Genomic DNA, 224,594 nt, shown 5'->3' with positions numbered 1-224,594 from the left:
ATTCGGAGCTATTTCATCTTCAGGATTGTAAGCCCGAGTTTCTGGCTGCCACCGTCCTGTGCTTTCACCCACACCACCTCGGTGTCGGCCTCAAGGCCTTTGAGCGCCGCGTGATCGGAATCGATCCGCACGCTGAGCCGGTCACCGACGCTGAACGAGCGGGGCGCCTCCAGCTGCATGCCGCTGCTGGAAAGGTCGATGCAGACAGCTTGCACCTCGTCGCCTTCATGAATCAGCGACACATCGGCATCGACCCGCATGCGGATGAAATCGCGCTTTTCGCTGTAGTCCCGATCGGTTTGGCTCATGGGCTCGATCCTTCCTTTGGGTTACGGTTTTGCCTGTTCTTATAACTCTCGGTGATTTGACAAGTAAAGACGTCAAGCGACCATCGGCGTGAGCTTGAAACGCCTCGCGGATGGGAGTACCGTCTGCGCCTTAGAAGGGCACCTCTGGTGGAACAGTGAGTAGGGCAAACGCTCGAAAACGGTGCAGCAGAGAGGCTAGAAAGCGAATCCAGTAGTGTGTGCAGGGCCAAATGCCCAGCCTGCTACGCCAACCTAATTCTGGCGCCGTTTGCCCACATGCCAAAAACCAGTGCCACGCTGCTGATAATCGATGATGACGAAGTAGTGCGCGCGAGCCTCGCGGCCTACTTGGAAGACAGTGGTTTCAGTGTCCTGCAGGCCAGCAACGGCCAGCAGGGTCTTCAGGTATTCGAGCAAGACAAGCCCGACTTGGTCATCTGCGATCTGCGCATGCCGCAGATGGGCGGACTCGAACTCATTCGCCAGGTCACCGAGCTGTCGCCGCAAACCCCGGTGATCGTGGTTTCGGGCGCCGGCGTGATGAACGACGCCGTCGAGGCCCTGCGCCTGGGCGCGGCGGACTACCTGATCAAGCCTCTCGAAGATCTTGCCGTGCTCGAGCATTCCGTGCGCCGTGCCCTGGATCGTGCGCGTCTGCTGCTGGAAAACCAGCGCTACCGCGAGAAGCTGGAAAAGGCCAACCGCGAGCTCGAAGCCAGCCTGAACCTGCTCCAGGAAGACCAGAACGCCGGTCGCCAGGTGCAGATGAACATGCTGCCGGTCAGCCCCTGGAGCATCGACGAGTTCCAGTTTGCGCACCAGATCATCCCGTCGCTGTACCTGTCGGGCGATTTCGTCGACTACTTTCGGGTCGACGAGCGTCGGGTAGCGTTCTACCTGGCGGACGTTTCCGGTCATGGCGCCTCTTCAGCCTTCGTCACCGTGCTGCTGAAGTTCATGACCACGCGCTTGCTGTTCGAATCCAAACGCAACGGCACATTGCCGGAATTCAAGCCTTCAGAAGTCCTTGGTCATATCAACCGGGGCCTGATCAGTTGTAAGCTGGGTAAACACGTCACAATGGTCGGTGGAGTCATCGACGAGGAGACAGGTTTGTTGACCTATAGCATCGGCGGTCATCTGCCGTTGCCTGTGTTGTACACGCCAGACAGTGTTCGTTACCTGGAAGGGCGTGGTCTGCCGGTGGGCCTCTTCAATGAAGCCACCTACGAAGATCACGTACTGGAGCTGCCACCGGTATTCAGCTTGACGCTGATGTCTGATGGCATTCTGGACCTTTTGCCAGAACCCACACTCAAAGATAAAGAAGCTGCTTTGCCTCAACGGGTCAAAGCGGCGGGCGGCAGCCTGGATGGTCTGCGCCAGGTTTTTGGATTGGCCACGCTAGGGGAGATGCCGGATGATATCGCCCTGTTGGTGTTGAGCAGGAATCTTTAATGAGTACCGGTAGAATCCAGTTCGCCGAGCAGGACGGCACCTTCGTCCTGAAGTTCGTCGGTGAAGTTCGCCTGACCCTGTGTTCGGCGTTGGATGCGACTATTGAGCGGATCTTCACGGCGTTGAACTTCAACGCCATCGTGATCGACCTGACCGAAACCCGCAGCATCGACAGCACCACCCTGGGCCTGCTGGCCAAGCTGTCGATCCTGTCGCGGCAAAAGGTCGGCTTGCTGCCGACCGTCGTCACCACCCACGAAGACATCACCCGTCTGCTGCAGTCCATGGGCTTCGAGCAAGTGTTCAACATCGTTGACCGCCCGATCCCATGCCCTGAATGCCTGACCGACCTGCCAGACCAGGACCAGTCCGAAGAAGTCGTGCGGATCAAAGTCCTCGAAGCGCACAAAATCCTCATGGGCCTGAACGACTCCAATCGTGAGGCGTTTCATGACCTGGTGAACGCCCTGGAGCGTCACTGATTCCCTGAAACCGAGGCCCCACCAATTCCCTGTGGGGGCGGGCTTGCCCGCGAAGGCGCCCTAACAATCACCACATCTTCCAGCGCTAAGCCCACTACCCAAATTCAACGCAAAAAAAGGGCGAACCCATGGTTCGCCCTTTTTGCATCCAGCTAACTCAAATCACAGCTTGGCCTGCAACAACGCCTCGAGCTTCTCCTGGTCCCGGGCGAACTGACGAATGCCCTCAGCCAGCTTCTCGGTCGCCATCGCATCCTCGTTGGACAACCAACGGAACTGCGCTTCATTCAAGCTCAGACGCGCTTCACCCGTATGCCCCGGCACCAATTTACGCTCCAGCTTGCCGGTATCCGCCGCCAGTTTCTCCAGCAGATCAGGGCTGATGGTCAACCGATCACAACCGGCCAATTGCTCGATCTGATTCAGATTACGGAAGCTGGCACCCATCACTACGGTTTTGTAGTCATTGGCCTTGTAGTAGTTGTAGATGCGCGTCACCGACTGCACGCCCGGATCATCCGCGCCGGTGTAGTCGTTGCCGGTGGCCTTCTTGTACCAGTCGTAGATACGGCCCACGAACGGCGAAATCAGGAAAACTCCAGCGTCAGCACATGCCGCCGCCTGAGCGAAAGAGAACAGCAAGGTCAGGTTGGTCTGAATGCCTTCCTTCTCCAGCGTCTCGGCAGCGCGGATACCTTCCCAGGTGGAAGCGATCTTGATCAGCACACGGTCGCGGCCAACGCCGGCCTTTTCGTACAGGTCGATCAGACGGTGCGCACGCTTCAATACGGCGTCAGTGTCGAACGACAGGCGCGCATCCACTTCAGTGGAAATACGGCCAGGAATCACCTTCAGAATCTCTTGCCCCACCGCCACACCAAAACGGTCACTGGCCAGGCCAACATCGCCCTTGCAGTCGCTGACGCAAGCGTTCAGCAACTCGGCATAACCGGGAATGGCCGCTGCTTTGAGCAGCAGGGAAGGGTTGGTGGTAGCGTCCACGGGTTTAACGCGAGCGATTGCTTCGAAGTCGCCGGTATCGGCAACCACGGTGGTCATTTGTTTGAGTTGTTCCAGCTTGGAAGTCATGGGCGTGCTCTGTCCTATGGGTCTGATGACATTACCCGAGCGCTGACAGCCACTCAAGGGTGCATGTACGTATCGAAGGCCCCAGCGGCAACATCCTGAAAACGGATGTTTGAAAGGCGGGGCGTGGTGTTGGTAGATACGATGCTGAAATGGGGGACAGGTTCAAAGCAACTGACCATTAACGCCCCTCAAGCAACTCCGCCGCCTGATCCAGCAACGCCAAAGGCTCTTTAGCCTTGTGAATATCCACCGATAACAACTGCCGAAACTTGCGCGCCCCCGGAAACCCGGTGCCCAGCCCCAGTACATGCCGGGTGATGTGATGCATCGCCCCGCCCGCCAGCAGATGCTCGGCAATATAAGGCCGCAACTGCGCCAGCGCCTCGGCGCGAGTGATCACCGGCGCCGTGCTGCCGAACAGCTGCTGATCCACCTCAGCCATCACATAAGGATTGTGATACGCCTCACGGCCCAGCATCACACCGTCGAACGTCTGCAAATGCTCGTGACAGGCCTCCAGCGTCTTGATCCCGCCGTTGAGAATAATCTCCAGCTCCGGAAAATCCGCCTTCAACCGCGCCGCCACGTCATAACGCAGAGGCGGAATGTCGCGGTTCTCCTTCGGCGACAACCCCTCCAGAATCGCAATCCGCGCATGCACGGTAAAACTCGTGCACCCGGCATCCCGAACCGTACCAACGAAATCACACAACTGCTCGTAACTGTCCCGCCCATTGATCCCGATCCGATGCTTCACCGTCACCGGAATCGACACCGCATCACGCATCGCCTTCACACAATCAGCCACCAACTGTGGATGCCCCATCAGGCACGCACCGATCATATTGTTCTGCACCCGATCACTCGGGCAACCGACGTTCAGGTTTACCTCGTCGTAGCCGTGCTCCTGGGCCATGCGGGCGCAGGCGGCCAGATCCAACGGGACACTGCCGCCGAGTTGCAGGGCGAGTGGGTGCTCGGCTTCGTTGTGGCGCAGGAAGCGCTCGTGATCGCCGTTGAGGAGCGCGCCGGTGGTGACCATTTCGGTGTAGAGGAGGGCGTGCTTGGAGAGCAGGCGTAGGAAGAAGCGGCAGTGGCGGTCGGTCCAGTCCATCATCGGGGCGACGGAGAAGCGACGGGAGAGCGGAGCGGGTGTGGCGGTGATTGGGGGCATTGGCGTTTCTGGAATGGGTAAGGCTGGGAGGTGGGGAGTTTATCAGGATTGGGCTTGCGGGGCTCGGGCGAGTCTAGCGGAGGTAGTTGAGAGAGTGAGTACAAGAACGGGAGGGATTGAGCGACTTGCAACGAGGAGCCGCCAATATACGGACACCCCTGTGAGTTAATATATGATGTCCGCGTAATTACATAGTGACGTCAGTACTAAGTAGTAGCTAAATTTTGAAAGTGTACGGTGGCTTCCAATTAATGCCATTGATTCTTGACTTCCTGCCACTGGTCGTCTGACAGCCACTTATCTGCTGCCGGAAAGAAAATATTTTCCTCAGCGTCCATATGATCGTAATATTTTTTAATGAAGTCATCGATAGTGTCAGCAATTACTCTCGTTTCCTGAGTTGTGTCCTCCAACATCTTCAGCTGTCCAGCAATGCGCCCAAATGCCTGATGATCTCGCTCGATATCCTTGACCCGTTGGTGGATCGGCGCCTCAGTCTCTAGCAAGGCCAGCCGAATAAGTTCTTCATTTTCATGGTGGTGTCGCTCTGCATCACCGTGCAAGGCTTCCAGCATCGTGAACAACAGCTTGCAGTTATCAGCCCCCTCGGATTCATGCCTCATTTTCCTCAGCAACTCTTTGATCTGAGAAATTTTCATAGCCACTTCATGATGATAGGTCTGAAGTTCTTTTAACAAGACGTTCATATAAAATCCTCGTCGCGATACCAGTAATTCACAAGGATATCTACACTTTTAAATTCCAATAATTTCAATATTTTATTAAGCGTGCTCATTAGCACTATTTAATCTTTTTAGTATAGGTGAGCGCAAAGCCCTTGCCGCAGTAAATTTGCCGCCCTTGGAAAAAATTGAAATATCAAGTGTATGTTATATGCACTATTGATCTGCCGGATATCCTCCAGCGAAAACGGAAGGAAAAAGCAGCACCCAAATCGACAACAGCTGGGTGGAAAATCAAATCCGGAGAAAAGCAGAAAGGGGAGGGATTGAGCGACTTGGCACGAGTAAATAAATCCGTCCCTCAGGGGCGGATTTATTTTGCGTATGAAATAGATCTGTCAAATTTCTACCATCCAAAGGATGGGTTATCTTACCTTTTTTTGCATTCCTCAAGCTCGTTTTGGTTTATCAATGTCGTAGTCACACCTAACCGATATTTGCAGTACTGGATGACCAACTGTCGCTCCGTGTCACTTAGCTCACTCAATTTTTTGTCATCTGATTCGTACGCGTAAATATTTTCAAACTTAATCTGAAATGTCGGGGCTTTCTTGATGAAAAATATTTTTTCCGGGTAGGCGTCTTCCATCCTTTCGTAGAAACCGATGTAGAGGAAGGCGACGAGTATGGTCGGAACAATGATAAGTAGGGATTTCATGATGAGGGTGGTGGTAACAGTTTGGTTTTAATTCGAAGGTTTCTCACCAGCTCCATCCCAATGTTGCCGGGACAAATCTTTCCTTCCCCGGCTTGCATGGGAAATTCTCGATGTCCACCCAAAGTCGTCACCCTGAAAACGCTGGTCAGGGCTTGAATTAAGTTCAGTAGGGTGTCTATTTGTATGGCTGGGATTTTCTGGTCCATATTGCCGTTGATGGCTTCAAGAGCCTGGCGGGCAAGGGCAACCACATCGCCGCCTTCATCGGCGGTTGTCAAATTTTCTAGCAAAACGATGCCAATTACGCCAGTGTTGTAATTATGTACGCTTGAGCCTTTGAACCGGATGTCGCGTCCTTCGAATACTTTACCCGTACAATCGATGCCGTAGTGATAACCGATGTCATCGAACTTGGCCTGGTGCTCGCTCTGAATCGCACGCATCTGTCCTGCACCGGCACCACAACCGACACTTCTACCTGCATGGTGAAGTGCGATCATCGAGTAGTCCCAGTCATCGACCATTTCACCTTTTGCTTTATGCGCTCCCCAAGATGATCGTTCTATAAACTCACCATTTTTGCGGACGAGTCTGAGGATCGCTTCTCTGGTAGCAGCTCTATCGTTGACGGTGATGGTAGTGGGCGCTGCTGGTTCTTTGGGTTTGACTTCGGTTGCTTTTGCTTCAGTAGTAAATTGTTCAGCCATGTTTGATCAATCCGTGAGTTCGCTAAGCGTCCGAGCAGGAGAGGTAAAGTCAATGCTCACAGAAATAGTGGCATTTTTGACGGGGGTTCTGACGTGCGCTATTCCTGCACCATCGGTGATACCAATGATCTTTTCACCGTTAATAGTGGCAGTGAAACTTCTTCCGGCTAAAGGTTGACCGGTTTCGCTATCGACGATGCTGAAGCTGTGTCCGTAGGTTTTTTGCAGGGGAGAACCAGAGGCGATGGCTTTTGGGCCGTGCCCAGGCATGGGACAACTGGTGGGGTCGGTGATACGTGCGGCGGGCTTTGCCATGTTTGACTTCCTGTCAACGAATTTACCGGGGGCGACTGTATCAGAGTTGCTTTGAAAGGTGGCTAAGGCGCGAGGAGCTCACGCTCCCCACGCCGATGTACAAAATTAATTACTCAGACGGCTCGACCTTATCCAACGCCAGATTCACCGCCAACTCCCCCAACATGACCACCTGCGCAATACCCAGCAGGGTTTTGCGGTGTGTCCCCTCCAGCAGCGCAGCAAAATCATTGAGCATAACTGTGGCCGAGCCCAATGATTCGCAGGCGTTAGCCAGTAAGGATTCGGTGTTGTACTTCGGGTTGGCGAGGAACATGCGCTCGGGTTCGTTGGCCGTGGCAATAATTTCAGCGGCCGGTTTGAGGTAGTGATCGAGGGCGCGTTCGGCGGCGGCGTTGAGTTTTTTTGAATCGAGCGATTCGTAGGGGGATGTCGGGTCTGTGACCGGCGGATTGGGTGTGGCTTTGAACATGGTGAAACTCCTGATTATTCATTAGGAGCTACCAGCATCACTTGCAGATGATGGGTGGCAGCTATGCGCGGGTCTGCAAGACCGGGAAACCAGGAACCCGGCAGACCCGAAGGTCTCCCGCACAAAGCCGCCATTGAGGGGACACAAACGAGCGTCCTACGGCAGGGCTATGCGACTGGTATTCCGGCGGGCTTGCAGACCCGATCACTGATGAACAGTGACAGGAGTCAAGTTACCGGGGAGAGCGCCAGGCGCACAGCCGGCGGATTCTGGCGCAGTCGTAGGCAACGACGCAAGGCGTTGTAGGTTCGGTGAAGTAACTGTGAGTGTCTTTAAACACTCATCTAAACGGGTGGGGCGCTTTGGAGAAAACAAGGATGCTGAACCAACGCTGTCGCCCAGCAATGTTTCATCAAGTTGGGCGGGCTCGCAGCATAGGATGACCACCTAAGCTCGGTGTAGCCACACCTCCAGCCCACAGGAAACAACAAAATGATCTCGAACCTCTTCAAAGCCATGCTGATCACCGGTGCTTTGCTCTTGAGCGCCTGTTCGGGTGTGAGCACCAGTTCCTGCTTTTCAGAAGGCTGCCAACAGTTCGACGGCCATAACCCCAACAAGGTGAGTTTTGGTGGGAGCGCGATCGGCAACAGCTTTAATGAGTACAGCTCGGGCTTGCTGCACGACTAAGGAATGACGCAACGGCTTGGGTGTTTCCGCCGTTGCGTGATTTGCCTGATGAACCGTGTGCTCTGATTTTGCGACTGCTGCGCAGCCGGACGCAGGCTGCGCCAGCTGCTACAGGGAATGGGTGGCTGTAGGCTATTTAGCCTCTGGCACCGCTATCCACTGACCGAGGATTTTCTGGTAGTTCCCCGTCACCTTGGCCAGGTGCAGCCACTGATCGACATACAACTTCCAGCTGATGTCATCCCGTGGCAGCAGATAAGCCTTTTCCCCATACTGCATGTATTGCGTCGGGTTAACCGCGCACAAACCCGGTTTGAGTTTCTGCTGATACAGCGCTTCCGACGCATCGGTGATCATCACGTCAGCCTTCTTGTCCAGCAGCTGCTGGAAGATGGTCACGTTGTCGTGCAGTTGCAATTGCGCCTTGGGCAGGAAGGCGTGGACGAAGGCTTCGTTGGTGCCGCCGGCCGGTTCGACCAGGCGAACCGAAGGCTGGTTGATTTGTTCGAGGGTCTGGTATTTCGCCTGATCTTCGCAGCGCACCAGCGGGATTTTGCCGTCGACGTCCAGGGTGGTGCTGAAGAAGGCTTTTTTCTGGCGTTCCAGGGTGACGGAGATGCCGCCGACACCGATGTCGCATTTACCCGCGAGCATGTCGGGCATCAGGGTTTTCCAGGTGGTCTGGACCCACTCGACCTTCGCGCCCAGGCTGTCGGCCAGCGTGCGGGCCATGGCGATGTCGATGCCCGAGTATTCGCCGTCTTCACCTTTGAAGGTATAGGGTTTGTAGTCGCCTGTGGTGCAAACGCGCAGTTGGCCTTGTTGCAGGACGGTGTCCAGGTGCGAAGGGCTTTGCTCTGCCTGAGCGCCGCAGGATAGCGCCAGCAGGCCACTGAGCAGCAATGTGCTTTTTATGGTTTTCATGGTTATCGGGCTTTTGTGATGGAGTGGGGGCAAGGATGGATCAGTGTAGTGAAACCGCTTCTTGGCTGTCATCCACGCTGAATGCGATGCTCCCCGGCCCTGGTTCAATGAGCTTGATGATCGAGATGGCGCTGCATGGGTCAGTGTCTGCCGTGGTGATGCCCGAACAGGTGCATCAGCGGGCACAGTAATAGAATCAGGTAGGGCAGAAGGGGGTAGATATGGCCGTAATGCTCGCGGGCCAGGTAGAACAGTCCGATCACCAGCAGCATACCCAGCGCGATGCCGGGTTTGCTGCGCCAGAACGAGGTGGCTGGAGGTGTCGAGGGGTTTGAGTGGTTCATGTGACGCGCTCCGTTCTGACGAAAATGTTGCGGGGTGTCGTCCGGCCATGCCGGCCAATGCCAACCGTCTGCGACGGGGGCTATGGCGCGATGCTTATTGGCCCATCGGCATCTTCATCATCCTGGATTGCTGATCCATCATTTTCATCATCATGTCCATCATCGCTGTATCCGAGCTGCCCTTGCCACCGGACATGCCCATGCCCATCCCCATACCTCTGCAATTGTCGTGCAGCATGCCGAGGCTTGTTCTCATCGTAGTCATGGCTTCCTGCATCGCCGCCCGGCGTTCGGCCGGGGTTTTGGCGGCGATCATTTTGTCGTGGGCCGCCTGCATTTTCTTCATCTGTTCGCTCATGGCCTTGTCTTGCATGGGCGTGGCTTGGGTTGCGTTATCGGTGGGGGCGGCGGGTGCCGTTTCGGGGTATTCGGCAGCCAGCGTCAGCAATGGGCTGCTCATGACCAGTGCGGCCAGGAGGGACTTGACGTAGATGTGCATGGCGATCTCCACAGTGATAACGCGGGGCGGCAGCGCCGGATGGCTGCGGACCAGGGTATGTTGTGTTCCCGTTAGAGGGAGTGATCTTGAACTTACGCCACGGTCGCAGGGCGTTGTTGATCCATATCAAACGACGCCCACAGAGGTTTGTTGTGCTGCCAGGGTGACATTCCAATGGCTGATACGTGTCAGGCAAGGCCCGACACGTATCCCTCTACATGAGTTGTTTATCCACAAGCCACGGACTTCGAACTCTTAAGATGCGCTTCAATCGAGTTGCTAGCAGAGTGCACTCTTACTCCCTTGAGTTTATCGAGTGGCGGGTCTTTCCAAAGTTTTGATGCGTCGATGGGAAGGATGACCTGAATAGCGGCTCCTTGGGGCGGATCAGCAACAAAATCGAAGTCCTGAATGCCGTCTGGTGGGAATTGAATGTAAACCCGCGGCTCCAGTCTCGCGTTTGTCCATCCACCAGAATGCACCAGGCCAATTGCCGATATGTGTAGCTGCGGTGGGTTTGATTTAAGTATTTTTAAGTCGACATCCACCACTTTCATTACTTCAGCCATTTTCGAACTCCTTTCGATAATTGCGCCGCTTTTTTCACCTTGGCGCTTGGGTGTTGAACCCTCTGGCTTGAAATCTAGTGTGGTTAGACGCTAGTAAAGGACCCTCACCCTGTCCACTGACTGCTCTGGCCGGTCATCGGATGCTTTCATTTCCTTACTGGGCATCCATTTCCGGGCTCAGCGTTCCGAGCCAAGCCACCAACCCCACAATCACCACTGCCGCCGCCAATTCCACCACCACGCTGCGCCGCAACGCATTGGCGGCGACCGTGTATTGCCCATCCCGCAACGACCGCTCCAGAAACGGCCCAAGGTGAAACCGGTTCAACGCGGCGAGCACCAGCATGCCGGCAAACAGCATCACTTTGATGAACAGCAGAATCCCGTAAGTGCTGAGAAACACCTCGTCCAGCTTCGGCCCAACGATGAACAGATAATTCACGACTCCCGTCACTGTGATGACCAAGACGATAGCCGCGCCAATCGCTTCAAACCGGTTAACCGCGCGGGCCAGCAACCTGATGCGAGCTTCGGTTTGCAGGGCGTTGATCTTGGCCATCAACGCAAACGCCAGCAACGCGCCAAGCCAGGCCCCCGCCGCCAACAGGTGCGCTATATCCACCGCGAAATGCCAAAAGCGACGATTGCCTTCATCCATCGCCCCATGCCCGCTCCAGGCCAGGCTGGCGAGGGCAACACCACCGGCAACAGCCGCGACCCATAAACTCAAGCCAGGCGCACGGAGCATCACCACTAAACCCGCGACGGCCAGTGCAACAATGCGAACGCCCCAAGCCAACCCGACGTCCGTCTCGAACAGCATCATTTCGATGTGCGGGCGCAGTTCGGCAAAGTCCGATTCACCGCTCATGGCACTCGCCATCGTCACCATGCTGGCGACGGACAACATCGCGCCCAACACGGCCGTTCCCGCCAGCGTCGACCGAAACGGCAGCACCGCCCCCGACACTCGTTCCTGCCCTTTAAGGCTATACAGCCCAAAAAGCGCCATGCCAAACAACAGCATCAAATCCACATACAACGTAAACCGCAGGGCAATGCCGACCGAGTCGCTCATCAATCACTTCACTTTGAACGTAACATTACCGGTGATTGGGTGGGTGTCCGAAGACACGGCGCGCCATTCGACTTTGTAGCTGCCGGTGGGCAGTGGCGAGAGTGGGGTGATGACCATGGTTTTCGGGTCGCTGCCGCCGGAGACCTTGGCTTTCATCGGCATGGGGGAATGGGCCATGCCGGGCATTTCGGTCATGACCAGTTTTGCGCCGGAGAATTGGGTCATGAGGTTTTCGGAGAAGTGCAGTTCGATGTTGCTCGGTGCTGCGCCGTCCGCGCCTTCGGTCGGGGTGGAGGAGAGCAGTTTCGGGTGGGCTTGAGCCAGTGCGCTCATGAGCAGCCCGGTGGAAAGTGCGATGGCGACAGCGGTGATTTTGATGGTGCGCATGCAAGGCCTCTTACCGCTTTAAGCGGTTGTTTTTTAGGTTTTTGAGTTGAAGCGTTTAGAACCACATTCGAACGCCGACGACCAGTCGGGCTTCGCTGCGGTCCTCGCCTTCGTCCCTGGCGTAATCGGCGGTTTTGCCGTAGGTGCGGTTCCAGGTCACGCCGATGTAGGGCGCGAATTCCCGGCGGATTTCATAGCGCAGGCGCAGCCCGGCTTCGGTGTTGGACAACCCGGAGCCGATGCCCCGTTGCGGGTCGTTTTTGCCGTAGACGTTGAGCTCAGCGGTCGGCTGCAGAATCAGCCGGTTGGTGAGCAGGATGTCGTAGTCGCCTTCCAGCCGTGCAGCGGTCTGGCCACCTTCGCCGATGAAGGCGGTGGCCTCGGTTTCGAAGTTGTACAGCGCCATGCCCTGTACGCCGAACGCGGCCCAGGTTTGCGGGGCGCCGGGTTTGAAATCCTGGCGCACGCCGGTCACCACATCCCACCATGGGCTGATCGCGTGACCCCAGAGGGCCTGGACTTCGGCGTCTTCGGTTTTGCCATTGACGCGTTCGCCTTCGGAGCGCAGCCACAGGCGATCGATGTCACCGCCGATCCAGCCGGACAGATCCCAGGCCAACGCGCTGCCGTTGTCGGCGTCCTGCCATTCGAGTTTGTCGGCGAGCAAGTAATAGTTGAGCGCACTGTCGTGCATGTCATGGCCGGCGGGGCTGACAAAAACGGCGGCGCGGTCGGCGTCGGTCAATGCCGGGATCGGTGTGCGGCTTTGGGTTGGCGCCGCAGGCTGCATTTGCCCGTAATCCTCGCTCTGCATCTGGCTGTGATCCATGCCCGGCATCTGGCTATGGTCCATGCCCTGCATGTCGTCGGTGGCGGCCATGGCCGAAGAGACCGTGAAGCCGGTGAGTGCCAAGGCGAGGCGGGTAGAGCGATTCAGTCTGGTCATGGGTAGCGCCTCATTCTTCCACGCGAACTTCACGGAACATGCCCATTTCCATGTGGTACAGGAGATGGCAGTGGTAGGCCCAGCGGCCGAGCGCGTCGGCGGTGACCCGATAGCTGCGCTTTGATCCCGGCGGCATATCGATGGTGTGTTTGCGCACCATGAACTGGCCGTTCTCGTCTTCGAGGTCACTCCACATACCGTGCAAATGAATGGGGTGGGTCATCATCGTGTCGTTCACCAACACCACCCGAACCCGCTCGCCGTACTTGAGCCGCACGGGTTCGGCGTCGGAGAACTTCACGCCATTGAACGACCAGGCGAACTTTTCCATGTGGCCGGTCAGGTGCAGCTCGATGGTGCGGCCGGGCTCGCGGCCGTCCGGGTCTTCGAAGGTGCTGCGCAGGTCGGAGTAGGTCAGCACGCGACGGCCGTTTTTGCGCAGGCCGATGCCCGGGTCGTCGAGTTTTGGCGTGGTGCTCATGGCTTGCATGTCCACCAGGGGATTGTCTTTTTCCGTGTCGGGATGGGATTGCATTCCGGCCATGCCACCCATGGCCATGCTGCTGTGATCCATGCCGGCCATGCTGTTCGTGCCCTGCATGTTGCCGCCGTCCATGCCCTGCATGTCACCGCCGTCCATACCTTGCATGTCACCGCCGTCCATGCCCTGCATGGCACCATGATCCATGCCCGCCATGTCGCCGCCCATGCTGCCGTGATCCATGCCGCCCATGCCCATGTCATCCATGGTCAGCAGCGGTCGCGGATCGAGCGGTGGCACCGGCGCCGACAACCCGGCCTTCACCGCAAGGGTGCCGCGGGCATAACCCGTTCGATCCATCGACTGGGCGAACAGGGTGTAGGCGTCCTGGGTCGGCTCGACAATCACATCGAATGTCTCCGCCACCGCGATGCGGAACTCGTCGACGCTCACCGGTTTGACGTGTTGGCCATCGGCCGCGACTACGGTCATTTTCAAGCCCGGGATACGCACGTCGAAGTAGGTCATGGACGAACCGTTGATGAAACGCAGGCGCAGCTTTTCGCCGGGACGGAAGACACCGGTCCAGTTCATGTTCGGCGCCTGGCCGTTCATCAAGTAGGTGTAAGTGGCGCCGCTGACGTCGGCCAGATCGGTGGGGTTCATCTTCATCTCGGCCCACATCTTGCGATCGGCGACTGTCGAGCCCCAGCCTTTCTCGCTGACGTCGTGGATGAAATCGCCCACGGTGCGTTTGTTGTAGTTGTAGTAGTCCGATTGTTTCTTGAGTTTTTTCATCAGGCCGACGGCGTCTTCGTCGGTCCAGTCGGTGAGCATCACCACGTAGTCGCGGTCGTACTGGAAAGGCTCCGGGTCCTTGGCATCGATCACCAACGGCCCATAAACCCCGGACTGTTCCTGAAAGCCCGAATGGCTGTGGTACCAGTAAGTGCCGTTCTGCCGGACCTTGAACTGGTAGACGTACATGCCGTCCGGTTCGATGCCGTGAAAGCTCAGGCCCGGCACGCCGTCCATGTTGGCCGGCAGCAAAATGCCGTGCCAGTGAATGGAGGTGCTGTCCTTGAGTTTGTTCTTCACCCGCAGCGTGACGGTGTCGCCTTCACGCCAGCGCAGCAGGGGGCCGGGAATGCCGCCGTTGATGGTCATCGCGGTTCGAGGGTTGCCGGTGATGTTGACCGGGGATTCGCCAATGAACAGGTCGAAGTTGGTACCGGCCAGCACATTCGGTTCGCCGGGGCTGGTGACCGCCCAGACTGGCGTGCGCCACAGTCCAAGGCCAGCCAGGGCCCCGCCTGCAGCCAGGCCCTTCACGAAGGTGCGTCTTGAGGTGTTGGAATGCATGCCGTTTTATCCCGTCCATCAGCGTGAAGAAGCCCTCAGGTCCATCCTGAGCGCAGGGAAGAGGGCTTAATGAGCAGGAGGTTAACGGGTGGTGCCTTTCAGCAGCCTGAGGTCAAGATTACAGTTTTGACAGTTTCGTGCTGTATTCAACGGCTGCTATTGAGCCTGGACGAGTCCGCCACGGTGGCGTTACCGCAATTGATATAGGAAGAAGACTTCAACCAACGCTGATCCGGATAGTAAGAAAACAACAGCTGGCCGTCCTTCATCGAGTCGATCAGCTGATGCGCAATCGCGGGCCTCACCGCCGGGCAGCCCAGGCTTCTGCCGATACGGCCATTCGCTCGCGCCAGGGCAGGGCTCACGTAAGGCGCACCATGAATGACGATCGCTCGCTCGAAAGCGTTATCGTTGAAGCCCGGCTCCAGACCTTCCATGCGCAGGGAATAACCGTTCTGCCCGACATAGCTGGATTGGGTGCGGTACAAACCAAGGCTGGTGGCGTAGCTGGCATTCTGATTGGAGAACTGGCGGGCCATGTTCTCGCCGCTGTTGCGGCCATGGGCGACCAGTTCGTGGAACAACAATTTGCGTTGTTTAAGGTCGAATACCCAAAGACGTTGCGCGGTCGAGGGCAGGGAATAATCGATCACGGCCAGTCTCTGCACCGGGGTCGTGTCCTGGGCCCGGCTGCATTGGGAGGCGCGTACGGCCAAGGCAATCACTTTGGCGTTGGCATCGGGGGCCGCTTTGATCAGCGCGGCTTCAAGCGAATCGGCGTAGGCTGCCGGTAATGTAAAAGCGGTCAGCAACAGGGCCGTCATTAAAAAGCCGAAGCGATCCAGGGCCATATGCAAGTCTCATCTGATTGTTTCGAGTCTAGCAGCGCCCACGACGCTAGCCGGTTGAAAACGGGAGATTAAGGATTATTCATGGTGCAGTTAACAAGGTTATTCGTCATAAGCCGCCTCTTTTTTATGGGCTTTCTGATCAGCGGCACGGCAATCGCGCAAACTTCGCCGATTGAGCCGGTATCTCCCGTTAGCACTGTTGCTGAAGCGGCGCCTGGTGATTACGTCGGTCAAGCGATTCAGGCGGCGCTGGCGCCATTGAGTTCGGCGTTTCCGCCGCTGCTCACGTCGCCGGGCCATCAGCGGGTCGATGTGAACCGCGTGGTGATGGACTTCTATAGCCATCGTGGCTATCGCGCCGCCTGGACGGACGATGACGATGTCGCCCAGTTGTTGAAAAGCCTGGGCGACACCCAGGCCGATGGCCTGGACCCCGCGGATTTCCACATAGCCGAGCTGGCCCAGGCCAGGGCATTGATGCAGACGACCACCCCAACCCCTGGGCAACGGGCAGCCTTTGATATCTCGGCCACCCAGACGTTCATCACGGCGCTGCTGCAGTTGCGCCGAGGCAAGGTCGACCCGTCGCGGCTGGACATCCACTGGAACTTCGACCCGGTCGGCGTCGATCCTCGGGAGGACGTCAACAGCTTCTTCGCCGCCCTCGACAGCCATGAGATCGCGCGCGCTTTCGCCCAGGCACCGCCACAAGAAGCGGTTTACGGCACATTGCGCCAAGGCCTGGCGCAACTGCGCAAGATTCGCGACCGGGGCGGCTGGCCAAAGATTCCGGAAGGGCAAACGCTCAGGCCCGGCATGGACGATGCCTCGGTCGCGCAGTTGCGAGCCCGTTTGGTGGCGGGTGGTTATCTGGCCCCGCAGATGACCGGGCGTACTGATTACGATGACGCCGTCATTGCGGCGGTGAAGAAGTATCAGACTGAGCAATACCTCGGGGCAGATGGTGTGGCGGGGCCGGCGACACTGGCGGCACTGAATGTATCGGTCGAGGCGCGCATCGACCAGGTCCGTGTGAACATGGAGCGGGCGCGGTGGCTGCTGTACAAACTTCAGGGCACCTTCGTGGTGGTTGATATCGCCGGTTATAAAGTCGCGTTCTATCGCGACGGCAAACCGATCTGGCGCTCCCGGGTGCAGGTCGGCAAGCCGTTTCGCAGCACGCCGATTTTTCAATCCGCGATCACCTATGTCACGTTCAACCCGACCTGGACCGTGCCGCCGACGATTCTGCTCAAGGACATGCTGCCGAAGATTCGCGACAATCCTGGTTACCTCGAGGCCAGCCGGATTCGCGTGATCGATCGAGATGGCAATGTACTCGATCCGTCGACTGTCGATTGGGACAACCCGCGCGGCCTTACCCTGCGTCAGGATGCGGGCTCGGATAACTCCCTGGGGCAAGTGGTGATTCGTTTTCCCAATGAGTATTCGATTTATCTGCATGACACGCCGCATCGCGAGTTGTTCGCCAAATCCAATCGCGCGACCAGCTCCGGCTGTATTCGGGTAGAAAACCCGCTGCAATTGGTGGAGCTGTTGTTCAACGATCCGGTTCACTGGAACAGCGAAGGGATTCAAAAGCAGTTGGCCAACGGCAAGACAGAGAACGTCAGGCTCCCGGTGAAAGTGCCGGTGCTGTTGGCCTACTGGACGGTGGACCTGAGTCTTGATGGGCGCGTGACATTCAAGCCCGATGTGTATGGGTACGATTCCCCGGTATTGCGGGCGCTGAATCTGCCTTCGGAACGACCAGCGCTGGATGGGAGGCGAGCGGCGCCTCCCTCGGTGGCGGCGGAGCAGAGCACGCTGTAGGCGCAGTCGAGCTTAAAGCCCCAGGCCTTCTTGCACCGCCAGCAACAGGTTGTGTTCCGTCAGCGCGATCGCATCCGGTTGTTGTCCGGATTGCTCGATCGCCTGCAGCCACCAGTGCGTCTCGCCGTGTTCGTTCACGGTTCGCAGCAGGGCCAGCTCCTTGCCCGTCGAGTGAATCTCGATTCGCCCGGCACCGTCAGCGGTGAAGCGGGCGACGGGATCGAAGGTGATGCTGTGGTGGTTGCCTTCGATCAGCAGTTGGTCGATGGCGTAATCGTAAGTCGCCCCGTCCGGGGCACTCTCGAACACGTGAGTAGAGTTGCGTCGCAGCTTCAGACCCACCTCGATCAGTGGTTGCAGCCAGGCTTCGATCTGGTGATACAGCTCGTAGACCTGGCTTGGCCAGCTGTCGATGGCCTGATCGGCGATGGTCGCGTCGGCACGGGTTGGCCGGGATTGTTTCAGCTTCGCGGCGAGTTCGTCTGCTTTACTCATTTCGATTTCCTGTCGTGATGTCAGTTAATCGTAGCTCCTTCAAGGTCATGTGTTTTTGCCATGCGTCATGGGATTGGTTTCAAGCGGGGGATATCCGGGGCTCATGCCTGTCAGTCAGGACTTGAACACCGCAGACCTTGGGGCGCGAGCCTGCTCGCTCCACACTTTATGTACCATTTATCCCCCAATCCTCCGTTTACTCCGCACAACCCCGTAGACTAAGCTCACAAAAAATAAGGGTTTTGGGCCGTTGCCCATGAATTACCCTTCCAGGACTCACCTTTGCCTATCCCCATTTCCGATCCGCACCCCGCGCCCGGTGGTGCCTTGAAGCGGCTGCCTTTGCTCAAGGCTGCGGTGCTGTTTATTGCGGCGGTATGCCTTTGTCTCTGCGGGCTGCTTTACCTGCAACTGGAGCAGTCGCGCCGGCACGACCTGGCGCTGGCCGAGGTGTCGTCGTCGAACCTGACCCGGGCCATGGCGCAGCAGGCTGAAGACACGTTCATGAAGGCCGATCTGGTGCTGACCAGTCTGGTGGACTGGATTCAGGCTGAAGGTTTCGATGCTGCCCAGACGCCACGCTTGCAGAAAACCTTCGCGCGGCGGGTGCAGGTGCTGCATCAGTTGCACGGGATATTTCTGTTCGACAAGCGGGGGCAATGGGTCGTGACGTCGTTCGAGGATCTACCCCGCGGGGCAGGTGTGGCGGACCGCGAGTATTTCAGGTTTCACCAGCAAAACATCTCAACCCTGGCGCACATCGGCCCGGCCATTCGCAGTCGGGAAAATGGCGAGTGGATCATTCCGGTTTCCAGGCGGGTAAACGATCAGAACGGTCATTTCCAGGGTGTGCTGCTGGCCGGGATCAAGATGTCGTACTTCGATCAGTTCTTCAAAAGCTTCAGCCTCGACGACAACGGTGCGATGTTTTTGGCATTGACCGATGGAACACTGCTGGCGCGACGGCCGTTTGTGGAGTCGCAGATCGGCACGTCGCTGGCGCAGGGCGAGATTTTTCGGAGACTCTTGCCCAACGCCATATCGGGCAACGCCATGATCGACTCAATGGTCGATGGCATCGCTCGGTTGTATGGCTACCGTCAGCTCGATGCCTATCCGGTGGTGGTCGCGGCGGCGTCCTCCAGGGACGCCATCCTCAAGGGCTGGTACGACACGGCGATTCAATCCGGTGTGATCGTCGCCCTAGTTGTCCTGGGCGTTGGCTTGTTTGGTTGGGTGTTCATTTATCAGGTGCGCGCGGGCGAGCGCGTCGAGGCGGATTTGCGCAAGGCGCAGAAAACCCTGGAGTTGATCGCGACCCACGACAGCCTGACCGGATTGGCCAACCGCCGCTTGTTCGAACGGGCGCTGGAGACAGAGTTCGGGCGCGGTGCCCGGCGGTCGAGCCCGCTGAGCCTGATCATGCTCGATATCGATTACTTCAAGCGCTACAACGACACGTACGGTCATGTGGCCGGGGACCATTGCCTGGCCGAAGTGGCGCGGGCAGTCAAGAGTTGCTGTCACCGCCAGGCCGATCTGGCGGTGCGCTACGGCGGTGAAGAGTTCGCCGTGTTACTGCCGGACACCGACATTCATGGAGCACTGACGATCGCCGAGCAAATCCGCCGCAGCGTCATGGACAAAAACATCACCCACAGCGGTTCGCCCACGGGCTATCTGACGGTCAGTCTTGGCTGTTATTCGTTTGTGCCGACGGCGCACGACAGCACCGAAATGTTGATCAAGCGTGCGGATGCGGCGCTGTACCAGGCCAAGCACTCAGGGCGCAACCGCTCGGCGGTGTTGTCGATGGAAGGGGGCGTCGAGGCGCTGATGCGTTCGGATCGATGACGCTTGCGGCCATCGATCGGCAAGGGTTCCTGTGACCGGTTCTTCAAGTAGCACAATGACTTGTGTTATCCAGGGGGGCGTTGATCGAGCATGACTGCTATGGTCAGTGAGAGAGTCTGGCTGTCACACCTGACCGACCGGGCCCGCCGGTCTCATCCCGACCGGGTAATCGATTGACAGGATCAAGTGCATGGATTTATCTGCCGTTACCACCGCTGCACCTGCGCGCCATACCCCGATTACCCGCAACCTGATTTTCATCGTCGGTCTGTTGTTTGTGGTCGGGGTACTGATCGCACTGTTTGCTCTGTTCAGTATTGCCGGACGGCTCGATGCCAAGGACCTGGCCAAGACCACCTTCTATACCCAGCGCGCGCTGGAAAACCGCATCACCGCCACGAAAAACTACATCGCCAGTTATGCCAACTGGACGTCGGCCTATGATCACCTGAACGGCGAGGTCGATGTGCAGTGGGCCTACGTCGAGCAGAACATGGGTAAAACCCTGTTCACCATGGATCACTACGATGGGTTTTTCGTGATCGATCCTCAGCGAACCAAGTACGCTGTGGTGCGTGGGCTTCAGGTGCAGGACGAGGCAACGGCTTATCTGTCGACATCGATGGCGACGCTTATCGAGGAGGTTCAAAGTCAGGAGAGCCTCATCAAGCCTGTCAGCCACTACACCTTGTTCGAGGGCAAGCCGGCGCTGTTGACGGCTGCCGCGATCGTACCCAACGACGAGCGTCCGGCGGTCGATCCCAAGAGCACTTCAGTGCTGATATACATCGACCAGTTGGACGCTGAAAAACTCAGTGTGCTGAGCGCCGATTACGGTTTGCATGATCTGAGGCTGACGCCCGACGACGCCATTACTCCCGCGCAACCTGCCGTTGCCCTCGCCGGCACCGGTTACAGCCTGGTTTCCCGGCTCGAGCAACCGGGTCATCAATTGCTTTGGTCGCTGTTGCCGCCACTGGGTGGGGCGCTGCTGGTGCTTGTGTTGTTGACCGCTTATTTCTTTCGCTATGTGCTGCGCACGTCCGGTCATGTGGATGCCAGTTACACCAGTCTCGATTTGTCGAACCAGGCGCTGGAGGCCAGTGAAGAGCGTTTCCGTGCGGTGGCCGAAGCGGCGTCCGACTGGATCTGGGAAATCGACGAGCAGCATTGCATTACTTATCTGTCGGGGCGCTTCAGCACCGTCACCGGGTTCTCCGATCAGCAATGGCTGGGGCAGAACATCGGGCAATTGCTCCTTTGCGATACAACGCCGTTGTCACTGTGGCTGAACAAACTCGATGAAGAGCAAGCCATCAGCCACTTGCGTTGCGCCTACCGCGATCAGTCGGGGCAACAGCGGGTTTGTCGGGTGTCGGCACGGCCGATCCAGCGCAAGGGCGCGGTGCTGGGCTATCGCGGGACGGCCAGCGACATCACCGATGAAGTCGCCGCCCATGCGCAAATCCAGCACCTGTCGTTGCACGACGCCCTGACCGGCCTGCCGAACCGCAACAAACTGGCGCGCTACCTCGAAGAGGCGCTGGCACTCAAAGAACAGTCAACGGCGCTGACGCTGTTGATGATCGACCTGGATAATTTCAAGCCGATCAACGATTCCCTCGGACACCCGGCCGGCGATGCGGTATTGCTGGAAGTCGCCACCCGATTGCGCGAGTGCACGCGAGACATCGATCTGGTCGCCCGACTGGGTGGCGACGAGTTCGTGCTGGTGCTCCATGGCATGGACAGCCACGCGGAAATCGACCGGTTTTGCGAACATTTGCTCGACAGCCTGCATCGGCCGATTCACTACGACCATCACTCGCTGCACATCGGTGCGAGCATCGGTATCGCCTTGAGTCGGCGCCAGGGGCATATTCCACAGGAGCTGATTCGGTGTGCCGATATCGCGTTGTATCAGGCCAAATCCGATGGCAAGAAGACCTGGTGCTATTTTGCCGCGCACATGAACGATCAGATCCAGCATCGCCGGCAACTGGAAACCGACCTGCGTCGGGCGATCAAGAACAACGAATTCGTGATGCATTACCAGCCGCGTTATCACGTCGATGGCAAGCGCATCGTCTCGGTCGAAGCGCTGCTGCGCTGGCAGCATCCAGTGCAAGGCTTGTTGAGCCCCGATGCGTTTATCCCGCTGGCCGAGCAAACCGATCTGATCGTGCCATTGGGCCGCTGGGTGTTGCGCGAGGCGTGCGAGACGGCCCTGACCTGGCCCGGCGCGATGATGGTGTCGGTCAACCTGTCGCCGGTGCAATTCGCCCGTAGCGATGTGATCGAGGACGTGCGCGAAGCGTTGATCCAGACCCGCTTGCCCGCCAGTCGGCTGGAGCTGGAGATCACTGAAAACGTGATGCTCAACGACGTCGATGGCGCCCTGGCGACCATGAATGCACTCAAGGAGTTGGGCGTGCGCCTGAACATGGACGACTTCGGCACCGGTTATTCCTCGCTGGGTTACTTGCGCACGTATCCGTTCGACGGGATCAAGATCGACAAACGCTTTATTTCGTCCATGAGCAGCGGCAGCAATGATCGCGCCGTGGTACAGGCGATCATCAACCTGGGCAAGGCCATGGGCCTGACGGTGACTGCCGAAGGTGTCGAGACGCTGGAGCAACTGGACTTCCTGATCTCGGATCAGTGCCATGAAGTGCAGGGGTTTTACCTCAGTCGTCCGGTGGACAGGTCGGCGCTGTTGCCGTTGCTCAACGCCTCGCAGGAAGACTTTGCGCAGCAGGGCGCGCACCTTTAGTCGCCTGTTACATCCGCCGCGGCAACTGCCGGGGCGGCCCCCGGTCACAATTGGATACCGCCCATCCGTTGCGAGCGTCGGACCATGAACAACCTGAAAATCGCCACCTTCAACGTCAACGGCATGCGTGCGCGCCTGCCCAATCTACTGGCGTGGCTGGCGCGGGAGCAGCCAGACATCGCCTGCCTGCAGGAACTCAAATCGGTGGATGGCGCGTTTCCCGCCGCCGAGCTGGAGGCGGCTGGTTATGGCGCGATCTGGCAGGGCCAGGTGTCGTGGAACGGGGTGGCAATTCTGGCTCGCGATGCGCAACCGCTGGAGAGTCGGCGCGGTTTGCCGGGCGATGACAGCGATACCCATAGCCGCTACATCGAAGCAGCTGTGCACGGGGTGCTGGTGGGCTGTCTGTACCTGCCCAACGGCAACCCGCAGCCGGGGCCCAAGTTCGATTACAAGCTGGCGTGGTTTGAACGTCTGATCTCGTACGCCAAGGACCTTCAAAGCAGCGACCATCCGGTGGTACTGGCCGGCGACTACAACGTGGTGCCCACCGATATGGACATCTACAACCCGCGCTCCTGGCTCAAGGACGCGCTGCTGCAACCCGAGAGTCGTGCGTGTTATCAGCGTCTGCTGGATCAGGGCTGGACCGATTCCCTGCGTCATCTGTATCCAGAGGAGCGGATCTACACCTTCTGGGACTACTTCCGGCAGCACTGGCAGAAAAACTCGGGACTGCGCATCGATCATCTGCTGCTCAACCAGGTCGCGAGTCCTTACCTGCAAGAGGCCGGCGTCGATGCCTGGGTTCGCAACGAACCTCATGCCAGCGATCATGCGCCGACGTGGATTCGATTGGGTTCGCGCAAACGGCGATAGTTTTGGCGCGTGCGGCGATTGGCGAAATCAATTATCGGACCGGGCGCTTTTTCCCTTATACATGGCGGCCATCGGCGGAGCGATCCGCGGGCTCCATGCATAAGGATTGAGCGATGAGCGAACCACGACTGACGAATCTTGCGCTGTACCTGCAACGCCTGGGCTTCGACGCGCCCCCGGCGCCGACCCTGGACACCCTGCGTCAACTGCAACTGCGCCACACCGGTGCGTTCCCGTTCGAAAACCTCACCACATTGTTGGGGCAACCGGTACTCATCGACCTGCCGTCCATCGAGCAGAAAGTCCTGCACGACGGCCGTGGCGGTTACTGCTACGAACTCAACAACCTGTTCCTGGCTTTGCTGCAGACACTGGGCTTCGACGCACGTGGCATCACTGGCCGCGTGGTCATGAACCAGCCCGAAGGCGCGTGGACCGCTCGCACTCACCGCTTGAGCCTGGTGACCCTCGCCAGCGTGCGCTACATCACCGATGTCGGCTTCGGCGGCATGGTGCCCACGGCACCGCTGATCCTCGACACCGATGCCGAACAACTCACCCCTCATGAACCCTACCGCATCGAACAGCATGCGGACGGCTACACCCTGCGTGCCAATGTTGGCGGTGAATGGCGGGCGATGTACATCTTCGACCTGCAACGTCAGGAAGACATCGATTACACCCTCGGCAACTGGTATGTCTCGACCCATCCCGAATCGCCCTTCGTCAAACAATTGATGGTGGCGCGGACGGGGGAGGGATGGCGACGCACGTTGAACAACGGCAGTTTTGCCATTCACCGCATGGGCAGCGAGAGCGAGCGGCGGCAGGTGGCGGATGTGGATGAGTTGATCGGCTTACTGGAAAGTGAATTCGCAATTCGGGTGCCGGCGAAGGAGGCGTTGAAACCGGTGTTTGAACGGTTGATCGAGTCGGTGCCGAAGGCAAACTGAGCATCACGCGAAGGGGCGGATTTGATCAATTCGCCCCTTTTTCAGCGGGCCGATTCAAGCGGTTTGTACCTAGGAACGAACTTCAAGCTCCATCACGCGATGGATTTCGCTGAGGGCCTCCGACAATTTTTTCTCCAGGCTTTTCAGCTCCGAGGCAGTTATGCCTTTTTTGAAATGCCCGACGTTTGCTCCAGCGGTGTTCTGATCGGGCTTCGCCACTTTGTCTTTATCGCTGAGCAACGCTTGGCGCAAAGTATTGTTGATCACAGTCTGGTAGCCATATCCCTCGTTTTCTGCCAGAGCGCGTGCAGCCTCTATGACGACATCGTCGAGCATGATGGTGATTCGGGTCTTGCCTTTGCTTGTGGCAATTGCTCCACGCTTGGCGTTGCTGAAGTCGTATTCGTCTTTCATCGTTCAAGCCTCCAAATAGTGGCGACGCTCGCCTTTGGTGGCGACGCGTGCGGAAATGATTCGCACGAAATTCGGGTCGCGATAGGTGTACGCAACGACCAGCAAGCGACCTTTGGCATCCAGCCCCATGATGATCCGCCGCTGCTCATCATGATGGTCGTCCTGAAAAGTCAGGGCTCGTTCGTCATAAAACACCGGTTCTGTCTCTGCGAGGCTGATGCCTTGATGTTTTAGTTTGTTGGCCGCGTTCTTTGCCCTGTGATACTGAATCTCGAATGACTTTATTATGCATACTTTATATGTATAAGCGAGGAGGCGTCCGTGCCGGCGGTCGCTTGGAAAGCAAAAGATTAGCGGTGAGGAGGGATAGGGGCGCAGGGATGTATTTCAAGACGTTTGGGGCTGGAGGCGCTATGGCCAAAGGGCGGCGTGGACAAGTGTCCATAATCTGACTGGTTGGTTGTATACAACTCTATGGACATTTGTCCTGAGTATTGAATACAGTGTGCGCATAACAAAAACCAGGGAACCCCCCAACCATGAAAACGCCCCATGTTTCACACCAACGGCCTGAGGACGAAAACCTTGGGATCGGCGCGAATATGGCTTATGGCCTGCAACACGTTCTGACCATGTATGGCGGTATTGTCGCGGTGCCTTTGATCATCGGCCAGGCGGCCGGGCTCTCGCCGGCGGACATCGGTTTGTTGATTGCTGCTTCATTGTTTGCAGGGGGGCTGGCGACATTGCTGCAAACCCTGGGTTTGCCGTTTTTCGGTTGTCAGTTGCCGCTGGTGCAGGGCGTGTCGTTCTCTGGTGTTGCAACCATGGTGGCAATTGTCAGCAGTGGCGGGGAGGGCGGCTTTCAGTCGATTCTTGGGGCAGTGATTGCCGCGTCGCTGATTGGCTTGCTGATCACGCCGGTGTTCTCACGGATTACCAAGTTCTTTCCACCGCTGGTGACCGGCATTGTGATCACCACCATCGGCTTGACGTTGATGCCGGTGGCCGCGCGCTGGGCCATGGGTGGCAACAGCCATGCGCCGGATTTCGGCAGCATGGCGAACATCGGTCTGGCGGCGGTGACGCTGGTGCTGGTGCTGCTTTTGAGCAAGATCGGCAGCGCGACCATCTCCCGTTTGTCGATCCTCCTGGCGATGGTCATCGGCACGGTCATCGCCGTGTTCCTCGGCATGGCGGATTTCTCGTCCGTTACCCAAGGGCCGATGTTCGGCTTTCCGGCGCCGTTCCATTTCGGCATGCCGACCTTCCACTTCGCCGCGATCCTGTCGATGTGCATCGTGGTCATGGTGACCCTGGTGGAAACCTCGGCCGACATCCTTGCCGTTGGTGAAATCATCGGCACCAAGGTCGACTCCAAGCGCCTGGGCAACGGTTTGCGCGCCGACATGCTGTCGAGCATGATCGCGCCAATCTTTGGCTCCTTCACTCAGAGCGCCTTCGCCCAGAACGTCGGGCTGGTGGCGGTCACCGGGATCAAGAGCCGCTTCGTGGTGGCCACTGGCGGTGTGTTTCTGGTGGTGCTCGGATTGCTGCCGTTCATGGGCCGGGTCATCGCCGCCGTGCCGACCTCGGTGCTCGGCGGCGCCGGCATCGTGTTGTTCGGCACTGTCGCCGCCAGCGGCATACGGACGCTGTCCAAGGTCGACTATCGCAACAACGTCAACCTGATCATCGTCGCCACTTCCATCGGTTTCGGTATGATCCCCATCGCCGCGCCGAACTTCTACGACCACTTCCCAAGCTGGTTCTCAACGATCTTCCACTCGGGCATCAGCTCCTCGGCGATCATGGCCATCGTGCTGAACCTGACCTTCAACCACCTCACGGCCGGCAACTCGGACCAGCAATCGGTGTTCGCGGCCGGTACTGAGCGGGTCTTGCGTTATCAGGATCTGGCAGCGCTTCGGGAAGGGGATTACTTCAGCGCAGGTAAACTGCACGACTGTGACGGGAATGAGATTCCGGTGGTGGAGGCAGAGCATGGGCATGCCGAGCTGCGGGCGGTGCATGCGAAAAGCAGTGAGCATGTCTAAAGATCGATAGTCAAAAGATTGCGGTCTGCGATCTTTTGACTTTATCGCAAACACAAAAAAGCCCCTGAACCTTTCGATTCAGGGGCTTTTCGATTTTGCTGTCTGGCTCACGACCTGGACTCGAATAGAAAAATAACTACCTGTTTTATAATGAAATTATGAAGATCTATAAAATTTATATCCCTACGATTATCCTAATAAAGCCCGTATTTTATGCGAATTAAGTAAATTGAGTCATGCAACGCGTTTGTTTACATCTCAGCGTTCGCTTGGGATGTGTCGATCGTGAAAGATGTGGATAGTACGGCGAAGCGGTTTTCCTTCAAAAAAGGGATACAGCCTGGATCCCAATCCGTAGCTTCTGGATGCGAAGGTTGGGTGGCTGTTTGTTTGAGTAGGCCAGCGACCTACCATGACAGCTGACTCTCAAGAGCCGCTAGCAACGAAAGCCTCCCAACCTTTGATCCAGTGCTTTTGCAAGGCGTGACGCCTCGGTATGTAACGACTTCTGGAACTCGTCGACGAAGATGGATGAGGGGCGGTAATCGGGTCTGATCAACGTGACGCGATAAGGAATGGATAAGCTGATAGGTCGAATAGCCAGCCCTCTGGCCGACTCATCCATGGCCGTTAGGGGATTAATTATAGCCACCCCCAGTTTTTGCCTGACCATGGCGCATACCGATACGGCGTTGTTGGTTTCTATAACGATATGCCTATCGACCTCAGCCTGATGGAAGAGGTCATCGACGGCCTGACGGTAAATGTCCAAGCCTGAGAGATTGATAAAGTCGACGCCATGAAAATCCCTGGCAGTGAGACACGACTTGGCCAGCCAAGGATGATGCTCTGGCAATATGCAAACCATGTCCGCGCAGAACAGTAGTTCACCGCGCGTCCCACGCGGTAGCTTCTCACTCTCTGTCAACCCGAGGTCATAGCGCTGCGCGCTGAGGGACTCCTCCAGCAAGGGGGACTCCTGTGCCGTAATACTCAATCCTATGCCAGCATGCTGTTTCTGGAAGTCCTGGCACACTTTAGGAAGCAGCGCCTGTGAAAACAATGGAAGGCAGGTAATGCTCAGTTGGCCATGCGCGAAGCGGCGAATTGATTGGGCAACGCTGTTTATGCGCTCCAGCCCGATGTAAGCGCGCTCCACCTCTTCAAGCAACATCATTGCCTGGGCCGTGGGTACCAACCTACCGCCTTCTCGATCGAACAGCTTAATTCCAGAAAGGTTTTCCAACCGTGCAAGTTCCCGGCTGACAGTGGGTTGCGAGGTGAAGAGCAGACGCGCCGCACCTGTAACACTCCCTGCCTGCATGATGGCTCTGAAAACTTCGATGTGTCTTATGGAAATGGCCAATCCCGAGCTCCGCGCAATGAGTAAAGAGCATATCGGAACTGAATGACTGAGTAAAAAATAGATATTTTATTGAATGCAGAACTCTCTGCATGATGGGGGCTTCCTCGACTCCAGATCGAATACTTCAATGCCAAATACATCTTCTTTTCAGCAATTGATCTCCGCTGTCAGGCAGCACGGCACGCCGCTATGGTGTTATGACGCCCAGACAATCAGAGCGCGAATCGACCAATTGAAGGGCTTCGATGTCATCCGGTACGCACAAAAAGCCTGCTCAAACCTGCATATTCTCCGTTTGATTCGCGAGAAAGGCGTGCTGGTCGATGCCGTGTCGTTGGGTGAAATCGAACGTGCGCTGCTCGCTGGATACAATCCTGCTAGCGAGCCGGCAGGCATTGTGCTGACCTGTGATTTATTTGACGAGGCGACATTGCGACGCGTCGTTGAGTTGAACATTGAGGTTAATACCGGTTCGATCGATATGCTCCGCCAACTGGGCGAAAAGCATCGGGGGCACCGCGTTTGGTTGCGTATTAATCCGGGGTTCGGCCATGGGCACAGTCGTAAGACCAATACAGGCGGTGAAAACAGCAAGCATGGCATATGGCATGATCAGATTGATGAAGCACTCTGCGTGATTCGCCAATTCGGATTAAAGCTGGTTGGATTACACATGCATATCGGTTCAGGTGTGGATTACGCACATCTGGAGCAAGTCGGTGGTGCAATGGTCGCGGCCGTAAAGGCGCTCGACCACGACATCGAAGCATTTTCAATCGGGGGAGGACTTTCCACTCCATACCGTCTGGGAGATGAATCGGTGGATATTGAGCTCTATGCGAAAGCATGGGGCAAAGCCAGGAAGGATATTGAAGCGATACTCAACCATCCTGTTCGAATGGAAATTGAGCCAGGCCGATTCCTGGTAGCCGAGTCAGGCTATTTAGTCACCGAAGTCCGTGCGGTCAAGAAAGCCGGTCGTCAAAATTTTATTTTGGTGAACGCAGGCTTCAACGACTTGATGCGGCCGACCCTATATGGTGCTTATCACCATATGACCTTGCTGGATGCTCAGGGTGCTTCGGTTGGTCGGCAAAAACTTCCCTATGTGGTGGGAGGACCGTTATGTGAATCAGGCGATATTTTTACCCAAGATGAGCAAGGCGTCACACCTCGTTTGTTACCCGAAGCTCAGGTTGGCGATTTTTTGATCGTGCACGACACTGGAGCTTATGGCGCCTCCATGTCATCCAACTATAATAGCCGACCACTATTGCCGGAAGTCTTGCTCGAGTGCGGCGACGCCAGGTTGATTCGACGTACCCAACCATTTACAGACTTGCTGGCGTTAGAGATGGATCTATAAAAATATACAGCCTGGCTCCACTAAAAGTGCCTATCCAAATGAGTGTTGACCTTTTCCATTAATTAGGGGAGAGCGTGCATGCGTGTCACTGATTGTCTCCAATTTAGGATTGGTGATGCGCACAGCACAACGTGCATATAGAGAATCGAAGGGACGATGTACTCGAAAACTATATGACAGTTCCTGATGCCAGGCTGTTTCAATAATGCTCAATTCGCCGAAGGATAATGATATGCATAGGCCATGGAAAGTAACACCATTATCAGAACTACCCATTCGCGATGATTTGCGAGGTCTATCACCTTATGGCGCCCCTCAGCTTGAATGTATCGCGCGACTAAACGTCAACGAAAATCCGTACGCACCGTCCCCAGAATTAGTGCGATCCATTGCCGAAGCCGTGTCGGTTGCGGTAGTGCAGATGAATCGTTATCCAGATCGAGAGTTTCTCAGCTTGAGAACCGAACTTGCCAACTATTTAAGCAGCGACACTGGCGAGCCTCTTCAAGCCAATAATATCTGGGCCGCCAATGGTTCAAATGAAATCCTGCAGCAACTGCTGCAAGTCTTTGGTGGGCCAGGACGTAAAGCCATGGTCTTTACACCGGCCTATGCAATGTACGAAGAGTACTGTCGAAACTCGCTCACGCAATTGATTTCGGTAGAGCGAGAACAAAATTTCACCTTAAACATGCAGAAAGTAATCTCCGAAGTTGAACAGCATTTACCGCATATTATTATTCTGACCTCACCTAATAATCCGACCGGAACCGCTCTCGAACTTAGTGAAATAGAATCGATACTCAATGTAGCACCAGGAATTGTCGTTGTCGACGAAGCCTATGGCGAGTTCCGTCGAAACGGTAAATTGAGCGCGGTGAACCTGTTACCTGAATTTCCTAACCTTGTCGTTTGCAGAACCATGAGCAAAGCATTCGCGTTCGCGGGAGGGCGCTTAGGTTATTGCGCAAGTGGGCCCAGTATTGTGGACGCCATTAAGTTGACCCGATTGCCTTATCACCTGTCGTCATTGACTCAGGCTGCCGCTCGAGCAGCACTTGCAGGCAAAGAAGAGTTGCTCTCTAAAATAAACCAGTTGAAAGCGGAGCGGGATTTTTCAATTATCTGGTTGCGTGAACAAGGATTGATTGCGGCAGACTCGGATGCAAACTTCATCCTGTTTGGACAATTTTCAAACCGCCGAGCTGTTTGGGAAGGATTAATAAAGCGCGGTGTACTGATTCGTGAAGTCGGCCCAGAGTCGTGGTTAAGAGTTTCAATCGGAACGTCGGAAGAAATGCAACTATTTCGTAACTCGCTAGTTGAGGTCCTTGCCGAGGTCAGCGCACCTTTGCTTTAAAGCTATCCAAGCGGGTAAGTCCCAGAGATAGATAGATAATCTAAGTGTCTCTGGGGTCTATAATAAAAGATCAGTATCTTACTCTATGAGTGTTCAAAAAACTCTCCCTGCTTTTTCGTCATGCTGGCTCGACGAAGCCCATAACTTAAGATATAAAGCGCAGCAGGGATCAGCAAGCCAACTAGGCACATCAAGGCCATTTTCATTCCTAGTACATCCACAGACGCACCTACTACTAATGTGCCAATTCCCCCACCTAAACCGCCCCAAGCATACCAAAAACTAAAGACTTTACCTTGGTTGGGGCCGCTTATCTTCAATTGCATTTCTGTCGCGAAAGGGATGTCCGCGAATGCTGCCGCGATACCGACAATGGCTACGGATGCGTACAACCACTCCGGTGGAAATTGAAAGAAGACTACCAGACATGTAATAGACAAGCCACAGAGCAAAAGAGCTTCTGACCAGAAAGAACTCTTGAAGTGACTGAGCCAAGAGATCCGACCCACCACAATGTTGGCAAGTAGTTCAAAGGCACCGTTAACAAAGAGCAGAGTTCCGTAATAGGAGTTCGGCAGATTTAACTGTTGGACTACCACCAAAGGCAGAAGGATATTTATCATCCCTCGCCAGTAAAAAGTGAAGATGGGATAATATTTCATTCGCACATGAAGGCTTTGGTGGGTTTTCAGTTCTCGATAACCTTCCGCAATATCGCTGAAGAAATGAAGGCTTTGGTTTTTAGAAGAGTCGCCCTTCGCGTCTTCGAAAAAAAAGCCTATCGCCAAAAACATCAATGCTGTGAACGCCGTGACAATCCAGAATGCAACATTAAAGTCGCCGACCAAGCCGACAAGTCCGGCACCGGCAAAATAAGAAGGCCATGTAACTGCCTGTATCATTCCATTATTTTTCGCAAGATTCTCAAGCGTTGAGTAATTTCTGAGTAATACCCTGGATGCGAGTGTACTCATAGAGACACTTACCGCTGTGAGCAAATTCAACAGCCATATCGCAATCACGACCGGTAAGCTGAAAATATTAGATATTGACAATGCTGCAAAAAGCAACCCCGAGAAAAGAGCAAGGGTGGAAAAAAACATACAACGCTTACGGTCTACCTTATCTACGATCACCCCAAAAAATGGGCCTACCACGATCCTTGGAATGGTAATCAAACATACTGCAATGGAAAGCTCCATCGCGCTGGCGCCGGTCCTGAGTAATACTAATGCACTTACGGCGGTGATAAATCCGTCGATAGCATATAAGGACGCGTATTGCAAAATCAACCTGTGAACCCTGTTCATCCCTGCTCCTTGATGTTTATGAAATGATCAAGCGATGCGTGTTTTTGTGATTTTTCTGCCGAAATCCAACATTAAAATCAACTCGCTTTTACATTCAAACGCACTCTTCATGAGGTGCACTTTGCACCATTTTTTTGGACAGCAGCACCTATCAGGTCAGATTGGCAGCGAGAAAAACGTGCGAAAGGAAGGGTGCTCATCGTACCTGTGGATGTCCTTTCCGTTTCACGACTCATCGGTTAAAAACATCCGACAATTTCGTCACTCACAAAAATCCCCTACTTGAACTTTATCATTCAGATGAACGTCGGTCTAGTAACGAAAAGTCATAGAATGACATGGTTTTCACGTTATTAGGCTTGTCGCTTAATGACTCTTGTCTCACGAAGGCATAGTCTCGAAAAATAGATACAAAAAGTGAACGGCGCAACATTTTGCATTGTAAAATAAAGAGGTTTGTAGTAGTTTCTTTATGCAAGTAAAATCAGATCATCGGCAATGATGCCTGCCCTCATAAGGAAGCGAGGATATCTACACTATGCACGAAATTAGTGCACTTTCTTCGGTCTTCGCCACGTCGGCGACACCTCACGACAAAAGAGCGGCTGGCTCGTATCTTTGGCGATTTTTTTTTCGCCTGAACTACACTCATCGCCAGTGCAAAATAAGATATTTACACAGCGAAAGAACGGGTATTTACCTATCCCTGTGTTCATCTCATCTCATCTTTAGCGCGTACGATTACCCAAGTATAAATATAGTCGTCAGCCAATACGCCGTTTCCGTGAATGACCACTTCGATTGAATCCAGCAACGAGGCGAGTCGGAAATGATTTTCATCGAGTTGTACTACAGAGCAAATATCAAGCCGCAAATGCGTAAAGTTCAAAAGCGAGCTCACGGCCTTGAAAAATGATTCTTTATATGAAAATACTGTTGTGAGGAAAGCCTCACGATTAGTGTGCTCGTCCCACACATCGTTTACCGTAAGAACTCTGGTCTTAACAAACTCAGCGAGTTCCGGAGATAATCGGTTTTTACCTTTCGTCAATCCAGCGATCACCAGATTATCGGAGTGCCCAACACTCATTGACAAATCGTCGAATCGTGGGGGGGCTGTTCGCGAAGGCCAGGAATAGGAAAGATTTTTGTCTCGGCCTATGGTTTTCAGCAATTTGGAAAGCGCCTCTCTTGCTGCAAAATGTTCAGTTTTTCTCTTACTGCCTAACTGTTCAGAATCGTGTCCGCGAGCTTGCGCGCGGAACTCAAGACTTTCGATGTCCAGAGCAGGATCAATATTTTCGATCAGCAGTGTCGTAACGTCGTCAACCTGGATCGCCTTATATGATTGCTGCACTTCTTTTTTCACTATAACCACTCGCCAAGGAAGCTGAAAATTGTCTAATTGGAACATTAACATAGGATCTGACCATCGTGAATGAGGATAAAAAAAATGCGATTCATAACTTCATCGCCACTCGGCTTGAAATCGAAACCATCCCCGCCCAAGGGCTATTAGTGGCGTTCGGATTTAGTTCACTTATGCTGGTCGCGCTTATCGGTTACATGGAAGATAATTTGGGCATCAGTTTGGGGCTGGAAGACTTCAATCCAGAAAACTTTGCGAGCTTAGAGAGTATCTATGACGCGTTCGGGGAATCCGGTCATGCATGAAAGATCACTTATAATTAACAATATTTTTGACAGAAACTTGAACCGTCGTGGACGCTTTAAGCTGCTCGAGTTTGGAAAATCCATGGAGCTTGATCTAGACGAGCTATTGAACTTAGCCTTGAAAGCGAGCCGATGGTTAGCCGATAGAAATATAAATCCAGGAGACACCATCATAATAAGTGGTGCAAACTCTCTTACTTGGATCGTGATCGATTTGGCGGCGAAGCACCGTGGAGTTATCGTTGCCGGCATGGATAAAGATTTCTTCATGGGCAATGAGGAGCTCATTGCTGATCTGAATATCCGACATATTTTTCTAGATTTCGATTACGTCTCTCAGTTACACCCGATCTGCCGTTTTAACGACCTATTGGAAAATTTAAATACGATTGACGCCGCAGCGGAAGATAGCGCCTATGAGTTCAGTTCGAAAGATATTTTTTCGCTAAAGTTTACTTCTGGTAGCACAGGTAACCCAAAATGCCTAGAAGCAACGGCGGAGAGTGTTAGTTACTCAATACAATCTGTCCAGAAAATATTCAATCATACGAATGACGATAGTTTGCTGGTTTTCCTTCCTCTGTCGTTGTTGCAACAACGATACTGGATCTATTCGGCATTGCTGTTTGATCATGACGTTGTGCTGACCAATAATAGTTTAGTCTTCATGGCGTTAAAAAAATTCAAGCCGTCAGTAGTAATGGGAGTACCTGGTTTCTATAAACAGGTTTTTGAAATAATCAACTTGAAGATGCGTGATACTTCAGATCTTTCAGCCAAGGATTGTGCCACGTCTATTTTGGGCGAGAATATTCGCTACCTCTGGACGGGCTCTGCACCTTGTGACCTTGCCGTAATTAATTTCTTTGCAGATATTTATATTCCTCTTTATGAAGGTTATGGGATGAATGAGGTATGTATCGTCTCTAAAAACTACCCTGGCCATTCCCGCCCCGGAAGTGTTGGTAAACTTCTGGATTATAAAAAAGCCATTATCAATGAAAACTCGGAGCTCATCATTTACTCTGAATACCCTGTAAATAACAAATACAAAATTTCCGCGCCAGGCGAAAGTGAAAGAACATTTGTAAGTGAAAACTGCGTAAGTACAGGTGATCTTGCTTACCTAGATGAGGACGGTTATTTGTTTATTACGGGGCGCGTGGACGATTTGATTGTACTTGACAGCGGCAAAAAAGTTCCGCCGAGTAGTATCGAATCCCGCCTTGCCAATTTGGAAGGCGTTGCTCATGCGGTGTTGTATGGGATGCATAAGCCGTTTCTTACGGCACTTATTTCTTTAGAAGATAGTTCAAAGGAAGAGTTCGTTATAGAGCAAGTTTCTCAGTTTAATAATACTGTATCTAGTCATGAGCGTATCGGAAAGCTTAGTTTTACTACGAATAAGTTTACTGTAGCGAACGGATACCTGACTAACCAATTTAAAGTGCGTCGCAAAGTAATCATTAATGAATTCAAAGAACAACTGGAAAACCTTTATCATGCATGAAGCCATCGAAAAATCAGTCCAGATAACCCTCAAAAAATTTGCGAAATTGGAGGGGGACGTGAAAATCGATCAAATAGATAACTTATTCGATATTCACAACGTAACGTCCATGATGCTGATTTTTATAGTTACTGAGTTATGCGAAAAGCATGAAGTCGATCTGGCGCGACTCACAGAACAAGATCTTGCCAAGTTAGACACGGTCGGCAGTCTGGTTTCTCTCATTCAGACCCACTCATAGAATGTCTTGTAGGGTAGCTATTGATTAAAACTTTTACGTGTCTGATGTGGGCGGTACTGAGCAATTTTATAGATTAGATCTCCTTAATTACCTTTCGAGAATCATGGGAACGATAATGAATGACGGAAAACTTTTCGAATATGATAAGAATCTTTTTGATAGAAGTTTTTTGAACTGTGGGCAGCGGCATGTGTTGGTAAGGGCCAGCGATTTCGGCAAAGAGGTTTCTGCTATATTTCACAATGCTTTAGTTAGTCCTGGCCTTATTGCTGAGCAGATCATTTGCAATAAGTCAGAAAAGTATGAGTTCACGAGCTCTTTTTTTGATGAAGCTATCCTTACGGCCAATGGAATACTTGTCCGGGAAAAGCGATACAGCAGCTTTCAAGATTTCCTTAAGGAATACGAGCCGCTGGCTAATAGATTTTATTTGATATCAGGGGATGTCTATTATTTGCCTCATTGTCCTGAGTACTTAAATAAGCATTTGTCGCACTTTGCGCTAATTGGTGAGCTTATGGCTGATCAAGCCATACTGATAGACGACGACAAAGATAGTATTCTCAGGACTTACCACTACGGACTGAAAAATTTATCTGATTTTTTTGATAATGATACAGAGAAGACCGTTCTAGAAGTCACTTTGACTGATAGCCTTCCAAGCGACGATGCTCAGTTGCACAGTAGTTACATTGAGCAACTCGAGTACGAGGATCCTACAGATTTTATGATTTCATTCATAGAGTCTCCCTTTGATTCCGGCGCAGTAAAATCGAAAATCCTGCACGATTTTTATTCTCTGCTTCACGGATCTCGAAAGACGTATAATTTCTACCGAAACAAACGCGGATTTAATAATGAAATCACCACCGCTCTTTTTGCAGAAGTGCAACGTATTTCTTATTCTCTTAAAATATTCTTGCTCAGAAGTCCTAGTCTGCAAAAGTTGAACTCAGCGTCATTTCTAGATGCAGTTCGTAAATTACACGCGCTAGACTCTGAGCTTATTGATAATATAAAGTGTTACTCAAAAGCTTGATTTCTTCTGACATCTCGTACGAAAACTCCCTTTGATGTGCTGGTCGGCTCGAAGGGAGTTTGTCATTCTAAGGGGGGGCACATTAATTTTTGTGCCAAAACACAAACCTATTGGCTTAGCTTATCCAATACACGCCAAATTATTTCAGGTTGATCAATGAGAGTGTAGTGACCGCAGTGCAGACTGCATATTCGTTTATAAGAAATTCCGTGTGACTCTAGGAAATACTCAGCCTCGCGATTGTCGACAATATTGTCCAGTTCGCCTTGAATCAGGTATGTCGACACTCCTTTGAATGTGGCTTTGTTGATCTCCAAATTTATCTTGTTCAAATACCGTTTAGCATAAAACGCCAAAGAGTTGGGTTGCAGGTAGACGCTGTTTATAAGCTTCCTTGCATGCCAACTAGGTTTTCTTAATGTGTCGAGAATAACGGCGTCCTGGTCTATAATTGCATTCTCTTCAATGCCATTTGAATTGAGTGAATTTCGGAATAGTCCCGCGTAAATAGAAGAAAATGCGGGCTTGTCTACAACGCTTTGTAGTGCAGTTATCAGTTCGGATTCATATGCTAATAATTTTTTAGTCGTCTTGAAGCTTGGCGATATGCAGACAAATGATTTGGCTTTGATATCTCCTCTATTGACCAAGGAAACTGCGATATCATTTCCATCGCACCACGCTGCCACTGTAATTGAAGAAGACTGAAGACTTTTTAAAATTACCGCCACATTATCGCTGTCCTCTTCGGTCGACCCTATCGCTGTCTGTCGTCCTTCTTCAAAGTCAGTAGAGGAATATTGCGGAATTACAACATCCCAGCGGTGCAAGCCGGGTAGCATTGTTGTCCATACGCGCCATGAAAGTCCTATTGGACCTAAGAGCACCAATGTGCATTTACTGTTGTTAGGATTAATACGTATGAACTTGTTACCTGCAATTTCCTGTGACTCGAACATTGGGGATTGATCGGGGGCTGCTCGGGGGGGCGGACTGGGAAAGCTTTCCTCCTGGTCCAGAATAAGATTAGCGAGTAGTTCACTTCCAGGGTTTATCACGTTGAACATTACTGAAGATTGGTGCTGTTGTTCTAAATGGTTCAGAAACTCCGATTTTTTGCGTAAAGAATCGGCATCCGTCCGTTTGTCGAAGGTGTCCAGGCAAATATTAAAAGACACCTGATGGTCCGTGCGAAACTTTGCGGTCAGATTTTTCAGTACCGTTATGCCCATTATCTTGCCCTGATGATTTCGTTGTTCATAGCGATTAAAATGGCGGGCATCGTATAACGGAAGGCTCGCCTTTTTTTTGGTTTGGCCCATCAAATGTAATTTGGCTAACTCAGCGAGTGCATAGGTCTTCCATTTACTTCAAAAAAATCTTGAGTAAGTTAATTTAATGAGAATCGGATAGTTTCTGATAGGGACGGATCTCCGGGTCGCAGGTACATTTCCCCTCTACCTGGATACATCACGACTGCGGAGACCGTTCTTTCACGACGGATATCACCGATATCAGAAACGCAAAGTGGCGGTAAAGAGAAGGCGTTGAAACATATTTTCTCATCATTTGGTATCAGACTTGCTAACTGCGATATTGCATCAAGCCGCCGATTCGAGGAGTTTCGGGCGAACACATTGATTTGATCATCTGAAGCAAAGTCTGGATGCAAGAAGTGGTTTGTATGCGCTACAGGTGATATTTCTAATATGCGAAGTTCATCACCTAACACTTCTACCGCAAGCGCTTGATTCCTGTCGCATAACGTAAATGACCGCGAGCTTGACAATGGAAGCGTCCGAAGTATCTCAACGGCGTCCTCGACCGTACTCACCGTATCCAGCAAATGGCGGATTGCCAAGTACGGAGGAATACCTGGCTGCCAAGCACCGCCTAAAACGAGATTTAGACCTACGGCTAATCCACCGTCATTGATTCCCAAGTAACCCAAAAGGCCACCGTAACTCAGGACAAGGGAGCGCTGGGCGCTCCCCCTAATATCCAGAACGCTGATGAAGTCGTCGAGATTGCCGTTCAAATCCACCGTTTGAGCAAGAATTGGTTCAGCTGCGACAGATGCGAATGTTGAGCAGTCGCCAAGTGTCATTCGGCTGTAACCAATAATTTCTCGGCGTAGTTGCAACATCCAGGCATCTTGGAGCGAGATGCCTGCACCAACGGCTAAACCTTCTACCTCACGAGCGATATCTGGAAGATACTCCTCGACTACGGCTTTATGAGTGTTGATAGTCTTTTCAAGACTATCACTGGTTAACGGCTCTCGAGTTAGCGAATCTATGCGACTACGCCCGTCGTCAACAAACGAACGAAGTGATTCTGCCAATGCTTTGCCATGCTGCTCCCCCCGTTCGAAGGGAGTCCCGTGTAGGTTTACATAGCTAACCGTCTTATTCACAAAACTTTTCTCGTTGCGCTAAATTTTGACTGCTGAGAGAGCTGTGCATTAACATCTGGCCATTCGCTTGCAAGGACGCTATAAAATATTGCATCCCGACGGCGACCACCAGGCATGAAATTAAAGCTTCTTAGGGTTCCTTCTTCTGTAGCACCAATATTTCGCAAACCAGAACGCGCGCGTGTATTCAATATATCTGTTTTAAACTCAACTCTGAGAGCTTCCAGTTTCTCAAATGCTTGCTCCATCAGAAGAAACTTTGCCCAGTGGTTGATACCCTTCCCACGGAATTCGCTTCCCAACCAGGACCAACCTATTTCTAGCCGTGCTTCCGCCTCGGCCAAATTGCCATAACTCATACTTCCCGCAATTCGTTGAGTTTTTTTGTCAATAACGACATACACCACACGACGACCTGCGGCATGGTCAGAGAGCATCGCGTTGAAAAAATCGTCGAATTCGTCCAGATTACTGACCTTGAAAACAAAATAGGTCCAGATTTCTGAATCCTGCGCTAATGCATAAACAGCTTCTTTGTCTGACTCCAACACCGGACGCAAAAGGACATGTTCGTTTTCCAGGTGTTCAGATATTTGAGATTGCCATTTCATTTATTTTATCCTTGTATGAGTTCTTGAAGACTCGATTTTCAGTGCTAAAAAAATTGAATTAACTGATACTTCTATCAGTTCACAACTGAAGCGCGAGCATCCCCACCACCTCAAGCATCGATTTTTTCTGGTGCGTCTTGCGAGGTTGTTATTGGGAGAGCGAAATAAGTTACCTTGTCTAAGTTAATGTTCGCACCAGGCAAGACCAAGTCGACAGTTTCTGGCCACGCATGGTCCTCAACTTCCGAAATGGCAAAAGCCAATTTTTTGGCAAACCGCGGCATTAGAGGACGCGCTACACGTGAGAGCAACTGAGCTGCTGCCAACTCCAAAGCAATTGAAGTTCGAGCTTCATCTTTCCATTCGCTCGAAACCGCGAGGCGTTTTTGCAGGGATGAAAATGCAATAGTCTCCTCGACGATCTCATTGAGTTTTCGGGCGGCCCGGCGAAGTGAGAAACCATCGGAGTTTAGAGCGTTGCTGATACCTGACAGGTGTTCTGTCAGTTGTGCCAGAAAAGCCGAATGCTCTCGGGTCCATATGCCTGCGTCTGGCGCTTTGCCGCCATATGTCTGGCTAACACGCGTTCCCAAATCCACCAACCAGGTCTGCCAACAACCTATCAAGGTTTCCTTCAGTGCTTTTTCGTAGTCTGCCATACGGAAGTTGGTACGCTCTCCCTCGGGTCGTGTAAGGCAAAGGTAATAACGAACAGCATCAACACTTGAAGGATTGAGTATTTCTTTTCCCCACACAGCGTGACGACGGCTAGTAGAAAACTTTTTTCCGTCAAGAAGATAAAATTCGTTGTAGTGATAGTCGATGTCAGGTTTCCATTCGGGATGCGCTAGGCTGTACAGAGCCGGATAAAGAATCCCATGATAGAAACTGTTGTCATAACCGAAAAAGTGCACAATTTTCCAGTCCTCTTGAGGGGCTTCAGCACGCCATTTTTCATTTAAGCGTGCGCCCAATGCTTCGATCCCATAGAGAAATCCAAAGCTCATTTCAGGCCAGACCCAAATGACTTGGCCGCTCGAGTCCTTTTCTGACGGGGACACCCCCCAATCTGAAAAGTGAGTTACCGGGACGTCTAGGGAAGATCTCTTGAATACTCGTTGCGCCAGTTCTTTAATTCTGGCGGGGACACGGCCTAGTTTATGATGGTCAGCGACAACTTCTGCAAAGTCATGCAGAGGCAGCAAATGTTGCTGCACTTCTGACAAGACCGGTGCTTTGTTGCTGATCTTTGATACGGGTGCGATTAGATCCGTAACAATGTTCGGTTCTCCACATTCTTCGCAGATATTGCCATTCGTACCTCCACCGCAGCCTGGACATCCACCAGACACATTAACTTCGTAAAGGTACTCTCCCGTTACGTCATCCACTAGTGCGGTAGCGGTTCGCGACTCGACTTTACCAGACTGCACGATCTTGGAGAAAAATTGCTTGACTCCGGAATGATAGTTTTCAACTGCATCAGTTACGGTGTATTGATCTATTTCTATATCCATGGCTCGCAGTGTTTCTCGTATTTCCATGGAATAATGTGCCGCCACTTCTTCAGGTGTCGAACCTTCTCGTTCAGCTAATGCGACAACGTAGCTTTGATAATCGTCAGAACCAGTAAGGTGCCAAGCACGGTTACCCACTAATCGTTGATACCTTACATAAGCATCGGCACCAAGGTAGGGACCAGACAAGTGCCCAAGGTGTAAATCACCATTTGGGGTGGGAGGTGTTGAAAATACAAATTGTGGACGACCTTGATGGTTCTGTCTTTCTTTTGAAAGTGCGGAACGTACTGCCCATTTGGCATCTCTCCAATATTGCAGGAAAAACACCAGATCAGTCGTAGAGGTGTTGGTTATTACATGGGACTCAAAGGGCTCAAACAGCGCGACAGTACCAGCTTTCACCTGATGACGATGACCATTAACCAGCAATTCGCCTTCCCCGGCGATAATTACAAAGAATTCAGTCTCATCATGTTGATGACTGTTGGACGATTGACCGGGCAACACCCGTCCCCATCCTGAATTAAAAACCAGTCCTTCTAGGCTGTTCGTCTGAATTCCAAATGCGTCGGACAGGGCGTTCGCATCATATTGATTGATGATCATTTGTACACTCCATGTATAACTAAAATATTTAGATGAGTTTTACTACTTGTGCTGCAATCGCAGGCGCCAAGCGATATCCGGAGCCATTGGCTCCTCCCGCAAATATGAGTCCAGTGCCATCCAGTGCTTCGACTATTGGTTCTCGGTTTGAACTATAGGCATCACAGAACACGCGACCAGAGCTGATTCTTTCAGCAAATTCTGGCATGTAGCGTGACAAAATTGATCTTGCTTCAGTTAGGTCTTGCTCAGAAATGGAGCGGCTAATTGTTCCAGGGTCTACATCCCATTCATTACAGGTGTAGCTAAATAGCCAGTGACCTCGATCATGACGAGGCAGCAGAAAAGCATCTTCGTTGTGAAATACTGTCATGCCATCTGTAGTTGAAACCGGAGCTTCGATATGAACGGCTACGATTTTCTTTATTTTAATAGGCAGATCGAATAAAAAATGTCGCCAGGCAGGTTCGTTAACCCATGAGCCGGGCGCAAGGACGACCCTATCGGCGCGGATCTTCTCTCCAGTACTAAGGGTTAGACAATAATCATCGCCTAGAGAAATTTTATTGACCCGGACACCTTCAAAAAGTGATATATGGTTGCGTAGGCGCTTGAAAAGTTGCGCGGTTAATCCGGCAACATCAGCGAAACTCGCATTATTCACCCGCCATATCATGGAATCGCTAGGGATGGATATGCCAGCTAATTCCGGGGCCTCCCGAGGAATCGAGGTTAATTCGGCCTTGGCCAAGTAGCACAGTTCGATCTGCGATTGCTGTTCGGGTGAAGCTATCAGTGTCATGGGTACCGGAAATATTGGCGCTCCAGTCTCTGCTTTCAGTTGTAGATAATACTCCTGACTTTGCTCGGCCATGAAACGTACACGCTCTGATACCCCTCGCGGAAAATGTACCCCGGCCGATCGAGTTGTAGCCCCGGTGCCAATCAGATCTCGCTCCAGAACAGTGATCGATTTCTCTGGATACTGTTCTGCCAAGCGAGTCGCAATCATAGCGCCCACGATACCGCCGCCAACAATTGCAATATCTGTTGAAGTCATAATGAGTCCCACTATTAACTTAGGTTGCTTAGCGTCCGTTAGACATTACTTTTAAAGTATCGAACCCGATTAATGATGAGACGGTACTTTCTGTTACGTCATCAGGTTTTAGTCCTTTCCATGTTATGAACGAGGACAATTGCTCTTTGGGTTGGGCTTTATCGAGGAGTCGTCCAACAATGCGCTGCGCCCGCCAGGCATTCAGACTTAAATTGACATCAGGAAGCCCACGCTGGCCGCGCACACCATTTTGCATAAATATGTTTCTATTCGCCGGTCCATCCCACTGTACTGCGAAATCATCATCCACTACGTACTCACCGCCTTCGCTGCGCAGGCGTTCTTTCAGTGGCGCAAGAAAGTCCTTACTTGCGGGGCTGAAGCCGGTGGCCCAAACTACGGCATCGATCTCCAGAGCTTCGGGTTGTTCTGGAAAGTCGTTATGGATCAACGTCAACTTCCATTCGCCGGCTATATCTTTCGAAGGTGTAATATCTAGGACGCTGCGGTTTGGGTATAAGCCTATAGCACGTCCATCATTGTCGACGAAGCGAGAATAGTAAATTTTCTGATATATCGCTCGTAGCGTGTGTTCGGATATCCCATCGGAGGTCAGGATGTTTTCCTTAATTGTTTTATTCCGGACACTGGGGGGGAGTTGATTAAAGTAGTTAGAGTAATCTGGAATGAAGGTGTCATTGGTGAAGGTTGAATCATCGATCGGGGAAAAGTTTCTACGGCGCGAAATCCAGCAGATCTGGGACGGGCGCTCGTGAAATGGTCTGGACAGAAGGTCCAGGAACACCTCCGCGCCAGATTGTCCACCGCCAACGACAGCAACTCGTTTACCTGCAAGATTGGAGGACTTCTGCAGATATTCACAAATGTGAAAATTCTCTTTTCCAAGGTGCGGCTTAGCAAATTCTGGCACCCAAGGTTGGGTACCCACGCCAATAGCTATATTGTTGGCGGTGATGGTGCGTTTATTAGTCTTAATGATAAAAGCGTCATTGAAATTAATATGCAGAACTTTTTCGCCGAATATTACGTTTTCATTTTTCTCGGCAGCCCAAGCTAAGTAGTTTCTAAATTCTCGACGGGGTACCTGAGCGAATTGGGCATTGAGAAAGTGATAGATTCGCCCTTGGTCATGAAGATAGGAAAGAAAAGTAAAGCGGTTCGTTGGATCAGAAAGGCTGGCCAGGTCTTTAAATATTGAAACCTGCAATGTAGCTCCATCCAGCATCTGTTCGTCGTGCCAAGAGAACTGCTGCTTTTGATCAATAAACAAATTTGGAGCTTTCTCGTTGTTGTGGAGTAACGCTGCCAGGCTCAAATTTGCGGGGCCAGCGCCGATTCCGACGAGATGATAATGTTCCATTTCCATGTTTACGACGTCCATGACTGAGCACCTTGCGCTGATATCTGAAGCATTCATTAGAGTTGATGTCCTTACTCAAAACTTCCCTGTAACACTTGCAAAGTGTTGCTGAGTTACAGATGGATTTCTCAACCGCCGCGCGCACTCGTACCGTGACGCCCAGCGATGCCGAGTGCCACTAGATGACTTATGCGTTAGATATAGTAAGTCTGATTTTATTTTTTGTTGCGCCGCAAGGACTACATGCCTACCTCAGCATGCATTTATCCACAACCAAAACTGCATTTTGTGCGAGCCATATACTTGACTCAACGGACCCGTTTTTATGGAACGAAGCGCAAGCATTTCGGCCTAGACGCTTTAGTAGCCATGTAAAGAAAAGGGTATGAAAAATCACTAAGTATTTTATAGGCGATACTATGTACTAGATCGATAGCCTGATCTGGGTTGATCGTTCAATCGAATGATTTACACGAATTTATGGTCAGCCGGCAGGTAGCAAGCTGTGACCAAATCTTCAAGGGAGGGATAAATCCACTGGAAGTGCCGTGATAAATTGAAAAATCATTTACGCATTTTTTAGTGCGTATTCCATAAGTACGGTCTAATTAGACCTCAAAAAAACTTACCATCCATAGTCTGATATCTCAACTCTGCACATGTCGCGAAGGGGCAGGGGTTACTTGTGGGCCAATCGTAATTGACCGCATTCATTCGGTCAAATCCAAATTCACTTTTTTAAGTGCTTATCACTTAAAACATATATAAAACAGTGAGTTACAGGTCATTTTTGTGTCGGTAATTGGACGTTTCTCATTTTCGTTAACGATACTTTCCAAGCTAGGTCTATAGAGTTATGTACTGAGCAATACCTGTCTATACAAGACGTTCGAGTCTCTTTGATCTGGATTTGTCTTGCACCAATGCGGTGCGCCACAGATTCAGTCATCTGTCGGTAGTGCGTTTTTTTGCAGCGTTTTGCTTTTTTTTCAACTCGGGATGGTATTGGATTACCATTTTTCCTGCTGTTAACGATCGATGCTAATGCCCGCTAAAGTCTCTTTGCTCCCAATTTCCTTGCCTGACGAGATGTTCCATTCGAGAATTTCGCGCTACCACTTCCTATCAGGCAACAGGACCGCGAGCGAAATCTTCACTGAGTTTTTCTACTCAAGTGACATTTAAGAAAATAGATACTCTGGCAAAGCGCTTGCAATGCTGCCAGAAAAAAAACGATGATCGCGAACAAGCTGTTGACTCTCTTTGTTGCTGAACAAGATGCAACAAATGAGGCGAAAAAGAAGAGATTTAGGTATTTCGACGTAGTGTCCGTCAAACCAATCCAGTAGTTGTACCGATAAGTCTACCCCCTGACTGATGGATTCTTAGTCAAATTCCAATCGTCCCTGAGCGGCTGCAATTGACCCAATATAGATGGTGAGAGACTGCTATTGGCCGATTCTGTTGAAAAAGTCGCCTCCGGTAGTTTCGAGGCATTTCTAGGGGGGACTTGACCCCTTACCCAAAGAGAGATCGTTGCGTATACGCGATTTTAGAAGGTCGTTTTTCACTACATCGGTAACGCAACGTTGAAAACCGACTTCTTCAACAGAATCGGCCGGTTGTTGACCTTCGCCTGGCGGTTGAACTTCCAGGACTTTCCTAGGCGATGAGCAAGCGTGTGCACGGTCAGCAGATAGTAATAGCGCGTCGATTCAGCGTGCTGGTTCACATGGTGATTTAGGAACCATGCGAGATGCTTTTGCTGCCAAGTCCATGGATTGTCGCGTTGCCAGCGATAATATATCGCCGCTTGAATGGCCTTCGCCTGACGCAGGTGGCGTTGGCGTGTGGTATGAGATCCAGTCAGGACGCCCGCCAGAAACAGCTCCATATCGAATGCGTTACTCATGCTCGGCCCCCGATGTAAGCCGACACCACATCAATACGACCGTGCCCCAACTCAAAGCTGATTTGTGCTCGAGCCTGCTGATCGAGATGTCGGTCGAGTTGATAGCAACGACCACCGTTGATGGGTGCCGGATGATGGGTGATTTGCTCATAGCGTTCGCATGCATAGGCCGCCCGCAATTCGTGAAAGCCTTTGAGCCCGTGCTTATGAAGAATGTCCCGGGCAGGGCGGACGGTTCTCCGTTGCAAATCGAGGTAGCTTTCGTGCGGTGCCAACAGGTTGCGGCTACCGTCAGGCGATACTTGAAGGGCGAATGCCAGTGCGTCGCGGATGTGCTCATCCATCGTTATCCACCGAGGAGCCGAAGCTCCCGAGCGGCCACCTTTGGTGCCGTCCTGGATGTTGATCCTCTCGAGTTGCCTAGCCTCACCTTGCAGTCGGGGTAGGTTGGCCAAAATGGCCTCACGCATGCGCATTCCGGTTGCTCGCGCCAACTGCGCGATGGCGGCGGCACGCGGCTGCTGGTGTGCGCAAAGCACCTCTACGATCTTCTTAACGTATTCGCGGTCTTGGCCTTGCGGAACCGAGCAACGAACACTGGTGCGCCGCATTCCCAGCGCCGTACTCGGACTCGGCACTTTCACATACAGATCACCGCGAAGCGCGGCCATGGTCCGATTCACACTGGATAACCGGTTTTGCGCAGTGGCGATGCCGATAGCACCTTGTTCAACTTGCTGGCGCAGATGCTCGGAGTAGTCCAACAAGGTCTGCCGATCAATCTGTCGCGCATCGTTGACGCCAGGCCCATCCTCAGACCGACACCAGCGTACAAATGCCTGCCAGCGATCACTGTGCGCCTTGACCGTGCCGTAGTGCCCGTCGCCAAACAGATCTTTCAGCGCCTGCGGCCCGGCATAACTCAGTTGCCGGCCATAGCCAAAATTGCGTCCATCTCGCCTGTCCACCAGTGCCATGATCGAACTCCTCTTGAAGCCAAAGCTTTAAAACATTCCCCACGTCATCCCGCCAAGAATGTTGAGTGTTATCAGGGATCAAGGCCCCCGCGACCTGTGAGGGTTGTCCCCTAACGCGGGACTGACGGCTCTTTACGACCGGGAGCTTGGGCATCTCATGATCTAGCCTCCTGAGCACCTCCGAAGAGGTGGGCGGGTGGAGGCTGCACTGGCTGACGAAACCGGTGCCGCGAGATCTTGAGTCAGGTGAAGGCAGGGATGCGATGACCGGGGCATGCCTGACTGTCAGTCAGGTGCAGTCCATTCCTTGGGCTGCGGCACCATCATCTGCATCGCTGTTGCCGGTGACTTCGGTGTTTGTCACGCCGATTGTCACGAGGGGGAATGCCGCAAAGCCTTGTACGAGTTGGGCTGCAGCAGCGGTAGGAGCGCCCGTCTCTTTCCAGAAGAAAGAGACGGGCGCAGGTTGGCGCAAGGAAATGGCCAAGCGGATAGGTTGCTGCAGGGCGGCTATGAAACGGGATGAGTTGCCGCAGTGGGCACACTGGTAAAAGTAGGCATCCATCACATTGCAGTGACCGTGCGAGCCGCCGGACGCTAATCGCACTTTGGGAGAACCACCACGGTATGGCGTAGCCTCAAAGGTTCTGGCTACCTGGGTTGCTGTCAACGACAGCGCTTTGCCCGATCTTTTCTACGCTTGTGGAGAATTCGGGTCAAGGCTCGAATTTTCGGGAGTTCTGCGGCTGTGGATGAAATTATCCACCGGTGGAAATCATTGGTTTTCCACAGACAGTTGCGTGGGCTTTAGATTTTTTAAGTGAGGTCCATCCAAGCAGGGCGGCTTTGCAGCCCTGTTTGGATGGACCCGCGTGGACAAGCGGATCACTGAGATATGAAGACCGAGCGCTTACTCGGTTGCGCCACGTTTTGCTTTTAGGCGAGTGACATTCGCCCCCGTCTGATTGGCGAATTCGCGTGGGCTGACATGCTTCTGCTGATTAGCCTCAAGGTAGCGACTCCACCAGTTCATGATCAGCCTGCGCTCCTCGATGAACTCGGCCTTGTGGATGTAAGCGGCGCGGACGTTGTTGCGTTCCTTGTGGCTCATCTGCCGCTCGATGGCTGTATCCGTCCACAAACCCGACTCGATCAGTGCGCTGCAGGCCATCGAACGAAACCCATGCCCGCAGATCTCGGTTTTGGTGTCGTACCCCATCTTCCGAAGTGCGCTGTTCACCGTGTTTTCGGACATTGGTTTCCAAGACTTGGTATCGCCTGCGAACACCAAGTTAAATTTGCCAGTGATTACGTGGATCTGCTCGAGCAGGGCGACCGCTTGCGGCGATAAGGGTACAAGATGGATATCGCCTGCCATCTTCGTGCCCCTTGTGGAAAAGGGTACGCCTTCCAACGCTGGTCGCGTGTCGGGTATTTCCCAGATGCCACGCTTGAGGTCGAACTCGCTCCAGCGGGCGAAGCGCAGCTCGCTGGAGCGTACAAACACGTGCAGCGAGAGTAAGACTGTCAGCCGGGTAAGTGCGCGGCCTTTATAAGTGTCGATCCGTTCCTGCAATTCAGGTAAGCGCGATAAGGATAAAGCGGGACGATGGACGACTCGTGAGGCTTTGATCGAGCCTACGAGGTCGTACGCAGGGTTCACGGTGATAAGCCGGAGGCGCTTTGCCTCGCGCATGATGCTCTGCAAGTAGTTTTGTACCCTTAAAGCAATGTCTATCGTTCCACGCTTCTTGATCGCTTCCAGGGGCCGCATGAGGTCGTGGGTATCTAGGTCGACAATAGATCGGGCGCCGATCAGCGGGAAGAGGTGGGTTTTGAGGCGACTCATCACTGTCTTGGCATAGTCCGGTGCCCACTTGGCTGACATTTCCGTGTGCCAGCCGAGAGCAACACTTTCAAAGGTGCGGCCTTTGATCAGGGCTTGCGTCTTGGCTTGGTTCTTGGCTCCTATGGGATCAATGCTATCCGCCAGCATTCGCTTGATCTCCAAGCGCTTGCGGCGCGCATCGGCGAGGCCAATGATGGGGTAGTTGCCGAAAGAGGTCAGTCCTTCCCGGCCATCAGGTTTGACGTATCTAAGGCGCCAGCCTTTGCGGCCATTGGGTTGGACTAGAAGGTAAAGGCCGTCGCCGTCGAAAAGCTTGTAGGCGCGGTCTGTGGGCTTGGCCGAACGGCAAGCGGCGTCGGAGAGTGGAGCAGTAGTGCGCGACATAAGGGTACTCCCTTTTATCGAACTGACCTTTATCCCAAAATCTACCCTTAAAATGGCTGGTATCCACCGGAATCCGACAGAACGCAAAAACGAAAAAACCCGCCAGAAGGCGGGTTTTTCGGGGGTTTCAGAGATTTTGAAAGCCTTCTCTGGAACCTTGTCTGGCTCCACGACCTGGACTCGAACCAGGGACCCAGTGATTAACAGTCACTTGCTCTACCAACTGAGCTATCGCGGAATGGCGTGTATGTTACTGATTCAAAAAGAGAAGTCAAGCCTCTGTTGGCAATTTGATGTTTTCATCGGATCAGAGGGAGGTTTATCGGCCATCGGCGGTTACCAGAAGCGCGGGAGAGGTCTACCATGGCTGCCCGGAAGTGGTGACACGCGCTGCCGGCCCTCAGCCGAAAAGGTACGCGCCATGAATCACCCAGCCTTCACACCCCGAAACAGTGGGGTGTTTGCATGAGCATCGCTCAGATCAGCCTGCCCAAAGGTGTCGGCCCGCACGCCGAGAAACTGCTCGACGCTATTACTCAGGCCAGTACCGCTGACGATCTGAACCGCGCAGGCGGTAAAGCCGAAGGTTTTGTCCTGGGTCTGGAAAGCACCAAGGCGATCAAGAGCCAGGTGGCCGAGTCGCTTTATGTAGCCTATGACGATGCGGCCAGCCAGCGTGCGAGCGAACTGGCCTAACCGCCAAAAGTAATGGTGCCGAGCATCAGCTTGGCATACAGCATCGTGGCGGCCAGTTGCACCAGCCACAAGGCCAGGCCGCCAAGGAACACGCCCGCGGCCACTTGCAGCACCAGGTTATTACCGCGTTTGGCCGAGGAGCGGGGCACGAAGTGGTCCAGCTCATCGCGGTCGGCGCGTAGGTCGTCGTTTTTCATGTGGGTTCTCAAGAATTCTCGGGTGTGTTCATAATCTGTGGGAGCGGGCTTGTTCGCGAAAGCGGTCCAACCGTCACATTTATGCTGGATGTGCCGCCGCTTTCGCGAGCAAGTCCGCTCCCACATTTTTGATCTGCGTGCAGTCTAGAGCGACCGGTCGCCGAACTGGGAATTATCAAAGACAAATAAAAAACGGGAAGCCCTATGGCTTCCCGTTTTCATATCACGCAATGACTCAGATCACCTGAACGATGGCCTTGGTCACAACGTCGATGTTGCTCTGGTTCAGCGCGGCAACGCAGATGCGGCCGGTGTCCAGGGCGTAGATGCCGAACTCGTTGCGCAGGCGGGTTACCTGCTCAACCGTCAGGCCAGAGTAGGAGAACATGCCGCGCTGGCGACCGACGAAGCTGAAGTCGCGCTGTGGAGCGTTTTTCGCCAGCAGGTCGACCATCTGGGTGCGCATGCCGCGAATCCGCAGACGCATTTCTGCCAGTTCTTCTTCCCACTGGGCGCGCAGTACCGGGCTATTCAACACCGCGGCGACAATGCTTGCGCCGTGGGTCGGCGGGTTGGAGTAGTTGGTGCGGATCACGCGTTTGACTTGCGACAGTACGCGTGCGCCTTCTTCTTTCGATTCGCTGACGATCGACAGGGCGCCAACGCGCTCGCCGTACAGCGAGAAAGATTTGGAGAACGAGCTGGACACGAAGAAGGTCAGGTCCGATTCGGCGAACAGACGCACAGCGGCAGCGTCCTCATCGATACCGTCGCCAAAGCCCTGGTAGGCCATGTCGAGGAACGGCACGTGACCTTTGGCTTTCACCACTTCCAGTACGTTTTTCCAGTCTGCCGGGCTCAGGTCGACGCCGGTCGGGTTATGGCAGCAAGCGTGCAGCACCACGATGGAGCCGGACGGCAGGGCGTTCAGGTCTTCCAGCAGGCCGGCGCGGTTAACGTCGTGGGTGGCGGCGTCGTAGTAGCGATAGTTCTGCACCGGGAAACCGGCGGTTTCGAACAGTGCGCGGTGGTTTTCCCAGCTCGGATCGCTGATCGCCACGACAGCGTTCGGCAGCAGTTGCTTGAGGAAGTCGGCACCGATTTTCAGTGCGCCAGTGCCACCGACGGCCTGGGTGGTGATGACCCGGCCAGCAGCAATCAGCGGTGAGTCATTGCCGAACAGCAGTTTCTGCACGGCCTGGTCGTAGGCAGCGATGCCGTCGATCGGCAAGTAACCACGGGAAACGTGTTGAGCGGCGCGAATCGTCTCGGCTTCGACAACGGCGCGCAGGAGTGGAATTCGCCCCTGCTCGTCGCAGTAAACACCGACCCCCAGGTTAACCTTGTTGGTACGGGTATCGGCATTGAATGCTTCGTTGAGGCCCAGGATTGGATCGCGTGGTGCCATTTCGACAGCGGAGAACAGGCTCATTATTGCGGCGGCTCTGAATGGAGTGTGGAGGGACGTGTCGCGCTCCAGCCGAATGCACTAGAGCGGTGCACAAACGGGGAGCTAGTATAGAGGCCATCAGTGATTGATGGCGACAGGCGATTCGGCTTTTACGGTAAGTTTTTCCAATTATTTTTCGATCGTTGGTCGAGTGGCGTCGTCAAAGGTTTTACCCGATGTAGGACGTTTGCCTTGAAAGCAGTGGCAAACGGCTCCACATTGAGCACAATCCAGTTTTTTCCTCGGGCGACGTCGGTCGTTTGCGGTCTTTCTCGTTCCTGTCCGGTGTCACCGGGCAAGAGTGAACCAGAGGTATGTATGTCTGAATTCCAGCTAGTCACCCGCTTCGAGCCCGCCGGCGATCAGCCGGAAGCCATCCGCCTGATGGTCGAGGGCATCGAAGCCGGGCTGGCGCACCAGACGTTGCTCGGTGTGACCGGCTCGGGCAAGACCTTCAGCATCGCCAACGTAATTTCCCAGATACAGCGCCCGACTTTGGTGCTGGCGCCGAACAAAACCCTGGCTGCTCAGTTATACGGCGAGTTCAAGGCGTTCTTCCCGAACAATGCCGTTGAATACTTCGTGTCCTATTACGACTACTACCAGCCCGAAGCGTATGTGCCGTCGTCCGACACCTTCATCGAGAAGGACGCCTCGATCAACGACCACATCGAGCAGATGCGCTTGTCCGCGACTAAAGCGCTGTTGGAGCGCAAGGACACGATCATCGTCACCACGGTGTCGTGCATCTACGGCCTGGGCAGTCCGGAAACCTATCTGAAGATGGTGTTGCACGTGGATCGCGGCGACAAGCTTGATCAGCGTGCACTGCTGCGTCGCCTGGCAGACCTGCAATACACCCGCAACGACGTGGACTTCGCCCGGGCGACTTTCCGGGTGCGCGGCGATGTGATTGATATCCATCCAGCGGAATCCGATTTTGAAGCGATCCGCATCGAACTGTTCGATGACGAGGTGGAGAGCCTGTCCGCCTTCGATCCGCTGACTGGCGAAGTCATCCGCAAGTTGCCGCGCTTCACCTTCTACCCGAAGAGCCACTATGTGACGCCACGGGAAACCCTGCTCGACGCCGTCGAGGGGATCAAGGTCGAGTTGCAGGAGCGTCTGGAATACCTGCGCTCCAACAACAAGCTGGTGGAAGCCCAGCGGCTGGAGCAACGCACCCGTTTCGACCTGGAGATGATTATCGAGCTGGGTTACTGCAACGGTATCGAAAACTACTCGCGCTACCTGTCGGGCCGTGCATCCGGCGAGGCGCCGCCGACCTTGTTCGACTACCTGCCGGCCGACGCCTTGCTGGTGATCGACGAATCCCACGTCAGCGTGCCGCAGGTTGGTGCCATGTATAAGGGCGACCGGTCCCGTAAGGAAACGCTGGTGGAATACGGCTTCCGCCTGCCATCAGCGCTGGATAACCGGCCGATGCGTTTCGACGAGTTTGAAAGCATCAGCCCGCAGACGATCTTTGTTTCGGCCACGCCGGGCAATTACGAGGCCGAACACGCGGGGCGGGTGGTCGAACAACTGGTGCGTCCGACCGGTCTGGTGGACCCGCAAATCGAAATCCGTCCGGCGCTGACTCAGGTCGACGACTTGCTCTCGGAAATCACCAAGCGCGTGGCCCTGGAAGAGCGGGTGCTGGTGACCACGCTGACCAAGCGCATGTCCGAGGATTTGACCGATTACCTGGCTGACCATGGCGTTCGCGTGCGTTACCTGCACTCGGACATCGATACCGTAGAGCGGGTCGAGATCATCCGTGACTTGCGTCTCGGCACCTTCGATGTGCTGGTGGGGATCAACCTGCTGCGTGAAGGCCTGGACATGCCGGAAGTCTCGCTGGTGGCGATTCTCGATGCCGACAAGGAGGGCTTCCTGCGTTCCGAGCGTTCGCTGATCCAGACCATCGGCCGGGCGGCACGCAACCTCAACGGTCGGGCGATTCTGTATGCGGATCGCATTACCGGCTCCATGGAGCGGGCGATCGGCGAAACCGAGCGCCGTCGCGACAAGCAGATCGCCTTCAACCTGGCCAACGGTATTACGCCGAAGGGGGTGTTCAAGGACGTTGCCGACATCATGGAAGGTGCCACCGTGCCTGGCTCGCGTAGCAAAAAGCGCAAAGGCATGGCCAAGGCTGCCGAGGAAAGTGCCAAATACGAGGCCGAACTGCGCTCGCCGAGCGAGATCAGCAAACGCATTCGTCAGCTGGAAGAGAAGATGTACCAGCTCGCGCGCGACCTGGAATTCGAAGCCGCGGCGCAGTTGCGCGACGAAATCGGCAAATTGCGGGAGCGGTTGATCGCGGTTTGATTTGTGGTGTCTGACAGGGCCTCTTCGCGAGCAAGCCCGCTCCCACAGTTGGCCGGGTTGTCCAGGCGGACGCGGTCTAATGTGGGAGCAGGCTTGCTCGCGAAGGCGCCCGACTGAACGCCATATGCATCTGCTAATGCGCTTCCCCAGCCTTCAACCCACCTCGGCTTACGAGTGTTATAGAGGTAAATACCCCACTCACTGGAGCCGGGCCGCCATCGCCTGTTACCATTCGCCTCTTGTTTGATCTTCGCTTTTTATTCATTTCGAGACATGCCATGACCACCGTCCGCACTCGCATCGCGCCATCGCCTACCGGGGATCCCCACGTAGGTACCGCTTACATCGCTTTGTTCAACTACTGCTTTGCCAAGCAGCATGGCGGTGAGTTCATCCTGCGGATCGAAGACACCGACCAACTGCGTTCGACCCGCGAGTCCGAACAGCAGATTTTCGACGCCCTGCGCTGGTTGGGTATCGACTGGAGCGAAGGCCCGGATGTCGGCGGCCCGCACGGTCCTTACCGGCAGAGTGAGCGCGGCGATATCTACCAGAAGTACTGCCAGCAACTGGTCGACATGGGCCATGCCTTCCCGTGCTTCTGCACCGCCGAAGAACTGGACCAGATGCGCGCCGAGCAAATGGCCCGCGGTGAGACCCCGCGTTACGATGGCCGTGCGCTGTTGCTGTCCAAGGAAGAAGTCGCGCGCCGCCTGGCTGCCGGCGAACCCCACGTGATCCGCATGAAAGTGCCGACCGAAGGCGTGTGCGTGGTGCCGGACATGCTGCGTGGCGATGTCGAGATCCCGTGGGATCGCATGGACATGCAAGTGCTGATGAAGACCGACGGCCTGCCGACGTACTTCCTGGCCAACGTGGTCGACGACCACCTGATGGGCATCACCCACGTGCTGCGCGGTGAAGAATGGCTGCCTTCGGCACCGAAACTGATCCTGCTGTACGAGTACTTCGGCTGGGAACAGCCGCAGCTGTGCTACATGCCGCTGTTGCGTAACCCGGACAAGAGCAAACTGTCCAAGCGCAAGAACCCGACCTCGGTGACGTTCTACGAGCGCATGGGCTTCATGCCGGAAGCGATGCTCAACTACCTGGGCCGCATGGGCTGGTCGATGCCGGACGAGCGCGAGAAGTTCTCCCTGCAGGAAATGGTCGACAACTTCGACCTGAGCCGCGTCTCGCTTGGCGGGCCGATTTTCGACATCGAGAAACTGTCGTGGCTCAACGGCCAGTGGCTGCGTGACCTGCCGGTGGAAGAGTTCGCCGCTCGCGTGCAGAAGTGGGCGCTGAACCCTGAATACATGATGAAAATCGCACCACACGTGCAGGGCCGGGTTGAAACCTTCAGTCAGGTCGCACCGCTGGCCGGCTTCTTCTTCGCGGGTGGGGTGAATCCGGACGCTAAACTGTTCGAATCCAAGAAGCTCTCGGGCGATCAGGTTCGTCAGTTGATGCAATTGATCCTGTGGAAGCTGGAAAGCCTGCGTCAGTGGGAGAAGGACAGCATCACCGCAACGATTCAGGCGGTGGTCGAATCCCTGGAGCTGAAGCTGCGTGACGCCATGCCGCTGATGTTTGCCGCGATCACCGGGCAGGCCAGTTCGGTATCGGTACTCGATGCGATGGAAATCCTCGGTCCGGACCTGACCCGTTTCCGTCTGCGCCAGGCGATTGACCTGCTGGGCGGCGTGTCGAAGAAAGAAAACAAAGAGTGGGAAAAGCTTCTGGGCGCGATTGCCTGACGGCGTTTGACTCTGTAGGAACTGCCGGAGGCCGCGATCTTTTGATCCTGATCTTCGGCGCTTCCCCCGAATTTACGGGGGGAGGGCGGTAAGTGATTGTTATGTCGGCAAAAAATTTTAAATTTTTTGAAAAATAAGTTTGACAGCTTTCCGATGCGCCATTAAGATTCGCCCCGTCCTCAGCGATGAGGGGCTATAGCTCAGCTGGGAGAGCGCTTGCATGGCATGCAAGAGGTCGACGGTTCGATCCCGTCTAGCTCCACCAATTTACACTTCAAGGTCTGGCCACACCGGCCTTGAAGCGATCAACACTCAGCGTTGATCAGTTGTATAGAAGGGTTTGCGTCCCCTTCGTCTAGTGGCCTAGGACACCGCCCTTTCACGGCGGTAACAGGGGTTCGAGTCCCCTAGGGGACGCCAGTTTTACAGAAGCGATGTTGCAAGATGTCGCTCCGCCGCGAGGCGAAAAATCCGGGGCTATAGCTCAGCTGGGAGAGCGCTTGCATGGCATGCAAGAGGTCGACGGTTCGATCCCGTCTAGCTCCACCAATTTTACAGTTCAAGGTCTGGCCACACCGGCCTTGAATCGATCAGCTCTCAGCACTGATCAGTTGTATAGAAGGGTTTGTGTCCCCTTCGTCTAGTGGCCTAGGACACCGCCCTTTCACGGCGGTAACAGGGGTTCGAGTCCCCTAGGGGACGCCACGATTACCCGCTTTGCGGGATTTTTAAGGGTCATTCAATTATTGAATGGCCCTTTTGTTTGTCTGGCGTTTGGCCAAATCTCCTTTTTCCTCAAAACTGTTCTTCAGACCAGCGGTCACATCTACGACTTGCGAAAAATTATTATGAGAATAATATTCTAGTCGTAATATTCGGAGGCAACGATGAACGATAAAAAAGCTCAAACCCGCGAACGCATCCTCAAGGCTGCCAGTGCAGCGCTGATCCAGCGCGGTCCGGCCGAGCCGAGCGTGGGTGAAGTGATGGGCGCGGCCGGGCTGACGGTCGGCGGTTTCTACGCGCACTTCGAGAGCAAGGACGCGTTGATGCTGGAAGCGTTCAAGCAGCTGCTCAGCCATCGTCGTGACTTGATCGCCGACATGGATGCCGAGTTGACCGGCGAAGAGCGTCGCGCGTTGGTCGCAGCGTTCTACCTGTCGCGCAAACACCGTGATTCCACCGAGCAGGCATGCCCGGTTCCAGCGTCGATCAGTGAACTGGGCCGTCTGCCGGACGAATTTCGTGTGGCGTTGAATGAACATATTGAATTGATGGTCGCGCAGTTGGCAGCCAGCCCGGAAGACATCGACAAGGTCTTGGCCGACATCGCCTTGATGGTGGGTGGTTTGGCGCTGGCGCGGGCGCTGGGGCCGGGAGAGTTGTCCGATCGATTGCTGCGCGCCGCCAAATCGGCGGTGCTGTGACCTAAAGTCCAGCCTGAGGAGATGGGCGATGAACACGTTGAGCTGGGTTCGTGGCGTTAATGGCACCTTGGGCTGGTTCGCACCGAAGCTGGTGGCGAGCAAGATGCGTCTGGCATTCATGACCCCGCGGGAGTTGCCGCCGCGTGATTGGGAATTGCCGCTGCTGGCGAAATCCGAGCGGATCACCTTGCGCTTCGGCCTCTCGGCGCTGCGTTGGGGACAGGGCCCGGCAGTGTTGTTGATGCACGGCTGGGAAGGCCGGCCAACGCAGTTTGCCGCGCTGATCACGGCGCTGGTCGATGCCGGTTACACCGTGGTCGCCTTGGACGGCCCGGCTCACGGTCGCTCGCCTGGACGCGAAGCCAATGTGGTGCTGTTCGCCCGGGCGATGCTTGAAGCGGCCGCTGAACTACCGCCGCTGCAAGCGGTAATCGGTCACTCGATGGGGGGCGCCAGCGCCATGCTCGCGGTGCAGTTGGGCTTGCGCACCGAAACCCTGGTCTCGATCGCCGCCCCGGCGCGAATCCTTGGGGTGCTGCGCGGTTTTGCGCGTTATGTGCGCCTGCCGCCCAAAGCCCGTTCGGCGTTCATTCGTCAGGTCGAAAAAGACGTCGGCATGCGCGCCGCTGCGCTGGATGTCGCGCACTACCAGCTCGACATGCCAGGCCTGATTGTCCATGCCGAGGACGACAGCTTTGTCTCGGTCAAGGAATCCCAACTGATTCACGAAGCCTGGTTCGACAGTCGCTTGTTGCGCCTGGAAGAGGGCGGTCATCAGCGGGTCCTGGCCGATCCGCGGGTGATCGATGGCGTGCTCTCGCTGCTGGCCGGTCGCAGCCTGCAATCGCGCCAATCGGCCTGAGCTTCCGTTACACTGCCCCGGTCGAAATAATCTGACCGGGAGTGGGGCATGGGCTGGGATCGGGCAACGCCGTTTATCATTGATCTGGAAGTGGGCGCCGAAGACATCGACGGGCTGGGCCACGCGAACAACGCGGTGTACGTGACCTGGCTCGAGCGCTGTGCCTGGCGTCACTCGCAGCGGCTGGGCCTGGACCTGGTCGAGTATCGGCGGCTGGACCGGGCGATGGCGGTGGTGCGGCACGAGATCGATTACCTGGCGGCGGCGTACGAGGGCGATGAGCTGCAGCTGGCGACCTGGATCGTCGATTGGGATCAGCGCCTGAGAATGACCCGACACTTCCAGCTGATCCGCCCCAGTGACAACTCAACGTTGCTGCGGGCGCAGACCACGTTCGTGTGCATCGAACTGTCGACCGGCAAGCCCAAGCGCATGCCGGCGGAATTCATCGAGGGCTACGGCCCGGCGTTGCAAGTTCCAAGCTGACACAGTCCGCACATTTGCCAGCGCCCGGTCTGACGAAATACCTTCTGCACGCCGAAACCAGTAAACTGCCCCACGTTTTTCGTCGAGTGTGTTTTTCATGCAAATTGCTTTGGCGCCCATGGAGGGGTTGGTCGACAACATCCTGCGGGACGTGCTGACCCGTGTGGGCGGTATCGATTGGTGTGTAACCGAGTTCATTCGGATCAACGATCAGCTGCTCACGCCTGCCTATTACCACAAGTTCGGTCCGGAACTGCTGACCGGCGCCCGTACCGCTTCCGGCGTGCCGCTGCGGGTGCAGTTGCTCGGTTCCGACCCGGTGTGCCTGGCGGAAAACGCTGCACTGGCCTGCGAATTGGGTTCCGAAGTCATCGACCTGAACTTTGGCTGCCCGGCCAAGACCGTCAACAAGTCACGCGGCGGCGCTGTCCTGCTCAAAGAACCTGAGCTGCTCAACGAAATCGTCGAACATGTCCGTCGCGCGGTGCCAGCGCACATTCCAGTAACCGCCAAAATGCGCCTGGGCTTCGACAGCCCCGATGGCTCGCTGGTTTGCGCCACGGCCCTGGCCGAAGGCGGTGCGGCACACATTGTGGTTCACGCGCGGACCAAAACTGATGGTTATAAGCCTCCAGCCCACTGGGAATGGATTCCGCGGGTACAGGACGTGGTCAAGGTGCCGGTGTTCGCCAATGGCGACATCTGGAGCGTCGAGGACTGGCGCCGTTGCCGCGAGATCAGCGGTGTCGAAGACATCATGCTCGGTCGCGGCCTGGTGTCGCGTCCGGACCTGGCCCGGCAGATCGCCGCGGCGCGGGCCGGCGAGGAGGTCGTCGAGATGACCTGGGCCGAGCTGCTGCCGCTGATTCAGGATTTCTGGCTGCAAGCCAAGGCCCAGATGACACCACGCCAATCGCCGGGTCGCCTGAAGCAGTGGCTGGCAATGCTGACCCGTAATTATCCCGAAGCGGTAGAGTTGTTCAGCGTCTTGCGCCGTGAAACCGAACTGGATCAGGTCTCGCGTTTACTGGGGTTGCAGGTGTCTGAAGCCGCCTGAATCTGCTTGAAAAAAAATCTGAAAATAATCTCTTGAAAAGTAATCAGCGGTCCTTATCTAAGGATTACGCGATGCCGAATTCGGGTCGCGGAGACAAAAAAACTTGCTGATTATGTTCAGGAGATTTGAATCATGAGTACTGCATTTTCCTTGGCCCCACTGTTCCGTTCCTCGGTAGGTTTCGACCGTTTCAACGACCTGTTCGAAACCGCCCTGCGCAATGAGCCAGGCAGCACCTATCCACCCTACAACGTTGAAAAATACGGTGATGATCAATACCGCATTGTTGTAGCGGCCGCCGGTTTCCAGGAAGACGACCTGGACCTGCAAGTAGAAAAAGGTGTACTGACCATCAGTGGCGGCAAACGTGACGCGGACGAAAACGTCACTTACCTGTACCAGGGCATCGCACAGCGCGCCTTCAAGCTGTCGTTCCGTCTGGCGGACCACATCGAAATCAGGGCCGCCGAACTGCGCAACGGTTTGTTGAGTATCGACCTGCTGCGTGTGATCCCGGAAGAAGCGAAAGCCAAACGCATCCCGATCAACGGGGCGGAAAAACCGGCTCTGCAACACTAATCGGTCAGAGCAAATGAGAAGGGCGCCATCCACTGGCGCCCTTTTTTGTCCGTTATCCCGTCCTGAATAAGATTTACACCTATTTGTAGCAGCTGCCGAGCCCGCGAGGCTGCGTTCGGCTGCGTAGCAGTCGCAAAACCTGCCACCGCGTTCTTTCAGGTAAATGGTATTGACTGGATTACGACTGCTTCGCAGCCGAACGCAGCCTCGCAGGCTCGACAGCTGCTACAGTCGAATGCGGAGCTGCTACGGGTCTATTTGAGGAGTTTCTGAAACTCCTCCACCAGCAACGGCCGGCTGTGCAAATACCCCTGATACAAATGGCAGCCCAACCCTTGCAAGAACTCCAGTTGCTCCACGGTTTCCACCCCTTCGGCAATCACTTCCAGCTCCAGGCTGCGGGCCATGGCGACGATGGCGCGAATGATTTCGGCATCGTTAGGGTCGGTGGTGGCGTCGCGGATGAACGACTGGTCGATTTTCAGGGTGTCGACCGGCAGGCGCTTGAGGTAGGTCAGCGAGGAATAGCCGGTACCGAAATCGTCCATGGCAAAGCTCACGCCGAGTTTTTTCAGGCGACGCATTTTGCTGATGGTGTCGTCCAGGTTCTGGATGACGATGCCTTCGGTGATTTCCAGTTTCAGCAACGAGAAGGGCAGGCCGTGGCTGCCGAGGCTGTGCTCGATGCGTTCGACGAAATCGTTCTGACGGAATTGCCGTGGGCTGATGTTCACGCACAGGCTGAAATCGAGCGGGTCGATCAGGCCTTTGGCGATCAGGCGTTTGAAGGCCGCGCAGGCTTCGTCGAGGATCCACGTGCCGACTTCCAGAATCAGCCCGCTGTCTTCCAGCACCTTGATGAATTCGGTGGGCGATTGCGCGCCCAGTTGCGGATGATGCCAGCGCACCAGGGCTTCGGCGCCGGTAATGCGATTGTTGCGGGCGTCCACCTGAGGTTGGTATTGCACGCTGAATTCACCCCGGGAAAGGGCCAGGCGCAGGTCGGTTTCCATGCGCAGGCGTTCGCTGGCGGCCTTCTGCATGGTGTTGTGATACATCTGCGTGGTGTTGCGACCCGAGTCCTTGGCGCGATAGAGGGCGATATCGGCGCGCTTGAGCAGGTCGGTCGGGGTCGAGCCGTGGTCGGGGATCAGCGCGATGCCGATGCTCGGCGTCACTTGCAGGCGTTGTCCGTCGAGGAACATCGGTTCGGACAGCAGTTCGCGCAAGGTGTCCGCCAGCTCCCGTACCTGAGCGCTGACATCGCTGCGTGAGCCTTCCAGCCCGCTGAGCAGCACTACGAATTCATCACCGCCCAGACGTGCGACGGTGTCCTCCATGCGCACGCTGGCCTCAAGACGCGCGGTGATGATCTTCAGCACCGTATCGCCCACCGGGTGGCCGAGGGAGTCGTTGATGTGCTTGAAGTGGTCCAGGTCGAGGAACATCAGGGCGCCACGCAAGTTGTGGCGCTTGAGCAGGGCGATCTGCTGGCTCAGGCGGTCCATCAACAGCGCGCGGTTCGGCAGGTTGGTCAGCGGGTCGTGGTAGGCCAGGTGACGGATCTGCGCTTCGGCATTTTTCAGCAGGCTGACGTCCCGGGCGGTCAGCAGCAGGCAGGCGGTTTCGTTGAGGGTGATCGGTTCCACCGAGACTTCGACGGTCAGCAACTCGCCGCGCTTGTTGCGCCCGAGCATTTCCAGGTGGTGAACCCGGCCCTTGATCTGTAGTTCCGCCAGCAACGCCGAGCGTTGCTTCTCTTCAGCCCAGATGCCGACCTGATACACCGTGCGGCCCACCACTTCATCGGCGCGGTAGCCGGTCAGGCGGCAAAAACCGTCATTAACCTCCAGGTAGCGTCCGGTGTCGCGCTCGGTAATGGTGATGGCGTCGGGGCTTGAGTGGAAAGCCTTGGCGAACTTCTCCTCGCTGGCCTTGAGCGCCGCTTCCGAGCGTTGCTGCTGGGTGATGTCGCGCAGGGTGGTGACGATGCACGGCTGGTCGCCGACGCTGATCTGGCGGCTGGAGATCACGCAAGTCAGGGACTGCCCATCCTTGTGCTGAACGATGATCGCCACATTGTTCAGGCCCTGTTCGCGGATAACCCGCTCGATCCTTTGCAGACTTTTCGCCGAAGCGTCCCACAGGCCGATGTCGTCGGCGCTGCGACCGATCACGTCGGCGGCGCTCCAGCCGAATGTCTGGGTGAAGCTGGAGTTGATCTCGATGAAGTGGCCGGTGTCCTGGCGCGTGACGCAGATCGGGTCCGGGCTGACCTGGAACAAGGTCGCGAATTTCTCTTCCGACGCTATCAGTTGCTGTTCGCGCTCCACTTGATCGGTGATGTCCAGCAATGTACCGGCCATGCGCAGCGGGTTGCCGCTGTCATCGCGGTAGAGCCTGGCGCGGCTTTCCAGGTAGCGCGAACTGCCGTCCGGCAGTTGCACGCGGTACGTCAGCTGATAATTGCCGGCCGGGCCTTCGCGCAAGCTGCGATAGGCGTCGCGCATGGAGTCGCGTTCTTCGCCGGGCACGCCTTCGAAAAACGCATCGAAGGATTCATGGAAGGGTTTGGGCTCCAGCCCGTGCAGCTGGGCGGCCCGCGCCGAACCGTAAAGCATGCCGCTGGGGATGTGCCAGTCCCAGGTGCCGAGTTGCGCCGAATCCAGGGCCAGGTCGAGGCGTTCCTGGCTGTCTTTGAGGGCGTGCTCGGCGATTTTGCGTTCGGTGGTGTCGAGGAACGTGCTCAGCAGATAGGGCTGGCCTTCGAGCTCGACCTTTTGGGCGCTGAGAATGCCGTCGTGGACCTGCCCGTTGCTGGCGCGAAACTGCACCTCCATGTTGATCAGCTCACCTTTGGCCTTGGTGGCCTTGACCAGTTCCGCCCGTTGCTCCGGGTTGACCCAAAGGCCCAGTTCCAGCGTGGTTCGGCCGATTGCGTCTTGCACCGGCCAGCCGAACAGGCTTTCGAAATACTGGTTGGCTTCGCTGATCAGGCCGTCTTCCTGGCGGGTCAGCAGCACCATGTTCGGGCACAGGTGAAACAGCGTGGCGAAACGTTTTTCCGAGCTGCTCAGCGCTTGTTCACGCTGGCGCTGGTGGGTGATTTCACGGATGACCCCGATCATTCGTGGCCGGCCGTTTTTGTCCGGCAGCAGGCTGCCGTTGATTTCCAGCCAATGCAGGCTGCCGTCAGGCCAACGGATGCGGTGGTGCATGGCCTGCTCCAGCGGAGCGCCGGCGATCACTGCGTTGAACGCGCGGATGGCTTTCGCCCGATCCTCCTGGGGCAATAGGTCGAGGTATTCCAGGTCCTCGGGCAACGGTTGCCGGGGATCGAAGCCGAACAATGCCTGAGTGCCCCGGGACCAACTGATCTGCCCGCGTTCGATGTCCCAATACCAGGCGCCCAGCCGGGCACCGTTGAGGGCTGCCAGCAACTGCGGGGCACTTTCCCAGCTCTGCTCGGACCGTTTTGGGTCAATTGCCTGAATTCGCGGCATTGGCGGCATACGTTCAACAGATTTGGGCATGGATGACAGGCCTTGGGCTGAATTGGGCGTTAGGCACAGGGTTTTGGGGCTCTATAGGCGTAGCACAAAAGAAGAAGCACAGCTTAGCCGCGAGTCCCTGGCTGATCGATTTGTGCATCCAGCAGAGCCATGAAGGCCCGTGCCGCATTCGACAGCGTCCGTTCGGTGTGCAGGATATAGCCTAGCTGGCGAGTGAGCTGTATGCCCGGCAAAGGTATGCGCGCCACTTGCTCATCCAGCATCGTGCGCGGCAAAACGCTCCAGGCCAGGCCGATCGAGACCATCATCTTGATGGTTTCCAGATAATTGGTGCTCATGGCGATGTTCGGCGTCAGGCCCTGGGCCTCGAACAGGCGTTGCACGATGTGGTGGGTAAAGGTGTTGCCGCCGGGGAAAACCGCGGGGTGCAGGGCAATATCCGCCAGCGTGACCGCGCCGTTGCTGATCAGCGGATGCTCCGGTGCGGCCACGAAATCCAGCGGGTCGTCCCACACGGGCGTGGCCTTGGCCAGTGTGTGCGGCTCCGGCGCAAGGGTGATGACCGCCAGTTCGGCGCGGCCATGGAGGATTTCTTCGTAGGCCACTTCCGAATCGAGGAACTGAATATCCAGCGCCACTTGCGGGTAACGTCGGGTGAACTCCCTTAATAAGGGCGGCAAGCGGTGCAGGCCGATGTGATGGCTGGTGGCCAATGTCAGACGACCGGTCACTTCGCCGGTCAGGTTGGTCAGGGCGCGGCGGGTGTCATCCAGCACATTGAGGATCTGATAGGCCCGTGGCAGCAGGGCGCGGCCAGCTTCGGTCAGGCCGACTTCCCGACCCAGGCGATCGAACAGGCGCACCTTCAATTGCTGCTCCAGCCCGGCGATGCGCTTGCTGATGGCCGGTTGCGTCAGGTGCAGCCGTTCACCGGCGCCGGAGAAGCTTCCGGTCTCGGCAATCGCGATAAAAGCGTTGAGGTTGGCGAGGTCCATAATGAGGTCTCAGTGGCATTCCAGTTGGTTATGCAAAGCATAAAAAATATGAATTTGAGTTATTTAATGTAACCCCCTAGGATCGACCTCACAAGCCAAGGGGTTATTGAAAATACTCAAGACCCAGGGCATAGAAACAAGCTGATGAGGAAACCGTCTGATGGCCGGCAAAACGCTCTACGACAAGCTCTGGGATTCGCATTTGGTCAAGCAGCGCGACGATGGCTCGGCGCTGATCTACATCGATCGTCACATCATCCACGAAGTGACCTCGCCGCAAGCCTTCGAGGGCCTGCGTCTGGCCGGGCGCAAGCCTTGGCGCATCGATGCCAACATCGCGACTCCGGACCACAACGTTCCGACCACCCCGGAGCGCAAGGGCGGCATCGAAGCGATTGTCGACCAGGTTTCGCGTTTGCAGGTTCAGACCCTCGACGATAACTGTGACGAATACGGCATTGTCGAATTCAAGATGAATGATGTGCGCCAAGGCATCGTCCACGTCATCGGCCCGGAGCAGGGCGCGACTTTGCCGGGCATGACCGTGGTCTGCGGCGACTCCCACACCTCGACCCACGGCGCGTTCGGTGCCCTGGCTCACGGTATCGGCACTTCCGAGGTCGAGCACGTGCTCGCCACTCAGTGTCTGGTCGCGAAAAAAATGAAAAACATGCTGGTGTCGGTCGAGGGCAAATTGCCGTTCGGCGTGACTGCCAAGGACATCGTCCTCGCCGTGATCGGCAAGATCGGCACCGCCGGCGGTAATGGCCACGCCATCGAATTCGCTGGTAGCGCGATTCGCGACTTGTCCGTTGAAGGCCGCATGACCATCTGCAACATGTCCATCGAAGCCGGCGCCCGCGTTGGCCTGGTAGCCGCCGACGAAAAAACCGTGGCTTACGTCAAGGGCCGTCCATTTGCTCCGAAGGGCGCGGAATGGGATTTGGCCGTCGAAGCCTGGAAAGACCTGGTCTCCGACGCCGATGCCAAGTTCGACACCATCGTCGAGCTCGATGCTTCTCAGATCAAGCCGCAAGTCAGCTGGGGCACCTCGCCTGAGATGGTGCTGGCCGTGGATCAGAACGTGCCGGATCCGGCCAAGGAAATGGACCTGGTCAAGCGCGACTCCATCGAACGCGCCTTGAAATACATGGGTTTGACCGCCAATCAGGCGATCACCGACATCCAGCTGGACCGCGTATTCATCGGTTCCTGCACCAACTCGCGGATCGAAGACCTGCGCGCCGCCGCGGTGATCGCCAAGGGCCGCAAAGTGGCTTCGACCATCAAGCAGGCCATCGTGGTGCCGGGTTCGGGGCTGGTGAAGGCTCAGGCTGAATCCGAAGGCCTGGACAAGATTTTTATCGAGGCCGGTTTTGAATGGCGTGAGCCTGGCTGCTCGATGTGCCTGGCGATGAACCCGGACCGTTTGGAATCGGGCGAGCATTGCGCGTCGACCTCCAACCGTAACTTCGAAGGCCGTCAGGGCGCCGGTGGCCGTACCCACCTCGTCAGCCCGGCCATGGCCGCCGCCGCCGCGGTGAACGGTCGTTTCGTCGACGTCCGTGAATTGATCTAAAGGAGCGCAGCATGAAAGCTTTTACCCAGCACACTGGTCTTGTCGCGCCTTTGGATCGTGCCAACGTCGACACCGACCAGATCATCCCGAAGCAGTTCTTGAAGTCGATCAAACGCACCGGTTTCGGTCCGAACCTGTTCGATGAATGGCGTTATCTGGACGTTGGCCAGCCGTATCAGGACAACTCCAAGCGCCCGCTGAACAAGGACTTCGTCCTCAACGCCGAGCGTTATCAAGGCGCCAGCGTGTTGCTGGCCCGCGAGAACTTCGGTTGCGGCTCCAGCCGCGAGCACGCGCCGTGGGCGCTGGAAGAATATGGTTTCCGCAGCATCATCGCGCCGAGCTACGCCGATATCTTCTTCAACAACAGCTTCAAGAACGGCTTGCTGCCGATCATCCTGAGCGACGCTGAAGTCGATGAGCTGTTCAAGCAGGTTGAAGCGAACCCGGGCTACCAGTTGCAGATCGATCTGCAGGCCCAGACCGTGACCCGTCCGGACGGCAAAGTGCTGAGCTTCGAGATCGATGCCTTCCGCAAACACTGCCTGCTCAATGGTCTGGACGATATCGGTCTGACTTTGCAGGACGGCGAGGCGATTGCCGCGTTTGAAGCCAAACACCGCGCGAGCCAGCCGTGGTTGTTTCGCGACGCGTGATTGATCCGGAATTGATGTAGGTAGGGCCGGCCTCTTCGCGAGCGAGCCCGCTCCCACATTGGAATGCATTTCAAATGTGGGAGCGGGCTTGCTCGCGAAGACGGCAGCCCAGACAACACAAATAACAGGACTTCACTATGACCAGCACCGCCCAGCACACCCAGGTAGTCCAAAAACAATTCGGTGAACAGGCTTCGGCCTATCTGAGCAGCGCCGTACACGCTCAAGGCACCGAGTTCGCACTGCTACAGGCTGAACTGGCGGGGCAGGGCGATGCCCGGGTGCTGGACCTTGGCTGCGGCGCCGGTCATGTGAGTTTTCATGTGGCTTCGCTGGCCAAGGAAGTGGTGGCTTACGACCTGTCGCAACAGATGCTCGACGTGGTGGCCGCTGCCGCCGTCGATCGCGGCTTGAGCAATGTGTCTACGGTGCTTGGCGCCGCCGAGCGTCTGCCATTCGCCGATGGCGAGTTCGATTTCGTCTTCAGCCGTTATTCGGCGCACCATTGGAGCGACCTCGGGCTGGCCCTGCGCGAAGTTCGCCGGGTGCTGAAGCCGGGCGGGGTGGCGGCGTTCATCGATGTGTTGTCGCCGGGCAGCCCGTTGTTCGACACTTACCTGCAAAGCGTCGAAGTGCTGCGCGACACCAGCCACGTGCGCGATTATTCTGCCGGCGAGTGGTTGCGTCAGGTCAGCGAAGCGGGGTTGCATACCCGCAGCACCACGCGCCAACGGTTGCGTCTGGAGTACACGTCCTGGGTCGAGCGCATGCGCACGCCGCAGGTAATGCGCGCGGCGATCCTCGAGTTGCAGCAATCGATGGGCAACGAAGTGCGCGAATATTTTGAGATTGAAGCCGATGGTTCGTTCAGTACCGATGTGCTGGTGCTGATGGCTGAACGATAGAATTTTTCCGGGCGCGCCCCAGGGCGCGCCGACTGATGACATGAGGAAAGCATGAGCAAGCAGATTCTGATTCTCCCAGGCGACGGTATTGGCCCGGAAATCATGGCCGAAGCGGTCAAGGTGCTGGAGCTGGCGAACGACAAGTACAGCCTGGGCTTCGAACTGAGCCATGACGTGATCGGTGGCGCCGCCATCGACAAGCACGGCGTGCCGCTGGCCGATGAAACCCTGGCCCGTGCACGCGCAGCCGATGCTGTGCTGCTGGGCGCCGTGGGCGGCCCGAAATGGGACACCATCGAGCGTGACATCCGCCCAGAGCGCGGTCTGCTGAAAATCCGTGCGCAACTGGGCTTGTTCGGCAACCTGCGTCCGGCGATCCTGTACCCGCAACTGGCCGAGGCTTCCAGCCTGAAGGCAGAAATCGTTGCCGGCCTGGACATCCTGATCGTCCGTGAACTGACCGGCGGTATCTACTTCGGCGCGCCACGTGGCGTGCGCGAGCTCGATAATGGCGAGCGCCAGGCCTACGACACGCTGCCGTACAGCGAAACTGAAATCCGCCGTATCGCCCGTGTCGGTTTCGACATGGCCCGCGTACGCGGCAAGAAGCTGTGCTCGGTGGACAAGGCCAACGTGCTGGCCTCCAGCCAGCTGTGGCGTGAAATCGTCGAGCAAGTGGCCAAGGACTACCCGGACGTCGAACTGAGTCACATGTACGTCGACAACGCCGCCATGCAACTGGTGCGCGCACCGAAGCAGTTCGATGTGATCGTCACCGACAACCTGTTCGGCGATATTCTTTCCGACGAAGCGTCGATGCTCACCGGTTCCATCGGCATGCTGCCGTCGGCGTCGCTGGATGCCAACAACAAAGGCATGTACGAGCCGTGCCACGGTTCGGCGCCGGACATCGCCGGCAAGGGCATTGCCAACCCGTTGGCGACCATTTTGTCGGTGTCGATGATGCTGCGTTACAGCTTCAATCTGCAGGATGCGGCCGATGCCATCGAGAAGGCCGTGAGCCTGGTTTTGGATCAGGGCCTGCGCACGGGCGACATCTGGTCGGCCGGTTGCACCAAGGTCGGTACGCAGGAAATGGGCGACGCAGTAGTCGCCGCGCTGCGGAATCTGTAATCTCTCTGGCCCGCTGCAATTTTCAACCTTGAAAGCAGCGGCCCACTTTTTCAAGAAGGTGTAGTTGCGATGAAACGTGTAGGTCTGATCGGTTGGCGCGGCATGGTCGGTTCCGTGCTCATGCAGCGGATGCTGGAAGAGCAGGATTTCGATCTTATCGAGCCGGTGTTTTTCACCACTTCCAATGTCGGTGGCCAAGGCCCGTCCGTGGGCAAGGACATTGCTCCGCTCAAGGACGCTTACAGCATTGAAGAGCTGAAGACCCTCGACGTGATTCTGACCTGCCAGGGTGGCGACTACACCAGCGAAGTATTCCCGAAGCTGCGCGAAGCCGGCTGGCAGGGTTACTGGATCGACGCCGCTTCCAGCCTGCGCATGCAGGATGACGCGGTGATCGTGCTGGACCCGGTGAACCGCAAGGTCATCGACCAGCAGCTCGACGCGGGCACCAAGAACTACATCGGCGGCAATTGCACCGTCAGCCTGATGCTGATGGGCCTGGGTGGCCTGTTCGAAGCCGGTCTGGTGGAATGGATGAGCGCCATGACCTATCAGGCGGCCTCCGGTGCCGGCGCGCAGAACATGCGTGAACTGATCAAGCAAATGGGCGCGACCCACGCCGCTGTCGCCGATCAACTGGCCGATCCGGCCAGCGCCATCCTCGACATCGACCGCCGCGTGGCCGAAGCCATGCGCAGCGACGCGTACCCGACCGAAAACTTCGGCGTACCGCTGGCCGGCAGCCTGATCCCGTGGATCGACAAGGAACTGCCGAACGGCCAGAGCCGCGAAGAGTGGAAGGCCCAGGCCGAGACCAACAAGATTCTCGGTCGCTTCAAGAGCCCGATCCCGGTGGATGGCATCTGCGTGCGCATCGGCGCCATGCGCTGCCACAGCCAGGCGCTGACCATCAAACTGAACAAAGACGTGCCGATCGCCGACATCGAAGGGCTGATCAGCCAGCACAACCCTTGGGTCAAGCTGGTGCCGAACAACCGCGACATCAGCATGCAGGAGCTGAGCCCGACGAAAGTCACCGGCACCCTGAACGTGCCGGTCGGTCGTCTGCGCAAGCTGAACATGGGGTCGCAATTCGTCGGTGCCTTCACCGTCGGCGACCAACTGCTGTGGGGGGCGGCCGAGCCGCTGCGTCGCATGCTGCGGATCCTGCTTGAGCGTTGATCGATTGATGCAATGAAAGAACCCGTGCCTTGAAAGAGGTGCGGGTTTTTTTATGGCGAGTGGTGGTTCGGGATTTATCGGCTGTCTATCAGGCCGTCTTCGCGAGCAAGCCCGCTCCCACATTTGATTTCCAGTGCTCACACGATCAATGTGGGAGCGGGCTTGCTCGCGAAGAGGCCGGTACAGCCCCCACAAATCCCCAGCCGAATTGCCTCACCGCCAACCACCCGGTAAAGTGCCGCTCCCCCCGTTTCGCCAGAGGTAGAACCATGAGCCAGTCCTTCGATATTGCCGTGATCGGCGCCACCGGTACTGTCGGCGAAACCCTCGTCCAGATTCTCGAAGAACGGGATTTTCCGGTCGGCAACCTGCACCTGCTGGCGAGCAGTGAATCGGCCGGGCACTCGGTGCCGTTTCGTGGCAAGAACGTGCGGGTGCGGGAAGTCGATGAGTTCGATTTCAGCAAAGTTCAGTTGGTATTCTTTGCCGCAGGCCCGGCGGTGACCCTCAGTTTCGCCCCGCGGGCCACGGCCGCCGGTTGCTCGCTGATCGACCTGTCCGGCGCGTTGCCGGCCGATCAGGCGCCGCAAGTGGTGCCTGAGGCCAACGCGCAAATCCTGAACGGTCTGAAGAAACCCTTCCAGGTCAGCAGCCCAAGTCCTTCGGCGACGACGCTGGCCGTGGTGCTGGCGCCGCTACTCGGTTTGCTCGACTTGCAACGCATCAGCCTGACGGCGTGTCTGGCAGTCTCTGCCCAGGGCCGCGAAGCGGTTAGCGAGCTGGCCCGGCAAACCGCCGAACTGCTCAACGTGCGTCCGCTGGAGCCGGCATTCTTCGATCGGCAGATGGCTTTCAACCTGCTGGCGCAAGTCGGTGCGCCCGATGCTCAAGGTCATACGCTGCTGGAAAAACGCCTGGTGCGTGAACTGCGGCAGGTCATGGATCTGCCTTTATTAAAGATTTCCGTCACTTGCATTCAAGCCCCGGTGTTTTTTGGCGATAGCTATAGCGTGACCTTGCAGTCATCGAGCGTTGTCGACCTGGCGAAAGTCAATGCAGCTCTGGAAGCCGCACCCGGTATCGAACTGGTCGAGGCGGGCGATTACCCGACTCCGGTAGGCGATGCGGTAGGGCAGGACGTGGTTTACGTTGGTCGGGTTCGCAGTGGGATCGACGACCCCGCGGAACTTAATGTGTGGCTGACGTCAGATAACGTACGCAAAGGCGCCGCGCTCAATGCTGTGCAGGTGGCTGAATTGTTGATAAAAGACCTGCTGTAAAAGATACTTGGCGACAATTTTTCGAATGAATCCGACCGGGCGCCATGCCGGGTCGGAGTGCTTGAGGCGAGTCACCCCCACCGGGCCTTGCATCGCATGAATGAAATGATCGCGCGCGACGACCCTTCGCCGCCGCGCGCAATGCCTTAGGGCAGCGACTATCAACACCTTCTCGCTGGCCGAGGGATGTTCAAACAAAGGATGAGGCTATGGTTCAAGTTCGCAAACTGGTGTTAGCAATAGCGGCCGCCTCGGCGCTGTCCTCCGGTATGGCGCATGCCCTCGGGCTGGGGGAGCTGACCCTGAAATCGACGCTGAACCAGCCTCTGGTGGCGGAAATCGAGTTGCTCGATGTCAAGGATCTCACCGCTGCCGAAGTGGTGCCGAGCCTGGCCTCGGCCGAAGATTTCGCCAAGGCCGGTGTTGACCGTCAGGCGTTCCTCAGCGACCTGACTTTCACGCCGGTACTTAACGCCAGCGGAAAAAGCATCCTGCGTGTCACGTCCAGCAAACCGCTCTCCGAGCCGATGGTGAAATTCCTGGTTCAGGTGATGTGGCCCAGCGGTCGTCTGCTGCGCGATTACAGCGTGCTGCTCGATCCGTCCAAATTCTCGCCGCAAACCGCCGATGCCGCCGCGCAACCGGCGCCAGCGCAAGCGGTGACCGCGCCGGTTACCGGCGCGACCAAATCGACGCAATACACCACCACGCCGCGCGATACCCTGTGGGAGATCGCCGCAAAGGCGCGCAATGGCGCATCGATCCAGCAAACCATGCTGGCCATCCAGGCGATGAACCCGGATGCGTTCATCGACGGCAACATCAACCGGCTGAAAACCGGCCAGGTGCTGCGTCTGCCGGATCAGGTGCAAAGCACCAGCCTGCCGCAACCCAAGGCCATCGCCGAAGTCGCGGCGCAGAACAGTGCGTGGCGCCAGGGGCGTCGCTATGTAGCGAAACCCGCAAGCGGGCAGCAGCAACTCGATGCCACCCGGCGTGCGCGCGGTGAAGGCGCTTCGTCGCAAGCCGCCGCAGACAAGCTGAGCCTGGTCTCTGCCGACTCCGGCAAGGGCCGTGGCAAAGGCGCCGCCGGTGATGCGAAAGCCTTGAACAACAAGCTGGCCTTGACCCAGGAAAGCCTCGACACCGCGCGTCGCGACAACGCTGAGCTGAAAAGCCGCATGAGCGACCTGCAAAGTCAGGTGGACAAGCTGCAACGCCTGATCGAGTTGAAGAACAATCAGCTGGCCAAGCTGCAGGCCGAAGGCGATGCGGGCGCACCGGCGGCTGCCGCGACGGCTCCGGCGATGTCGGCCCAACTGGCGGGCAATCCTGCGGTAACGCCTGCGGACGTGGCTCCGACAGCTCCGGCACCGGAGGCTGGCGCACCGGAAGCCGTTCCGGCGCCGCCCGTCGAGCCGACGCCAGCGGCGTCTGACGAGCAGAAGTTCAACGAGCTGCTGACCAACCCGATCCTGCTGGGTCTGGTGGGTGGTGGTGCGGTGGTTCTGCTGCTCTTGCTGTTGTTGCTGGCCCGTCGCCGCAAAGCCCAGCAAGAAGCCGAAAAACATCTGCGCATGGCCCGTGCCTTGGCTGAGGAACAAGCGTTTTCCGCTGACCTCGACCTGCCGGAAAGCAGCTTCGAAGGTCTGGAGGTTCCGCCGCCAAGCGTGAAGCTCGCGACCGCGCCGGCACCAGCGCCTGCGCCTGCGCCGGCCCCGGTGGTTACCCCGGTTGTGGTGACGCCACCGATCGCGGCTCCGTTGGTTGCACCTGCGGCCGAGCGCTCCGACGATGTATTGGCTCAGGCACAGTCGCACATGGCGGCCGGTCGTCTGAATCAGGCCGCCGCCTTGCTGGAAGACGCCATCAAGCAAGAACCGCAACGCAGTGACCTGCGCCTGAAACTGATGGAGGTCTACGGTCAGCAGGGCGATCGCGATGCGTTCGTCGCTCAGGAGCGTCAACTGGTGGCCAACGGCGACAACTTCGCCCGCGTCGAACAGCTGAAAAGCCGCTTCCCGGCCATGGTGGTCGCGGCGGTGGGTGGCCTGGCCGCCGCGGCTGTCGCTGCCGAACTGGATGCGCAGTACGTCAAGGATCTGCTGCTGGACGAGCCGCAAGCCCCGGAGCCGGCGCTGGCAGACTTTGACAGCGCTTTTGATCTGAGTCTCGACGATCTGGAAGCGGCTACGCCGATCGCACCTGCGGTTGCCGCCGAGCCAGCGCCGCAACCACTGCCAGAGCCAGAGCCAGAGCCTCTGGTTGAGCTGGACGAGTTTCCGCTGGATGACGACCTGAGCTTTGAGTCGGTGTTGCAGCAACAGACTGAAATCAAGGAAAACCTCGACGATCTGTCGGACTTCGATCTGGACATGGATCTGGGGGGCGATGCTTCGCCGGCAACCCTGGCTGAAGACGAATTCCTGCTGAGCCTGGATGACGACCTCAAAGACTTGCCTGCCGCTGAGGCGCCTACCGTCACTGAAGCAACGCTCGACGACCTGGAGTTGCCGGCTGACTTCGATCTGTCGCTGGCCGATGAAATGGACGCCACCCCGGATCAGCCTGACGCCTTTGAAAACGAACTCAACGACGTCAATGCCGAGCTGGATCGCTTGTCCCAGAGCCTCGGCGAGCCAAGCTTCACCGAGGAAGATGCGTTGGCCTCGTCAGATGATGAGCTCGATTTCCTCTCTGGCACTGACGAAGTCGCCACCAAGCTCGACCTGGCCCAGGCCTACATCGACATGGGCGACCACGACGGCGCTCGGGACATCCTCAATGAGGTGGTGACCGAGGGCGATGCGGGTCAGAAGAGCGAAGCCAAGGAAATGCTCTCGCGTCTGGCGTGAATCATCAGTAAGGCGTAAACAAGACGGCAGCCCATCAAGGCTGCCGTTCTTGTTTGGGGGATGCGATGGCGTCTGTTGGATCGCCATCGCGAGCAAGCCCGCTCCCACAATGATTGGGGGTTGTCTGCATCATTTGCGTCTGGCACCAATCCCCCTGTGGGAGCGGGCTTGCTCGCGAAGACGGCGGCACAGTCAATATTGATGCCACCTGACACGCCGCTTTCGCGAGCAAGCCCGCTCCCACAATGATTGGGGGTTGTCTGCATCATTTGCGTCTGGCACTGATCCCTCTGTGGGAGCGGGCTTGCTCGCGAAGACGGCGGCACAGTCAATATTGATGCCACCTGACACGCCGCTTTCGCGAGCAAGCCCGCTCCCACAATGATTAGGGGGTGTCTGCATCATTTGCGTCTGGCACTGATCCCCCTGTGGGAGCGGGCTTGCTCGCGAAGACGGCGGCACAGTCAATATTGATGCCACCTGACACGCCGCTTTCGCGAGCAAGCCCGCTCCCACAATGATTGGGGGTTGTCTGCATCATTTGCGCCTGGCACCAATCCCCTGTGGGAGCGGGCTTGCTCGCGAAGACGGCGGCACAGTCAATATTGATGCCACCTGACACGCCGCTTTCGCGAGCAAGCCCGCTCCCACGATGATTAGGGGGTGTCTGCATCATTTGCGCCTGGCACCAATCCCCTGTGGGAGCGGGCTTGCTCGCGAAGACGGCGGCACAGTCAATATTGATGCCACCTGACACACCGCTTTCGCGAGCAAGCCCGCTCCCACAATGATTGGGGGTTGTCTGCATCATTTGCGTCTGGCACTGATCCCCCTGTGGGAGCGGGCTTGCTCGCGATGGGGGCGGTACATTCAACGCAGTGTCACAGTTACGCTGGCATCCCGGTCCAGCGGCCTTATAATGCCTGCCTTTGCGTAGATCAGCAGGCTGTCACCCCTTGGCAAATATAGATAATCCGGCCGCCGAAATGGCGGCCGACGGCTTTTTCCGGATCGCGCTGGGCGTTGAGTACAAAGGTTCGCGTTATCGCGGCTGGCAACGTCAGGCCTCCGGCGTGGACACGGTGCAGGAGATCCTCGAAAAGGCCTTGTCCAAAGTCGCCGACTCACCCGTGTCGCTGCATTGCGCCGGGCGCACTGACGCCGGTGTGCATGCCTGTGGGCAGGTAGTGCATTTCGATACCCAGGTGGAACGCTCGATGAAGGCCTGGGTCATGGGTGCCAACATCAATTTGCCGCATGACATCAGTGTCAGTTGGGCCAAGGTCATGCCGGCGCATTTTCATGCGCGATTCAAGGCCATCGCCCGGCGCTATCGCTATGTGATCTACAACGATCAGATCCGCCCGGCGCACCTGAACGAAGAAATCACCTGGAACCACCGTCCACTGGACGTCGAACGCATGTCCGAGGCGGCACAGTATCTGGTCGGCACCCACGACTTCAGCGCATTCCGCGCCGGTCAGTGCCAGGCCAAGTCGCCGATCAAGGAGCTGCATCATCTGCGTGTTACCCGCCATGGCAAAATGATTGTGCTGGACATCCGCGCCAGTGCGTTCCTGCACCACATGGTGCGCAACATCGCAGGCGTCTTGATGACTATCGGTGCTGGCGAGCGTCCCGTGGAGTGGATGAAAGAGGTGCTGGAGAGTCGCATTCGTCGCTCCGGCGGGGTGACGGCCCATCCGTTCGGCCTGTACCTGGTGCAGGTCGAGTATCGCGATGAGTTCCAATTGCCCGAGCGCTATATCGGCCCACACTTCCTTACCGGTTTCTCGGAACTTGACGGCTGACGCCTTCGAGCGCTTTTGTTACCATCCGGAACTTTCCCGGATTTGCCCTGAGGTTCTATCGACATGTCAGCCGTTCGCAGCAAAATTTGTGGGATTACCCGCATAGAGGATGCGTTGGCGGCGGTCGAGGCCGGGGCCGATGCCATCGGATTTGTGTTCTATGCCAAAAGCCCGCGAGCCGTGTCTGTCCAGCAGGCGAGGGCGATCATCAAGGCCTTGCCACCGTTCGTGACCACCGTGGGTTTGTTCGTCAACGCCAGCCGCTGCGAGCTGGGGGAAATCCTCGACGCCGTGCCGCTGGACCTGTTGCAGTTCCATGGCGAGGAAACCGCCGCTGAATGCGAAGGCTGGCACCGGCCGTACATCAAGGCGTTGCGGGTCAAGGCCGGTGATGACATCGCGGCAGCTTGTGACGCATACCCAAGTGCCAGCGGTATTTTGCTCGACACCTATGTCGAAGGTGTTCCCGGCGGAACCGGTGAAGCGTTCGACTGGTCTTTGATACCGCCAGGTTTGAGCAAGCCGATCATCCTGGCGGGCGGCTTGACACCGGATAACGTCGCCGAGGCAATTGCCCGGGTTCGGCCGTACGCGGTGGACGTCAGCGGTGGCGTAGAGGCGAGCAAGGGCATCAAGGACCACGCCAGGATTCAGGCATTCATCAAAGCGGTTGCGGGGGCTTCTACGTTGATGTGACGGCTGGCAGACTGCCGCCGTCCACTGCACTGTACAAAACGCTGTACAAAAGAGATGCGCTGCACAAGCAGGCATGGCTGAGGATGTTTTGGGTTGTACGCCGGTCGCGTGTCGCTGACCCGGCAAGCCATCGATCATCGCCGCACACATGAATTTAGCTCAAGGGCATACGCGGGGCTGCGAACCAGAGCGTTCGGGCCGCCGGTACTGGAGAAAGAAAGCATGAGCAACTGGTTAGTAGACAAACTGATCCCTTCGATCATGCGTTCCGAGGTCAAGAAGAGCTCGGTGCCTGAAGGTCTGTGGCACAAATGCCCGTCTTGCGAGGCGGTGCTGTATCGCCCAGAGCTGGAAAAGACCCTGGATGTTTGCCCCAAGTGCAACCATCACATGCGTATCGGTGCGCGCGCGCGCATTGACATCTTCCTTGACGCTGAAGGTCGTGCCGAACTGGGCGCGGACCTGGAGCCGGTTGACCGTCTGAAATTCCGCGACGGCAAGAAGTACAAGGATCGCCTGACCGCTGCACAAAAGCAGACGGGCGAGAAAGACGCACTGATCTCCATGAGCGGTACCTTGCTGGGCATGCCGGTCGTGGTATCGGCTTTCGAATTCTCCTTCATGGGTGGTTCGATGGGCGCCATCGTCGGCGAGCGCTTCGTGCGCGCCGCGAACTACGCCCTGGAAAACCGTTGCCCGATGATCTGCTTCTCCGCCTCCGGTGGTGCGCGGATGCAGGAAGCGCTGATTTCCCTGATGCAGATGGCCAAGACCTCCGCGGTGCTGGCGCGCCTGCGTGAAGAAGGCATTCCGTTCATCTCGGTACTGACCGACCCGGTCTACGGTGGTGTTTCTGCCAGCCTGGCGATGCTCGGCGACGTGATCGTCGGTGAGCCGAAAGCCCTGATCGGTTTCGCCGGTCCGCGCGTGATCGAACAAACCGTTCGCGAAAAACTGCCGGAAGGCTTCCAGCGTAGCGAGTTCCTGCTGGAGCACGGCGCGATCGACATGATCATCCCTCGCCAGGAACTGCGTCCACGTCTGGGCAACCTGCTGGCACAACTGACCGGCAAGCCGACGCCTAAATTCGTCGCCGCGCCTGTCGAACCAATTGTGGTTCCACCGGTACCTGCGAACCTATGACCGAGCGCACCCTTGGCGAGTGGCTCGCCTACCTTGAACAGTTGCATCCTTCGGCCATCGACATGGGGCTGGAGCGTTCGCAACAGGTAGCGTCCCGCATGGGACTGGGCAAGCCGGCGCCTCGGGTGATTACGGTCACCGGCACCAACGGCAAAGGGTCTACCTGCGCATTCGTGGCTTCATTGCTGCGGGCGCAAGGCCTGAACGTGGGTGTCTACAATTCTCCGCACCTGCTGCGTTACAACGAGCGGGTGCAGGTCAATGGTGTCGAAGCTACCGATGCCCAGCTGTGCGACGCCTTTGCTGCGGTGGAGGCGGGTCGTGGTCAAACATCCCTGACTTACTTCGAAATGGGCACCCTGGCGGCATTCTGGCTGTTTCAACAGGCCGGTCTCGATGCGGTGGTGCTGGAAGTTGGTCTGGGTGGGCGCCTGGACACGGTCAACGTGGTGGATGCCGACATGGCGCTGGTCACCAGCATTGGTGTCGACCATGCGGATTACCTGGGCGATACCCGCGAATCTGTGGCCTTCGAAAAGGCCGGAATTTTCCGCCAGGGCGCACCTGCGCTCTGCGGCGATCTGAATCCCCCGCAACCTCTGCTGGATAAGGCGCGCGAGCTCAATTGCCCGTTTTTCCTGCGTGGGCGCGATTTCGACCTGGGTATCACCGACCACAATTGGCAATGGCGTGGTGTTGATGCTCAGGGACGTGCGGTCGAATTGCACGATCTGCCCTTGCTCGATCTACCGATGGAAAACGCCGCACTGGCGTTGCAGGCTTATCTACTGCTGGGCTTGCCTTGGGTCGATGCGCAGATTATCGAAGCGCTGAAGGCGACGCGGGTCGTCGGTCGCCTCGATCGTCGGCAGGTTGTCTGGCAGGGCAAGCGCCTGAACCTGCTGCTGGACGTAGGGCACAACCCCCATGCGGCAGAGTATCTGGCCCGGCGTCTGGCCAGTCGACCACCAGCGGGCAAGCGTCTTGCGGTGTTCGGGTTGTTGGCGGACAAGGATCTGGATGGTGTTGTCGGTGAATTGAATGCTAGTGTCCAGCATTGGGCCGTCGCGCCGCTGGATTCGCCACGGGCCCGGCCGGTTGCGCAGTTGCACGCGGCGTTGCAGAACCTTGGCGCCTCGGTAACGTCTTATGACAGCGTGGCCGCCGCCCTGGAAGGGCAGTGCGCGCAGGCGACGAGGGACGACGAAATTCTGTTGTTCGGATCTTTTTATTGTGTCGCCGAGGCCCTTGAATGGCTGGCCCGGCACTCCACGGAGGAAGCGGCAAATGGCTTTGCTGGATAAGGCGTACAAGCAGCGCATGGTCGGCGCCCTGGTGCTGGTGGCGCTGGCGGTGATTTTCCTGCCGATGCTGTTTTCCCGCCAGGATGAGCAGCGCCAGGTGACGGTCGATGCGCCTGCGGCACCGCACGCCCCTGCGATGCCACAAGTGCAGGTCGAGCCGGTGGTGGTGCCTGAACCGCAGGCATTGCCGCAGGAGCCTGTGCCGAGCGATGAAGATATTGCCGAGCAGCAAGCCCCGTCGACGCCGATTGCGCCAAGTGCGCCCGTAGCGCCAGCGCCGCCGGCTGCCAAACCGGTTACACCGCCTGCGCCAGTCGCCAAGCCTGTACCGGCGCCTGCCCAGCCGATCGCTGCCGCACCGGCCAAGCCGGTTGCTACCCCTAGTCGTGTCGATGCCAATGGCTTGTCGGTCAGCTGGTCGGTACAACTGGCCAGCCTGTCGAGCCGCGAAAGCGCTGAAAGTCTGCAGAAAACCCTGCGCAGTCAAGGCTATAACGCCTACATCCGTTCATCCGATGGCAAGAATCGGGTGTTCGTCGGGCCGCTGATCGAGCGTGCGGAAGCCGATCGTCTGCGTGATTTGTTGAGTCGTCAGCAGAACCTCAAGGGTTTTGTGGTGCGTTTCCAGCCTGAGCGCGGCTAAATCTATCACCTCGATTTGAAAAGCACTGACAATCTCAGCTTACCGACAGCCATGGGCTCTGCTAAAATGCGCCGCCTCATCTGTCTGTAGGCTGCACTGTGCCATTTACCTGGGTTGACTGGGCGATCGTTGCAATCATCGCCATCTCCGCTTTGATCAGTCTGAGCCGCGGCTTCGTCAAGGAAGCCCTCTCGCTGCTGACCTGGATCATCGCAGGAGTCGTTGCCTGGATGTTCGGTGGCTCATTGTCCGAGTACCTCGGCGGATACATTGCTACGCCGTCGGCTCGTGTGATCACGGGCTGTGCCATCATGTTTGTCGCCACTTTAATCGTAGGCGCAATGATCAATTATCTTATCGGCGAGTTGGTTCGCGTCACCGGGCTATCCGGGACCGATCGATTCCTCGGCATGGCTTTCGGCGGTGCGCGTGGCGTGTTGCTGGTGGTCGTGGCGGTCGGGCTGTTGAGCCTGGGGCCGGTACAGCAGGACGAGTGGTGGAAAGAGTCACAGCTCGTGCCAAAATTTCTATTGGTCGCAGACTGGTCCAAAAACCTGATCCTCGGGTGGAGCAGTCAGTGGCTTGCCAGCGGAATCAGCGTACCCGCTGATATTCCGTTCAAGGAGCACCTCTTGCCGACGGCCAAAACGCCTCAGTGAGTTGTGTTCAGTTCAGATCCATTAAGTAGGGGTTGCGTCGCATGTGTGGCATCGTCGGTATCGTCGGTAAGTCGAACGTCAATCAGGCGCTGTATGACGCGCTAACCGTCCTCCAGCACCGCGGCCAGGACGCTGCCGGTATCGTGACCAGCCACGATGGCCGGTTATTCCTGCGCAAGGACAATGGCCTGGTGCGTGACGTGTTCCATCAGCGTCACATGCAGCGCCTGGTCGGCCACATGGGCATTGGCCATGTGCGTTATCCGACCGCGGGCAGCTCGACCTCGGCCGAAGCTCAACCGTTTTACGTCAACTCGCCGTACGGCATCACCCTGGCGCACAACGGTAACCTGACCAACGTTGAACAACTGGCCAAGGAGATTTACGAATCTGACCTGCGCCACGTCAACACCAACTCCGATTCGGAAGTGCTGCTCAACGTGTTCGCGCACGAGCTGGCCCAGCGTGGCAAGTTGCAGCCGACTGAAGAAGACGTGTTCGCGGCCGTCACCGACGTGCACAACCGTTGCGTCGGTGGTTACGCGGTCGTGGCGATGGTGACCGGTTACGGCATCGTCGGTTTCCGCGATCCGCACGGCATCCGTCCGATCGTGTTCGGTCAGCGTCACACCGACGAAGGCGTCGAGTACATGATCGCCTCCGAAAGCGTGTCCCTGGACGTGCTCGGTTTCACCCTGATTCGCGACCTGGCTCCGGGTGAAGCGGTCTACATCACTGAAGACGGCAAGCTGCACACCCGTCAGTGCGCGACCAATCCGTCGCTGACTCCATGCATCTTCGAACACGTCTACCTGGCGCGTCCGGACTCGATCATCGACGGCGTCTCGGTTTACAAAGCCCGCCTGCGCATGGGTGAGAAGCTCGCCGAGAAGATCCTGCGCGAGCGTCCGGATCACGACATCGACGTGGTCATCCCGATCCCGGACACCAGCCGCACCGCGGCCCTGGAGCTGGCGAACCACCTGGGCGTCAAGTTCCGCGAAGGCTTTGTGAAGAACCGCTACATCGGCCGGACCTTCATCATGCCGGGTCAGGCTGCGCGGAAAAAATCCGTACGCCAGAAGCTCAACGCCATCGAACTGGAATTCCGTGGTAAGAACGTGATGCTGGTGGACGACTCCATCGTTCGTGGCACCACCTGCAAGCAGATCATCCAGATGGCGCGCGAAGCCGGCGCCAAGAACGTCTATTTCTGCTCGGCGGCACCAGCCGTGCGTTACCCGAACGTCTACGGCATCGACATGCCGAGCGCTCACGAGCTGATCGCCCACAACCGTTCGACCCAGGATGTGGCCGACCTGATCGGCGCTGACTGGTTGATCTATCAGGACCTGCCTGACTTGATCGAAGCGGTCGGTGGCGGCAAGATCAAGATCGACAAGTTCGATTGCGCGGTGTTCGACGGCCAGTACGTCACCGGCGACGTCGACGAGGCTTACCTGAACAAGATCGAGCAGGCACGCAACGATGCCTCCAAGGTCAAGACCCAGGCAGTCAGTGCGATCATTGATCTGTACAACAACTGAGTAACTACCGGCCCTGAGGGGCCGGTTTTGTATCTACTAAATAAAGAGCAAGGCAAGGAGTGACAGCATGAGTCAGGATTGGGATGCCGGTCGGCTGGACAGCGACCTCGAAGGCGTAGCGTTCGATACCCTGGCCGTACGCGCCGGTCAGCACCGCACGCCGGAAGGCGAACACGGTGATCCGATGTTCTTCACTTCCAGCTACGTATTCCGTACCGCCGCCGACGCGGCTGCACGCTTTGCCGGTGAAGTACCGGGTAACGTTTACTCGCGCTACACCAACCCGACCGTGCGCGCGTTCGAAGAGCGCATTGCCGCGCTGGAAAGCGCCGAGCAAGCGGTGGCCACGGCGACCGGCATGGCCGCGATCATGGCGGTGGTGATGAGCCTGTGCAGCGCCGGCGATCATGTGCTGGTGTCGCGTAGCGTGTTCGGCTCGACCATCAGCCTGTTCGAGAAATACTTCAAGCGCTTCGGCATCGAAGTCGATTACGTGGCGCTGGCGGACTTGTCCGGTTGGGATGCGGCGATCAAGGCCAACACCAAATTGCTTTTTGTCGAATCGCCGTCCAATCCGTTGGCCGAGCTGGTGGACATCACCGCACTGTCGGAGATTGCTCACGCCAAGGGCGCGATGCTGGTGGTCGATAACTGCTTTTGCACGCCAGCATTGCAGCAACCGCTGAAGCTGGGCGCGGACATTGTCGTGCACTCGGCGACCAAGTTCATCGACGGCCAGGGCCGTTGCATGGGCGGCGTCGTGGCCGGTCGCAGCGAACAGATGAAAGAAGTCGTCGGTTTCCTGCGTACCGCCGGGCCGACCCTGAGCCCGTTCAACGCCTGGATTTTCCTCAAGGGCCTGGAAACCCTGAGCCTGCGCATGAAGGCGCATTGCGCCAATGCCCAGCAACTGGCCGAGTGGCTGGAGCAGCAGGACGGCATCGAGAAAGTCCATTACGCCGGCCTCAAGAGCCATCCGCAGCACGAACTGGCCCAGCGTCAGCAGAAGGGCTTCGGTGCGGTCGTGAGTTTCGAGGTCAAAGGCGGCAAAGAGGGCGCCTGGCGCTTTATCGATGCGACCCGTCTGATTTCCATCACCGCCAACCTCGGCGACAGCAAAACCACCATCACGCACCCGAGCACCACCTCTCACGGCCGTCTGGCGCCGCAAGAGCGTGAAGCGGCGGGGATCCGTGACAGCCTGATTCGCATTGCGGTCGGTCTGGAAGACGTGGCAGACCTGCAAGCCGATCTGGCACGCGGGTTGGCTGCCTTGTGATCGAGTTGTCGACGCCGACCACGGGTACCCATGGCCGCGTCGCACTGGTCACCGGTGCCGCGCGCGGCATTGGCCTGGGAATTGCGGCCTGGCTGATCAGCGAAGGCTGGCAGGTGGTGCTGACCGATCTGGATCGCGAGCGTGGTTCGAAAGTGGCGAAGGTGCTCGGCGAAAACGCCTGGTTCATCGCCATGGACGTCGCGAATGAGGCGCAGGTGGCGCTGGGTGTGGCCGAGGTGCTGGGGCAGTTCGGGCGTCTGGATGCGTTGGTGTGCAATGCGGCGGTGGCTGATCCGCACAACATCACTCTGGAAAGCCTCGATCTGGCTTACTGGAACCGGGTGTTGGCGGTGAACCTCAGCGGGCCGATGCTGTTGGCCAAGCACTGCGCGCCCTACCTGCGCGCTCACAGCGGCGCCATCGTCAACCTGGCCTCGACCCGCGCCGCGCAGTCGGAGCCCGACACAGAGGCTTATGCGGCGAGCAAGGGCGGTCTGTTGGCCCTGACTCACGCCTTGGCCATCAGTTTGGGGCCAGAGATTCGCGTCAACGCGGTCAGCCCTGGCTGGATCGATGCACGAGACCCGGCGGCACGGCGTGCCGAGCCGCTGACCGACGCCGATCATGCGCAACATCCGGCGGGCAGGGTAGGGACGGTCGAGGATGTGGCAGCGATGGTGGCGTGGTTGCTGTCGAAGAACGCCGGGTTCGTCACGGGCCAGGAGTTCGTGGTCGATGGCGGCATGACCAAGAAGATGATTTACAGCGAGTAATCCTGACGGATGTAGTCAGCAAGATGTTGAATGTGCTGCCGTCTTCGTGAGTCAGCCCGCTCCCACACTGGATCTGCAACAGACCACTGGTTTGTGATCGACATAAACTCAGTGTGGGAGCGGGCTTGCTCGCGAAAGCGATCCGGCTGTGTGAGACACAATTTTGTCTTTTTCAGAAAAACTTCAAGCGGGGTATTGACTTAGCTTCGGTATCTGCGTAAATTTCGCGGCCTCAGAGAAGCAAAGGGTGATTAGCTCAGCTGGGAGAGCGTCTGCCTTACAAGCAGAATGTCGGCGGTTCGATCCCGTCATCACCCACCACTTCTTGAGACTCTTGCGTAAGCAAGAGGGAAGCTGAAAAGCCTCCACCGACGCGCAGCGGTAGTTCAGTCGGTTAGAATACCGGCCTGTCACGCCGGGGGTCGCGGGTTCGAGTCCCGTCCGCTGCGCCATATTTTCCGAATCAGATTTATCTGGTTCGAGATTGAAAAGCTTCCGAGTTTTCAATCAGACGAGTTACTTGGGCGAAAGTCCAAAGCGATACGCAGCGGTAGTTCAGTCGGTTAGAATACCGGCCTGTCACGCCGGGGGTCGCGGGTTCGAGTCCCGTCCGCTGCGCCATATCTGCCTCAAGGCCCACTGAACGCCTTGGAGCTACGAAGAAGGCCGTTGGCAATCTTCGAGTCGATAGCAAAGACCCTGGTCGAAAGACCGGGGTTTTTTGTGTCTGCGATTTGGCTTTTTCTTCTTTCGCGCCTTCCCGACATTAGCTTTCTGCACGCCCGATGCACAAAGAACTTGGTTCACGGCATCGATATTAATTAGAATCACTCTCATTTACGATGACTCCTTGGCGCAGGGCTTCTTGAGATGAGTGATGCAGCGATGCCGAAGGAGCAAACCCTCCACGACCTGTACCGCGATCACCGTGGCTGGCTTGAAGGCTGGTTGAGGCGGCGCATGGGCAACGCGTTTGACGCGGCGGACCTCAGTCAAGATACGTTCCTGCGCTTGCTTGCCAGCTCCCAACGGATTTCCGACCTGCAGGAGCCCCGCGCCTATCTGCTGACTGTGGGCAAACGACTGCTGAGCAACTTCTATCAGCGTCGTAGCCTTGAGCAAGCCTATTTGAATGCCCTGGCCTCGCTGCCTGAAGGCAGTGTGCCGTCACCCGAGCAGCGCTGGCTGCTGCTGGAAACCCTGCAAACCCTGGACGAATTGCTCGACGGACTGCCGACGGCGGTGCGACGGGCGTTTCTCTGGAGTCAGCTGGAAGGCTTGAATTATCAGCAAATCGCCGAGCGCCTGCGGGTGTCGGAACGTACGATCAAGCGCTACATGGCGCAAGCCTACGAGCATTGCCTGTTGGTGGAGATGTGAGTAGTCCGTCGCCCTCGGTGGAGGCTCGCCAGATAGTGCGCGCCGCCGCGCAGTGGCTCGCCTTGCTGGAGTCCGGCAGTGCGAATGAGCAGGATCACGCCGGCCTGCAACGGTGGCGTGACAGTTGCGCCAGTCACGAGCAGGCCTGGCAGAAAGCTCAAGTCTTGCGTCAGCGTTTTGCCGATCTGCCTTCGGCGTTGGCGCTGCAAAGTCTGGATCGCCCTGAGCCGGGTAGGCGCGTGGTGCTCAAGCGCGCATTGGGTGCAGTGGCGTTGGTGCCGGCGGCATGGCTGATCAGCCGGCAATTACCGCTGGAGGTCTGGAGGGCCGACTTGCATACGTCCACTGGGGAGCGCAAGCAGGTGCAGCTTGCCGATGGCAGCTTCCTGCAGCTCAACACAGCTAGCGCCGTTGATGTGGATGTGCAGGGGCGGTGCTTGAAGTTGGTAGAGGGTGAAATATCACTGAAGGTGCCTGGCGCCTCGCCATTGACGATCCAGACACGATTCGGGCAAGTCATAGTCAGTCAAAGCGAGGTCTGTGTGCGGCAGGATGCACTCGGATGCCGAGTGTCGGTATACAGCGGCTTCCTGCAATTGCAGCCGTTGCAGGGGCCAGTCTTGTCATTGCGCGGTGGTCAGCAGGTTGACCTTCAAGCGGGCGGTGCCGGGTCGACAACTGCATTCGATGTGCTCGCGCCGGGCTGGCGCGAAGGCGTGCTGATGGCAAAAAATCGGCCGCTGGGGGATTTCCTGCGTGAGCTTAGCAGTTATCGACCGGGTGTCCTGCGCTGGGAGCCTGCGCTCGAGGCGCTGCGCGTCACCGGTAGTTTCCGTCTGGACGACACCGATCGCGTGCTGACGCTGCTCGCGGCCAGTCTGCCACTGGAGGTGCATTCGCGTACGCGTTACTGGGTGACGTTGCTGCCGCGTAAAAATAGTGTGTGAAGCCTGTCCCCTTTTTTCGACTCGCTTGTCATTCAAGGCAACTGAGCGAATCAAGAGAGCTTCTTCAATGCCCACAGTAATGCCTTGCTGTCCGCGTCCGGCTGCTTCCGGTCTGCGTCCGTTGTTGCACCTGAGCCTGTTGCTGAGCCTGAGTGCCAGTCCGTTGTTCATCACTTCCAGTTGGGCCGAAGACGCCACCCGGCGCAGTTATCAAGTGCCTGCCGGGAGCCTGAGCGATGCGCTGACCAGGTTTGCCGGGCTGGCCGGAGTCAACCTCTCGGTGGACCCGGCGTTGGTAGGGGGGCGCAGCAGCGCCGGCTTATCCGGTGAATATGCGGTCGAGGAGGGCTTTACCCGGCTGTTGCAGGGTTCCGGTCTGCAACTGCAGTCAGTGGGCGAACAAGCGTACATCCTGACTCCGGCGCCAGAAGGCAGCAGCCTGCAACTGGCTCCCACCTCGATTCTCGGTGCCACCGACTCGGCTGGCGGCGATCCGTATGCCGGCGGCCAGGTTGCGCGCCGTGGTTCGCAAGGCTTGCTGGGCTCGAAAGACTTTATGGAAACGCCATTCAGCATGACCTCCTACACCAGCGAGGTGGTCAAAAACCAGCAGGCTCGTACCTTGGGCGACCTAATCTCCAACGATCCTTCGGTTCGCGCCACCAACCCGGCGGGTGGGCGTTATGAGCAGTTCACCATTCGCGGGCTTAGTCTGTTCAACAGTGATGTCGCCTACAACGGTCTATACGGTGTCTTGCCGACCTATACGATCGACATGGAGATGGCCGACCGCGTCGACATCCTCAAAGGCCCGAGCCAGCTTATCAACGGCATCTCGCCGCGAGGCGCCGTGGGTGGCGGGATCAACGTGGTGCCCAAGCGCGCGACCGACAAACCCATCACTTCTCTCACCGGTAGCTACGCTTCCGACAGTCAGGTGGGAGGCGCCGTGGATGTCGGCCGGCGTTTTGGTGAAGACAACAAGTTCGGCATTCGTTTCAACGGCGTGAAGCAGTCCGGCGACACCGAATGGGACCATCAGAGTGTCGACCGCGAGATGGCCGTGCTGGGCCTGGATTTTCGCGGTGAGCGCCTGCGACTGTCGACGGATATCGGACGCACCGAGCGCGATACCGACGCGCCGCAAGAGCGCGTGCAGGTCGGCGCCAACGCCCAGGTTCCGCATGCCAGCGATGTCCGCCGCAACTATGCGCAGCCTTGGAGCAAGGCGAGTACCAACGACACTTTCGGCGCGGTGAACGGTGAATTCGATGTCAGCGATTCCGTCATGTTGTACGGCGGTGTGGGCGCGCGTAAAAGCAACCATGACTTTCTCCGGCATGCCGTTGCGGTCACCAACAACGCAGGTGATTTCAGCGTTCAGCCACGTGATTTCACCCGCGACGAAAATGTCCGGACGGCCACGGCAGGGGTGCGCAATTGGTTTCATACTGGTCCGGTGAGCCATGAAGTTAACTTGGCCGCCAGTTATTTCTACATGGACTTCGAAAATGGCGGTGCCCGTTATGCCGCCGCCCGCAGCAACCTCTACGAACCGGTGGAAACACCAACACCTGTCAGGCCCACTCGATTCGATTCGAAGGTCTACACCGAGAACCGCTTCAGCGGCGTGGCGTTGTCCGACACACTGGGTTTCTTCGATGATCGGCTACTGCTGACCCTCGGCGCTCGCTGGCAGCGCGTGAAGGTTGATGACTGGACGGATAACGTCAAAGGCGACACAGCCTACGACGAGGAAAAGGTTTCGCCGTCGGGCGGCATCCTGTTCAAGGCGACCGACAAATTGTCGCTGTATGCCAACTACATGGAGGGCTTGAGCCAAGGCAAGATCGCGCCGTCGACTTCGGTGAATGAAGACGAGATATTTCCGCCGTTCATCAGCCGGCAGGTCGAGGTCGGCGCCAAGTATGACGCGGGTGCGTTCGCCGTGACCGCTGCGGTGTTCCGGATCAAGCAGCCGGCCTATGAGACCAACGCCACGACGCGAGTCTTCGGCCCGAACGGCAAGCGTCAAAACGACGGTGTGGAACTGAGTGTGTTCGGTGAGCCACTCAAGGGTTTCCGCCTACTGGGTGGTGTCATGTACATCGACAGCGAGTTGACCAATACCACCAATGGCACCTTTGACGGCAACCGGGCGCCTGCGACGCCGAAATACAACGTCAACCTGGGCGCCGAGTGGGACGTGCCGACCGTACAGGGCCTGACCCTGACCGGCCGTGGTATCTATTCCAGTTCACAGTATCTGGACCAGTCCAACGACAAGGAAATCGACTCTTGGGAGCGTTTCGACGTGGGCGCACGTTACGCGTTCAAGATCGACGAGAAGAACATCACCCTGCGTGCCAATGTGGAGAACGTGGCGGACAAGCGCTACTGGAGCTCGGCTGGGGCTTCGGATGACAGTGAGCCGGGCTTGACGCTCTCGACCCCACGAACCTACCTCGTTTCGGCGACGGTCGACTTCTGAATCAGGGTTTGACTTCCCCCGGCGGATACAAAAAAGGGGCTGCGTTCAGCGGCCCCTTTTTCACCTCTATCGGTCAGTATCCGAGCTTGTCCCGCAATCCGTAATACCAGGCGCCCAACGCAGCGAACGGTGTGCGCAGCAATTGCCCGCCAGGGAACGGATAGTGGGGCAGGTCGGCGAAGGCGTCGAAGCGTTCAGCCTGTCCGCGCAATGCTTCAGCCAGTACCTTGCCCGCCAGGTGCGTATACGTCACGCCGTGGCCGCTGCAACCCTGGGAATAGTAGATGTTGTCGCCCAATCGTCCGACCTGGGGAAGGCGCGACAGGGTCAGCAGGAAATTACCGGTCCAGGCGTAATCGATTTTCACATCCTTGAGTTGCGGGAAGGCCTTGAGCATCTTCGGCCGAATGATCGCCTCGATGTTCGCCGGATCCCGCGCGCCATACACCACGCCACCGCCGAAAATCAGGCGTTTATCAGCGCTGAGGCGATAGTAGTCGAGCAGGTAGTTACAATCTTCGACGCAGTAGTCCTGAGGCAGTAGACGTTTGGCCAATTCATCGCCCAAGGGTTCGGTGGTGATCACTTGAGTCCCGCAGGGCATCGACTTGGCCGCCAGCTCCGGCGCCAGATTGCCGATGTAAGCGTTGCCGGCGACGATGATGAATTTGGCCCTGACCTTGCCCTGAGGCGTATGCACTATCGGATTGGCGCCGCGCTCGATGCGTATCGCCGGCGACTGCTCGTAAATGGCGCCGCCCAACGATTCCACGGCCGCTGCTTCGCCCAGGGCAAGGTTGAGCGGATGAATATGCCCGCCGCTCATGTCGAGCATGCCGCCGACATATTGATCGCAAGCCACTACCTCGCGGATGCGACGCTGATCCAGCAGCTCAAGCTGAGTGTGGCCGAAGCGCTCCCACAGGCGCTTCTGGGACTCCAGGTGGCCCATCTGCCTGGCAGTGAGGGCGGCAAACACACCGCCGTCCTTCAGGTCGCACTGGATGTTGTATTTGGCCACCCGTTCACGAATGATCCGTCCGCCCTCGAACGCCATTTGCCCCAGCAACTGAGCTTGCTTGGGACCAACGCTACGCTCGATCACATCGATGTCACGGCTGTAGCTGTTAACGATCTGGCCACCGTTGCGCCCCGAGGCGCCAAAACCCACTTTGGCCGCCTCCAGGACCGTTACCCGAAAACCGTTTTCCAGCAGGAACAGGGCAGAGGACAGGCCGGTGTAACCGGCACCGATTACACAGACATCGGTTTCTACATCATCCTGCAAGGTCGGGCGCGGTGGCGCTGCATTGGCCGACGCCGCGTAATAGGACTCTGGGTAGGGGGTGTTCGCCATCCTGCAGCCTCTGTTTAATATATTTTACGAGTGCATTGATCCTACCCGAGTTAAAAAACAGTCGCCAGCCACCGGAAAATCTTCTTTGCCGCAGCAAAATTAAATATTTTGCATATTCATAGGGTTAGGTGAAAAAAAGGTGTTGACACCCCTACGGAATTCCGTAGAATGCCGCCTCACAGCAGGCACGTAGCTCAGTTGGTTAGAGCACCACCTTGACATGGTGGGGGTCGTTGGTTCGAGTCCAATCGCGCCTACCAAACAAAATCCGCTCTGCTGGGCGGTCTAGAAGGGCTCACCGAAAGGTGGGCCCTTTTTCGTTGTCTCCGTTTTGCAAAACTCCTCTCAATACGCCAACTCGGCATCTCCCAGTCGACACACTTTCTGAACTACTACCGCCGTAGCCGTCTACATTTGCAGGGGGCATCCCCTTTCTGAGAGAACGGATATGTTTAGATCTCGCTCGTTGATCGCCGCTATAACGTGTCTTGCCTTGGTGTCTGGCTCCGTGACTGCATTGGCTGACCCCGGAAACGGGAAGGGCCAGGGAGGTGGCAAGGGAAATCCACAATACAACCAGGACCATGGCAACTCCGGTCATGGCAACAAAGGGAAAGGTTCAGGAGGGGACGATTGGAGTCACGGTCCGAGCATCAACCACGGTAGCGTCCTTGGCATCGTTGGTGGATATCGCGACTACTGGAGCCCCGGGCCCGCCTTGCCGCCGGGTATTCAGAAGAACCTCGCGCGCGGGAAGCCGTTACCACCGGGGATCGCCAAAAAACTCGATGGCCGATTGCTCGGCAGGCTTCCGCACTACGATGGTTACGAGTGGCAGCAGGTGGGCACTGATCTGATTTTGGTGGCCATCGCTACCGGGATCATCTACGAGGTTCTCAATGGCGCGTTCGATTGATGTAAGAACGATAGATTTCAATCGCGCCCTTGTAGCATAACGACCAGAAAAAACATGGGAAGCAATGTGCATGTTCGATAACTGCACATTGCCTGCCCGCTGGTCGCCGGCCTTTGAACTGTGTGGAGTCGAAGCGGTCAATTGATCCGTGCAATATCAACTTCACGGAACCCCACCATGCGATTAAAAAACAAGAGTCTTGCGGCCGTCATGTCTTGCGTGATGATGCTTGCAGCCGCCCCGTTATTGCCCGTTGATTTGTCCATCATGAGCTCCGCCTACGCGAAAGATGGTGGCGGTGGCGGTGGCGGTGGCGGTGGCGGTGGTAATGGTGGTGGCAATGGCGGCGGTAACGGCGGCGGTCATGGTGGCAGCGGCGGCCAAGGCAGTTCCGGCCATTCCGGCGGTATCAGCAGCAATGGCCGTGGCGAAGGCTTGAGCAGCGATCACGTTGGCAAAGCCGTTCGAGACCATGGCGTCAGCGGTAACCACTACGGTAGCGAGCGTAACAGTGATCGTGGCCATGGTTCAGTCACATCGGGCATTGCGCATTCCAGGGACACACGAGGCGTAACGAAGGCCTCTGCCATTTCGGCCTCTACCCCTGGTGATCACAATACCAAAGGGTTGAGCAACGCTCGCACCTCGATTTCAAAACGAATAGATTAAGTCCAAGACTTTCAAAGCCGGGTATCCATCAGGAGCCCGGCTTTTTTGCGTCCGCAATTTGCCGATAGCGACGGACACCGAGGGCTCGACGAGTTGATCACTCCGGCGGTGGGGATATGCGGGTAATCAGCGTAGCGATGTGCGTGAGCAATTCCCACACGATGGACTACTACTGTAAGGCTGATTCAACTTTGTCCTGACGGGAGCATGTCGATGCTGGTTCACTGGTTTCTGGCGGCAATTCACCTCTTGGCCTTTGCACTGGGTTTTTGGGCGGTACTGACTCGCGGCACGGCTTTACGTCGTCTTGGTACCGCGGGCGGGGGCGCTCGCAGTGTTTTGATTGCAGATAATCTGTGGGGGATCTCTGCGGTCACTCTCCTGATCACGGGTGGGATGCGTGCCTTTGGCGGGTACGAAAAGGGCACTGATTACTATCTTCACCAACCTCTGTTTCATCTCAAGATGACGCTCTTCGTCCTCATCCTGCTACTCGAGATTGCGCCGATGATTGCGCTGATCAAATGGCGGGTTGCGCTGGGGCATGGGACGGCTATCGATACCAGGCGTGCAACGCTATTTGCCCGTATCAGTCATATCGAGGCGCTGTTGCTGGTGCTGATGGTCGTGGCGGCCACGGGCATGGCGCGTGGCGTAACGTTTGGTTAGCCGGGAAGGAAGGGGGAGCGCTCTTTCCCGCAGCAAATCCGAAACGTCTGACATTCATGGCAGGAGGCGGGGCGGTAGTATCGGCTCCGTGTTGCGGTTGCATCGCAAAGAGAGGCTGAGCGAAGAGCGATACGGCGCTTGAATCTTTAGCCAGCCGTTATTCGAGGCAGAATAGGCTGGCTACTGACTGCAGCAGGATTCAGGGGGTTTGTGGCTTGTCCGGGGCGGTCAGGCCAGCCTGAATGCGTTGATAAATTTCTTCGCGATGCACCGCAACGTCTTTCGGGGCGTTGATGCCAATCCTGACTTGCTGGCCGCTAACGCCCAGAATGGTGATCGTAATGTCATCACCGATGTTTATGCTTTCACCGACTTTGCGGGTGAGTATCAGCATGGTTTTCTCCTTGATTGCTTTGTAGGGCACCTGGTTCGGACAGTGCAGAGGTCGGTATTAGATATAGATTAGTGCGAAGTCTCACAGTTTGGGTGCCTCTTTCTGACGCGCAGATGCTGCATTAATTCCCAAGGCGTAACTATACAGAGGCCGCAACCATCATTCTCGTTGTTTTAAGCCCATTTTGCGGCACTCGAGATGGATCCAAGGATGTTAAAATCGTCGCTTTAAGCATTCTGAGGGACGTGTTGTGCGCAAAATGTTCTTGGTAATCGCAGTACTGACGTTGGCCGGTTGCGGTGAGGATAAGGGTGTTGACGCACAAAAGCCGCAACCGGCAGTCGCTTCCGTCCCTGCGGCGGCAACGGGCCCGCAATGGGACGTCGAAGTGCGCGGCGAGACGCCCCAGGCTGTCAGTGATCTGAGCGGCTGGTTGATTGAGCACAGCTTCGTTCCCAACGTCGTCAAGGAGGATGGAAAGGTTCGTATTCTGGTCGGGCCTTTCGGTTCGAAAACCGAGGCGCAGGCCCGGCAAGCCGAGATAACGGCGGCGCTCGCCCGGTCGAAAAAAATGAACATCGAATTGCTGATCGTCGAACACCCGACGGCTCAGTAACGTCCTCTTCGTCGCGGGCGTGAAGCTGACGGATCGCCTGCCGTCGGTCAGCATCGCGCAGACCCGCAACCGGATGATGCGCCAGGGAAGCGAGCTGTAAGGTCGCTCCCCTGGTGATGTGTCGGCAGCATCGAATAAACCTTACATCAAGGTATTTTGCGGCAACCCCAGCAAGCCGGTCAGGGTATTGATGATCGCTTGTTGCCGGGCCCGGTCTGTCTGGTGCACCGCTTCCGCGGCGGCGACATCGGCGTGGCAGTGGGGGCACGTCACTTCGTGTGCATGGATGTACTGCAAGCAGCCACGACACAGCGCCAGTTGCGGTGGAATACGACCTTCATCCGGCGATTTCTGGCCCTGGTTCGCCCAGGCCAGTTTGATCACCTGGCCGCTGTCGCTGACGCTGTTCACCTTCTCGCCGGTATCGATGCGTTCGGTAATCAAATCAAAACGTCCGACGGCGAAGGAGGTTTTTGCTGCGTCCTCGAGTTTGACGATGCGCTCGCGCAGTCCGCGCTTTTGCAGGTCCAGCGCGCGGTAATGGCAGTAGGGATTGTTACCGGGTTTGCCGAGCAACGAATGCGACGTCCAGGTACAACCGCCCCGGCAGACATCGTTGTAGTAGCAGCTTCGGCAGTAGCCCCACAGGTCGTCGACCGACCGCAGGCGACCAAAGTGCATGCCTTCGCTGTAGTGCCAGATATCGTGCAGGCTCATGTTGCGTACGTTGCCACCCGAAAACCCCACCGTGGCCAATGACGGGCAACCCTTTACGGTGCCGTCGGCTTCCAGCGCCAGCACGGTCTGGCCGGCGGCGCAGCCGCTCCAATGCACACGTTCATCGCCGAAACCACGCCACATGTGCTCGTAAGGGCCGTAGTAACCAATATTGTTGCCCACGTTCATCAGCAGGCCGCGATCGACCCCTTCGCAGTAGAGATGCGCCAGCAACGGCATCACCTCCAGCAGTTGATAGGGTTGCAGCAACAGCTCGGGGTGATCGACGGCATTGCCCATGGCAACCGTCAGCTGGATCTGCCAGTGAGTGGCGCCGAGGTCGATGATCAGGTCCATCAGCTCGGGCAGGTCGGGCAACGTGGCCGCGCCGATTTGTGTATTGACGCTCACCGCCAGCCCGGACTGTTTGGCGCGTCGCAAGGTGTCCACCGCCTTGTCAAACGAACCCGGAACATTGCGCACCGCGTCATGCAGCGGGGCCAGTCCATCCAGCGAGACACCAACGCCATTGAGTCCGGCGTCTACCGCAGCCTGCATTTTCGCGGGCGTCAGGTTGCGCCCTCCGGTTTGTATGGCGCAATACATACCGTGGTCGTGGATGGCCTGGATCAGTTGCGTCCAGTCCTTGCGTAAATAGGCTTCACCACCGATCAAGGTGATCTCGCGGGTGCCGAGTGCCGCCAGGGCATCGATGACGTCGAGGCACTCCCGGGTGTTCAGTTCATCGGGGCGTCGATGGCCGGCGCGGGAGCCGCAATGCAGGCATTTGAGATCGCAGGCCAGGGTGATTTCCCAGACCACATGCACCGGCACGTAGCGTTTGAGGTCGGTTTCACTGAGGTAGCGGGCAGGGCGACTGTCTGACATGGGAAATCCTTGCGCACCAACGCGTGCGCGGCACGAATCCATCGAAGTGTTCGCGCCGTCCTTGGGCAAATGGCGCGACCGGATTTACCTTTTGTATGGGTCAATAATGCAGACCCCGTGGGAACGGGCTTGCCCGCGAAAGCGCTGTGTCCGGCGACTTCAATGTTGACTGTGCCGCCGCCTTCGCGGGCAAGCCCACTCCCACATGGATTGCGTTTGACTGACCGGCATCACCCGAGCCTGGTCACCTTTTGAGGGTGGCCAAGACCGGGGGGGGCGGGTTAGCGGGCCTCCAGGCGGGCGATTTCAGCGTTCAGCTGGTCCAGCGCGCTGCGCAGGGCACCACTGTTGGCCAGTTGCTGTTCACCCTGGCTCACCACGGACTTCAGTTGCGCCAGGTCACCGCTGGTTTGCGCTTGCTGTACCGCGACGGCATAGAGCGGCACTGCATGGTGCGGATGCTCTGGGCGCTCAATCACCGGGGCCTGGCTGACAGCTGCGTGTCTTACGGTAGTCCAGTGGTCCTGATCGAAGTACTTGTAGTCGGCAAAACCGCTGGCCCAATCGGCGCCTAAAATGCCCCTTAGATCGAAGGTCTGGGCGATCTGACTGTAAGGGCCGCTTGGGCTGCCATCCAGGGAGAGGAGGATATGGCTTTCCGCCTCGGGGATCAGTTTGGCTTCGGAGTAACTACCCCATACACGGGCACGGAAGTTGAGTGGAGGGTAGGTACTTTGAAAAATGCTGGCTACACCGCTGACTTTCTTGTTTACGGTATCCACCAGCAGATCCAGGGTTAAAACCGGTGCGCCCAATAGGTGACTACTGACATTCAGGCGGGTATGAAAAAGTCCGATTGACATGGTGCTACTCCCTTATTGTGTATTCAGGACAACTCGGCTTATTTCGCAGGCGGGTCAGCGGCGTTCCTGCCGGCTGATTTCGCCCTTGGCCGTTTCAAGCGCACTCTGCAGTTGGGGTTGCTGATCCAGTTGTTGTTGGGCCAGGCGCGCCAGGTTTTTCATCTGGGCCAGGTCACCGCTGGCAATGGCACTTTGAATCGGTGCGGCGTACAGCGGCATGATCGGTGGATGGGCTGGAATGACCGGGCTGGACTCCAAAGGCACTGATTTATAAGCGTTGGAGGGTACCGACTCGACGAGATGGGCAGGGGCACTGACCTGGACCCACCGCTGACCATTGAAGTACTCGTAATTGGCGACGCCTTCTTTCCAGTCGCTACCGACCACCAGGTGCAGCTTGAAATTCACGATGGAGTTCGAGCCCGGGCCGCCATTATTGCCTTGAGCGGTGATCAGGATCTTGCTGACGCCAGGTTTCATGACCGTCAGGTAGGTGTATTCGCCCCAGACATCGGAGTGCACATCCAGCGGCGGGTTGGTGGCCTGAGTGATTGCAGCGGTACCGCTTACGGTTTGGTCAGGGGTAAAAACCAGAAGATTGAGTGCCAGGTTTTGTGCTCCCGCGGCCGAAGTACCAATTCGGTAGCAGAGTGGGAACAGGCCGACAGGTTGCTGATTAGAACCAGACATAATTATTGCCTCCATTGCAATAAGGGGAGTGGAAATAGCTGTTATTGCTTTTCCAGGCGTGCGACTTCCTTGGCCAACTGCTCGTAAGCGGCTTTTAGCTCTTTATTTTCTGGCGTGGATGCATCGCGTTGTTTCAACAGCGTCTTCATTTGCGGCAGGTCGCCTGCCTTGATTGCGCCTTGGATGGCCACCCCATAGGGGGGCATGCTATGGCGAGTTGAACTGCTCATAACGACTCCTTCCGTGGTTTTGCGGGCACTGCTGTCATCAGCAGTTTTTGCAGTTAAGCAGGCGCCGATAAATATGCAATGGGCTGCGCAAGAGTAATTTTTAATATTGTTTTACTAATCGCGGCGGGTGAGGAGTCGAGATATTTGATATTAAGATTGGCGATAAGTTAGCGCGATTTCTAATGAATACTTATTGTTTTTATCGCCATTGATAAAGAGTGATGGGGGGTTATAACGCCCCTGGACTGAGAGACTTCAAACAGCACTGACCTTGCGCCCAAACCGCTCCCGATACACCGAAGGTGGCACGCCGACCACACTGCGAAATGCCACCCGGAAACTCTCCACCGAGCGATAACCGCAGTGCTGGGCAATCTGGTCGGTGTTTTGAAGGGTGCTCTCCAACAGTTCGCGTGCCCGTGCCAGGCGTTCATGCTGCAGCCACGCTTTGGGCGGCATACCGCTGGCCTCGGTGAACCGACGCAGGAATGTCCGTTCACTCATGGCCGCCTCGCTGGCGAGGTCGCGAACCTCCAGCGGTTCGTGCAGACGTTCCCGGGCCCACTGCATGACCCGCGACAGATCGCTGCGTGGTGTCGGGCTGACCGGTGATGGAATGAACTGTGCCTGGCCGCCGGTACGTTGCGGCGACATCACCAGCCGGCGCGCCACCGAATTGGCCACCTGCGTGCCGAAATCCCGCGCGACCAGGTGCAGGCAGGCATCGATACCGGCGGCGCTGCCGGCCGAGGTAATCAACTGACCCGAATCGACATAGAGCACGTCCGGATCCACCAGAATGTTCGGGAAACGTTCGGCCAGTTCAGCGGTGTAGCGCCAATGGGTGGTGGCGCCGTGACCGTCCAGCAAACCGGTGGCCGCCAGTACAAATACCCCGGAACAGATCGACAGTAACCGCGCGCCCCGGCCATGGGCCTGACGCAGGGCGACGAGCAAGGGTTCGGGCACCGGCGCGCTGCGGTCGCGCCAACCTGGAATGATGATGGTCCGGGCACTCTCAAGCAGTTCCATCCCGCCGTCAGCCAGCACTTGAATGCCGCCCATGGCGCGCATCGGCCCTTGGTCGACGGCGACGATGCGGTGCTCATACCAAGGGAAATCGAACTCCGGCCTCGCCAGGCCGAAGATCTCCACGGCAATGCCGAATTCGAAGGTGCAGAGGCCGTCGTAGGCCAGAATCGCGACTAATCCTGGGGTGGGCTGCATTTGGCGGAAAGTTCCCGGTGAGTGTCTTGTGCGCCACTGTAGCGGCAAGCATGGAGCAGATAAAGTCTTCTCACACCCACTGAGACTTTGGAGTACAGCCCATGCCTAGCCTGGTTCGCGAGATTCCCGCAGCCCCGTCCGCCATCGCCCTGATGCACTTCAGCAATCGTCTGACGTTCGAGACCGATTGTTCCGACGTCTACGGCAGCCAGGAGGCCGGCGAGGTGGATTTTGTTCTGGTGGACGTGCGCGGACCGTTGGCGTTCGAGCGCGGACATGTGCCGGGCGCGATCAACATTCCGAGTCGGTTGATCACGGCTGATGGTCTGGCGGCCTATCCGAAGTCCACGCTGTTTGTGGTTTATTGCGCCGGACCTCACTGCAATGGTGCCAACAAGGCCGCGGTGAAACTGGCGGCGCTGGGTTACCCGGTCAAGGAGATGATTGGCGGGGTGACCGGGTGGCTGGATGAAGGGTTTGAGCTGAGTGTCGCGGTTGCTCACACCGCCAAGACAGTCATTGGTTGTGAATGCTGACGTTCAGATACAGGTGATCAAATGTGGCGAGGGGGCTTGCCCCCGTTCGGCTGCGAAGCAGTCGTAAATCCTTGGGGATCGCGGTGACTGGTTTGGGGCCGCTTCGCGACCCAACGGGGGCAAGCCCCCTCGCCACAGGATACTGTCCACCATCCATCCAGCGTCACCCGCAACCAGTCAAACACCGTTGCATAAGCGGCGCTGTCTTGCGGCTCCCGGGGCAGCGGTGATTCCTCGCCAAAGTGCTCATTGAGGATCGCCACCGATTCAGCATTCCATTCCGGGTGGAACTGTAACCCCACCCGCGTCGCCCCGACGCGATACATCTGCTGCTCACAAACGTCACTGCTGGCCAGCAACTGCGCAGCGGGCGGTAGATCGATCGCGTCTTCGTGCCATTCCAGTACCCTGAGGGTCCGACCATCGACAAAGGTCACGCTGGTCCAGCCGGTTTCGCTGCGAGGCATCCGCCGCACATTGCCGCCCAGGCTCAGTGCCAGCAACTGCGCCCCCAGGCAAATCGCGAACACCGCCGCGCCCTGATCCAGACTGCCCGCCAGCCACTGACGCTCTGTTTCCAGCCACGTCGGCCCGGCGCCGGATTCATAAGGCCCGCCCAACAGAATCACCGGTGCCGCGCTCACCGGCGGCAACTGTCCGAGGTCGGCGCGAAATACGTTGAGCGTAATGCCTCGGGACCGGGCCCATTCGGCAATGGCGCCGGGGCCTTCGGCAGGATGGTGCTGGATCAGGTTCAGCGCGGGCATCACGTTTCTCTTGTGGGGGCGGGTGGCGGGTCAATGTGACGCAAAAAAATGTTCATCGCCAGTGCGATTCTTCAGTCGGATCAGCACCCGAAATCTTGTAGGTTTTGTCTGAAGTAAAGGATTGTCCTACAGTCCTTGCACCACCTCGGAGCACGCTTCAAGTGCCTTGATTTCATTGGCTGTTTTTTTATAAGTATTTGTCGCTTAAACACAATTTGCCCTCCTGTAGCCGCTCTAGACTGCCGGCCACTTCGGTCTTCACCAACCGAAAGTTGCCAATCGAAAGCTGCCAATAAAAGCCTCCGCACACAGGAGTTATAAATGAAGAAGCGAGTGATGTTCGGTGCCCTGGCACTGTCGATATTGTCCCTGACCGCCGTGGCCGAAGACGCCAAACCGATTCGCCTCGGTATCGAAGCCGGTTACCCACCTTTCTCGATGAAAACCCCGGACGGCAAACTCACCGGTTTCGACGTCGATATCGGTGACGCGCTGTGTGCACAGATGAAGGTGAAGTGCACTTGGGTCGAGCAAGAGTTCGATGGCTTGATCCCGGCCCTGAAGGTCAAGAAAATCGACGCGATCCTGTCGTCCATGACCATCACTGACGATCGCAAGAAGAACGTCGATTTCACCATCAAGTACTACCACACACCGGCGCGCTTCGTGATGAAGGCAGGCACCGACGTCAAGGATCCGCTGACCGAGCTCAAGGGCAAAAAAGTCGGTGTGCTGCGCGCCAGTACCCACGACCGCTTCGCTACCGAAGTGCTGGTGCCGGCCGGCATCGACCTGGTGCGTTACGGTTCCCAGCAGGAAGCCAACCTGGACATGGTCGCCGGTCGCCTCGATGCGATGCTGGCCGACTCGGTCAACCTGGACGACGGTTTCCTGAAAACCGACGCCGGCAAAGGCTTCGCGTTTGTCGGCCCGACCTATGAAGACGCCAAGTACTTCGGCGGCGGTGCCGGTATTGCCGTGCGCAAGGGCGATAAAGAGCTGGCGGACAAATTCAACACTGCCATCACTGAGATCCGCGCCAACGGCAAGTACAAGCAAGTGCAAGACAAGTACTTCAACTTCGATGTTTACGGCCATTAATACGCCGTAGAAAAAAGTGGCTACCGTGGACGCGGTGGCCATTTTTATTTTCTCTAATCCGGCCGCGATTTAATGTGGGAACGGGCTTGCTCGCGAAGGCGTTGTTTCAGGCAACATCAATGTTGAATGGACCGGCCCCTTCGCGAGCAAGCCCGCTTGTATGTTTAGACTTGAAGGGGTGGGTGGGACTAAAAGCCCGATTCTGACTCTAGCCAGTACAGACCGTGGGAGACTTCGTCCCACCCCTTCTACCTAAAAGCGCCAATAAGGAATTCATCGGCTAGGCCGACGATAGAGACAAGCCAGCGCAACGGTAGACCCCAACAAGCTCTTAAACCCTAGCTCCGAGGATTCGTCATGACAATCCTTACTTCGCAAGCGGTCGTGGGTGTTGATGTGGCCAAGGCTGAGGTGCTCGTCTATCGCGCCGATCTGCAAACCACACAAGCCATCTCCAATAATCGAGCAGCACTCAAACGTTGGCTCAAGACGCTGCCCGCCAAAAGTGGCATTGCCGTTGAGGCCACCAACATTTACCACTTGGACACGGTTGAGTTGGCCTATGAGTTGGGTCATCAGGTCTACGTCGTGGACGGTTATCGCTTGAGTCATTACCGCCGCAGTGTCGGCCAACGAGCTAAAAATGATCCGTGTGATGCTCGTCTTCTGGCTCGGTATCTGGCGCATGAACAGGGTGGGTTACGCGCTTGGAGCCCGCCGCCCAAGGCTTACAAGGCCCTGCAAAGCCTGCTTCATCGACGGGCAGCACTGATCAAGGCGCGTGTCAGCCTGGCTCAGAGCTGGGCCAATGAGCCGCGCCTGGAAGAAGAGCTGAAATGTCTGATGGAGACGTTTAAGCGCTCGGATTTGGCCATTCAAAAACAGCTGCGTGACCTGAGCAAAGAGGCCGGAGCCGCCGAAAATATTGAGCGTTGCAAGGCCATTGAAGGCGTTGGTGTACTGACGGCAACTGGATTTGCGACGGCTTTTTTGCGTGGCGAGTTTAAGGACAGCAATGCCTTCATCGCTTTTTTGGGCATGGACTTGAGGGTCGATGACTCGGGAAAAAAGACGGGGAGTCGCAGTCTGACCAAGAAAGGGGATCCGGAAATACGACGTCTGGCCCACAACTCGGCCATGGCCGCCTGTCGTTCGGCGACCTGGAAACCATTTTATGAAGGGTACCTGGCCAGAGGTTTCAAGAGGACTCAGGCCCTGGTAATCCTTGCCCGAAAACTCGCCCGGGTGGCGTTCGCTCTGATGAAAAACCAGAGCGAATACCAACCGAATCGACCGTTGCAGGGTTGTCCTGCAACATAGAATCTCCCACAGGGGATTTGTGGTGTTGACGCGATGGATGTCACGCCGCAGTTCTGATGTGGGAGCGGACTTGCTCGCGAAGGCGGTGTGTCAGGTGATATGGAGGTTGAATGTGATGGCCTCTTCGCGGGCAAGCCCGCTCCCACAAGTGATCTCGGAGCCCTTTATATCGGAGTCCCCATGCAACGCATCGACCATCCACTGCCCTGGAGTCATCTGGGGACTGAACGCTCGCTCAGTGTGTTTCGTTATGGCGCGGGCACTCGCAAGGTTTATATCCAGGCCAGCCTGCACGCGGATGAGCTGCCGGGCATGCGCACTGCCTGGGAACTGAAGCAGCGTCTGGCTGAACTCGAAACCCAGGGGCAACTTCAGGGCATCATCGAACTGGTGCCGGTGGCCAATCCCATCGGCCTCGATCAGCACCTGCAAGGCAGCCACATGGGCCGCTTCGAACTGGGCAGCGGCAAGAATTTCAACCGCGCGTTCGTTGAGCTCAGTGCACCGGTGGCCGCGTTGATCGGCGATCAATTGGGTGATGACGCCCAGGCCAACATCGCGCTGATCCGCCAGACCATGGGCCAGGTGCTCGACGGTTTGCCGGCACCGCTTTCGCAATTGGAGGCCATGCACCGCTTGCTGCTGCGTCACGCCTGCGAGGCCGACATCACCCTCGACTTGCATTGCGATTTCGACGCGGCGATTCACCTCTATGCCTTGCCGCAGCATTGGCCGCAGTGGCGCTCCCTGGCGGCTCGGTTGAAGGCCGCGGTGGCGTTGCTGTGTGAGGATTCCGGTGGCAGCTCTTTCGACGAGTCGTGTTCTACGCCGTGGTTGCGCCTGGCGCGGGCGTTTCCCGAGGCAGCGATCCCGCCGGCCAACCTGGCGACCACGCTGGAGCTGGGCAGCATGGGCGATACCCGGGTCGATCAGGCCCAGGCCAATTGCGAGGCGATCCTGGGGTTTCTCGCCGAACAGGGTTTCATCACCGGCACCTGGCCGCCAGCGCCGAGCGAATGCTGTGAAGGCTTGCCGTTCGAAGGCACCGAGTACCTGTTTGCACCGCACCACGGGGTGGTCAGTTTCCTGCGGGACTCGGGCGAATGGGTGGAGCGGGGAGATGCGTTGTTTGAAGTGGTCGACCCGCTGAATGACCGGGTTACCACGGTGTGTGCCGGGACCAGTGGCGTGCTGTTTGCCCTCGATCGCGGGCGTTATACGCAACCAGGTACCTGGCAGGCGAAAGTCGCCGGGCGCGAGCCGATCCGGGCCGGGAAACTGGTCAACGACTGAGGTGTTTACCGAGAGTCTTTCAGCGGGCTTCAGGGCCTCTTCGCGAGCAAGCCCGCTCCCACAGTGGAATGGTGTTCGCAGGACTATGTGGGAGCGGGCTCGCTCGCGAAGACGGCCTCAGCAGCGGCGAAGATGCCTGGGCATCATCAACATCCCGCCTCACAGTGTTAGGCTCTGCCCCGAATCCTGCGCGCTGTGAAGGAAGGTTTATGTTGAAGTTTCTCGCTCTGCTCACGCTCCTGGCGTCCACCGCCGTCCACGCTCAAACCCCGTTGCACACCGATCTGCCGCTCAAATACCTGGAGCAGGCCAACGCTGAGTCTCGTAACCAACCCCTGGTGATTTTCCTGCACGGTTACGGCAGTAACGAGCAGGACCTGTTCGGCATCAAGGATGAATTACCGCCGCAGTACAACTACCTGTCGGTGCGGGCGCCGATGACGTTGGAAGAGGGCAGTTACCAGTGGTTTCGCAAAAAGGGCGAGGGTGCCTACAACGGCGAGACGGACGACCTGAAGGCCAGCGGCCAGGTGCTGCTGGATTTCGTCGCACAAGCAGCGAAGAAATATCACACCGAAACGGACAAGGTTTTCCTGGTGGGCTTCAGCCAGGGCGCGATCATGTCCTACGAGGTCGCGTTGCGTCATCCCGAGGCAGTGGGTGGCATTGCTGCGTTGAGCGGGCGCATCCTGCCGGTGCTCAAGTCCGAACTCAAACCGGATGAAAAACGCCAGCCGCTGGCGATTTTCATCGGTCATGGCACCGCCGACAAACGCCTGCCCTACAACGACGGCACCGAGGCCGACAGCCTGTTGCAACGCCTGTCACTCAAGCCTGAGTTTCATGCCTACGAAGGTGTCGGCCACAGCATCAGTGCGGCCGAGATAGAGGATTTGAGCGCCTGGTTGCAGCGCCTCAATCCCTGAGCCGGTCGGGTTTATTTGCCGGAAATGATCTGGTTCACCAGCGTTTCGTGGCCGGTTTTGTCGTTGGGGCGGGAGATGACCTGAATGATGGCCATGCGAGTGCCGGAAGCGGCCATCAGCGAGGTGTCGAGGGTCATGCCGCCGCCCTGGGTGGCGGTGCTGTCGATCTGTCGCAGGCCCAGGCCCGTGCCTTTCTGGGTCAGGCTTTTTTCGCTCAGCTTGTTGAAGTCCGGCAAGGCGTTGCGTTGCTCGGTGGCAAAAGCGGACACGGTGGAGTCGAGGAACTCACCGTCGTTGTCCTTGACGTTGGCGCCGCCAGGGATGGTGTTTTCGGCGGCGATCACCACGGTTTTAGTGGCCTGGTTGGTGTACATCGTGCCTGTCGCCCCGGCGGTACCGGTGGCCGCGTCGCCGGCCGGCAGCGGGTTGGCGATGAAACCCTTGGGCAGGGTGAAGGTGAACTTGCCGCCAAGCATCGAGACCTTCTGGGTCGGCGCTTTGTCGCTGGAAGTGGCCTTGGCCGCCTGCGCATTCAAGGCCCCCAGGCTGGCAGCCGCTGTCAGTAGCAGAACAACGGCTTTTTTACTCAACAATGACATTCAAACTCTCCGTAGGGTGGTCGCGCTTTGACGGCGATCATCCCATGGATCGCGATTTGTAGCAGCTGCTACGCAGGGTGCATGGCGATCATCGCTGCTGTTCGCTGAAACGATAAGGTATTGGGCGCAATGCCCGTTGCTTAGTCACCAACAGCATCCCCAATGATGTGCCTATCCCCAATACAAATCCGATCCAGCCCAACCTCGGTAACGACAATGCCAGCACCAGGCAAAACGCCGCAAACGAATACATCCCGGTCGCCGTGGCCCTGAGCAACGCTGCCGTAAACGCCGGCCCGCGAGTCTGCTGGGAAAACACCGCCATCACACTGCCCAGCACCGGGAATACCGCGAGCAGGCCGCTCCAGCGCTCGCCGACGGTGCTGGCCAGCAACGTCACGGCCAACGTGAGCAGGGCGCCAGCCGTCATGCGCAGCAGCAGTTTGTCGGACTTCGGTGCCGGGCCTGAAACGATGGGTTGCACCGAGGGAAACAGGTACGGCGCGGCCAGTAATGCAATAGCGGCGGCGATCACCGAGAACACCAGCGAGGGCGGGATCAGCGACAGCGCAACAGCCGTCAGCGCCCAGACCAGTAGCGAACTCGCCAACGCCCACGGCCAGCTCGAGCGTTGTGCTACCTGGGCGTAGGTCACGCAGAAGGCAATCATCGCGAACATCGCCGACAGCGCCGCCGTTGCCGCCTGAGCGGCGAACACCTGGCCTTGCTCGAGGGCGAGGAACAACAGAATCGGCCCGACCACCACCGGCAACCCCGACAACCAACCGGCCACGCTTGGCCCCCAGCGCTTTCCGGCCAGGGAAATCAGCAACAGAAACCCCGGAATCACCAGCAGTTTGAGCATCAGCACGCACGCTTCTCCATCGGTGTGAGCCGGTCACGTTAGCATTGCGGGCGATGGATTGCTTAAGGAGGCCTCTGGGCAAGCGCTGAGCGCCTACACCCGCGTGCGCGAAACGTCTAAGCTGCGCGCTCCCACCTGTTGACGGATGCTTGCGTGAAATTCAGTTTGCCCAAAGTCGGCACCGCGCCGTTTTGCCCACCGGAAGTGGCCGGCACGGTTGCCGTTGACCCTCGTGCACCCTTCTTTAAACGCGTTCTGCGTTTTGCCGGCCCCGGTTTGCTGGTGTCCATCGGCTACATGGACCCGGGTAACTGGGCCACTGCCATCGAGGCCGGTTCGCGGTTTGGCTACAGCCTGTTGTTCGTGGTGTTGCTGGCGAGTCTGGCGGGGATGGTGGTGCAGTGTTTGTGCTCGCGCCTGGGTATCGCCACCGGGCGCGATCTTGCGCAGTTGTGCCGTGAGCGCTACAGCACGCGGACCGCACGGACCCAGTGGCTGCTGGCGGAAATTTCGATCATCGCCACCGACCTCGCCGAAGTGCTCGGCTGTGCGCTGGCGTTCCACTTGCTGCTGGGTTGTTCGCTGACGTTCGGCATCGCGCTCACCGCGTTCGACACGTTGCTGGTATTGGCCTTGCAAAACCGCGGCTTCCGCCGGTTGGAGGCGATCATGCTGGTGCTGGTGGGCACTATCGGCGCGTGTTTCTTCGTCGAGCTGTGGCTGATCAAACCGTATTGGCCGGATGTCGCCCGGGGTTTCACACCGTCACTTTCGACGATTGGCGATGCGGCGCCGTTGTACCTGGCCATCGGTATTCTCGGGGCCACGGTGATGCCGCATAACTTGTTCCTGCATACCTCGATCGTGCAGACCCGGATGATCGGCAAGGACCTGGCCAGCAAGCAGGACGCGGTCAAACTGGCGCGCATCGACACCATCGGCTCTCTGGCCCTGGCACTGCTGGTCAACGCGGCGATCCTGATTCTGGCTGCCGCGGCATTCCACAATACTGGACACAGTGACGTGGTCGACATCCAGGATGCCTATCACTTGCTCGATCCATTGGTGGGCGGGGCGTTGGCCAGCGGGCTGTTTGGCGTGGCATTGCTGGCGTCGGGGCAAAGCTCGACCTTCACCGGCACCATCGCGGGCCAGGTGATCATGGAGGGCTACCTGAACCTGCGCTTGCCCTGCTGGCAACGGCGCTTGATCACTCGCGGGCTGGCGCTGATCCCGGCGTTCATCGGCGTGTGGCTGATGGGCGATGGGGCGATCGGCAAGCTGCTGGTGTTGAGCCAAGTGGTGTTGAGCTTGCAATTGCCGTTCGCGTTGTATCCGTTGATTCGCATAACCAACGATCAGACGCTCATGGGGCCGTTTGTGAATCGGCTGCCAACGCGGGTGTTGGCGTGGGGGTTGTTTGGGGTGATCAGCGGGGCGAATAGTTGGTTGATCCTGCAGTTCGTGGCCTGACTCGGGAGGGGTGTTGCCTGGTCGGGCTTCTTCGCGAGCAAGCCCGCTCCCACATTTGATCGGTGGTGTTCACATATTCTGTGCTCACAGGAGATCCAGTGTGGGAGCGGGCTTGCCCGCGATGAACGATAACGCGGTCTCGGGCTAGCGCTCGATGGCCAACGCCACGCCCTGACCACCGCCGATGCACAGGGTGGCCAGACCTTTCTTGGCGTCACGCTTGATCATCTCGTGCAGCAAGGTCACCAGCACCCGGCAACCCGAGGCTCCAATCGGATGGCCCAGGGCAATCGCGCCACCGTTGACGTTGACCTTGCTCAGGTCCCATTCCAGGTCCTTGGCCACCGCCAGGGATTGCGCGGCGAAGGCTTCGTTGGCCTCGATCAGCTCCAGTTGATCGATGGACCAACCGGCCTTGTCCAGGCAACGACGAGTGGCCGACACCGGGCCGATGCCCATGATTGCCGGGTCGACGCCCGCGTTGGCATAGGCGGCGATTTTTGCCAGTACCGGCAGGCCGAGGGCCTTGGCTTTTGCGGCGCTCATCAGGATCACCGCGGCCGCGCCGTCGTTCAGCGAAGAAGCATTACCGGCGGTCACCGAACCGTCCTTCTTGAAGGCCGCTTTCAGTTTGCCCAGGGACTCGGCGGTAGTGCCGGCCCGCGGCTGTTCATCGGTGGCGAAGGCCAGTGGATCGCCCTTGCGCTGGGGGATCAGGATCGGGGTGATTTCATCGACGAAACGCCCGGCTTCGATGGCGGCCACGGCTTTCTGTTGCGAGGCGGCCGCGAAGGCGTCCTGGGCTTCACGGCTGATGCCGTATTTGTCCACCAGGTTCTCGGCGGTGATGCCCATGTGGTAATCGTTGAACGCATCCCACAAACCGTCGCTGATCATCGTGTCGACGATCTGGCTGTGGCCCATGCGCAGTCCGGTACGGGCGCCCGGCAGCACGTAATTGGCCAGGCTCATGTTTTCCTGACCACCGGCGATGATCACCTCGGCATCGCCGCAGCGAATCGCCTGCGCCGCCAGGTGCAGGGCTTTGAGGCCCGAGCCGCAGACCTTGTTCAGGGTCATGGCCGGTACGGCGTGGGGCAGGCCAGCCTTGATCGCAGCCTGGCGCGCAGGGTTTTGCCCGGCGCCAGCGGTCAATACCTGGCCCATGATCACTTCATCGACCTGCGCCGGGTCCAGATCGGTTTGCGCCAGCAACTGGCGGATCACCGCAGCACCGAGATCAACCGCGGACACATTGGCCAACGCCCCCTGGAAACTGCCGATGGCAGTGCGAGTGGCAGCAACAATTACAACGTCTTGCATGGACGGATTCCTCACTGGGCAGTGAACTGCATTTCCGGGACGTGGTCAGGCACGATCAGTTTGCCGGCGGTTTTGGCTACGATTTCCTCGACGCTCACACCCGGCGCGCGTTCCTTGAGAATGAACGCGCCATCCCGGATCTCCAGATAGGCCAGGTCGGTCAGTACGCGTTTGATGCAACCGGCGCCGGTCAGCGGCAGGCTGCAGCGGGGCAGCAGTTTCGACTCGCCGTCCTTGGAGGCGTGGGTCATGGTGACGATGATGTTGTCCGCACCGGCCACCAGGTCCATCGCGCCGCCCATGCCCTTGACCAGTTTACCGGGGATCATCCAGGAGGCGATATTACCTTCGACGTCCACTTCAAATGCGCCGAGCACGGTCAGGTCGATATGGCCACCGCGGATCATCGCGAACGATTCGGCGGAGGAGAAAATCGATGCGCCAATACGCGCGGTCACGGTTTGCTTGCCGGCGTTGATCATGTCGGCGTCGACTTCGGCGTCGGTCGGAAAGGCGCCCATGCCGAGCAGGCCGTTTTCCGATTGCAGCATGACTTCCATGCCTTCGGGGATGTAGTTGGCGACCAGGGTCGGAATGCCGATGCCCAGGTTCACGTAGTAGCCGTCCTGCATTTCGCGGGCGACGCGCTGAGCCATTTGTTCGCGGGAAAGTGCCATTGTTGTTATTCCTTCATTCGGTCCGGGGGCAGGGGATCACTTACGCACGGTGCGCTGTTCGATGCGCTTTTCGAACGTGCCGCAAATGACCCGGTCGACGTAGATGCCAGGGGTGTGGATCTGCGACGGGTCCAGTTCGCCGGGTTCGACGATTTCTTCGACTTCGACCACGGTGATCTTGCCGGCAGTGGCGGCCAGCGGGTTGAAGTTCTGGGCGGTGTGGCGATAGACCACGTTACCGAAGTGGTCGGCTTTCCAGCCTTTGACGATGGCGAAGTCACCGGTGATGGATTCTTCCATCAGGTACTGGCGGCCCTTGAATTCGCGCACTTCCTTGCCTTCGGCGACTGGAGTGCCGACGCCGGTGGCGGTAAAGAACGCCGGGATGCCGGCGCCGCCTGCGCGCATTTTCTCGGCGAGGGTGCCTTGAGGGGTCAGGACGACTTCGATTTCGCCGCTCAGCAGTTGCTTCTCGAACAGGGCGTTTTCGCCGACGTAGGAGGCCACCACTTTACGGATCTGCCGGTCTACCAGCAGCACGCCGAGACCGAAACCATCGACGCCGCAGTTGTTGGAGACCACGGTGAGGTCACGCGTGCCCCGGTGCTGGATCTCGGCAATGAGGTTTTCCGGAATCCCGCACAGGCCGAAGCCGCCGGAGATCACGGTCATGCCGTCTTCCAGACCGGCCATCGCTTCTTCATAGGAATACACGCGCTTGTCGAACCCTGCCATATGCACCTCTTTTATTCTTTGTGGGCGGCTGGCTAGCCGGATGGGGAGGGAGTGTCTCGCCACAGGATTTATTTGTTAAGTTGATTTTTAAGGTTGATTGATAGATAAAACTCACCAATGAGTGCGCGCTACGTTGGAGACAGTGGCCATGACCGTTAAACAGATCCGCGCCTTCCTGGCCGTGGCCCAGAGTTTGAGCTTTGCCGTGGCTTGTGAGCGGCTGCACCTGTCCCAATCGGCGCTGAGCCTGACCATCAAGGCGCTGGAGGACGGCCTGGGCGGGCGCCTGTTCACCCGCAATACCCGTAACGTCGCGCTGACCGCGGAAGGCGAATCGCTGCTGCCACTGGCCCGTCGTTTGATCGCGGACTGGGACAATGCCGAGGATGAACTGCGCCAACGCTTCACCCTTCAACGCGGCCGCGTGACGCTGGCGGCGATGCCGTCGTTTGCCGGCAACTTGTTGCCGCCGATCCTCAAGACCTTCCGCGCGCGTTATCCCAAGGTCAACGTTACGGTGAACGACGTGATCAACGAGCAGGTGCTGGAAATGGTCCGCGACCGCCAGGTGGAGCTGGGCGTGGCGTTTGAGCCGACCCAGAGTTCGTCGCTGCAATTCACTCCGTTGTACATCGACCGGTTTGTGGCGGTGGTGCCGCTTGATTCACCGTTGGCGGACCTGGGCGACATCGATTGGCAGACCTTGCTCAGAGAGCCGTTCATCACGTTGCAGCGACCCTCCACGGTGCGGGTGATGCTTGAAGAACATCTACAGGCGCGGGGCATGAAATTGCCGGTGGAGTTTGAAAGTCATCAGTTGGCAACGGTCGGGCGAATGGTGGCCAGCGGCTTGGGCGTGAGCGCGGTGCCGGCATTGTGCGCCGGGCAGATGCGCGAGCTGGGCGCGCGGTGCATCACCCTGCGCGACCCGGTGGTGGAACGGGCGATCGGGGTGCTGACGACAGGGCAAGAGCTGTCGGCGGCGGCGCAGGCGCTGTTCGATGTTCTCAAGGCTGAAAACCTGGGTGAGCGTCTGAACTGACCACAGGGTCCGGTTTCATCCGTTGCATCCGGGCAGACCAACCTGCCCGGATGATGAGCCGGGCGTTATTTACGCGCCTCCAGAATCAGGTTGAACGGCGTTTCCGTGGCTCGCCGGAACTGGGTGAACCCCGCCTCGGTGAAGACCTTGCGCAACCGTGCCTCGCCCGCCTGGGCACCGAGCCCGAGGCCGACCTCCTGGGACAGCGAGTTAGGTGTGCAGATAAAGGTCGAGGCGGCGTAGAACAGCCGTCCCACCGGGTTGGCGTTCTCGTCTAGCGTGTCGTTGGCGAAGGGCTCCACCAGCAGCACCGTGCCGTCGGGTTTGAGCGATTCATAGGCATGCCGTGCGGCGCCCACCGGGTCACCCATGTCGTGCAGGCAGTCGAAATAGCAGATCAGGTCATAGTCGTCGCCCGGATAGCTCTTGGCGGTGCCCTGGAAGAACCGTGCCCGTCCGGACACGCCACCTTCTTCGGCGCGCTGGGTGGCGACGGTGATCGAAGGCGCGTGGTAATCGAAACCGACGAACCGCGACTCGGGGAAAGCCTGGGCCATGATCACGGTCGAGGCGCCGTGGCCGCAGCCGATGTCCGCCACTTTCGCGCCGGCTTCCAGTTTGGCGACCACCCCGTCGAGCGCCGGCAGCCATTCGCTGACCAGATGCGCCTTGTAGCCTGGGCGGAAGAACCGCTCGGTGCCGCTGAACATGCACGGATGGTGATCGCCCCAGGGCAGGGCGCCGTTGCCGCGCATGGCGTTGACCAGTTTGTCCTTGTCATGAAAAAACGACGCAACCACCGCCATACCGCCGGCTACATACACCGGTGAGTCTTCGATCGCCAGCGCCAGGGCTTGCTCTTCGGGCAGGCGGAACTGGCCGTCATGGTGTTCCATGTAACCGGAGGCAGCGTGGGCGCTGAGCCATTCACGCAGCAGGCGGGTATTGCAGCCGGTCTTTTCGGCGAGTACTTCGGGGGTGACTGGCTGGCTGTCGGCCATGGCCCGGTACAGGCCGAGCTCTTCGCCGAGGATGACGTTGGCGAGCATCGCCGCGCCACCCATGTCGCTCACCAGTTTGCCCATGAAATCATTGAGTCTGGCCTCGTCCATCATGTGTGCTCCTTCAGCAGGATCACAGCCCGCAGGCATTGTTTGTCGAGGCATGCACCTGTGGGCGGTAATCGTGGGAATGAACAGGACGATAACCGCGTCCTGGCTCCCCTACGGGGGTAATCGATAAGTCTAGTTCGTGTATCCCTCTGTATCTGGCTGCCTGTCCGATACAGTGCGCTGAGAAGAGGGGTGTTTGCGCACACAGACCCGACACACCGAGGCGCTTGACTGGGCCTGCCGGCCGGCACTGAGTGTTCAGGCGCTGGAGACCGGATCCCAGGATGAGATCGACACCATGCAAATTCCCCTCACATCTGTGCAGGCGACCGTCGGGCTAGGCTTGCGCCGTGGTTTGATAAAGGACCTTCAAGCAGCCCCGGCGGGCGCTTTCGACTTTCTGGAAGTCGCGCCGGAAAACTGGATCGGCATCGGCGGCGCTCACGGCGCGGCGTTTCGTGCCCTGGCCGAGCGTTATCCGTTGTCCTGTCACGGCTTGTCCTTGTCGCTGGGCGGGCCAGCGCCGCTGGATGTCGGCTTCCTGCAGGAAGTACGGATTTTCCTCGATCACCATAAGGTGCCGCTGTACAGCGAACACCTGAGCTACTGCAGCGATGACGGGCATCTTTACGATCTGCTGCCGTTGCCGTTCACCGAAGAAGCGGTGCACCACGTGGCCGCCAGAATTCGTCAGGCACAGGACATCCTCGGTCGGCGCCTGGCGGTGGAAAACGTCTCGTACTACGCCGCGCCTCGGCAGGACATGGACGAACTGACATTCACCGACGCAGTGCTGCGCGAAGCCGATTGCGACCTGCTGCTGGACGTCAACAATGTCTACGTCAACTCGATCAATCACGGTTTCGATCCGCAGACGTTTCTGGCGGGCATCGACACGGGGCGGGTAGTCGCAATGCACGTGGCGGGGCATTTCGACGAATCCGACACGCTGAAAATCGACACCCACGGCGCCTCGGTCAAACCGGTGGTCTGGGCTTTGCTGGCCGAGGCGTATGCGCGGTTCGGCGTACAGCCGACGCTGCTTGAACGGGACTTCAATTACCCGGCGTTCTCTGAACTGGTCAGCGAGTTGCTGACCATCCGCCGACTGCAAGAGGAGGCGAACCGTGGATAAACCGACGCTGTATCAGCAGCAAGACACCTTGACTCGCTACCTGCGCGACCCCGACCACTGTGCTCCACCCGCCGGGATGGACGTGGCACGGGCGCAGGTTTATCGCGACCTGGTGTTCTCGAACCTGTCGTCGTTGCTCAGTGGCACCTTTCCGGTGTTGGTGAGAATACTGGGGGACAGTGACTGGCGTTCTCTGGTGCGAATCTTCCTGCGGGACTACCGCGCTCACACGCCAAAATTCGGCGAGATCGCCCGGGAGTTTGTCGAGTTCCTCGCATCGATGCCGCTGGCGCTGAACGATGGGCCGTGGCCACCGTTCATGGTCGAGCTGGCGCATTACGAATGGGTGGAAATGGCGCTGCAACAATCCGACGCCGAGCCGCTGTCGGCCAGCGATGCCTGGCTGCTGCCGGACCGCCCGTTGCAGGTTTCGCCACTGGCCTGGCCGTTGGCCTATGGCTGGCCGGTGCAAAAGGTGGGGCCGGATTACCGGCCGCAAGTGCCACCGACTCAGCCGACGTTGCTGTTGGTCAGGCGGGCCGAGGACTGGAGCGTGAAGTTTTCCGAACTGAGCCCATTGGCGTGGCGGTTGTTGCAGCGGATCGGGGAATTACCCCGGCTCGATGGCCGAGCGCAGCTGGAAGGGCTGGCGGTGGAGGCAGGGATGGCCGGGGCACGGGAGTTCATGGACAGCGGGTTGGCGTTGTTGCGGCAGATGCATGGAGAAGGGGTAATCGGTATAGCGACCTGACCGCACCATTCCCCCAACCACCACAACCCCAAGGTGGGAGCGGGCTTGCTCGCGAAGGCGGTGTGTCAGTCAAAATCAATATTGAATGTGCTGGCCCCTTCGCGAGCAAGCCCGCTCCCACAGGGATTGGTGGTGTTTATTGGGGCTTTGGCAACTTGGGCTCTGCACTATTCACCGCTCACACAATTCTCCCCAAACACCGAATATCCCTGTGGGAGCGGGCTTGCTCGCGAAGGCGGTGTGTCAGTCAAAATCAATATTGAATGTGCTGGCCCCTTCGCGGGCAAGCCCGCTCCCACAGGGATTGGTGGTGTTTATTGGGGCTTTGGCAACTTGGGCTCTGCACTATTCACCGCTCACACAATTCTCCCCAACCACCACAACCCCAAGGTGGGAGCGGGCTTGCTCGCGAAGGCGGTGTGTCAGTCAAAATCAATATTGAATGTGCTGGCCTCTTCGCGAGCAAGCCCGCTCCCACAGGGATTGGTGGTGTTTATTGGGGCTTTGGCAACTTGAGCTCCGCACACAACCCACCGTCTACGCGATTGCTCAAGGTCAGTGACCCGCCAATCGCCAGCGCCAGCTGCTGGGCAATCGCCAACCCCAAGCCGGTCCCGCCGGTGCTGCGATTACGCGAATTCTCCACGCGGTAGAACGGCTGCATCACCTGGGCCAATTGCTCTTCGGCAATCCCCGGCCCTCGGTCCATGACCTTCACCGACAAGCTGCCGTCGGCCTTCGTTTCCACCCACAACTCAGCCGCGCCAGCGAATTTCAGCGCGTTGTCCACCAGGTTCACCAGCACTCGCCGCAAGGCATGGGGCCGGGTGTCGATCACTGCGGCGCTTTTGCCGCCCAGCTGCACGTCTTTGCCCATGTCCTGATAGTCGAACACCAGGCTGTCGAGGAACGAATCCAGATCGGTGCGGCGACTTTCCTCGGTGGCGCCATGGATGCTGCGGGCGTAGGCCACGCCTTCGCGCACCAGGTGTTCCATCTCGCCGAGGTCATTCCACAGTTTGTCTTTTTCGCTGGAGTCGTCCATGAATTCGGCACGCAGTTTCATGCGCGTGATCGGGGTTTGCAGGTCGTGGGAAATCGCCGCCAACAGTTGCATGCGCTCCTTGAGATACGCCGCGATGCGTGCCTGCATGGCATTGAATGCCCTGGCGGCGTAGGCGACTTCGGTCGGGCCTTTTTCATCGAGGTGCACGGCGTGGGTGTTGGGGTCGAGGGTTTCCACGGCTTGGGCGAGGCGGGTGAGCGGGCGGATGGCGATTCTCACGGCCAGCCAGGTGCAGGCGATCAGCAGCGCCAGTTGTCCCAGTAATACCGCCGGTAGCCACGGGGACAAAGGCACCATCGCGGGTCGCACGTCGATGGTGACGGGGCTGCCGTCCTTCAGTTTCAGATGGGCCTGGAAGTGTTTCTTCGGGCCAGGGATGTCGGTAAAAGTCAGCGGATACTCATGACCGATGGCGTCCTGAATCGAGGGGACAGCAATCGGCACATCGCTGGGCGCCATCGGTGTGCCGGGCGAACCTTCATTCAGCAGATAACCATAGTTGGTGCGTTCCAGGCGCTGCAGCCAGCTCGCTCGTTCGTTGGCGGGCAAGCGGTCGAGGATGGCGAGGGAGGTCGAAACGTCGGTTTCCAGATTGCCCAACATCGTATTTTTTGCACTTTCATAACGCTCGTAGTACTGCGCGCCAAAGGACAGCGCCTGGGCGAGGATCAGGCCGATCAGGAAAATCAGCGACAGCCGCGAGGCCAGCGTGCGGGGCCAGTGCAGCGCAAGGTTCATGACGGCGCACCGAGCACTTCCACCGGCAGGGAAAACACATAGCCTTCGCTGCGTACGGTCTTGATGTAGGCCGGTTCCCGGGCGTCGTCGAGCAGGCGCTGACGCAAGCGGCTGACCAGCAAATCGATCGAGCGGTCAAACAGGTCGGCGTCGCGCCCTTGAGTCAGGTTGAGCAACTGGTCGCGATTGAGCACCCGCTGAGGATGATCGAGGAACACCCGCAGCAAACGATATTCCGCGCCGCTGAGGGCGACCATGGTGCCGTCCTGATCCAGCAGATGCCGGGCCGAGGTGTCCAGGCGCCAGCGACCGAACGCCAGCAGGCGACCGCTTTCGGTGATCACCAGATTCGGCGGCAGCATCCGCGTGCGCCGCAGTACGGCGTTGATCCGGGCGAGCAGTTCACGGGCGGCGAACGGTTTGACCAGGTAGTCGTCGGCGCCCATTTCCAGGCCGATGATGCGGTCGGTTTCATCGTTGCGCGCGGTGAGCATCAGCACCGGCGTGGCCTTGTGTTTACCGGCGCGCAGCTCGCGGCAGAGCAGCAGGCCATCGTCGCCCGGCATCATGATGTCGAGCACGATCAGGTCCACCGGCGTGGTCTCCAGAAACGCGCGCATCTGCCGTCCATCCGCCACCACGGTGGTGCGCAGGCCGTTCTTCTTCAGGTAATTGCCTACCAGTTCCCGGATCTCGCGGTCATCGTCCACGATGAGAATGTGATCGACGTGTTCCATGGTCGCCATGCCTCTTGAGTAGGAGTTTTCGCGCAGTCTACCGAGTCAAGGCTCGCTCGCCCGCAGCGGTTTGTATTGCAGTGTATCTGGCCTGTCGGAGGATACACGGGGACGCAAAAACAGCCGGTTTCAGGGGGTTTGTATCGCTGTGTATCGCCGGCCGGTGTTGATACATAGCAATTTACTCGCGCCTGTTCCGGACACAGACGGGATACCTCGCGGGCTTCTAATGGCTTCCATCGAGGCAAACCCAAACCGCCTCGGCCCCATCAACGATTTGGCAACGATTGACCCATTGAAGCCCCGAGGAAACCACCATGAATACCAAAGCCGTCTACGCCGCCTGCCTGTTTGCCGCCCTGAACATCTGCACCTTGTCGGCCCGTGCCGAAGCCGATGTCACCCCGCGAACCTACACCTATGGCACGCACCTGGACATCCAGAAAGTGCTGTCGATGAAAGAGGACGCCACGCCTTCCTGCGGGATCGTGAATGCGCGGATGACCTACCTGGATTCCCAAGGCAAAACCCAGGCCCTTGATTACCGCAAATTCGCTGACAACTGCAACGAAGACAACTGAGTCCTTTGCTCACCCGTTATCAATCCCTTTTTTGAAACAGGAAGAACCCCATGAACAACGTCACCCGCTTTTTGACCGCCATCGTCTTTTCCGTAGCCGGCGTCGCCGCTCATGCCAACGCGGCTGTTGAACAGAACAGCTGTGGCAGCAGCACCTGCTTCCAACTGACGCCGCTGGTGGCTGAGGATGGTTCCAGCCGCACACCGCAGGGGCAACTGATTGCAGAGAACGGCTACAGCCGCACGCCGCAGGGCCAGCAGTTGGAGGCCTGAAGCCAGGCACCGCTCTGTACATTCCCGTAGTTCCAGTGTGGGAGCGGGCTTGCTCGCGAAGAGGCCGGTACATTCAAGATTGATGTCGACTGACACACCGCCTTCGCGAGCAAGCCCTCCCACATGGGAACGGCGGTATATCGTCCTTCACATTTTCAAGGTGATCCCATGTTTCTCATCGCGTTCCTGGGCGGCATTTTGACCGTCCTCAGCCCGTGCATCCTCCCGGTCGTGCCGTTTCTGTTTGCCGGTGTTAAACGCACACGCACCTCGATCCTGCTCACCCTCGGCGGCATGGCCCTGACCTTCGCCCTGGTCTCCAGCCTGGCCGTGGTCAGCAGCGATTGGGTGGTGCAAGCCAACAACACGGGCCGCCATGTGGCGCTGATCGTGATGGTGCTGTTTGCGCTGTCGCTGATCTCCGCCCGCATCGGTGGCTGGCTGGCGCGGCCGTTCGTGTTGCTGGGCAATCGCCTCGACCCCAACACCCGCAAAATGTCCGGCCCGCTGGGCTCGGTGATGATCGGCGTCGCCACTGGTCTGCTCTGGGCGCCATGTGCCGGGCCGATCCTCGGAGTGATCCTCACCGGCGCCATGCTGCAAGGCGCCAATGCCCAGACCAGCCTGCTGCTGGTTGCGTATGGCCTGGGCAGCGCGTTGTCCCTGGGCACCTTGATCTTCGCCGGTCGCGGCTTGGTCAATCGCTTGAAACCGTCGATTCCGGTCACCGGTTGGCTGCGTCGCGGCGCGGGTGCCGGGGTGTTGGTCGCGGCGGCGGTCATCGCCACCGGAACCGATAACAGACTGCTCGCCGGCACTTCGTCCGAAGGCGTCACGACCGTTGAACAGCAGGTGCTGGAAACCGTGCCGAAAGTGGTCGATTACCTGGTCAGCAAGGTCAAGGCCGACTCGATGGACGCGGCCAAAGGCGCGATGCCGTCACTCTCCGGCGCGGTCGAATGGCTCAACTCGCCGGCGCTGAGTAACGACTCCCTGCGCGGCAAGGTGGTGCTGGTGGATTTCTGGACCTACGACTGCATCAACTGCCAGCACACCTTGCCCTACGTGAAGGACTGGGCGAAAAAATACGAAAAGGACGGCCTGGTGGTGATCGGCGTGCACACCCCTGAATACGGTTACGAACGCATCCTCGACAACGTCCGCGATCAGGTGCAGAAACTCGGTATCACCTACCCGGTGGCGATCGACAACAACTACGCGATCTGGCGCGCCTTCGACAACCAGTACTGGCCGGCTCACTACCTGATCGATGCCAAGGGGCAGGTGCGTTACAGCCACTTTGGCGAGGGTCGGTACGAGACTCAGGAGCAGATGATTCGGCAGCTGTTGGAAGAGGCCAAGGCGCCTGCCGCGTAACCTGTTCCGGTCAAGCACGCCAACCTGTCAATGCCGCGTTACAGATCAACGACCATGCATCGGAGAGCGGTGCCATTCGTGAGTCTGCCGGACGATCGGGCAGGACGGATACGTATCCGGGAGCTTTAGTTTGTGGACAGGGTCACTTGCGACCCTGTCATCACGATCATGAAAGGGAGGTTGTCATGCCTAAGTTCATTATTGAGCGCGAGCTTCCGGGAGCCGGCGCACTGCCGCAACAGGAACTCAAAGCGATCTCGCAAAAATCCTGCGATGTGTTGCGCGGGTTGGGGCCAGAAGTGCAATGGCAGCAGAGTTACGTCACGGGCGACAAGATTTATTGCGTGTACATCGCGCCGAGCGAAGAGCTCATCAGGGAGCACGCCAAACAAGGTGGCTTTCCGATCAACAGCGTTTCCCGAGTCATGAGCATCATCGACCCCACCACGGCGGAGTAAGCCGGGACCCGTTCCAACCCGCAGCGGAGCAGACTTCATGAGCACACCCATTGATCTCACCGCCCTGAAAAACCGTCAGATGACTGCGTGGGCCAGCGGTGACTATGCCGTGATCGGCACCACTTTACAGATCGTCGGCGAGCTATTGGCCGAAGCCTGTGACTTGCTCTGTGATGAGCGGGTGCTGGACGTCGCCGCGGGCAACGGTAATGCAACGCTTGCCGCTGCGCGTCGGGGTTGTAAGGTCACGTCCACCGACTATGTGGCCAAGTTGCTTGAACGCGGCGAAGACCGGGCACGGGCGGAACACCTGAACGTGACCTTTCAGGTGGCCGACGCCGAGGCGCTACCTTTCGAGGATGCCAGTTTCGATGCCGTGCTCTCGACCTTTGGGGTGATGTTTACGCCCGATCAACCCAAGGCGGCTGCGGAACTGGCGCGGGTGTGTCGTCCGGGAGGCCGGATCGGCCTTGCCAACTGGACGCCCGAAGGCTTTGTCGGCCAGATGTTCAAGGTCCTGGGGCGCCACATGCCGCCACCCGTAGGGGCGCAACCGCCTTCAAACTGGGGCTCCGAAGCGTGGTTGCACTCGCATTTCGATCAGCGCGACTTCGTGCTTCAGGTGACACGACGCTTATTCAACTTCCGCTATCGTTCGCCCGCCCATTTCATCGATACCTTCCGCAGCTGGTATGGCCCGGTTCACAAGGCCTTCGCCACCCTGCCACCTGAAGGGGCCGCCGCCCTGGAAAACGACCTGACGGAACTGCTCAAGCGCCTGAACCGAGCAGGGGAGCGGTCGCTGGTGGTGCCCGGTGAATACCTGGAGGTGGTGATCACCCGGCGTTGAGTCGAGAACGTAAAATCCCTGTGGGCGCGACCTTCTGTGGCGAGGGGGCTTGCCCCCGTTGGGTCGCGAAGCGGCCCCAAAAGCTTTGCGACTGCTTCGCAGCCGAACGGGGCGGTGCGGCGTTCCGACAAGCCCCCTCGCCACAGGGGGCGCGTCCACAAAGGTATGTGCACAATTTGGTATTCAGCCGTTGCAGTCACTCATCCAGTGATTCGGTGTACACCACCCACACGCTGCACGGCATTTTGTACAGCACATGCTCCACCGTGCTGCCGATCAACCGGCCCATGCCGCGATGGCCGATCCGGCCCATGACGATCACATCCACATCATGGGTCTCGGCGTAGTGGGTCAGCACCTTGGTCGGGTTGCCCATGACCATGTGCCGCTGCTCCGGCGCGATGCCGTTGCGCGCGGCCAGTTCGTTGAACGCATCCTCCTGAAGGTCGTACAAGGTCTTGACCTGGCCCGAAGAGAGAAGCGCCGAACCGTTGTAGAAGTTGAACTCGTCCGCGCTGATGGCTGAAAGGTCATAGGCGTAGACCACATCGAGCTCGGCGTTGCAGGCGCTCGCCAGTTTCGACGCTTCGTGAAGGATCCGGTCGTTGAAGCTTTTGTATTGATCATCGCGATGATACGGGTCGATCGCGGCGACGATCTTGCGCGGTAACGCACGAGTGGCATGGCTGACGAAATGCAGCGGCACCGGGCATTCACGCAACAAATGTACGTCGAGGGGTGTAAACACCAGCCGCGACAGCCGCGACAGCCGCGATTGATGCTCCAGCGCCTTGATCAGCACGTCCATTGGCTGCTCTTTGAGGTGAATCAGGATTTCCTCCAACGGATGTTCGACCCAGGTCACTTCCGTGGTGACGTGCACACCGATCTTGCGCAAGGGATGCGCCTGCTCCTCAAGCCATTGACGGTGGCGCTCGATGTACCCCAGGCGCATCTGTTCCAGGGCCTTTTCGTTGACCAAGCTGGCGGTCGCCAGGCCTTCCAGATAGTCGAAAGCCACGATGTGCAGGGCCGCACCCTCGGCCTTGGCCAGCGCCGCCGCCCGGTCGAAGGCGGGGCTGTGTTCCATCAGCGGTGAAGCGACCAGCATGAAGCGTGATTGACCAGACATGACAATCCTCCCGTGGGTTGGCGAGCAGGCGGTGGTCGTTCAATACATCTCAATCCTTTCATTATTGACCATGATCAGACTCAGGGGCGCCTGGCCGCTCGAACGGGCCGGCAGAGCAGCGCAATATTCATGCGATGTAGGGCACGCCGAAATTCTGATGTGGGAGCGGGCTTGCTCGCGAAGGCGGTGTGTCAGGCGATATGGATGTCGAATGTGATGGCCTCTTCGCGGGCAAGCCCGCTCCCACAGGGATTTGTGGTGTTCACGCGATGTAGGGCACGCCGAAATTCTGATGTGGGAGCGGGCTTGCTCGCGAAGGCGGTGTGTCAGGCGATATGGATGTTGAATGTGATGGCCTCTTCGCGGGCAAGCCCGCTCCCACAGGGGATTTGTGGTGTTCTTTTTATCTAAACAACCTTTGCGCCCCGGGCCTCAAGTAGCTCGCGCAATACGGACCGGTGGCAACGCGCCTCGTCTTCGCAGTAACACCCAACGGCCAGTGAGGTTTGATGGGAGAGGGCGGCCAGCAGGTCCAGCAACTGACTGGGCGCGGGATGGTTCATCTCGGCCTTGAACTTGCGCTTGAAGTTCTCCCAGGCTTTGGCATCTTCTGCCGCCTTGGCTTCGGCCACCAGTTCGGGGCTGGGGGACAGCAGCGGTTGCCACACATCATAGAAATCACGGCTGGCGAATTCGGCCTTCGGTACGCCACGGGGCGGGCGGCGTACCGTGCCCAGGCGCAGGCCTTCATTTGCGGTGCGGGGTGAACCGAGTCGCACGATATGGATGGGCATGATTGCAGTGCCTATTTGAGCCGCGAGCCGTCGAACCACTCCAGCGCCGTGCGCCAGATGCAGATCCCCAGGAAGTACGCCGACATCAGCAACCAAAGCCCCATGACCATCGGGTTGATCACTGGATGGTTGACCACCAGCGACAAACTGCACAGCAACCAGATGGCCGTCACGGCAATGTTGATCGGCATGAACCGCCGCACGCGGAACGGGTGCAGGAATTTCATCCGGGTCACGGTCAATAGCGCCAGGCCGATGACGGTGAGCAAGGTGATCCACGGCGACGGATCGATGATGTACAGGCACAGCGCGACTACGTTCCACGCGGCGGGGAAGCCCTGAAAATAATTGTCTGTGCTTTTCATATTGACGTTGCAGAAGCAAAACAGCGACGACACCAGAATCAGCGACACGGTCAGCAGCAGGGTGTAGTCCGGCAACGGAATGTAGCGATAGATGAACAGCGCCGGAATGAACACATACGTCAGGTAATCGATCACCAGGTCAAGGATCGAACCGTCGAAACTCGGCAGCACCGACTGTACATTGACCTTGCGCGCCAGCGCACCGTCCAGCCCGTCGACAATCAGCGCCACGCCCAGCCACAGCAGGCAATTGGTGGGCTGGTTTTCCAGCAGGGCGAGGGTCGCGAGAAAGGCTGTGACCACGCCGGTGGCGGTAAAACCATGGGCGCCCCATGCTTTGAGCCTGGCGATGTGTACGGTGGATATCACGGGGGCGTTCTCCAGAAAATGAAGCAAGCCAGTTATCACCCTGCTATTGAGGGCGTCGGCAAACCGGATCGGGTTGCAGGTATCGACCGGATTTTCGGGGATAAGGTTCACCACCTTTGAATCTTAGACGCCGCGCAAAAAAATACCCCGGAAATATCCGGGGTACGTCATGAGCGTTGTCTGCCTGTGTTGTCAGCTTAATGAGGAAAGAACACCCGCAGCCGATGGCTATCCGGGTCAAGGGCGACGAAGGTGCGACCGAAGTCGAGTTCGGTCGGTGTTTGCAGCATGGTCAGCCCGAGAGCGCTCCACTTGGCAAACAGTGCATCGACCTGTTCGGCAGACTCCACCGGGAACGCCAGCTCGGTCCCGCCGCCCGTTACAGTCGTTGCAGGTTCGGCGGTATGCCGCGACCAGAGCCCCAGTTTATAGCCGTCGTCCAGGACAAACAGGGCGAAGGTCGGCGATTCTTCCACGGGCTTGCGCTCCAGCAGAAACTCATAAAACCGTGCACTGACGGCGGGGTTGTCCACGAAAAGCAAAATGAAACGGGGAGTGATCATGGGGTTGCTCCATTAGAAGGTGGACGCAGCATAAAAGGAGGCGCTGTCAGTTTCTGTCAGGAGTGTGAAGAGGCATCTTTTGACGTCAGCCAGACGGAGTTGGCGGAATGTCCGGCGAGGACTATCGTTGCCTGACTTGGTTTCTGCCCATCAATGAGGACGTCGTCATGAACACCAGCGATTTGCTTGAGCAATTACTGCGAGCTGGCCAGGGCTCGTTGTCGCAACAAGGTGGTGGTGCGGCGTCGACTCAAGGCGGCTTGGGCGATTTGGGTGGCTTGCTCGGTGGCCTGTTGGGTGGCAGCGCGGGTGGAGGTGCTGGCGGCGGAGGTCTGGGAGGTTTGCTCGGTGGTCTGTTGGGCGGCGGTTCCCCTTCGGGCGGTTCAAGCCAAACGCGCTCGGGCGGCACCAACTATGCGGCGTTGGCCTCTTTGGGGATGATGGCGTTCCAGGCCTATCAGGCATGGCAACGCAGCCAGGCCTCGGCACCCCAACAGGCGCCGCGTACCGTTGATCTGTTGTCCGGTCCGGAAATCGAAGACCACAGCCACGCCATCCTTCGCGCCTTGATCGCCGCCGCCAAGGCCGACGGCCGTATCGACGACGCCGAGAAACAAATGATCAGCACTGAAATCGGCCGCCATACCGACGACCCGCAACTGCAACAATGGCTCGATGACGAAGTCGCCCGGCCGCTGGATGCCGCCGATGTGGCGCAGTCCGCCCAGGACCCGGGCATGGCCGCCGAGATGTACCTGGCCAGCGTGATGCTGGTGGACGATCAGCAGGATGCCGAGCGCAATTATCTGGACGAACTGGCCGCTGCACTGAAGATCGATCCAGAGCTGCAACTGCACCTGGAGCAACAGGCCAAGGGCGGTGCGGCTTAAAAGGTCGAAAATGTGCCGTGCCGGCAACGACGCGACGAACGACGGGGCGGCCCCTCCTGCATGAAATACGTATTTCTGCAGGAGCTGCCGCAGGGCTGCGATCTTTTCGCGGCCATAACGCCTAATCGGTAACCTTCAAGCCCAATGCTGCAAAACACTCTTCAATCGATCGCCGCTGCGTCTCGGCATACAAGCCCAACTCATCAATCGTCGACCGTCCCAGCGCCTTTTCGAACGCCTGTTGGTTCGAGTGCACACCATATTGGGTTTGCGCCGCGTCCCCGAGGTTCGACTGAAAAATCCCCGCCGCACTGACCGGCAGGAAATCTTCGTACACCAGCGGTTCTACCCGCACATACCCGTCACGGAGCAAATCCTCCAGCGACGCGCCTTTCAGATCATCCGCCGCCAGACCTTTTTCGGTCACGAAGTAGCGAAAGTACGCCAGTTCCTGTTGGCGCATTTCTTCAACGGTGTCAGGGAATTCGCCAAAGTGCTGCGTCATTAGCGCGTTGTAGCGTGCGGCATTGGCTTCGTTGGGGAACTCCTTGAGCTCATCCCGGGCGGCGTTGAGCAAACGGTCGTAAAGCGCCCGGCCCTTAGGCGTGAGCGCTGCGCCGCGCTGTTCGATTTCACCGAAGCGGGCGCTGTGGCTGCCGCGCGTCTGCGCTTGATCGGTAAACGCAATCGGCTCGTCCAGCGCCTTGAAACTGGTCTGACGCAGCAGAATCGGGCAGTGGCGGCGGGGCGGGCCTTCGATCACCGCTTTGGGGGTAATGCCGTGGGCGGGCATTTGTGCCTGGACGATATCGATGTCCAGGGTGCGTGGTGTCAGGTGATTGATGTGTGGGCCTTTGAAGGCCACCACGTCGGCGATCAGTCGATGCTGGGCGCTGAGTTGCTGGTACTGCTCGGCGGTGACGGTGGCGCTGTGGTGCCAGCGGAAGGTTTCCAGGGCTTGCGCGACGAAGTCCTGCGCCTCGTATTCGGTCAGCCCTCCCTGGGTTTCGGCGCGCTCGATGAGCGTCAGCGCGGCCGGGGTGAAGATTGAACGCTGGTCCAGTACCGACTGGGCAAAGGCCCGCAGTTCGGTGTCTTCGATCAGTTCCAGGCGCAGTAGCGAGGTGAACACCCGGAACGGGCTGACCTGCAACGCCGCCTCATGCACGGCGCGGAACGCGGTGGAATGCACCGGCACGCCGGCCGGGGTCAGGTCGTAGTAGCCCACCGGCTGCATGCCCATTACCGCGAACAAGCGGGCGAGGGTCGCCAGTTCAGCGGCGGTGCCGACGCGGATCGCACCGTGGCGTTCCAGGTCCAGCCGCTGGATTTCGCCGGTGCTGTGCAGTTGGCGGGCGATCTGCGGGTCGCTGTCCAGCACGTGGCGGTTGGTCTGTTCCACCAATTCCATCAGCGCGCCGTACAGCGGCACTTCTTCGCGGTACATGTCGGACATCGCTTTGGAGAAGCGTTGGCGGATCAGGTCAGGGCTGACGAAATTCGGGTGGCTCATGAAAAAAATTCCTGGCGCAGTGACGTAACGGATGCCGGAAAAGATCGCAGCCTTCGGCGGCGCCGACAAACGAAGTTTCTGACGAACTTCATTCTGCCAAGGACTGTTCTTGCAACGCAGGCGTGTTTGTTCAACGCAGCACTTGGTCCACCAGTTCGATCCAGTGTCTGACCGGCGTGCGTCCGGCGCTGTTGAGGTGGCTCTGGCAGCCGATGTTGGCGGTAGCGATGATGTCGGGGTGGCCGCTTTCCAGGGCGTTGAGTTTGTTGTCGCGCAGTTGCCGGGCCAGCTCTGGTTGGGTGATCGAATAGGTGCCCGCCGAGCCGCAACACAAATGACTGTCGGGGACTGCCGTGAGGTTGAAGCCCAGCCGCGTCAACACCGCTTCGACCGCGCCGCCGAGTTTCTGTGCGTGCTGCAAGGTGCAGGGGCAATGGAAGGCGATCCGCCGGTCGGTGGCGGCGCAGACCCGTTCCAACGGTTCATCGGCCAGCACTTGCACCAGGTCCAGGGCCATTTCGCTGACTCGCCGTGCCTTGTCTGCATAGACCGGGTCGCGCTCCAGCAGATGCCCATAATCCTTGATGAACGCGCCGCAGCCGCTGGCGGTTTGGACGATGGCTTCGGCGCCGTTTTCCAGGTGTGGCCACCAGGCGTCGATGTTGCGTCGGGCGCGGTCCAGGCCCATGGCCTGGGCGTCGAGGTGATAGTCCAGCGCACCGCAGCAGCCGGCTTGCGGCGCTGGAATCACACTGATTCCCAACCGATCCAGCACCCGCGCGGTCGCGGCATTGGTGTTCGGTGACAGACCGGGTTGCACGCAGCCTTCGAGCATCAGCACCCGGCGCGCATGCCGAGGGACGGGGCGTTCGCCCGGAGCAGGGAGGTCGTGGGGTAACTTCGCCTCTACCCCCCGTGGCAACAACGGCCGGAAAGTGGCGCCGATCTGCAGCAGGGTCTTGAACAGGTTCGGGTTCGGCGCCAGTGCCCGCAGGCCCTGACGCAACAGCCGTTGACTGGCCGGGCGCGGCACTGCTTGATCGATCACGGCGCGGCCAATGTCCAGCAGGTTGTGATAATCCACCCCGGACGGGCAGGTGGTTTCGCAGTTGCGGCACGTCAGGCAGCGATCCAGGTGCAATTGGGCCTGGGCCGTGGCGGGGGCGCCTTCGAGCACTTGCTTGATCAGGTAGATGCGCCCGCGTGGCCCGTCCAGTTCGTCGCCGAGCAGTTGATAGGTCGGACAGGTGGCGTTGCAAAACCCGCAGTGCACGCAGGTGCGCAGAATCTTGTCCGCTTCTTCGGCGCGGGGCAGTTTCCGGGACTGCTCGCTAAGGTTGGTTTGCATCTAGAACTCCGCGTACATCCGGCCAGGGTTGAACAGCCCTTGCGGGTCCAGTTGCGCCTTGAGTTGCCGGTGATAGCGCAGCAACGCCGGGGCCAGAGGCTGGAAAGGCGTTTCTGTGACGCCATGGCTGAAACAGGTGGCATGGCCGCCGTGCTGCTGAGCCAGTGATTGAATGTCATCGGCTGCGGTTTTCAGCCAGCGTTGCGCACCGCCCCAGTCGATCAATTGCTCGCCGGGCAAGTCCAGCGGCCCGAGGTTGTTGGGCAGTGACAAGCGCCACAGCGGCAGACCCTCATTAAAAAAGTCTAGTCGTTGTTCGTTCAGGTCGGACCAATAGGCCGAGTCCAACAGTTCGCCACCGAGCCGTTGATGGGCCGCCGCGACCGAGCCTTCGCCGCCTTCCAGGCGCAGGTACAAACGCAGGCCATCGTGGCTGGCAGCGCTGATGGGCAGCGGTTGCTGGCCCCATTGCGCCAGATTGGCCAAGGCGCGGGCGCAATCGATGTCCAGGCTGATGCTCAGGCATCGCCGGGGTTTGGGCAGTACTTTGAGCGAGACTTCGGTCAGCACCCCGAGGCAGCCGTAACTGCCAACCATCAGGCGCGACAGGTCATAACCGGCGACGTTTTTCATCACTTCGCCGCCAAAGCGCAGGTGAGTGCCGAGGCCGCTGATCACCCGGGTACCGAGGACAAAGTCGCGCACCGAACCGGACCATGGGCGCCGTGGCCCGGATAGCCCCGCGGCGATCATCCCGCCGACGGTGGCGCCTTCGCCGAACGATGGCGGCTCGCAGGGCAGCATTTGCCCGGCCGCATCCAGCGCGGCAAACAGTTCGCTCAACGGCGTGCCGGCGCGAACGCTGATCACCAGTTCCGTCGGGTCATAGCTGACGATGCCGCGATGGGCGCGGGTGTCGAGCACTTCTCCGGCCACTTCACGGCCGAGAAACGCCTTGGTGTTCCCTCCCTGAATGCGCAGCGGCGTGGCGTTTTCCCGCGCCTGCCTGACCTGTTCGAGCAGGGGGGCACTGGCATCGAAATCTGCCATCAGAAACGCTCCAGATCAGGGAACGGCAATTGCCCGGCGTGGATGTGCATCGCACCGAACTCCGCGCAGCGGTGCAGGGTCGGGATGTTCTTGCCGGGGTTGAGTAAACCCTGGGGGTCGAACGCGGCTTTCACGGCGTGAAACAGGGTCAATTCGTCACTGTTGAACTGCGCACACATCTGATTGATTTTCTCCCGGCCCACGCCGTGCTCGCCGGTGATGCTGCCGCCGACTTTCACACACAGTTCAAGGATCTTGCCGCCGAGGGCTTCGGCCCGTTCCAGTTCGCCGGGCTGGTTGGCGTCGAACAGGATCAGCGGGTGCATGTTGCCGTCGCCGGCATGGAACACGTTGGCCACCCGCAAGCCGTATTCCTGCGCCAGGCTGGCGATGCCCTTGAGCACGCCGGGCAGTTCGCGACGGGGGATGGTGCCATCCATGCAGTAGTAATCCGGCGAGAGGCGGCCGATGGCCGGGAAGGCGTTTTTGCGTCCGGCCCAGAACCGCACGCGCTCGGCCTCGTCCCGGGCCTGGCGCACCTCGCTGGCGCCGGCCTGTTGCAGCACCTCGCGGACTCGCTCGCAATCGTCCTGGACATCGGCTTCGACCCCGTCCAATTCGCAGAGCAGGATCGCCTCGGCCTCCACCGGGTAACCGGCGTGGATGAAATCCTCGGCGGCACGGATCGCCAGGTTGTCCATCATCTCTAGGCCACCGGGAATGATCCCGGCGGCGATGATCTCGGCCACCGCGCGGCCGGCCTTTTCCACGGAATCGAAACTGGCCAGCAGGACTTTGGCGACCTGGGGCTTGGGCAGCAGTTTGACCGTGACTTCGGTGATGATCCCCAGCAAGCCTTCGGAGCCGGTGAACAGCGCCAGCAGGTCAAACCCCGGCGCGTCCAGCGAATCGGCACCGAGGGTCAGGTGTTCGCCTTCGAGGGTCAGGATTTCGAGTTTCAGCAGATTGTGCACGGTCAGGCCGTACTTGAGGCAATGCACGCCACCGGCGTTTTCCGCGACGTTGCCGCCGATTGAACAAGCGATTTGCGAGGACGGGTCCGGTGCGTAATACAAACCGAAGGGCGCCGCTGCCTGGGAAATCGCCAGGTTGCGCACCCCTGGCTGGACCCGTGCGGTGCGGGCGGCGGGGTCGATGTGCAAGATGTTGTTGAATCGCACCATCACCAGCAACACGCCTTTGTCCAGCGGCAGCGCACCGCCGGACAACCCGGTGCCGGCCCCGCGCGCCACCACCGGCACGTTCCGGGCATGGCAGAGCTTGAGCAGTGCCTGCACCTGTTCAAGATGCCGGGGCAGGGCCACCAGCATCGGCGTGGTGCGATAGGCCGAGAGACCGTCGCACTCGTAGGGCTTGAGCTCTTCCTCGCGCCAGAGGATGTCCAGGTCCGGCACCTCCTGCTGCAAGGCTTTGAGCAGCACGGCCTTGTCGACATTGGGCAAAACACCGTCGATGCGTTCGTCGTAAAGAATGTTCATCAATCGCGCCTCGTATGAATCGCCGAGCATCCCCCCGAATTATCTGCCAAAACCCCACAGCAGCTGCTACGAGGCGGTGGGAGTCATGTGATGCGCCCGCAAAAACTCCCGGTACAAGCGTGCTGTTTTGGTCGGCTGCTCAACCATCGGCATGTGGCCGACACCGTCCCAGATTTCCACCCGCAGATCGGCAATGCCCTTGCTCCAGACCGGCACGCTACTGACGTCGATCAAGCGGTCCTTGCGCCCCCAAAGCAGCAGCGCCGGGCATTTGATGTCGGGCAGTTTCGGCTCCATCGGCGGGCTGGCGTGGAAGTCCCTGAAGATTTCTTCCAGCTCGTCGCGCTGCTGTTCATAGCGCTGGGCGACGGCGTCCAGCACAACCCCCGGCACCCAAGGCGGGGAGGCCATGGTCATGGCGTAGAAATGCTTGAACTCTTCACGGGAATGGATCAGGAACGGGTTGTGGCCGCGGGCCAGGTGGCGGTCCATGTCACTGGGTTCCGGGGCGGTGACGCCGGCCGGGTCGAGCAGTGCCAGCGAAACGATGCGCTCGGGGTAATTGGCCGCCAGCCACGCCGCGATGTAGCCGCCCATGGAGTTGCCGATCACATGCACCTTCTCGACCCCGCAGACATCGAGCAACTGGATCAACCGTTTGGCCTGAACCGGAATATCGTAGCCGCCACCGGCCTTGAAACCGGTTTCGCCATGGCCGGCGAGGTCGGGGATGATCACCCGGTAGTCGTTGACAAAATGCCGGGCAAAACGCAGCCAGATATTCTTGTCGGCGCTGTAGCCATGCAGCATCAGTATGTTGCTGGAGGCTTCGTAGGGCCCGCCTTGCCAGGTCGAGACAGTCATTTCGGTGATCGGCACGACAAGCTTGTGCAACCGATACAGCCGGGCCTCCAGCGCCATGTTCAAGTCATAGAGCCAGTAACCGATGGCCGGGTAACTCAACCAGCTCCAGGCCACAAAGACAGCGATAGCGACAACCAACAGAAGCATCAGGCTATTCCTTTGCAGTGATCAGGACGGAATGTGGTTGGCGGAGCCTCTGCAGGGGCCTCCTGTTTATCGTGATTTATCGAGCCCTTCCTTCATGTATAGACAAACATTGGGCACTCGCCTCATGTCGATGCCACACTATTGAGTGTCACCAGCTGTCAGACCGTCATTCGGTGATGGCTATTTGCCGTTACCCTGATAGACTTCAAACACTTTCACCCATGTGATATCAGGCTCGGTTCAGTGGTACAGAGGCCTCTATGGAAAAGAAGGGAGGAAAGGGACTTTCATTGGCCAGGAGGCTTTACGCGTCACGCATCCTCGGTTTGGCCCTTGGGCTGGTGTGCGTCGGTGCGGGGATGTATCCACTGAACCCCGCGCCCTGGGTCTGGGGGGTGATGCTGTTCAATGGCATCATCTGGCCGCATGTGGCCTATCAATGGGCACGTCGGGCGAAGGTTCCTTTCCACGCCGAACACCGCAACATTCTGGTGGACGCGTTTCTCGGTGGTTTCTGGGTGGCCGCCATGCAGTTCAATCCGCTGCCCAGCGCGGCCACGCTGTCGATGATGGCGATGCACAACGTGGCCATCGGTGGTTTGCGTTTTCTGTTGGTGGGCGCCGTCGCGCAGGTGCTCGGGATAGGCCTCGGACTGCTGGTGTTCATGCCGGCTTTTGTCCCGCAGACCAATCCATTTCAGCTATACGCCTGTTTGCCTTTGCTGTCGATTTATCCGCTGTCCCTGGGCTGGATCTGCTTCCGTCAGGCCCACACCCTCGGCCAACACAAGCGCGAATTGCTGGCCCTGAGCCGCACCGACAGCCTGACCGGCCTGTTGAATCACGGTGCCTGGAAAGACCAGCTGGAAATCGAGTTCCAGCGTTGCCGGCGCCAGCAGCAGGGCGGGGCGATTGCGTTGATCGACATCGACCATTTCAAAACCATCAACGACACCTATGGCCACGTCGCCGGCGATATCGTCCTGCGTCAGCTGAGCAAAATGCTCAAACAGAACCTGCGTGCCGCCGATGTCGCCGGGCGGTATGGCGGCGATGAGTTTTGCGTGCTGCTGCCGGACTTGCCACTGGACCGCGCCGCCGTAGCGATGGATGCGCTGCGTGCCCGTTTCGCCACGTTGGGTTCCGAACGCAATCCGGCGCTGAAAGTCAGCTTGAGCATCGGCCTGGCGGCCTTCAACCCGGATCACGACGACGCGACCCTATGGCTCAACGATGCCGACCAGGCGCTCTACGAAGCCAAGACCACCGGGCGTAATCGCGTCATCTGCCATGGCGACGGCAAGCCGCGTAAAGAGTTGCTCGACTCTGTTTAATCCCACCGCACAAGTCCCCTGTGGGAGCGGGCTTGCTTGCGAAGACGGAGTGTCAACCGACATTATCATTGGCTGATACACCGCTTTCGCGAGCAAGCCCGCTCCCACATTGGTTCTTCGGTGAATCAGGTTTGTATGTGTCGCATCCGGTGTAGAGCCTTGCGTCGTAGTCAGGTAGGGTCTAAAGACCCCCGACACGAAACAAGGATCGATTCATGACGTTCAAGCTCCCGCGCTCTCTCCTGGCCACCAGCCTTGGCCTGACCCTCGCCCTCGGCGCCTTCACCCCCGCAGCCTTCGCCGAACCCCACAAACAAGTCCTCGCCGATGCCGAACAGTACAAGGGTGAAGCCCTGAAACTACTGGAACGGTTGGTGAACATCGACTCCGGCTCCGGTTATGAGCCGGGTTTGACCCGGGTGAGTGACATCGCCATCGAAGAGTTGAAAAAACTCGGTGCCACCATCGAACTCGTGCCCAACACCCCGGACAAAAGCAGCCATGTGCTGGCTACGCTCAAAGGCACCGGCAAGGCGAAAATCCTGCTGATGGCGCACATGGACACTGTGTTCAAGGAAGGCTCCGCCGCCGAGCGCCCGTTCCACATCAAGGACGGCCGCGCCTATGGGCCGGGCGTGATGGACGACAAGGGAGGCATCGTCGCCGGGATCTACGCGCTGAAAATCCTCAAGAACCTCGACTTCAAGGACTACGCGCAGATCACCTTCCTGCTCGATGCCAGTGAAGAAACTGGTTCGGACGTCGCCACCGACCTGATCAAGAAAACCGCCAAGGCCCACGACGTGACCCTCAACCTCGAACCGGGTCGCCCGGCCGATGGACTGGTGGTGTGGCGCAAAGGCAGCGCCACCGCCGTGGTCGAGGTCAAGGGCAAGGCGGCCCACGCAGGGGTAGCGCCGGAGTTGGGGCGTAACGCTGCCATGGAAGCCGCGCACCAGATTCTGCAACTCGGCAAACTGGGCGATGAAGCGAAGAAAACCACCATCAACTTCACCGTGCTCAAGGCTGGCGACCGCACCAACGTGATTCCGGATCAGGCCACGGCCAAGGCTGACGTGCGGGCGGCGGTGCCAGAAGAGTTCGACCGGATCGAGAAGGACCTGGCACGGGTTTCCAAGGACAAACTGATTGCCGATACGGAAGTCACCACCAGCCTCAAGCGCGGCTTGCCACCGATGCCGCAAACGGCGGAATCGGATCGCTTGATGGCCATGGCCCAGGGCATTTACGGCGAAATTGGCCGCAAGTTGACGGAAGAAGGCAGCGGCGGGGCGGCGGATGCCAGTTTGTCCGCGGGTGTTGGCACGCCGACGCTGGACGGGTTCGGGATTGTCGGCGGCAATATCCATACGCCTGAGGAGTACGCCGAGGTCGAAAGCGTGGCGCCGCGGATTTATTTGCTGTCGCGGATGATTATGGAATTGGCCAAGCCGTAATCGACCAGACTCAACCGCCAGACAGCTAAGGTGCACAACCTGTGGGAGCGGGCTTGCTCGCGAAAGCGGTGTATCAGACGACGATGATCTCGACTGACACTCCGCCTTCGCGAGCAAGCCCGCTCCCACAGGGATTTGTGGTGTTTTATCTTCCGGCGTACTGCCTACTCGATCGGTGTATCGACAAACACCTCAAGCCCCTCGGCATACGCCGTGAACGCGCTGATTCGCGGAAACTGCTTGGCCTCCACCTGATCCGGCACCACCAGGTTGGTAAAACTCCAGGCCACCGCCAGGGTAATTCCGTCCTGCGCAATCGAACCGTCGGTCTTCAGCGGCTGTTTCTCCAGCTCCCGCTCCAGCGCCGAATACGCCGCCGCCAATTGCCCCTCGACCCGTTCCACCCAAGGGCTGTACTGAATCTCCGCTGGCCGCAGGTTGCGTTCGTAGTAAAGCTGCACCGACTTCTCGCACGCCGCCAATGCCAGGCCGATCAGTCGCAGCGAGTGCAGGCGTCGGTCTGGATTGTCGGATATCAGGCTTTTACCCGGCGCGGCCAGGGCTTCGAGGTAATCGATGATCAGCGTTGAATCCATCAACACCTCACCGTCATCCAGCACCAGGGTCGGTGCCTTCACCACCGGGTTGATCTGCTGGAACTGCTCGAAGTTCCTGAACACTGAAACCGACGCGTGTTCCAGCGGGATGCCCAGGCATTTGGCGGAAATGGCGACGCGTCGCACGTAGGGCGAATCCAGCATGCCGATCAGTTTCATTGAGCCTCTCCTTACAGACGGTCCTTGGGGAGGGACAACCTTAGCCGAGGTTCAGCGACCTGCAAGCGGTTTCGCGCTAATCCTCAGGCCTATTGTTCATCCTCGAAGGCTAATCCTCAAAGCCTGCCTGCTCATGAATCTCATCGACCTTCAATTCCAGTCGATAAGCCACGGCGATGAACAGCGCCTGGCACAGGCACAAGGTCGCACTCAACGAGCGGAAGGCAAATGAGCTGCCCTCGTTGACCAACAGCACGGTGTTGGCGCGCTTGGCCAACGGCGAGAGGTTGCTGTCGGTGATGATCAGGGTTTTCGCCTGATGGTGCTGGGCGATGCGAAGGCAGTGCTGGGTTTCCTTGCCGTAAGGCGTGAAGCTGATGGCGATCACCAGGTCATTGGCGCGCACGCTGCGCATCTGCTCGCGGTAACTGCCGCCAAGGCCCGACACCAGGTGGATGCGCTTGTTGGTGTGTTGCAGGTTGTAGACCAGGTAATCGGCCACCGCGAACGAGCGACGCACCCCGACCACGTAGATGTTGTCGGCATTCACCACCAGGTCCACGGCCTTGTCGAAGGCCTGGTCATCGAGTTCCAGCCCCAATCGCTCGATGCCCGACAGGGTGGCGTTGATGCATTCGCGCGCCAGGTCGCCGCCGCTGGCCTTCTGCGACTTGTTGGCGATCATGCTGCGGATGCGTTGCTGGTAGTTCTGCACCGGCGTGGTCTTGTGGGTGTAGGCCTCGCGAAACAGCGCCTGCATTTCACTGAACCCGCTGAAGCCGAAGCGCTGGGAAAAGCGCACGATGGCCGACGGGTGCACTTCGCATTCGCGGGCGATGTCGCTGATGCGGTCGACCATGATCCGGTCGCTCTGCTGGCTCATATAGCTGGCGATGCGTTTGAGCTGGCGCGGCAGGCTTTCGTATTCCTCGGTGATCAGCTGCAACAGACGCTCGGCATTGATCGGAGGGCTGGCGAGATCGCTGGCGGGCGAGCTCTCGGTCGTAGCCGGCTGATCGGTGCGGGACATAAGAAATCCTTCTGGCTTGTTCTTATAGAGATGACGGTTCTCGTCACCCCCTGACAATAGGTTGGCTGTGCGCAGTCTACAGGGTAGGCCGGAATAAAATCTTGAGCTTGCAACCGGCTTGGAGCTTGCTGAAACGATGCACGGTGTCTGGAACGCTTGTATCAAAGTTTATTGGAAAAAATATTCCACGTAAAAAATATATAGAATAATTATTGATTGTTCGGTCCCGGTCGTTTTAGTCTGCATCCACCAAGAGTGTTCGGCGCCTTCATCGCCCCGAACGCAGGCTGATAAAAATAACAGGAGCCAGCATGGGCCAGACTCGTTTTGCCAGTGGGCGTCAATTGGATCTGATTTGCCTCGGGCGCCTTGGCGTCGACCTCTACGCGCAGCAAGTCGGGGCGCGGCTGGAGGATGTGAGCAGCTTCGCCAAGTACCTGGGCGGTTCGTCCGCCAACATCGCCTTCGGCACCGCGCGGCTGGGGCTGAAGTCGGCGATGTTGAGCCGGGTAGGGGACGACCACATGGGCCGTTTCCTCGTTGAATCCCTGGTCCGTGAAGGCTGCGACGTCAGCGGCATCAAGGTCGATCCGGAACGCCTGACCGCCATGGTCCTGCTGGGCCTCAAGGATCGCGAAACCTTTCCCCTGGTGTTCTACCGCGAAAACTGCGCCGACATGGCGTTGCGCGCCGAAGACATCAGCGAAGCCTTTATCGCTTCCAGCAAAGCCCTGCTGATCACCGGCACCCATTTCTCCACCGACGGCGTCTACAAGGCGAGCATTCAGGCGCTGGACTACGCCGAAAAGCACAATGTCAAACGGGTGCTGGACATCGACTACCGCCCGGTGCTCTGGGGCCTGGCCGGCAAGGCGGACGGCGAAACCCGTTTCGTCGCCGACCAGAACGTCAGCCAGCACGTGCAGAAAATCCTCCCGCGTTTCGACCTGATCGTCGGCACTGAAGAAGAGTTCCTGATCGCCGGCGGTTCCGAGGATCTGCTCACCGCGCTGCGCAATGTCCGGCGCCTGAGCGCGGCGACGTTGGTGGTCAAGCTCGGCCCGCAAGGTTGCACGGTGATTCACGGGGCGATCCCGGCGTGTCTCGAAGACGGCGCGATCTATCCCGGTGTGCGCGTCGAAGTGCTGAATGTGCTGGGGGCCGGCGATGCCTTCATGTCGGGCTTCCTCAGTGGCTGGCTGGAGGACGCCAGCGACGAGCGCTGCTGCCAGTTGGCCAATGCCTGCGGCGGTCTGGTGGTGTCGCGCCATGCCTGCGCCCCGGCGATGCCGACCCGCGCCGAACTCGATTACCTGTTCAACAGCCCGGTGCCGATCACCCGGCCGGATCAGGACGTGATATTGCAGCGTCTGCATCAGGTCAGCGTGCCGCGCAAACAATGGAAGCAACTGTTCATTTTCGCCTTCGATCATCGCGGGCAGCTGGTGGAGCTGGCCCACAAGGGCGGGCGCGACCTGAACGCTATCTGCGAACTCAAACAACTCTTTATCAAAGCCGTGGAACGGGTCGAGGCGGATTTGCGTGAGCAGGGCGTCGACGCCGATGTCGGCTTGCTGGCCGATCAACGTTTCGGCCAGGACTCGCTGAACGCCGCCACCGGTCGTGGCTGGTGGGTGGCACGGCCGGTGGAAGTGCAGGGTTCGCGGCCATTGGCGTTCGAACACGGGCGTTCGATCGGCAGCAACCTGATCGCCTGGCCGCAAGAACAGATCATCAAATGCCTGGTGCAATTCCATCCCGACGACGAGCCGCTGCTGCGTCTGGAGCAGGAGGCGCAGATCAAGGGCCTGTATCAGGCCTCGCAAGTCAGCGGGCACGAGTTGCTGCTGGAGATCATTCCACCCAAGGATCACCCATCACCGCATCCAGACGTGCTCTATCGCGCCCTCAAACGCCTCTACAACTTGGGCATCTACCCGGCGTGGTGGAAGATCGAAGCGCAAAGCGCCGAGGAGTGGAAACAACTCGACGAGCTGATCCAGGAACGCGACCCGTATTGCCGTGGCGTGGTGCTGCTGGGCCTGAATGCCCCGGCGGCGACCTTGGCCGAAGGGTTTCAACAGGCCAGCCAGAGCCAGACCTGCCGTGGTTTCGCCGTGGGCCGGACGATCTTCCAGGAACCGAGCCGCGCGTGGCTGGCCGGTGAAATCGATGACGAAGCGCTGATCCGCCAGGTGCAGGGCACCTTCGTCGAACTGATCGATGCCTGGCGCACGGCCCGCGCTTGATTGAACACCGCAATACCTGTGGGAGCGGGCTTGCTCGCGAAGACGGCGGCACAGTCAACATTAATGCCGTTTGATACACCGCTTTCGCGAGCAAGCCCGCTCCCACAAGGGTTCAGCGTCGTTCTTACTGATTTGTGTAAAACAATAAAAGGTGCAGCCATGCCCGCTATCCGAATTGGCATCAACCCGATCTCCTGGAGCAACGACGACCTGCCGTCCCTCGGTGGCGAGACGCCGTTGAGCACCGCCCTCAGTGAAGGCAAGGACATTGGCTACGAAGGCTTCGAACTCAACGGCAAGTTCCCCAAGGATGCCAAGGGCGTCGGCGATGTGCTGCGCCCCTATGACCTGGCGTTGGTGTCTGGCTGGTATTCCAGTCGTCTGGCCCGCCGCTCGGTGGCCGAGGAAATCGACGCCATTGGCAGCCATGTCGAGCTGCTGGCGAAGAACGGCGCCACGGTGCTGGTCTATGGCGAAGTCGCCGACTCCATTCAAGGCCAGCGCATTCCACTGGTCGAGCGCCCGCGTTTCCACACCGAGCAGGCCTGGCAAGAATACGCCGACAAACTCACCGAACTGGCGCGTTTCACCCTGTCCCAGGGCGTGCGTCTGGCCTATCACCATCACATGGGCGCCTACGTCGAATCTCCGGCGGATATCGACAAATTGATGGCGCTGACCGGCAGCGAAGTCGGCCTGCTGTTCGATTCGGGCCACTGCTATATGGGGGGCGGCGAACCGTTGCAGGTGCTGCGCAAACACATCGAGCGAGTCTGCCACGTGCATTTCAAGGATGTGCGCAAACCGGTGGTGCAACTGGCGCGCAATAACCTGTGGAGCTTCCCCGATTGCATCATCAACGGCACGTTCACCGTGCCCGGCGATGGCGACATCGACTTCGGTGCCTTGCTCGACGTATTGCTGGGCGCCGATTACCACGGCTGGCTGGTGGTGGAAGCCGAGCAGGATCCGGCGGTGGCACCGAGTTACGTCTACGCCAAAAAAGGCTACGACACCCTGCGTGCCTTACTCGACGAGAGGACCGCGCAATGAGCCTGCTGGTCAAAAGCAATGCCCGTGGCCGGACCATGGTCGAGCTGGGGCAGGGTGAGCTGGAATACGTCGGCTTTGCCGCTTACCGCCTGAGCCTCGGCGAAACCCTGCCGGTCAGCGCGGGTGACAAGGAATTGTGCCTGGTGCTGCTCAGCGGTCGGGTCGGGATCAAGGGTGAGGCGCCGGGGCAGGGCGCGTTCGACTGGGACAACATCGGCGATCGCCAGTCGGTGTTCGAAGACAAATCACCGTTCGCGGCCTATTTGCCACCCGGCAGCCAGGCCCAGGTGGTGGCGTTGAGCGACGTGCAAATCGCCGTGTGCGCGGCCCCCGGTTCCACCGCCGAAAACCTCGGCCCACGGTTGATCAAACCCGACAGCATGAAACGCAGCGTGCGCGGCAAGGGGGCCAACACCCGTTATGTCTGCGACATCCTGCCGGACACCGAACCGGCCCATTCGCTGCTGGTGGTGGAAGTGCGTACGCCGTCCGGGCATTCATCGAGCTACCCGCCACACAAGCACGACACCGACGATCTGCCGCACCAGAGCTTTCTCGAAGAAACCTATTACCACCAGATCAACCCGCCCCAGGGCTTCGTGTTCCAGCGGGTCTACACCGACGATCGCAGTATCGATCAGGCCATGGCCGTGGAAAACAGTGACCTGGTGGTGGTGCCCAAGGGTTATCACCCGGTCAGCGTGCCCTACGGCTATGAGTCGTATTACCTGAACGTGATGGCCGGCCCGAAACGCGTCTGGCAGTTCCATAACGATCCGCAGCACAGCTGGCTACTGGATCTCTAAATTCCAACATTCAAAGGGAGAACAAGAACAATGAGCGACGCCCCGGTCATAGGCCATTACATCGACGGTCAGGTGCAGGACAGCGGCAGCGAGCGGTTCAGCAATGTCTTCAATCCGGCCACCGGCAGCGTTCAGGCGCGGGTCGGGCTGGCCAGCCAGAAGACCGTGGATGAGGCCGTCGCTTCGGCCATGAAGGCGTTCCCGGCCTGGTCCGAGCAATCTTCCCTGCGCCGTTCGCGGGTGATGTTCAAGTTCAAGGAATTGCTCGACCGCCATCACAACGAACTGGCCGAAATCATCAGCCGCGAACACGGCAAGGTGTTCTCCGACGCCAAGGGCGAAGTGACCCGTGGTATCGAAATCGTCGAATACGCCTGCGGTGCGCCGAACCTGCTGAAAACCGATTTCAGCGACAACATCGGCGGTGGCATCGACAACTGGAACCTGCGCCAGCCATTGGGCGTCTGCGCGGGCGTTACGCCGTTCAACTTCCCGGTGATGGTGCCGCTGTGGATGATCCCGCTGGCGCTGGTCACCGGTAACTGCTTCATTCTCAAACCGTCCGAGCGTGATCCTTCCGCCAGTTTGCTGATGGCCCGCTTACTCACCGAAGCCGGCTTGCCGGACGGTGTGTTCAACGTGGTCCAGGGCGACAAGGCGGCAGTCGACGCCTTGCTGCAACACCCGGACATCGAGGCGATTTCCTTTGTCGGCTCGACGCCGATTGCCGAGTACATCCACCAGCAAGCGACCTCGCGCGGCAAACGCGTACAGGCGCTGGGCGGGGCGAAGAACCACATGATCGTCATGCCCGATGCCGATCTGGACCAGGCGGCGGATGCGCTGATCGGCGCGGCGTACGGCTCGGCCGGTGAGCGCTGCATGGCGATTTCGATTGCCGTGGCGGTCGGTGACGTTGGCGACCAATTGATTGCCAAACTGCTGCCACGCATCGATCAACTGAAAGTCGGCAATGGCATGCAAGGCGACAGCGACATGGGGCCGCTGGTGACCGCCGAGCACAAGGCCAAGGTCGAGGGTTTTATCGGCGAGGGCGTGGCCCAGGGCGCGCAGCTGATTGTCGACGGGCGCAACTTCAAGGTGCCAGGCGCCGAGAACGGTTTCTTCGTTGGCGCGACGCTGTTCGACAAGGTCACGACCGAGATGAGCATCTACCAGCAAGAGATCTTCGGCCCGGTGCTGGGCATTGTGCGCGTGCCGGATTTCGCCAGCGCCGTGGCGCTGATCAACGCCCATGAATTCGGCAACGGCGTATCGTGTTTCACCAGCGACGGCGGCATCGCCCGCTCGTTTGCCCGCAGCATCAAGGTCGGCATGGTCGGCATCAACGTACCGATTCCGGTGCCCATGGCCTGGCACTCGTTCGGCGGCTGGAAGCGCTCGCTGTTCGGTGATCACCATGCTTATGGCGAAGAAGGCATTCGCTTCTACAGCCGCTACAAAAGCGTGATGCAGCGTTGGCCCGACAGCATCGCCAAGGGCCCTGAATTCAGCATGCCGACAGCCAAATAACTCACTTGTGCGGAGAACAACAAAAAATGAGCAAACCCCTGCGTTTCGCCTTGAACCGTATGGTCGCCCCACGTTTGTCCCTGCCGGCGTTCATCGAGTTGGCGGTGACCCTCAAGGCCGATGCCATCGAGATTCGCAATGACCTCAAAGGCGTCGAGATCGAGGACGGTACCGCACCCGAAAACGTCCGTGAGCTGTGCGCGGCCAAAGGCATCACGGTGCTGTCGATCAACGCGCTGTATCCATTCGATGTCTGGAATGACGAGCGCCGCGCACACGCCCTGAGGCTTGCCGCTTATGCCCGTGATTGTGGCGCACGGGGCTTGGTGATGTGCCCATTGAACGACCGCGCCGATCCACGAACCGAAGCGCAGCGTGCGTCCGGCCTGCGCACGGCGTTGAGTGAACTGGCGCCGATCCTGCGCGATCACGGCATTCTCGGCTTCATCGAACCGCTGGGTTTCGAAGAGTGTTCGCTGCGGCGCAAACGCACGGCGGTTGATGCGATCAAGGCCATCGGTGGGCTGGATGTGTTCCGTCTGGTGCATGACACCTTTCACCATCACCTGGCCAACGAACATGAGTTTTTCCCCGAGCTGACCGGGCTGGTGCACATCTCCGGCGTCGAAGATGCCGAGGCACCGCTGGCGACCATTCGTGACGGCCATCGGGTGCTGGTGGGCGAGGGCGACATCCTCGGTAATGCGGCGCAGATCGACACCTTGCTCAGTAGCGGCTACAGCGGTTACCTGTCGTTCGAACCGTTTGCCGACAGCGTCCATGGCCTGGCGGATATCCAGACGGCGATCGGCGCGAGCATGGATCACCTGCAAAAGTCCCTGGCCTGATACTGCTTTTGAACTGATGGAGATCAACTGTGGGAGCGGGCTTGCTCGCGAAAACGGCGGCGCATTCAACATTGAAGTTGCCTGACACACCGCCTTCGCGAGCAAGCCCGCTCCCACATTGATCGGATTTGCATTCACAAAAAGGTGCAAGCATGACCACAACAAGACTGACCATGGCCCAGGCCCTGGTGAAATTCCTCGATAACCAGTACATCGAGGTCGATGGGGTTCAGAGCAAATTCGTCGCCGGGATCTTTACCATTTTTGGCCACGGCAATGTGTTGGGTCTGGGGCAAGCCCTGGAACAGGACAGCGGTGATCTGATCGTCCATCAGGGCCGCAACGAACAAGGCATGGCCCACGCCGCCATCGGTTTCGCCAAGCAACACCTGCGGCGCAAGATCTACGCCTGTTCTTCATCGGTGGGCCCGGGTGCGGCGAACATGCTGACCGCTGCCGCGACGGCCACCGCCAACCGTATTCCCTTGCTGCTGTTGCCCGGCGACGTTTATGCGTGCCGCCAACCAGACCCGGTGTTGCAACAGATCGAGCAGTTCCACGACCTGAGCATCAGCACCAACGATGCGTTCAAGGCCGTGAGCAAATACTGGGACCGGATCAACCGTCCCGAGCAACTGATGACCGCGGCGATCCACGCCATGCGCGTGCTCACCGACCCCGCCGAAACCGGCGCCGTCACCCTGGCCCTGCCGCAAGACGTGCAGGCCGAGGCGTACGACTATCCCGATTACTTCCTGCAAAAACGCGTGCACCGCATCGAGCGCCGTCCGGCCACCGAAGCGATGCTTGGCGATGCCGTGGCGCTGTTCAAAGGCAAGCGCAAACCGCTGATCATCTGCGGCGGTGGGGTCAAGTATTCCGGTGCCAATGCAGCGTTGCAGGCCTTTGCCGAGCGCTTCGATATTCCTTTCGCCGAAACCCAGGCCGGCAAGAGCGCGGTGGTGTCCAGCCATCCACTGAACGTCGGCGGAATCGGCGAAACCGGTTGCCTGGCGGCGAACCTGTTGGCCAGGGACGCTGACTTGATCATCGGCGTCGGCACCCGCTACAGCGATTTCACCACCGCGTCGAAATCCTTGTTCAAACACCCGGACGTGCAATTTCTCAACCTCAATATCAGCCCTTGCGATGCGCTGAAACTCGATGGCGTGCAACTGTTGGCGGACGCCAAAACCGGTTTGCAAGCGTTGGCCGATGTGTTGGGTGATTACCGTTCCAGTTGGGGCGATCAACCCCGGCAAGCCAGGGCGCAGCTGGACGAGGAAGTCGACCGCCTCTATCAGGTCGAGTACCAGACTCAGGACTTCGTGCCGGAAATCAACGACCATCTGGACCCGGCGGTATTGCGCGAATTCATCGAGCTGACCGGTTCCTGCCTGACCCAGAGCCGGGTGCTCGGTGTGCTCAATGAAACCCTGGCCGATGATGCGGTGATCGTCGCCGCCGCCGGCAGCCTACCCGGCGACTTGCAGCGCAGCTGGCGCAGCAAGGGCGTGAACACCTACCACGTCGAATACGGTTATTCGTGCATGGGTTATGAGGTGAATGCCGCATTGGGCGTGAAGCTCGCCGAGCCTGAGCACGAGGTCTATGCGCTGGTGGGCGACGGCTCCTACATGATGCTGCACTCGGAGCTGGCAACCTCGATCCAGGAGCGCCGCAAGATCAACGTGGTGCTGCTGGACAACATGACCTTCGGCTGCATCAACAACCTGCAAATGGAACACGGCATGGACAGCTTCGGCACCGAGTTCCGCTTCCGCAATCCTGAAACCGGCAAGCTCGATGGCGCCTTCGTGCCGGTGGATTTCGCCATGAGCGCGGCGGCTTACGGCTGCAAGACTTACAAGGTGAACACGGTTGAAGAGCTGCGAGCCGCGTTGGCGGATGCACGGTTGCAGACGGTGTCGACGCTGATCGACATCAAGGTCCTGCCCAAAACCATGATTCACAAATACCTGTCGTGGTGGCGGGTCGGCGTGGCGCAAGTCTCCACCAGCGCGCGCACTGACGCAGTGGCCAAGACCCTCAACGAACGATTGGCCAAGGCCCGTCAATACTGATTGCCCTGAAACGAACAAACAGGAGTGTTTATATGTCTTCGCTTTCCAATTCGCTGCGTATTGGCGTCATCGGCACCGGGGCCATCGGCCAGGACCATATCCGTCGTTGCAGCCAGACCTTGCTCAACAGTCAGGTTGTCGCGGTCACCGACATCAATTTGCAGCAAGCGGCCAAGGTCGTCTCCGACCTGAAGCTGACCGCCGAGGTTTATCCCGATGGCCACGCGCTGATCAAGGCACCAGAAGTCGAGGCGATCCTCGTCACCTCCTGGGGCCCGAGCCACGAAGAGTTCGTGCTGGCGGCCATTGCGGCGGGCAAACCGGTGTTTTGCGAGAAGCCGCTGGCGGTCACTGCCGAAGGCTGCCGCAAGATCGTCGAGGCCGAAGTGGCCCACGGCAAGCGTCTGGTGCAGGTTGGTTTCATGCGCCCGTACGATGAAGGTTATCGGGCGTTGAAATCGGTGATCGACAGCGGCCAGATCGGCGAGCCGCTGATGCTGCACTGCGCCCACCGCAACCCGACCGTGGGTGAAAACTACAAGACCGACATGGCGATCACCGACACGCTGATCCATGAGCTGGACGTGTTGCGCTGGTTGCTCGACGACGACTATGTGTCGGTGCAAGTGGTCTTCCCACGCAAGACCAGCAAGGCCCACGCCCATTTGAAAGACCCGCAGATCGTATTGCTGGAAACCGCCAAGGGCACGCGCATCGACGTGGAAGTGTTCGTCAACTGCCAGTACGGCTACGACATCCAGTGCGAAGTGGTGGGGGAGACCGGCATCGCCAAACTGCCGGAACCGTCGCAGGTTCAATTGCGCAGCGGAGCGAAGCTGTCCAATGCGATTCTGATGGATTGGAAGGACCGGTTCATCGCCGCGTACGACGTCGAGTTGCAGGCGTTCATCGATGGCGTGCGGGCCGGGCAGGTCGGCGGGCCATCGGCGTGGGACGGTTTCGCCGCCGCCGTCGCTGCGGATGCCTGCATCGAGGCGCAGAACAGCGGCCAGATCGTCAAAGTCGCACTCCCGGATCGCCCACGCTTCTACGGCTAACCACAAGTCCAATGTGGGAGCGGGCTTGCTCGCGAAGGCGGAGTGTCAGACAACATCTTAGTCGACTGAAAGACCGCTTTCGCGAGCAAGCCCGCTCCCACAGGGTTGGTGTCCGGGCTCAGGCCCTGGTTCAGGAGAACAAAAAACATGCGCATCGTATTCGCCTGGGAAGACCGGCCGGACGAGTCCAACCGCATGATGCTCGAACGTGTGACCCGCGAACTCTGCCGCTAACCGACCTACACAAAACCTGTGGGAGCGGGCTTGCTCGCGAAGACGGCGGCACATTCAACATTGAAGTCGCCTGATATATCGCCTTCGCGAGCAAGCCCGCTCCCACAGGGAACGTGTACATCCGGTAATTAACTATAAGGAGAATGTTTTCATGCGTATCGGACTTGTCGGTTACGGCCATGGCGGCCGGTTTTTCCATGCTCCGCTGATCAGCAGTTTGCCGGCGGCGACGTTTGTGGGCGTGGTCACCCGTTCCGCCGAGCGCCGACAACTGCTGGCCACGGAACATCCCGGTGTGCCGGCCTTCGACAGCATTGGCCAACTGGTCGAAGCCGGGGTTGATGTGCTGGTGGTGTCCACGCCGCTCAAAGGTCGTCCGGCGTTGGTGCTCGACGCCATCGAACACGGGGTGGCGGTGGTCAGCGACAAGCCGTTCGCCGCCGATACGCAACAGGCACAAACCCTGATCACCATGGCCGAGCGTCAGGGCGTGCACTTGAGCGTCTACCAGAACAGGCGCTGGGACTCGGATTTCCTCACCGTGCGCAAACTCATCGAGTCCGGAGCCCTGGGCCAGGTCATCCATTTCGAATCGCGGATCGAACGCTTCTCGCCGCAGTCGGTGAACAATGGCAGCGGCGGCGGTTTCTTGCGCGATCTGGGCAGCCATCTGGTGGATCAGGCGCTGCTGTTGTTCGGCCCCGTCATCCGGGTGTATGCCGAACTGGATTACCTCGAAAAAGGCCAGCCCTTCGACAACGGCTTCTTCATGTCCCTGACCCATGCCAACGGTGTGATCTCGCATCTGGGCGGCAGTTGCCTGCAAAACACCCCCGGCCCGCGTTTTCGCGTGACCGGCACCCAGGGCTGTTACAGCGTCGACGGTCTGGACGGGCAAGAAGCTTCGACCCTGGCCGGGCTCACGCCCAAATCCGAAGGCGATCGTTGGGGTGTCGAAGAGCATCGTCGCTGGGGCTGGTTCGAGCAGGGCGAGGTGCGCGAGCGGGTGCCGTCCGAGCGAGGCTGCTGGAGCCAGTTCTATTTGCAGCTACAAACCGCGTTACAGAGCGGTGGCCCACTGCCGGTCGAGGCCCGTGATGCACTGGCGACCACCCGCGTGCTAGACGCTGCGCGGCTCAGTTTCGAGCGCCATCAAGTGGTGGCATTGAGCCCATTTGAAAGCCATGGAATAAAATCAGAATAAAATTCTAAAATGAGTTGATATAGAAATTATTTTCCAATAAAGTCGTTTACAGGTTGCCGACTATCAACGTCCGATCACGCTCAAGCAGGCCTTGAACGAGTGAAAGACGCACCAAAAACAAGAAACAAAGCCAGGTACCGTCGATGAAAACCTTCAACTCTGCTCTGCATGTTTTACGTTCCGCGCTGCGCTTCTCTCGCGACCTGCCTCGCGTCTCGTTTCATTCCGTCTCCCGCTTGCTTTGCGTCGAACGCAAGGGCGCCCTGGTCTGCTGCATTCCGGGAGCGCCGATAGTCCGCTTGCCCGCTCACTGAAATCGTCACGCCTTATCCATAAAACCAACAAAAATGTGGAGAAAGACCTTTCATGAAGACCAAGACCCGTTTCGCCTCGCTCGCCTTGTCCCTGATGTTCGCCAGCGGTGCCGCACTCGCGGACATGAAGATCGGCGTCAGCATGGCGCAGTTCGATGACACCTGGCTGACCTACCTGCGCGAATCCATGGACACCAAAGCCAAGTCCTATCCCGATGGCGTCAAGCTGCAGTTCGAAGACGCCCGCAGCGATGTGGTCAGGCAGTTGAGCCAGGTAGAAAGCTTCATCAGCCAGAAAGTCGATGCCATTGTGGTCAACCCGGTGGATACCGCCGCCACCAAGAAAATTACCGAAGCGGCGGTCAAGGCCGGCATCCCGCTGGTGTACGTCAATCGCCGCCCCGATGACTTGAACCTGCCCAAAGGCGTGGTCACTGTCGCCTCCAACGATCTGGAGGCCGGTCAGATGCAGATGCAGTACCTGGCGGAAAAAATGGGCGGCAAGGGCGACATCGTGATTCTGCTCGGTGATTTGGCCAACAACTCCACCACCAACCGCACCAAGGGCGTAAAAGAGGTGCTGACCAAGTACCCGAACATCAAGATCGAGCAAGAGCAGTCCGGCATCTGGTCGCGGGACAAGGGCATGACCCTGGTCAACGACTGGCTGACCCAGGGCCGCAAATTCGACGCGGTCGTCTCCAACAACGACGAGATGGCGATTGGCGCGGCCATGGCCCTGCAACAGGCTGGCGTCGCCAAAGGCAGTGTGCTGATCGCCGGTGTCGACGGTACGCCCGACGGTCTGAACGCGGTGAAGAAGGGCTCTCTGCTGGTCTCGGTGTTCCAGGATGCCAAGGGGCAGGCGGACGGTTCGATCGACACCGCGGTGAAAATGGCCAGGAATGAACCGGTCGAGCAGGCGGTGTGGGTGCCGTATCGCTTGATCACCTTGCAAAACGTTGACCAGTTCAAATAGTCCCTCCGTTCGATAACAACAATAAGCACGCAAGGTTGTGATGCGACCTTGCTGATGGAGTACCTGATCATGTTCGCTTCAGCGACTGCTTCGAGCACCCCGTTGGTGGGTATCCAGCCAACCGCAACACCTGTCGATGAGCCGTACTTGCTGGAGATCATCAACGTCAGCAAGGGTTTTCCCGGTGTGGTGGCCTTGTCCGACGTACAGCTGCGGGTGCGTCCCGGTTCCGTGCTGGCCCTGATGGGCGAAAACGGTGCCGGCAAATCCACCCTGATGAAAATCATTGCCGGCATCTACCAGCCGGATGCCGGCGAGTTGCGCCTGCGGGGCAAGCCGGTGGTCTTCGAAACGCCACTGGCCGCGCTCCAGGCCGGGATCGCGATGATCCACCAGGAACTCAACCTGATGCCGCACATGAGTATCGCCGAGAACATCTGGATCGGCCGTGAGCAGCTCAACGGCCTGCACATGATCGACCACCGCGAAATGCACCGCTGCACCGCCAAACTGCTGGAGCGCCTGCGGATCAATCTCGACCCGGAAGAGCAGGTGGGTAACCTGAGCATCGCCGAACGGCAGATGGTCGAGATCGCCAAGGCGGTGTCCTACGACTCCGACATCCTGATCATGGACGAACCGACCTCCGCCATCACCGACAAGGAAGTCGCCCACCTGTTCTCGATCATTGCCGACCTCAAGAGCCAGGGCAAAGGCATCATCTACATCACTCACAAAATGAACGAAGTGTTCACCATCGCCGATGAAGTGGCGGTGTTCCGCGACGGCGCCTACATCGGCCTGCAACGGGCCGACAGCATGGACGGCGACAGCCTGATCTCGATGATGGTCGGTCGCGAACTGAGCCAGCTGTTCCCGGTGCGCGAGAAGCCGATCGGCGATCTGTTGCTGTCGGTACGCGACCTCAAGCTGGAGGGCATTTTCAAGGATGTCTCCTTCGACTTGCATGCCGGCGAGATCCTTGGTCTTGCCGGGCTGATGGGCTCGGGGCGGACCAATGTCGCCGAGGCGATTTTCGGCATCACCCCAAGCGACGGTGGCGAGATCCGCCTCGACGGTGAGGTGGTACGCATCAGCGATCCGCACATGGCCATCGAGAAGGGCTTCGCGCTGCTGACCGAAGATCGCAAGCTCAGCGGCCTGTTCCCGTGCCTGTCGGTGCTGGAAAACATGGAAATGGCGGTGTTGCCCCATTACGTCGGCAACGGCTTCATCCAGCAGAAAGCCCTGCGCGCATTGTGTGAAGACATGTGCAAGAAACTGCGGGTGAAAACCCCGTCGCTGGAGCAATGCATCGACACGCTGTCCGGTGGTAATCAGCAGAAAGCCTTGCTGGCGCGCTGGCTGATGACCAACCCGCGAATCCTGATTCTCGACGAGCCCACCCGGGGCATCGATGTCGGCGCCAAGGCCGAGATCTACCGGCTGATCTCGTACCTGGCCAGCGAAGGCATGGCGGTGATCATGATTTCCTCGGAACTGCCGGAAGTGCTGGGCATGAGCGACCGGGTCATGGTCATGCACGAGGGCAACCTGATGGGCACCCTCGACCGCAGCGAAGCGACCCAGGAACGGGTGATGCAACTGGCCTCGGGCATGTCCGCGGTTCACTAATGGATGCTGGCGGTGGCCATGGCCGCCGTCGACGACGCAATAGAAGGGTGAGTGGTTATGAACGCGATACTGGAAAACAAGCCTGCAGCGGTACCGGTCAAGAGTCGCCGGCGCTTTCCGACCGAGTTGAGTATCTTCCTGGTGCTGATCGGTATCGGTCTGGTCTTCGAGCTGTTCGGCTGGATCGTGCGGGACCAGAGCTTCCTGATGAACTCCCAGCGTCTGGTGCTGATGATCCTGCAAGTGTCGATCATCGGCCTGCTGGCGATCGGGGTGACCCAGGTCATCATCACCACCGGTATCGACCTGTCCTCCGGTTCGGTGCTGGCGCTGTCGGCGATGATTGCCGCCAGCCTGGCCCAGACCTCGGACTTTGCCCGGGCGGTGTTTCCGTCCCTGACAGACTTGCCGGTGTGGATTCCAGTGATCGCCGGGCTGGGGGTGGGATTGCTGGCGGGGGCGATCAACGGCAGCATCATTGCGATCACCGGGATTCCTCCGTTCATCGCCACCCTAGGCATGATGGTCTCGGCGCGCGGTCTGGCGCGCTACTACACCGAAGGTCAACCCGTGAGCATGCTCTCGGACTCCTACACGGCCATCGGACATGGCGCGATGCCGGTGATCATCTTTCTGGTGGTGGCGGTGATCTTTCACATCGCCCTGCGCTACACCAAGTATGGCAAGTACACCTACGCCATCGGTGGCAACATGCAGGCGGCGCGTACTTCCGGGATCAACGTCAAGCGGCACCTGGTGATCGTCTATAGCATTGCCGGATTGCTTGCCGGCCTGGCCGGGGTGGTGGCGTCGGCTCGGGCTGCGACCGGGCAGGCCGGGATGGGCATGTCTTATGAGCTGGATGCGATCGCCGCGGCGGTCATCGGCGGTACCAGCCTGGCCGGTGGTGTAGGGCGCATCACTGGCACCGTGATCGGGGCATTGATTCTCGGGGTCATGGCCAGCGGCTTTACCTTTGTCGGTGTTGATGCTTATATTCAAGACATTATCAAAGGGCTGATTATTGTGGTGGCGGTGGTCATCGACCAGTACCGCAACAAGCGCAAACTCAAGCGCTGAGCCACACGAAAGACGAAAATGCGCCACGCCTGACCCGCGTGGCGCAGCCGTTTGTCTTCTATATACAGCCGTTGGACTGAATTTCTTGTTATAAACGCACTCCGATAAGCGCCTCAAAGCTCGCCATAGAGCACTTTCAAGGCTTTGTCGGACAGATTTGCTGTCTTTTCAGTTGCTGAGGCCTCAAGTCGGCCTTAGACTGCCGCCCCTCGTAAATTGAGTGCCGGGTGGCGCTTGGAATAAATGGCGCCGTTCCAATGACCACGCAAGGTTCAACGGAACGCTCCCTAATTCGCCTTAATGCACGTTTTTTTATAGAGATATCAATGACAAAGGACAAGTTGCTGGCCATGCCGGCGGATGACTACATGAATGCCGAGCAACATGCTTTTTTCTCTGAGCTGTTGCAGAACATGAAAGTCGAAACCCATGAGCGCATCGAACAGAATCGCATCGCCATCGAGAGCCTGGACACTCCGGCCGATCCGGCTGACGCGGCTTCCGTCGAAGAAGAGCGCACCTGGCTGGTGAACGCGATCGATCGCGACCAGCGCATGCTGCCTCAGTTGGAACAGGCCCTGGAACGCATCAAGGAAGACAGCTTCGGCTGGTGCGATGACAGCGGCGAGCCAATCGGCCTCAAGCGCCTGCTGATCAGCCCGACCACCAAGTACTGCATCGAAGCTCAAGAACGTCACGAGCAGATCGACAAGCACCAGCGTCAGGCCTGATTTCGTAGCGCCCCCATCGCGGGCAAGCCCGCTCCCACAGGTTCAGCACGGACCTTGTGGGAGCGGGCTTGCCCGCGATGCTTTTCGACGTCTGCGAAAAAGCCGACGCACTTCTATTGATCTGCTGCACCCCCCACTACTAACGGACCATAGATAATGGCCTTGTGGTGGCGTTTAATGCGGATACAACAATTAGAAGATGCCTGGGGTGACAAACGATGACGCGAGACGGGTCTCTGGCTGGGGCAGTGCCCGCAGCCGTACTTTTGCCGAAAAACCAGTGGCTCACGCCGACTCTGCAAAGCATTGCCCTGATGCTCTTGCTGTGCGGCATGGCATTGGCTGGCTGGTCGCTTTACCTTGGCCTGCCATTGGCCGTGCTGATCATCTGGCTGCCGCGCCTGCGTTCGCGCGCGCTCCCCGAGGCAACCCCAGAGGACAGCGCCAGCGCCATCGCCGGGTTGACTCGCGATCTTTCCTACACCACCAGTCACAACGCCTTGTCCGCTGCCGGCGTGGCCTTTTCGGTCAAGCAACTGGCCGACAAGCTGCAATCGCAACTCGACGCCGCGGCACAGATTGTCAGCAGCGCTGAAGTGATGATCGCCACCGAGCAGGCTACCTCGACACTCAGCCGGGAGGCCTTGAGCGCGGCCAGCGAAGCCCATCAGAGCAGCGCGGCAGGGCGTACGGAGCTGATCGAGTCCATCGCGCGCATGCATCAACTCAGTCAGCGTGCCAGCAGTAGCCGCGAGCTGATCGAAGCCCTGAGCCTGCGCAGCGACGATATCCAGCGGGTCACGCTGGTGATCCAGTCCATCGCCAGCCAGACCAATCTGTTGGCGCTGAACGCAGCCATCGAAGCGGCGCGGGCCGGGGAGCACGGTCGCGGCTTTGCGGTGGTGGCCGATGAGGTGCGTGGCCTGGCCGCGCGCACGGCGACAGCGACCGGTGAAGTCGGGGAGATGGTCGCCGATATTCAACAACGCACCGCGCAAGTGGTGGAGCAGATTCGTCAACTGGCCAGCGACCTGAATACCGGCGTCGCGCAAGTCGAACACACGGGGCAGCACCTGGAAAACATCGCGCGCCTGGCCGCCGGTGTCGAAAGGCAGGTCGGGGAAATCGCCCAGGGCGCGGACACCAACCGCGAACAACTCGACAGCCTGTTCCACGCCATCGAACAGATGCGCAGCGATCTGGCGATCAGCGACCAGCAAACCCAGCGTCTGGCCCAGGCGGCGGTGCAAATGGAAGGGCAGGCCGAAACCATCAGCGAGCGCCTTGCCGAAGTCGGGCTGGATGACTATCACCAGCGGATTTACGATCTGGCCCGCGAAGGGGCGAGTCAGATTGCGGCGCGTCTCGAGGCGGATATCGACCAGGGCCGGATCAGCCTCGATGACCTGTTTGATCGCAATTATCAGGCGATCCCCAACACCAGCCCGGTCAAATACCAGACCCGCTTCGACCGCTATACCGATCAGGTCTTGCCGGCGATCCAGGAGCCATTGCTGCCGCGTCACGAAGGCCTGGTATTCGCCATCGCCTGCACGCAGCAGGGTTATGTGCCGACCCACAACACCGTGTTCTGCCAGCCGCTGACCGGCGACGCGCAGGTCGATACCCTGCAAAACCGCACCAAGCGCAAGTTTGCCGACCGCACCGGGATTCGCTGTGGCAGCCATCAGCAGGCTGTGCTGTTGCAGACTTACACCCGCGACACCGGTGAACTGATGCACGACCTCTCGGTGCCGATCATGCTCAAGGGGCGCCACTGGGGTGGATTGCGATTAGGCTACAAACCGGAAAAACCTCGCTGAGGGGCCTGACAATTGTTACCGCTTATGCAACGAAGCTGTGCAGCACCGTTGCTGTTTCCTCGTGGATGAACTCATTAACATGCCTACATAGTTAGGTGGCTAATGAAAATCGAGAGGTCAGCATGCAAAGCAAAGTCGATGTCGCGGTGATGATTGGCAGCGGTGTGCCCGCCAGTTTGCGTGCGATGGGGCAAAGCGTCTGTTGGGTGGTGCTGCTCAACGGTGAGCGCCGGGGGACGGCGTTCTCCAGTCGTAATGAGGCCGAGGAGTGCAGGGCTGCCTGGTTGGCGCAATTGAACGCCGCAATACCCGACAGCCTGCATTAAACCCCATGCTAGTGGGTCTGGTGCATGCGCAGGTTCAGGTCGTCGACCACATGGGCCCAATCGGCGTCTTCACGCAGTTGTTCTTTGAGGAAGCCGGCTTGTTGCGGGTTCCAGAACTCGGCGTCGATGAGTTTCTTGTCATCGGGCAAGGGGGAATGACGGGCAATGAAATCGTCGATGGCCTTTTCGCTGGAGTCCAGACCGAGCTGGTCGAACAAACCTTTCAGGTCATGTGTGGGTGAGTCCATTTTTTTCTCCTTGCAGATAATTCGTCGCGTCGAGTGCGAGATCCGAGGTGCGGCTTCATTGCATCTGAGGGAGCCGCGCTTCGGGAGTTCGATAGCGATGTTCAAAAGCAGGAATGAGCATAGACTGCAAACCCGATGATCAGGCCTTCAACGCCCCTTCATCGACGGCAAGCTTCAGGGCTTTCGCGGCTTCCTGGGCGGCAATCGTCGCGACTTCCGCGGTCTTGAACCAGCGATCCTTTTCCACCTGGTGATACGACACCGTAGTCAACGGCGGTTTGGCGCGCATGATAATGACCGCCTGGAATTCGCCTTCGACCTCTCTGGCTTCGCCCCGGATAAAAAATTCACCGATATCAAATTCCGTCACGTAGCAGTCTTCCCTTTGAATATATGTTGTATTGAGCGCCGTCCGCCCTGGGGACGGGTTTCATGGGGCGGGCAGTATGGCAGTAGTTGCCTGCCGGCGGCTGAGTTAAGTCGCCGGTGTGACGAAACGTCTATAGAAGCGAATGCTCAGGGTGCGTCAGTTGCGCGACTCGAGCGAGCGGGCAAGGGCGCAGGCTTCGTTATGGTCGGCGCGGAAACCTCTGACACGTCCGGTGGATATTTCCCTGATGTGGAAAAAGGCGTTGCCGGCCAATACCACCTGAAAACGCGGCGGCAGATGCGCCTCAGGGAGGAAATCCTGCTGGCGGATTACCATCGATTGCAGAAGTGACGGGCTGTTTGCGTGGTGTGTGTGTGGCTCGGCGAAGTGAGTCAGTGTGCACATATGAAGTCCTTTTCGTGGTTTTACCGACGTGTGTACGTTGTTTTGGGTAGTCTCGGTGAGCATGGCTGCTCTAGAATCGCCATCACTGGTTGGCGATTGCTGCCCATCTAAAGCAATTTTTTTCTGGCGATATGTCGGAAAAGTGCTTTTTTTAAAGAGATTTTTCCCTAAAGTTGGTAGTCCGGTTTTCTCTGGCCGTTAGAAGGGCGTTTTCCTTCAACATCTGACGACCGCCAGGCAAGACGACGCGGGGGATGTTCCAGTAATCTTCCCAAACCTCGCGATGGATGAGCCCTCTGCTCGTTCCAGGATTCCGACCCGGGTCATTTGGCTACACCTCGGCATTGCCGCTTTTTTCTGCTGTGCGCGATTCCTGCGTGCGGTGTCATTTTCAGATGTGGGGATGTTTCCTTGGCAGTAAGTAATCTCGATATGCATGCTTTGTTCGTACTGGGTGATTTGCGCGCAAAGCTGGTTAAACAGTTTCAGTCACGTTTCGTCTACATCACCGAACAGAATGCCGAAGGCATTTACATTGCCGAGATCGACACCGAATCGGCGCTGGTGGTGGACGACAAGCCCGGGCTTAAACTCAAGGTCGGCGATCATTTCAGCGCCTCCGTATTGCCCAGTCGTGAAGGCGGCAAACTGGACATCAAGTTCCGCGAAATCAAACTGACGGTGTACGGGCTGGGGGATTACGCGTTCGTGACCACCGCAGACGGCCATGGCATTGTGTTCAAGGAAGGTCATAGCGTGGTGATGGTGTTTGCGGCCCACCAGCAGCTGCAGGAAGGCCTGACCAAAACCCTCAAAGCCGTGACTGCCAAGGCCGCCAAGTGGCGCAAGGGCGAACTGGTGACCTTCAAGGCCAGCGAGTGATGACCCTGACCCGCGCCGACTTCCACGAACAGAACCAGGCCAGTGCCCACGCCGAGGCGCAGCGCTTGTTGGCTGAAAAGGCCGTTCTGCAGGGGGGCTGGCTGAGTTGGGTAGCGTCACAGATTTATATGTTGCGCCCGGCGGCGTACGCCAGCATGGTCAGAAGAGAGCTTGCGCGCTTGCAGGAACCTTCCGAAAAATAATCCTCGCCCCTCGAAAGCAGAAACCTCTACTACAGTCAGTTGACTGAGTATTCAGAGGCTTGCGGTCTTCTTTGTCAGGCCATCCTGCTATTGCTGTGAACAGCACGAGGTGCAAGAGCATGAAGGGATTACGACGGTTACTGGTCACTACCCTGGCCACGTTCGGCTTGTTGGCTTCACCCGTTCCGGTATTCGCTGCCCAGGCACCGATCCACTTTGCCGACCTGAATTGGGAAAGCGGCAGCCTGATCACCGAGATTCTGCGGATCATCGTCGAGCAGGGCTACGGCTTGCCGACCGACACCTTGCCGGGGACGACCATTACCCTGGAAACCGCACTGGCCAACAATGACATTCAGGTCATTGGCGAAGAGTGGGCGGGCCGCAGTCCGGTCTGGGTCAAGGCTGAGGCTGAAGGCAAGGTCGCGAGCCTGGGCGATACGGTCAAGGGCGCCACCGAGGGCTGGTGGGTGCCGGAGTACGTGATCAAGGGCGACCCGGCCAAGGGCATCAAGCCGCTGGCGCCGGGCCTTCGCAGTGTCACCGATCTGCCGCGCTACAAGGATGTGTTCAAAGACCCGGAAACCCCGAGCAAGGGGCGCTTCTTGAACAGCCCGATCGGCTGGACGTCGGAGGTGGTCAACAAGCAGAAGCTCAAGGCCTATGGGCTGAACGACAGCTACGTGAACTTTCGCAGTGGTTCGGGGGCGGCGCTGGATGCAGAAATCAGTTCGTCGATTCGTCGCGGCAAACCGGTCCTGTTCTATTACTGGTCACCGACGCCATTGCTCGGCCGTTTCAAACTGATTCAGCTACAAGAGCCGCCATTCGACGCCGAAGCCTGGAAAACCCTGACCGAGGCCGACAATCCTAATCCGAAACCGACTCGCTCACTGCCCTCGAAGCTGTCCATCGGTGTGTCCGCACCCTTCCAGAAACAGTACCCGCAGATTGTCGAGTTCTTCACCAAGGTCGACTTGCCGATCGACGCGTTGAACAAGGCCTTGGCGCAGATGAGCGAAAAACATACCCCGCCGCGTCAAGCGGCAGAAGCCTTCATGAAGGCGTACCCGCAAGTTTGGCAAGCCTGGGTGCCCAAGGATGTGGCGGACAAGGTCTCTGCCGAGCTGAAATAAACCGATTGGCAGGCCCGGATGCACATAAATCCCGGTGCGCTTTTAAATTCGGGCAAGGAGGTTCATCCTGCTGCAACATTTCACACGGGACGTCTGAATATGAGCCTTTTGGTCGCGCAATGGATTGCTGCAATCTTTCTGGTCATCAGCCTGATCCACCTGTACTGGGCGGCGGGTGGCAAATTGGGCAGCGAGGCGGCGGTGCCACGAGTACCCGGGGAGGGCGGTGAGGTTTCAAGGCCGGCGTTCAAGCCTTCGGGCTTTGCCACGCTGCTGGTGGCGGTGGGCTTGCTGCTGATCGCGATGCTGGTGTGCCTGCGGGTCGGGCTGTATCTGCCCACGGTCCATCACTGGTCGTTGCAATGGGTGATCAGCGCGATTGCCATGCTGATGTTCGCCCGGGCGATCGGTGATTCGAATTTGGTGGGGTTCTTCAAGCAGGTCAAGGATTCGAGGTTTGCCCGGCTCGACACGTGGGCGTATTCGCCGTTGTGCGTGGTGTTGGGGGCCGGGTTGTTGGCAGTGGCCTGGATCTGAGGGTGACCGGGCAATCGCCTTCGCGAGCAAGCCCGCTCCCACATTGGATGTTCAGTGAACACAAATGATGTGCACGACACAGATCCAATGTGGGAGCGGGCTTGCTCGCGAAGAGGCCCTGCCAATCAACACATATCCTCGAACTAACTCCCGGGTTCCGTGCGCCGGCTACTCACCTCCGCCGGCACATCATCCCCCGCCATGCGCTTGCGAAACAGCGCCGCCCGGGCCAGCAGCAGCGTGGTCACCGGCACCGTGATCGACAATAGAATCGGAATCAGCCAGGCATGCAGCACCGGCCCCGACTTGAGCGCTGAAAAGTAGATGATCGAGGCCAGTGCCACGCACCAGGCGCCCAATGTCGAGGCCAGTGCCGGCGGGTGCATGCGCTGGAAGTAATCCTTCATCCGCAGCAGCCCGACTGCACCGATCAGCGCAAACAGGCTGCTAAGCACCAGCAGAATCGCCACCGGTATTTCCACCCACAAAGACAGTTCAGCGCTCATTCGATCACCTCGCCGCGCAACAGGAATTTGGCCAGGGCAAACGAGCCGACGAAGCCGAACAGGGCGATCAGCAGCGCCGCCTCGAAGTAAGTGTCACTGGCATAACGAATGCCCAGCGCGAGCATCATCAGCATGGCGATGATGTACAGGTAATCCAGGGCAAGGACGCGGTCCTGGGCTGACGGGCCCTTGAACAGGCGGATCAGGGTCAGAATCATCGCCAGGGAAAAGATGAACAGGCTCAGCAGGATCGCGTTCGACAGCAATGCGCTCATTCGAAGATCTCCATCAAGGGGCGCTCGTAGGTCGCCTTGAAGTGCTGGATGAATGGACCTTCGTCATCCAGATCGAAAACGTGCAGCAGCAGAATGCTGCGATCCAGTGCCAGCTCCGACCAGACCGTGCCGGGAATTACCGTGCAGATGATCGACAGCGCCGCCAGGCCGTTGGCATCGCGCAACTCCAGCGGCACCTTGATGAACCGCGAGCGAGGCGCACGACGGCCCGCGTTGAGCACGCCCCAGGCCACGGCGAGGTTGGACACCAGCACATCGCGCCCGACCAGCAAGAACAGGCGCAGGATTACCCCGGGGCGACGAATGCGGATCGGCAGCGGTCGCAGCTTGCGCATCATCAACGGCGCGCAGATCCCCAGCGCCGCGCCCAACAGCACATTGCCGGGGCTCATCGACAAGTTCAACACCAGCCACAGCAGCCACAACGCCAACGACAACCACGGTGCGGGAAACAGGCGCTTCATGGTTGCACCTCTACCAATACTGCCCGGGCTTCCGGGCTCGGAACCGCACGGGTGCCGAGCACCGCCATCACGTATTGCTGAGGGTTATTCAACGCCAGCGCAGCCGCTTGGGTGTAGCGCAACAGCGGTTCAGCCTTGAACGTCAGGGCGATGCTCAGCCCCAGCAGAACCATGATCGGCACGCATTCCAGACGACGCAGCAAGGGCGATGGCCGCTCTTGCGGGGTCCAGAAACGCTGGATACCCACACGCGAGAAAGCGATCAGCGAGGCCAGTCCGGACAGGATCAACAACGCCAGCAACCCCCACGCGTCGTTCGATACCGGTTCGTCGCTGCCATGACCCAGGCCCAGGGGGTTGAGCAGGGCGCTGAGCAGGCTGAGTTTGCCGATGAATCCGGAGAGCGGCGGCATGCCGATGATCAGCAAGGCGCAAGCGATGAAGCTCAGGCCAAGGAAAGCCATGGTCCAGGGAATCACCTGGCCGACCACGGCTTTCTGGTCGTCATCGAGGTTGAAACCCTTGGGTGGCTGCAAGGATTCCAGGGGCCGTGGGAGCAACTCGCCGTCATCAAATAGCGGCATTTCGTTGGCTGAACGCGAACGCTCGATCAACTCCGCCAGCAGGAACAGTGCGCTCAACGCCAGGGTCGAGCTGACCAGATAAAACAGCGCAGCGCCGATCAGGTTCGGCTGGGCGAAACCGATGGCCGACAACAGAATGCCTGCCGACACCAGGATACTCAGGCTGGCCAGGCGTTCCAGGCGTTGCGCGGCGAGGATCGCCACCGCAGCGCAGATGATGGTCGCCATGCCGCCGTAGATCAGCCAGTCGCCACCGAAGTACGCGGAGGCTCCGGCCTGGCCGGAGAACAGCAGCGTCCACAGGCGCAGCAAGGTGTAGACGCCGACTTTGGTCATGATCGCGAACATCGCCGCCACCGGTGCGCTGGCCGCGGAGTAGGCCGGCACCAGCCAGAAGTTCAACGGCCACATCCCGGCCTTGGCCAGGAACGCCACCGCCAGAATCGCCGCGCCGGCATGCAGCAGGCCGCGATCGGCTTCCGGCACCAGCGGGATTTTCAGTGCCAGGTCGGCCATGTTCAGTGTGCCGGTAACGCCGTAGATCAGCGCCGCGCCAATCAGGAACAGCGACGAGGCCAGCAGGTTGATCGAGACGTAATGCAGCCCCGACGACACCCGCGCCCGACCCGAGCCGTGCAGCATCAGCCCGTAAGAGGCGGCGAGCAGTACTTCGAAAAACACGAACAGGTTGAACAGGTCCGCCGTGAGGAAGGCACCGTACAGGCCCATCAACTGAATCTGGAACAGCGCGTGAAAACTCGAACCGGCGCCGTCCCAGCGGGCCATGGCGAACAGCAGCGCGCTGACGCCGATGATCCCGGTCAGCACCAGCATCAACGCTGACAGGCGATCGACCACCAGCACGATGCCGAACGGCGCTTGCCAGTTGCCCGGCAGGTACACGCCAATGGAGCCCGGCACGCCGGTGGTTTGCGTCCATTGCAGCAACATCACGGCAATGCCCAGCCCCAGCAGGCTGGAGAACAGGTTGATCCTGGCCTTCAGCGGGCGGTGTTTTTCGCCCAGCATCAGCATCACGGCGGCGGTCAGCAGCGGCAGCAGGATCGGTGCGACGATCAAGTGAGTCATCGCCATCATTCTTTAGGCTCCCGGCCATCCACATGGTCGGTGCCGGTCAGGCCCCGGGAGGCGAGCAGCACCACCAGGAACAGCGCGGTCATGGCGAAACTGATGACGATCGCGGTCAGCACCAGCGCTTGCGGCAGCGGGTCGGTGTAGTGCAGCAAATCCTGGGGTACGCCGTCCTTGATGTTCGGCTCCTTGCCGATGAACAGGCTGCCCATGCTGAAGATGAACAGGTTGACGCCATAGGACAGCAGGCACAGGCCCATGACCACCTGGAACGTCCGTGGTCGCAGGATCAACCATACGCCAGACGCGGCCAGTACACCGATGGCGATTGCGATGACTTCTTCCATCAGATGGCTCCTTGGGTGACAGCGGCTTTGGCCACGGGCCTGGTTTGCGCGCTGGTTTTATGACCGCGTACCGATTGGTGGGCGAGGGCGGTGAGGATCAACAGCGTCGAACCGACCACCACGGCATACACGCCAATGTCGAAGAACAGCGCGCTGGCGATGTGAATGTCACCCAGTAGCGGCAGTTCGAAATGCCAGGTGTGTGTGGTCAGGAACGGATACCCGACCGCCATCGCGCCAAGCCCGGTGACCGTGGCGAACAGTAGCCCGGTGCCCATCCAGCGCAGCGGCCGCAGGCTCATTTGCGCCTCGACCCACTGGGTGCCGGCGACCATGTATTGCAGGATGAACGCCACCGACATCACCAGCCCGGCGACGAAACCGCCACCCGGCTGGTTGTGCCCGCGCAGGAACAGATAGAACGAGATCACCAGGGCGATCGGCAACAGCAGGCGCACCAGCACCGCCGGCACCATCATGAACCCGAGCGCGGTGTCGCTGGCGTGACGCGGGTTGACCAGATCGGTGACCACGTCGGGGGCCAGCAGACGCTGTTGGGCCGGCAGTTGCAGGCTTTCTTTCGGAGGGCGGAAGCGTCGCAGCAGGGCGAACACCGCCAGGGCCACTGCCACCAGCACGGTGATTTCACCGAGGGTGTCGAAGCCACGGAAATCCACCAGCATTACGTTGACCACGTTGCTGCCGCCGCCTTCGGGCAGGGCGCGACTGAGGTAGAAAGAGGAAATGTCGTTGGGCGTCTGGCGGGTCAGCATCGCGTAGGACAGCAACGCCATGCCGCCACCGACCGCGCTCGACAGCAGCAAGTCGCGAACCCGCCGCACCCGCGCCTTGCGCAGGCTGCTCGGCAACGGCGATACCTCTTCGATCCGTCGTGGCAACCAGCGCAGGCCGAGCAGGATCAGCACCGTGGTCACCACTTCGACCACCAGTTGCGTCAGGGCCAGGTCCGGCGCCGAGAACCAGACGAAGGTCACGCAGGTCATCAGGCCGCAGACACTGACCATGGTCAGGGCCGCGAGCCGGTGATACTTGGCTTGCCAGGCCGCGCCGAGGGCACAGGCAATTGCCAGCAGCCAGAGGATCACGAACACGATCGAGCCCGGAATTTTCGCCCGGTCGCCCCAGCTCAGGCTGCTGTGCAGCATCGGGATCAACCCGGCCAGCACGGCGGCGAGCACCACCAGAAACAGTTGGGTTTGCAGGCGCCGGGTGCTGATCCGCCGCTCCAGACGACGGGCCAGACGCATCATGATCACCAGGCAGCGCTCGAACAGGCGCTTGCCATTGAAATGGCTGATCACCGGCGGGTGCATGAAACGCCCGCGCTTGAGCTGATTGCGCAGCAACAGGTAGAGCACGATGCCGCCGGACATGGCGATCAGGCTCATGATCATCGGTGCGTTCCAGCCGTGCCAGATCGCCAGGCTGTACTCGGGCAGCGTGCCACCCACCACCGGTAATGCCGCCGCCGCGAGCAGCGAGCCGACCACTTGAGCGGGGAAAATTCCCACCACCAGACAGGTGAACACCAGCAACTCCACCGGCGCGCGCATCCAGCGCGGTGGCTCGTGAGGAGTGTGCGGCAGGTCGGTGGCGGTCGGGCCGAAGAACACGTCGACGGTGAAGCGCAGGGAGTAAGCGACGCTGAATGTCCCGGCAATGGTCGCGACGATCGGCAGGGTCATCTCGATCCAGGCCGTGGCGTTGATGAACACGGTTTCGGCGAAGAACATCTCTTTCGACAGGAAGCCGTTGAGCAGCGGCACGCCGGCCATGGAGGCGCTGGCGACCATGGCCAGGGTGGCGGTGAACGGGATCAGTTTGACCAGGCCGCTGAGTTTGCGAATGTCCCGGGTGCCGCTTTCGTGGTCGATGATCCCGGCGGCCATGAACAGCGAGGCCTTGAACGTGGCGTGGTTAAGAATGTGGAACACCGCGGCCACGGCGGCCAGCGGACTATTCAGGCCCAGCAGCAGGGTGATCAGGCCCAAATGGCTGATGGTCGAGTAGGCCAGCAGGCCCTTGAGGTCGTTCTGGAACATCGCGCAATACGCGCCGAGCAACAGCGTGCAGGCGCCGGCCCCACTGACGATGTAGAACCATTCTTCACTGCCGGACAGCGACGGCCACAGGCGTGCGAGCAGGAACACCCCGGCCTTGACCATGGTCGCCGAGTGCAGATACGCCGAGACCGGGGTCGGTGCCGCCATCGCGTGGGGCAACCAGAAGTGGAAGGGAAATTGCGCACTTTTGCTCAGGGCGCCAATCAGGATCAGGGGCAGCAGAATAGGGTAGAGGGCATGCGCGCGAATCAGATCGCCGGCGGCCAGGACCTTGTCCAGGTCATAGCTGCCGACCACATGGCCGAGCAACATGACCCCCGCCAGCAAACACAAACCGCCCGCGCCGGTGACCATCAGTGCCATATAAGCACCCCGTCGCGCATCGGCGCGGTGGTGCCAGTAGCCGATCAACAGGAACGAGAAGAGGCTGGTCAGCTCCCAGAAAAACACGATCTGGATCAGGTTGCCGGAGATCACCAGCCCCAGCATGGCGCCCATGAATGCCAGGAAAAACGCAAAGAAGCGCGGCACCGGATCGTCCGGTGACATGTAATAACGGGCGTACAACGAAACCAGCGTGCCGATGCCCAGCACCAGCATCGAGAACAACCAGGCGAAACCGTCCATGCGCAGCACGAAGTTCAGGCCCAGGCTGGGGAGCCAGAAGAACTCTTCACGAATCACGCCGCCATGGGCGATTTGCGGGTACAGGAGGGCGACCTGGACGGTGCCGATCAAGGCAACCAGGCCAGCCAACAGCGATTCGGTATTACGCGCGTTGTGCGGCAGCAAGGCTGCCAGACAGCTGCCGATAAAAGGCAGAAGCAGTAGAACTATCAGGGACATAGGCTTCTAATCTGCGGAAGTTTGTGAAGCATCATACGTGCCAGCTCCCCGATCACCAAACGCCAAGCTGTCGCAGAATCCTACAAAGTAGACGGAAAAAGCCTGATTCACATTGTTTCAGAGAGCGCGATTTCGCCTGTGCCGGCCCCTTCGCGAGCAAGCCCGCTCCCACACTCGATTGGCGGCGTATACACGAGACACACCACAAATCCAATGTGGGAGCGGGCTTGCTCGCGAAGGCGATCTATCCGGTGTTGCAGATATTGGCTCTTACCCTTGTGTTTCCCGCTCCAACTCTTCTTCAGTCGCGGCAACCTTACCTTTGGTCTTCAACTCACTGACAATCACCGCCGCCACAATCAACCCCGCGCCAACCAAGGCAATCGCCGGCAAGCGTTCCCCGGCAATCCGCCCGACAATTCCGGCCCACACCGGCTCGCCGGCATAGATCAACGTCGCGCGGGTCGGCGACACACTTTTCTGCGCCCAGTTCATTGCTACCTGAATCGCCGCACTCGCCGCGCCCAAGCCCAGCGCACTGCACAACAGCAACCATGAAAAGTCCGGAATCACTTCCTGAGTCGGCACCACCATCAGGAACGACAGCACCGACGTGGTCGCCAATTGCACCACCGTCACCCGTCGCACATCGACCTGGCCGGCATAGGTGCTGATCAAAATGATCTCCGCCGCAATCGCCACGGCGCTGATCAATGTGGCGATTTCACCGGGGCTGAAATTGAACGAAGCACCGGAAGGCCCGGACAGCAACATCAACCCGGTAAACGCCAGCATGATCCCGATGCTCGGCATCAACCCCGGACGCCGCCCCAGCACCAGCCATTGCAGCAACGGCACGAACGGCACATACAGCGCGGTAATGAACGCCGACTGGCTGCTGGGAATGCTCTGTAAACCCACGGTCTGCAAGCCATAACCAAGCATGATCGCCACGCCGATAAACGCCCCGGCCTTGAGTTCGAACAGGGTCAGTTCGCGCAGATGACGCCAGGAGAACAGCGCAACAAGGCTCGCGGCCGCCGCAAAACGCAGCCCGACGAAAAACATCGGCCCGCTGACGGTCATCGCATGCTGCACCAGCAGAAAGGTCCCGCCCCAGACCATGGTAATCAGCACCAGCACGCACTCGGCCTTGCTGAGCCGTGAGAAGCGGGGGGATGTGTGAGAAGCGTTCATCGACGTCATGACCTTGCGCGCCATCTGAGGGAGACGCACAATGCGCCCGAAGTTGGGCAGTATACTGCGCAACGCCACCCAGTGAGCAATATAGTGCACAAAGATTCCACCCAACGGGCTTCGGTCCTTCAGCACGTCAGCCTGAATGTGCGACGGCTGCGTCACGCCGCCGACATGAGCCAGGCCGCGCTGGCCGAAAAGTCCGGGGTCAGCCGCCGGATGCTGGTGGCCATCGAGGCTGGCGAGAAGAACGTCAGCCTGACCACCCTCGACCGCGTGGCCGAAGCGCTGGACGTGGCGTTCAGCGACCTGATCCAGGCCCCGGATGCCCGTGACCCGAGCCGCATCAACGAAGTGGCTTGGGCCGGGAAGATTCCTGGCAGCAAAGCCGTCTTGCTGTCCAAAGCCACTGCCACTCGTGAGGTTGAACAGTGGGAATGGTGCCTGCAACCCGGCGAAATTTACCCGTCGCAGCCAGATGCCGAAGGCTATAGCGAACAGCTTTATGTATTCGAAGGTTGCCTGACCCTGATGCTCGGCGATCAGCCGCAGAAAATCGCGGCTGGCGAGTTCTTCATGTTTGCCAGTAACCAGCCGTATTCCTATTGCAATGATGGGGAAGTGGCGGTGCGGTTTGTGCGTAATGTGGTGATTTGACTGTTGACCGACCAACACTGGATAAGCACTTTGCTGTTTTTAAGCTGCAAGTGTTTCTCTGATAATTCGCCAACTTATTGAAATAAAAGAAATTTAATTTCAGGCATGACTCCTGCAAAAGTTCTGGGGTATTCACCAGAATTCTGGAGTCGGCCCATGACAGCCTCTGCCCAATCCCCTCGCACCGCCCACGTCATCCACTCGGACGCCGAAGCCATCGCCGTCGCTCACAAGCTCGCCGCGCGCTTCGCCATCGAGGCCAGCCTCCGCGACCGCGACCGACGCTTGCCAATCGCCGAACTCGACGAATTTTCCGCCAGTGGTCTCTGGGGCATCACCGTTCCCAAGGCATACGGCGGCGCCGGCGTTTCTTACGTGACCGTTGCCGAAGTGATCAAGATCATTTCCGCCGCCGACTCATCCCTTGGCCAGATACCGCAAAACCACCTCGGGGTGCTCGACATCCTTTTGCAAACCGCCACCGAAGAGCAGAAGCGTTACTACTTCGGCAAAGTCTTGCAGGGCTACCGATTCGGCAACGCCTTCTCTGAATCCAAAAGCAAAAACGCCGGTGCCTTCGAAACCCGCATTCGTTTCGACAAAGACACCGCGCAAATCGACGGCGAGAAGTTCTACTGCACCGGCGCGTTGTTCGCGCACATCGTGCCGGCGGTGGCGGTCGATGAAGAGAACAAGGCGTTCATCGCGTTTATCGAGCGCGACAAGCCCGGCCTGACGGTGATCGACAGTTGGGACGGTTTTGGCCAGCGCACCACGGCCAGCGGCGGTGTCACGCTCAACGCGGTTAAAGTCCCGCTCAGCGCCGTGATCCCCGCCCATAAAGCCTTCGACGAGCCCACCGCCGATGGCCCGATTTCGCAAATCATCCAGGCGGCCGTGGACACTGGCATCGCCGTCGGTGCCCTGGAAGAAACCAAACGCTACGCCCGTCAAGCCCGACCCTGGATCGACAGTGGGCAGGATCACGGCTGGCAGGACCCGTTCAGCATCGCTGCAATTGGCGAGCTGGAATGGCGAGTCCACGGCACCGAAGCCATTGTGCAAAAGGCTGGCCGCGCAATCGACCATGCGCTACTCAACCCCAATGAAGACACGGTGGCCCGTGCCTCGGTGGTGGTCGCCCAGGCCAAAGTGCTGTCCGCCGAGATCGCCTTGCTTGCCAGCAGCAAACTCTTCGAGCTGGCCGGTACTCGCTCGGTGCTCGGCAAATACAACCTCGACCGCCACTGGCGCAACGCCCGGACGCACACCCTGCACGATCCGGCACGCTGGAAATACCACTTGATCGGCAACTACCTGCTCAACGGCGTGAAGCCTGCACGCCACGCCTGGAACTGAGGAGCCACCCATGAACGCCTTGACCCAACCGATTGTTGCCGGGCAGCCCCTGGCCAAAAGTCAGCACGACCTGCACAACGCTCGCACTCTGTTCGATGTGACGTTGCGTTTCGTCCGCCAGCAGCCCCCATCCTCGGATGATCCTTTCGTCATCAGCCGCTTCGGCGACTTGCACATCCGCATCGAAGTCGCCGCCGCGCTGCTCGAACGTGCTGAAGATTTTCTGAACAGCGTTGATGACGACACGGAAATCCGCGTCGCCATCGCCGAGTCGCACCTGGCCAGCGCGGACGCGTTAAATGCCGTCAGCAACGCCGAATTCGAACTCACCGGCCAACGCACCGCATTGCACGGCTCACTGCACGACCCGCTGCGCTGGAAACTCCACCTCATCGGCAACTTCCGCCTCAACGGCATCCATCCCCCAAGCGCTGGGAGTGTCGTTTGATGGCCCGCAAAATTCGTCTCAACGCCTTTGACATGAACTGCGTCGGCCACCAGTCGCCCGGCCTGTGGGCGCATCCGCGCGATCGCTCCTGGCAATACAAGGATCTGGAGTACTGGACCGATCTGGCGAAAATCCTCGAGCGCGGCAAGTTCGACGGTTTGTTCATTGCCGATGTGCTCGGCATCTACGACGTCTACAACGGCAACGGTGACGCGGCGATCCGCCAGGCGGCGCAGGTGCCGGTCAACGATCCGCTGCAATTGATCCCGCCGATGGCGCTGGTCACCGAACACCTGGGTTTCGGCCTGACCGCGTCGCTGTCGTTCGAGCATCCGTATCCGTTCGCCCGGCGCCTGTCGACCCTCGATCACCTGACCAAGGGCCGCGCTGGCTGGAACATCGTTACCTCGTACCTGGAAAGCGGTGCGAAGAACCTCGGGCAAAAAAACCAGACCGAACACGACGCCCGTTATGACTTCGCCGAAGAATATCTGGAGGTTTGCTACAAGCTGTGGGAGGGCAGCTGGGAAGAGGGCGCGATCCTGCGCGATCGTGAGCGGCGGATCTTCAGCGACCCGAGCAAAATTCACGAGATCCGCCACGTCGGCAAACACTTTCAAGTGCCAGGGATTCACCTCTGTGAGCCTTCGCCGCAGCGCACGCCGGTGCTCTATCAGGCGGGCGCCTCCAGTCGCGGCAAGCAGTTCGCCGCCGAACATGCCGAATGCGTATTCGTCGCTGCACCGTCGAAAGTACTGCTGAAGAAAACCGTGGCTGACATTCGTCGCCGTGCCGCCGAAGCCGGGCGCGATCCGTCGAAGATTCTGATCTTCAACCTGCAAACCGTGATCCTGGGCGAAACCGATGCCAAGGCCAAAGCCAAGTTCGAGGAATACAAAACCTGGGTCAGCTACGAAGGCGCCATGGCGCTGATCTCAGGCTGGACCGGCATCGATTTCAGCCAGTTCAAACCGGATGAGCCGCTCAAGCACGTGCACACCAATGCGATTCAGTCGGCGGTGGAGGCGTTTTCCACGGCGGACCCGAACAAGGTCTGGACGCCGAACGAACTGGCCGATTGGGTCGGGATCGGTGGTTTCGGGCCGCTGTTTGTCGGCAGCCCCGAGACCGTCGCCGACCTGCTGCAGGAATGGGTCGAGGAGACCGATGTGGATGGCTTCAACCTGGCGTATGCGCTGACCCACGAAACCTTTATCGACGCCGTGGAATTGCTGGTGCCGGAGTTGCAGAAGCGCGGGGTGTACAAGACCGAATATGCGCCAGGGACGTTGCGCGAGAAGTTGTTTGGGGAAGGGGCGCGATTACCGGAGCTACATCCGGGCAGCGGCTATCGCGACCTGGAGGGGTTGCGGCGGCAGGAGAGGAAAGTGGTGTCTGCCTAGATGCCATCGCGGGCAAGCCACGCTCCCACAGGTTTCGTATCGCCGGCGATATTTGTGGACGACAAAACCCTGTGGGAGCGTGGCTTGCCCGCGAAGAGGCCGGCACATTCAACATTGATATCGCCAGTTACATCGATTTCGCGAGCAAGCCCGCTCCCACATTGGGGCGGTGGTGTTTTACAGATTCCAGCCCAGCGGACCACCGCACGCTTCTGCCCATGGAAAAGAGGTAAGCCAATGAGCGTGCATGAACTCAAGCGTCCGCCCATCGCGGATACCACCGAATGGCAGGTCAAGGTGCCCCGGGCTCTGGAGCAGCTGCAGCACTGGGCGCAGGTCAGCCCATTGCAACCGGCGCTGCGCCACAAGCGCCACGGCCAATGGGTCGTCTGGCGCTGGATCGATGTCTTGCGCGATGTCGAGCGGCTGGCCGATGGTTTGCGTCAGCAAGGTTTCACCGAAGATTCGCGTCTGGCCCTGAGCGGCGCTTTCGAACCGAATCTGCTGCTTCTCGCGCTGGCTGCCCGGCACATCGATGCCGAACTGCTGACACTGCCGGACAACCTCGACCCCGAAGCCCTGCACAAAGCCCTGTGGCGCAGTCGTCCGACCCACTCATTCGTTCAGGCACGACAAACGCAGCAACTCTGGATCAACCAAGGCCAGTCGCCGCTGAATTTCGCCGACCTGTTTGGCCCGGTTGAAGCCCCGCAACGCCTCAGCCGCTGGAATCAGGATGCGCAACTGTGGAGTGAGGAGGGTACCCAGTGGCAGCACGGTCTGACGGTGCTGCTGGAGCAATGGCTGACCAGCGGCCAATCCCTCGCCTTCCCGGAAAGCCCCGGCAGCGCCAGCCGTGATCGCCGTGAAGTGGCGCCGTCCGGGCTGCTGCTGTCCGCCGAACGCCTGCAACTATTGGCCGCAGAAATCGACAGCCGCCTCGCCCCCCATGGTACCTGGCGCCGACGCCTCTGTGACTGGGCCATCGCCCATCCGGAAAAAGGCCTGCAACGCTTGATCAAGAACCGCGTTCGCCACCTGTTGGGCTTCCACAACCTGCGATTCATCTGGCAAGCCACCCGCATTTCCGATGCTCAACCCGAGCCGGCCTGGCTCGCTGAATTCAAACGGGACATCGCATGAGCTCGACCGATTCCATTCTGCAAGTCAGCGGTATTTCCCTGTCCTTCAAAGGCGTGAAGGCGATCAATGAACTGTCGTTCGACGTGCGCCGGGGCGAGATCTGCGCGTTGATCGGCCCCAACGGCGCCGGCAAGAGTTCGCTGCTCAACGTGTTGAACGGCGTGTACCGCTTCGATGCCGGTTCGATAGTGTTCGAGCAACAGCCGTTCAAGCGCATCGACCCGTTGATCGCCGCACGCCGGGGCATCGGGCGCACGTTCCAGAACAATGCGCTGTTCAAGAAGATGAGCGTGATCGACAACATCCTCACCGGCCTGTCGCGGCATTTGCGCAGCCGTTTCATTGAGCAGGTGCTGAACCTGCCGAGCGCCCGGCGTGAGGCGGAAGACTTCCGTCAGCAGGCTCAAGGCATTCTTGAATTCCTCGAACTGCAAGCCCACCGCGATGTGCCGGTGGACCAGCTGTCCTACGGCCTGCAAAAACGCGTGGAGCTGGGCCGTGCCTTGATCGCCGGCCCCAGGCTGTTGCTGCTCGACGAGCCGATGGCCGGGATGAACGCCGACGAGAAACGGGAAATGGCCCGTTTCATTGCCGACATCAACCGCGATCTCGGCACCACGGTGGTGTTGATCGAGCACGACATGAGCGTGGTGATGGGCCTGTCCGACCATGTGGTGGTGCTCGATTACGGGCGCAAGGTCGGTGATGGCACACCCGCCGAAGTGCAAGCCAATCCCGAAGTGATCGCGGCGTATCTGGGGGTGGTGCACTGATGACATTCTTCTTCGAAACCCTGCTCGGCGGCTTGCTTGCCGGGACCATGTACTCGCTGGTCGCCATCGGCTTCGTGCTGATCTACAAGGCCAGCGGTGTGTTCAATTTCGCCCAGGGCGCGATGCTGCTGTTCGCCGCGCTGACCTTTGTCAGCCTGCACGATCAAGGCGTGCCGTTCGCCGTGGCGCTGTTGCTGACCGTTGTGGTGATGATCATCGGCGCGTTGCTGATCGAACGGCTGGTGTTGCGGCCACTGGTCAATCGCTCGCAGATCACTTTGTTCATGGCGACGCTCGGGCTGTCGTTCATCATCGAAGGTCTGGCCCAGGGCTTGATGGGCTCGCAGGTGCGCGCGCTGGATCTGGGCATCGATGACGTGCCGATCTTTATCGGCGGGATGATGGTCAGCCAGTTCGACCTGATCGCGGCGGCGGCCGCCATCGTGTTGGTGACGGTGCTGGCGCTGCTGTTCAACAAAACCCGCATCGGCGTGTCGTTGCGCGCGGTGGCGGATGACACCACCGCCGCGCTGTCGATCGGCATCAACCTCAACCGCATCTGGCAGATCGTCTGGGCGGTGGCGGGCATTGTCGGGCTGGTGGCCGGGTTGCTGTGGGGCGCGCGCCAGGGGGTGCAGTTTTCCCTGTCGCTGGTGGTGCTCAAGGCCTTGCCGGTATTGATCATCGGCGGCTTCACTTCGATTGGCGGGGCGATTGTCGGCGGGTTGATCGTCGGTGCGGCGGAGAACCTCGCCGAGGTTTACCTCGGCCCGCTGATTGGCGGCGGTATCACCCCGTGGTTTGCCTATGTCCTGGCCTTGGCCTTCCTGTACATCCGTCCCGCCGGCCTGTTCGGCGAGCGCGCCATCGAGCGAGTCTGAACCCATGTCGATTTCCCTAACCCGCGAAACCGCACCGGCGGTGTTGATCCAGCGTCGTGTGCCGTTTGGCCTGCTTGGCTTGTTGTTGATCGCCTTCGTCGTCGTGCCGCTGACCGGCAACGACTATTGGCTGAACGCGATTCTGATCCCGTTCCTGGTGCTGTCCCTGGCCGGGCTTGGCCTCAATCTGCTGACCGGTTATACCGGCCAGACTTCGGTCGGCGCGGCCGGTTTCATGGCGGTCGGGGCCTTTGCCACCTATGGATTCTTGTTGCGATTGCCCGAGCTCGGTCTGCCGGTAGCGCTGCTGGGCGGGGGGCTGATCAGCGCAATGGTCGGCTTTGTCTTCGGCCTGCCGAGTTCGCGGATCAAGGGCTTCTATCTGATGGTCACCACGTTGGCCGCGCAGTTCTTTCTTGAGTGGTTGTTCGTCAAATTCCCCTGGTTCTACAACTACGGTTCGTCCGGGACCATTTCCGCGCCGACACTGGCGCTGTTCGGCCATGACCTCAACACCCCATTGGGTCGCTATCTGCTGACCCTGACCACGGTGCTGTTGTTGACCTGGGTCGCGGTGAACCTGGTGAAAAGCCAGATCGGCCGCAACTGGATGGCGATCCGCGACATGGACACCGCCGCTGCCGTCATCGGCATTGCGGTGGTGCGTTATAAGCACCTGGCGTTCGCTGTCAGCTCGTTTTACCTGGGCATCGCCGGGGCGCTGTGGGCCTTTGCCTATCTCGGTACGGCCAGCGCCAGTAGCTTCGATATCAACCGGTCGTTCCAGATCCTGTTCATCATCATTATCGGTGGCATGGGCAGCATCGCCGGTAACTTCGTCGGCGCGGCGTTCATCAGCCTGCTGCCGATCCTGCTCAGCCACACCGGCCAAGCGCTGTTCGGCGGTTCGGTGGACGCGGGGCAGTTGCAGAACCTGCAAAAAATCATCTTCGGCGTGCTGATCATCCTGTTCCTGATCAAGGAACCGGAAGGTCTGATCCGCCTCTTGAGCAACCTCCGTGAACAGCTGCGTCACTGGCCGCTGCGCTTCTGAACCCCCCACTATTAGAGAGACAACATGCGTGCATCCTTGAAACGTTCGTTGGCCGGCGCCGCTCTGACGCTGGCGGTTTACGGCAGTACAGTGCCGATGGTTCAGGCCTCGGCGGACCAGCAATTCTTCCCGTTGGCCACGTATCGCGTTGGCGCATATGCCTCGAGCGGCGTGCAGGTGTGGGCCGGCATGCTCGATTACCTGAACTACATCAACGATGTGGAAGGCGGGATCAATGGCGTGAAACTGGTCTGGCAGGAATGTGAAACCGAATGGACGGCGGAGAAGGGCATCGAGTGCTATGAGCGCTTCAAGAAAGGCCTGGATGGCGCGCCGGTGGCGATCTATTCACCCAACGGCGCACCGGCGGCGTATGCGTTGAGCGAGCGGGCGGAAGTCGACAAGATCCCGCTGATCACCCTCGGTTACGGTCGCACCGAAGCCACCGACGGCACGGTGTTTCCGTACAACTTTCCGGTGATGCTGACCTTCTACAGCGAGGCTTCGAGCCTGATCAACTACATCGCCCAGCGCGAGGGCGGGTTCGACAAACTCAAGGGCAAGAAAATCGCCACGGTTTATCACGACTCGGCTTACGGTCGGGAAACACTCGGCCCGTTAAAGCTGCTGGCGGAGAAGTACGGCTTCGAAAACATCCAGATCCCGGTGGCCGATCCGGGCAACGAGCAATCGGCGCAATGGCGGCAAGTGCGCCAGGCTAACCCGGACTGGGTGTTCCTGCGCACCTGGGGCGTGTCGACGCCGGTGGCGGTCAAGACAGCGGCGCGTTTCGGCTTCCCGGTTGACCATATCGTCGGCGACATCTGGGCCAGTTCCAGCGAAGACGTGTTGCCTGCGGGCGCCGCCGCCAAAGGGTATCTGGCGCTGACGCCATACCCGGCCGGCAGCGAATTCGAGATCCACAAACGCCTCAAGCAAGCCATCCTCGACAAGGGCAAAAGCGACCTCAAGGACCTGAAGAATTTCGGCAGCGTCTATTACAACTCCGGGCTGGTGAACGCGGCAGTGATGGTGGAAGCGATCCGTACCGCCCAAGGCAAATTCGGCAAGCGGCCGCTTAACGGCGAAGAAGGGCGCTGGGGCCTGGAACACCTGAACATCGACGACGCGCGGCTCAAGGACATGGGCTACTTCGGCCTGATGCAGAACCTCAAGCTGTCGTGCAAGGATCATGAGGGTGGCGGTTCGGCGCGGGTCCAGCAGTGGGACGGCGCCAACTGGACGCTGATCAGCGACTGGATCCCCGCCGACCGCGCCTTGCTGCGGCCCTTGATCGATGAAAAATCCGCCGCGTTCGCCAAGGAAAAAGGCCTGGCACCACGCACCTGCACCGGGGATGAATAACCCATGAGCCAAGCCGCCAGCGACATTGCCGCCAATGACCTGTTGCAAGTGAACGACATCGAGGTGATCTACGACGGGGCGATCCTGGCCGTGGCCGGGGTGTCGCTGACGGTGCCCAAGGGCGGCATCGTCGCATTGCTCGGGGCCAACGGTGCGGGCAAAAGCACCACGCTCAAGGCGATTTCCGGGCTGGTACGGGCCGAGCGCGCGGAAGTCAGTCGAGGGACGATCGAGTTTCTCGGGCGCGATACCGCAGGGGTTAATCCGAGCGTTCGCGTGCGCCAGGGCATGGTGCATGTGCTGGAGGGCCGGCACGTGTTCCCACAACTGACGGTGGAGGACAACCTGCGCAGCGGCGGCTTCGTTCGCGGTCTGAGCCGCAAGGACCTGGCGGCGGATCTGGAGCGCATCTACGCCTGGTTTCCACGCCTGAAAACCAAACGCAAGACCCGGGCCGGGCTGACCTCCGGTGGCGAACAGCAGATGGTCGCCATTGGCCGGGCGTTGATGACACGTCCTACTTTGGTACTGCTCGATGAACCTTCCATGGGTTTGGCGCCTATTATCGTCCAGGAGATTTTCGAAATCGTGGCGCAACTCAATCGAGACGAGCAGGTGAGCTTCCTGATTGCCGAGCAAAATATTAACGTGGCACTCAAGTACGCCTCACAGGCCTACGTCCTCGATACCGGTCGCGTGGTGCTGTCCGGCGTCGCCGATGAGTTACTGGCACGGGGCGATCTGCATGACTTTTATCTAGGTAAACAATGACCAGTGAGAACGCCATGACTGACACCTCAAGCGGACAGGCGACCGACGCCATCCGCCACGCTGACATCCTGATCATCGGCGGCGGCCTGAGTGGCGCGATGCTGGCGGCGCAGTTGTTGCGTTTGCCCGGTCAACGCCGGGTGCTGGTGATCGAGCCGCGGGCAGAACTGGGCCGTGGCGAAGCCTATAGCGCGGTGGAATTGGGGCATACGCTCAATGGCAACGCGGCGCGGATGAGCGTCGACCCGGACAACGCCGATGACCTGACCCAATGGCTGACCGAACACATCGCCGCCGGTGGCTGGCCGGAGTCGGATGAGCAACATGTGCCGGTCAGCGAACTGTTTCCGCCGCGCGGGCTGTTCGGCGTTTATGTGCAGCAGCGTCTGGCTGAAGCGCAGGCGGTGGGCGCATTGAAGGGGTCGAGAGTCGAACATGTGCGGGCCGAGGTGGTGGACCTGGAAACGTTGAGCGATTCGGTGCGGTTGAGCCTGAGTGATGGGCAGCAATTACAGGGCGCTTACGCGGTGTTGGCGACCGGAATGTTTCCGGCCGCCCGCACGCCGCAAACCGAATCCAGCGGTTTGAATGCCGCTGCACTCGACCCGTGGGATGTAGCCGCCATGGGTCAACTCGATCCGCAGTCGACGGTGCTGATCATCGGCTCGGGCCTGACCATGGTCGATGCCGTGGTGTCGCTGGAGCAGGCCGGGCATCGCGGGCCGATCGAAGTCTTTTCTCGTCATGGCCTGCTGCCGCATGTGCGCAGGCAGCCACCGGCGTGGGTGGACTTTCTCGCCGAGGATCACAGCATTCGCACACCGCGTCAGTTGGTGCGCGAACTGCGCCGGCATTGTCGCGACGCCATCGCCCAGGGCATCGACTGGCAAGCGCCGTTGGACACGGTGCGGGCGCATATCGGGCGGTTGTGGAGTCAGGCGACCGATGTGCAGCGTCGGCAGTTTGTGCGGCATGTACGGCCGTGGTGGGAAAGCCATCACCATCGCTCGCCGCCGTTGAGTGCCGAGTTGGTGGCGCGTTTGCATGGGGAAGGGCGGTTGCGGATTCAGGCGGCGTCGTTCAAGGGGCTTGAGCCTGCTTCGGACGGCGAGGTCAGTATCCGCATTCGTCGGCGTGGCGAGACTGAAACTTGCGTGGTGCACGGCGCGGCGCTGATCAACTCCAGCGGTATCGAATACGACTGGCGCCGGGTGGCCCGTCCGTTGCCGCAGCAGTTGCTCGCTCGCGGGCTGGTACGGCCGGGGCCATTGGCGTTGGGCATCGCCGCTGCAGCGGATGGTGCGGTACTCAGTGCCGATGGGCAGGTCGCCAGCCGTCTGTTCGCCATGGGCCCGCCGTTGCGCGGGATGTGGTGGGAGAGTACGGCGGTGACTGATGTGGCGAGTCAGGCCAAGTCTCTTGCGACGCGATTGGCGGACTGACCGAAAGTTGGCGGTGTTCTTACGGGCCCCTTCGCGAGCAAGCCCGCTCCCACAGGGGATCTCAGGCGTACACAAATAATGTGTCCACCGAAGATCCCCTGTGGGAGCGGGCTTGCTCGCGAAGAGGCCGGCCCAGCCAGCACAAAACCCACAGTAGGACCAATAAACAGGCGATGTTTAATCGACATCTCCAGACACTCTCTAAGGCTACACAGCCTTGCGCCGCTGCCTACGACTACGCCAGAAACCGCCGGCTTGTGCGACTTGAGGCCGGGCTCTATCGTTTCCGGGTCGCTGACCAATCAGCGATCGGATTTGACCGTCCGAATAAATCAAGGCGCGCCAGCGTCCAAGACCTTTTCAGGCATTGCCTGGAATATCGTGTCGCGGTGGCTGTGCGTGGGACACTTCGGTGTGCCGGATTCCTTGATGTCCGGTCGGTCAACCCGCGTACAGCTGCCACCTTGTTCGTTTGACCGCGAACCCGGGCTGCATTCCTTTGCTGCGCGTGGGAACGATCTTTCAAGCCACCACCTGATAGCACGGCACATACGCCGCGCCGCCCGGCAGTTTCATCCGGTGCTGGGCCACGAAGGCTTTGAGCAAGTGGTCCAGCGGCTGCATGACTGCTGCATCGCCACGGATCTGGTATGGCCCGTGTTCTTCGATCAGGCGGATGCCTTTGTCCTTGACGTTGCCGGCGACGATGCCGGAGAACGCGCGACGCAGATTGGCGGCCAGTTCGTGGGACGGCAGGTTGCGGCTCAGTTGCAGGTTGGCCATGTTGGCGTGGGTCGGGTCGAACGGGCGCTGGAAGCCTTCGTCGATCTTCAGCAGCCAGTTGAAATGGAACGCGTCGTTGCGCTCGCGGCGGAACTGCTTGACCGCTTTGAGGCCCTGAGTCATCTGCCGCGCCACTTCAGCCGGGTCGTCGATGATGATCTCGTAGTGCTGCTGCGCTTCTTCACCGAGGGTTGCGCCGACGAAGGCGTGCAGTTGCTCCAGATACGGCGCGGCGCTTTTCGGACCGGTGAGGATCACCGGGAACGGCAGGTGCTGGTTGTCCGGGTGCATCAGGATGCCGAGCAGGTACAGGAACTCTTCGGCCGTGCCCGCGCCGCCCGGGAAAATGATGATGCCGTGGCCGACCCGCACGAAGGCTTCCAGGCGTTTCTCGATGTCCGGCAGGATCACCAGTTCGTTGACGATCGGGTTCGGTGCCTCGGCGGCGATGATTCCAGGCTCAGTCAAGCCGAGGTAGCGGCCGCCGTGGATACGCTGCTTGGCATGGGCGATGGTCGCGCCTTTCATCGGGCCTTTCATCACGCCGGGGCCGCAACCGGTGCAGATGTCCAGGCTGCGCAGGCCGAGTTCGTGGCCGACTTTCTTGGTGTATTTGTATTCTTCGGTGTTGATCGAGTGGCCGCCCCAGCACACCACGATTTTCGGCTCGACGCCGGGGCGCAGGGTGCGGGCGTTGCGCAGCAGGTGGAAGACGTAGTCGCTGATGCCCTGGGACGTGCTCAGGTCGATGCTCAAGGCGTCGAGTTCGTTTTCGGTGTAGACGATGTCGCGCAGGGCGCTGAAGAGCATTTCCCGGGTGCTGGCGATCATTTCGCCATCGACGAAGGCGTCGGCCGGGGCGTTCAGCAGTTCCAGGCGTACGCCACGGTCTTGCTGGTGAATGCGGATTTCGAAGTCTTTGTAGGCTTCCAGAATGGTCTTGGCGTTATCGACGTGGGCGCCGGTATTGAGGATGGCCAGGGCGCACTGGCGAAATAGGGTGTAGGTGATGCCGGATGAGGCTTCGCTCAGTTGCTGTACTTCACGTTGGGACAGTGTTTCCAGGCTGCCTTTGGGGCTGACCGAGGCGTTGATTACATGTCGTTGGGTCATTCAATGATCCTTAAAACGATGTCACCCGCCAGCAACGGCGCATGGCATCCGAATAGTGTGTATCCATGATGAAGATGGCACGAACTGCGCTGTATCGCCATGCTCCCGTTTGACGATGAAAAGATGAAAAGGAGCTCCAGCATAGCTAAATCCTTCGGGGAGGCGATAATGCCCCGCAGTCTTTTTGTCACAGCGTCTTTTACCATTGATGCAAGGAACCCCGTCGCGATGTTCGAAATCCAGCCAATGAATGCCGAAACCTATCGACGCCAGACGCGGCGCAGCACGGTGATCATCGCCCTGATGTTCCTGGCGCTGGCGATGGTGCTGTCCACGGCGGCGGTGGCCCTGTTCGGTGAACCCGGTAGCGACAATCTGCGGTTCAACGTGGGCGGGGTGTTTGCCGCGTTGTTGCTGACGGTGGCGCTGATGCGCGGCAAGTTCTGGACCCAGGAATGGATGGCGCCGGCCGTCTACGGTTGGCAGCTCAAGCGCAGCCTGATGAGCATCACCAACGTCATGCACCAGGTGACCGCGGCGGTGGAGAAGGGCGACCCTGCCGCCATGAAGCTGCTGCGCTTTTATCACTTGGGGCTGAGCCAGATGCACCAGTTGGACGGCAATTCCAGCGACCATAGTCAGCTGACCCGCGAGATGGACCAGCACAAGGCACGGATGGAAGCGCTGGGCATCGATACCGAACAGACGCGATTGAATCCGGCCTGGTTTGAGGCGATCAAACAGACGCCGATGTAGCATTACCATCGCTGGTAATGAGCGTTTTCGTGCAAATCACCTATCGTATCGTTGTCGGGTTGTAGTGGCTTGAGCGCCAGTCACGGCTGGCTGGCGCTAAAAGGGCGAACGGGAAAATTCGCCATGTCATAAGGGATTCAGGGAGCGTCATGGGGCATCCGTCCGTCAAAGATCGTATTGAGCACACCCGGCTCGTCACGCCTTGGGTGCCCGAGCCGGTTGAGTCAAGGCTCAAGGTTCGATACGTGGTTTCTCTGCTCGTTGCAGTGTGCCTGTCCTTGATGGCCATTGTGATCGTGGAAGGGTGGAACTCGCGTCAGTACCATCTGCGTGAGAGCGAAGTGGCGATGTCCAACCTGGCGCAAACCCTGGCCTCGCAGGCGCAGGCATCGATCAAACAGGCCGACACGCTACTGTTTTCCCTGGTGGACCGCCTCGAAATCGATGGCATGCAACCGGAAAAATTTCCCCGACTGCAACGTTTGCTCCAGGCTCAGCGCAGTGAGTTGGTACAGATCCATGGGCTGTTCGTGTTCGACGAAGAAGGACGCTGGCTCGCCAACGCCATTAATGTCATACCGCCCAATGCCAATAACTCCGACCGTGAATACTTCATCTATCACCGTGATCATCCCGATCGCGGTCCGCATATCGGCCCGTCGATAAAAAGTCGCTCGACCGGTGAGTGGATCATGACCGTGTCACGCCGGATCAATCACGCCGATGGCCGGTTTGCCGGTGTGGTGGTGGCTTCGATCTACCTCAACCATTTCCTGGACCTGTACAACAGCATCGACATGGGCAAAAACGGGGTGATCAACTTGATCGCCGATGACGCCACCATCGTCGTCCGGCGCCCGTTCAACGAAGCTGATATCGGCACCAGTGTCGCCAAAGGGCCGCTGTTTACCCAACTGTTGCCCAAGGGGGATTCCGGTACGGCAACCGTCAGGTCCTTTGTCGACGGGGTGGTGCGGGTCGTGGGGTTTCGACGGGTCGAGGGGTATCCGCTCGTCATCTTTGCCGGGCTCGACAAGGAGGAAGTCCTGGCCAGTTGGCGGCAGGAGTCAATATTCAGTGCGGGCATCGTCCTGTTGCTGCTGGGGTTTCTGGGGGCTCTCGGTTATCGCCTGATCCGCCTCATGAAGCAGCAGAATCATATTCAGAACAATCTGTTGGAGACTCAGGACAAACTCATTGAGGTCAACCGCAGCCTGGAGTTGCTGGCACTGGAGGATGCACTGACAGGGCTTTCCAATCGGCGTCAATTCGACCTGTTCATCCTCGCGGAAATGGGCCGCGCCAGGCGTAGCCAGACCCATCTTGCGCTGCTGATGATCGATGTCGACCACTTCAAGAGCTTCAATGACCACTACGGTCATTTGGCGGGCGATCAGTGTCTGCGCAAAATCAGCGCCATCATCACCGATAACATCAAGCGCCCCGGTGATCTCGCGGCCCGCTTCGGTGGCGAGGAGTTTACGGTGGTGCTGCCCGGCACCGACTATGTGGGGGCCTTTTTGATAGCGGAAAAGATTCGTCGCGCCGTTCAGCAGGCCGGCATCAAACACGTTGAAGGTGTGGAGGGCGTGGTCACGGTCAGCGTGGGTGTCTGCGCCTACGACCCGGCTGCGCAAGCCCAGCCCGATGACATGGTCGGCGCCGCGGACAAGGCGCTGTATGTGGCCAAGGCCAGCGGCCGGAACATGAGCGTCATTGCCAACTGAGCTCAACCGGACCGGTGGTTACTGCCTGAACGGGTCGGATGCTTCCATTGCCGGAACAGATGCGCATAGATCAGCACGTTGAGCGCCAGCACCACGCTGCCCAGTGCCAGTTGAATCGTGGGCGTCAGCCCGGCCGGATAAATGATCGGCCACACGTAATGTTCGATGAAACCGCCACCATAACCGGTTTGCCCGGCCGCGTGGCGCATGCGGTTTTCCCATTCGGTGAGTGGGCACGTCAGGTGGAAGACTTCCACGATCACGCCCCATGCGGCGGCGGGCAGGTGCCACCAGATCAGGTGGCGCCATTTGAGCACCAGCAGCCCGCCGAACAGCACGAACAGAATGAACAACAAGTGAGACAGCACCAGCCCGTCGGCGGCGATTCGGTAAAGCATGTCGATTCCCTGACGCGTTAGGTGAATCGCTCCATGGTACTCGGGCTGGACGCTTGTGCTCTATCGATTGCGGTTTTCAAGCGCTGCCAGTACTTCTTTCAAACGCACCGCCGTGCTTTCGCTGCTGCGTTGCATTGGCGCTCGCAGCTCGTCGAGGATCAATCCTTCAAGGGCCAGGGCGGTTTTTACCGGGGCGGGATTGGGTTCGATGAACAGGCTGTGAATCAGTGGCAGCAACTGGAAGAAGGTCGTTCGGCCGGCGGCTAAACGGTTGTCGCGAAGCTGTTGATACAGCGTCACGAACAGCTCGGGATAAACATGGGCCGAGGCGGCAATCGCGCCTTTGGCGCCCAGGCACAAAGCGCTGAAGATCTGATTATCTTCGCCGCACAGCACGTCGACGTTACCGCTGGAGAGCAATGCGAAGGTGTTGGCTGGGTTGCCGCCGCAGTCCTTGATCGCGACGATCCGCTCATGGGCGACGATCCGGAGCAGGGTCGCCTGCTCGAAGGCTATGCCGGTGCGATAGGGAATGTCGTAGAGAATCACCGGGACAGTGGACGCATCGGCGACGGTGTTGAAAAAGGCTTCGAGGCCGGCCTGGGAAGGGCGAATGTAGTAAGGCGGCGGAACCAGCAAGCCTGCCAGGGGGTGCTTCAGGATTTCGCTCTGAAATTGCAGCAACTCGGTGAGGTTATTGCCGGCCAGGCCCATGACCACGCGTTCTGGCGGCACCTGTTCCAGCACGGCATCGAGCACGGCCAGTTGCTCGTGTTTGCCCAGCGCCGCGGCTTCCCCGGTGGTGCCACAGACCACTATGCCATCGACGCCTTTTTCCAGCAGATGACTGACCAACCGCCGCAGCCCGACGAAGTCGATCGCGCCATTGTGAAACGGCGTAACGATGGGGACCCAGATACCTTGAAACGATGACATGCATTTTCTCCTGAAGGTTGACCGATTTCGTCACCGTCAGAAGCGTAGAAGGAAGTCAGCAAGAGGAGGGGTGTCCGTCGCGCTCAATGTCCTGTCAGCTCATCTGACGGGACAGCGCGCCCCGGTCACATGAGCGACTGTTTCTTCGATTTAGGGGCGCGCGCAACGCAACCTTGCGCCTTGGCATTCAAGCCAATGACGACAGTGTTGAGGTTGAAGGTTGCGGACATGGTTGGTTACACCCCGAATGAGGCGCTCAGTTTTAAAAGTCGACGGGATATTTGTCAATCATCAAATCAACGACCCGGCGCAGCAAAACAAGAGGTCGTTGCAAGTGCGCAAGATTGTTCAAGCCTTCAGCCGTGGCGGCTGGCACAGTCGGGGCCTTTCCCTGGTTGTAGAGCGATATGTCCAACTCACTCATGCCACGCAGTGCCTTCCTTCGCGGTGCCGCAGCCATCATGCCGTTGTCCCTGGCGACCGCGCCCTGGGGATTGCTGGCCGGTTCCATGGCCATCGAGGCCAACCTCACCCCCCTGCAAGGCCAGGGGTTGTCGAGCATTGTGTTTGCCGGTGCGGCGCAATTGGTCGCCATCGGCATGCTCAAGGGCGGTGCCGGGGTGTTTTCGATTCTGTTGACCACGTTGTTGCTGACCTCCCAGCATTTGCTGTACGGGATGAGTATGCGTTCGGTGATTTCCCCGTTGCCGGGCCGCTGGCGTGTGGGGCTGGGCTTTTTGCTCACCGACGAGTTGTTCGCCCTGACCAGCCAGCACGACAAACAGCAGTTCAATCGCTGGTACGCCCTGGGTGTGGGTTTGACGTTTTACATCGCATGGAACCTCTTCACCCTGGCGGGCATTGTGCTGGGCAGCAGCATTCCGGGCCTTGAACACCTGGGGCTGGATTTCTCCATCGCGGCGACGTTTATCGCCTTGATCACGCCGGTGGTGCGCAATGTGCCGACGGTAGTCTGCGTGGCGGTCTCGTTGTTCTGTTCGGTGCTGTTCAGCTATTGGCAATGGGGCTCGGCGCTGGTGCTGTCGGGGCTGGCGGGCATGACCGCTGGTTTTATCTGCAACAAACTCTACGTGGGGCGCACATGATGGTCTGGGCTGTGATTATCGGGATGGGCCTGCTGGTGTTCCTGAACCGCTACGTATTTCTCGAGCCTCGGCTGCCGGTGCGCTTGAGCAGCAATGCCCGGCAGTTCCTCGGTTTCGCGGTGCCGGGCATGCTCACCGCCATCTGCGGGCCGATCGTATTCATGCCTGACAAACAGCTGAACCTGCAGTGGGACAACCCCTACCTGATCAGTTCGCTGGTGGCCGTGGGCCTGGTGCTTTACACCCGCAACACCTTGCTCAGCATGTTGTTGAGCATGGGGTTCTTCTTTTTGCTGCGCTGGTGGCTCTGAGTCGTCCCATCCGAAACTGTTCTACGCTTAAAAATAGATGACTGATCCTTTGAGGACGGGAGGTGGACATGGCCACTGAACCAAAGCGTCCGGACCTGGATGAAGAGACCGATGAACCGACGGAGGAAGAAATCGAGCGGCAGAAGCGTTCGACGCCGGACTGGAAGCACCCCGACGACGGTAAAGAGCTGTCGGATCGCGACCAGGAACGTCCGTTGAAGCCCTGATCGGCTTGCACCTACCCAAAGCCCCGCCAATGGATGGCGGGGCTTTTTGGTTTTTGTAGTTTGAAATGCATTCACCTGGGAACAGGCACTGGAACCAAACACTGTGTACCCTTATCCAACCTCGGCTCGCAGCGATTGGCGGGCCGATCGAAGGATGAGTGGGCGAGGGGCTTTTGCCATTAAACATGACGGCCGCAAGGTCTGGCCCAAGGCAAAACATGAAGCAGTTGATCAAGGTTCTATCCGCGTTCGCCATTGCAGTCGGCCTGTTTGGCTGCATCGCCGCGCCCATTGAAATGACACCGCAGACGCAACAGCGCCTGCGCACGCAAGCGCCAATCCGCTTTCTGCTGACCTTCGACGACGGGCCCAGCGCGTCCGGTTTTTACAACCCGACCGTGACCGTGCTCGACAGCCTGGCGCGTAATCCGCTGCAACCGGACATCAAAGCCGTGTTCTTCGTGCAGACCCGTGCCACAGGCGCCGGCGGCAGTGACGTGGGCCGCCAGATCATGCGGCGCGAACAGGCCGAAGGTCACCTGTTGGGCTTTCACACAGCCACTCCCCACCACACCAACCATCGCTCCCTGGAGCCGGAACAACTGGAACAGTCGCTGACCAACGGCAGCGCAGACATCGCTGCGATCACTGGCGCCTCGCCGATCCTGGTGCGTCCGCCGTTCTGGAATTATGACAAGCGCACTTTCGCGGCCTATCAGCAGCACGGCATGCATGTACTGCTGACCGACCTGAGCGCCAATGACGGCAAGATCTGGGGCTTCAATGCCAGCCCTCGGCGGCGGGCCAATATGCTGCGGCAGCTGTCCGAGGTCCGCGAGCGCATTGCCCTTGGCGAGTTGCCGACGGTGGATGGGGTGATTCCGGTGGTAGTGACCTTTCACGACCTCAACCGCTACACCGCCCGGCATGCCCGCGAATACCTGCAAATCCTCCTCGACAGTGCCAGTGCCACCGGTCTGGTCACGGCGCAGAAACCGTTTTACGACGACACGGCAGCGCTACAGCGGGCGGCCATGGCGCGCACCGTGAAGCAGAGTTCCGAGCCTGTTCATTTGCCGGGGATCTGGAATTGGATATGGGATGGGGATGCTCACTGAACTCGCTGGCGCGTTGCGCAAGTTGATCTATTCTGAGTGGATCCAATCGGAAAACCGTCCAGGGAGGGCGTCTGTCATGGTTCCAATCGCGCAGCTTTGCCAGATTATCGAGTCCGGGTTCAAGCCGCTCTCCTGCGAATGCACCGTGAACCGTAATGACACGTTGCGGATCAAGATCTTCGATCGCGCCACCGGGCGGATTGAACTGCTGATCACCGGTGTATCCCCCGACCAATTGACCTGTATTCGCGACATTTCCAACCTGATCGGCGAACTTCGCACAGAAATGCGCGCCGGTCGCCGAGCGTTCGCCGGGGTCATGGCCTAGTTTGCAGGTCTGTCACGCGGCAGCAGTTCATCGATCATCTGCAAGCAATGGTTCAACCCCGGCGACACATCGCCCACGCGCCTGCTGAGGATGATCGGCGAGGTCGCGTTGTCTTCCAGCACCGGGGTAAAGCCAATGTCGTCGCGGTGCAGCAACTGCACCGAGGCCGGTACCAGCGTCACCCCGATTCCCGCCCCCACCAGACCGATCGCCGTTTGCAGCTCGTTGGTCCATTGCGCCACCTTGATGTGCACGCCACTGGCTTCGAACAACGCGATTACATGGTCGGCGTAACTCGGTCGTGGGTTGCCGGGGTAGAGCACAAAAGGTTCTTTCGCCAGCTCCCGAAGGCTGATGGGCCTGGCGAGGAGCGGGTGGCCGGCGGGCAGGGCGGCCACCAGTCGATCTTCGGTGAGCACGGTCTGCAGGATGGCCGGATCGTCGATGCGGATGCGCCCGAAGCCGACATCGATGCGCCCGGCCTTGAGCGCCTGCACCTGTTGCAAAGTGGTCATTTCCGAGAGCCCCAACTCCAGCGCCAGAGGCTCGCCGCTGCGCAACCGGCGAATCAGTTCCGGCAGCACGCCATAGAGGGTCGAGGGCGCAAAGCCGATGCCCAGCCAGGTCTTTTCGCCCAGGCCGATGCGCCGCGTGTTGTCGCACACCTTGCCCAGTTGTTCGAGCAGGGCGGTGGAGTGTTCATGGAAAAACCGCCCGGCGTCGGTCAGCTTCAGCGGTCGGCCGCGTTCCAGCAGCAACACCCCGAGTTCGTCTTCCAGTTGCTGGATCTGCCGGCTCAGGGGCGGTTGGGCGATGTGCAGCAATTCAGCGGCGCGGGTGAAATTGAGGGTTTGAGCCAACACCTGAAAATACCGCAGGTGACGCAGTTCCATGGGGCCTCCGAACGTCGATCTGTTGAATACCTTTAAGGTATCGAGCCAGACCAATTCTATATTGGCCGCCCGGAAAAAGCCGTACGAGAATCCGTTTCAGAACTTCAAGAACCTGACGGGTATCGACATGCGTGCAACTGCCATTGAATCGATCGAGACGATCATCGTCGATCTGCCGACCATTCGTCCGCACAAGCTGGCGATGCACACCATGCAGAACCAGACCCTGGTGATCATTCGGGTGCGCTGCGCCGATGGCATTGAGGGCATCGGTGAATCGACCACCATTGGCGGTCTGGCCTACGGCAACGAAAGCCCGGACAGCATCAAGACCAACATCGACAAACACTTCGCGCCACTGCTGCTTGGCCAGGACAGCGGCAATGTGAATGCCGCGATGTTGCGCCTGGAGCGCAGCATTCGTGGCAACACCTTCGCCAAATCGGGTATCGAAAGCGCCTTGCTCGACGCTCAGGGCAAGCGCCTCGGCCTGCCGGTCAGTGAGCTGCTGGGCGGCCGGGTTCGCGACGCCTTGCCGGTGGCCTGGACCCTGGCCAGCGGCGACACCGCCAAGGACATCGCCGAAGCGGAACAAATGCTCGACCTGCGCCGCCACCGGATCTTCAAGCTGAAAATCGGCGCCGGCGAGGTCAACCGCGACCTGGCCCACGTGATTGCGATCAAAAAGGCCTTGGGCGATCGCGCCAGCGTGCGGGTCGATGTCAATCAGGCCTGGGACGAAGCAGTCGCTCTGCGGGCCTGCCGGATCCTCGGCACCAACGGCATCGACCTTATCGAACAACCGATCTCGCGCAACAATCGCGCCGGCATGGTGCGCCTGAATGCCATGAGCCCGGCGCCGATCATGGCCGATGAGTCCATCGAATGCGTGGAAGATGCCTTCAACCTGGCACGGGAGGGCGCCGCTTCGGTATTCGCCCTGAAAATTGCCAAGAACGGCGGCCCTCGCGCCGTGCTGCGAACCGCCGCGATTGCCGAGGCGGCCGGTATCGGCCTGTACGGCGGCACCATGCTCGAAGGCGGAATTGGCACGCTGGCCTCGGCCCATGCCTTTGTCACGCTGAATACCTTGAGCTGGGATACCGAATTGTTCGGCCCGTTGCTGCTGACCGAAGACATCCTCAGCGAGCCCTTGGTCTACCGCGATTTCCAACTGCACGTCCCGTCAACACCGGGGCTGGGTCTGGGCCTGGATGAAGAGCGCCTGGCGTTTTTCCGCCGGGATAAGACATCCACTGCCGTTCATCAAGCCTGAGGAGGGCAACATGCTGTTTCACGTAAAAATGACCGTGAATTTACCGGTCGACATGAACCCGGAGCGCGCCGCACAGCTCAAGGCCGACGAGAAAGCCCTGGCCCAACGCCTGCAAGAGCAAGGCAAGTGGCGTCATCTGTGGCGCATTGCCGGGCTCTACGCCAATTACAGCGTGTTCGACGTCGACAGCGTTCAGGAACTGCACGACTTGCTGATGCAATTGCCGCTGTACCCGTACATGGCCATCGAGGTCAACGCGCTGTGCCGGCATCCTTCTTCCATCCGCGAGGACGACCGCTGAACCCCGCCTGTTCAGTTCGCTAAGCTAATAATTACAAGATGAGGAACCACCATGAACGTCAAGATTTCCCACACTGCCAGTGTCCAGAAGTTTCTCGAAGAGGCCAGCGGCCTGCTCAACGACGCCGGTGATCCACGGGTCAAAGCGCTGGTCTACCGCATCCTGCGGGATTCGGTGAACATCATCGAAGACCTGGCCGTGACCCCGGAGGAATTCTGGAAAGCGGTCAACTACCTCAACGTGCTGGGCGCGCGGCGGGAGGCCGGTCTGTTGGTAGCCGGGCTGGGTCTTGAGCATTACCTCGACCTGCTGATGGATGCCGAAGACGAGCAGGCCGGCAAATCCGGCGGCACCCCGCGGACCATCGAAGGGCCGCTGTATGTGGCGGGTGCGCCGCTGTCGCAAGGCGAAGCGCGTCTCGATGACGGCGTCGATCCGGGTGTGACTCTGTTCATGCAGGGCCGGGTGTTCAACACCGCCGGCGAACCGCTGGCCGGGGCGGTGGTGGATGTCTGGCACGCCAACACCGGCGGCACCTATTCGTACTTCGACACCACCCAGTCCGAGTTCAACCTGCGTCGCCGGATCGTCACCGATGCCGAGGGCCGTTATCGCTTCCGTAGCATCGTGCCGTCGGGCTACGGCTGCCCGCCGGATGGTCCGACCCAGCAACTGCTCGATCAACTGGGCCGTCATGGCCAGCGGCCGGCGCACATTCACTTCTTCATTTCGGCACCGGATCATCGTCACCTGACCACCCAGATCAACCTCGACGGCGATCAGTACCTGCATGACGATTTCGCCTACGCCACCCGTGACGAACTGATCGCCAAGATCACCTTCAGCGACGATCCGCAGCGTGCGGCGGCCCATGGCGTGAGCGGTCGTTTTGCCGAAATCGATTTCGACTTCACCCTGCAGTCGTCCGCCCAGCCTGAGGAGCAGCAACGCCACGAACGGGTCCGCGCACTCGAGGACTGACACCTCTCGAGCAGCCGAACCGGGCCACGAGATAACCGACCGTTTATCTCGTGGCCTTCTGTGTTTCAGCCGGGGCTCTAGAATGGCGACGCCACCGATAACAACAATGAGAGTGATCCGATGATGCAAGCGCAATGGTTGAGTCATCGCAGCAGAGTCTTCGACCATGCCGACCCGTACGCGGTCTCCGGCTACGTCAATCAGCACGTCGGCAACCATTGCCTGCAGATGCCCAGGGCCGGCCGGCCGCTGGCCAGCCTCGATCATCGCAAGTTTGCCAGCCTTGATCTGTGCCGCATCAGTTATGGCGCCAGCGTGCGGGTGACCTCTGGCGCGCTGGACAGCATCTATCACTTGCAAGTGTTGCTGCGTGGCAACTGCCTGTGGCGTGGCCACGGTCAGGAACACTACTTTGCACCCGGGGAGTTGCTGCTGATCAACCCGGACGATCCGGTGGATCTGACCTATTCCAGTGATTGCGAAAAATTCATCCTGAAAGTCCCCACCCGGCTGTTGGCGTCGGTGTGCGAGGAGCAACGCTGGCGGTATCCGGGGCAGGGCGTGCGGTTTCTGGAAAACCGTTATCAGCTCAATGAACTGGAAGGTTTCGTCAGCCTGCTGGCGATGATTTGCCAGGAAGCCGAGGCCGCCGAGCCGATTCCTCGCGTGCAGGAGCACTATGCGCAAATCGTGGTCAGCAAGATGCTCGGCCTGATGAAAACCAACGTCATGCGCACCGATCCCGGCTCAGCCTCGGCCACGTTCGAGGCGTTGGTCGATTACATCGCCCGCAACCTCAAGCAAGACATCGACAGTGAAGAACTGGCGCGCCAGGCGCGGATGAGCCTGCGTTCGCTGTATGGCTTGTTCGAACGCAACGCGGGGGACACGCCGAAAAACTACATCCGGCAGAAGAAGCTCGAACGCATTCACGCCAACCTGAGCGACCCGACCTGCAACGTGCGCAACGTCACGGAAGTGGCCATGGATTATGGCTTCCTGCACTTGGGCCGGTTCTCCGACAGCTACCGCAAACAGTTCGGCGAATTGCCTTCCGACACCCTCAAGCGCCGTCACTGAAACACAGACTTTTGATCGTTCCCACGCTCCCGCGTGGGAACGCCTCAACGGACGCTCCGCGTCCGCTTTTGGGACGCAGAGCGTCCCGGGCTGCATTCCCACGCAGAGCGTGGGAACGATCAAGTCATCAACCACCGACCGCCCTTTGCACAAAACGGATACAGGTCTGCACCCGGCGGATAGTCCGCCCCATCCCCACGTCCTAGCATGGCCCTGCCTGAATAAAAACAATGGAGGCGGCGGCCATGTCCCTGCGACCCGAATACCTTCACTCCCTGCTTGAAGAAGACCCTGAACAGGGTATCTATCGCTGCAAGCGCGAGATGTTCACTGACCCGCGGCTGTTCGACCTCGAGATGCAACACATCTTCGAAGGCAACTGGCTGTACCTGGCGCACGAAAGCCAGATCCCCAACAACAACGATTTCTACACCACCACCATGGGGCGCCAGTCGATCTTCATCGCGCGCAACAAGGACGGTGAGTTGAACGCCTTTATCAATGCGTGCAGCCACCGCGGGGCGATGCTCTGCCGGCACAAGACCGGCAACAAGAGTTCGTACACCTGCCCGTTCCACGGCTGGACCTTCAACAACTCCGGCAAGCTGCTCAAGGTCAAGGACCCGGCGGCGGCCGGCTACCCGGCGAGCTTCAATTGCGAAGGCTCCCACGACCTGACCAAAGTCGCGCGTTTCGAGTCCTATCGCGGCTTCCTGTTCGGCAGCCTCAAGGCCGATGTGGTGCCGTTGGTGGAGCACCTGGGCGAGTCGGCGAAGATCATCGACATGATCGTCGACCAGTCCGCCGATGGCCTGGAAGTGCTGCGTGGTTCCTCCAGTTACATCTACGAAGGCAACTGGAAACTCACCGCCGAAAACGGTGCCGACGGCTATCACGTCAGCTCCGTGCACTGGAACTACGCCGCCACCCAGAACCAGCGCAAACAGCGCGAAGCCGGCGAAGACATCCGCACCATGAGCGCCGGCACCTGGGCCAAGCAGGGCGGTGGTTTCTATTCCTTCGACAAGGGCCACATGCTGCTCTGGACCCGTTGGTCCAACCCCGAGGACCGTCCACTGTACGAGCGTCGCGACGAGTTGGCCCGGGACTTCGGCCAGGCCCGCGCCGACTGGATGATCGAGAACTCGCGCAATCTGTGCCTGTACCCGAACGTGTACCTGATGGACCAGTTCAGCTCGCAGATTCGCATCGCCCGGCCGATCTCGGTCAACCGTACCGAAATCACCATTTACTGCATCGCCCCCAAAGGTGAAAGCGACCACGCCCGTTCGAGCCGCATTCGGCAGTACGAGGACTTTTTCAACGTCAGTGGCATGGCCACTCCAGACGATCTGGAAGAGTTTCGCTCCTGCCAGACCGGTTACCAGGGCAGCGTCACCACCTGGAACGACATGTCCCGTGGTGCCGAACACTGGATTGAAGGCGCCGATGACACAGCCAGGGAAATCGACCTGCACCCGTTGCTCAGCGGGGTGCGTACCGAAGACGAAGGCCTGTTCGTGCTGCAACACAGATATTGGCAGCAGACCATGCTCAAGGCCCTGGCCGCCGAACAGTCCGACCTGATTGCAGTGGAGGCCGTGCAATGACCATCACCTATGACGCGGTGCGCGACTTTCTCTACCGCGAAGCGCGCTACCTCGACGACAAGCAATGGGACGACTGGCTGGAGTTGTACGCGCCGGACGCAACTTTCTGGATGCCGTCCTGGGACGACAACGACGAGCTGACCATCGATCCGCAGCGGGAAATCTCGCTGATCTGGTACGGCAGCCGCACGGGCCTGGAAGATCGCATCTTCCGTATCAAGACCGAGCGTTCCAGCGCCAGCGTGCCGGACACCCGCACCTCGCACAACCTCAGCAACATCGAGCTGATCGAACAGGCTGACGGCTTGTGCAAGGTGCGTTTCAACTGGCACACCCTGAGCTTTCGCTACAAGACCGTCGACAGCTATTTCGGCAGCAGTTTCTACACCCTGGATGTGCGCGGCGAGAACCCGCTGATCTTGGCCAAGAAAGTGATCCTGAAGAACGACTACGTTCGCCAGGTCATCGATGTTTACCACCTCTGAGGCGGCCGTCATGACTCATTCCATTGCGTTCAATTTCGAAGATGGCGTCACCCGGTTCATCGACGCCAGCGCCGGCGAAACCGTGGCCGATGCCGCGTACCGCCAGGGCATCAATATTCCTCTGGACTGCCGCGACGGCGCCTGCGGCACCTGCAAGTGTTTCGCCGAAGCCGGGCGCTACGACTTGGGCGAGGACTACATCGAAGACGCCCTCAGCGCTGACGAAGCGCAGCAGGGTTTTGTCCTGACTTGCCAGATGCGTGCGCAGAGCGATTGCGTGGTGCGGGTGCCGGTTTCATCGGATGTCTGCCGTACTCGTCAGGCCAGTTACGACGCGACCATCAGCGCCGTGCGTCAGCTGTCCGACAGCACCATCGCTCTGTCGATCAAGGGCGAAGCCCTGAGCAAACTGGCGTTTTTGCCGGGGCAGTATGTGAACCTCGGGGTTCCGGGCAGCGAGCAGACCCGCGCGTATTCATTCAGCTCGTTGCAGCGTGACGGCGAAGTCAGTTTCCTGATTCGCAACGTGCCCGGCGGCTTGATGAGCAGTTTCCTGACCGGCATGGCCAAGGCCGGTGACAGCATGAGCCTGGCCGGACCGTTGGGCAGCTTCTATCTGCGCGATATCCGCCGGCCGCTGTTGCTGCTGGCCGGTGGCACCGGTCTGGCGCCGTTTACCGCGATGCTGGAAAAAATCGCCGAGCAGGGCAGCGAGCATCCGCTGCATTTGATCTACGGCGTGACCAACGATTTCGACCTGGTGGAAATGGATCGACTGGAAGCCTTTGCCGCACGAATCCCGAACTTCAGCTTCAGCGCCTGCGTGGCCAACTCCGACAGCCGGCATCCGCTCAAGGGCTACGTGACCCAGCACATCGAGCCACGGCATTTGAACGATGGCGACGTCGATGTCTACCTGTGCGGCCCGCCGCCGATGGTCGAAGCGGTCAGCCAGTTCATTCGCGAAAAAGGCATCGCACCTGCGAACTTCTACTACGAGAAATTTGCCGCCAGCGCGGCTTGATTCGTGCGGTTGCGCGAGTGCGGCCTTACACCGATACCGTCCTCGGCAACGATTCAATGTGGGAGCGGGCTTGCTCGCGAAGAGGGCGGAGAATCCAACAGAGATATCGGCTGTGAGACCGCTTTCGCGAGCAAGCCCGCTCCCACAGGACAGTGTTTCATCCGGTACGTCTTGACTGACCGGCATCCTTCGTCACGAGGTACACATGAACAGATTCCACGAAAAAATCGCGCTGATTACCGGTGCCGCCCAAGGCATCGGCCAGCGTGTGGCTGAACGCATGGCCGCCGAAGGTGCGCGGTTGATTCTGGTCGACCGCTCCGATCTAGTGTTCGAGCGGCAGAAAGAACTGGGGCGGGACAGCCAGGTACTCGCCCTGACCGCCGACCTTGAACAATACAGCGAATGCAGCCGCGTGATGCGCACCGCCGTCGAGCGCTTCGGGCGCCTTGATGTGTTGGTCAACAATGTCGGCGGCACGATCTGGGCCAAGCCTTTCGAGCGCTATGAAGAGTCGCAGATCGAAGCTGAAGTGCGTCGTTCGTTGTTTCCGACACTGTGGTGTTGCCATGCCGCGCTGCCATTCATGCTTGAACAAGGCAGCGGCGCCATCGTCAACGTTTCATCCATCGCCACCCGCAGCGTCAATCGCGTGCCGTACGGTGCGGCGAAGGGCGGGGTCAATGCGCTGACCGCGTGCCTGGCGTTCGAAACCGCCGGCCGTGGGGTGCGGGTCAATGCGACGGCCCCCGGTGGCACCGAAGCACCGCCGCGGCTGATCCCGCGCAACACCGCCGAACAAAGCGCTCAGGAAAAGCTGTGGTATCAGCAGATCGTCGCCCAGACCCTCGATAGCAGCTTGATGAAGCGCTACGGCACGCTGGATGAACAGGCAAGCGCTATTCTGTTTCTGGCCAGCGACGAAGCCTCCTACATCACCGGCATGGTCATGCCGGTCGGTGGTGGCGATCTGGGCTGACCTTTCAGGGAGGGCGTCGGCTGCGATGAGCTACAAGCGACGCTGAAACGCTTTGATGATTCTGAGCGTGGCGTCGCTTGTGTTCAGGTTCTGGACGGCGTCCAGCGGATACCAGATGCAGTCGAAGATTTCATTCTGTGGCCGCGCCTCAGCCACGTTTACGACCGATGCCTCGTAGACATGGTGCCGGGTGCTGATCGTTTCCAGCTCCATCAGGTACAGCAGGCCGTCGACCCCAAGCCCGGTTTCTTCATAGAGCTCTCTTGTGGCTGCGCCCGCGATGGTTTCGCCAGGCTCGATTTTCCCGCCCGGCAGGGTCCAGCGTCCCCTGGGTTTGCGCACCAGGAGAATGTGCCGATCCTGCTCGCAAATGATGGTTGCGCGTATTTTCATCGATTACCTGATTGCCGGTTGTCATAAAACAGTCATAAAAATGCAATATTCAGACCGCAATCCGCAGATGTGTCTGCTTCAAGGGTTAGAGTCGGCAGGATGGTTGAAAGTGCGATGGGATGCCGGAATCCTGACGCGACGTCTGGTCGGCACTTCAGCGGAGGTCGGGTGTAAGGTAATGAAGTGGATCCTGGACTATCCCTGCCGAAATGGAGGTGACTATGAGCGTTCCAATGCTGAACAAAATGCACATGAACGGCTATGACGTACTCAGCGTGAACAGCGGACCCTGGCGGGTGTGCACCAAAGGTGACCGGCTTGGGTCCTTTGGCAGCCGAGAGGAAGCACTGGCCTATGCGGCTGCGCTTCCAGCCTACAGAGCCCGGTCGGGCAGATCGTCGCGTAGCCACAAATCAGACAAATAGTGCGCCTAAAGCCCCGGTTCGCCGGGGCTTGTACCCGCCTGTAGTAGCAGCTGCCGAGCCCGCGAGGCTGCTGCTACAGGTCAGTAACCGCCGCCCATCCCGCCCGTGGACGGGGAATACTCTCTGGCTTTTCGTTGGACACGACTCCACTCGGCGCAGGTCATGAAGGCTTTATGGTCGACCTGGTCCCTGCCATCAAAACTGACGCTATACGGCTGTTGATGGCCGGCCTGGGTCAGCTTGTAATCAAAGCAAGTGCCTGGCTCCACCGTGCGATTGGTGATCGATAGCGGCTTGCCGCCAATCTGCTCGACCTGGTCCTTGGTCATGCCGGCTTCGACCTTGGCGACCAGCGGTTGGTCCCGGTAGATATGCGATTCGGTGTTACAGCCACTTGTCGCCGCCAGCACGGCGATCAGCGCGCATAGAGGCTTGTTCATGGCCGCGCTCTCTAGTGAGCTTTCGTTCGAGTGATGGTTTTTGCTTTCACCTCTTCAGCATAGCCCGCCAGCCGCTCTTCATCGCCCTGGAACAAGGAGCACAGCCTGAGCGTCGCCTCGGCGTCCACATCATTGCCGGCCAGGCGCAATTGCTCCGCGATGCGCAAAAGTTCTACCGCCGACCACCTCAGATCCGACGCCACGCCTTGCAGGTCGCGCCGAAGTTGCTGTTCATATTCGTTAAGCCACATGATGACCTCCTGCAATTCCCCGCTACGAAATAGTAATCCCATTTACCTCGATGGAGCGTTATGTTCGTCTGATCCAAAGAGAGTCGAAATCATGCAACAACCTGCCTACCAACTGCTGGAAGTCGCCCACGGCAAGCCGATCAAACTCTGGACCGAAGGCGTGCCGGTTGAAAGCGAAGCCCGGCAGCAACTGATCAATACCGCGAAGATGCCGTTCATCTTCAAGCACCTGGCGGTGATGCCGGACGTGCACCTGGGCAAAGGCTCCACCATCGGCAGCGTGATCCCTACCGTGGGTGCGATCATTCCGGCGGCCGTGGGGGTGGACATCGGCTGTGGCATGATCGCCGCGCGCACCTCGCTGACCGCCGCCGACTTGCCGGACAACCTGCACGGTCTGCGCACTGCCATTGAAAAGGCCGTGCCCCATGGCCGTACGTTGAGCCGTGGCCGGCGCGACGAAGGCGCCTGGGAGCGCGTCCCGCAGCAGGCCGATCAGGCCTGGGCGGCGCTGAACCCACGGTTCAAGGCGATCATCGACAAGTACCCGAAACTCGCCAGCACCAACAACCGCCATCATCTGGGCACCCTTGGTACCGGTAACCACTTCATCGAGGTCTGCCTGGACGAGGCCAATCGCGTGTGGTTCATGCTGCACAGCGGTTCTCGCGGCGTGGGCAATGCCATCGGTACGCTGTTCATTCAATTGGCCCAGGCTGACATGCGCCAGCACATCGCCAATCTGCCGGACCGCGACCTGGCCTACTTCCAGGAAGGCAGCCGGCACTTCGATGACTACGTCGAAGCGGTGGGCTGGGCTCAGGACTTCGCCCGGCAGAACCGTGCCTTGATGATGCAAGCGGTGATTAACGCGGCACGAAACATCATCCGCAAACCTTTCGAGGTGGCGCTGGAGGCCGTGAACTGTCACCACAATTACGTGCAGAAAGAACGGCACTTCGGCGCAGACATCCTGGTCACCCGCAAGGGCGCGGTGTCGGCGAAGAAGGGCGAACTGGGGATCATTCCCGGCTCCATGGGAGCCAAAAGCTTCATCGTACGCGGCCTCGGCAACGAGCAATCGTTCTGCTCCTGCAGCCATGGTGCCGGTCGCACCATGAGCCGTACCAAAGCCAAAAATACCTTCACTGTCGCCGACCAGATCCGTGCCACTGCACATGTCGAATGCCGCAAGGACGCGGCGGTCATCGATGAGATCCCGATGGCCTACAAGGACATCGACAAAGTCATGTACGCCCAACGTGATCTGGTGGAAGTGCTGCACACTTTGCGACAGGTGGTGTGTGTGAAGGGGTAGGGACGGGTGGTGTTCCGCTGGTCGGGAAAATCAACGCGAATGGACAGCTCTGCTGTCGTATGGAGGTAGTGATCTATTCGCTGGGGCGAGGTATCTCAAATGACGGCTACCGATGATTTCAGACACCATGCGCATGAACTGATCGCGGACCTGGATGCGGCCACCACGGAAATGATGAAACTGATTTCGGCCCATCAGCTCAGTGGCCCGGAATGGGAGCGAGTCACGAAGTGGCAGCATGAAGCGTATGAGCGCTGGATGAAGTACCTGAACGCAAGCTCATATTCCGATTCCGGCTCGGGGGCCGACCCGGGGCAGGGCGAAGCGCCTCTATAGAGGCTCCTTGATAGAAGCCCTTTTATAAAGACATCGCCCGCGCTGGATGTCTGTGCAACGACAGGCTACATTTCCGGTTTTTTCAGGATAGGCAATCATCATGCGGATATTGATGGCGGGAGTAGCGGTGGCTGCGTTGGCGGGCTGTTCATTGCCCGCATCCCTGGTGCCCGGTGAGCCCAATGTCAGCAAATACAGCGATAAGGCGCCCAAGGAATATGCCGGGTGTGTATTGCCGTTGTGGCGTCAGGAGATTGCGGGAACAACGCAAACCGCGATTTCCAATGGCTACCGGATTACAGCACCGAGCGTCATCACGGCTGACGAAATTCTGGACGTCGTGAAATCGAAGGATGGCAGCCGGGTATCGCTTTACCAAGGGCCGCCATGGGCCAAGTCAGGGGCGCTGCGCAAGGCTGTCCGGGATTGTTTGTAACGGTCGACTCAGTAGATGACTTAAAAATAGTGTGGATATTTAATGGGTTACGAGATTTAGTAACTGGATAGTGAGTTAAAATATCTTGTTACAGATCAATTGATTGGGTAATATTACCCCGCGTTCACCACCACGGTTTATGCATTTTTAAAGCCCAGGCGTCCATCAGCTGCCTGGGCTTTTTTTTGTCTGGCATTTGGCGATTGTTCATAAGCACGCTGCCAGCAGAATGCTGGCAGCGTCGATGAAGGGGGGGTGAACAAAAGCACTTGATGCTTGTGGTTACCCGGACGGATCAGCCTTGCGTCGATCCATGCCGGAAGGGTTTCCGGTGTTTATAAGCCTTCTCTCCACCAGGACATTTCGCAGGGCCTGGCGTGCCGAAGGGTCTAGCTGATGTTCTCTCTCCTTGAGTTCAAGCAAGATGGGGCTGGACCAGCCACGATAGGTTTGCTCGGTAATGCGAGTAGGCGTCATCTATCTCTCCCTTGTGAGTCGCCCGACGACACAGTGGGCGAAGTCCTGTGCGATAAAATCCTAGTCGAGGAAACGGTTTGTCGCCAGCGATTGGCAGTGCCGACTGTCCTGCGCGACGAAGGCTGTTGGTGATTCAGGCGTAAACTGACAAGGCTACCTCATCAAAAGGAGCCGCATATGATCGCCGACCAAACGAATAGACAGGTGTCGGAGCAGAGCACTGTTTGGGACCAATATTTCTGTGCTGCGCTGATTGCCGAAAGCCATCTGACGGCACCGGTGGTAGGAGAAGCCACCCACGAAGACAGGCAAAACCTGCTGATCCAAAGGGCCAAGGCGCTCGCCGACAAAATGCTGGAAAACAGAAGATAAACGGAGCCCGGCCATGGTGCCGGGCTCTTTTCTGTCGGCGCTGGCGGCGGGTCTGGCTGATATGGTTTTTGTGGGCGCCGAGTGACTTGTTCGTGGATCGTCTACAGTTGGTCATTCATGGATACGGAGATCGAACATGAAGTGCTTAATCTGTCACGCTGTCTCTAACACTGTTCATGTGGCTGAAGATTGGTCGGAGGTCGCATGCTCGGCCGGATGTGGACGCTTCAGGGTCTCGGCGAACCTTATTAAAAAAATGAAGGGCAGAAACGAGTCCTTTGACATCGAGCGCACAAGACAATGGCTCAAGATGTCCCGCAATGACGAGCCCGTGCCGTTGATATCCCGCTATGACTACAACGTTTCCTTGTTGCATCGCGACACCGAGGAGAAGTCGGTCATCGCGCCGAATCGCTCCAGGCAGCCGCTGACTTCGGATTAGAATCCGTCAGTTCTGGCTGCAACACCGTTTCCCCCCTACAGGAGCAGCCTTCGGCAGCTCCTTCAGGGTCTCACGCAGGTATTGCTCTATCTATCGACAACAAACAAGCAACCTCCATGGATAGCCCCTGTCGATATCAACATGTCCCCGCCATTCGTCATCGCACCTACCCAGGTTGTCTGCATTTATGGCGGGCTGAAAGCGGCTATAGCTGAATGAGCAGGAGGTGGCTATGAACTGTCCGCTGTGTGGCAATACCAATGCACTGGAAGATCTTTCGTTCGGAGGCGGCTTGCGTATTTATTGTGAGCCGTGCGGTGGTTTCTATCGGATTTCAACAACCCTGAAGGCCTTGGCCGACGGAAAAACCTATGACACCGAGCGCACTCGAGCCCGACTGAAAAAGAAGCGTGAAACCGACAAGTTGGAAGATCAGGAGCCGGCGCTAGGCGCGGAGGACAAAGACTTGCTCGTCGAGCCCAATTGATGCGTCGCGCAATAAGGATGCGGCCCAGCGAACGACGTACTGGGTGTGGGAAGGTTATCTTGGCGCTTGCGGTGGATGTGTGCTGAAGGACTCGCCTGATCCTGAAGCCGGGTTTCGAACGGAATTCCAGGCCAGGCGAGCGTGCCAGATCCATGAGAGCTTTAATCCTGATAAACGCTTAAACGGCCCGGTTAATGAGCCTGTGCCACTCCGCGCAAAACAGTAGCGGCGGCGGATTGAGATCGAGTACTGGCAATGTTTCCCAGCGACACGACACCCACCAGACGCTTTTCCCGGTTAAGTACGGGCAGACGACGCAGGTGTACATCCGCCATATTTTTGGCCACCTGTTCGATGTCGTCATCCTCAAAGCAATAGCGGATACCGCCACTCATTATTTTGCTGATAGGGGTTTTGCCGGTGAGCCCTTCGGCTACGGCTCTGATCGCTATATCCCGGTCCGTGATCATGCCCACCAGCCGATCCTGCTCCTCAACCATAATGGCGCCGCTATCGATCCTGGCCATCATGCTTGCGGCCTCCTGGATCGTCTGGCTTGGTTTGGCTGTTAAAACCTCCTTCGTCATAACTTGCGAAATCTTCATGAGAGAGACTCCTTTGGAAGTGATGCTTCAGTGATTGATGGCTGCCAATTTTTTCGACTTGGAGGAGGAAGGACAGGTTCAGATTGTTTTACCTCCATTCGTCATGGGGGCGGGTGAATGCCTGCAACCGCAAGTTGCCCGCAGGCGATAAAAAGCCCGGACGGTGCCGGGCTCCTCGATAGAGACATTCAACACGCAGTGTATCAGTCGCAGACTCGTTTGCTTTCATCGTATGAACGACTGCGGGATTGATCATGCATGCCCTTTTGGCGGTATTGCCGGTGGGTATGAACACCATGAGCGATCACAATTAAAGCGATCGATGCCATGACGATGTAAAGCGTAATCAGACCAGCACCTTCGTGTGCGAACATGGTGGGTTACTCCTGTATTCACTATGTCGGAAACCTGAGGGTAGACATTTAGGGCTGCGCCTGCATGAATATATGTTCATCTTGCGAGGCTTGAATTGCGCCGGCGTTCGTTCGGATCGGGGTGTGATCTGCGCGAGGTCGTCACCTCTGGCTTTGCCTGCGCCGGTTTCTGCCCGGCGTGTTCAGTGGCTGGTCTGATTGCATGTCAGGTGCCTTGCTTTGCTGCAGATCACACAAAATCTCAAACGTGAGTGATGGAAAGGTCGCTGATGATGCACACCGAACCGTCTTCCGGGTCGGTGGTGTCGGAGTAATCGATCTGGTTATACACGCCGCCGTGGAAGGCGAGTATTTGCGTATCCCAGGTGTTGTCGAGATACATGATTGCGGAGGTCGATTTGACGCCGTTACAGCTCGCCGAGACGGATACGGCGCCGTTCGAATTGGCGTGAATGTTGATTTTGAAAAGTGCACCCAGTGGCACGTTTTCCAGAACCGTCGTATTCACCGGGTCTTCCTGGAGATAGCTCGATCGAAACCCCATGGTGATTCGGCCTTTGTTCCAGAACACTTTTACCGGTGGCCGCTCTGAACCCTGGACATGAATCTGGCTGATCACGACCTTCTGCAGCGAGTTGACCTTCGTGACTCGCATTTCTTGTCGGTTCCAGTGATCGGCAGCGCTGGCGAACAGCCAATAACCTGGCTCTTTCCACTCGCAGCGCGTCCGATGGGTGCTCTTGCTCGAAGCGCCGAGTGTCGGTGCTGTCATTTGCAGCGAGCCATCCGCGAGCATCGAAATAACTTCCGGGCATTCAAGCAGTGCCCGCCAGCCGATGAGTTCAAGCGCGATCGGGTTGGTGTCGGAGGTGGGAAGCGGTGTAGCAATTGTGTAGTTGCTGATATCTACGGTCATGGTCATTTCCCTATTTCATTTGATGTCACCTTTTGCTCAGTTGAGCCTTGCGTTTTGATGCAGGCCTACATCCCACTGCCCACTCAGTGAATGGGCAGAAGTGATGCTGGAGGCCAGTGGCAGTTGTCTTGGTCTGGAAATAAAAGTAGCAGTGATGTTATTTAAAGTAAACAGCACTGCTAATAATAATTGCTGGAGGCGTAAAAAAAGCCCGCGCTTGGCGGGCTTCCGGGTGAGTCGAGCATCAAGCCGGCAGGTCGCGCGGCTCTGGCTTGTTGAACCTGGCGATCGCCTTCAGGAACTCCCGGGAATCAATCAACGGGCAAACATTCCCCACCAGAACACATGGCCCAGGATCGCGATCTGCTGCTCCTGGATCTGCGCAAAGGTGTAGTCCTCATCCGGATGCTCATCACGGTTGAAGCTGCGCAGGCGAATGCCGGTGGGCAGGCGGTAAACCTGCTTCACACGTAGCTGACCGTTGTGGTTGATCGCGTACATGTCTCCGTCAATGATATCGCCCAGAGAGCTCTTGCCCACGTTGATGCCCACGGTGGCGCCATCGCGCAGCACTGGCAGCATGCTGTTGCCGCTGACCACCACGCACTTCGCGTTGCTGAACTGTACGTTGTTGTGGCGCAGGTCCTTCTTGAAAAAGCGCAACCGGGCGTTGTCGCTTTCCTCAATCACGAAGCGACCTGATCCGGCCGCCAGCTCGACTTCGCGCAGGAAGGGGACATAGACCTCATCGTCATCCAGGGGCGTGTTGTCATCCCAAGGTTGGATGTCCGACATCGATACGCTTGGCTGGATGCGTTCAGCAGGCTGGACGATCGCAACGGTAGAGATCAGGCGTGGACTCACTTCGCTGGCATTGAAGTCCAGGGCTTTTGCCAGCTTCAAGAGTGCTTCGACGTTCAGTGGAACCTTTGCGGTAGCGTACTGACTGAATGCACTTTGGCCAGACCATCCGCAAGCCTCGGCGACATCCGCTTGAGTGAGGCTTCGTCCAGCCGCTTTAGCAGCAGACTTGCGCTGGTCGTAAATGGCCTTGAGTCTGGCACTTTCGGCGACTTCTTCGGGGGTAAGGGGGCGGCGTGTTTTCATGCCGGCAAGAGTATTAGCAGAACTGTTATTCTTGCAAGTAGCTCTGCTAGTCATTTGCCGCTGATAAAAAGCAGCTTTGCTACTATCCATGGGCTCAAACCGACCAGGTTCGCCTGCGCGATCGCTTTCTGTGAGCTCCTTCATGAATCGCGCCGCTCTAAAGTCCCCTACGGCTATCGGTCCAGCAGAGGAGCCAGCAGTGCACACATGCCACGCCAGTGCGAACCCTCCCAGTAAATCCGTTGGCAGGCGTCGCAGCGCAGGAAGTGTGAATAGAGAGCGCCAACCCGTGGCGGCACCTGAGGCCGGGCCAGTTCCGGGCTGATCTCGTGCAATGGCAGGTTGCAATGAAGGCACAGGCTGAATGGCCGCGCGCTACGCGCCAGGTCGAGGCGCTCGTACAATTCGCGCAGCTGCAGCGACGGCTTCAGGGCGTGCACGTAACAGCCGTGGCTGATGATCCGTCGCTTGAGCAGTTCGCGGTCGCGGGTTAGCACGATGCGTCCTTGGTGCGCAGCGATCTCGGCGATCTCGCCGTCCTCGAAGCTATTGTCGTAGAGGGTGTCGAAGCCGCTCATGCGCAGCAGGCTGGCCAGCCCGCCAAGGTGCGCATCAGCGATGAAGCGCAGCACCCGTAAAGGTTGTGCACGAACCTTCAGCAACGGGCTGATGTCCAGCGCTTCGAACTTGGGATACACCGCCAGCCGGTCACCGTCGAAGATCACCCGCTCGAAGCCCACCGACTCGCCGTTGAGCAGCACCAGTTCGACCTCGGTGTGCGGTATCCCGAGCGCTTCGATCATGTGCTTGACCGTCGCCCCTCGCGCGCACTCGCAGGTGAAGGACTGCCGCCGCCGGTCGGCCGGCAGGAAATCGTTGAGCTCCTCGTAGAAGCGGAAGGTTGCACGAGTCATGTTGAACAGTATGGCAGGGCTACGGGATGAGTCCGGATATCTTCTGCCTGCACTAGCGACGATAGTAGCGGTGATCGTCCTCGTAGCGGTGCCGCATGGGCCGATCCTCGTGGCGTTCCCAATAACGATGGCGTTCAGCTTCTCGACGGGCTTGCTCTCTACGCCACTGATCTCTACGCCATTCGTCTCGGCGCCAATCGTCTCTACGATCGTGCCAACGGCCGTCATGCCAGTATCGGTCGTCATGGGCCAGCAACGGCCCTGGCTGCTTGCCGGCCATACTGGCCAAGGTTGGCCAAGGGTTGCCGGCGGCCTGGACAGGAGCTTGAACAGCTGTGACTTCAGTCGCGAAAACAGAGGTTGAGGTCTTCATCTGTGTTGCTGATGCCGAGCCCACTGCCGCGAACGCAAACAGGCCGAAGAGCACCATCCGTGGGTCATGGAATTTCATGAGCGAAGACAACCTCTGATTGACAATTGGACGTGTGGCCATCTGGTTGCCGGAAGTCTTCGGGTTCGTGCTTACCGGGCAGATGTGCCTATCCACATAGACCGATAAATAGAGAAAAGTTCTAGGCGGCCGCTGTTAAGTAGCCACCGATGGAAGATAAGTTGACCGCAATTGAGCAGAAGTCGGACGGAGGTCAATGAGCGGCCGAGGATCTAGGAACTGGAACGTGATCAAATTTGGAAATTTCTTTGATCCAGAAGCGACGATATTTAGTTTGGTCTGGCGGCAGCGGTTTGTGATTTGACCAGGGATGCTCAGTTTTCAAGCTGGCGCGGTAGACCTCCCACTCCTTCTCCTCGGCCACTTCCTTGGCCCTTTTCTCATCATCGAACCAGCCAAGTACATAAACTTCGCCCTGATCCATACCATGCTCGATCAGTAGATAGATATCTTTCATAAGCTTGAACCCGCTACTCCACGTTCTAAAATCCCCTAATGCCGGGGCATCGTTTTGACTATCGGCAGACATTTTCGATTATTGAGTCTTATCGTTCAAAGGGGAGATTAGCTTCTGCCCCTGATTGCGCACGTTGTCCACATGGTCAGGTTCTCCCGACCGTGCTTTCAGCGTAGACCAGCTACTACTGTTGATGAAGTCTACAAACGCTCTCAGCGGCGAGGGCAGGTCGAGGCTGATGGTTTCGCCGTTGCGTTCGTAGTCCCACAACGGCATCGCCCCGCTGTCGATGTGTTGGACGTAGTGAATTATCGTGCCTGGGGAACAATGCACGCCCCCGACGAGGCCTGCATTGAAGAAGGATTCAGCACGCTGGCCGAGCTGCAACGTCAAGGTTTGATTCGTCATCTTGGCCTGAGCAATGTGTCAGCCGCGCAGGTGAAGCAGGCACAAAAAATCGCGGTCCTCGCGTCGCCCAAACTTCTGGAAAAACGCCCCATCCGGGCAGTCGCGGACTTACTGGACTGCAATCTGATCCTGTCGGAGGCGACGCTGATCAAGTGGCCGCAGCTGTTTGCTCAACATGGCCTGTCGCGTCCCGAAAGACCCTAAACGCTTAGCTTTGACCGCTCCTACATGGCATTGGAGGCCGCCAGCCATGGGCTTGGATTTGCGTTGGAAAGCACACTGCTTGCGCAGGACTATCTGCGACGCGGCGCGTTAGTCGAGGTAGCGCCAGGGTTGAGTGCCCCAATCACCGCACACCACCTGGTTTTTCCGAGAGCGCATGCCGGCTTTCCTCGGGTGAGGAGATTTCTGGAATGGATGCAGAATGAGTTGGGGCATGACTTCAATTACTGACCCCTTGTGACAGTATTCATATAGAGTCACGAGTTGTCAGTCTACGATCCGGTAAGTAAGCTGCTCTCATGAATCAGCCATCAATATCTTCATCCTCGCCGAGCACTCGTGGCCCAGCCGAGCACGACATTCGAGACCAGATTGTCGCCGCTGCCAACGAGCACTTCAGTCAGTATGGCTACGGTAAAACCACGGTTTCCGACCTGGCAAAGGCCATCGGTTTTTCCAAGGCGTACATCTATAAATTTTTTGATTCCAAGCAGGCGATCGGCGAAGCCATTTGCTCAAACTGTTTGGGGCAAATCGTTGCAGCCGTCGAACAGGCTGTTAACGCAGAAGCTGTGTCACCGACCGAGCGTTTCCGCAGACTGGTAAAAACCGTGATTGCTACGGGTGTGAACCTGTTCTTCAATGATCGCAAGCTCTATGACATCGCGGCATTTTCCGCTTCGGAGCGCTGGCCCAGTGCCCAGGTTTATGAAGCACAGATCAAGCGCTTTATCTTTGACATCGTGCGTGAAGGGCGAGAGGTCGGAGAGTTCGAGCGCAAGACCCCGCTGGACGAGACCGTCGAAGCGATCCATCTGGCGCTGCGACCTTTCGTCAACCCATTGCTGCTGCAACACAATCTGGATTTTATTGAGGAGGCGCCCACGCTTACCACCAACCTCATCTTGCGTAGCCTCATGCCTTGACTCTTCGCTGATCAAAATATTCAGGTCATTTGAGTCAAGGCGACATCCCCCTCATCAGTTTCCTGTTTCCGGTAAACGAGCGCCGGGGAGGGCATTCAATTTTTGCTGAATGTGACCATTGACTGATATGGTCACATGGATAGTATGGGCCCCTGTAGTTCTCGATGTTCTATTTTCAGTGACGCCCATAGAGTCCAAACAATGAAGAAAATAATGCTCAAGAGCCCCGTTGGCCTGGCTGTCGTTCTTGCGTCCTCCAATGTGTTTGCCGGTGGTTTCGCACTCAACGAACAAAGCATCAGCGGGATGGGGTCCGGCTTTGCTGGTCGCTCCTCCTCTGCGGAAGATGCCAGCACAGTTTTCGGCAATCCGGCTGGCATGGCGCGACTTAAAAGAGAGCAGGTCAGCGTGGGGGCGGCGACGCTGTTCGCGAAGTCCGACATCAGCCAGACTCGCAGTACGTTTGGGGGAAAGGAAGACGGTGACATGGTGCCCACGACTACGGTGCCGATGGGATACTACGTCAAGCCTATCGATGACCATTGGGCATTCGGCATCGGATTTTATGTGCCTTTTGGCTTGATCACCGACTACGGCAGTGGTTTTGCCGGACGCTATTACGCCAATAAGAGCGAAGTCACGACACTTACTTTCCAACCCACCATCAGCTATGCCTTCAACGAAAAAGTTTCGATTGGATTTGGTCCGACCATCAACCGTATCAGCGGTGAGCTGTCCGGGATGGTGCCCAATCCACTAAGCCCTGGGCGTAATGACGGGAAGCTCAAAAGCACTGGCGACGACACTGCACTTGGCTTCAACGCAGGTGTTCTGGTCCAGGCGACAGACCAAACACGCTTGGGGCTGACCTATCACTCCAAGGTTAGCTATCACTTGGATGCCAAAACCAAGGTCACCGATGGCATCTTTAGCTTGCTTGGAGTCAGTGGCCGTAGCTATGACGCATCGTTGGACGTGGACACCCCCGAGTCGGTGGACTTTTCGGTGACTCATCAACTCAATAACGACTGGACCCTATATGTAGGAAGTACTTGGACGCGCTGGAGCCGCTTTAAAGAGTTGACGATTGAGAACAGCGGCTTACCGCCACTACTGAGCGGCCAATTGGGCACCATTACCGAAGAACAGAACTGGCATGATACGTGGGCTCACGCTATAGGTACGGCGTATCAACTAAACAACCAATGGGTACTTCGTGCTGGGTTTTCGGTTGATCAGTCGCCCACCAACAATACCAATCGGGGTCCCCGTATTCCTACGGGCGACCGAAAGGTAATCAGCTTTGGTGCCGGTTGGACTCCAGCGGAAAATGTCACGATCGACGTTGCTTATTCCTATCTTTGGGAGGAAAGCGTGCAGATCAATGAGACCTCGGCGAACAGAGGTGCATACAGTGCCAAATACAAGAACAGTGCCAGAGGCCTCGGTACTTCTGTTAGCTACCGTTTCTAGCTGAGCGCTTTTACATCACAAATGTTGGGTAGGGAGTACGTGTTGCCTCCCTACTCTTAAGGAAATAATTCAGGCCTTTCCTCTCAAAGCAAAGGCCTTTTTTTCTCCTCCTCAGACTCCCATAACTTGCGCCATGAGATTCTGATGAAAGCGACGTGGCGTGGCCCACGTCAAGACAGTGATGGCCTTGTTGCCAAAGCCTGGCACGACGCTCATGCGTCCAGCTTGCAGCGCACGGATTCCTGCCTGCACGACGGGCTGAGGCTGCATCATCACTCTTTTCAAGACCGGCGTGATCTTTTGCCTGGCGCTTTCTGCAAATCCGGTATCCGACATTCCTGGGCAAAGTGCGGTAACGACGATGCCGTCATTTTTCAGTTCGCGATGAAGCGCATCAGAGAAGCGAAGAACATAGGCTTTCGCGGCAGAGTAAACGGCGAAATTCTTCACGCCCTGGAAGGACAGCAAGCTTGCGACCATCAGGATGTGCCCACGTTTGCGGGCTCGCATGTCGGCCGCGAAAAGGCGTGTCAGGGCTGTCAGGCTGGCGATATCCAAATCAATCATGGTCAGGGACTCATCCAGAGGTTGATCCAGGAAAGGCCCCTGCAATCCATGGCCCGCATTGTTGATGAGCACATCGATCACTATATTGCGTTCGCTGAGTCGCTCATGCAGTTCGATGATCGCGGGGATCGAGGACAGGTCTACTTGTTCGACGATCACATCAACGCCGAAGCGTTCGCGCAACTGCGCCGATAGCGCTTCGAGCTTACTCAGCCTTCTTGCTACCAGAACGAGCGATTTTCCCTGCGCTGCATATTGCCGGGCAAACTCCTCGCCAAATCCGCTTGATGCGCCGGTGATGAGCACCCAGGAATTTTCGTTCGACTTCATTTCGCTGTACTCCAGTTGGTTTCTATTGAGCAATTGGTTGAGCGAAACCTGCTCTCGGATTGGGTCGTAGCTGAAAGAGGAGGGGGAGGTGCGTGCATCAAGTGCTACGTCACCTGGTTAAATCATCGTGTCGCAACAGGCTGAGCTTCAGGAGGCTGCCAGCCACCACCGAGCGCCTTGAATGCCGCGACCGCCGCCCGTGCCGATTCCGTGCGCGCCTGTGCTCGGGCATCGGAAGCCTGCAGCATCGTTTCGTCGGCGTGCAGAACATCGATCAGGCTGGCCGTGCCTTTCTCATAGGCAATGAACGACGATTGGCGAGCCTGTGTCAGAGACGCCTCACCCCCGGTGAGGGTGGCTGCTTGAGCTTCCCGATTCACCAGGGAGGAGAGCGCGTTTTCGACATCCTCGGTGGCGCGCAGCACGGACTGACGATAAGCGGCCAAGGCTTCGGCTTCTTGTCCCTTGGCTTGATCGATTTGAGCGTTTATGCGGCCAAAGTCGAAAAGTCTCCAGCGCAGCCCCAGTACGCCCGCGGACTGATTGGCGCCGCCAGTGAAAAGGTTGCCGCTGGAGACGGCCGTGGCGCTCCCCAGCAATGCGCTGAGGGAGAATTTCGGGTAGTACTCAGCAATCGCGACCCCGATGCGTGCATTGGAGGCCGCAAGGCGGCGCTCAGCCATGATGAGATCTGGCCTGCGGCGCAGCAGATCGGCCGGCGTTCCCGTGGCCTTTATCTGCGGCGCAAGAGGAATGCTTCCTGCACTTGCCAGTTTCGTGCGATGAGTGCCTGGCGGTGTACCGAGCATGACATCCAGTGCGTTCATGGCAGCATCCAGGCCAGTCTGCAGCACTGGCACTGTCGCCTGGACCTGCGATAACGCTCCCTCGGTCTGGTGAACCTGATAGTTGGCAGCGAGGCCCTTGCCGTAGAGCAAGCGGACTTTCTCTAGCAGTCCCTGCTGCGTTTTGACTTGTCGGTTCGCAATGTCCAGCCGGGCCTGCAAACCGCGGAGGGTGATGTAGATATCGGCGGTCTGCGCGGCAATGGCCAGTCGTGTGGCGGCCACGCCCGCCTCAGAAGCCTGGTACTCGGCGAGTGCGGCTTCGCGTCCGCGTCGCAGGCCGCCAAAGGCATCAACCTCCCAGCCAGCACCCAGATTAACCTCGTAGGAGCTTCCATACCGATCATAGCCAGGCGTTGAGTTCAACACCTGGCCGAGTGGAGTCTCGATTGATTGGTAGGAGCGCGCGGCCTGGCCACTGATGTTCCCCGAGGGCAGTAAGGCGGCATTGGCGGCACCCAATCCTGCCCGTGCCTGTGTGACTCGCGCCGACGCCTGCGCCAGATCCAGGTTCTGTTCAAGAGCCTTGGAGACGAAGTCGGTTAGCACGGGATCACCAAAACCTTCCCACCAGGCCACAAGACTGGCCGGCGCCGCTACAGGCCTCTGCTCGACAGCAGGCTGACCCAGATAACGATCCGAAAGAGGGGCGTGCGGACGTTGATAGTCCGGACCGACCGCGCAGCCTGCCATCAAGCTGGCGCTCACCAAAAGAGCAATGGGTCGAAGGGGAGGCATTGATGTTCCTTCAATCGGGGATGATTTGTGACCATATTACGTTATGGTCACGGTCTGTCAATCAGTGCCATTTAATCAGATTTCAAGATTTTCCCAGTAAATACGGCGTTTTCCGCATGGGTGCAGAGAACCTCTAAAGTTCACGTCTTGTGACCATTGACATGTATGGTCACTGAACTGAGAATGTGGCGCATGTCCTATTGTTTAAGTAAGGGAACCTATGCGCCGGCTTCGACCTGTCCCTATTGCCGCTTGCTTGTTGCCTCTCGTCCTGACGGCGTGTGGCGACTCATCCGTCGTTGAAGACCCACGCACGCATGCCCCTCTGGTGAGGTCCTCTGCGGTTCAGGGGGCGTCCGAGGTTTCACGTTCTTTCACTGGCATAGTGGCCGCCCGCGTCCAGGGTGACCTGGGCTTTCGGGTCTCAGGCAAGATCCTTGAGCGTTTGGTTGACACTGGCCAGACCGTCAAGCGGGGCCAGCCGCTCATGCGCCTCGACCCCATCGATCTAGGGTTGCAGGCGCGAGCACAGCAAGAGTCGGTCATAGCCGCTCGGGCCCGAGCCAGGCAGACAGCAGATGACGAGGCTCGATATCGCGACCTGGTCGCCGCGGGTGCTATTTCTGCATCGGCGTACGATCAGGTCAAAGCAGCGGCTGATACCGCAAAAGCGCAGCTCAGCGCTGCCGAAGCGCAGGCTGACGTGGCTCGCAATGCTTCTGGTTATGCGGTGTTGTTTGCTGATTCCGATGGAGTTGTGGTGGAGACGCTCGCCGAGCCCGGGCAAGTCATCAGCCCGGGGCAGCCTGTGGTTCGACTGGCGCGGGCCGGGCAGCGCGAAGCCATCGTGCACTTGCCCGAGACGCTACGCCCGGCAGCCGGATCCACCGCGCAGGCAACGCTTTATGGCAACACCACGGATGCAGTTACAGCGAAGCTGAGGTTGCTTTCTGATTCGGCCGATCGCATGACACGCACCTTTGAGGCGCGGTATGTGCTTGAGGGTGCTCTGGCCAATGCGCCGTTAGGTTCGACCGTTACGCTTCGGATCGCCGAAGGCACCGCAAATGGACAGGTGTTGCAAGTGCCGATCGCTGCCGTTTATGACCCGGGCAAAGGCACTGGCGTGTGGGTCATTGCTGGCCAACCAGCGAAGGTGACCTGGAGACCTGTTCGGGTCTTGGGCCTGAGCGATGACGCAGCGCGAGTTGCAGGTGATCTCAAGGTCGGCGAGCAGGTTGTAGCGTTAGGTGCACATCTACTGCGCGATGGTGAAGAGGTGAGACTGGCTCAACAGGGTGACGTCAAAGTTGCCGGGGGCCATCCATGAGCCAGGGGCGTTTCAATCTTTCGGCGATCGCCGTTCGCGAGCGCTCGATCACGGTGTTCCTGATCTTTCTGATCGGTGTTGCAGGGATCCTGTCGTTTTTCCAACTGGGGCGTGCGGAAGACCCTCCGTTTACGGTCAAGCAGCTGACGGTCATTACCGCGTGGCCGGGCGCTACGGCGCAGGAGATGCAGGACCAGGTAGCAGAGCCACTTGAAAAACGCCTGCAAGAACTGAAATGGTACGACCGCACGGAAACCTACACCCGTCCTGGTCTCGCCTTCACCATGGTGACACTGCTCGATCGCACACCGCCCTCCCAAGTGCAGGAGGAGTTCTATCAGGCGCGTAAAAAGCTCGACGATGAGGCCCGCAAGCTACCGGCGGGTGTGATTGGCCCGATGGTCAACGACGAGTATTCAGATGTGACATTTGCGCTTTTCGCCTTGAAAGCCAAAGGCGAGCCGCAGCGACTGTTGGTACGTGATGCGGAATCGTTGCGCCAGCGCCTGTTGCATGTGCCGGGCGTGAAGAAGGTCAACATCATTGGTGAGCAGACCGAACGCATCTTTGTTTCCTTCTCCCATGACCGGTTGGCCACGCTGGGCGTATCTCCCCAGGACATTTTTGCCGCGCTGAACAATCAGAACGTGCTCACACCTGCCGGCTCCATTGAAACCAATGGGCCGCAAATCTTCCTCCGTCTCGACGGTGCCTTCGATAAGGTGCAGAAGATTCGTGACACACCTCTTGCGATTCAAGGTCGAACACTGAAGCTCTCGGACGTGGCGACGGTCGAGCGTGGTTATGAAGATCCGGCAACCTTCCTCGTGCGTAATAACGGTGAGGAGGCCCTGTTACTGGGTGTCGTGATGCGTGAGGGCTGGAACGGTCTTGACCTGGGCAAGGCACTGGACGCGGAGACGACCAGGATCAATGAAGGCATGCCGCTGGGCATGACGCTCGCCAAGGTCACCGATCAGTCTGTGAATATCAGTTCGGCCGTCGACGAGTTCATGATCAAGTTCTTCGTCGCCCTGCTGGTGGTGATGCTTGTCTGCTTTCTCAGCATGGGCTGGCATGTTGGTATTGTGGTGGCGGCGGCTGTGCCGCTGACGCTGGCCGTGGTGTTTGTGGTGATGGCGGCCACTGGAAAGAACTTTGACCGTATTACCCTCGGCTCCCTGATTCTGGCGCTTGGACTGCTGGTGGACGACGCCATCATTGCTATCGAGATGATGGTGGTGAAAATGGAGGAGGGCTACGACCGCATCAAAGCTTCCGCGTATGCCTGGAGTCATACGGCCGCACCGATGCTTTCCGGTACGCTGGTGACCGCTATCGGTTTTTTGCCCAACGGCTTCGCACAATCGACAGCCGGCGAGTACACCAGCAACATGTTCTGGATCGTGGGCATTGCCCTGATTGCCTCATGGGTGGTCGCGGTAGCCTTCACCCCCTACCTGGGTGTGAAGATGTTGCCGAAGATCAAGAAGGTCGAAGGTGGTCACGCGGCCATTTACAACACCCCCAACTACAACCGCTTCCGCCGGATTTTGACGCGCGTCATCGCCCGCAAATGGCTGGTGGCCGGTACTGTTATCGCCACGTTCGCCCTGGCGATTCTCGGCATGAGCCTGGTCAAGAAGCAGTTCTTCCCCACCTCGGACCGTCCAGAAGTGTTGGTCGAAGTGCAAATGCCCTATGGAACCTCCATCGAGCAGACCAGCGCCACTACCGCCAAGATAGAGGCCTGGCTGCAAAAGCAGGATGAAGCAAAAATCGTCACGGCCTATATCGGACAAGGTGCGCCGCGCTTCTACCTGGCGATGGCGCCGGAACTCCCTGATCCATCATTCGCGAAGGTTGTGGTGTTGACGGATAGTCAGGAGGCACGGGAGGCCCTCAAGTTCCGTATTCGCGAGGCAGTTGCTGAAGGACTTGCCCCAGAAGCGCGTGTCAGGGTTACGCAGTTGGTGTTTGGTCCGTATTCACCGTTTCCTGTCGCCTATCGGGTGATGGGGCCTGACCCATCAAAATTGCGCGAGATCGCCGGCCAGGTACAGAACGTGATGCAGGCGAGCCCCATGATGAGAACCGTCAACACTGACTGGGGCCCGCTGACACCGACGCTGCATTTCACCCTGGATCAGGACCGCTTGCAGGCGGTGGGGCTGACGTCCAGTGCCGTCGCGCAGCAGCTGCAGTTCCTGCTCACGGGGGTACCGATCACGGCAGTTCGTGAAGACATTCGTTCGGTGCAAGTGATCGGGCGTGCTGCGGGTGAAATCCGGCTCGACCCTGCAAAAATAGAAGGCTTTACGCTCGTGGGCACCTCGGGCCAGCGGATTCCGCTGGCCCAGGTAGGGGAGGTGGACGTGCGCGTGGAGGATCCGATCCTTCGGCGTCGTGACCGCACACCGACCATTACCGTGCGTGGCGACATTGCCGAAGGGTTGCAGCCACCGGACGTCTCGAGCGTGATCATGAAGGAGCTGCAGCCAGTCATCGACAAGTTGCCTGATGGGTATCGTATCGAGCAGTCGGGGGCTATAGAGGAGTCGGGCAAGGCAGGCCAGGCGATATTGCCGCTGCTCCCGATCATGATTGCCATCACGCTGCTGATCATCATCCTGCAGGTACGTTCGGTCTCGGCGATGATCATGGTGTTCCTCACCTCGCCACTAGGGCTGATTGGTGTGGTGCCGACACTGCTTATCTTCCAGCAGCCGTTTGGTATCAATGCGTTGGTCGGTCTAATCGCCCTGTCAGGCATTCTGATGCGTAATACGCTGATTCTGATTGGACAAATCCATCACAACGCACAAGAAGGACTGGATCCGTTCCACGCAGTGATCGAAGCCACAGTACAGCGTGCTCGCCCGGTGCTGCTGACAGCGCTGGCGGCCATCCTGGCATTCATCCCCCTGACACACTCCGTCTTCTGGGGAACCCTGGCTTACACACTGATCGGCGGGACGTTCGTCGGAACCATCGTGACGCTGGTGTTCCTTCCGGCGATGTACTCCATCTGGTTCAAGATCAGTCATGTCAGTCAGAGGCAAACTGAAACAGCTGAACTGATGTAGGCAATCGAATCTACTGGATAAGAGGGCGTTTCCGGATGAGCGCGAGATGTATCGAGTGCTATCTCAACGCGCTCGTAGTTAAGTGTCTTGTCGCGTTCAGGCAGTGAATAACTGGCCAGGCATTGTTTGTCCGCCCATTTGATTGTCAGCGAGGGGGAGTTTTGCCGTGGACCAAACACTTCCCCCCGGACGGCCTTTTGTCATTTCATGTCTCTGGCCTGCACCCACAGTACGGCGTCTTGCGACAGGGGTTTGCTTTTATGGGTTTTCGTTGTGCCAATGTTGAGCGCCGCAATGCCCCACCAGCCGGCACGGGGCAGGCCGATGGTGACGATTCCTTGGGCATCCGAATACGTACTCAGGGATTTGAAGGAGGCTTGGGGGGCCGTGACATCGTCCTGCTTGCCGAAGGCGTTGTTTTTGATATCGACGGAATGGTTGACGTATTCGATTTCGATCTCGGCGAAAGGAACGGGCTTGCCGTCGGCCAGCACCAAGGCGCGGAATACGCCGCCGGTCCAGTTTGCATAAGGCTTGTTCAGTGGCTGGATCTCAACCGGCAAGCCCTGTGGTTCTGCCCAGTTGCCGGGTACGCCGCCCACGTTCACGATCAGCTTGGTGAACTGTTGGATGTAGACGTCTTCCTCGGTTTCCAGGTAGGGCTCGGGCTCGAGTACGAAGATATGGTCACCCAGTGAGCGCACCAACTCCCGTGGAATCGACGCACGATAGGCAGTCGTTTGGTTATCGCGACTCTGCCACTGGACAGGGCGCAAGTATTGGCGCAGATCGATTTTTTCCCCGCCGTGCGAGCTGATGTGGCTGAAGGCGCGGGGTTCATCCATGGTCATGGAGGGGCCGCCGGAGAAGGGATGCGTGAACACCAGCGCGAACTCCAGTTTATCCGCACGCGGCAGCGCCGTTTCCTCGACGTAGAGCATCTGGAAATGGGCCTGTGCAGCGCCTGTCAGGCAGCCTAATGTTACGGCGGCAAGTGCTTGGAGCAGTCGTCGTTTGATCGGCATTGTCGATTTCACCTGGAAATGTCGGATGACTGAATCGTGGCTTGATGGTTGTCTCCGCCCATGAACACAACGGAGTATTTTCCGGCGGGGGGCTGGAAGGTGTAGCTGTTGTCTTTATCGACGCTTCCTTCGAGCAACACCTTGTTGCTGGTGTCCTGGACATGGATTTTTCTGCCAGCGGCGGAGCTGCCGTCGGTGTAACCCGCCTCGCACTTCACCAGATCATCGCTCTCGATGTAGCAGTCGAAGACGGGGCCATGAGCGAAGGCTGCCTGGCAGAACACCAGGGCGCCGGCGATCAGTATCCGATGTGCTGAACCTGGGGGTTTCATAAGGTCTTCGATCTCCACGGTCGAGGTTGATCATTGGAGTGGCGATTTGTGATCGCCGCTCGTATTGGGGCCAGGTGGCGCGAAGGCCGTCAGTAAGGAATCCAGGTTCGAACTCAGGAGTGCTTCGTACCCGTTGGCCGCGTCGGCGAGCATTCCCGGGTTGCCGGCATCCAGTATCAGCAACCGTGCGCCGCCGTCCTCGATGGCCTTGGCAATCCTGGCGTCCGGTGCCCACTTGTGGACCACCACGTGGATGTCACGCTCGCGCAGGTATCGGGTCAGTGCGGTGCAGTCGGCGTCGCTCCAGTCGATGTCCTGTCGGACGAACCAGCCGTCGACAAAAATCCCGAACTCGCCGAACAAGTAGGTGAACTCACTGGCCAGCGACAGCACGCGCAGATCTGGCACTGCCAGCAGCCGGGCACCGTAGTTGGCTTTGAGCTGGCGCAATCGGCCTTCGAGTGCGGCGAGGTTGCGCTCTATCCGAGGCGCATCGAAGGGGGACAGGCGTGCCAGGTCGGTAGCGATAATCGCCGACATGCGCATGGCGTTGACGGGGCCGAGCCAGGCGTACGGCGACAGTCCGCCATCGACGTCGCGTTCGGTTGCCCAGGGAACGTCGTTCGATGGCACGTGGGCCACGGCCACTCCGGGCTTGACGGTGTCCCATGAGTGCGAGGCATCGATCTCGACGATTCGCAGATTGTGGCGACGTGCCGTGGTGTAAAGCGGATCCGCGCGCCAGAGGTTGCCCAGGGTAACCACGGCGGTGGCCTGCTGGAACACGGCGGGCTCCAGGCGCGACAGCGCATTGGCCTGGCTTTCCATGGGCACGGCAGCGTCTGCCGGAAGGCGGACGACCTTGAGGGTTGTGCCGTCGCTGAGCGTCGAGGTGAGCGCATATACCGCCGGCAGTGCGACAAGCACCTGCTGCCTGCCGGTATCCGCGAAGGCAGAAAGCGGATTGCCCAGCAGCAGTACCAGCATCGCTAGCCAGGGTCGACGTGACATGCAAAGCCATTTCATACGCTGGCACCTCTGAACCGGGACCCGGTAGCGCGGATGACGGTGGTAACGACGAACACCAGGGCGGCGACGATCACGATTGCGCCGCCTGTCGGTACGGGGATGTGGAATTGCATGGGGGCCAGGATGCCGACCACGCAGGAAAAAGTCGCGATCAGGATGGCGCGCACGACCAGCCCCGGGAGCGAATGGCTGATGTTGCGTGCTGCCGCGGCCGGTATGAGCAGAAGGGCTTCGACGAGTACTGCGCCGATGATTTTCAGGCAGGCTACCGTCACCAGGGTGACCAGTACGACAAACAGGTACTCGACGCTTCGCACGCGCACGCCGCGAGCATGTGCCAGGCTCGGATTGAGGCTGGCCAACAGCATGCCGTTGTACATCGGCAGTCCGAGCAGGGCACACGTCGCCGTTACCACAAGCAGCACGTTCATGTCGGTGTAGTCGACCGCCAGGATGGAACCGAACAGCACGCTTTCCATTACGTGCGTGTTGATCTTCGCCGACACGAACAGCAGCAACGAGGCCCCGACCGCCAGCGAGATGGACAAGAACACGCCGATCAGCGTGTCATTGGCCAGCGTGGTGCGGTGCTGCGTGTACTTCAGCGTCAGGGCGAACAGCAGGCAAAAGCCGAACATTGAGAAGTAGGGGGAGGTGTAGGACTCGCCGATCAGCACGCCAATGGCAACGCCGGTCATCGCCGCATTACCGACGGCCTGACTGAAGAACGCCATGCGCTTGATCATCACCATCGAGCCCAGCACGCCCAGTAGCGGTCCGATGAGCACTGCACAGAGCAGCGCATTGATCACGAACTCGTACTCGAACGGTTGCGGCAGGATGCCACTCGCGGCGAGCGCCTGGAGCTGGTTGCGAATCAATTCGTACAGGGCGCTCATTGGGTCGCCTCCAGAGGGTAGGCGACCTGGTCGGGCGAACCATGGGACAGCACCCGCCGGTTGATAACGGTCACCGATTGCGCGATGCGCCTGACCTGTTCCAGGTCATGGTTGATCCAGAGGATGGTGACGCCGCGGCCGTTCAGCTCGGCCACCAGCGCCTCCACCAGTCGCACACCCGGTTCGTCGATGCCGGCGGTCGGTTCGTCAAGGATCAGTAGCCAGGGCGCCGGGCTGATCGCCTGGGCCAGCAGCACTCGCTGACGCTGGCCACCGGACAGGCTGCCAAAAGGTTTTGCGCCCATTCCGGCCACGCCGGTGCGCTCCAGCGCCTGGGCATTGGCCGCCTTGGCAGATCGGCTTGAGCCCAGGAAGGCCGGCCTGCGTTGACCGAGAAGGGCCATGATGTCGTTGACCGTCATCGGCACGTTGCGGTCGAAGTCCGGCAATTGCGGGACATACCCCATGGGTGTCGTGACCTCGCCTTCGAACCGGACCGTTCCCGAATGCGGCATCTGGCCCAGCAGTGCGCGCACCAGTGAAGTCTTGCCGCCGCCGTTCGGGCCTACCAGGCAGTGCAGCGCACCGGCTTCTACCCGGAAGCTCACTTTGTCGAGCACTTGCGTACCTCCCAGTTGCAGGGAGACGTTATCGAACACAATGGCGGGGCCGCGCATCGCTTGTTCCTCCTTCATCGCGATCATCGCTGCGTAAACTCAACGGCTTCGGCCAAGGTCTCGAGGTTTTCGCGCATCGCCACCTCGAATTCGTCCGGGCTGTAGGTATTGCCGGTGATGTGAGACAGCGCGAACACCTTCACGCCGGTGGCTGCCTCGATAGGCTTGGCCAGGTCGAGGGAGAAATTCTTCTCGGCAAAAAGCACACGCACATTGGCCTTCTTGATCGCGTCGATGGTGTTGGCCAACTGGCGGGCAGTCGGCGCGACGCCGTGACGCGGCTCAATCACCGCACTCACGAACAGGCCGAACTCTTGCATCATGTAGTCGTAGCCAGCGTGCGTTGTCGCGCACCGGAAGGAAGACAAATCCAGCGCGGCGAAACGGGTCATGAAGCCGGCCCTTAGCGCCCGTATACGCGCGGCATACGCCAGGGCGTTTTGTCGATACGCCGCAGCGTTGTCCGGGTCCAGTTCCCCCAACCGGCGAGTGATCTCGAAGACCTGTTGTATCGCTGCCGTGGTGGATACGAAGGTATGCGGATTGACCACCTTGACGCCGTCCTGGCCGCCGCTGATTGGAATGAGCGCTACCGAGGCATTGGCCTGGATGATCGGCAGGGTCGCCCCGCGGCCAGCGGCCTTGATGATCTGGAAGGCCCATTCATCGTGTCCGATGCCGTTGACGACCAGAACATCGATATTCATCGCGCGGGTGATGTCATCGGGTTGCGGCTGGTAGTTGTGCGGATTCGCCTCCGCCGGGATGAGCGCAACGACCTCCGCCCGATCTCCAACGATATTTGCCACGAAGCTGTAGTAGGGATGCAGTGTGACGCCGATTTTGAGCTTCTTGCCCGAAGAGGGAGCCGGGCTGGCGAGAGCGATGGCGGGTATCAGCAGCAATAGCGCGATGCATCGGCGCCACAGTGCGCGGTGTTTCGTAGAAACGGTCATGGCTGGGTTCCTTTTACGCGTTCGACTTCGCTGGCACCGTTGTAAGGGATGACCTGGCGCCAGCCATCGCCGACCAGCGATTCGGGCTTGACGATGCCAGGGTAGGGCGCGTTCGGGTCGCGGTGGACCCAGATCGTCGCCTGGTTGGCCCACATGACACCGGCGTGCGCGTGACCGATGACGAGCAGGTAGGCGCTCTGGCCCGGCGCGCGGCCGCCCGAGCCGTAATAGACCGTAGCGCCCTGGCCCTGGGTGGCTTGCGAGACCTTGTTGGCGGTCTGGTCCGGCGGGGTGACAGGCGCATCGGCGTGCACGTCGCCGGAAGCGGCATGCGGCTGGTGAGTGCCAGGCAGAATCAATTGCCACTGCACCTCGCCATTGGTCTTCCAGAAGGCGTCACGGTAGAAGGGCGGCAGCAAGATTTTCTGCGCATGCTCCAGCGTGATCCAGCCGCCGGTATCGTTGTTGAACCAGATGATTTCTTCACCGGCTGGCAGCAGAGCGCTGTGAATCGCCTGATCGACTGCACCCAGGCCATCGAAGGAACGCACCTGCCAGCTCAAGGTTATCGGTGGGCCGACTTTCTGGGGTCGCAGCGTTATATAGCCTGCCACGCTGGCGATGACGGCCAGGGCCGCAAGCAACAGTGCCAGCGATTCCCATCGGCCGGATACCGGGCGCACCACCTTGATTGCGCTGTTTGCGTGATCGCTGGGCATATCTGCGCCGGATGCGCGACGCGGCGATAGACGAGCCATCAGAGAAACGCGATCCAGCGGCCGAGGAACACCACGCCCGCCCACAATGCCAACGAACTGAACCCCGCGACACGCGCCTGGCTGGGAGGCGTTAGCGTTGTGTCCCATTCGGCAATGCGGCGAAAGACGCCCAAATGGAAGATCCCCATGTTGAGCCCCGCCAGCAGTAACACGCCCATCTTGCACAAGAATGCGGTGTTCTCGGCATAGGTCGTGGCATTGGCGGCGAACATGAGCAGGCCGGTGATCACACACGCCACGAAAGCGACCCAGGTGAACGGCAGCAAATCTTTTATCAGCCGTAGCGCGCTGCGGCGATGGGAGGCAACGCCGAGCAGACGCAAATCCACGACGGCGATGGTCCCGAACACAAGGGCGATGCCGATCACATGTACCGATTCAAGGGCTGGAAAGACGGAGCCCGACTCTCGGATGAAGGTGGCGACAGAGGTGTCCTGGAGGGTTTGTAGTATTGGTTGAATGTCCATGGCGAATACCTCGGAGCTTTCGTTGAAAACGCTTAGATCGCGTAGGCGATCCAGCGACCACAGATGATGACGACGCACCACAAGCCGATCGACAGCCAGGCTAGCGCCTTGACAAGAGGAGGCTTGCCATCACGTTGTGCATCGTCGGCAGGGCGCAGAAGGGGGCGCCGCAGAAGCAAGGTCAGCGTGAACGCACTCACGACCAGCGCCATCTTCAGCCAGAAGGTCGAGTTGACGAGTACGCGATCAGGCTCGGCGATGATCATGATCAACCCCGTGAAGAGCAGGACGAGGAGCGCATTGCGCATCCACGGGTAGTACCGGCGAACGACGCCACGCAAGGGCTCGTCCGTGGCGAACACACCCGCCAGCCGAAGATCGGAGATGACCGCAGAGCCGAAGAGCACTGTGATAGCGAGGATATGAATGCTCTGGACGGTGGGTATGACCCAGAGAATGTCCCGGATGGCTGTGCTCAAAGGTGACGCATAGATCCAGGCAATGATGAGTGATGATGACATTTGCTGTTCTTCCCAATGGGTTAGAAGTCTTGAGGCGTTGCGATCGAACGCAGGCCCGCCGCATCTTCTGGCAGTAGGTAGCCTTCCTTGATCGAAAGGGCTTTGGCGTCTTCGAATTTCTGTTCGTAGTTGCTGAAGCTTCCATAACGCTGGCCAAGGACGTCCTTGGAGTAAGGCACCTTGGTGTCGTAGATCAGGCCGCAGCCGGTCTCCTGATCCGTGAGGTAGGTCGCACTGGGCACCTGGATCCACGGCGGGCGCACGCCCCCTTGCAGGTTGCCGGTAACAGGGTCGCGTGCGGCGGTCTTGCCATCGCGGGCGACCCGCGGAGCATTCGGCATGGGTTTGCCTTGGCGCACCCATTGGTCCATGCGATCCAGGAGCGCCGAGACGACCAGCTCCGCCGGTTCGTCGTACAGCGTCCGGCACCGTGGGTCGTCGCCCTTGCCGATGTCGGCAGCGAGCTGTTCGGTATGCTCCGTACCGAGGTCGGCCAGCCGCAGGTGCGGCATGCCAGTCACTTCGTAGTAGCGAACCTGCGGGCTGTCGGTGTCCGGTGGCAACTCGATGCCTTCGATCACGTCGTGCATCAGTTCGGACTGGCTGTAGACGGTCACGAACGGCACGCCATCGGGCGTATGGCGCGGCACCCGGATTGCGTCGCCACCCACTTCTCCGTAGGCCATGCGGCCGGTCATGTAGGCATCGATCAGTGGTCGTGCGTCGGGCATGCGCCATTGCTGGTGCCGGCCCTGGTCGAGGTAGTCCATCCAGACTTGCGCGGTCACGGCCCAGCTATTGACGTAGATGCGTTTAACGTCGAGACCTGCCAACGGGCTTTGCGCTGCATTGGTTTTCAGCAGCAACGCCAGTTGCGCCCCGATGCCCTGGGACTGTGGAGCGAACGGATCGGGAGCTTCACCGCGGGTGAAGTGTTCCGGGTCGTAATAGGTGCCCAGCGGTGCGTAGCGTGCAAAGTCGAAGCGGCGCATGAACTCGAAGTTCACGATCCGTCCGTACTGAGCGATCTGCTCGGCCTCGGCAGCCGGGGTGTCCGAGATGAACTTGGGATCGACTGGCGGCTTGTTCACATTCAGCGTGTACCCGACGTACGCGTAGCCGCGACGCAGCAAATAGTCGCGGGTCAGGATCCATCCCGCGGCGCGCTCGCCGAACCAACTGAACGGCTCGATCACGACCGTGCCATTGAAGCGCGCGGGGTCAGCCGGTTTGCGCACCAGAATGCGTGTGGTGTAAGGCGCCTCCAACAGGGTTTTGCCCGAAGCGGTAATGGCCGGGGCAACGCCTTGCAGGTAAAACTCCTCCTCGATGTAGCCGTACTTGTCGAGGTCGCTGTATTCGGTGCCCGGGCGTTTCGCCGACGAGAGCGGTGGCTTGCCGGAGGGCGGCACCGCGATGGCCGTGGGCATGCGGGGCACCTCGGCGAATGTGTTCGACGTGAGGATCAGCAACAGCAGGGCGCTTTGCAGCGTCGGCCGCAGGATGCTGAGGGTTGTCAGTCTTTCCATTTGGTCAGCTCCGATGACGATTAATGGCGACTTCACTCGAGACTGAGGGATGCCTTGCCCTCTTTATCGATCACGATCTGATTGTTCTCGCAGACATACTCTTGAATGGCGTAGTTGGACCGTTTGTACTCGAACGTGAAGCGATACGGGGTCTTGAGCACCTGTGGGTCCTCGATCACGACCTGGTTCTCCAGGTGATCCGGCGCCGTCAGCCTGATGCGTTCGGTGATCTTCATGTCCTTGCCGTGTGGAACGTCGTAGAAACTCACGTCCGTTCGCACCCGTTGTGTTTCCACGACGAGCGTGTTGCCTTCCCAATGGCCGCGTGAATGGCCTTGATATTTAGGGTCCAGGGTCTCTTTTGCAGGCATCGCTTCGTTCAAGAGAATCCGGCGGACCTGCTGGAGATACTCACCGAGGACAATCACTTGCTTGTCGTCGTGAATGATCTGGATCGGGAAGAGCGCCGCCATCAACGTTGGCATTCCCTCGGGCAGGCATCTGGAACTTGTTGTGGCCAACGGCGTTCCGGCCTCGTTCGCAGCGGCTTGCTTCTTCTTCAGCGCGACGTATTCGTCGGCATAGGGCGCCTTCAGGTCCATCGGCCCACCCGGGTGCACCGGGTTGTCGGGGTTCTCACCGAACCAGTCGTCCGGGGTTCGTTCCCAGGTGCCGCTGATGTCGGGGCGTGCGCTGACGCTGTGTTTGTCGCTTAGAGGTTTGGAAGGCGTAGCGGCGTTGCACATCCCGGCGACAGTCACGAGGGCGATGCCCAGGACGATCATTGCCGTGTTCAAGGTTCGTGTCGGTTTCATTGAAACGTCTCCACGCTGCTGGTCTGGTCTGGTCGGTGAGTTCGTCAGGAAGCCGGGGAGGGACTTCTCATCCGCCGCCCGTGAGTACGACGTCTCCGCTCTTGATTTCCACGAGCAGCCCGCCTGGCTCACCGTTTTTCAACGGTTTGAAGGACACCTCGGCAGTCTCGCCGGCCTTGATCGACTCAGCGGTCCAGCCCGTGCGCTGTAACGCGTTGACACTGCCCGTTTCGATCTTGAATCGCTGGGCCGGCGGGCCGGGCGTATCGACGTAAATCGTGATGTGGGGATTGGTCCAGGCAAAGCGCTCGACGACACCCTTGATCGAGACGGTCTGGGTCTGGTCGAAAAGCGCGAACGAATGGTGAGCACTGGCAACAGGTGCCAGGGCACTGCAGGCGAAGAGGCTCAGAAGACAAAGCCCCTGACGTAACAGCGGGGAGGGTGACAAAGGGGTCATGACAGGTGCCTCGGTTCTTATGGTTCTTATGGGCCCAGCATAGGGGGAGTGCGCTCAGAGGCCGTAGCCCAAAACGGCAACTATTGAAGGCGCTGAGGATGTTTTGCAGTGGGGGAGGTATCGCGCGAAGGGATGGGCGGCCAGTCCCTTGAAAGTGCTGATTTGGGTTACCGCTTGCGCGACCCAAGCCGGAACACTCATGGCTCGCCTCATAAATATAAAAACAGGAGAGACGTCATGCGCACCCTCAGTTACGCCCCATTACTTTCGCTGGTCGCACTCTGTACATTTGAGCCGCAGGTACAGGCCTACCAGCTCTACAACGAAGACGATGGCGGAACCGTCCTGAACGCCGACCTGTCGGCGGCGTTTGGCTGGTTCGGCAGCGAGAAAAATTACATCGGCGACCCTGAGAGGGAGCCCGGCAGGATGCGGTGGCAAGAAGGCTTCGCCAAGTACGGTCTCAATGGCACGACAAACAAGATCAATGCCGGTTCCGTCTATGGCGGACTCAGCTGGATCAGTACGGGATCATTTGGCGATGGGGATGCGGGTGGGATCACCGCCGGGGATGAAAGAAGAACGGCTGTGGAAGACGCCTACCTGGGCTGGAAGTCAGGTGACCTGATTCCTGCACTGGGCAAGGACGGCGTTGATTTCTCTTTTGGCCGCCAGCTCGTTACGGTGGACGGCTTCCTGATCACCGATGACGGGTTCGCCCCCGGGAAGGCCTTCAACCCTATCGAGGGTGTAAGGGATGGCCGGTTCAATCGCGGTGGCGCCTTTTACCTTGGCCCGCGGTTGGCGTTCGGGAATACGGCAGTCTTGAAACTGGGTGGTCAGGAGGGCCTGCACGGTAGCCTGATATGGCTCAAATCCGATAACCCCGGGCAGTCGAAGACCGAAGTGGCTGCCGCCACCCTCGACTACACGACGCCCGTCGGCTCGATCGGTTCGACGTACGTGCACGGCCTGGATGTTGATGAGCGATATGCCTTTGGTGATCGGCTTGAGCGCAAGGGCATGAACGTCTACAGCATTCGTGGGCAGGGCAATGCCGGGATCGAGAATGCCGACTTTGCGTTCGAGGTGGCACGTCAGGAAAAACGCTCGGGCTCACAGCGGGCGATGTTCTTCGAAGCGGGCTACACCTTTGCCGACACCCAATGGCAACCGACGGTGAGCTATCGATATTCGCGCTATTCCGAAGGTTACGACTTTCTGTTCCAGGGAGGTTTTCGCAAGCGCTACCAGGGTGAAGTCGCCGCCAATTACGCAGGTTCAGTGACCTCGAACATGGCGATCAACGACGTGCTCCTCTCTGTCAAGCCGACCGATAAATTGACCCTTAACGCAATGGCCTTCAATTACCACCAGCTTTCCCGTACGCATGAGCAGGACTTCGCTGCACGTGAGGTCGACCTTTTTCTGGATTGGATGGTGACGGATAACGTCACACTCTCGCCTCTGGTCGGCTTTTACAAGCCCGAAAAGTGGCTCGGGGATGGTGGTTTGCAGAGCGGGAGCGCATCAACGAACACTTACTTCCAGTTCATCGTATGGGTGGCTTTCTAAGCCGCCGCTCTTCCCGTAATGACTGAGTCTGTTGCAGGTATTTTGACCAGGGGCCTTCGGGCCCCTCCGGTCCAACCCATGAGGCGTTGACGTCTTGCGTCAACGCCTCACCCAGTCACAGCATGCGGCGCAGGACATCGTTACGAGGGTCGCGGTCGAAAAACCGGTGTTTCAAAGCGCCCACGACATGCAGCAGGATCAGTCCAAGCAGTGTGTAGGCAAGCACTTTGTGCAGCCATTGGAAGACGACGAACCAATTGTCATTTTTCGGAAGGAGCTCTGGCAGGTTGACCCCAAAAAAGAACACCCCGTCGCTCATCGTGTAGGTGCTCGACATTGAGTACCCCATCAACGGCACGATCACGACGAGCGCATACATGACACGCTGCGTAAGCCTTGACAGGAACCTTTCATAGCTCGCC

Annotated in this window: 220 protein-coding genes, 9 tRNA genes and 3 pseudogenes (1 of these 232 running past the window's edge); 129 read left to right on the top strand and 103 right to left on the bottom strand. The window is 58.6% G+C overall.

Annotation, left to right across the window (positions count from 1 at the left end; genetic code table 11):
• Positions 1–8: 8 nt before the first annotated feature.
• Entirely contained in the window at positions 9–308 is a 300-nt protein-coding gene (locus PSH64_RS19475; RefSeq protein ID WP_105346739.1) for a PilZ domain-containing protein, read from the bottom strand.
• Between the two features lie 276 nt (positions 309–584).
• Here PSH64_RS19475 and rssB point away from each other — a divergent pair, with 276 nt between their 5' ends.
• Together rssB and rssC are read left to right on the top strand one after the other, a co-directional pair.
• Complete coding sequence (gene rssB, locus PSH64_RS19470; protein WP_038979995.1) at positions 585–1,766, top strand: two-component system response regulator RssB; 1,182 nt, start codon at positions 585–587, stop codon at positions 1,764–1,766.
• The gene (gene rssC / locus PSH64_RS19465; protein WP_007935262.1) at positions 1,766–2,248 is read left to right on the top strand and encodes an anti-sigma factor antagonist RssC; all 483 of its coding nucleotides are present in this window, start codon (positions 1,766–1,768) and stop codon (positions 2,246–2,248) included. Before rssB ends, rssC begins: the two co-directional genes overlap by 1 nt.
• A gap of 162 nt (positions 2,249–2,410) precedes the next feature.
• Here rssC and tal read toward each other — a convergent pair whose 3' ends face one another.
• From tal to PSH64_RS19435, 6 genes are all read right to left on the bottom strand, one after another.
• On the bottom strand, positions 2,411–3,337 hold the full coding sequence (gene tal, locus PSH64_RS19460) for a transaldolase (RefSeq protein WP_258613553.1): 927 nt from the start codon (positions 3,335–3,337) through the stop codon (positions 2,411–2,413).
• Between the two features lie 178 nt (positions 3,338–3,515).
• Positions 3,516–4,511 carry a tRNA dihydrouridine(20/20a) synthase DusA gene (dusA, locus tag PSH64_RS19455; protein ID WP_305478271.1) on the bottom strand — a complete coding sequence of 332 codons (996 nt, stop codon included), beginning with the start codon at positions 4,509–4,511 and terminating at the stop codon, positions 3,516–3,518.
• 248 nt (positions 4,512–4,759) lie between these two features.
• Entirely contained in the window at positions 4,760–5,218 is a 459-nt protein-coding gene (locus tag PSH64_RS19450) for a hemerythrin domain-containing protein (protein ID WP_305478269.1), read from the bottom strand.
• 690 nt (positions 5,219–5,908) lie between these two features.
• Positions 5,909–6,619 (bottom strand): peptidoglycan recognition family protein, encoded by a 711-nt coding sequence (locus tag PSH64_RS19445; protein ID WP_105346727.1) that lies wholly within the window; start codon positions 6,617–6,619, stop codon positions 5,909–5,911.
• A 6-nt stretch (positions 6,620–6,625) separates the two neighbouring features.
• Complete coding sequence (locus tag PSH64_RS19440) at positions 6,626–6,934, bottom strand: hypothetical protein (protein WP_305478268.1); 309 nt, start codon at positions 6,932–6,934, stop codon at positions 6,626–6,628.
• Between the two features lie 109 nt (positions 6,935–7,043).
• Complete coding sequence (locus PSH64_RS19435) at positions 7,044–7,406, bottom strand: DUF6124 family protein (RefSeq protein WP_305478266.1); 363 nt, start codon at positions 7,404–7,406, stop codon at positions 7,044–7,046.
• 492 nt (positions 7,407–7,898) lie between these two features.
• Between PSH64_RS19435 and PSH64_RS19430 the strand changes: the two genes are divergently transcribed.
• Positions 7,899–8,096, top strand: a complete 198-nt coding sequence (locus PSH64_RS19430) for a hypothetical protein (RefSeq protein ID WP_305478264.1) — start codon at positions 7,899–7,901, stop codon at positions 8,094–8,096.
• A gap of 132 nt (positions 8,097–8,228) precedes the next feature.
• On the opposite strand, the gene PSH64_RS19425 is transcribed toward PSH64_RS19430, so the two are convergent.
• From PSH64_RS19425 to PSH64_RS19385, 9 genes are all read right to left on the bottom strand, one after another.
• Positions 8,229–9,020 (bottom strand): transporter substrate-binding domain-containing protein, encoded by a 792-nt coding sequence (locus PSH64_RS19425; RefSeq protein WP_305478263.1) that lies wholly within the window; start codon positions 9,018–9,020, stop codon positions 8,229–8,231.
• A 140-nt stretch (positions 9,021–9,160) separates the two neighbouring features.
• On the bottom strand, positions 9,161–9,364 hold the full coding sequence (locus PSH64_RS19420) for a DUF2933 domain-containing protein (protein WP_018928127.1): 204 nt from the start codon (positions 9,362–9,364) through the stop codon (positions 9,161–9,163).
• A gap of 94 nt (positions 9,365–9,458) precedes the next feature.
• Complete coding sequence (locus PSH64_RS19415; protein ID WP_105346722.1) at positions 9,459–9,863, bottom strand: hypothetical protein; 405 nt, start codon at positions 9,861–9,863, stop codon at positions 9,459–9,461.
• Positions 9,864–10,090: 227 nt separating this feature from the next.
• The gene (locus PSH64_RS19410) at positions 10,091–10,432 is read right to left on the bottom strand and encodes a hypothetical protein (protein ID WP_305478262.1); all 342 of its coding nucleotides are present in this window, start codon (positions 10,430–10,432) and stop codon (positions 10,091–10,093) included.
• A gap of 154 nt (positions 10,433–10,586) precedes the next feature.
• Positions 10,587–11,510: a copper homeostasis membrane protein CopD gene (gene copD, locus PSH64_RS19405; RefSeq protein WP_305478260.1), complete on the bottom strand. Its 924-nt coding sequence runs from the start codon at positions 11,508–11,510 to the stop codon at positions 10,587–10,589.
• Between the two features lie 3 nt (positions 11,511–11,513).
• Positions 11,514–11,897, bottom strand: coding sequence for a copper homeostasis periplasmic binding protein CopC (copC, locus tag PSH64_RS19400; RefSeq protein ID WP_007935236.1), 384 nt, complete (start codon positions 11,895–11,897; stop codon positions 11,514–11,516).
• A 55-nt stretch (positions 11,898–11,952) separates the two neighbouring features.
• Positions 11,953–12,843, bottom strand: a complete 891-nt coding sequence (locus tag PSH64_RS19395; RefSeq protein ID WP_305478258.1) for a copper resistance protein B — start codon at positions 12,841–12,843, stop codon at positions 11,953–11,955.
• A 10-nt stretch (positions 12,844–12,853) separates the two neighbouring features.
• A complete protein-coding gene (locus PSH64_RS19390; protein ID WP_305478256.1) occupies positions 12,854–14,686 on the bottom strand; it encodes a copper resistance system multicopper oxidase in 1,833 nt (610 codons plus the stop codon).
• Positions 14,687–14,832: 146 nt separating this feature from the next.
• Positions 14,833–15,537 (bottom strand): murein L,D-transpeptidase catalytic domain family protein, encoded by a 705-nt coding sequence (locus tag PSH64_RS19385; protein WP_305478254.1) that lies wholly within the window; start codon positions 15,535–15,537, stop codon positions 14,833–14,835.
• An 81-nt stretch (positions 15,538–15,618) separates the two neighbouring features.
• Between PSH64_RS19385 and PSH64_RS19380 the strand changes: the two genes are divergently transcribed.
• Positions 15,619–17,370 (top strand): murein L,D-transpeptidase, encoded by a 1,752-nt coding sequence (locus PSH64_RS19380; protein ID WP_305478252.1) that lies wholly within the window; start codon positions 15,619–15,621, stop codon positions 17,368–17,370.
• 12 nt (positions 17,371–17,382) lie between these two features.
• On the opposite strand, the gene PSH64_RS19375 is transcribed toward PSH64_RS19380, so the two are convergent.
• Positions 17,383–17,865, bottom strand: coding sequence for a hypothetical protein (locus PSH64_RS19375; RefSeq protein WP_305478251.1), 483 nt, complete (start codon positions 17,863–17,865; stop codon positions 17,383–17,385).
• Between the two features lie 282 nt (positions 17,866–18,147).
• Here PSH64_RS19375 and PSH64_RS19370 point away from each other — a divergent pair, with 282 nt between their 5' ends.
• The 4 genes from PSH64_RS19370 to PSH64_RS19355 all read left to right on the top strand — a co-directional run bounded on the left by PSH64_RS19370 (position 18,148) and on the right by PSH64_RS19355 (position 24,327).
• Complete coding sequence (locus PSH64_RS19370; RefSeq protein WP_305478250.1) at positions 18,148–19,719, top strand: GGDEF domain-containing protein; 1,572 nt, start codon at positions 18,148–18,150, stop codon at positions 19,717–19,719.
• A gap of 190 nt (positions 19,720–19,909) precedes the next feature.
• Positions 19,910–22,495: an EAL domain-containing protein gene (locus PSH64_RS19365; protein ID WP_305478248.1), complete on the top strand. Its 2,586-nt coding sequence runs from the start codon at positions 19,910–19,912 to the stop codon at positions 22,493–22,495.
• 84 nt (positions 22,496–22,579) lie between these two features.
• Entirely contained in the window at positions 22,580–23,374 is a 795-nt protein-coding gene (xth, locus tag PSH64_RS19360) for an exodeoxyribonuclease III (protein ID WP_305478247.1), read from the top strand.
• A gap of 113 nt (positions 23,375–23,487) precedes the next feature.
• Positions 23,488–24,327 carry an arylamine N-acetyltransferase gene (locus PSH64_RS19355; RefSeq protein ID WP_305478245.1) on the top strand — a complete coding sequence of 280 codons (840 nt, stop codon included), beginning with the start codon at positions 23,488–23,490 and terminating at the stop codon, positions 24,325–24,327.
• A gap of 69 nt (positions 24,328–24,396) precedes the next feature.
• On the opposite strand, the gene PSH64_RS19350 is transcribed toward PSH64_RS19355, so the two are convergent.
• A complete protein-coding gene (locus tag PSH64_RS19350) occupies positions 24,397–24,741 on the bottom strand; it encodes a BrnA antitoxin family protein (RefSeq protein ID WP_305478243.1) in 345 nt (114 codons plus the stop codon).
• A gap of 3 nt (positions 24,742–24,744) precedes the next feature.
• A complete protein-coding gene (locus PSH64_RS19345; RefSeq protein ID WP_305481188.1) occupies positions 24,745–25,026 on the bottom strand; it encodes a BrnT family toxin in 282 nt (93 codons plus the stop codon).
• Between the two features lie 254 nt (positions 25,027–25,280).
• Here PSH64_RS19345 and PSH64_RS19340 point away from each other — a divergent pair, with 254 nt between their 5' ends.
• On the top strand, positions 25,281–26,798 hold the full coding sequence (locus PSH64_RS19340) for a nucleobase:cation symporter-2 family protein (RefSeq protein ID WP_305478241.1): 1,518 nt from the start codon (positions 25,281–25,283) through the stop codon (positions 26,796–26,798).
• A gap of 436 nt (positions 26,799–27,234) precedes the next feature.
• On the opposite strand, the gene PSH64_RS19335 is transcribed toward PSH64_RS19340, so the two are convergent.
• Positions 27,235–28,164 carry a LysR family transcriptional regulator gene (locus PSH64_RS19335; RefSeq protein WP_305478239.1) on the bottom strand — a complete coding sequence of 310 codons (930 nt, stop codon included), beginning with the start codon at positions 28,162–28,164 and terminating at the stop codon, positions 27,235–27,237.
• 127 nt (positions 28,165–28,291) lie between these two features.
• On the opposite strand from PSH64_RS19335, the gene lysA reads away from it, so the two are divergent.
• Together lysA and PSH64_RS19325 are read left to right on the top strand one after the other, a co-directional pair.
• Entirely contained in the window at positions 28,292–29,530 is a 1,239-nt protein-coding gene (lysA, locus tag PSH64_RS19330; RefSeq protein WP_305478238.1) for a diaminopimelate decarboxylase, read from the top strand.
• Positions 29,531–29,762: 232 nt separating this feature from the next.
• Positions 29,763–30,890 (top strand): histidinol-phosphate transaminase, encoded by a 1,128-nt coding sequence (locus PSH64_RS19325; RefSeq protein WP_305478236.1) that lies wholly within the window; start codon positions 29,763–29,765, stop codon positions 30,888–30,890.
• 83 nt (positions 30,891–30,973) lie between these two features.
• Here the strand turns inward: PSH64_RS19325 and PSH64_RS19320 are convergent, their stop codons facing one another.
• Positions 30,974–32,200: an MFS transporter gene (locus tag PSH64_RS19320; RefSeq protein WP_305478235.1), complete on the bottom strand. Its 1,227-nt coding sequence runs from the start codon at positions 32,198–32,200 to the stop codon at positions 30,974–30,976.
• Between the two features lie 712 nt (positions 32,201–32,912).
• A complete protein-coding gene (locus PSH64_RS19315) occupies positions 32,913–33,569 on the bottom strand; it encodes a hypothetical protein (RefSeq protein ID WP_305478234.1) in 657 nt (218 codons plus the stop codon).
• A 65-nt stretch (positions 33,570–33,634) separates the two neighbouring features.
• On the opposite strand from PSH64_RS19315, the gene PSH64_RS19310 reads away from it, so the two are divergent.
• The 4 genes from PSH64_RS19310 (at position 33,635) to PSH64_RS19295 (ending at position 36,664) form a co-directional block, all read left to right on the top strand.
• Positions 33,635–33,874, top strand: a complete 240-nt coding sequence (locus PSH64_RS19310; RefSeq protein WP_305478233.1) for an acyl carrier protein — start codon at positions 33,635–33,637, stop codon at positions 33,872–33,874.
• Complete coding sequence (locus PSH64_RS19305; RefSeq protein ID WP_305478232.1) at positions 33,867–35,384, top strand: AMP-binding protein; 1,518 nt, start codon at positions 33,867–33,869, stop codon at positions 35,382–35,384. Before PSH64_RS19310 ends, PSH64_RS19305 begins: the two co-directional genes overlap by 8 nt.
• Entirely contained in the window at positions 35,377–35,625 is a 249-nt protein-coding gene (locus PSH64_RS19300) for a hypothetical protein (RefSeq protein WP_305478231.1), read from the top strand. Before PSH64_RS19305 ends, PSH64_RS19300 begins: the two co-directional genes overlap by 8 nt.
• Before the next feature lie 115 nt (positions 35,626–35,740).
• Positions 35,741–36,664, top strand: a complete 924-nt coding sequence (locus PSH64_RS19295; RefSeq protein ID WP_305478230.1) for a hypothetical protein — start codon at positions 35,741–35,743, stop codon at positions 36,662–36,664.
• A gap of 107 nt (positions 36,665–36,771) precedes the next feature.
• On the opposite strand, the gene PSH64_RS19290 is transcribed toward PSH64_RS19295, so the two are convergent.
• The 10 genes from PSH64_RS19290 to PSH64_RS19245 all read right to left on the bottom strand — a co-directional run bounded on the left by PSH64_RS19290 (position 36,772) and on the right by PSH64_RS19245 (position 49,618).
• Positions 36,772–37,986, bottom strand: coding sequence for an alpha/beta hydrolase (locus PSH64_RS19290; protein ID WP_305478229.1), 1,215 nt, complete (start codon positions 37,984–37,986; stop codon positions 36,772–36,774).
• Positions 37,987–38,054: 68 nt separating this feature from the next.
• Positions 38,055–39,080 carry a C45 family peptidase gene (locus PSH64_RS19285; RefSeq protein WP_253425627.1) on the bottom strand — a complete coding sequence of 342 codons (1,026 nt, stop codon included), beginning with the start codon at positions 39,078–39,080 and terminating at the stop codon, positions 38,055–38,057.
• Positions 39,077–39,691, bottom strand: a complete 615-nt coding sequence (locus tag PSH64_RS19280; protein WP_253425625.1) for a GNAT family N-acetyltransferase — start codon at positions 39,689–39,691, stop codon at positions 39,077–39,079. Before PSH64_RS19280 ends, PSH64_RS19285 begins: the two co-directional genes overlap by 4 nt.
• 110 nt (positions 39,692–39,801) lie before the next feature.
• On the bottom strand, positions 39,802–41,817 hold the full coding sequence (locus PSH64_RS19275) for a class I tRNA ligase family protein (RefSeq protein WP_305478228.1): 2,016 nt from the start codon (positions 41,815–41,817) through the stop codon (positions 39,802–39,804).
• 28 nt (positions 41,818–41,845) lie between these two features.
• Positions 41,846–42,877, bottom strand: coding sequence for an FAD-binding oxidoreductase (locus tag PSH64_RS19270; RefSeq protein ID WP_305478227.1), 1,032 nt, complete (start codon positions 42,875–42,877; stop codon positions 41,846–41,848).
• A 28-nt stretch (positions 42,878–42,905) separates the two neighbouring features.
• A complete protein-coding gene (locus PSH64_RS19265) occupies positions 42,906–44,279 on the bottom strand; it encodes a lysine N(6)-hydroxylase/L-ornithine N(5)-oxygenase family protein (protein WP_305478226.1) in 1,374 nt (457 codons plus the stop codon).
• A gap of 1,549 nt (positions 44,280–45,828) precedes the next feature.
• Complete coding sequence (locus PSH64_RS19260; RefSeq protein ID WP_305478225.1) at positions 45,829–46,170, bottom strand: hypothetical protein; 342 nt, start codon at positions 46,168–46,170, stop codon at positions 45,829–45,831.
• The gene (locus PSH64_RS19255) at positions 46,167–47,147 is read right to left on the bottom strand and encodes an integrase domain-containing protein (protein WP_305478224.1); all 981 of its coding nucleotides are present in this window, start codon (positions 47,145–47,147) and stop codon (positions 46,167–46,169) included. Before PSH64_RS19255 ends, PSH64_RS19260 begins: the two co-directional genes overlap by 4 nt.
• A gap of 910 nt (positions 47,148–48,057) precedes the next feature.
• Positions 48,058–49,380: an integrase arm-type DNA-binding domain-containing protein gene (locus PSH64_RS19250; protein ID WP_305478223.1), complete on the bottom strand. Its 1,323-nt coding sequence runs from the start codon at positions 49,378–49,380 to the stop codon at positions 48,058–48,060.
• Positions 49,381–49,542: 162 nt separating this feature from the next.
• A tRNA-Asn gene (locus PSH64_RS19245) sits at positions 49,543–49,618 on the bottom strand.
• Positions 49,619–49,845: 227 nt separating this feature from the next.
• On the opposite strand from PSH64_RS19245, the gene PSH64_RS19240 reads away from it, so the two are divergent.
• Complete coding sequence (locus tag PSH64_RS19240) at positions 49,846–50,076, top strand: hypothetical protein (RefSeq protein ID WP_305478222.1); 231 nt, start codon at positions 49,846–49,848, stop codon at positions 50,074–50,076.
• Here PSH64_RS19240 and PSH64_RS19235 read toward each other — a convergent pair.
• Both PSH64_RS19235 and PSH64_RS19230 read right to left on the bottom strand, forming a co-directional pair.
• A complete protein-coding gene (locus tag PSH64_RS19235; protein WP_007935214.1) occupies positions 50,073–50,273 on the bottom strand; it encodes a hypothetical protein in 201 nt (66 codons plus the stop codon). The two genes, PSH64_RS19240 and PSH64_RS19235, sit on opposite strands and share 4 nt — an antisense overlap.
• A gap of 235 nt (positions 50,274–50,508) precedes the next feature.
• On the bottom strand, positions 50,509–51,705 hold the full coding sequence (locus PSH64_RS19230; protein ID WP_105346686.1) for an amino acid aminotransferase: 1,197 nt from the start codon (positions 51,703–51,705) through the stop codon (positions 50,509–50,511).
• A gap of 336 nt (positions 51,706–52,041) precedes the next feature.
• On the opposite strand from PSH64_RS19230, the gene uvrB reads away from it, so the two are divergent.
• From uvrB to PSH64_RS19175, 11 genes are all read left to right on the top strand, one after another.
• Positions 52,042–54,057 (top strand): excinuclease ABC subunit UvrB, encoded by a 2,016-nt coding sequence (uvrB, locus tag PSH64_RS19225; protein ID WP_305478221.1) that lies wholly within the window; start codon positions 52,042–52,044, stop codon positions 54,055–54,057.
• A gap of 278 nt (positions 54,058–54,335) precedes the next feature.
• Complete coding sequence (gltX, locus tag PSH64_RS19220; RefSeq protein WP_018928106.1) at positions 54,336–55,817, top strand: glutamate--tRNA ligase; 1,482 nt, start codon at positions 54,336–54,338, stop codon at positions 55,815–55,817.
• 189 nt (positions 55,818–56,006) lie between these two features.
• Positions 56,007–56,082 (top strand) — tRNA-Ala (locus PSH64_RS19215).
• 79 nt (positions 56,083–56,161) lie between these two features.
• A tRNA-Glu gene (locus PSH64_RS19210) sits at positions 56,162–56,237 on the top strand.
• A gap of 53 nt (positions 56,238–56,290) precedes the next feature.
• Positions 56,291–56,366 (top strand) — tRNA-Ala (locus PSH64_RS19205).
• Between the two features lie 80 nt (positions 56,367–56,446).
• Positions 56,447–56,522, top strand: a tRNA-Glu gene (locus PSH64_RS19200).
• Positions 56,523–56,704: 182 nt separating this feature from the next.
• Positions 56,705–57,244, top strand: a complete 540-nt coding sequence (locus tag PSH64_RS19195) for a TetR/AcrR family transcriptional regulator (protein WP_019582113.1) — start codon at positions 56,705–56,707, stop codon at positions 57,242–57,244.
• Positions 57,245–57,272: 28 nt separating this feature from the next.
• The gene (locus PSH64_RS19190) at positions 57,273–58,106 is read left to right on the top strand and encodes an alpha/beta fold hydrolase (RefSeq protein WP_018928104.1); all 834 of its coding nucleotides are present in this window, start codon (positions 57,273–57,275) and stop codon (positions 58,104–58,106) included.
• A 48-nt stretch (positions 58,107–58,154) separates the two neighbouring features.
• Positions 58,155–58,592 carry a thioesterase family protein gene (locus tag PSH64_RS19185; RefSeq protein ID WP_305411993.1) on the top strand — a complete coding sequence of 146 codons (438 nt, stop codon included), beginning with the start codon at positions 58,155–58,157 and terminating at the stop codon, positions 58,590–58,592.
• Between the two features lie 97 nt (positions 58,593–58,689).
• Entirely contained in the window at positions 58,690–59,649 is a 960-nt protein-coding gene (locus PSH64_RS19180; RefSeq protein ID WP_007935194.1) for a tRNA-dihydrouridine synthase, read from the top strand.
• Positions 59,650–59,781: 132 nt separating this feature from the next.
• Complete coding sequence (locus PSH64_RS19175; protein WP_305478220.1) at positions 59,782–60,228, top strand: Hsp20 family protein; 447 nt, start codon at positions 59,782–59,784, stop codon at positions 60,226–60,228.
• A 254-nt stretch (positions 60,229–60,482) separates the two neighbouring features.
• On the opposite strand, the gene PSH64_RS19170 is transcribed toward PSH64_RS19175, so the two are convergent.
• Together PSH64_RS19170 and PSH64_RS19165 are read right to left on the bottom strand one after the other, a co-directional pair.
• Positions 60,483–63,761 carry a PAS domain S-box protein gene (locus PSH64_RS19170; RefSeq protein ID WP_305478219.1) on the bottom strand — a complete coding sequence of 1,093 codons (3,279 nt, stop codon included), beginning with the start codon at positions 63,759–63,761 and terminating at the stop codon, positions 60,483–60,485.
• A gap of 83 nt (positions 63,762–63,844) precedes the next feature.
• The gene (locus PSH64_RS19165) at positions 63,845–64,735 is read right to left on the bottom strand and encodes a LysR family transcriptional regulator (RefSeq protein WP_305478218.1); all 891 of its coding nucleotides are present in this window, start codon (positions 64,733–64,735) and stop codon (positions 63,845–63,847) included.
• Between the two features lie 160 nt (positions 64,736–64,895).
• Here PSH64_RS19165 and leuC point away from each other — a divergent pair, with 160 nt between their 5' ends.
• From leuC to PSH64_RS19055, 22 genes are all read left to right on the top strand, one after another.
• Positions 64,896–66,314 (top strand): 3-isopropylmalate dehydratase large subunit, encoded by a 1,419-nt coding sequence (gene leuC, locus PSH64_RS19160; RefSeq protein WP_019582119.1) that lies wholly within the window; start codon positions 64,896–64,898, stop codon positions 66,312–66,314.
• 11 nt (positions 66,315–66,325) lie between these two features.
• Positions 66,326–66,970 carry a 3-isopropylmalate dehydratase small subunit gene (gene leuD, locus PSH64_RS19155; RefSeq protein WP_105346662.1) on the top strand — a complete coding sequence of 215 codons (645 nt, stop codon included), beginning with the start codon at positions 66,326–66,328 and terminating at the stop codon, positions 66,968–66,970.
• 137 nt (positions 66,971–67,107) lie between these two features.
• Positions 67,108–67,875 (top strand): class I SAM-dependent methyltransferase, encoded by a 768-nt coding sequence (locus PSH64_RS19150; protein WP_105346660.1) that lies wholly within the window; start codon positions 67,108–67,110, stop codon positions 67,873–67,875.
• A gap of 51 nt (positions 67,876–67,926) precedes the next feature.
• Positions 67,927–69,009: a 3-isopropylmalate dehydrogenase gene (leuB, locus tag PSH64_RS19145; RefSeq protein WP_105346657.1), complete on the top strand. Its 1,083-nt coding sequence runs from the start codon at positions 67,927–67,929 to the stop codon at positions 69,007–69,009.
• 69 nt (positions 69,010–69,078) lie between these two features.
• Positions 69,079–70,191 carry an aspartate-semialdehyde dehydrogenase gene (asd, locus tag PSH64_RS19140; protein WP_046026895.1) on the top strand — a complete coding sequence of 371 codons (1,113 nt, stop codon included), beginning with the start codon at positions 69,079–69,081 and terminating at the stop codon, positions 70,189–70,191.
• A gap of 269 nt (positions 70,192–70,460) precedes the next feature.
• Positions 70,461–71,471 carry an aspartate-semialdehyde dehydrogenase gene (locus PSH64_RS19135; protein WP_105346653.1) on the top strand — a complete coding sequence of 337 codons (1,011 nt, stop codon included), beginning with the start codon at positions 70,461–70,463 and terminating at the stop codon, positions 71,469–71,471.
• A 209-nt stretch (positions 71,472–71,680) separates the two neighbouring features.
• Positions 71,681–74,326 (top strand): FimV/HubP family polar landmark protein, encoded by a 2,646-nt coding sequence (locus tag PSH64_RS19130; protein ID WP_305478217.1) that lies wholly within the window; start codon positions 71,681–71,683, stop codon positions 74,324–74,326.
• Between the two features lie 986 nt (positions 74,327–75,312).
• A complete protein-coding gene (gene truA / locus PSH64_RS19125; RefSeq protein ID WP_305481187.1) occupies positions 75,313–76,137 on the top strand; it encodes a tRNA pseudouridine(38-40) synthase TruA in 825 nt (274 codons plus the stop codon).
• A gap of 63 nt (positions 76,138–76,200) precedes the next feature.
• Entirely contained in the window at positions 76,201–76,833 is a 633-nt protein-coding gene (locus PSH64_RS19120) for a phosphoribosylanthranilate isomerase (protein ID WP_105349085.1), read from the top strand.
• 222 nt (positions 76,834–77,055) lie between these two features.
• Positions 77,056–77,976, top strand: a complete 921-nt coding sequence (accD, locus tag PSH64_RS19115; RefSeq protein ID WP_007935172.1) for an acetyl-CoA carboxylase, carboxyltransferase subunit beta — start codon at positions 77,056–77,058, stop codon at positions 77,974–77,976.
• Positions 77,973–79,280: a bifunctional tetrahydrofolate synthase/dihydrofolate synthase gene (gene folC, locus PSH64_RS19110; protein ID WP_105349083.1), complete on the top strand. Its 1,308-nt coding sequence runs from the start codon at positions 77,973–77,975 to the stop codon at positions 79,278–79,280. Before accD ends, folC begins: the two co-directional genes overlap by 4 nt.
• Positions 79,264–79,923: an SPOR domain-containing protein gene (locus PSH64_RS19105; protein WP_305478216.1), complete on the top strand. Its 660-nt coding sequence runs from the start codon at positions 79,264–79,266 to the stop codon at positions 79,921–79,923. The genes folC and PSH64_RS19105 overlap by 17 nt, the downstream gene beginning before the upstream one ends.
• A 98-nt stretch (positions 79,924–80,021) precedes the next feature.
• The gene (locus tag PSH64_RS19100; RefSeq protein WP_018928089.1) at positions 80,022–80,582 is read left to right on the top strand and encodes a CvpA family protein; all 561 of its coding nucleotides are present in this window, start codon (positions 80,022–80,024) and stop codon (positions 80,580–80,582) included.
• A 41-nt stretch (positions 80,583–80,623) separates the two neighbouring features.
• Positions 80,624–82,129, top strand: a complete 1,506-nt coding sequence (purF, locus tag PSH64_RS19095; protein ID WP_007935163.1) for an amidophosphoribosyltransferase — start codon at positions 80,624–80,626, stop codon at positions 82,127–82,129.
• Positions 82,130–82,196: 67 nt separating this feature from the next.
• Positions 82,197–83,408, top strand: a complete 1,212-nt coding sequence (locus PSH64_RS19090) for an O-succinylhomoserine sulfhydrylase (RefSeq protein WP_018928087.1) — start codon at positions 82,197–82,199, stop codon at positions 83,406–83,408.
• Positions 83,405–84,181 carry an SDR family oxidoreductase gene (locus PSH64_RS19085; RefSeq protein ID WP_008007225.1) on the top strand — a complete coding sequence of 259 codons (777 nt, stop codon included), beginning with the start codon at positions 83,405–83,407 and terminating at the stop codon, positions 84,179–84,181. Before PSH64_RS19090 ends, PSH64_RS19085 begins: the two co-directional genes overlap by 4 nt.
• Before the next feature lie 245 nt (positions 84,182–84,426).
• Positions 84,427–84,502: transfer RNA gene (locus tag PSH64_RS19080), tRNA-Val, on the top strand.
• A gap of 54 nt (positions 84,503–84,556) precedes the next feature.
• Positions 84,557–84,633, top strand: a tRNA-Asp gene (locus tag PSH64_RS19075).
• A 92-nt stretch (positions 84,634–84,725) separates the two neighbouring features.
• Positions 84,726–84,802: transfer RNA gene (locus PSH64_RS19070), tRNA-Asp, on the top strand.
• Positions 84,803–85,051: 249 nt separating this feature from the next.
• The gene (locus PSH64_RS19065; RefSeq protein WP_105349080.1) at positions 85,052–85,561 is read left to right on the top strand and encodes a sigma-70 family RNA polymerase sigma factor; all 510 of its coding nucleotides are present in this window, start codon (positions 85,052–85,054) and stop codon (positions 85,559–85,561) included.
• Complete coding sequence (locus tag PSH64_RS19060) at positions 85,558–86,508, top strand: FecR domain-containing protein (RefSeq protein ID WP_105349079.1); 951 nt, start codon at positions 85,558–85,560, stop codon at positions 86,506–86,508. The genes PSH64_RS19065 and PSH64_RS19060 overlap by 4 nt, the downstream gene beginning before the upstream one ends.
• A 67-nt stretch (positions 86,509–86,575) precedes the next feature.
• On the top strand, positions 86,576–88,999 hold the full coding sequence (locus PSH64_RS19055; RefSeq protein WP_305478215.1) for a TonB-dependent receptor: 2,424 nt from the start codon (positions 86,576–86,578) through the stop codon (positions 88,997–88,999).
• Positions 89,000–89,072: 73 nt separating this feature from the next.
• On the opposite strand, the gene PSH64_RS19050 is transcribed toward PSH64_RS19055, so the two are convergent.
• Entirely contained in the window at positions 89,073–90,356 is a 1,284-nt protein-coding gene (locus tag PSH64_RS19050) for an FAD-binding oxidoreductase (RefSeq protein ID WP_305478214.1), read from the bottom strand.
• Positions 90,357–90,539: 183 nt separating this feature from the next.
• Between PSH64_RS19050 and PSH64_RS19045 the strand changes: the two genes are divergently transcribed.
• The 4 genes from PSH64_RS19045 to PSH64_RS19030 all read left to right on the top strand — a co-directional run bounded on the left by PSH64_RS19045 (position 90,540) and on the right by PSH64_RS19030 (position 92,610).
• Positions 90,540–90,616, top strand: a tRNA-Val gene (locus PSH64_RS19045).
• Positions 90,617–90,804: 188 nt separating this feature from the next.
• Positions 90,805–91,272, top strand: coding sequence for an anti-virulence regulator CigR family protein (locus PSH64_RS19040; RefSeq protein WP_105349075.1), 468 nt, complete (start codon positions 90,805–90,807; stop codon positions 91,270–91,272).
• A gap of 177 nt (positions 91,273–91,449) precedes the next feature.
• Positions 91,450–91,941 (top strand): hypothetical protein, encoded by a 492-nt coding sequence (locus PSH64_RS19035; RefSeq protein ID WP_305478213.1) that lies wholly within the window; start codon positions 91,450–91,452, stop codon positions 91,939–91,941.
• A gap of 213 nt (positions 91,942–92,154) precedes the next feature.
• Positions 92,155–92,610: a DUF2214 family protein gene (locus tag PSH64_RS19030; protein ID WP_305478212.1), complete on the top strand. Its 456-nt coding sequence runs from the start codon at positions 92,155–92,157 to the stop codon at positions 92,608–92,610.
• Positions 92,611–92,809: 199 nt separating this feature from the next.
• On the opposite strand, the gene csrA is transcribed toward PSH64_RS19030, so the two are convergent.
• Positions 92,810–93,004: a carbon storage regulator CsrA gene (gene csrA, locus PSH64_RS19025; RefSeq protein ID WP_007938114.1), complete on the bottom strand. Its 195-nt coding sequence runs from the start codon at positions 93,002–93,004 to the stop codon at positions 92,810–92,812.
• A gap of 250 nt (positions 93,005–93,254) precedes the next feature.
• Between csrA and PSH64_RS19020 the strand changes: the two genes are divergently transcribed.
• Entirely contained in the window at positions 93,255–93,620 is a 366-nt protein-coding gene (locus PSH64_RS19020) for an SPOR domain-containing protein (RefSeq protein WP_105349070.1), read from the top strand.
• 141 nt (positions 93,621–93,761) lie between these two features.
• Here the strand turns inward: PSH64_RS19020 and PSH64_RS19015 are convergent, their stop codons facing one another.
• The 5 genes from PSH64_RS19015 to ftrA all read right to left on the bottom strand — a co-directional run bounded on the left by PSH64_RS19015 (position 93,762) and on the right by ftrA (position 98,235).
• Positions 93,762–95,225: a GDL motif peptide-associated radical SAM/SPASM maturase gene (locus PSH64_RS19015; RefSeq protein WP_305478211.1), complete on the bottom strand. Its 1,464-nt coding sequence runs from the start codon at positions 95,223–95,225 to the stop codon at positions 93,762–93,764.
• Positions 95,226–95,506: 281 nt separating this feature from the next.
• Positions 95,507–96,088, bottom strand: coding sequence for a DUF1842 domain-containing protein (locus PSH64_RS19010; RefSeq protein WP_105349064.1), 582 nt, complete (start codon positions 96,086–96,088; stop codon positions 95,507–95,509).
• Between the two features lie 54 nt (positions 96,089–96,142).
• A complete protein-coding gene (locus tag PSH64_RS19005) occupies positions 96,143–96,778 on the bottom strand; it encodes a DUF1842 domain-containing protein (protein WP_105349061.1) in 636 nt (211 codons plus the stop codon).
• Positions 96,779–96,819: 41 nt separating this feature from the next.
• Positions 96,820–97,008 carry a DUF1843 domain-containing protein gene (locus PSH64_RS19000; RefSeq protein WP_305478210.1) on the bottom strand — a complete coding sequence of 63 codons (189 nt, stop codon included), beginning with the start codon at positions 97,006–97,008 and terminating at the stop codon, positions 96,820–96,822.
• A gap of 255 nt (positions 97,009–97,263) precedes the next feature.
• Positions 97,264–98,235 carry a transcriptional regulator FtrA gene (ftrA, locus tag PSH64_RS18995; protein WP_305478209.1) on the bottom strand — a complete coding sequence of 324 codons (972 nt, stop codon included), beginning with the start codon at positions 98,233–98,235 and terminating at the stop codon, positions 97,264–97,266.
• A gap of 101 nt (positions 98,236–98,336) precedes the next feature.
• On the opposite strand from ftrA, the gene PSH64_RS18990 reads away from it, so the two are divergent.
• Positions 98,337–98,771 carry a rhodanese-like domain-containing protein gene (locus PSH64_RS18990; protein ID WP_105349054.1) on the top strand — a complete coding sequence of 145 codons (435 nt, stop codon included), beginning with the start codon at positions 98,337–98,339 and terminating at the stop codon, positions 98,769–98,771.
• A 137-nt stretch (positions 98,772–98,908) separates the two neighbouring features.
• On the opposite strand, the pseudogene PSH64_RS18985 reads toward PSH64_RS18990, so the two are convergent.
• Positions 98,909–99,538: pseudogene (locus PSH64_RS18985) on the bottom strand (type 1 glutamine amidotransferase); the annotation flags it as partial.
• Positions 99,539–99,859: 321 nt separating this feature from the next.
• On the opposite strand from PSH64_RS18985, the gene PSH64_RS18980 reads away from it, so the two are divergent.
• The 4 genes from PSH64_RS18980 (at position 99,860) to PSH64_RS18965 (ending at position 104,178) form a co-directional block, all read left to right on the top strand.
• Positions 99,860–100,639: an ABC transporter substrate-binding protein gene (locus PSH64_RS18980; RefSeq protein WP_105349051.1), complete on the top strand. Its 780-nt coding sequence runs from the start codon at positions 99,860–99,862 to the stop codon at positions 100,637–100,639.
• 357 nt (positions 100,640–100,996) lie between these two features.
• Positions 100,997–101,959, top strand: coding sequence for a transposase (locus PSH64_RS18975; protein ID WP_305478208.1), 963 nt, complete (start codon positions 100,997–100,999; stop codon positions 101,957–101,959).
• A gap of 180 nt (positions 101,960–102,139) precedes the next feature.
• Positions 102,140–103,252 carry a succinylglutamate desuccinylase/aspartoacylase family protein gene (locus PSH64_RS18970; protein ID WP_305478207.1) on the top strand — a complete coding sequence of 371 codons (1,113 nt, stop codon included), beginning with the start codon at positions 102,140–102,142 and terminating at the stop codon, positions 103,250–103,252.
• Positions 103,253–103,461: 209 nt separating this feature from the next.
• Positions 103,462–104,178: an alpha/beta hydrolase gene (locus PSH64_RS18965; protein ID WP_105349046.1), complete on the top strand. Its 717-nt coding sequence runs from the start codon at positions 103,462–103,464 to the stop codon at positions 104,176–104,178.
• An 11-nt stretch (positions 104,179–104,189) separates the two neighbouring features.
• On the opposite strand, the gene PSH64_RS18960 is transcribed toward PSH64_RS18965, so the two are convergent.
• Together PSH64_RS18960 and PSH64_RS18955 are read right to left on the bottom strand one after the other, a co-directional pair.
• Positions 104,190–104,777: a hypothetical protein gene (locus tag PSH64_RS18960; protein ID WP_105349043.1), complete on the bottom strand. Its 588-nt coding sequence runs from the start codon at positions 104,775–104,777 to the stop codon at positions 104,190–104,192.
• Between the two features lie 88 nt (positions 104,778–104,865).
• A complete protein-coding gene (locus PSH64_RS18955) occupies positions 104,866–105,648 on the bottom strand; it encodes a hypothetical protein (protein WP_105349041.1) in 783 nt (260 codons plus the stop codon).
• 147 nt (positions 105,649–105,795) lie between these two features.
• Here PSH64_RS18955 and PSH64_RS18950 point away from each other — a divergent pair, with 147 nt between their 5' ends.
• Complete coding sequence (locus PSH64_RS18950; protein ID WP_305478206.1) at positions 105,796–107,115, top strand: Nramp family divalent metal transporter; 1,320 nt, start codon at positions 105,796–105,798, stop codon at positions 107,113–107,115.
• 144 nt (positions 107,116–107,259) lie between these two features.
• Here the strand turns inward: PSH64_RS18950 and PSH64_RS18945 are convergent, their stop codons facing one another.
• The 3 genes from PSH64_RS18945 to PSH64_RS18935 are packed head-to-tail and all read right to left on the bottom strand — an operon-like array spanning position 107,260 to position 109,850.
• On the bottom strand, positions 107,260–108,438 hold the full coding sequence (locus PSH64_RS18945; protein ID WP_028940391.1) for an acetyl-CoA C-acetyltransferase: 1,179 nt from the start codon (positions 108,436–108,438) through the stop codon (positions 107,260–107,262).
• Positions 108,439–108,449: 11 nt separating this feature from the next.
• Entirely contained in the window at positions 108,450–109,115 is a 666-nt protein-coding gene (locus PSH64_RS18940; protein ID WP_305478205.1) for a CoA transferase subunit B, read from the bottom strand.
• A 36-nt stretch (positions 109,116–109,151) separates the two neighbouring features.
• On the bottom strand, positions 109,152–109,850 hold the full coding sequence (locus tag PSH64_RS18935; RefSeq protein ID WP_105349030.1) for a CoA transferase subunit A: 699 nt from the start codon (positions 109,848–109,850) through the stop codon (positions 109,152–109,154).
• A 148-nt stretch (positions 109,851–109,998) separates the two neighbouring features.
• Between PSH64_RS18935 and PSH64_RS18930 the strand changes: the two genes are divergently transcribed.
• A complete protein-coding gene (locus tag PSH64_RS18930) occupies positions 109,999–110,892 on the top strand; it encodes a LysR family transcriptional regulator (protein ID WP_305478203.1) in 894 nt (297 codons plus the stop codon).
• A gap of 65 nt (positions 110,893–110,957) precedes the next feature.
• Here PSH64_RS18930 and PSH64_RS18925 read toward each other — a convergent pair whose 3' ends face one another.
• Positions 110,958–112,004 carry a class I SAM-dependent methyltransferase gene (locus tag PSH64_RS18925; RefSeq protein ID WP_305481185.1) on the bottom strand — a complete coding sequence of 349 codons (1,047 nt, stop codon included), beginning with the start codon at positions 112,002–112,004 and terminating at the stop codon, positions 110,958–110,960.
• Between the two features lie 298 nt (positions 112,005–112,302).
• Between PSH64_RS18925 and PSH64_RS18920 the strand changes: the two genes are divergently transcribed.
• Together PSH64_RS18920 and PSH64_RS18915 are read left to right on the top strand one after the other, a co-directional pair.
• On the top strand, positions 112,303–113,139 hold the full coding sequence (locus PSH64_RS18920) for a DUF692 domain-containing protein (RefSeq protein WP_305478202.1): 837 nt from the start codon (positions 112,303–112,305) through the stop codon (positions 113,137–113,139).
• Positions 113,132–113,890, top strand: coding sequence for a DUF2063 domain-containing protein (locus PSH64_RS18915; RefSeq protein ID WP_305478201.1), 759 nt, complete (start codon positions 113,132–113,134; stop codon positions 113,888–113,890). The genes PSH64_RS18920 and PSH64_RS18915 overlap by 8 nt, the downstream gene beginning before the upstream one ends.
• A gap of 493 nt (positions 113,891–114,383) precedes the next feature.
• On the opposite strand, the gene PSH64_RS18910 is transcribed toward PSH64_RS18915, so the two are convergent.
• Together PSH64_RS18910 and PSH64_RS18905 are read right to left on the bottom strand one after the other, a co-directional pair.
• Positions 114,384–115,694: an ATP-binding protein gene (locus PSH64_RS18910; protein WP_105349023.1), complete on the bottom strand. Its 1,311-nt coding sequence runs from the start codon at positions 115,692–115,694 to the stop codon at positions 114,384–114,386.
• Positions 115,691–116,431, bottom strand: coding sequence for a response regulator (locus PSH64_RS18905; RefSeq protein WP_026286577.1), 741 nt, complete (start codon positions 116,429–116,431; stop codon positions 115,691–115,693). Before PSH64_RS18905 ends, PSH64_RS18910 begins: the two co-directional genes overlap by 4 nt.
• A 317-nt stretch (positions 116,432–116,748) precedes the next feature.
• Between PSH64_RS18905 and PSH64_RS18900 the strand changes: the two genes are divergently transcribed.
• The 5 genes from PSH64_RS18900 (at position 116,749) to PSH64_RS18880 (ending at position 119,969) form a co-directional block, all read left to right on the top strand.
• Positions 116,749–117,012, top strand: a complete 264-nt coding sequence (locus PSH64_RS18900; RefSeq protein WP_305478200.1) for a DUF2790 domain-containing protein — start codon at positions 116,749–116,751, stop codon at positions 117,010–117,012.
• A gap of 50 nt (positions 117,013–117,062) precedes the next feature.
• Positions 117,063–117,284 (top strand): hypothetical protein, encoded by a 222-nt coding sequence (locus PSH64_RS18895; RefSeq protein WP_105349020.1) that lies wholly within the window; start codon positions 117,063–117,065, stop codon positions 117,282–117,284.
• Between the two features lie 168 nt (positions 117,285–117,452).
• Positions 117,453–118,661 (top strand): cytochrome c biogenesis protein DipZ, encoded by a 1,209-nt coding sequence (locus PSH64_RS18890; RefSeq protein ID WP_305478199.1) that lies wholly within the window; start codon positions 117,453–117,455, stop codon positions 118,659–118,661.
• Between the two features lie 185 nt (positions 118,662–118,846).
• Positions 118,847–119,119: a DUF4242 domain-containing protein gene (locus PSH64_RS18885; RefSeq protein ID WP_105349015.1), complete on the top strand. Its 273-nt coding sequence runs from the start codon at positions 118,847–118,849 to the stop codon at positions 119,117–119,119.
• 37 nt (positions 119,120–119,156) lie between these two features.
• Entirely contained in the window at positions 119,157–119,969 is an 813-nt protein-coding gene (locus PSH64_RS18880; protein ID WP_305478198.1) for a class I SAM-dependent methyltransferase, read from the top strand.
• Between the two features lie 196 nt (positions 119,970–120,165).
• On the opposite strand, the gene PSH64_RS18875 is transcribed toward PSH64_RS18880, so the two are convergent.
• The 4 genes from PSH64_RS18875 to PSH64_RS18860 all read right to left on the bottom strand — a co-directional run bounded on the left by PSH64_RS18875 (position 120,166) and on the right by PSH64_RS18860 (position 123,192).
• Positions 120,166–121,101, bottom strand: a complete 936-nt coding sequence (locus tag PSH64_RS18875) for a universal stress protein (RefSeq protein ID WP_305478197.1) — start codon at positions 121,099–121,101, stop codon at positions 120,166–120,168.
• A gap of 407 nt (positions 121,102–121,508) precedes the next feature.
• Positions 121,509–121,895: a DUF488 domain-containing protein gene (locus PSH64_RS18870; RefSeq protein WP_305478196.1), complete on the bottom strand. Its 387-nt coding sequence runs from the start codon at positions 121,893–121,895 to the stop codon at positions 121,509–121,511.
• 11 nt (positions 121,896–121,906) lie between these two features.
• On the bottom strand, positions 121,907–122,629 hold the full coding sequence (gene pcsA / locus PSH64_RS18865) for a phosphatidylcholine synthase (protein WP_305478195.1): 723 nt from the start codon (positions 122,627–122,629) through the stop codon (positions 121,907–121,909).
• A 197-nt stretch (positions 122,630–122,826) separates the two neighbouring features.
• Positions 122,827–123,192, bottom strand: a complete 366-nt coding sequence (locus PSH64_RS18860; RefSeq protein ID WP_018928044.1) for a VOC family protein — start codon at positions 123,190–123,192, stop codon at positions 122,827–122,829.
• Positions 123,193–123,299: 107 nt separating this feature from the next.
• On the opposite strand from PSH64_RS18860, the gene PSH64_RS18855 reads away from it, so the two are divergent.
• Positions 123,300–124,082, top strand: a complete 783-nt coding sequence (locus PSH64_RS18855) for a tellurite resistance TerB family protein (RefSeq protein ID WP_019582702.1) — start codon at positions 123,300–123,302, stop codon at positions 124,080–124,082.
• 121 nt (positions 124,083–124,203) lie between these two features.
• Here PSH64_RS18855 and PSH64_RS18850 read toward each other — a convergent pair whose 3' ends face one another.
• The 5 genes from PSH64_RS18850 to PSH64_RS18830 all read right to left on the bottom strand — a co-directional run bounded on the left by PSH64_RS18850 (position 124,204) and on the right by PSH64_RS18830 (position 130,503).
• Positions 124,204–125,595 carry a VOC family protein gene (locus PSH64_RS18850; RefSeq protein ID WP_305478194.1) on the bottom strand — a complete coding sequence of 464 codons (1,392 nt, stop codon included), beginning with the start codon at positions 125,593–125,595 and terminating at the stop codon, positions 124,204–124,206.
• A 130-nt stretch (positions 125,596–125,725) separates the two neighbouring features.
• Positions 125,726–126,943, bottom strand: coding sequence for a glycolate oxidase subunit GlcF (gene glcF, locus PSH64_RS18845; RefSeq protein ID WP_305478193.1), 1,218 nt, complete (start codon positions 126,941–126,943; stop codon positions 125,726–125,728).
• The gene (gene glcE, locus PSH64_RS18840; RefSeq protein ID WP_305478192.1) at positions 126,944–127,993 is read right to left on the bottom strand and encodes a glycolate oxidase subunit GlcE; all 1,050 of its coding nucleotides are present in this window, start codon (positions 127,991–127,993) and stop codon (positions 126,944–126,946) included. It lies immediately after the preceding gene.
• Positions 127,993–129,492 (bottom strand): glycolate oxidase subunit GlcD, encoded by a 1,500-nt coding sequence (gene glcD, locus PSH64_RS18835; RefSeq protein ID WP_305478191.1) that lies wholly within the window; start codon positions 129,490–129,492, stop codon positions 127,993–127,995. The genes glcE and glcD overlap by 1 nt, the downstream gene beginning before the upstream one ends.
• A 66-nt stretch (positions 129,493–129,558) precedes the next feature.
• Positions 129,559–130,503: an alpha/beta fold hydrolase gene (locus tag PSH64_RS18830; RefSeq protein WP_305478190.1), complete on the bottom strand. Its 945-nt coding sequence runs from the start codon at positions 130,501–130,503 to the stop codon at positions 129,559–129,561.
• A 260-nt stretch (positions 130,504–130,763) separates the two neighbouring features.
• Here PSH64_RS18830 and PSH64_RS18825 point away from each other — a divergent pair, with 260 nt between their 5' ends.
• Positions 130,764–131,837: a diguanylate cyclase gene (locus PSH64_RS18825; protein WP_105341531.1), complete on the top strand. Its 1,074-nt coding sequence runs from the start codon at positions 130,764–130,766 to the stop codon at positions 131,835–131,837.
• 215 nt (positions 131,838–132,052) lie between these two features.
• Positions 132,053–133,294 (top strand): M20/M25/M40 family metallo-hydrolase, encoded by a 1,242-nt coding sequence (locus tag PSH64_RS18820; protein WP_305478189.1) that lies wholly within the window; start codon positions 132,053–132,055, stop codon positions 133,292–133,294.
• A 164-nt stretch (positions 133,295–133,458) separates the two neighbouring features.
• Here PSH64_RS18820 and PSH64_RS18810 read toward each other — a convergent pair whose 3' ends face one another.
• The gene (locus PSH64_RS18810) at positions 133,459–134,070 is read right to left on the bottom strand and encodes a glutathione S-transferase (protein ID WP_305478188.1); all 612 of its coding nucleotides are present in this window, start codon (positions 134,068–134,070) and stop codon (positions 133,459–133,461) included.
• A 109-nt stretch (positions 134,071–134,179) separates the two neighbouring features.
• Positions 134,180–135,100 (bottom strand): MurR/RpiR family transcriptional regulator, encoded by a 921-nt coding sequence (locus tag PSH64_RS18805; protein ID WP_105341524.1) that lies wholly within the window; start codon positions 135,098–135,100, stop codon positions 134,180–134,182.
• Positions 135,101–135,411: 311 nt separating this feature from the next.
• Between PSH64_RS18805 and iolC the strand changes: the two genes are divergently transcribed.
• The 15 genes and pseudogenes from iolC (at position 135,412) to PSH64_RS18735 (ending at position 153,057) form a co-directional block, all read left to right on the top strand.
• Positions 135,412–137,349, top strand: coding sequence for a 5-dehydro-2-deoxygluconokinase (gene iolC, locus PSH64_RS18800; RefSeq protein ID WP_305478187.1), 1,938 nt, complete (start codon positions 135,412–135,414; stop codon positions 137,347–137,349).
• A gap of 159 nt (positions 137,350–137,508) precedes the next feature.
• Positions 137,509–138,402 (top strand): myo-inosose-2 dehydratase, encoded by an 894-nt coding sequence (iolE, locus tag PSH64_RS18795; protein ID WP_305478186.1) that lies wholly within the window; start codon positions 137,509–137,511, stop codon positions 138,400–138,402.
• Positions 138,399–139,208 carry a 5-deoxy-glucuronate isomerase gene (gene iolB / locus PSH64_RS18790; RefSeq protein WP_305478185.1) on the top strand — a complete coding sequence of 270 codons (810 nt, stop codon included), beginning with the start codon at positions 138,399–138,401 and terminating at the stop codon, positions 139,206–139,208. Before iolE ends, iolB begins: the two co-directional genes overlap by 4 nt.
• A gap of 30 nt (positions 139,209–139,238) precedes the next feature.
• Complete coding sequence (locus tag PSH64_RS18785; protein WP_105341515.1) at positions 139,239–140,741, top strand: CoA-acylating methylmalonate-semialdehyde dehydrogenase; 1,503 nt, start codon at positions 139,239–139,241, stop codon at positions 140,739–140,741.
• Positions 140,742–140,767: 26 nt separating this feature from the next.
• Entirely contained in the window at positions 140,768–141,589 is an 822-nt protein-coding gene (locus PSH64_RS18780; protein ID WP_305478184.1) for a TIM barrel protein, read from the top strand.
• A 152-nt stretch (positions 141,590–141,741) separates the two neighbouring features.
• Positions 141,742–143,673, top strand: a complete 1,932-nt coding sequence (gene iolD, locus PSH64_RS18775; protein WP_305478183.1) for a 3D-(3,5/4)-trihydroxycyclohexane-1,2-dione acylhydrolase (decyclizing) — start codon at positions 141,742–141,744, stop codon at positions 143,671–143,673.
• 32 nt (positions 143,674–143,705) lie between these two features.
• The gene (locus PSH64_RS18770; RefSeq protein WP_305478182.1) at positions 143,706–144,731 is read left to right on the top strand and encodes a Gfo/Idh/MocA family protein; all 1,026 of its coding nucleotides are present in this window, start codon (positions 143,706–143,708) and stop codon (positions 144,729–144,731) included.
• Positions 144,732–144,887: 156 nt separating this feature from the next.
• Positions 144,888–144,965, top strand: a pseudogene (locus PSH64_RS30515) (sugar phosphate isomerase/epimerase); the annotation flags it as partial.
• 151 nt (positions 144,966–145,116) lie between these two features.
• Positions 145,117–146,169, top strand: coding sequence for a Gfo/Idh/MocA family oxidoreductase (locus PSH64_RS18765; protein WP_305478181.1), 1,053 nt, complete (start codon positions 145,117–145,119; stop codon positions 146,167–146,169).
• A gap of 366 nt (positions 146,170–146,535) precedes the next feature.
• The gene (locus tag PSH64_RS18760) at positions 146,536–147,462 is read left to right on the top strand and encodes a sugar ABC transporter substrate-binding protein (protein WP_105341503.1); all 927 of its coding nucleotides are present in this window, start codon (positions 146,536–146,538) and stop codon (positions 147,460–147,462) included.
• A gap of 69 nt (positions 147,463–147,531) precedes the next feature.
• A complete protein-coding gene (locus tag PSH64_RS18755) occupies positions 147,532–149,097 on the top strand; it encodes a sugar ABC transporter ATP-binding protein (RefSeq protein WP_305478180.1) in 1,566 nt (521 codons plus the stop codon).
• 57 nt (positions 149,098–149,154) lie between these two features.
• Complete coding sequence (locus PSH64_RS18750) at positions 149,155–150,177, top strand: ABC transporter permease (protein ID WP_105341500.1); 1,023 nt, start codon at positions 149,155–149,157, stop codon at positions 150,175–150,177.
• 326 nt (positions 150,178–150,503) lie between these two features.
• Complete coding sequence (locus tag PSH64_RS18745; protein ID WP_007935965.1) at positions 150,504–150,908, top strand: TraR/DksA C4-type zinc finger protein; 405 nt, start codon at positions 150,504–150,506, stop codon at positions 150,906–150,908.
• Positions 150,909–151,126: 218 nt separating this feature from the next.
• Entirely contained in the window at positions 151,127–152,731 is a 1,605-nt protein-coding gene (locus PSH64_RS18740; RefSeq protein WP_305478178.1) for a methyl-accepting chemotaxis protein, read from the top strand.
• 122 nt (positions 152,732–152,853) lie between these two features.
• Complete coding sequence (locus tag PSH64_RS18735; protein WP_105341496.1) at positions 152,854–153,057, top strand: hypothetical protein; 204 nt, start codon at positions 152,854–152,856, stop codon at positions 153,055–153,057.
• A gap of 8 nt (positions 153,058–153,065) precedes the next feature.
• Here PSH64_RS18735 and PSH64_RS18730 read toward each other — a convergent pair whose 3' ends face one another.
• The 3 genes from PSH64_RS18730 to PSH64_RS18720 all read right to left on the bottom strand — a co-directional run bounded on the left by PSH64_RS18730 (position 153,066) and on the right by PSH64_RS18720 (position 154,080).
• Positions 153,066–153,305, bottom strand: coding sequence for a DUF2789 domain-containing protein (locus PSH64_RS18730; protein WP_105341494.1), 240 nt, complete (start codon positions 153,303–153,305; stop codon positions 153,066–153,068).
• A gap of 139 nt (positions 153,306–153,444) precedes the next feature.
• The gene (locus PSH64_RS18725) at positions 153,445–153,675 is read right to left on the bottom strand and encodes a hypothetical protein (RefSeq protein ID WP_105341491.1); all 231 of its coding nucleotides are present in this window, start codon (positions 153,673–153,675) and stop codon (positions 153,445–153,447) included.
• A gap of 156 nt (positions 153,676–153,831) precedes the next feature.
• A complete protein-coding gene (locus PSH64_RS18720) occupies positions 153,832–154,080 on the bottom strand; it encodes a hypothetical protein (RefSeq protein ID WP_305481184.1) in 249 nt (82 codons plus the stop codon).
• A 411-nt stretch (positions 154,081–154,491) separates the two neighbouring features.
• Between PSH64_RS18720 and PSH64_RS18715 the strand changes: the two genes are divergently transcribed.
• The 4 genes from PSH64_RS18715 to PSH64_RS18700 all read left to right on the top strand — a co-directional run bounded on the left by PSH64_RS18715 (position 154,492) and on the right by PSH64_RS18700 (position 156,838).
• A complete protein-coding gene (locus PSH64_RS18715; RefSeq protein ID WP_008035847.1) occupies positions 154,492–154,962 on the top strand; it encodes a hypothetical protein in 471 nt (156 codons plus the stop codon).
• Entirely contained in the window at positions 154,962–155,165 is a 204-nt protein-coding gene (locus PSH64_RS18710; protein WP_305478175.1) for a hypothetical protein, read from the top strand. The genes PSH64_RS18715 and PSH64_RS18710 overlap by 1 nt, the downstream gene beginning before the upstream one ends.
• 119 nt (positions 155,166–155,284) lie before the next feature.
• The gene (locus PSH64_RS18705) at positions 155,285–156,301 is read left to right on the top strand and encodes an ABC transporter substrate-binding protein (RefSeq protein WP_305478173.1); all 1,017 of its coding nucleotides are present in this window, start codon (positions 155,285–155,287) and stop codon (positions 156,299–156,301) included.
• A 99-nt stretch (positions 156,302–156,400) separates the two neighbouring features.
• Positions 156,401–156,838, top strand: a complete 438-nt coding sequence (locus tag PSH64_RS18700; RefSeq protein WP_105341482.1) for a DUF3995 domain-containing protein — start codon at positions 156,401–156,403, stop codon at positions 156,836–156,838.
• 143 nt (positions 156,839–156,981) lie between these two features.
• Here the strand turns inward: PSH64_RS18700 and PSH64_RS18695 are convergent, their stop codons facing one another.
• The 7 genes from PSH64_RS18695 to PSH64_RS18665 form a co-directional block, all read right to left on the bottom strand.
• Positions 156,982–157,344 carry a Na+/H+ antiporter subunit G gene (locus PSH64_RS18695; protein WP_305478170.1) on the bottom strand — a complete coding sequence of 121 codons (363 nt, stop codon included), beginning with the start codon at positions 157,342–157,344 and terminating at the stop codon, positions 156,982–156,984.
• The gene (locus PSH64_RS18690; RefSeq protein WP_008151692.1) at positions 157,341–157,619 is read right to left on the bottom strand and encodes a K+/H+ antiporter subunit F; all 279 of its coding nucleotides are present in this window, start codon (positions 157,617–157,619) and stop codon (positions 157,341–157,343) included. Before PSH64_RS18690 ends, PSH64_RS18695 begins: the two co-directional genes overlap by 4 nt.
• Positions 157,616–158,104, bottom strand: coding sequence for a Na+/H+ antiporter subunit E (locus PSH64_RS18685; RefSeq protein WP_105341477.1), 489 nt, complete (start codon positions 158,102–158,104; stop codon positions 157,616–157,618). The genes PSH64_RS18690 and PSH64_RS18685 overlap by 4 nt, the downstream gene beginning before the upstream one ends.
• Positions 158,101–159,786, bottom strand: coding sequence for a monovalent cation/H+ antiporter subunit D (locus PSH64_RS18680; protein ID WP_105341475.1), 1,686 nt, complete (start codon positions 159,784–159,786; stop codon positions 158,101–158,103). The genes PSH64_RS18685 and PSH64_RS18680 overlap by 4 nt, the downstream gene beginning before the upstream one ends.
• On the bottom strand, positions 159,783–160,127 hold the full coding sequence (locus tag PSH64_RS18675; RefSeq protein WP_007935994.1) for a Na+/H+ antiporter subunit C: 345 nt from the start codon (positions 160,125–160,127) through the stop codon (positions 159,783–159,785). The genes PSH64_RS18680 and PSH64_RS18675 overlap by 4 nt, the downstream gene beginning before the upstream one ends.
• Positions 160,127–163,057, bottom strand: a complete 2,931-nt coding sequence (locus PSH64_RS18670) for a monovalent cation/H+ antiporter subunit A (protein WP_305478166.1) — start codon at positions 163,055–163,057, stop codon at positions 160,127–160,129. The genes PSH64_RS18675 and PSH64_RS18670 overlap by 1 nt, the downstream gene beginning before the upstream one ends.
• 270 nt (positions 163,058–163,327) lie before the next feature.
• Positions 163,328–164,353: a DMT family transporter gene (locus tag PSH64_RS18665; RefSeq protein WP_105341470.1), complete on the bottom strand. Its 1,026-nt coding sequence runs from the start codon at positions 164,351–164,353 to the stop codon at positions 163,328–163,330.
• Here PSH64_RS18665 and PSH64_RS18660 point away from each other — a divergent pair.
• The 11 genes from PSH64_RS18660 (at position 164,348) to PSH64_RS18610 (ending at position 175,550) form a co-directional block, all read left to right on the top strand.
• A complete protein-coding gene (locus tag PSH64_RS18660) occupies positions 164,348–164,911 on the top strand; it encodes a helix-turn-helix domain-containing protein (protein WP_305478164.1) in 564 nt (187 codons plus the stop codon). The genes PSH64_RS18665 and PSH64_RS18660 overlap by 6 nt on opposite strands.
• 156 nt (positions 164,912–165,067) lie before the next feature.
• Positions 165,068–166,270, top strand: coding sequence for an SfnB family sulfur acquisition oxidoreductase (locus PSH64_RS18655; protein ID WP_105341466.1), 1,203 nt, complete (start codon positions 165,068–165,070; stop codon positions 166,268–166,270).
• A 10-nt stretch (positions 166,271–166,280) separates the two neighbouring features.
• Positions 166,281–166,718, top strand: coding sequence for an acyl-CoA dehydrogenase (locus PSH64_RS18650; protein WP_305478161.1), 438 nt, complete (start codon positions 166,281–166,283; stop codon positions 166,716–166,718).
• Complete coding sequence (locus PSH64_RS18645) at positions 166,718–168,121, top strand: LLM class flavin-dependent oxidoreductase (RefSeq protein WP_105341461.1); 1,404 nt, start codon at positions 166,718–166,720, stop codon at positions 168,119–168,121. The genes PSH64_RS18650 and PSH64_RS18645 overlap by 1 nt, the downstream gene beginning before the upstream one ends.
• Before the next feature lie 237 nt (positions 168,122–168,358).
• On the top strand, positions 168,359–169,264 hold the full coding sequence (locus tag PSH64_RS18640) for an AMP-binding protein (protein ID WP_305478159.1): 906 nt from the start codon (positions 168,359–168,361) through the stop codon (positions 169,262–169,264).
• Complete coding sequence (locus PSH64_RS18635) at positions 169,261–170,037, top strand: ABC transporter ATP-binding protein (RefSeq protein ID WP_305478157.1); 777 nt, start codon at positions 169,261–169,263, stop codon at positions 170,035–170,037. Before PSH64_RS18640 ends, PSH64_RS18635 begins: the two co-directional genes overlap by 4 nt.
• A complete protein-coding gene (locus PSH64_RS18630; RefSeq protein ID WP_305478155.1) occupies positions 170,037–170,918 on the top strand; it encodes a branched-chain amino acid ABC transporter permease in 882 nt (293 codons plus the stop codon). Before PSH64_RS18635 ends, PSH64_RS18630 begins: the two co-directional genes overlap by 1 nt.
• A gap of 4 nt (positions 170,919–170,922) precedes the next feature.
• Complete coding sequence (locus PSH64_RS18625) at positions 170,923–171,972, top strand: branched-chain amino acid ABC transporter permease (protein WP_305478153.1); 1,050 nt, start codon at positions 170,923–170,925, stop codon at positions 171,970–171,972.
• A 24-nt stretch (positions 171,973–171,996) separates the two neighbouring features.
• A complete protein-coding gene (locus PSH64_RS18620) occupies positions 171,997–173,337 on the top strand; it encodes an ABC transporter substrate-binding protein (protein WP_305478151.1) in 1,341 nt (446 codons plus the stop codon).
• A gap of 3 nt (positions 173,338–173,340) precedes the next feature.
• Complete coding sequence (locus PSH64_RS18615; RefSeq protein WP_105341447.1) at positions 173,341–174,108, top strand: ABC transporter ATP-binding protein; 768 nt, start codon at positions 173,341–173,343, stop codon at positions 174,106–174,108.
• 14 nt (positions 174,109–174,122) lie between these two features.
• Positions 174,123–175,550 (top strand): FAD/NAD(P)-binding protein, encoded by a 1,428-nt coding sequence (locus PSH64_RS18610; RefSeq protein WP_305478148.1) that lies wholly within the window; start codon positions 174,123–174,125, stop codon positions 175,548–175,550.
• A 522-nt stretch (positions 175,551–176,072) separates the two neighbouring features.
• Here the strand turns inward: PSH64_RS18610 and ppnN are convergent.
• On the bottom strand, positions 176,073–177,446 hold the full coding sequence (gene ppnN / locus PSH64_RS18605) for a nucleotide 5'-monophosphate nucleosidase PpnN (RefSeq protein WP_305478146.1): 1,374 nt from the start codon (positions 177,444–177,446) through the stop codon (positions 176,073–176,075).
• Between the two features lie 228 nt (positions 177,447–177,674).
• Between ppnN and PSH64_RS18600 the strand changes: the two genes are divergently transcribed.
• Both PSH64_RS18600 and PSH64_RS18595 read left to right on the top strand, forming a co-directional pair.
• Entirely contained in the window at positions 177,675–178,202 is a 528-nt protein-coding gene (locus tag PSH64_RS18600) for a DUF3087 domain-containing protein (protein WP_105341443.1), read from the top strand.
• A gap of 149 nt (positions 178,203–178,351) precedes the next feature.
• On the top strand, positions 178,352–179,929 hold the full coding sequence (locus tag PSH64_RS18595; protein ID WP_305478143.1) for a sensor domain-containing diguanylate cyclase: 1,578 nt from the start codon (positions 178,352–178,354) through the stop codon (positions 179,927–179,929).
• 2 nt (positions 179,930–179,931) lie between these two features.
• Here PSH64_RS18595 and PSH64_RS18590 read toward each other — a convergent pair whose 3' ends face one another.
• Complete coding sequence (locus PSH64_RS18590; protein ID WP_105341438.1) at positions 179,932–180,327, bottom strand: DUF2784 domain-containing protein; 396 nt, start codon at positions 180,325–180,327, stop codon at positions 179,932–179,934.
• A gap of 60 nt (positions 180,328–180,387) precedes the next feature.
• Positions 180,388–181,263: a 4-hydroxy-tetrahydrodipicolinate synthase gene (gene dapA / locus PSH64_RS18585; RefSeq protein WP_305478140.1), complete on the bottom strand. Its 876-nt coding sequence runs from the start codon at positions 181,261–181,263 to the stop codon at positions 180,388–180,390.
• Between the two features lie 407 nt (positions 181,264–181,670).
• Here dapA and PSH64_RS18580 point away from each other — a divergent pair, with 407 nt between their 5' ends.
• The 5 genes from PSH64_RS18580 (at position 181,671) to PSH64_RS18560 (ending at position 184,353) form a co-directional block, all read left to right on the top strand.
• Positions 181,671–182,369, top strand: a complete 699-nt coding sequence (locus PSH64_RS18580) for an AzlC family ABC transporter permease (protein WP_032830637.1) — start codon at positions 181,671–181,673, stop codon at positions 182,367–182,369.
• Positions 182,369–182,680, top strand: coding sequence for an AzlD domain-containing protein (locus PSH64_RS18575; protein ID WP_162830927.1), 312 nt, complete (start codon positions 182,369–182,371; stop codon positions 182,678–182,680). The genes PSH64_RS18580 and PSH64_RS18575 overlap by 1 nt, the downstream gene beginning before the upstream one ends.
• A gap of 68 nt (positions 182,681–182,748) precedes the next feature.
• Entirely contained in the window at positions 182,749–182,907 is a 159-nt protein-coding gene (locus PSH64_RS18570; RefSeq protein WP_181150651.1) for a hypothetical protein, read from the top strand.
• 218 nt (positions 182,908–183,125) lie between these two features.
• A complete protein-coding gene (locus tag PSH64_RS18565) occupies positions 183,126–184,025 on the top strand; it encodes a polysaccharide deacetylase family protein (RefSeq protein ID WP_105341422.1) in 900 nt (299 codons plus the stop codon).
• Positions 184,026–184,101: 76 nt separating this feature from the next.
• Positions 184,102–184,353, top strand: coding sequence for a DUF1652 domain-containing protein (locus tag PSH64_RS18560; protein WP_105341420.1), 252 nt, complete (start codon positions 184,102–184,104; stop codon positions 184,351–184,353).
• Here the strand turns inward: PSH64_RS18560 and PSH64_RS18555 are convergent.
• The gene (locus PSH64_RS18555) at positions 184,350–185,246 is read right to left on the bottom strand and encodes a LysR family transcriptional regulator (RefSeq protein WP_105341418.1); all 897 of its coding nucleotides are present in this window, start codon (positions 185,244–185,246) and stop codon (positions 184,350–184,352) included. The two genes, PSH64_RS18560 and PSH64_RS18555, sit on opposite strands and share 4 nt — an antisense overlap.
• A gap of 127 nt (positions 185,247–185,373) precedes the next feature.
• Between PSH64_RS18555 and PSH64_RS18550 the strand changes: the two genes are divergently transcribed.
• The 8 genes from PSH64_RS18550 (at position 185,374) to PSH64_RS18515 (ending at position 192,982) form a co-directional block, all read left to right on the top strand.
• Positions 185,374–186,522, top strand: coding sequence for a muconate cycloisomerase family protein (locus PSH64_RS18550; protein ID WP_305481183.1), 1,149 nt, complete (start codon positions 185,374–185,376; stop codon positions 186,520–186,522).
• A gap of 10 nt (positions 186,523–186,532) precedes the next feature.
• Entirely contained in the window at positions 186,533–186,823 is a 291-nt protein-coding gene (gene catC / locus PSH64_RS18545) for a muconolactone Delta-isomerase (protein ID WP_007936026.1), read from the top strand.
• Between the two features lie 51 nt (positions 186,824–186,874).
• Positions 186,875–187,804, top strand: a complete 930-nt coding sequence (gene catA, locus PSH64_RS18540; protein WP_305478137.1) for a catechol 1,2-dioxygenase — start codon at positions 186,875–186,877, stop codon at positions 187,802–187,804.
• Between the two features lie 120 nt (positions 187,805–187,924).
• Positions 187,925–188,884, top strand: coding sequence for an AraC family transcriptional regulator (locus PSH64_RS18535; RefSeq protein ID WP_105341413.1), 960 nt, complete (start codon positions 187,925–187,927; stop codon positions 188,882–188,884).
• 245 nt (positions 188,885–189,129) lie between these two features.
• Entirely contained in the window at positions 189,130–190,494 is a 1,365-nt protein-coding gene (benA, locus tag PSH64_RS18530) for a benzoate 1,2-dioxygenase large subunit (RefSeq protein ID WP_305478135.1), read from the top strand.
• Positions 190,491–190,979 (top strand): benzoate 1,2-dioxygenase small subunit, encoded by a 489-nt coding sequence (benB, locus tag PSH64_RS18525; protein ID WP_305478133.1) that lies wholly within the window; start codon positions 190,491–190,493, stop codon positions 190,977–190,979. The genes benA and benB overlap by 4 nt, the downstream gene beginning before the upstream one ends.
• Before the next feature lie 10 nt (positions 190,980–190,989).
• The gene (benC, locus tag PSH64_RS18520) at positions 190,990–192,003 is read left to right on the top strand and encodes a benzoate 1,2-dioxygenase electron transfer component BenC (protein WP_305478131.1); all 1,014 of its coding nucleotides are present in this window, start codon (positions 190,990–190,992) and stop codon (positions 192,001–192,003) included.
• A 205-nt stretch (positions 192,004–192,208) separates the two neighbouring features.
• Entirely contained in the window at positions 192,209–192,982 is a 774-nt protein-coding gene (locus tag PSH64_RS18515; RefSeq protein ID WP_305478129.1) for a 1,6-dihydroxycyclohexa-2,4-diene-1-carboxylate dehydrogenase, read from the top strand.
• Positions 192,983–193,012: 30 nt separating this feature from the next.
• Here the strand turns inward: PSH64_RS18515 and PSH64_RS18510 are convergent, their stop codons facing one another.
• On the bottom strand, positions 193,013–193,375 hold the full coding sequence (locus tag PSH64_RS18510; protein WP_305478126.1) for an NUDIX hydrolase: 363 nt from the start codon (positions 193,373–193,375) through the stop codon (positions 193,013–193,015).
• Positions 193,376–193,596: 221 nt separating this feature from the next.
• Between PSH64_RS18510 and PSH64_RS18505 the strand changes: the two genes are divergently transcribed.
• A complete protein-coding gene (locus PSH64_RS18505; protein ID WP_105341402.1) occupies positions 193,597–193,800 on the top strand; it encodes a DUF2188 domain-containing protein in 204 nt (67 codons plus the stop codon).
• A gap of 80 nt (positions 193,801–193,880) precedes the next feature.
• On the opposite strand, the gene osmE is transcribed toward PSH64_RS18505, so the two are convergent.
• Both osmE and PSH64_RS18495 read right to left on the bottom strand, forming a co-directional pair.
• Positions 193,881–194,240, bottom strand: coding sequence for an osmotically-inducible lipoprotein OsmE (gene osmE / locus PSH64_RS18500; protein ID WP_105341400.1), 360 nt, complete (start codon positions 194,238–194,240; stop codon positions 193,881–193,883).
• Between the two features lie 11 nt (positions 194,241–194,251).
• Entirely contained in the window at positions 194,252–194,491 is a 240-nt protein-coding gene (locus PSH64_RS18495; RefSeq protein WP_019582784.1) for a hypothetical protein, read from the bottom strand.
• A gap of 91 nt (positions 194,492–194,582) precedes the next feature.
• Between PSH64_RS18495 and PSH64_RS18490 the strand changes: the two genes are divergently transcribed.
• The 3 genes from PSH64_RS18490 to PSH64_RS18480 all read left to right on the top strand — a co-directional run bounded on the left by PSH64_RS18490 (position 194,583) and on the right by PSH64_RS18480 (position 196,581).
• Positions 194,583–195,809 (top strand): RtcB family protein, encoded by a 1,227-nt coding sequence (locus PSH64_RS18490; RefSeq protein WP_305478123.1) that lies wholly within the window; start codon positions 194,583–194,585, stop codon positions 195,807–195,809.
• Positions 195,810–195,908: 99 nt separating this feature from the next.
• A complete protein-coding gene (locus PSH64_RS18485; protein WP_105341395.1) occupies positions 195,909–196,145 on the top strand; it encodes a hypothetical protein in 237 nt (78 codons plus the stop codon).
• A gap of 100 nt (positions 196,146–196,245) precedes the next feature.
• Positions 196,246–196,581, top strand: coding sequence for a hypothetical protein (locus PSH64_RS18480; protein ID WP_105341393.1), 336 nt, complete (start codon positions 196,246–196,248; stop codon positions 196,579–196,581).
• A 282-nt stretch (positions 196,582–196,863) separates the two neighbouring features.
• Here PSH64_RS18480 and PSH64_RS18475 read toward each other — a convergent pair whose 3' ends face one another.
• Complete coding sequence (locus tag PSH64_RS18475; RefSeq protein ID WP_105341390.1) at positions 196,864–197,058, bottom strand: hypothetical protein; 195 nt, start codon at positions 197,056–197,058, stop codon at positions 196,864–196,866.
• Between the two features lie 177 nt (positions 197,059–197,235).
• On the opposite strand from PSH64_RS18475, the gene PSH64_RS18470 reads away from it, so the two are divergent.
• The 3 genes from PSH64_RS18470 to PSH64_RS18460 all read left to right on the top strand — a co-directional run bounded on the left by PSH64_RS18470 (position 197,236) and on the right by PSH64_RS18460 (position 198,359).
• On the top strand, positions 197,236–197,430 hold the full coding sequence (locus PSH64_RS18470) for a hypothetical protein (protein ID WP_105341388.1): 195 nt from the start codon (positions 197,236–197,238) through the stop codon (positions 197,428–197,430).
• A gap of 310 nt (positions 197,431–197,740) precedes the next feature.
• Positions 197,741–197,872, top strand: coding sequence for a hypothetical protein (locus tag PSH64_RS18465; RefSeq protein WP_305478119.1), 132 nt, complete (start codon positions 197,741–197,743; stop codon positions 197,870–197,872).
• Between the two features lie 232 nt (positions 197,873–198,104).
• A complete protein-coding gene (locus tag PSH64_RS18460) occupies positions 198,105–198,359 on the top strand; it encodes a hypothetical protein (protein WP_105341383.1) in 255 nt (84 codons plus the stop codon).
• A gap of 191 nt (positions 198,360–198,550) precedes the next feature.
• Here PSH64_RS18460 and PSH64_RS18455 read toward each other — a convergent pair whose 3' ends face one another.
• The 7 genes from PSH64_RS18455 to PSH64_RS18425 form a co-directional block, all read right to left on the bottom strand.
• Positions 198,551–198,964 (bottom strand): CBS domain-containing protein, encoded by a 414-nt coding sequence (locus tag PSH64_RS18455; RefSeq protein WP_105341381.1) that lies wholly within the window; start codon positions 198,962–198,964, stop codon positions 198,551–198,553.
• Between the two features lie 203 nt (positions 198,965–199,167).
• A complete protein-coding gene (locus PSH64_RS18450) occupies positions 199,168–199,338 on the bottom strand; it encodes a hypothetical protein (RefSeq protein ID WP_181150650.1) in 171 nt (56 codons plus the stop codon).
• 241 nt (positions 199,339–199,579) lie between these two features.
• Positions 199,580–200,254, bottom strand: a complete 675-nt coding sequence (locus tag PSH64_RS18445) for a polysaccharide lyase family 7 protein (protein ID WP_105341572.1) — start codon at positions 200,252–200,254, stop codon at positions 199,580–199,582.
• 315 nt (positions 200,255–200,569) lie between these two features.
• On the bottom strand, positions 200,570–201,361 hold the full coding sequence (locus tag PSH64_RS18440; RefSeq protein WP_305481182.1) for a S24 family peptidase: 792 nt from the start codon (positions 201,359–201,361) through the stop codon (positions 200,570–200,572).
• A gap of 173 nt (positions 201,362–201,534) precedes the next feature.
• Positions 201,535–202,275, bottom strand: coding sequence for a Mut7-C RNAse domain-containing protein (locus PSH64_RS18435; protein WP_305478115.1), 741 nt, complete (start codon positions 202,273–202,275; stop codon positions 201,535–201,537).
• 52 nt (positions 202,276–202,327) lie between these two features.
• On the bottom strand, positions 202,328–202,726 hold the full coding sequence (locus tag PSH64_RS18430) for a hypothetical protein (RefSeq protein WP_105341570.1): 399 nt from the start codon (positions 202,724–202,726) through the stop codon (positions 202,328–202,330).
• Between the two features lie 193 nt (positions 202,727–202,919).
• Positions 202,920–203,183, bottom strand: a complete 264-nt coding sequence (locus PSH64_RS18425; RefSeq protein WP_305478112.1) for a hypothetical protein — start codon at positions 203,181–203,183, stop codon at positions 202,920–202,922.
• Between the two features lie 285 nt (positions 203,184–203,468).
• On the opposite strand from PSH64_RS18425, the pseudogene PSH64_RS18420 reads away from it, so the two are divergent.
• The 3 genes and pseudogenes from PSH64_RS18420 to PSH64_RS18410 all read left to right on the top strand — a co-directional run.
• Positions 203,469–204,044 (top strand): annotated as a pseudogene (locus PSH64_RS18420) (aldo/keto reductase); the annotation flags it as partial.
• 68 nt (positions 204,045–204,112) lie between these two features.
• Positions 204,113–204,739, top strand: coding sequence for a TetR/AcrR family transcriptional regulator (locus PSH64_RS18415; RefSeq protein ID WP_305478110.1), 627 nt, complete (start codon positions 204,113–204,115; stop codon positions 204,737–204,739).
• 201 nt (positions 204,740–204,940) lie between these two features.
• Complete coding sequence (locus PSH64_RS18410; RefSeq protein ID WP_305478109.1) at positions 204,941–206,212, top strand: OmpP1/FadL family transporter; 1,272 nt, start codon at positions 204,941–204,943, stop codon at positions 206,210–206,212.
• 111 nt (positions 206,213–206,323) lie between these two features.
• Here the strand turns inward: PSH64_RS18410 and PSH64_RS18405 are convergent, their stop codons facing one another.
• Positions 206,324–207,109, bottom strand: a complete 786-nt coding sequence (locus PSH64_RS18405; protein ID WP_105341368.1) for an SDR family oxidoreductase — start codon at positions 207,107–207,109, stop codon at positions 206,324–206,326.
• A 122-nt stretch (positions 207,110–207,231) separates the two neighbouring features.
• Positions 207,232–208,692: an efflux transporter outer membrane subunit gene (locus PSH64_RS18400; RefSeq protein ID WP_305478108.1), complete on the bottom strand. Its 1,461-nt coding sequence runs from the start codon at positions 208,690–208,692 to the stop codon at positions 207,232–207,234.
• Positions 208,693–208,912: 220 nt separating this feature from the next.
• Here PSH64_RS18400 and PSH64_RS18395 point away from each other — a divergent pair, with 220 nt between their 5' ends.
• Entirely contained in the window at positions 208,913–210,022 is a 1,110-nt protein-coding gene (locus PSH64_RS18395) for an efflux RND transporter periplasmic adaptor subunit (RefSeq protein WP_105341364.1), read from the top strand.
• Entirely contained in the window at positions 210,019–213,108 is a 3,090-nt protein-coding gene (locus PSH64_RS18390; RefSeq protein ID WP_105341362.1) for an efflux RND transporter permease subunit, read from the top strand. Before PSH64_RS18395 ends, PSH64_RS18390 begins: the two co-directional genes overlap by 4 nt.
• A 200-nt stretch (positions 213,109–213,308) precedes the next feature.
• Here PSH64_RS18390 and PSH64_RS18385 read toward each other — a convergent pair whose 3' ends face one another.
• The 12 genes from PSH64_RS18385 to PSH64_RS18330 form a co-directional block, all read right to left on the bottom strand.
• Positions 213,309–214,133 carry a DUF4198 domain-containing protein gene (locus tag PSH64_RS18385; RefSeq protein ID WP_105341360.1) on the bottom strand — a complete coding sequence of 275 codons (825 nt, stop codon included), beginning with the start codon at positions 214,131–214,133 and terminating at the stop codon, positions 213,309–213,311.
• 8 nt (positions 214,134–214,141) lie between these two features.
• A complete protein-coding gene (locus PSH64_RS18380; RefSeq protein ID WP_105341357.1) occupies positions 214,142–214,483 on the bottom strand; it encodes a hypothetical protein in 342 nt (113 codons plus the stop codon).
• A gap of 12 nt (positions 214,484–214,495) precedes the next feature.
• Positions 214,496–215,476: a metal ABC transporter solute-binding protein, Zn/Mn family gene (locus PSH64_RS18375; protein ID WP_305478107.1), complete on the bottom strand. Its 981-nt coding sequence runs from the start codon at positions 215,474–215,476 to the stop codon at positions 214,496–214,498.
• A gap of 11 nt (positions 215,477–215,487) precedes the next feature.
• A complete protein-coding gene (locus PSH64_RS18370; RefSeq protein WP_305478106.1) occupies positions 215,488–216,393 on the bottom strand; it encodes a metal ABC transporter permease in 906 nt (301 codons plus the stop codon).
• Positions 216,390–217,097 (bottom strand): metal ABC transporter ATP-binding protein, encoded by a 708-nt coding sequence (locus PSH64_RS18365; protein ID WP_370694452.1) that lies wholly within the window; start codon positions 217,095–217,097, stop codon positions 216,390–216,392. Before PSH64_RS18365 ends, PSH64_RS18370 begins: the two co-directional genes overlap by 4 nt.
• The gene (locus PSH64_RS18360) at positions 217,094–218,026 is read right to left on the bottom strand and encodes a metal ABC transporter solute-binding protein, Zn/Mn family (RefSeq protein ID WP_105341349.1); all 933 of its coding nucleotides are present in this window, start codon (positions 218,024–218,026) and stop codon (positions 217,094–217,096) included. Before PSH64_RS18360 ends, PSH64_RS18365 begins: the two co-directional genes overlap by 4 nt.
• A complete protein-coding gene (locus PSH64_RS18355; protein WP_305478104.1) occupies positions 218,023–218,745 on the bottom strand; it encodes a hypothetical protein in 723 nt (240 codons plus the stop codon). The genes PSH64_RS18360 and PSH64_RS18355 overlap by 4 nt, the downstream gene beginning before the upstream one ends.
• Before the next feature lie 38 nt (positions 218,746–218,783).
• Positions 218,784–219,272, bottom strand: coding sequence for a DUF6644 family protein (locus tag PSH64_RS18350; protein WP_305478103.1), 489 nt, complete (start codon positions 219,270–219,272; stop codon positions 218,784–218,786).
• Positions 219,273–219,304: 32 nt separating this feature from the next.
• Positions 219,305–219,793: a DUF6644 family protein gene (locus tag PSH64_RS18345; protein ID WP_305478102.1), complete on the bottom strand. Its 489-nt coding sequence runs from the start codon at positions 219,791–219,793 to the stop codon at positions 219,305–219,307.
• Positions 219,794–219,813: 20 nt separating this feature from the next.
• Positions 219,814–221,322, bottom strand: a complete 1,509-nt coding sequence (locus tag PSH64_RS18340) for an alpha/beta hydrolase domain-containing protein (RefSeq protein WP_305478101.1) — start codon at positions 221,320–221,322, stop codon at positions 219,814–219,816.
• Positions 221,323–221,354: 32 nt separating this feature from the next.
• Positions 221,355–222,137: a hypothetical protein gene (locus PSH64_RS18335; RefSeq protein WP_105341338.1), complete on the bottom strand. Its 783-nt coding sequence runs from the start codon at positions 222,135–222,137 to the stop codon at positions 221,355–221,357.
• Positions 222,138–222,204: 67 nt separating this feature from the next.
• Positions 222,205–222,597, bottom strand: coding sequence for a DUF6152 family protein (locus PSH64_RS18330; RefSeq protein ID WP_305478100.1), 393 nt, complete (start codon positions 222,595–222,597; stop codon positions 222,205–222,207).
• Between the two features lie 237 nt (positions 222,598–222,834).
• Here PSH64_RS18330 and PSH64_RS18325 point away from each other — a divergent pair, with 237 nt between their 5' ends.
• Entirely contained in the window at positions 222,835–224,172 is a 1,338-nt protein-coding gene (locus PSH64_RS18325; protein WP_305478099.1) for a hypothetical protein, read from the top strand.
• Between the two features lie 115 nt (positions 224,173–224,287).
• Here PSH64_RS18325 and PSH64_RS18320 read toward each other — a convergent pair whose 3' ends face one another.
• Positions 224,288–224,594: the 3' portion of a cytochrome b gene (locus PSH64_RS18320; protein ID WP_305478098.1), read on the bottom strand. It continues 257 nt past the right edge of the window; 307 of the gene's 564 nt are visible here — the last part of the coding sequence; its start codon lies off the right edge, out of view; its stop codon occupies positions 224,288–224,290.

This window comes from Pseudomonas sp. FP1742, assembly GCF_030687145.1.
Taxonomy (GTDB): domain Bacteria; phylum Pseudomonadota; class Gammaproteobacteria; order Pseudomonadales; family Pseudomonadaceae; genus Aquipseudomonas; species Aquipseudomonas frederiksbergensis_D.
Note: the sequence above shows the minus strand (reverse complement) of the source record. Positions and strands in the feature narration are given on the sequence as shown.

What these genes read in the sequence shown, in the direction of transcription:
- PSH64_RS19010 (WP_105349064.1), bottom strand. Translation starts at nt 96,088, where the DNA reads ATGTCAATCGGACTTTTTCATACCCGCCTGAATGTCAGTAGTCACCTA.
- PSH64_RS18535 (WP_105341413.1), top strand. Translation starts at nt 187,925, where the DNA reads ATGATGCAAGCGCAATGGTTGAGTCATCGCAGCAGAGTCTTCGACCAT.
- PSH64_RS18390 (WP_105341362.1), top strand. Translation starts at nt 210,019, where the DNA reads ATGAGCCAGGGGCGTTTCAATCTTTCGGCGATCGCCGTTCGCGAGCGC.
- PSH64_RS18490 (WP_305478123.1), top strand. Translation starts at nt 194,583, where the DNA reads ATGCAACAACCTGCCTACCAACTGCTGGAAGTCGCCCACGGCAAGCCG.
- PSH64_RS18765 (WP_305478181.1), top strand. Translation starts at nt 145,117, where the DNA reads ATGCGTATCGGACTTGTCGGTTACGGCCATGGCGGCCGGTTTTTCCAT.
- PSH64_RS18360 (WP_105341349.1), bottom strand. Translation starts at nt 218,026, where the DNA reads ATGACCGTTTCTACGAAACACCGCGCACTGTGGCGCCGATGCATCGCG.
- PSH64_RS18555 (WP_105341418.1), bottom strand. Translation starts at nt 185,246, where the DNA reads ATGGAACTGCGTCACCTGCGGTATTTTCAGGTGTTGGCTCAAACCCTC.
- PSH64_RS18475 (WP_105341390.1), bottom strand. Translation starts at nt 197,058, where the DNA reads ATGACGCCTACTCGCATTACCGAGCAAACCTATCGTGGCTGGTCCAGC.
- PSH64_RS18685 (WP_105341477.1), bottom strand. Translation starts at nt 158,104, where the DNA reads ATGAAGCGCCTGTTTCCCGCACCGTGGTTGTCGTTGGCGTTGTGGCTG.
- PSH64_RS18345 (WP_305478102.1), bottom strand. Translation starts at nt 219,793, where the DNA reads ATGTCATCATCACTCATCATTGCCTGGATCTATGCGTCACCTTTGAGC.
- PSH64_RS18945 (WP_028940391.1), bottom strand. Translation starts at nt 108,438, where the DNA reads ATGCAAGACGTTGTAATTGTTGCTGCCACTCGCACTGCCATCGGCAGT.
- PSH64_RS18590 (WP_105341438.1), bottom strand. Translation starts at nt 180,327, where the DNA reads ATGCTTTACCGAATCGCCGCCGACGGGCTGGTGCTGTCTCACTTGTTG.
- PSH64_RS19275 (WP_305478228.1), bottom strand. Translation starts at nt 41,817, where the DNA reads ATGATCATCAATCAATATGATGCGAACGCCCTGTCCGACGCATTTGGA.
- PSH64_RS19005 (WP_105349061.1), bottom strand. Translation starts at nt 96,778, where the DNA reads ATGTCTGGTTCTAATCAGCAACCTGTCGGCCTGTTCCCACTCTGCTAC.
- PSH64_RS18830 (WP_305478190.1), bottom strand. Translation starts at nt 130,503, where the DNA reads ATGCTTCTGTTGGTTGTCGCTATCGCTGTCTTTGTGGCCTGGAGCTGG.
- PSH64_RS18750 (WP_105341500.1), top strand. Translation starts at nt 149,155, where the DNA reads ATGAACGCGATACTGGAAAACAAGCCTGCAGCGGTACCGGTCAAGAGT.
- PSH64_RS18965 (WP_105349046.1), top strand. Translation starts at nt 103,462, where the DNA reads ATGTTGAAGTTTCTCGCTCTGCTCACGCTCCTGGCGTCCACCGCCGTC.
- uvrB (WP_305478221.1), top strand. Translation starts at nt 52,042, where the DNA reads ATGTCTGAATTCCAGCTAGTCACCCGCTTCGAGCCCGCCGGCGATCAG.
- PSH64_RS18885 (WP_105349015.1), top strand. Translation starts at nt 118,847, where the DNA reads ATGCCTAAGTTCATTATTGAGCGCGAGCTTCCGGGAGCCGGCGCACTG.
- PSH64_RS18595 (WP_305478143.1), top strand. Translation starts at nt 178,352, where the DNA reads ATGGGGCATCCGTCCGTCAAAGATCGTATTGAGCACACCCGGCTCGTC.
- PSH64_RS18340 (WP_305478101.1), bottom strand. Translation starts at nt 221,322, where the DNA reads ATGGAAAGACTGACAACCCTCAGCATCCTGCGGCCGACGCTGCAAAGC.
- PSH64_RS19015 (WP_305478211.1), bottom strand. Translation starts at nt 95,225, where the DNA reads ATGTCAGACAGTCGCCCTGCCCGCTACCTCAGTGAAACCGACCTCAAA.
- PSH64_RS18850 (WP_305478194.1), bottom strand. Translation starts at nt 125,595, where the DNA reads ATGAGCCACCCGAATTTCGTCAGCCCTGACCTGATCCGCCAACGCTTC.
- PSH64_RS19325 (WP_305478236.1), top strand. Translation starts at nt 29,763, where the DNA reads ATGCATAGGCCATGGAAAGTAACACCATTATCAGAACTACCCATTCGC.
- folC (WP_105349083.1), top strand. Translation starts at nt 77,973, where the DNA reads ATGACCGAGCGCACCCTTGGCGAGTGGCTCGCCTACCTTGAACAGTTG.
- PSH64_RS18675 (WP_007935994.1), bottom strand. Translation starts at nt 160,127, where the DNA reads ATGGAAGAAGTCATCGCAATCGCCATCGGTGTACTGGCCGCGTCTGGC.
- PSH64_RS19380 (WP_305478252.1), top strand. Translation starts at nt 15,619, where the DNA reads ATGGTGCAGTTAACAAGGTTATTCGTCATAAGCCGCCTCTTTTTTATG.
- PSH64_RS18745 (WP_007935965.1), top strand. Translation starts at nt 150,504, where the DNA reads ATGACAAAGGACAAGTTGCTGGCCATGCCGGCGGATGACTACATGAAT.
- PSH64_RS18895 (WP_105349020.1), top strand. Translation starts at nt 117,063, where the DNA reads ATGAACAACGTCACCCGCTTTTTGACCGCCATCGTCTTTTCCGTAGCC.
- PSH64_RS18450 (WP_181150650.1), bottom strand. Translation starts at nt 199,338, where the DNA reads ATGTTCGCACACGAAGGTGCTGGTCTGATTACGCTTTACATCGTCATG.
- PSH64_RS19375 (WP_305478251.1), bottom strand. Translation starts at nt 17,865, where the DNA reads ATGAGTAAAGCAGACGAACTCGCCGCGAAGCTGAAACAATCCCGGCCA.
- glcF (WP_305478193.1), bottom strand. Translation starts at nt 126,943, where the DNA reads ATGCAAACCAACCTTAGCGAGCAGTCCCGGAAACTGCCCCGCGCCGAA.
- PSH64_RS18640 (WP_305478159.1), top strand. Translation starts at nt 168,359, where the DNA reads ATGAGCGTGCATGAACTCAAGCGTCCGCCCATCGCGGATACCACCGAA.
- PSH64_RS18485 (WP_105341395.1), top strand. Translation starts at nt 195,909, where the DNA reads ATGACGGCTACCGATGATTTCAGACACCATGCGCATGAACTGATCGCG.
- PSH64_RS18920 (WP_305478202.1), top strand. Translation starts at nt 112,303, where the DNA reads ATGCAAATTCCCCTCACATCTGTGCAGGCGACCGTCGGGCTAGGCTTG.
- glcD (WP_305478191.1), bottom strand. Translation starts at nt 129,492, where the DNA reads ATGAACATTCTTTACGACGAACGCATCGACGGTGTTTTGCCCAATGTC.
- PSH64_RS19185 (WP_305411993.1), top strand. Translation starts at nt 58,155, where the DNA reads ATGGGCTGGGATCGGGCAACGCCGTTTATCATTGATCTGGAAGTGGGC.
- dusA (WP_305478271.1), bottom strand. Translation starts at nt 4,511, where the DNA reads ATGCCCCCAATCACCGCCACACCCGCTCCGCTCTCCCGTCGCTTCTCC.
- PSH64_RS18680 (WP_105341475.1), bottom strand. Translation starts at nt 159,786, where the DNA reads ATGATGGCGATGACTCACTTGATCGTCGCACCGATCCTGCTGCCGCTG.
- PSH64_RS19000 (WP_305478210.1), bottom strand. Translation starts at nt 97,008, where the DNA reads ATGAGCAGTTCAACTCGCCATAGCATGCCCCCCTATGGGGTGGCCATC.
- PSH64_RS18425 (WP_305478112.1), bottom strand. Translation starts at nt 203,183, where the DNA reads ATGAAAGATATCTATCTACTGATCGAGCATGGTATGGATCAGGGCGAA.
- PSH64_RS18730 (WP_105341494.1), bottom strand. Translation starts at nt 153,305, where the DNA reads ATGGACTCACCCACACATGACCTGAAAGGTTTGTTCGACCAGCTCGGT.
- PSH64_RS19350 (WP_305478243.1), bottom strand. Translation starts at nt 24,741, where the DNA reads ATGAAAGACGAATACGACTTCAGCAACGCCAAGCGTGGAGCAATTGCC.
- leuD (WP_105346662.1), top strand. Translation starts at nt 66,326, where the DNA reads ATGAAAGCTTTTACCCAGCACACTGGTCTTGTCGCGCCTTTGGATCGT.
- lysA (WP_305478238.1), top strand. Translation starts at nt 28,292, where the DNA reads ATGCCAAATACATCTTCTTTTCAGCAATTGATCTCCGCTGTCAGGCAG.
- PSH64_RS18930 (WP_305478203.1), top strand. Translation starts at nt 109,999, where the DNA reads ATGACCGTTAAACAGATCCGCGCCTTCCTGGCCGTGGCCCAGAGTTTG.
- PSH64_RS18735 (WP_105341496.1), top strand. Translation starts at nt 152,854, where the DNA reads ATGCAAAGCAAAGTCGATGTCGCGGTGATGATTGGCAGCGGTGTGCCC.
- PSH64_RS19195 (WP_019582113.1), top strand. Translation starts at nt 56,705, where the DNA reads ATGAACGATAAAAAAGCTCAAACCCGCGAACGCATCCTCAAGGCTGCC.
- PSH64_RS19260 (WP_305478225.1), bottom strand. Translation starts at nt 46,170, where the DNA reads ATGAGTAACGCATTCGATATGGAGCTGTTTCTGGCGGGCGTCCTGACT.
- PSH64_RS18785 (WP_105341515.1), top strand. Translation starts at nt 139,239, where the DNA reads ATGAGCGACGCCCCGGTCATAGGCCATTACATCGACGGTCAGGTGCAG.
- PSH64_RS18620 (WP_305478151.1), top strand. Translation starts at nt 171,997, where the DNA reads ATGCGTGCATCCTTGAAACGTTCGTTGGCCGGCGCCGCTCTGACGCTG.
- PSH64_RS18820 (WP_305478189.1), top strand. Translation starts at nt 132,053, where the DNA reads ATGACGTTCAAGCTCCCGCGCTCTCTCCTGGCCACCAGCCTTGGCCTG.
- gltX (WP_018928106.1), top strand. Translation starts at nt 54,336, where the DNA reads ATGACCACCGTCCGCACTCGCATCGCGCCATCGCCTACCGGGGATCCC.
- PSH64_RS19395 (WP_305478258.1), bottom strand. Translation starts at nt 12,843, where the DNA reads ATGACCAGACTGAATCGCTCTACCCGCCTCGCCTTGGCACTCACCGGC.
- catC (WP_007936026.1), top strand. Translation starts at nt 186,533, where the DNA reads ATGCTGTTTCACGTAAAAATGACCGTGAATTTACCGGTCGACATGAAC.
- PSH64_RS18970 (WP_305478207.1), top strand. Translation starts at nt 102,140, where the DNA reads ATGCAACGCATCGACCATCCACTGCCCTGGAGTCATCTGGGGACTGAA.
- PSH64_RS18505 (WP_105341402.1), top strand. Translation starts at nt 193,597, where the DNA reads ATGAGCGTTCCAATGCTGAACAAAATGCACATGAACGGCTATGACGTA.
- PSH64_RS19180 (WP_007935194.1), top strand. Translation starts at nt 58,690, where the DNA reads ATGCAAATTGCTTTGGCGCCCATGGAGGGGTTGGTCGACAACATCCTG.
- PSH64_RS18565 (WP_105341422.1), top strand. Translation starts at nt 183,126, where the DNA reads ATGAAGCAGTTGATCAAGGTTCTATCCGCGTTCGCCATTGCAGTCGGC.
- PSH64_RS18740 (WP_305478178.1), top strand. Translation starts at nt 151,127, where the DNA reads ATGACGCGAGACGGGTCTCTGGCTGGGGCAGTGCCCGCAGCCGTACTT.
- PSH64_RS19135 (WP_105346653.1), top strand. Translation starts at nt 70,461, where the DNA reads ATGAGCCAGTCCTTCGATATTGCCGTGATCGGCGCCACCGGTACTGTC.
- PSH64_RS19255 (WP_305478224.1), bottom strand. Translation starts at nt 47,147, where the DNA reads ATGGCACTGGTGGACAGGCGAGATGGACGCAATTTTGGCTATGGCCGG.
- PSH64_RS18705 (WP_305478173.1), top strand. Translation starts at nt 155,285, where the DNA reads ATGAAGGGATTACGACGGTTACTGGTCACTACCCTGGCCACGTTCGGC.
- PSH64_RS19425 (WP_305478263.1), bottom strand. Translation starts at nt 9,020, where the DNA reads ATGAAAACCATAAAAAGCACATTGCTGCTCAGTGGCCTGCTGGCGCTA.
- PSH64_RS19240 (WP_305478222.1), top strand. Translation starts at nt 49,846, where the DNA reads ATGAGCATCGCTCAGATCAGCCTGCCCAAAGGTGTCGGCCCGCACGCC.
- copC (WP_007935236.1), bottom strand. Translation starts at nt 11,897, where the DNA reads ATGCGCACCATCAAAATCACCGCTGTCGCCATCGCACTTTCCACCGGG.
- PSH64_RS19035 (WP_305478213.1), top strand. Translation starts at nt 91,450, where the DNA reads ATGCGATTAAAAAACAAGAGTCTTGCGGCCGTCATGTCTTGCGTGATG.
- leuC (WP_019582119.1), top strand. Translation starts at nt 64,896, where the DNA reads ATGGCCGGCAAAACGCTCTACGACAAGCTCTGGGATTCGCATTTGGTC.
- iolB (WP_305478185.1), top strand. Translation starts at nt 138,399, where the DNA reads ATGAGCCTGCTGGTCAAAAGCAATGCCCGTGGCCGGACCATGGTCGAG.
- PSH64_RS19120 (WP_105349085.1), top strand. Translation starts at nt 76,201, where the DNA reads ATGTCAGCCGTTCGCAGCAAAATTTGTGGGATTACCCGCATAGAGGAT.
- PSH64_RS18975 (WP_305478208.1), top strand. Translation starts at nt 100,997, where the DNA reads ATGACAATCCTTACTTCGCAAGCGGTCGTGGGTGTTGATGTGGCCAAG.
- PSH64_RS19165 (WP_305478218.1), bottom strand. Translation starts at nt 64,735, where the DNA reads ATGGACCTCGCCAACCTCAACGCTTTTATCGCGATTGCCGAGACCGGA.
- PSH64_RS18405 (WP_105341368.1), bottom strand. Translation starts at nt 207,109, where the DNA reads ATGAAGTCGAACGAAAATTCCTGGGTGCTCATCACCGGCGCATCAAGC.
- PSH64_RS18330 (WP_305478100.1), bottom strand. Translation starts at nt 222,597, where the DNA reads ATGACCCCTTTGTCACCCTCCCCGCTGTTACGTCAGGGGCTTTGTCTT.
- PSH64_RS19150 (WP_105346660.1), top strand. Translation starts at nt 67,108, where the DNA reads ATGACCAGCACCGCCCAGCACACCCAGGTAGTCCAAAAACAATTCGGT.
- ppnN (WP_305478146.1), bottom strand. Translation starts at nt 177,446, where the DNA reads ATGACCCAACGACATGTAATCAACGCCTCGGTCAGCCCCAAAGGCAGC.
- PSH64_RS18695 (WP_305478170.1), bottom strand. Translation starts at nt 157,344, where the DNA reads ATGAGCGCTGAACTGTCTTTGTGGGTGGAAATACCGGTGGCGATTCTG.
- benA (WP_305478135.1), top strand. Translation starts at nt 189,130, where the DNA reads ATGTCCCTGCGACCCGAATACCTTCACTCCCTGCTTGAAGAAGACCCT.
- PSH64_RS19450 (WP_305478269.1), bottom strand. Translation starts at nt 5,218, where the DNA reads ATGAACGTCTTGTTAAAAGAACTTCAGACCTATCATCATGAAGTGGCT.
- PSH64_RS18375 (WP_305478107.1), bottom strand. Translation starts at nt 215,476, where the DNA reads ATGTCACGTCGACCCTGGCTAGCGATGCTGGTACTGCTGCTGGGCAAT.
- PSH64_RS18515 (WP_305478129.1), top strand. Translation starts at nt 192,209, where the DNA reads ATGAACAGATTCCACGAAAAAATCGCGCTGATTACCGGTGCCGCCCAA.
- PSH64_RS18600 (WP_105341443.1), top strand. Translation starts at nt 177,675, where the DNA reads ATGTTCGAAATCCAGCCAATGAATGCCGAAACCTATCGACGCCAGACG.
- PSH64_RS19280 (WP_253425625.1), bottom strand. Translation starts at nt 39,691, where the DNA reads ATGAAATGGCAATCTCAAATATCTGAACACCTGGAAAACGAACATGTC.
- benC (WP_305478131.1), top strand. Translation starts at nt 190,990, where the DNA reads ATGACTCATTCCATTGCGTTCAATTTCGAAGATGGCGTCACCCGGTTC.
- PSH64_RS19320 (WP_305478235.1), bottom strand. Translation starts at nt 32,200, where the DNA reads ATGAACAGGGTTCACAGGTTGATTTTGCAATACGCGTCCTTATATGCT.
- PSH64_RS18410 (WP_305478109.1), top strand. Translation starts at nt 204,941, where the DNA reads ATGAAGAAAATAATGCTCAAGAGCCCCGTTGGCCTGGCTGTCGTTCTT.
- PSH64_RS18925 (WP_305481185.1), bottom strand. Translation starts at nt 112,004, where the DNA reads ATGGACGAGGCCAGACTCAATGATTTCATGGGCAAACTGGTGAGCGAC.
- PSH64_RS18810 (WP_305478188.1), bottom strand. Translation starts at nt 134,070, where the DNA reads ATGAAACTGATCGGCATGCTGGATTCGCCCTACGTGCGACGCGTCGCC.
- PSH64_RS18350 (WP_305478103.1), bottom strand. Translation starts at nt 219,272, where the DNA reads ATGGACATTCAACCAATACTACAAACCCTCCAGGACACCTCTGTCGCC.
- purF (WP_007935163.1), top strand. Translation starts at nt 80,624, where the DNA reads ATGTGTGGCATCGTCGGTATCGTCGGTAAGTCGAACGTCAATCAGGCG.
- PSH64_RS18655 (WP_105341466.1), top strand. Translation starts at nt 165,068, where the DNA reads ATGACAGCCTCTGCCCAATCCCCTCGCACCGCCCACGTCATCCACTCG.
- PSH64_RS18905 (WP_026286577.1), bottom strand. Translation starts at nt 116,431, where the DNA reads ATGGAACACGTCGATCACATTCTCATCGTGGACGATGACCGCGAGATC.
- iolE (WP_305478186.1), top strand. Translation starts at nt 137,509, where the DNA reads ATGCCCGCTATCCGAATTGGCATCAACCCGATCTCCTGGAGCAACGAC.
- PSH64_RS19410 (WP_305478262.1), bottom strand. Translation starts at nt 10,432, where the DNA reads ATGGCTGAAGTAATGAAAGTGGTGGATGTCGACTTAAAAATACTTAAA.
- PSH64_RS18880 (WP_305478198.1), top strand. Translation starts at nt 119,157, where the DNA reads ATGAGCACACCCATTGATCTCACCGCCCTGAAAAACCGTCAGATGACT.
- PSH64_RS18935 (WP_105349030.1), bottom strand. Translation starts at nt 109,850, where the DNA reads ATGGCAGGGTTCGACAAGCGCGTGTATTCCTATGAAGAAGCGATGGCC.
- PSH64_RS18860 (WP_018928044.1), bottom strand. Translation starts at nt 123,192, where the DNA reads ATGATCACTCCCCGTTTCATTTTGCTTTTCGTGGACAACCCCGCCGTC.
- PSH64_RS18430 (WP_105341570.1), bottom strand. Translation starts at nt 202,726, where the DNA reads ATGAAATTCCATGACCCACGGATGGTGCTCTTCGGCCTGTTTGCGTTC.
- PSH64_RS18690 (WP_008151692.1), bottom strand. Translation starts at nt 157,619, where the DNA reads ATGAGCGCATTGCTGTCGAACGCGATCCTGCTGAGCCTGTTCATCTTT.
- PSH64_RS19435 (WP_305478266.1), bottom strand. Translation starts at nt 7,406, where the DNA reads ATGTTCAAAGCCACACCCAATCCGCCGGTCACAGACCCGACATCCCCC.
- PSH64_RS19175 (WP_305478220.1), top strand. Translation starts at nt 59,782, where the DNA reads ATGAGTACTGCATTTTCCTTGGCCCCACTGTTCCGTTCCTCGGTAGGT.
- PSH64_RS19235 (WP_007935214.1), bottom strand. Translation starts at nt 50,273, where the DNA reads ATGAAAAACGACGACCTACGCGCCGACCGCGATGAGCTGGACCACTTC.
- PSH64_RS19445 (WP_105346727.1), bottom strand. Translation starts at nt 6,619, where the DNA reads ATGGCTGAACAATTTACTACTGAAGCAAAAGCAACCGAAGTCAAACCC.
- benB (WP_305478133.1), top strand. Translation starts at nt 190,491, where the DNA reads ATGACCATCACCTATGACGCGGTGCGCGACTTTCTCTACCGCGAAGCG.
- PSH64_RS18875 (WP_305478197.1), bottom strand. Translation starts at nt 121,101, where the DNA reads ATGTCTGGTCAATCACGCTTCATGCTGGTCGCTTCACCGCTGATGGAA.
- PSH64_RS19355 (WP_305478245.1), top strand. Translation starts at nt 23,488, where the DNA reads ATGAGCGAACCACGACTGACGAATCTTGCGCTGTACCTGCAACGCCTG.
- ftrA (WP_305478209.1), bottom strand. Translation starts at nt 98,235, where the DNA reads ATGCAGCCCACCCCAGGATTAGTCGCGATTCTGGCCTACGACGGCCTC.
- PSH64_RS18890 (WP_305478199.1), top strand. Translation starts at nt 117,453, where the DNA reads ATGTTTCTCATCGCGTTCCTGGGCGGCATTTTGACCGTCCTCAGCCCG.
- PSH64_RS18625 (WP_305478153.1), top strand. Translation starts at nt 170,923, where the DNA reads ATGTCGATTTCCCTAACCCGCGAAACCGCACCGGCGGTGTTGATCCAG.
- PSH64_RS18630 (WP_305478155.1), top strand. Translation starts at nt 170,037, where the DNA reads ATGACATTCTTCTTCGAAACCCTGCTCGGCGGCTTGCTTGCCGGGACC.
- glcE (WP_305478192.1), bottom strand. Translation starts at nt 127,993, where the DNA reads ATGGCAGATTTCGATGCCAGTGCCCCCCTGCTCGAACAGGTCAGGCAG.
- PSH64_RS19250 (WP_305478223.1), bottom strand. Translation starts at nt 49,380, where the DNA reads ATGTCGCGCACTACTGCTCCACTCTCCGACGCCGCTTGCCGTTCGGCC.
- PSH64_RS18440 (WP_305481182.1), bottom strand. Translation starts at nt 201,361, where the DNA reads ATGAAAACACGCCGCCCCCTTACCCCCGAAGAAGTCGCCGAAAGTGCC.
- PSH64_RS18570 (WP_181150651.1), top strand. Translation starts at nt 182,749, where the DNA reads ATGGCCACTGAACCAAAGCGTCCGGACCTGGATGAAGAGACCGATGAA.
- PSH64_RS18650 (WP_305478161.1), top strand. Translation starts at nt 166,281, where the DNA reads ATGAACGCCTTGACCCAACCGATTGTTGCCGGGCAGCCCCTGGCCAAA.
- PSH64_RS19390 (WP_305478256.1), bottom strand. Translation starts at nt 14,686, where the DNA reads ATGCATTCCAACACCTCAAGACGCACCTTCGTGAAGGGCCTGGCTGCA.
- iolC (WP_305478187.1), top strand. Translation starts at nt 135,412, where the DNA reads ATGGGCCAGACTCGTTTTGCCAGTGGGCGTCAATTGGATCTGATTTGC.
- xth (WP_305478247.1), top strand. Translation starts at nt 22,580, where the DNA reads ATGAACAACCTGAAAATCGCCACCTTCAACGTCAACGGCATGCGTGCG.
- PSH64_RS19340 (WP_305478241.1), top strand. Translation starts at nt 25,281, where the DNA reads ATGAAAACGCCCCATGTTTCACACCAACGGCCTGAGGACGAAAACCTT.
- PSH64_RS18575 (WP_162830927.1), top strand. Translation starts at nt 182,369, where the DNA reads ATGGTCTGGGCTGTGATTATCGGGATGGGCCTGCTGGTGTTCCTGAAC.
- PSH64_RS19050 (WP_305478214.1), bottom strand. Translation starts at nt 90,356, where the DNA reads ATGGCGAACACCCCCTACCCAGAGTCCTATTACGCGGCGTCGGCCAAT.
- PSH64_RS18385 (WP_105341360.1), bottom strand. Translation starts at nt 214,133, where the DNA reads ATGCCGATCAAACGACGACTGCTCCAAGCACTTGCCGCCGTAACATTA.
- PSH64_RS19130 (WP_305478217.1), top strand. Translation starts at nt 71,681, where the DNA reads ATGGTTCAAGTTCGCAAACTGGTGTTAGCAATAGCGGCCGCCTCGGCG.
- asd (WP_046026895.1), top strand. Translation starts at nt 69,079, where the DNA reads ATGAAACGTGTAGGTCTGATCGGTTGGCGCGGCATGGTCGGTTCCGTG.
- truA (WP_305481187.1), top strand. Translation starts at nt 75,313, where the DNA reads ATGGCGGCCGACGGCTTTTTCCGGATCGCGCTGGGCGTTGAGTACAAA.
- osmE (WP_105341400.1), bottom strand. Translation starts at nt 194,240, where the DNA reads ATGAACAAGCCTCTATGCGCGCTGATCGCCGTGCTGGCGGCGACAAGT.
- PSH64_RS19305 (WP_305478232.1), top strand. Translation starts at nt 33,867, where the DNA reads ATGCATGAAAGATCACTTATAATTAACAATATTTTTGACAGAAACTTG.
- PSH64_RS19090 (WP_018928087.1), top strand. Translation starts at nt 82,197, where the DNA reads ATGAGTCAGGATTGGGATGCCGGTCGGCTGGACAGCGACCTCGAAGGC.
- PSH64_RS18580 (WP_032830637.1), top strand. Translation starts at nt 181,671, where the DNA reads ATGTCCAACTCACTCATGCCACGCAGTGCCTTCCTTCGCGGTGCCGCA.
- iolD (WP_305478183.1), top strand. Translation starts at nt 141,742, where the DNA reads ATGACCACAACAAGACTGACCATGGCCCAGGCCCTGGTGAAATTCCTC.
- PSH64_RS18670 (WP_305478166.1), bottom strand. Translation starts at nt 163,057, where the DNA reads ATGTCCCTGATAGTTCTACTGCTTCTGCCTTTTATCGGCAGCTGTCTG.
- PSH64_RS18335 (WP_105341338.1), bottom strand. Translation starts at nt 222,137, where the DNA reads ATGAAACCGACACGAACCTTGAACACGGCAATGATCGTCCTGGGCATC.
- PSH64_RS18615 (WP_105341447.1), top strand. Translation starts at nt 173,341, where the DNA reads ATGAGCCAAGCCGCCAGCGACATTGCCGCCAATGACCTGTTGCAAGTG.
- rssC (WP_007935262.1), top strand. Translation starts at nt 1,766, where the DNA reads ATGAGTACCGGTAGAATCCAGTTCGCCGAGCAGGACGGCACCTTCGTC.
- PSH64_RS19420 (WP_018928127.1), bottom strand. Translation starts at nt 9,364, where the DNA reads ATGAACCACTCAAACCCCTCGACACCTCCAGCCACCTCGTTCTGGCGC.
- catA (WP_305478137.1), top strand. Translation starts at nt 186,875, where the DNA reads ATGAACGTCAAGATTTCCCACACTGCCAGTGTCCAGAAGTTTCTCGAA.
- PSH64_RS19030 (WP_305478212.1), top strand. Translation starts at nt 92,155, where the DNA reads ATGCTGGTTCACTGGTTTCTGGCGGCAATTCACCTCTTGGCCTTTGCA.
- PSH64_RS19065 (WP_105349080.1), top strand. Translation starts at nt 85,052, where the DNA reads ATGAGTGATGCAGCGATGCCGAAGGAGCAAACCCTCCACGACCTGTAC.
- copD (WP_305478260.1), bottom strand. Translation starts at nt 11,510, where the DNA reads ATGAGCGACTCGGTCGGCATTGCCCTGCGGTTTACGTTGTATGTGGAT.
- PSH64_RS18870 (WP_305478196.1), bottom strand. Translation starts at nt 121,895, where the DNA reads ATGCCCATCCATATCGTGCGACTCGGTTCACCCCGCACCGCAAATGAA.
- PSH64_RS18445 (WP_105341572.1), bottom strand. Translation starts at nt 200,254, where the DNA reads ATGACCGTAGATATCAGCAACTACACAATTGCTACACCGCTTCCCACC.
- leuB (WP_105346657.1), top strand. Translation starts at nt 67,927, where the DNA reads ATGAGCAAGCAGATTCTGATTCTCCCAGGCGACGGTATTGGCCCGGAA.
- PSH64_RS19170 (WP_305478219.1), bottom strand. Translation starts at nt 63,761, where the DNA reads ATGCCCAAATCTGTTGAACGTATGCCGCCAATGCCGCGAATTCAGGCA.
- PSH64_RS19300 (WP_305478231.1), top strand. Translation starts at nt 35,377, where the DNA reads ATGCATGAAGCCATCGAAAAATCAGTCCAGATAACCCTCAAAAAATTT.
- PSH64_RS19105 (WP_305478216.1), top strand. Translation starts at nt 79,264, where the DNA reads ATGGCTTTGCTGGATAAGGCGTACAAGCAGCGCATGGTCGGCGCCCTG.
- PSH64_RS18395 (WP_105341364.1), top strand. Translation starts at nt 208,913, where the DNA reads ATGCGCCGGCTTCGACCTGTCCCTATTGCCGCTTGCTTGTTGCCTCTC.
- dapA (WP_305478140.1), bottom strand. Translation starts at nt 181,263, where the DNA reads ATGTCATCGTTTCAAGGTATCTGGGTCCCCATCGTTACGCCGTTTCAC.
- PSH64_RS18900 (WP_305478200.1), top strand. Translation starts at nt 116,749, where the DNA reads ATGAATACCAAAGCCGTCTACGCCGCCTGCCTGTTTGCCGCCCTGAAC.
- PSH64_RS18355 (WP_305478104.1), bottom strand. Translation starts at nt 218,745, where the DNA reads ATGCCCAGCGATCACGCAAACAGCGCAATCAAGGTGGTGCGCCCGGTA.
- PSH64_RS18550 (WP_305481183.1), top strand. Translation starts at nt 185,374, where the DNA reads ATGCGTGCAACTGCCATTGAATCGATCGAGACGATCATCGTCGATCTG.
- PSH64_RS18805 (WP_105341524.1), bottom strand. Translation starts at nt 135,100, where the DNA reads ATGTCCCGCACCGATCAGCCGGCTACGACCGAGAGCTCGCCCGCCAGC.
- PSH64_RS18960 (WP_105349043.1), bottom strand. Translation starts at nt 104,777, where the DNA reads ATGTCATTGTTGAGTAAAAAAGCCGTTGTTCTGCTACTGACAGCGGCT.
- PSH64_RS19440 (WP_305478268.1), bottom strand. Translation starts at nt 6,934, where the DNA reads ATGGCAAAGCCCGCCGCACGTATCACCGACCCCACCAGTTGTCCCATG.
- PSH64_RS18710 (WP_305478175.1), top strand. Translation starts at nt 154,962, where the DNA reads ATGACCCTGACCCGCGCCGACTTCCACGAACAGAACCAGGCCAGTGCC.
- PSH64_RS19475 (WP_105346739.1), bottom strand. Translation starts at nt 308, where the DNA reads ATGAGCCAAACCGATCGGGACTACAGCGAAAAGCGCGATTTCATCCGC.
- PSH64_RS18760 (WP_105341503.1), top strand. Translation starts at nt 146,536, where the DNA reads ATGAAGACCAAGACCCGTTTCGCCTCGCTCGCCTTGTCCCTGATGTTC.
- PSH64_RS18435 (WP_305478115.1), bottom strand. Translation starts at nt 202,275, where the DNA reads ATGACTCGTGCAACCTTCCGCTTCTACGAGGAGCTCAACGATTTCCTG.
- PSH64_RS18510 (WP_305478126.1), bottom strand. Translation starts at nt 193,375, where the DNA reads ATGAAAATACGCGCAACCATCATTTGCGAGCAGGATCGGCACATTCTC.
- PSH64_RS18560 (WP_105341420.1), top strand. Translation starts at nt 184,102, where the DNA reads ATGGTTCCAATCGCGCAGCTTTGCCAGATTATCGAGTCCGGGTTCAAG.
- PSH64_RS19270 (WP_305478227.1), bottom strand. Translation starts at nt 42,877, where the DNA reads ATGACTTCAACAGATATTGCAATTGTTGGCGGCGGTATCGTGGGCGCT.
- PSH64_RS19055 (WP_305478215.1), top strand. Translation starts at nt 86,576, where the DNA reads ATGCCCACAGTAATGCCTTGCTGTCCGCGTCCGGCTGCTTCCGGTCTG.
- PSH64_RS18635 (WP_305478157.1), top strand. Translation starts at nt 169,261, where the DNA reads ATGAGCTCGACCGATTCCATTCTGCAAGTCAGCGGTATTTCCCTGTCC.
- PSH64_RS18495 (WP_019582784.1), bottom strand. Translation starts at nt 194,491, where the DNA reads ATGTGGCTTAACGAATATGAACAGCAACTTCGGCGCGACCTGCAAGGC.
- rssB (WP_038979995.1), top strand. Translation starts at nt 585, where the DNA reads ATGCCAAAAACCAGTGCCACGCTGCTGATAATCGATGATGACGAAGTA.
- csrA (WP_007938114.1), bottom strand. Translation starts at nt 93,004, where the DNA reads ATGCTGATACTCACCCGCAAAGTCGGTGAAAGCATAAACATCGGTGAT.
- PSH64_RS18325 (WP_305478099.1), top strand. Translation starts at nt 222,835, where the DNA reads ATGCGCACCCTCAGTTACGCCCCATTACTTTCGCTGGTCGCACTCTGT.
- accD (WP_007935172.1), top strand. Translation starts at nt 77,056, where the DNA reads ATGAGCAACTGGTTAGTAGACAAACTGATCCCTTCGATCATGCGTTCC.
- PSH64_RS18720 (WP_305481184.1), bottom strand. Translation starts at nt 154,080, where the DNA reads ATGTGCACACTGACTCACTTCGCCGAGCCACACACACACCACGCAAAC.
- PSH64_RS18645 (WP_105341461.1), top strand. Translation starts at nt 166,718, where the DNA reads ATGGCCCGCAAAATTCGTCTCAACGCCTTTGACATGAACTGCGTCGGC.
- PSH64_RS19415 (WP_105346722.1), bottom strand. Translation starts at nt 9,863, where the DNA reads ATGCACATCTACGTCAAGTCCCTCCTGGCCGCACTGGTCATGAGCAGC.
- PSH64_RS19365 (WP_305478248.1), top strand. Translation starts at nt 19,910, where the DNA reads ATGGATTTATCTGCCGTTACCACCGCTGCACCTGCGCGCCATACCCCG.
- PSH64_RS19230 (WP_105346686.1), bottom strand. Translation starts at nt 51,705, where the DNA reads ATGAGCCTGTTCTCCGCTGTCGAAATGGCACCACGCGATCCAATCCTG.
- PSH64_RS18770 (WP_305478182.1), top strand. Translation starts at nt 143,706, where the DNA reads ATGTCTTCGCTTTCCAATTCGCTGCGTATTGGCGTCATCGGCACCGGG.
- PSH64_RS19265 (WP_305478226.1), bottom strand. Translation starts at nt 44,279, where the DNA reads ATGGACGTCGTAAACATGGAAATGGAACATTATCATCTCGTCGGAATC.
- PSH64_RS18365 (WP_370694452.1), bottom strand. Translation starts at nt 217,097, where the DNA reads ATGATCGCGATGAAGGAGGAACAAGCGATGCGCGGCCCCGCCATTGTG.
- PSH64_RS19295 (WP_305478230.1), top strand. Translation starts at nt 35,741, where the DNA reads ATGAATGACGGAAAACTTTTCGAATATGATAAGAATCTTTTTGATAGA.
- tal (WP_258613553.1), bottom strand. Translation starts at nt 3,337, where the DNA reads ATGACTTCCAAGCTGGAACAACTCAAACAAATGACCACCGTGGTTGCC.
- PSH64_RS19040 (WP_105349075.1), top strand. Translation starts at nt 90,805, where the DNA reads ATGTTTAGATCTCGCTCGTTGATCGCCGCTATAACGTGTCTTGCCTTG.
- PSH64_RS18415 (WP_305478110.1), top strand. Translation starts at nt 204,113, where the DNA reads ATGAATCAGCCATCAATATCTTCATCCTCGCCGAGCACTCGTGGCCCA.
- PSH64_RS18370 (WP_305478106.1), bottom strand. Translation starts at nt 216,393, where the DNA reads ATGAGCGCCCTGTACGAATTGATTCGCAACCAGCTCCAGGCGCTCGCC.
- PSH64_RS18990 (WP_105349054.1), top strand. Translation starts at nt 98,337, where the DNA reads ATGCCTAGCCTGGTTCGCGAGATTCCCGCAGCCCCGTCCGCCATCGCC.
- PSH64_RS18700 (WP_105341482.1), top strand. Translation starts at nt 156,401, where the DNA reads ATGAGCCTTTTGGTCGCGCAATGGATTGCTGCAATCTTTCTGGTCATC.
- PSH64_RS18610 (WP_305478148.1), top strand. Translation starts at nt 174,123, where the DNA reads ATGACTGACACCTCAAGCGGACAGGCGACCGACGCCATCCGCCACGCT.
- PSH64_RS18780 (WP_305478184.1), top strand. Translation starts at nt 140,768, where the DNA reads ATGAGCAAACCCCTGCGTTTCGCCTTGAACCGTATGGTCGCCCCACGT.
- PSH64_RS18755 (WP_305478180.1), top strand. Translation starts at nt 147,532, where the DNA reads ATGTTCGCTTCAGCGACTGCTTCGAGCACCCCGTTGGTGGGTATCCAG.
- PSH64_RS18460 (WP_105341383.1), top strand. Translation starts at nt 198,105, where the DNA reads ATGAACTGTCCGCTGTGTGGCAATACCAATGCACTGGAAGATCTTTCG.
- PSH64_RS19385 (WP_305478254.1), bottom strand. Translation starts at nt 15,537, where the DNA reads ATGGCCCTGGATCGCTTCGGCTTTTTAATGACGGCCCTGTTGCTGACC.
- PSH64_RS18400 (WP_305478108.1), bottom strand. Translation starts at nt 208,692, where the DNA reads ATGCCTCCCCTTCGACCCATTGCTCTTTTGGTGAGCGCCAGCTTGATG.
- PSH64_RS18940 (WP_305478205.1), bottom strand. Translation starts at nt 109,115, where the DNA reads ATGGCACTTTCCCGCGAACAAATGGCTCAGCGCGTCGCCCGCGAAATG.
- PSH64_RS18455 (WP_105341381.1), bottom strand. Translation starts at nt 198,964, where the DNA reads ATGAAGATTTCGCAAGTTATGACGAAGGAGGTTTTAACAGCCAAACCA.
- PSH64_RS18855 (WP_019582702.1), top strand. Translation starts at nt 123,300, where the DNA reads ATGTCCGGCGAGGACTATCGTTGCCTGACTTGGTTTCTGCCCATCAAT.
- PSH64_RS18825 (WP_105341531.1), top strand. Translation starts at nt 130,764, where the DNA reads ATGGAAAAGAAGGGAGGAAAGGGACTTTCATTGGCCAGGAGGCTTTAC.
- PSH64_RS19290 (WP_305478229.1), bottom strand. Translation starts at nt 37,986, where the DNA reads ATGGGCCAAACCAAAAAAAAGGCGAGCCTTCCGTTATACGATGCCCGC.
- PSH64_RS19190 (WP_018928104.1), top strand. Translation starts at nt 57,273, where the DNA reads ATGAACACGTTGAGCTGGGTTCGTGGCGTTAATGGCACCTTGGGCTGG.
- PSH64_RS18980 (WP_105349051.1), top strand. Translation starts at nt 99,860, where the DNA reads ATGAAGAAGCGAGTGATGTTCGGTGCCCTGGCACTGTCGATATTGTCC.
- PSH64_RS18910 (WP_105349023.1), bottom strand. Translation starts at nt 115,694, where the DNA reads ATGAACCTTGCGCTGCACTGGCCCCGCACGCTGGCCTCGCGGCTGTCG.
- PSH64_RS18470 (WP_105341388.1), top strand. Translation starts at nt 197,236, where the DNA reads ATGATCGCCGACCAAACGAATAGACAGGTGTCGGAGCAGAGCACTGTT.
- PSH64_RS18465 (WP_305478119.1), top strand. Translation starts at nt 197,741, where the DNA reads ATGTCCCGCAATGACGAGCCCGTGCCGTTGATATCCCGCTATGACTAC.
- PSH64_RS19430 (WP_305478264.1), top strand. Translation starts at nt 7,899, where the DNA reads ATGATCTCGAACCTCTTCAAAGCCATGCTGATCACCGGTGCTTTGCTC.
- PSH64_RS18480 (WP_105341393.1), top strand. Translation starts at nt 196,246, where the DNA reads ATGCGGATATTGATGGCGGGAGTAGCGGTGGCTGCGTTGGCGGGCTGT.